The organism is Pseudomonas protegens (genome assembly GCF_013407925.2).
GTDB lineage: Bacteria > Pseudomonadota > Gammaproteobacteria > Pseudomonadales > Pseudomonadaceae > Aquipseudomonas > Aquipseudomonas fluorescens_AP.
Genome location: NZ_CP060201.1, coordinates 5261799 through 5492484, shown reverse-complemented (window position 1 = coordinate 5492484; position 230686 = coordinate 5261799). Strand labels below are relative to the sequence as shown.

General features: G+C 64.1%; 182 protein-coding genes, 2 tRNA genes, 3 rRNA genes and 3 pseudogenes (2 of these 190 only partly in view). 105 read left to right on the top strand and 85 right to left on the bottom strand.

What is annotated here, in order from left to right; genetic code table 11:
• From tssI to GGI48_RS25430, 12 genes and pseudogenes are all read left to right on the top strand, one after another.
• Window positions 1–1817, top strand: partial view of a type VI secretion system tip protein TssI/VgrG gene (tssI, locus tag GGI48_RS25485; protein ID WP_179600602.1) — the 3' portion only. The gene continues 244 nt to the left of window position 1, outside the view; only the last 1817 of its 2061 coding nucleotides appear in the window; the start codon falls outside the window, past its left edge; it ends in the stop codon at window positions 1815–1817.
• Window positions 1814–2383: a DUF4123 domain-containing protein gene (locus GGI48_RS25480; RefSeq protein ID WP_179600601.1), complete on the top strand. Its 570-nt coding sequence runs from the start codon at window positions 1814–1816 to the stop codon at window positions 2381–2383. Before tssI ends, GGI48_RS25480 begins: the two co-directional genes overlap by 4 nt.
• Entirely contained in the window at window positions 2380–5268 is a 2889-nt protein-coding gene (locus GGI48_RS25475) for a toxin VasX (RefSeq protein ID WP_179600599.1), read from the top strand. The genes GGI48_RS25480 and GGI48_RS25475 overlap by 4 nt, the downstream gene beginning before the upstream one ends.
• A 103-nt stretch (window positions 5269–5371) precedes the next feature.
• Window positions 5372–6259, top strand: coding sequence for a DUF6708 domain-containing protein (locus GGI48_RS25470; RefSeq protein WP_260620537.1), 888 nt, complete (start codon window positions 5372–5374; stop codon window positions 6257–6259).
• Window positions 6222–6422 (top strand): hypothetical protein, encoded by a 201-nt coding sequence (locus tag GGI48_RS25465; protein WP_179596125.1) that lies wholly within the window; start codon window positions 6222–6224, stop codon window positions 6420–6422. Before GGI48_RS25470 ends, GGI48_RS25465 begins: the two co-directional genes overlap by 38 nt.
• A gap of 16 nt (window positions 6423–6438) precedes the next feature.
• Window positions 6439–6600, top strand: coding sequence for a hypothetical protein (locus tag GGI48_RS25460; RefSeq protein ID WP_179600597.1), 162 nt, complete (start codon window positions 6439–6441; stop codon window positions 6598–6600).
• Window positions 6597–7358 (top strand): hypothetical protein, encoded by a 762-nt coding sequence (locus GGI48_RS25455; RefSeq protein WP_179600595.1) that lies wholly within the window; start codon window positions 6597–6599, stop codon window positions 7356–7358. The genes GGI48_RS25460 and GGI48_RS25455 overlap by 4 nt, the downstream gene beginning before the upstream one ends.
• Window positions 7355–8311: a DUF6708 domain-containing protein gene (locus tag GGI48_RS25450; RefSeq protein WP_179600593.1), complete on the top strand. Its 957-nt coding sequence runs from the start codon at window positions 7355–7357 to the stop codon at window positions 8309–8311. Before GGI48_RS25455 ends, GGI48_RS25450 begins: the two co-directional genes overlap by 4 nt.
• Entirely contained in the window at window positions 8308–9243 is a 936-nt protein-coding gene (locus tag GGI48_RS25445) for a DUF6708 domain-containing protein (protein ID WP_179600591.1), read from the top strand. Before GGI48_RS25450 ends, GGI48_RS25445 begins: the two co-directional genes overlap by 4 nt.
• Before the next feature lie 14 nt (window positions 9244–9257).
• Window positions 9258–9401, top strand: a pseudogene (locus GGI48_RS25440) (hypothetical protein); the annotation flags it as partial.
• A gap of 117 nt (window positions 9402–9518) precedes the next feature.
• On the top strand, window positions 9519–9818 hold the full coding sequence (locus tag GGI48_RS25435) for a DUF3349 domain-containing protein (protein WP_179600589.1): 300 nt from the start codon (window positions 9519–9521) through the stop codon (window positions 9816–9818).
• A gap of 28 nt (window positions 9819–9846) precedes the next feature.
• Window positions 9847–10284, top strand: coding sequence for an SMI1/KNR4 family protein (locus tag GGI48_RS25430; protein WP_179600587.1), 438 nt, complete (start codon window positions 9847–9849; stop codon window positions 10282–10284).
• Window positions 10285–10336: 52 nt separating this feature from the next.
• Here the strand turns inward: GGI48_RS25430 and GGI48_RS25425 are convergent, their stop codons facing one another.
• Window positions 10337–11968 (bottom strand): PvdJ/PvdD/PvdP-like protein, encoded by a 1632-nt coding sequence (locus tag GGI48_RS25425; RefSeq protein ID WP_179600584.1) that lies wholly within the window; start codon window positions 11966–11968, stop codon window positions 10337–10339.
• Window positions 11969–12141: 173 nt separating this feature from the next.
• Between GGI48_RS25425 and pvdM the strand changes: the two genes are divergently transcribed.
• The 6 genes from pvdM (at window position 12142) to GGI48_RS25395 (ending at window position 21362) form a co-directional block, all read left to right on the top strand.
• Window positions 12142–13491, top strand: coding sequence for a pyoverdine-tailoring dipeptidase-like protein PvdM (pvdM, locus tag GGI48_RS25420; protein WP_179600582.1), 1350 nt, complete (start codon window positions 12142–12144; stop codon window positions 13489–13491).
• A 33-nt stretch (window positions 13492–13524) separates the two neighbouring features.
• The gene (locus GGI48_RS25415; RefSeq protein WP_016968392.1) at window positions 13525–14811 is read left to right on the top strand and encodes an aminotransferase class V-fold PLP-dependent enzyme; all 1287 of its coding nucleotides are present in this window, start codon (window positions 13525–13527) and stop codon (window positions 14809–14811) included.
• 47 nt (window positions 14812–14858) lie between these two features.
• On the top strand, window positions 14859–15749 hold the full coding sequence (locus GGI48_RS25410) for a formylglycine-generating enzyme family protein (RefSeq protein WP_179600580.1): 891 nt from the start codon (window positions 14859–14861) through the stop codon (window positions 15747–15749).
• A 32-nt stretch (window positions 15750–15781) separates the two neighbouring features.
• Complete coding sequence (locus GGI48_RS25405) at window positions 15782–16801, top strand: GNAT family N-acetyltransferase (RefSeq protein WP_179600578.1); 1020 nt, start codon at window positions 15782–15784, stop codon at window positions 16799–16801.
• Between the two features lie 312 nt (window positions 16802–17113).
• Window positions 17114–18769 (top strand): cyclic peptide export ABC transporter, encoded by a 1656-nt coding sequence (locus tag GGI48_RS25400; protein WP_016968395.1) that lies wholly within the window; start codon window positions 17114–17116, stop codon window positions 18767–18769.
• A gap of 157 nt (window positions 18770–18926) precedes the next feature.
• Window positions 18927–21362, top strand: coding sequence for a TonB-dependent siderophore receptor (locus GGI48_RS25395; RefSeq protein ID WP_179600576.1), 2436 nt, complete (start codon window positions 18927–18929; stop codon window positions 21360–21362).
• Between the two features lie 31 nt (window positions 21363–21393).
• On the opposite strand, the gene GGI48_RS25390 is transcribed toward GGI48_RS25395, so the two are convergent.
• From GGI48_RS25390 to GGI48_RS25370, 5 genes are all read right to left on the bottom strand, one after another.
• Window positions 21394–21585, bottom strand: a complete 192-nt coding sequence (locus GGI48_RS25390) for a hypothetical protein (RefSeq protein WP_179600574.1) — start codon at window positions 21583–21585, stop codon at window positions 21394–21396.
• Window positions 21586–21999: 414 nt separating this feature from the next.
• Complete coding sequence (locus GGI48_RS25385) at window positions 22000–32562, bottom strand: non-ribosomal peptide synthetase (RefSeq protein ID WP_179600572.1); 10563 nt, start codon at window positions 32560–32562, stop codon at window positions 22000–22002.
• Entirely contained in the window at window positions 32562–35633 is a 3072-nt protein-coding gene (locus GGI48_RS25380; protein ID WP_179600571.1) for a non-ribosomal peptide synthetase, read from the bottom strand. The genes GGI48_RS25385 and GGI48_RS25380 overlap by 1 nt, the downstream gene beginning before the upstream one ends.
• 10 nt (window positions 35634–35643) lie before the next feature.
• Window positions 35644–36702: a TauD/TfdA family dioxygenase gene (locus GGI48_RS25375; protein WP_179600569.1), complete on the bottom strand. Its 1059-nt coding sequence runs from the start codon at window positions 36700–36702 to the stop codon at window positions 35644–35646.
• Between the two features lie 69 nt (window positions 36703–36771).
• Window positions 36772–46074 carry a non-ribosomal peptide synthetase gene (locus GGI48_RS25370; protein WP_179600567.1) on the bottom strand — a complete coding sequence of 3101 codons (9303 nt, stop codon included), beginning with the start codon at window positions 46072–46074 and terminating at the stop codon, window positions 36772–36774.
• A 176-nt stretch (window positions 46075–46250) separates the two neighbouring features.
• Here GGI48_RS25370 and GGI48_RS25365 point away from each other — a divergent pair, with 176 nt between their 5' ends.
• On the top strand, window positions 46251–47219 hold the full coding sequence (locus GGI48_RS25365; protein ID WP_179600565.1) for a siderophore-interacting protein: 969 nt from the start codon (window positions 46251–46253) through the stop codon (window positions 47217–47219).
• Between the two features lie 153 nt (window positions 47220–47372).
• On the opposite strand, the gene GGI48_RS25360 is transcribed toward GGI48_RS25365, so the two are convergent.
• Together GGI48_RS25360 and GGI48_RS25355 are read right to left on the bottom strand one after the other, a co-directional pair.
• Complete coding sequence (locus tag GGI48_RS25360; RefSeq protein WP_260620680.1) at window positions 47373–48062, bottom strand: thioesterase II family protein; 690 nt, start codon at window positions 48060–48062, stop codon at window positions 47373–47375.
• A 120-nt stretch (window positions 48063–48182) separates the two neighbouring features.
• Window positions 48183–49355 carry an MFS transporter gene (locus GGI48_RS25355; RefSeq protein ID WP_103739370.1) on the bottom strand — a complete coding sequence of 391 codons (1173 nt, stop codon included), beginning with the start codon at window positions 49353–49355 and terminating at the stop codon, window positions 48183–48185.
• 134 nt (window positions 49356–49489) lie between these two features.
• On the opposite strand from GGI48_RS25355, the gene GGI48_RS25350 reads away from it, so the two are divergent.
• The 9 genes from GGI48_RS25350 (at window position 49490) to GGI48_RS25310 (ending at window position 57567) form a co-directional block, all read left to right on the top strand.
• Complete coding sequence (locus tag GGI48_RS25350) at window positions 49490–50077, top strand: TetR/AcrR family transcriptional regulator (protein WP_179600561.1); 588 nt, start codon at window positions 49490–49492, stop codon at window positions 50075–50077.
• A 148-nt stretch (window positions 50078–50225) separates the two neighbouring features.
• Window positions 50226–50594, top strand: a complete 369-nt coding sequence (locus GGI48_RS25345; RefSeq protein ID WP_179600559.1) for a VOC family protein — start codon at window positions 50226–50228, stop codon at window positions 50592–50594.
• A gap of 56 nt (window positions 50595–50650) precedes the next feature.
• Window positions 50651–51112, top strand: coding sequence for an isochorismatase family protein (locus GGI48_RS25340; protein WP_179600557.1), 462 nt, complete (start codon window positions 50651–50653; stop codon window positions 51110–51112).
• Window positions 51113–51270: 158 nt separating this feature from the next.
• The gene (locus tag GGI48_RS25335; protein WP_179600555.1) at window positions 51271–51657 is read left to right on the top strand and encodes a hypothetical protein; all 387 of its coding nucleotides are present in this window, start codon (window positions 51271–51273) and stop codon (window positions 51655–51657) included.
• Window positions 51658–51690: 33 nt separating this feature from the next.
• Window positions 51691–52143: a hypothetical protein gene (locus GGI48_RS25330; protein WP_179600553.1), complete on the top strand. Its 453-nt coding sequence runs from the start codon at window positions 51691–51693 to the stop codon at window positions 52141–52143.
• A 57-nt stretch (window positions 52144–52200) separates the two neighbouring features.
• Entirely contained in the window at window positions 52201–53106 is a 906-nt protein-coding gene (locus tag GGI48_RS25325; protein WP_179600551.1) for an alpha/beta fold hydrolase, read from the top strand.
• Window positions 53107–53182: 76 nt separating this feature from the next.
• Window positions 53183–53656, top strand: a complete 474-nt coding sequence (locus GGI48_RS25320) for a hypothetical protein (protein ID WP_179600549.1) — start codon at window positions 53183–53185, stop codon at window positions 53654–53656.
• A gap of 15 nt (window positions 53657–53671) precedes the next feature.
• A complete protein-coding gene (locus GGI48_RS25315; protein ID WP_179600547.1) occupies window positions 53672–55114 on the top strand; it encodes a TIGR01777 family oxidoreductase in 1443 nt (480 codons plus the stop codon).
• Window positions 55115–55128: 14 nt separating this feature from the next.
• Complete coding sequence (locus GGI48_RS25310; RefSeq protein ID WP_179600545.1) at window positions 55129–57567, top strand: alpha/beta fold hydrolase; 2439 nt, start codon at window positions 55129–55131, stop codon at window positions 57565–57567.
• A 16-nt stretch (window positions 57568–57583) separates the two neighbouring features.
• On the opposite strand, the gene GGI48_RS25305 is transcribed toward GGI48_RS25310, so the two are convergent.
• Complete coding sequence (locus GGI48_RS25305; RefSeq protein WP_179600543.1) at window positions 57584–58567, bottom strand: GlxA family transcriptional regulator; 984 nt, start codon at window positions 58565–58567, stop codon at window positions 57584–57586.
• A 92-nt stretch (window positions 58568–58659) separates the two neighbouring features.
• On the opposite strand from GGI48_RS25305, the gene inhA reads away from it, so the two are divergent.
• The gene (gene inhA / locus GGI48_RS25300) at window positions 58660–59346 is read left to right on the top strand and encodes an isonitrile hydratase (protein WP_179600541.1); all 687 of its coding nucleotides are present in this window, start codon (window positions 58660–58662) and stop codon (window positions 59344–59346) included.
• Window positions 59347–59350: 4 nt separating this feature from the next.
• Here the strand turns inward: inhA and GGI48_RS25295 are convergent, their stop codons facing one another.
• Entirely contained in the window at window positions 59351–59695 is a 345-nt protein-coding gene (locus GGI48_RS25295) for an antibiotic biosynthesis monooxygenase (RefSeq protein WP_179600539.1), read from the bottom strand.
• Window positions 59696–59719: 24 nt separating this feature from the next.
• Window positions 59720–60352 carry a LysE family translocator gene (locus tag GGI48_RS25290; RefSeq protein WP_016964507.1) on the bottom strand — a complete coding sequence of 211 codons (633 nt, stop codon included), beginning with the start codon at window positions 60350–60352 and terminating at the stop codon, window positions 59720–59722.
• An 87-nt stretch (window positions 60353–60439) separates the two neighbouring features.
• Here GGI48_RS25290 and GGI48_RS25285 point away from each other — a divergent pair, with 87 nt between their 5' ends.
• On the top strand, window positions 60440–61765 hold the full coding sequence (locus GGI48_RS25285; RefSeq protein WP_179600537.1) for a PLP-dependent aminotransferase family protein: 1326 nt from the start codon (window positions 60440–60442) through the stop codon (window positions 61763–61765).
• A 480-nt stretch (window positions 61766–62245) separates the two neighbouring features.
• On the opposite strand, the gene GGI48_RS25280 is transcribed toward GGI48_RS25285, so the two are convergent.
• Together GGI48_RS25280 and GGI48_RS25275 are read right to left on the bottom strand one after the other, a co-directional pair.
• Window positions 62246–63049: an aminoglycoside phosphotransferase family protein gene (locus tag GGI48_RS25280; protein WP_179600535.1), complete on the bottom strand. Its 804-nt coding sequence runs from the start codon at window positions 63047–63049 to the stop codon at window positions 62246–62248.
• 86 nt (window positions 63050–63135) lie between these two features.
• The gene (locus tag GGI48_RS25275) at window positions 63136–63594 is read right to left on the bottom strand and encodes an SRPBCC family protein (protein WP_179600533.1); all 459 of its coding nucleotides are present in this window, start codon (window positions 63592–63594) and stop codon (window positions 63136–63138) included.
• Window positions 63595–63733: 139 nt separating this feature from the next.
• Between GGI48_RS25275 and GGI48_RS25270 the strand changes: the two are divergent.
• The 3 genes and pseudogenes from GGI48_RS25270 to GGI48_RS25265 all read left to right on the top strand — a co-directional run.
• A pseudogene (locus tag GGI48_RS25270) lies at window positions 63734–64648 on the top strand (ADP-ribosylglycohydrolase family protein); the annotation flags it as partial.
• 36 nt (window positions 64649–64684) lie between these two features.
• Window positions 64685–65056 carry a GFA family protein gene (locus GGI48_RS31235; RefSeq protein WP_260620679.1) on the top strand — a complete coding sequence of 124 codons (372 nt, stop codon included), beginning with the start codon at window positions 64685–64687 and terminating at the stop codon, window positions 65054–65056.
• Window positions 65057–65095: 39 nt separating this feature from the next.
• Window positions 65096–65497, top strand: coding sequence for a lysozyme inhibitor LprI family protein (locus GGI48_RS25265; RefSeq protein WP_016964503.1), 402 nt, complete (start codon window positions 65096–65098; stop codon window positions 65495–65497).
• A gap of 109 nt (window positions 65498–65606) precedes the next feature.
• On the opposite strand, the gene peaD is transcribed toward GGI48_RS25265, so the two are convergent.
• The 4 genes from peaD to peaA form a co-directional block, all read right to left on the bottom strand.
• A complete protein-coding gene (peaD, locus tag GGI48_RS25260) occupies window positions 65607–66725 on the bottom strand; it encodes a quinohemoprotein amine dehydrogenase subunit beta (protein WP_179600529.1) in 1119 nt (372 codons plus the stop codon).
• A 23-nt stretch (window positions 66726–66748) separates the two neighbouring features.
• Entirely contained in the window at window positions 66749–67072 is a 324-nt protein-coding gene (gene qhpC / locus GGI48_RS25255; RefSeq protein ID WP_179600527.1) for a quinohemoprotein amine dehydrogenase subunit gamma, read from the bottom strand.
• A gap of 1 nt (window position 67073) precedes the next feature.
• The gene (gene peaB / locus GGI48_RS25250; RefSeq protein WP_179600525.1) at window positions 67074–68507 is read right to left on the bottom strand and encodes a quinohemoprotein amine dehydrogenase maturation protein; all 1434 of its coding nucleotides are present in this window, start codon (window positions 68505–68507) and stop codon (window positions 67074–67076) included.
• A 79-nt stretch (window positions 68508–68586) separates the two neighbouring features.
• Window positions 68587–70167 carry a quinohemoprotein amine dehydrogenase subunit alpha gene (peaA, locus tag GGI48_RS25245; protein WP_179600523.1) on the bottom strand — a complete coding sequence of 527 codons (1581 nt, stop codon included), beginning with the start codon at window positions 70165–70167 and terminating at the stop codon, window positions 68587–68589.
• A gap of 411 nt (window positions 70168–70578) precedes the next feature.
• On the opposite strand from peaA, the gene GGI48_RS25240 reads away from it, so the two are divergent.
• Both GGI48_RS25240 and GGI48_RS25235 read left to right on the top strand, forming a co-directional pair.
• Window positions 70579–72234 carry a WG repeat-containing protein gene (locus GGI48_RS25240; RefSeq protein WP_179600521.1) on the top strand — a complete coding sequence of 552 codons (1656 nt, stop codon included), beginning with the start codon at window positions 70579–70581 and terminating at the stop codon, window positions 72232–72234.
• Window positions 72235–72335: 101 nt separating this feature from the next.
• Window positions 72336–73004, top strand: coding sequence for an HAD family hydrolase (locus GGI48_RS25235; protein WP_179600519.1), 669 nt, complete (start codon window positions 72336–72338; stop codon window positions 73002–73004).
• Here GGI48_RS25235 and GGI48_RS25230 read toward each other — a convergent pair.
• Entirely contained in the window at window positions 72988–73878 is an 891-nt protein-coding gene (locus tag GGI48_RS25230) for a sigma-70 family RNA polymerase sigma factor (RefSeq protein ID WP_179600517.1), read from the bottom strand. The two genes, GGI48_RS25235 and GGI48_RS25230, sit on opposite strands and share 17 nt — an antisense overlap.
• Window positions 73875–75047: an NAD(P)/FAD-dependent oxidoreductase gene (locus GGI48_RS25225; protein ID WP_179600515.1), complete on the bottom strand. Its 1173-nt coding sequence runs from the start codon at window positions 75045–75047 to the stop codon at window positions 73875–73877. Before GGI48_RS25225 ends, GGI48_RS25230 begins: the two co-directional genes overlap by 4 nt.
• Before the next feature lie 535 nt (window positions 75048–75582).
• Between GGI48_RS25225 and GGI48_RS25220 the strand changes: the two genes are divergently transcribed.
• The 3 genes from GGI48_RS25220 (at window position 75583) to GGI48_RS25210 (ending at window position 79962) form a co-directional block, all read left to right on the top strand.
• A complete protein-coding gene (locus GGI48_RS25220) occupies window positions 75583–76161 on the top strand; it encodes a DUF4337 domain-containing protein (protein ID WP_016964495.1) in 579 nt (192 codons plus the stop codon).
• Window positions 76162–76364: 203 nt separating this feature from the next.
• A complete protein-coding gene (locus GGI48_RS25215; protein WP_179600513.1) occupies window positions 76365–77855 on the top strand; it encodes an aldehyde dehydrogenase in 1491 nt (496 codons plus the stop codon).
• 187 nt (window positions 77856–78042) lie between these two features.
• Window positions 78043–79962 carry an amidohydrolase gene (locus tag GGI48_RS25210; protein ID WP_179600511.1) on the top strand — a complete coding sequence of 640 codons (1920 nt, stop codon included), beginning with the start codon at window positions 78043–78045 and terminating at the stop codon, window positions 79960–79962.
• A gap of 143 nt (window positions 79963–80105) precedes the next feature.
• Here GGI48_RS25210 and GGI48_RS25205 read toward each other — a convergent pair whose 3' ends face one another.
• The 7 genes from GGI48_RS25205 to GGI48_RS25175 form a co-directional block, all read right to left on the bottom strand.
• Complete coding sequence (locus tag GGI48_RS25205; RefSeq protein ID WP_179600509.1) at window positions 80106–81425, bottom strand: NAD(P)/FAD-dependent oxidoreductase; 1320 nt, start codon at window positions 81423–81425, stop codon at window positions 80106–80108.
• Window positions 81410–82093: a S8 family serine peptidase gene (locus tag GGI48_RS25200; protein ID WP_179600507.1), complete on the bottom strand. Its 684-nt coding sequence runs from the start codon at window positions 82091–82093 to the stop codon at window positions 81410–81412. Before GGI48_RS25200 ends, GGI48_RS25205 begins: the two co-directional genes overlap by 16 nt.
• Window positions 82083–83801 carry an ABC transporter ATP-binding protein gene (locus GGI48_RS25195; protein ID WP_103739389.1) on the bottom strand — a complete coding sequence of 573 codons (1719 nt, stop codon included), beginning with the start codon at window positions 83799–83801 and terminating at the stop codon, window positions 82083–82085. The genes GGI48_RS25200 and GGI48_RS25195 overlap by 11 nt, the downstream gene beginning before the upstream one ends.
• Window positions 83801–85705, bottom strand: a complete 1905-nt coding sequence (locus GGI48_RS25190) for a sigma-54-dependent Fis family transcriptional regulator (RefSeq protein WP_179600505.1) — start codon at window positions 85703–85705, stop codon at window positions 83801–83803. Before GGI48_RS25190 ends, GGI48_RS25195 begins: the two co-directional genes overlap by 1 nt.
• Before the next feature lie 343 nt (window positions 85706–86048).
• A complete protein-coding gene (locus GGI48_RS25185) occupies window positions 86049–87074 on the bottom strand; it encodes a histone deacetylase family protein (RefSeq protein WP_047305456.1) in 1026 nt (341 codons plus the stop codon).
• A 9-nt stretch (window positions 87075–87083) separates the two neighbouring features.
• On the bottom strand, window positions 87084–88313 hold the full coding sequence (locus GGI48_RS25180) for a Zn-dependent hydrolase (RefSeq protein ID WP_179602122.1): 1230 nt from the start codon (window positions 88311–88313) through the stop codon (window positions 87084–87086).
• Between the two features lie 19 nt (window positions 88314–88332).
• Window positions 88333–89646, bottom strand: a complete 1314-nt coding sequence (locus GGI48_RS25175) for an MFS transporter (protein ID WP_179600503.1) — start codon at window positions 89644–89646, stop codon at window positions 88333–88335.
• Window positions 89647–89825: 179 nt separating this feature from the next.
• Here GGI48_RS25175 and GGI48_RS25170 point away from each other — a divergent pair, with 179 nt between their 5' ends.
• Window positions 89826–90764, top strand: a complete 939-nt coding sequence (locus GGI48_RS25170) for a LysR family transcriptional regulator (RefSeq protein WP_047305458.1) — start codon at window positions 89826–89828, stop codon at window positions 90762–90764.
• A 194-nt stretch (window positions 90765–90958) separates the two neighbouring features.
• Here GGI48_RS25170 and mrdA read toward each other — a convergent pair whose 3' ends face one another.
• From mrdA to GGI48_RS25140, 6 genes are all read right to left on the bottom strand, one after another.
• A complete protein-coding gene (gene mrdA, locus GGI48_RS25165) occupies window positions 90959–92851 on the bottom strand; it encodes a penicillin-binding protein 2 (protein ID WP_179600501.1) in 1893 nt (630 codons plus the stop codon).
• A 286-nt stretch (window positions 92852–93137) separates the two neighbouring features.
• Window positions 93138–93253, bottom strand: a 5S ribosomal RNA gene (gene rrf / locus GGI48_RS25160).
• A gap of 155 nt (window positions 93254–93408) precedes the next feature.
• Window positions 93409–96300: ribosomal RNA gene (locus GGI48_RS25155) — 23S ribosomal RNA — on the bottom strand.
• A gap of 230 nt (window positions 96301–96530) precedes the next feature.
• Window positions 96531–96606 (bottom strand) — tRNA-Ala (locus tag GGI48_RS25150).
• A gap of 10 nt (window positions 96607–96616) precedes the next feature.
• Window positions 96617–96693: transfer RNA gene (locus tag GGI48_RS25145), tRNA-Ile, on the bottom strand.
• Window positions 96694–96816: 123 nt separating this feature from the next.
• Window positions 96817–98355 (bottom strand): 16S ribosomal RNA (locus tag GGI48_RS25140).
• The 16S, 23S and 5S rRNA genes sit together here with 2 tRNA genes alongside, the layout of an rRNA operon.
• Window positions 98356–99048: 693 nt before the next feature.
• On the opposite strand from GGI48_RS25140, the gene rhtA reads away from it, so the two are divergent.
• Together rhtA and GGI48_RS25130 are read left to right on the top strand one after the other, a co-directional pair.
• Window positions 99049–99936: a threonine/homoserine exporter RhtA gene (gene rhtA, locus GGI48_RS25135; RefSeq protein WP_016968560.1), complete on the top strand. Its 888-nt coding sequence runs from the start codon at window positions 99049–99051 to the stop codon at window positions 99934–99936.
• Window positions 99937–100094: 158 nt separating this feature from the next.
• A complete protein-coding gene (locus tag GGI48_RS25130; RefSeq protein WP_016968561.1) occupies window positions 100095–100376 on the top strand; it encodes a hypothetical protein in 282 nt (93 codons plus the stop codon).
• 9 nt (window positions 100377–100385) lie between these two features.
• Here the strand turns inward: GGI48_RS25130 and GGI48_RS25125 are convergent, their stop codons facing one another.
• On the bottom strand, window positions 100386–100955 hold the full coding sequence (locus GGI48_RS25125; RefSeq protein WP_179600499.1) for a TetR/AcrR family transcriptional regulator: 570 nt from the start codon (window positions 100953–100955) through the stop codon (window positions 100386–100388).
• 92 nt (window positions 100956–101047) lie between these two features.
• On the opposite strand from GGI48_RS25125, the gene GGI48_RS25120 reads away from it, so the two are divergent.
• Entirely contained in the window at window positions 101048–101788 is a 741-nt protein-coding gene (locus GGI48_RS25120; RefSeq protein ID WP_016968563.1) for an SDR family oxidoreductase, read from the top strand.
• A 36-nt stretch (window positions 101789–101824) separates the two neighbouring features.
• Complete coding sequence (locus GGI48_RS25115; RefSeq protein ID WP_179600497.1) at window positions 101825–102421, top strand: 2-hydroxychromene-2-carboxylate isomerase; 597 nt, start codon at window positions 101825–101827, stop codon at window positions 102419–102421.
• Window positions 102422–102500: 79 nt separating this feature from the next.
• On the opposite strand, the gene GGI48_RS25110 is transcribed toward GGI48_RS25115, so the two are convergent.
• The 4 genes from GGI48_RS25110 to GGI48_RS25095 all read right to left on the bottom strand — a co-directional run bounded on the left by GGI48_RS25110 (window position 102501) and on the right by GGI48_RS25095 (window position 106724).
• A complete protein-coding gene (locus GGI48_RS25110) occupies window positions 102501–104309 on the bottom strand; it encodes an aminopeptidase P family protein (protein WP_179600496.1) in 1809 nt (602 codons plus the stop codon).
• Between the two features lie 55 nt (window positions 104310–104364).
• Window positions 104365–105534: a cysteine desulfurase family protein gene (locus GGI48_RS25105; RefSeq protein WP_103740065.1), complete on the bottom strand. Its 1170-nt coding sequence runs from the start codon at window positions 105532–105534 to the stop codon at window positions 104365–104367.
• Window positions 105535–105745: 211 nt separating this feature from the next.
• A complete protein-coding gene (locus GGI48_RS25100) occupies window positions 105746–106360 on the bottom strand; it encodes a LysE family translocator (RefSeq protein ID WP_179600494.1) in 615 nt (204 codons plus the stop codon).
• Window positions 106361–106463: 103 nt separating this feature from the next.
• Entirely contained in the window at window positions 106464–106724 is a 261-nt protein-coding gene (locus GGI48_RS25095) for a hypothetical protein (RefSeq protein WP_016963760.1), read from the bottom strand.
• Window positions 106725–107120: 396 nt separating this feature from the next.
• On the opposite strand from GGI48_RS25095, the gene msuE reads away from it, so the two are divergent.
• The 4 genes from msuE to GGI48_RS25075 all read left to right on the top strand — a co-directional run bounded on the left by msuE (window position 107121) and on the right by GGI48_RS25075 (window position 111280).
• On the top strand, window positions 107121–107684 hold the full coding sequence (gene msuE, locus GGI48_RS25090) for an FMN reductase (protein ID WP_016963759.1): 564 nt from the start codon (window positions 107121–107123) through the stop codon (window positions 107682–107684).
• Between the two features lie 9 nt (window positions 107685–107693).
• The gene (gene ssuD / locus GGI48_RS25085) at window positions 107694–108833 is read left to right on the top strand and encodes an FMNH2-dependent alkanesulfonate monooxygenase (protein WP_179600492.1); all 1140 of its coding nucleotides are present in this window, start codon (window positions 107694–107696) and stop codon (window positions 108831–108833) included.
• A 135-nt stretch (window positions 108834–108968) separates the two neighbouring features.
• The gene (locus GGI48_RS25080) at window positions 108969–110156 is read left to right on the top strand and encodes an acyl-CoA dehydrogenase family protein (RefSeq protein WP_179600490.1); all 1188 of its coding nucleotides are present in this window, start codon (window positions 108969–108971) and stop codon (window positions 110154–110156) included.
• Window positions 110157–110179: 23 nt separating this feature from the next.
• Window positions 110180–111280 carry a sigma-54 interaction domain-containing protein gene (locus GGI48_RS25075; RefSeq protein ID WP_047305472.1) on the top strand — a complete coding sequence of 367 codons (1101 nt, stop codon included), beginning with the start codon at window positions 110180–110182 and terminating at the stop codon, window positions 111278–111280.
• Here GGI48_RS25075 and GGI48_RS25070 read toward each other — a convergent pair.
• Window positions 111277–111642, bottom strand: coding sequence for an antibiotic biosynthesis monooxygenase (locus GGI48_RS25070; RefSeq protein ID WP_047305473.1), 366 nt, complete (start codon window positions 111640–111642; stop codon window positions 111277–111279). The two genes, GGI48_RS25075 and GGI48_RS25070, sit on opposite strands and share 4 nt — an antisense overlap.
• A 108-nt stretch (window positions 111643–111750) precedes the next feature.
• On the opposite strand from GGI48_RS25070, the gene soxR reads away from it, so the two are divergent.
• A complete protein-coding gene (gene soxR / locus GGI48_RS25065) occupies window positions 111751–112212 on the top strand; it encodes a redox-sensitive transcriptional activator SoxR (protein WP_016963754.1) in 462 nt (153 codons plus the stop codon).
• Window positions 112213–112387: 175 nt separating this feature from the next.
• Here soxR and GGI48_RS25060 read toward each other — a convergent pair whose 3' ends face one another.
• The 3 genes from GGI48_RS25060 to GGI48_RS25050 all read right to left on the bottom strand — a co-directional run bounded on the left by GGI48_RS25060 (window position 112388) and on the right by GGI48_RS25050 (window position 115136).
• Window positions 112388–113158: a MetQ/NlpA family ABC transporter substrate-binding protein gene (locus tag GGI48_RS25060; protein ID WP_179600488.1), complete on the bottom strand. Its 771-nt coding sequence runs from the start codon at window positions 113156–113158 to the stop codon at window positions 112388–112390.
• Between the two features lie 84 nt (window positions 113159–113242).
• A complete protein-coding gene (locus tag GGI48_RS25055) occupies window positions 113243–113908 on the bottom strand; it encodes a methionine ABC transporter permease (protein WP_016963756.1) in 666 nt (221 codons plus the stop codon).
• 4 nt (window positions 113909–113912) lie between these two features.
• Entirely contained in the window at window positions 113913–115136 is a 1224-nt protein-coding gene (locus tag GGI48_RS25050; RefSeq protein ID WP_179600486.1) for an SfnB family sulfur acquisition oxidoreductase, read from the bottom strand.
• A gap of 283 nt (window positions 115137–115419) precedes the next feature.
• Between GGI48_RS25050 and GGI48_RS25045 the strand changes: the two genes are divergently transcribed.
• From GGI48_RS25045 to GGI48_RS25000, 10 genes are all read left to right on the top strand, one after another.
• The gene (locus tag GGI48_RS25045) at window positions 115420–115887 is read left to right on the top strand and encodes a VOC family protein (protein ID WP_047305477.1); all 468 of its coding nucleotides are present in this window, start codon (window positions 115420–115422) and stop codon (window positions 115885–115887) included.
• Window positions 115888–116177: 290 nt separating this feature from the next.
• Window positions 116178–117389 (top strand): PepSY-associated TM helix domain-containing protein, encoded by a 1212-nt coding sequence (locus tag GGI48_RS25040; RefSeq protein WP_179600484.1) that lies wholly within the window; start codon window positions 116178–116180, stop codon window positions 117387–117389.
• A complete protein-coding gene (locus GGI48_RS25035; protein ID WP_179600481.1) occupies window positions 117386–117931 on the top strand; it encodes a thiamine pyrophosphate-binding protein in 546 nt (181 codons plus the stop codon). The genes GGI48_RS25040 and GGI48_RS25035 overlap by 4 nt, the downstream gene beginning before the upstream one ends.
• On the top strand, window positions 117931–118269 hold the full coding sequence (locus tag GGI48_RS25030) for a hypothetical protein (protein WP_179600479.1): 339 nt from the start codon (window positions 117931–117933) through the stop codon (window positions 118267–118269). The genes GGI48_RS25035 and GGI48_RS25030 overlap by 1 nt, the downstream gene beginning before the upstream one ends.
• Window positions 118266–118838, top strand: a complete 573-nt coding sequence (locus GGI48_RS25025) for a DUF6162 family protein (protein ID WP_179600477.1) — start codon at window positions 118266–118268, stop codon at window positions 118836–118838. Before GGI48_RS25030 ends, GGI48_RS25025 begins: the two co-directional genes overlap by 4 nt.
• A 28-nt stretch (window positions 118839–118866) precedes the next feature.
• Complete coding sequence (locus tag GGI48_RS25020) at window positions 118867–119796, top strand: metal ABC transporter substrate-binding protein (RefSeq protein WP_092312352.1); 930 nt, start codon at window positions 118867–118869, stop codon at window positions 119794–119796.
• A complete protein-coding gene (locus tag GGI48_RS25015; protein ID WP_103740054.1) occupies window positions 119793–120536 on the top strand; it encodes a metal ABC transporter ATP-binding protein in 744 nt (247 codons plus the stop codon). Before GGI48_RS25020 ends, GGI48_RS25015 begins: the two co-directional genes overlap by 4 nt.
• A complete protein-coding gene (locus GGI48_RS25010) occupies window positions 120536–121435 on the top strand; it encodes a metal ABC transporter permease (RefSeq protein WP_179600476.1) in 900 nt (299 codons plus the stop codon). Before GGI48_RS25015 ends, GGI48_RS25010 begins: the two co-directional genes overlap by 1 nt.
• Window positions 121436–122425 (top strand): metal ABC transporter solute-binding protein, Zn/Mn family, encoded by a 990-nt coding sequence (locus GGI48_RS25005; protein WP_179600474.1) that lies wholly within the window; start codon window positions 121436–121438, stop codon window positions 122423–122425.
• Between the two features lie 125 nt (window positions 122426–122550).
• The gene (locus GGI48_RS25000; protein ID WP_179600472.1) at window positions 122551–123378 is read left to right on the top strand and encodes a class I SAM-dependent methyltransferase; all 828 of its coding nucleotides are present in this window, start codon (window positions 122551–122553) and stop codon (window positions 123376–123378) included.
• An 88-nt stretch (window positions 123379–123466) separates the two neighbouring features.
• Here GGI48_RS25000 and GGI48_RS24995 read toward each other — a convergent pair whose 3' ends face one another.
• From GGI48_RS24995 to GGI48_RS24980, 4 genes are all read right to left on the bottom strand, one after another.
• Entirely contained in the window at window positions 123467–123691 is a 225-nt protein-coding gene (locus tag GGI48_RS24995) for an MbtH family protein (protein ID WP_110724836.1), read from the bottom strand.
• A gap of 82 nt (window positions 123692–123773) precedes the next feature.
• Window positions 123774–125186, bottom strand: a complete 1413-nt coding sequence (locus GGI48_RS24990) for an aspartate aminotransferase family protein (protein WP_179600470.1) — start codon at window positions 125184–125186, stop codon at window positions 123774–123776.
• 234 nt (window positions 125187–125420) lie between these two features.
• Entirely contained in the window at window positions 125421–126746 is a 1326-nt protein-coding gene (locus GGI48_RS24985; RefSeq protein ID WP_179600468.1) for an ATP-binding protein, read from the bottom strand.
• Window positions 126747–127424 (bottom strand): response regulator, encoded by a 678-nt coding sequence (locus GGI48_RS24980; protein WP_016965114.1) that lies wholly within the window; start codon window positions 127422–127424, stop codon window positions 126747–126749. It lies immediately after the preceding gene.
• Window positions 127425–127578: 154 nt separating this feature from the next.
• On the opposite strand from GGI48_RS24980, the gene dsbD reads away from it, so the two are divergent.
• The 4 genes from dsbD (at window position 127579) to GGI48_RS24960 (ending at window position 134372) form a co-directional block, all read left to right on the top strand.
• Window positions 127579–129318, top strand: a complete 1740-nt coding sequence (dsbD, locus tag GGI48_RS24975) for a protein-disulfide reductase DsbD (protein WP_179600466.1) — start codon at window positions 127579–127581, stop codon at window positions 129316–129318.
• Window positions 129318–130181: a TlpA disulfide reductase family protein gene (locus GGI48_RS24970; protein WP_016964932.1), complete on the top strand. Its 864-nt coding sequence runs from the start codon at window positions 129318–129320 to the stop codon at window positions 130179–130181. Before dsbD ends, GGI48_RS24970 begins: the two co-directional genes overlap by 1 nt.
• A complete protein-coding gene (gene dsbG, locus GGI48_RS24965; protein WP_016964933.1) occupies window positions 130157–130924 on the top strand; it encodes a thiol:disulfide interchange protein DsbG in 768 nt (255 codons plus the stop codon). Before GGI48_RS24970 ends, dsbG begins: the two co-directional genes overlap by 25 nt.
• A 94-nt stretch (window positions 130925–131018) precedes the next feature.
• The gene (locus tag GGI48_RS24960) at window positions 131019–134372 is read left to right on the top strand and encodes an ATP-binding protein (protein WP_179600464.1); all 3354 of its coding nucleotides are present in this window, start codon (window positions 131019–131021) and stop codon (window positions 134370–134372) included.
• A 116-nt stretch (window positions 134373–134488) separates the two neighbouring features.
• Here the strand turns inward: GGI48_RS24960 and GGI48_RS24955 are convergent, their stop codons facing one another.
• The 5 genes from GGI48_RS24955 to GGI48_RS24935 form a co-directional block, all read right to left on the bottom strand.
• Complete coding sequence (locus tag GGI48_RS24955) at window positions 134489–135301, bottom strand: alpha/beta fold hydrolase (protein WP_179600462.1); 813 nt, start codon at window positions 135299–135301, stop codon at window positions 134489–134491.
• Between the two features lie 109 nt (window positions 135302–135410).
• Window positions 135411–135767, bottom strand: a complete 357-nt coding sequence (locus GGI48_RS24950; RefSeq protein ID WP_179600460.1) for a hypothetical protein — start codon at window positions 135765–135767, stop codon at window positions 135411–135413.
• A 440-nt stretch (window positions 135768–136207) separates the two neighbouring features.
• A complete protein-coding gene (locus tag GGI48_RS24945) occupies window positions 136208–137257 on the bottom strand; it encodes a hypothetical protein (RefSeq protein WP_179600458.1) in 1050 nt (349 codons plus the stop codon).
• Between the two features lie 119 nt (window positions 137258–137376).
• The gene (locus GGI48_RS24940) at window positions 137377–138414 is read right to left on the bottom strand and encodes a hypothetical protein (protein ID WP_179600456.1); all 1038 of its coding nucleotides are present in this window, start codon (window positions 138412–138414) and stop codon (window positions 137377–137379) included.
• 245 nt (window positions 138415–138659) lie between these two features.
• Window positions 138660–151676 (bottom strand): non-ribosomal peptide synthetase, encoded by a 13017-nt coding sequence (locus GGI48_RS24935; RefSeq protein WP_179600454.1) that lies wholly within the window; start codon window positions 151674–151676, stop codon window positions 138660–138662.
• A 374-nt stretch (window positions 151677–152050) separates the two neighbouring features.
• On the opposite strand from GGI48_RS24935, the gene GGI48_RS24930 reads away from it, so the two are divergent.
• Complete coding sequence (locus tag GGI48_RS24930; RefSeq protein ID WP_016966439.1) at window positions 152051–152599, top strand: RNA polymerase factor sigma-70; 549 nt, start codon at window positions 152051–152053, stop codon at window positions 152597–152599.
• Window positions 152600–152606: 7 nt separating this feature from the next.
• Here the strand turns inward: GGI48_RS24930 and GGI48_RS24925 are convergent, their stop codons facing one another.
• The 3 genes from GGI48_RS24925 to GGI48_RS24915 all read right to left on the bottom strand — a co-directional run bounded on the left by GGI48_RS24925 (window position 152607) and on the right by GGI48_RS24915 (window position 154567).
• Window positions 152607–152954 carry a hypothetical protein gene (locus GGI48_RS24925; RefSeq protein WP_179600452.1) on the bottom strand — a complete coding sequence of 116 codons (348 nt, stop codon included), beginning with the start codon at window positions 152952–152954 and terminating at the stop codon, window positions 152607–152609.
• A 98-nt stretch (window positions 152955–153052) separates the two neighbouring features.
• Window positions 153053–153817 (bottom strand): substrate-binding periplasmic protein, encoded by a 765-nt coding sequence (locus tag GGI48_RS24920; RefSeq protein WP_181957004.1) that lies wholly within the window; start codon window positions 153815–153817, stop codon window positions 153053–153055.
• A 114-nt stretch (window positions 153818–153931) separates the two neighbouring features.
• A complete protein-coding gene (locus tag GGI48_RS24915) occupies window positions 153932–154567 on the bottom strand; it encodes a TetR/AcrR family transcriptional regulator (protein WP_103739974.1) in 636 nt (211 codons plus the stop codon).
• Between the two features lie 178 nt (window positions 154568–154745).
• Between GGI48_RS24915 and GGI48_RS24910 the strand changes: the two genes are divergently transcribed.
• From GGI48_RS24910 to GGI48_RS24875, 8 genes are all read left to right on the top strand, one after another.
• The gene (locus tag GGI48_RS24910) at window positions 154746–156536 is read left to right on the top strand and encodes an acyclic terpene utilization AtuA family protein (RefSeq protein ID WP_179600450.1); all 1791 of its coding nucleotides are present in this window, start codon (window positions 154746–154748) and stop codon (window positions 156534–156536) included.
• A gap of 10 nt (window positions 156537–156546) precedes the next feature.
• A complete protein-coding gene (locus tag GGI48_RS24905) occupies window positions 156547–157416 on the top strand; it encodes an SDR family oxidoreductase (protein WP_179600448.1) in 870 nt (289 codons plus the stop codon).
• A gap of 3 nt (window positions 157417–157419) precedes the next feature.
• The gene (atuC, locus tag GGI48_RS24900) at window positions 157420–159036 is read left to right on the top strand and encodes a geranyl-CoA carboxylase subunit beta (RefSeq protein ID WP_016966434.1); all 1617 of its coding nucleotides are present in this window, start codon (window positions 157420–157422) and stop codon (window positions 159034–159036) included.
• Between the two features lie 41 nt (window positions 159037–159077).
• Complete coding sequence (atuD, locus tag GGI48_RS24895; protein ID WP_179600446.1) at window positions 159078–160235, top strand: citronellyl-CoA dehydrogenase; 1158 nt, start codon at window positions 159078–159080, stop codon at window positions 160233–160235.
• Window positions 160232–161029, top strand: coding sequence for an enoyl-CoA hydratase/isomerase family protein (locus GGI48_RS24890; RefSeq protein WP_179600444.1), 798 nt, complete (start codon window positions 160232–160234; stop codon window positions 161027–161029). Before atuD ends, GGI48_RS24890 begins: the two co-directional genes overlap by 4 nt.
• A 57-nt stretch (window positions 161030–161086) precedes the next feature.
• Entirely contained in the window at window positions 161087–163072 is a 1986-nt protein-coding gene (locus tag GGI48_RS24885) for an acetyl/propionyl/methylcrotonyl-CoA carboxylase subunit alpha (RefSeq protein ID WP_179600442.1), read from the top strand.
• 62 nt (window positions 163073–163134) lie between these two features.
• Window positions 163135–163674, top strand: coding sequence for an exonuclease domain-containing protein (locus GGI48_RS24880; RefSeq protein WP_047305507.1), 540 nt, complete (start codon window positions 163135–163137; stop codon window positions 163672–163674).
• Between the two features lie 74 nt (window positions 163675–163748).
• Window positions 163749–164033, top strand: a complete 285-nt coding sequence (locus GGI48_RS24875) for a pyrimidine/purine nucleoside phosphorylase (protein ID WP_011062476.1) — start codon at window positions 163749–163751, stop codon at window positions 164031–164033.
• Between the two features lie 82 nt (window positions 164034–164115).
• Here GGI48_RS24875 and GGI48_RS24870 read toward each other — a convergent pair whose 3' ends face one another.
• The gene (locus GGI48_RS24870) at window positions 164116–164919 is read right to left on the bottom strand and encodes an MOSC domain-containing protein (protein WP_179600440.1); all 804 of its coding nucleotides are present in this window, start codon (window positions 164917–164919) and stop codon (window positions 164116–164118) included.
• Between the two features lie 94 nt (window positions 164920–165013).
• On the bottom strand, window positions 165014–165949 hold the full coding sequence (locus GGI48_RS24865; protein ID WP_016964720.1) for a chemotaxis protein CheV: 936 nt from the start codon (window positions 165947–165949) through the stop codon (window positions 165014–165016).
• 564 nt (window positions 165950–166513) lie between these two features.
• On the opposite strand from GGI48_RS24865, the gene GGI48_RS24860 reads away from it, so the two are divergent.
• The 3 genes from GGI48_RS24860 (at window position 166514) to GGI48_RS24850 (ending at window position 169037) form a co-directional block, all read left to right on the top strand.
• Window positions 166514–166951 carry a hypothetical protein gene (locus tag GGI48_RS24860; RefSeq protein WP_016964719.1) on the top strand — a complete coding sequence of 146 codons (438 nt, stop codon included), beginning with the start codon at window positions 166514–166516 and terminating at the stop codon, window positions 166949–166951.
• Window positions 166952–167487: 536 nt separating this feature from the next.
• Window positions 167488–168381: a sensor histidine kinase gene (locus GGI48_RS24855; protein ID WP_047305509.1), complete on the top strand. Its 894-nt coding sequence runs from the start codon at window positions 167488–167490 to the stop codon at window positions 168379–168381.
• Window positions 168378–169037 (top strand): response regulator transcription factor, encoded by a 660-nt coding sequence (locus tag GGI48_RS24850; protein WP_016964718.1) that lies wholly within the window; start codon window positions 168378–168380, stop codon window positions 169035–169037. The genes GGI48_RS24855 and GGI48_RS24850 overlap by 4 nt, the downstream gene beginning before the upstream one ends.
• Here the strand turns inward: GGI48_RS24850 and yegS are convergent.
• On the bottom strand, window positions 169021–169938 hold the full coding sequence (gene yegS, locus GGI48_RS24845; protein WP_179600438.1) for a lipid kinase YegS: 918 nt from the start codon (window positions 169936–169938) through the stop codon (window positions 169021–169023). The two genes, GGI48_RS24850 and yegS, sit on opposite strands and share 17 nt — an antisense overlap.
• A gap of 336 nt (window positions 169939–170274) precedes the next feature.
• Here yegS and GGI48_RS24840 point away from each other — a divergent pair, with 336 nt between their 5' ends.
• Complete coding sequence (locus GGI48_RS24840) at window positions 170275–171732, top strand: mannose-1-phosphate guanylyltransferase/mannose-6-phosphate isomerase (RefSeq protein WP_179600436.1); 1458 nt, start codon at window positions 170275–170277, stop codon at window positions 171730–171732.
• A 184-nt stretch (window positions 171733–171916) separates the two neighbouring features.
• Window positions 171917–172171, top strand: a complete 255-nt coding sequence (locus GGI48_RS24835) for a hypothetical protein (RefSeq protein ID WP_179600434.1) — start codon at window positions 171917–171919, stop codon at window positions 172169–172171.
• A gap of 43 nt (window positions 172172–172214) precedes the next feature.
• Here the strand turns inward: GGI48_RS24835 and glp are convergent, their stop codons facing one another.
• Window positions 172215–173402, bottom strand: coding sequence for a gephyrin-like molybdotransferase Glp (gene glp, locus GGI48_RS24830; RefSeq protein ID WP_179602118.1), 1188 nt, complete (start codon window positions 173400–173402; stop codon window positions 172215–172217).
• A gap of 22 nt (window positions 173403–173424) precedes the next feature.
• On the bottom strand, window positions 173425–173964 hold the full coding sequence (moaB, locus tag GGI48_RS24825; protein ID WP_179600432.1) for a molybdenum cofactor biosynthesis protein B: 540 nt from the start codon (window positions 173962–173964) through the stop codon (window positions 173425–173427).
• A 277-nt stretch (window positions 173965–174241) separates the two neighbouring features.
• On the opposite strand from moaB, the gene GGI48_RS24820 reads away from it, so the two are divergent.
• Window positions 174242–174463: a YgdI/YgdR family lipoprotein gene (locus tag GGI48_RS24820; protein ID WP_016964711.1), complete on the top strand. Its 222-nt coding sequence runs from the start codon at window positions 174242–174244 to the stop codon at window positions 174461–174463.
• Between the two features lie 72 nt (window positions 174464–174535).
• On the opposite strand, the gene GGI48_RS24815 is transcribed toward GGI48_RS24820, so the two are convergent.
• The 4 genes from GGI48_RS24815 to GGI48_RS24800 form a co-directional block, all read right to left on the bottom strand.
• Window positions 174536–175426, bottom strand: a complete 891-nt coding sequence (locus GGI48_RS24815; RefSeq protein ID WP_016964710.1) for a pseudouridine synthase — start codon at window positions 175424–175426, stop codon at window positions 174536–174538.
• Between the two features lie 79 nt (window positions 175427–175505).
• Entirely contained in the window at window positions 175506–175826 is a 321-nt protein-coding gene (locus GGI48_RS24810; protein ID WP_016964709.1) for a hypothetical protein, read from the bottom strand.
• A gap of 40 nt (window positions 175827–175866) precedes the next feature.
• Entirely contained in the window at window positions 175867–176313 is a 447-nt protein-coding gene (locus tag GGI48_RS24805; RefSeq protein WP_047305514.1) for a S24 family peptidase, read from the bottom strand.
• A 111-nt stretch (window positions 176314–176424) separates the two neighbouring features.
• Complete coding sequence (locus tag GGI48_RS24800; RefSeq protein ID WP_016964707.1) at window positions 176425–176661, bottom strand: glutaredoxin family protein; 237 nt, start codon at window positions 176659–176661, stop codon at window positions 176425–176427.
• Between the two features lie 289 nt (window positions 176662–176950).
• On the opposite strand from GGI48_RS24800, the gene GGI48_RS24795 reads away from it, so the two are divergent.
• Window positions 176951–178906 (top strand): monovalent cation:proton antiporter family protein, encoded by a 1956-nt coding sequence (locus GGI48_RS24795; RefSeq protein WP_179600430.1) that lies wholly within the window; start codon window positions 176951–176953, stop codon window positions 178904–178906.
• Between the two features lie 50 nt (window positions 178907–178956).
• Here the strand turns inward: GGI48_RS24795 and GGI48_RS24790 are convergent, their stop codons facing one another.
• Window positions 178957–180165, bottom strand: coding sequence for an ammonium transporter (locus tag GGI48_RS24790; protein ID WP_179600428.1), 1209 nt, complete (start codon window positions 180163–180165; stop codon window positions 178957–178959).
• 333 nt (window positions 180166–180498) lie between these two features.
• On the opposite strand from GGI48_RS24790, the gene GGI48_RS24785 reads away from it, so the two are divergent.
• From GGI48_RS24785 to GGI48_RS24740, 10 genes are all read left to right on the top strand, one after another.
• Complete coding sequence (locus tag GGI48_RS24785; RefSeq protein ID WP_047305516.1) at window positions 180499–180813, top strand: YqjD family protein; 315 nt, start codon at window positions 180499–180501, stop codon at window positions 180811–180813.
• Between the two features lies 1 nt (window position 180814).
• Window positions 180815–181204, top strand: a complete 390-nt coding sequence (locus GGI48_RS24780) for a phage holin family protein (protein ID WP_016965309.1) — start codon at window positions 180815–180817, stop codon at window positions 181202–181204.
• Entirely contained in the window at window positions 181201–181542 is a 342-nt protein-coding gene (locus tag GGI48_RS24775) for a hypothetical protein (protein WP_103739962.1), read from the top strand. Before GGI48_RS24780 ends, GGI48_RS24775 begins: the two co-directional genes overlap by 4 nt.
• A 155-nt stretch (window positions 181543–181697) precedes the next feature.
• Window positions 181698–182861: an EAL domain-containing protein gene (locus GGI48_RS24770; RefSeq protein ID WP_179600425.1), complete on the top strand. Its 1164-nt coding sequence runs from the start codon at window positions 181698–181700 to the stop codon at window positions 182859–182861.
• A 238-nt stretch (window positions 182862–183099) separates the two neighbouring features.
• Window positions 183100–184431, top strand: coding sequence for a deoxyguanosinetriphosphate triphosphohydrolase (locus tag GGI48_RS24765; RefSeq protein WP_016965306.1), 1332 nt, complete (start codon window positions 183100–183102; stop codon window positions 184429–184431).
• Window positions 184432–185198: 767 nt separating this feature from the next.
• Complete coding sequence (locus GGI48_RS24760; protein WP_179600423.1) at window positions 185199–186926, top strand: ShlB/FhaC/HecB family hemolysin secretion/activation protein; 1728 nt, start codon at window positions 185199–185201, stop codon at window positions 186924–186926.
• A gap of 102 nt (window positions 186927–187028) precedes the next feature.
• Window positions 187029–191987 carry a hemagglutinin repeat-containing protein gene (locus GGI48_RS24755; protein WP_179600421.1) on the top strand — a complete coding sequence of 1653 codons (4959 nt, stop codon included), beginning with the start codon at window positions 187029–187031 and terminating at the stop codon, window positions 191985–191987.
• A 249-nt stretch (window positions 191988–192236) separates the two neighbouring features.
• Window positions 192237–192863 carry a response regulator transcription factor gene (locus tag GGI48_RS24750; RefSeq protein WP_016965304.1) on the top strand — a complete coding sequence of 209 codons (627 nt, stop codon included), beginning with the start codon at window positions 192237–192239 and terminating at the stop codon, window positions 192861–192863.
• Between the two features lie 43 nt (window positions 192864–192906).
• Window positions 192907–194637 carry a response regulator gene (locus GGI48_RS24745; protein ID WP_179600419.1) on the top strand — a complete coding sequence of 577 codons (1731 nt, stop codon included), beginning with the start codon at window positions 192907–192909 and terminating at the stop codon, window positions 194635–194637.
• A gap of 165 nt (window positions 194638–194802) precedes the next feature.
• A complete protein-coding gene (locus tag GGI48_RS24740) occupies window positions 194803–197751 on the top strand; it encodes an HD domain-containing phosphohydrolase (protein WP_179600417.1) in 2949 nt (982 codons plus the stop codon).
• Between the two features lie 6 nt (window positions 197752–197757).
• Here GGI48_RS24740 and GGI48_RS24735 read toward each other — a convergent pair whose 3' ends face one another.
• Window positions 197758–198240: a GAF domain-containing protein gene (locus GGI48_RS24735; protein ID WP_016965076.1), complete on the bottom strand. Its 483-nt coding sequence runs from the start codon at window positions 198238–198240 to the stop codon at window positions 197758–197760.
• Entirely contained in the window at window positions 198237–199127 is an 891-nt protein-coding gene (locus tag GGI48_RS24730) for an ATP-binding protein (RefSeq protein WP_016965075.1), read from the bottom strand. The genes GGI48_RS24735 and GGI48_RS24730 overlap by 4 nt, the downstream gene beginning before the upstream one ends.
• Before the next feature lie 164 nt (window positions 199128–199291).
• Here GGI48_RS24730 and GGI48_RS24725 point away from each other — a divergent pair, with 164 nt between their 5' ends.
• A complete protein-coding gene (locus tag GGI48_RS24725) occupies window positions 199292–201613 on the top strand; it encodes a response regulator (protein WP_047305523.1) in 2322 nt (773 codons plus the stop codon).
• On the opposite strand, the gene GGI48_RS24720 is transcribed toward GGI48_RS24725, so the two are convergent.
• The 3 genes from GGI48_RS24720 to msrB form a co-directional block, all read right to left on the bottom strand.
• Window positions 201597–202061, bottom strand: coding sequence for a MarR family winged helix-turn-helix transcriptional regulator (locus GGI48_RS24720; RefSeq protein ID WP_103739954.1), 465 nt, complete (start codon window positions 202059–202061; stop codon window positions 201597–201599). The two genes, GGI48_RS24725 and GGI48_RS24720, sit on opposite strands and share 17 nt — an antisense overlap.
• A complete protein-coding gene (locus GGI48_RS24715; protein ID WP_016965072.1) occupies window positions 202058–202543 on the bottom strand; it encodes a glutathione peroxidase in 486 nt (161 codons plus the stop codon). The genes GGI48_RS24720 and GGI48_RS24715 overlap by 4 nt, the downstream gene beginning before the upstream one ends.
• 102 nt (window positions 202544–202645) lie before the next feature.
• On the bottom strand, window positions 202646–203038 hold the full coding sequence (msrB, locus tag GGI48_RS24710; RefSeq protein WP_047305526.1) for a peptide-methionine (R)-S-oxide reductase MsrB: 393 nt from the start codon (window positions 203036–203038) through the stop codon (window positions 202646–202648).
• A 224-nt stretch (window positions 203039–203262) separates the two neighbouring features.
• Here msrB and GGI48_RS24705 point away from each other — a divergent pair, with 224 nt between their 5' ends.
• Together GGI48_RS24705 and htpX are read left to right on the top strand one after the other, a co-directional pair.
• Window positions 203263–204474, top strand: coding sequence for a pyridoxal phosphate-dependent aminotransferase (locus GGI48_RS24705; protein WP_016965070.1), 1212 nt, complete (start codon window positions 203263–203265; stop codon window positions 204472–204474).
• Between the two features lie 304 nt (window positions 204475–204778).
• On the top strand, window positions 204779–205666 hold the full coding sequence (htpX, locus tag GGI48_RS24700; RefSeq protein WP_016965069.1) for a protease HtpX: 888 nt from the start codon (window positions 204779–204781) through the stop codon (window positions 205664–205666).
• A gap of 63 nt (window positions 205667–205729) precedes the next feature.
• Here the strand turns inward: htpX and GGI48_RS24695 are convergent, their stop codons facing one another.
• The gene (locus tag GGI48_RS24695; protein WP_179600415.1) at window positions 205730–206398 is read right to left on the bottom strand and encodes a thiopurine S-methyltransferase; all 669 of its coding nucleotides are present in this window, start codon (window positions 206396–206398) and stop codon (window positions 205730–205732) included.
• Window positions 206399–206500: 102 nt separating this feature from the next.
• Between GGI48_RS24695 and GGI48_RS24690 the strand changes: the two genes are divergently transcribed.
• A complete protein-coding gene (locus GGI48_RS24690; protein WP_179600413.1) occupies window positions 206501–207268 on the top strand; it encodes a class III extradiol ring-cleavage dioxygenase in 768 nt (255 codons plus the stop codon).
• 137 nt (window positions 207269–207405) lie between these two features.
• Here GGI48_RS24690 and GGI48_RS24685 read toward each other — a convergent pair.
• A pseudogene (locus GGI48_RS24685) lies at window positions 207406–209113 on the bottom strand (DEAD/DEAH box helicase).
• A gap of 386 nt (window positions 209114–209499) precedes the next feature.
• On the opposite strand from GGI48_RS24685, the gene GGI48_RS24680 reads away from it, so the two are divergent.
• On the top strand, window positions 209500–210291 hold the full coding sequence (locus GGI48_RS24680; RefSeq protein WP_047305528.1) for a crotonase/enoyl-CoA hydratase family protein: 792 nt from the start codon (window positions 209500–209502) through the stop codon (window positions 210289–210291).
• Between the two features lie 51 nt (window positions 210292–210342).
• Here the strand turns inward: GGI48_RS24680 and GGI48_RS24675 are convergent, their stop codons facing one another.
• Window positions 210343–211098, bottom strand: coding sequence for a spermidine synthase (locus tag GGI48_RS24675; RefSeq protein WP_047305530.1), 756 nt, complete (start codon window positions 211096–211098; stop codon window positions 210343–210345).
• Window positions 211099–211258: 160 nt separating this feature from the next.
• Here GGI48_RS24675 and GGI48_RS24670 point away from each other — a divergent pair, with 160 nt between their 5' ends.
• Complete coding sequence (locus tag GGI48_RS24670) at window positions 211259–212605, top strand: class II 3-deoxy-7-phosphoheptulonate synthase (RefSeq protein WP_016968521.1); 1347 nt, start codon at window positions 211259–211261, stop codon at window positions 212603–212605.
• 68 nt (window positions 212606–212673) lie between these two features.
• On the opposite strand, the gene GGI48_RS24665 is transcribed toward GGI48_RS24670, so the two are convergent.
• On the bottom strand, window positions 212674–213888 hold the full coding sequence (locus tag GGI48_RS24665) for a winged helix-turn-helix domain-containing protein (RefSeq protein ID WP_179600411.1): 1215 nt from the start codon (window positions 213886–213888) through the stop codon (window positions 212674–212676).
• Between the two features lie 66 nt (window positions 213889–213954).
• Window positions 213955–214176 carry a DUF1127 domain-containing protein gene (locus GGI48_RS24660; protein ID WP_042942269.1) on the bottom strand — a complete coding sequence of 74 codons (222 nt, stop codon included), beginning with the start codon at window positions 214174–214176 and terminating at the stop codon, window positions 213955–213957.
• A gap of 97 nt (window positions 214177–214273) precedes the next feature.
• On the opposite strand from GGI48_RS24660, the gene GGI48_RS24655 reads away from it, so the two are divergent.
• A complete protein-coding gene (locus GGI48_RS24655; protein WP_047305533.1) occupies window positions 214274–215128 on the top strand; it encodes a LysR substrate-binding domain-containing protein in 855 nt (284 codons plus the stop codon).
• On the opposite strand, the gene GGI48_RS24650 is transcribed toward GGI48_RS24655, so the two are convergent.
• Window positions 215118–215867 carry a sulfite exporter TauE/SafE family protein gene (locus tag GGI48_RS24650; RefSeq protein ID WP_016968518.1) on the bottom strand — a complete coding sequence of 250 codons (750 nt, stop codon included), beginning with the start codon at window positions 215865–215867 and terminating at the stop codon, window positions 215118–215120. The genes GGI48_RS24655 and GGI48_RS24650 overlap by 11 nt on opposite strands.
• 105 nt (window positions 215868–215972) lie before the next feature.
• Here GGI48_RS24650 and GGI48_RS24645 point away from each other — a divergent pair, with 105 nt between their 5' ends.
• The 3 genes from GGI48_RS24645 (at window position 215973) to GGI48_RS24635 (ending at window position 218097) form a co-directional block, all read left to right on the top strand.
• Window positions 215973–216923 carry a LysR family transcriptional regulator gene (locus GGI48_RS24645; protein WP_047305534.1) on the top strand — a complete coding sequence of 317 codons (951 nt, stop codon included), beginning with the start codon at window positions 215973–215975 and terminating at the stop codon, window positions 216921–216923.
• Between the two features lie 77 nt (window positions 216924–217000).
• A complete protein-coding gene (locus GGI48_RS24640; protein WP_047305573.1) occupies window positions 217001–217462 on the top strand; it encodes a MarR family winged helix-turn-helix transcriptional regulator in 462 nt (153 codons plus the stop codon).
• Between the two features lie 215 nt (window positions 217463–217677).
• Window positions 217678–218097 (top strand): organic hydroperoxide resistance protein, encoded by a 420-nt coding sequence (locus GGI48_RS24635; protein WP_047305535.1) that lies wholly within the window; start codon window positions 217678–217680, stop codon window positions 218095–218097.
• Window positions 218098–218167: 70 nt separating this feature from the next.
• Here GGI48_RS24635 and GGI48_RS24630 read toward each other — a convergent pair whose 3' ends face one another.
• Together GGI48_RS24630 and earP are read right to left on the bottom strand one after the other, a co-directional pair.
• Window positions 218168–218740 (bottom strand): elongation factor P, encoded by a 573-nt coding sequence (locus GGI48_RS24630; RefSeq protein ID WP_007931398.1) that lies wholly within the window; start codon window positions 218738–218740, stop codon window positions 218168–218170.
• 48 nt (window positions 218741–218788) lie between these two features.
• Window positions 218789–219922 carry an elongation factor P maturation arginine rhamnosyltransferase EarP gene (gene earP / locus GGI48_RS24625; protein ID WP_047305536.1) on the bottom strand — a complete coding sequence of 378 codons (1134 nt, stop codon included), beginning with the start codon at window positions 219920–219922 and terminating at the stop codon, window positions 218789–218791.
• A 124-nt stretch (window positions 219923–220046) separates the two neighbouring features.
• Between earP and GGI48_RS24620 the strand changes: the two genes are divergently transcribed.
• Window positions 220047–220442, top strand: coding sequence for a hypothetical protein (locus GGI48_RS24620; protein ID WP_047305537.1), 396 nt, complete (start codon window positions 220047–220049; stop codon window positions 220440–220442).
• Window positions 220443–220444: 2 nt separating this feature from the next.
• Window positions 220445–220927, top strand: a complete 483-nt coding sequence (locus tag GGI48_RS24615) for a GreA/GreB family elongation factor (RefSeq protein WP_047305538.1) — start codon at window positions 220445–220447, stop codon at window positions 220925–220927.
• 2 nt (window positions 220928–220929) lie between these two features.
• On the opposite strand, the gene cysB is transcribed toward GGI48_RS24615, so the two are convergent.
• The 5 genes from cysB to GGI48_RS24590 all read right to left on the bottom strand — a co-directional run bounded on the left by cysB (window position 220930) and on the right by GGI48_RS24590 (window position 224884).
• Window positions 220930–221904 (bottom strand): HTH-type transcriptional regulator CysB, encoded by a 975-nt coding sequence (gene cysB, locus GGI48_RS24610; RefSeq protein ID WP_011062541.1) that lies wholly within the window; start codon window positions 221902–221904, stop codon window positions 220930–220932.
• A 111-nt stretch (window positions 221905–222015) separates the two neighbouring features.
• Window positions 222016–222516 (bottom strand): universal stress protein, encoded by a 501-nt coding sequence (locus GGI48_RS24605; RefSeq protein WP_016967424.1) that lies wholly within the window; start codon window positions 222514–222516, stop codon window positions 222016–222018.
• 94 nt (window positions 222517–222610) lie between these two features.
• The gene (locus tag GGI48_RS24600) at window positions 222611–223516 is read right to left on the bottom strand and encodes a 5'-nucleotidase (protein WP_047305539.1); all 906 of its coding nucleotides are present in this window, start codon (window positions 223514–223516) and stop codon (window positions 222611–222613) included.
• A gap of 25 nt (window positions 223517–223541) precedes the next feature.
• The gene (locus tag GGI48_RS24595) at window positions 223542–224498 is read right to left on the bottom strand and encodes a putative 2-dehydropantoate 2-reductase (RefSeq protein ID WP_047305540.1); all 957 of its coding nucleotides are present in this window, start codon (window positions 224496–224498) and stop codon (window positions 223542–223544) included.
• Window positions 224498–224884 carry a thioredoxin family protein gene (locus tag GGI48_RS24590; protein ID WP_016967426.1) on the bottom strand — a complete coding sequence of 129 codons (387 nt, stop codon included), beginning with the start codon at window positions 224882–224884 and terminating at the stop codon, window positions 224498–224500. The genes GGI48_RS24595 and GGI48_RS24590 overlap by 1 nt, the downstream gene beginning before the upstream one ends.
• Here GGI48_RS24590 and GGI48_RS24585 point away from each other — a divergent pair.
• A complete protein-coding gene (locus GGI48_RS24585; protein ID WP_016967427.1) occupies window positions 224883–225317 on the top strand; it encodes a PilZ domain-containing protein in 435 nt (144 codons plus the stop codon). The two genes, GGI48_RS24590 and GGI48_RS24585, sit on opposite strands and share 2 nt — an antisense overlap.
• 140 nt (window positions 225318–225457) lie before the next feature.
• Window positions 225458–226534, top strand: coding sequence for a 3-deoxy-7-phosphoheptulonate synthase (locus tag GGI48_RS24580; RefSeq protein ID WP_016967428.1), 1077 nt, complete (start codon window positions 225458–225460; stop codon window positions 226532–226534).
• A gap of 60 nt (window positions 226535–226594) precedes the next feature.
• Here GGI48_RS24580 and GGI48_RS24575 read toward each other — a convergent pair whose 3' ends face one another.
• The gene (locus GGI48_RS24575) at window positions 226595–226876 is read right to left on the bottom strand and encodes a GNAT family N-acetyltransferase (protein ID WP_011062548.1); all 282 of its coding nucleotides are present in this window, start codon (window positions 226874–226876) and stop codon (window positions 226595–226597) included.
• A gap of 645 nt (window positions 226877–227521) precedes the next feature.
• Between GGI48_RS24575 and oprI the strand changes: the two genes are divergently transcribed.
• Window positions 227522–227773 (top strand): outer membrane lipoprotei OprI, encoded by a 252-nt coding sequence (oprI, locus tag GGI48_RS24570; protein WP_003448337.1) that lies wholly within the window; start codon window positions 227522–227524, stop codon window positions 227771–227773.
• 128 nt (window positions 227774–227901) lie between these two features.
• On the opposite strand, the gene GGI48_RS24565 is transcribed toward oprI, so the two are convergent.
• From GGI48_RS24565 to GGI48_RS24555, 3 genes are all read right to left on the bottom strand, one after another.
• A complete protein-coding gene (locus GGI48_RS24565; RefSeq protein WP_047305543.1) occupies window positions 227902–228879 on the bottom strand; it encodes a L,D-transpeptidase family protein in 978 nt (325 codons plus the stop codon).
• 134 nt (window positions 228880–229013) lie between these two features.
• Window positions 229014–229307: a hypothetical protein gene (locus GGI48_RS24560; RefSeq protein WP_016967430.1), complete on the bottom strand. Its 294-nt coding sequence runs from the start codon at window positions 229305–229307 to the stop codon at window positions 229014–229016.
• Window positions 229308–229363: 56 nt separating this feature from the next.
• On the bottom strand, window positions 229364–229969 hold the full coding sequence (locus GGI48_RS24555) for an arylesterase (RefSeq protein ID WP_179600409.1): 606 nt from the start codon (window positions 229967–229969) through the stop codon (window positions 229364–229366).
• A gap of 10 nt (window positions 229970–229979) precedes the next feature.
• On the opposite strand from GGI48_RS24555, the gene GGI48_RS24550 reads away from it, so the two are divergent.
• Window positions 229980–230663, top strand: coding sequence for an ABC transporter ATP-binding protein (locus GGI48_RS24550; RefSeq protein ID WP_016967432.1), 684 nt, complete (start codon window positions 229980–229982; stop codon window positions 230661–230663).
• Window positions 230663–230686, top strand: the 5' portion of a protein-coding gene (locus GGI48_RS24545) for an ABC transporter permease (protein ID WP_179600408.1). The gene runs 2481 nt beyond the window's last position; the window shows 24 of its 2505 coding nt (coding positions 1–24); it begins with the start codon at window positions 230663–230665; its stop codon lies off the right edge, out of view. The genes GGI48_RS24550 and GGI48_RS24545 overlap by 1 nt, the downstream gene beginning before the upstream one ends.

The following is a 230686-nucleotide window of genomic DNA, read 5'->3' as shown; positions in this document are numbered from 1 at the left end:
GCGGTCGTCGCCTGACCCACTACCGGATCACCCTCGGCCCGCGCCTGGCCTATCTGGGCCAGCGCATCAACCAGCGGATCTTCCAGCACCTGAGCGTGCCGCAGATCATCGCCCAGGTGCTGGAAGAACACGGCATCCTCGGCAACGACTACCACTTCCACCTCGCCGGCCCCTACCCAGAGCGTGAGTACTGCGTGCAGTACGACGAATCGGACCTGCGCTTCATCCAGCGCCTGTGCGAGGAAGAGGGCCTGCACTACCACTTTCAGCACAGCCGCGAAGGGCATCGACTGGTGTTCGGCGAAGACCAGACGGTGTTCCGCAAACTGGCCCCGGTGGCCTACCGGCAAGACTCCGGCCTGGTGGCCAGCGAGCCGGTGATCAAGCGTTTCGAGCTGCGCTTCGAAGCGCGCCCCAGCCGCACCACGCGCCGCGACTACGACTTCGAAAAACCGCGCCTGCAGATGCAGGGAGCGGCCAAACCGCAAGAGCCAAAAGCCGAGCCGGACCTTGAAGACTACGCCTACCCCGGACGCTTCACCGACCGCGAGCGCGGCAAGCATCTGGCCAGGCGCGCCCTGGAACGGCACCGCAGCGACTACCGCCAGGCCAGCGGCCACAGCGACCAGCCAAGCCTGCGCAGCGGGCATTTCCTGCCCCTGAGCGGGCACCCCCACCCGGCCTGGAACGACCTGTGGCTACTGACCGAAGTCCTCCACGAAGGCAAACAGCCGCAGGTGCTGGAAGAGTCCATCACCAGCGACACCCGGGCCGGAACAGGCTTTCACCAGGGCTACCGCAACCGCTTCACCGCCCCCCCCTGGGAAGTGCCCCATCGCCCGCCCCTGGAACACCCCAAGCCGCGGATTCTCGGCAGCCAGACCGCCAAGGTCACCGGCCCTCGGGACGAGGAAATCCACACCGACGCCCACGGCCGGGTCAAGGTGCAGTTTCACTGGGACCGCGAGGGCCAGGGCAACGACAAGAGCAGCTGCTGGCTACGGGTGTCCTCGGCCTGGGCCGGCGCCTGGTATGGCGCCATCGCCGTCCCCCGGGTCGGCATGGAAGTGCTGGTGACCTTCCTCGAAGGCGATCCCGACCAGCCGCTGATCACCGGCTGCCTGTACCACAAGGAAAACGTCGTCCCCTACCCGCTGCCGCAACACAAGACCCGCAGCACCTTCAAGACCCTGAGCTCCCCCGGTGGCGGCGGCTTCAACGAACTGCGCATCGAAGACAAAAAAGGCGCCGAGCAAATCTTCATCCACACCCAGCGCGACTGGGACCAGCACATCGAACACGACCAGAAAATCCGCGTCGGCCACCAGCGCCACGACACGCTGGAAGCCAACAGCTACAGCGAATTCAAGGCTGAAGAACACCACACCGTGCATGGCGACCGCAAAGTCGAAGCCCGCGCCAGTGATCACCTGAGCATTGCCGGCAGCCAGCACCTGCAACTGGGCAACGGCCTGTTCATCGAAGCCGGCCAGGAAATCCACCTGTCCAGCGGCCTGAAAGTGGTGCTCGAAGCCGGCAGCGAACTGACCCTCAAGGGCGGCGGCAGCTGGATCAAGATCGACGCCGGCGGCGTGGCCCTCAGCGGCGCCCTGGTCAATAACAACTCCGGCGGCAGCCCGGGCAGTGGCAGTGGTGCGGCGCCATTGTTGCCGGGGCCGTTGCAGGCGGCGGATGAAGATAAGCCGGGCATCCCGCTGGAAGCCCTGGTCAAGCAACACCTGGTCTTTCGTCAAGCCAAGGCCGGAGTGTGTGAAGTCTGTGAAGCGGCAAAACGTGCCAGGAAGGCTAGCTCATGAACCCGACACACCACGGTGCGCTGCTGCTCGACGGCGCCTCTCAGGACCATATTCTGGCTTGGCTGTATCAGCATTATCCCAGCCATCAACCGCTGCCACTGTTACTGGAAACCCCCTATGCCGCGCTGCAGGAGTCGGGACCGATTCTGCTCGACGCACCGCGCCACAGCCCCCTGTATGAGGGCTGGAGCAGCGGCGTGACAGAACTGCGCCACGGGTTGTGGTTGGAGGCCCGGTTGCCCGCCGAACAATTGTTTCACTGTCTGCAACGCCGCCTGCAAGTGCGCTCGCCGGACAGCCGCAAATTCTGGTTGCGCCTGGGCGATGCGCGGCCGCTACTGCGGGCCTGGAAGGCCGGAGTCGAATGGCCCCGAGGCTTCTGGCACGGCATCGACGTGCTCTGGATGCGCCACGCACAAGGTCCGATACCCACCTGGCGCAACCACCAACCGGAGTTGGACCTAGTAACCGCTAGTGACAGCTTTGATGCCCACATCACCTTGAGCTGGCCTTTACTAGGCGCCCTCACAGAAGAGCCCGAGCCGTCGCAGGAAACCGATCAATGAACCAGGCCGCACATGCTCCGCAACACTTCAAACCGGCCAGTTGCCCGTTGCTGGCTGCTGTTCTGCCCGTGCGTTATGCCATTGGCCCGGTCACTTCGGAACCGCAGCTCGCCAGCATCGACGCCAGCGCGTTGGGCCTGCAAGCAGTGAGCGGCCAGTTCCCGGAACTGGGGCCCGATCACCCGCCACTGGCCCAGTGGCCCCTGGGGTACGTGCCGCGCCTGCTACGGGACGGTTGGTTGTATGTCTGGCAGGACAGCACTCACCTGCTTAGCGAATACCGGGTCGATAGCACCCTGTTGAGCCAAACACCACGCGGTGGTCCGGTGCTGGAGAAACAAGCCCAGGTCTACCTGCTGCTACCGGCCGGTGCGCCCGCACAACTGGCCTGGTCGCCGGTACGCTGGAGCGATTCGCAGTTCACTGCCGTCAAGACCCAGGGCAATGTCCGTCAACGTGTCATGCGCAACCTGACGCCCGGTATGGCCCCCGAAAGCGGCTTGTTGTCCAGCACGCGGAAATTTCTCGGAGACAGTACCCCGGAAAACTTCCGCTGGAGCTGTTTGCCAGAACCACAACCCTGGCAATTGAACGACCCGATCCTGCGCCGCATGCAGCGCTGTGAACAACAACATTACGCAATCGTCGACGATCCCTGGGGAGTACTGATCGATCTGGCCGGCCTGGTACGTGCCCGTAATCTGGCTTTCGACAAGCAAAGTCTGGCGCATCGCGACCGTTGGATGGTCGCCAGCGTGCTCCAAGAACTGAGTGAGCATGACAAACAGCTCAAGGCCAACTTGCCCAGCGACACCGACTACGAAGCCTTGAAACGCACATGGCGCGAGCAGAAACAGGCCGCCGACCAACTCGACTTCGATCGTCGGCGGATCGTCACCTTATGGGCAGACTGGTTTGGCACCCTGGGTCAACAGGGCCCGGCCACCCTGGAAACCGCCTGCGGGCACATGGACATCACCCAGCATGAGGCCCGTGACCTTCTGGAGGCCAGCTTCGCCGCGGCCTGCCTCGGCCCGTCTGCCACGGCCATTGGGGTCCAGGCGCTGCATCAAGCCATGGACCTGGACAACGAAAAGCCGTGGTTGCTCTGGACAGTGCTGGGGCTGCTGCAACGCCTTTCAGGCACTGAAATCAAACAACTGCTGCATATTCCTGAAAACCTCGAACCTGTCGAGCCCACGGCCAAGCGTATGGCCCAAGCCCTGACCCTTGCGGCGTCGTTGAATGCAGGAGCGAGCAGACTGTCGGAACTGCCCTTGGCCAGGCCGACAGAGGCTTTTTTTGCCGCCATGGCCCCAGTGGTGGGTGGCCATATGCGTAGCATGCCCGAGCAAGTCAATCTCGCCGCCCTACGCCTGCTCCAGGCCATGCTTGCGCGCAGCCAGCAGCAGGTGGAGGTACAGGCGTTGAGCGCAAAGCAGAGCTTGGCCTGGCTTGGCGAACAGCTCGATGGCACGCAGAACAAATCGAAGCGCCGACGCCTGAAAAAAGAAATCGCCACACTTGAAGAACAGGACGCGCGTAATGCCCGTGTTGAAAGCAAAGGAGCAGGCGATGCAGCGACAGGCAAAGGCCAGCCTTCGGCCATCGCTAAGCAGGTGCAGGGGTACCCTCACCTAAACCTTATCCCGGCCCAGCGCCCGGCAGCCCCCGCACATCCTGCTCCGGGGTATGGAAGTGGCGCGCCTGCACCCACGGTAAAAACTCCTGGGCCGAGTGCAGAGGACTTACCTCCACTACCCAAAAGTGCGACGAAACTTGATCTGCCATTGAATGCGCGTGATCTGTTGAATGATTCGCCGCTGAAGGTTTTGATTGCGCTGGTTTCGGTTTGGAATTTGAGAAGTAGTTTTGATGCTTTGTCTGAAAACTACACAAACAAGAACAACTTGACAGCTATGAGTGCAGGTCTGGGCGTTTGGGCGGCTTTCTCCACAATTTCTCAACATCTCGCAGATGTAAAATGGAAAGCGTTTACTGGTAAGTCTGGCAAGGTCAATTTCGAAGCGCAAAAATTGCTTGCGAACGCGTTAAAAATTGGCGCTAGCGCAGTGCTTATTCAAGCAGCTACTGCAGGGCTAGATACTATTATCTACGGTTGGGATGCGCTGGATTCTTATAGGTTAGGAGATATTGATACAGCTACTGTCAACGTCGGCTTAGGCGTAGCTAGCTTTGGTTATATTCGAGTTTCCTTAAAAATCTCCCGTATGTTGCGAGTCTCTCGCGCCACAGTAATTATGGGTAGTGTTACTGCATTAGGGCGTGGTGTCACTGTTTTGCCTGCTCCACTTGTTGCACAAGCAACGGGATTGGTTATAACTATATTTGGTGGCTTGCTGGCACGCATGTATACCAAAGACACGCCTCTCGAAACTTGGGTCAAGCAGACCTGCTTCGGAACTCGCCCTGCCAATTGGTCAAATAGTTACGAAGAGACAATGAAAGCCTACTATCAGGCGGTGGCCCCAGTAACAATGAAACTCCATCGCTGGATTGATATCAATCCGGTCAGTGGTGAGTGGGTCAATGAGGTTCGTTTGGTGTTGTTGATCGAAGGCCAAACAAGTTATCAACAAGGCATGGTGAGTTTTAGCGGAGTCGAGGAGTGGACCCAAGAACAACCCCTTATGGACTTCAGCCCACCCCGCAAGATTTCCTATCCATTGGAGTGGGGGGAGGAAGAGCCCAATCCCTTAAAACAAGAGTTTGGTAGCCGCATCCGACAAGAACCCGGTGTACTGTGCCTTAGCGCAGCCTATCATCAGAACGATGCGATGAAGCTGACTGGTATTCGCGGTAATTTAATATATCAACCCATTGAGGGGCTTTATTTGCCACTCATTGATATTAATTTGAGTTGAAATTATGACTAAAGGAAAACTTATAAAGTTTTTAGGGGGCAAGCTAAGCGGGAAAAATAGTAGTGCGATTTTGTATTCGGATAGATCCACAGGCAGGTCGCCCATGAATTTGCTCGATATTGAGGAGCATAATGAAATTTATTTAGAAATTGCCAATGGAGGGGACTCATATAAAGGGATGTTGACAGGCATGCTGGGTGGAATGTCTGGGCTGATGTTTTTATGTATATCTGCATATTTTTTATGGCATGGTAGATATCAGCCGGCACTGGAAGTGCTCTTGATCGCAATTTCTCTATTCATCGTACCTTTTCTTTGGGAAGTACTCCGCTCTGTGCCCCCACCTATACTTTTCAATCGACGTACTCGTGAAGTTTACTTTCAGCACGATGAGGAATTATTTCATACTCCTTGGGATGGTATAGCTGCGGTTGCATACCAATTTCAGATGGTGGGACCTTATACCGGAGACATGCGTCATGCCTCGTTGGAGATTTTAGTTCAATGTTTTTGTCATCCGGAAAAACAGTTGATGCTAAGCCTAGGATTACCTATGGGTAAAAGCCTTGAATTGCAGGAAAGCTCTTGGGAGTATCTGCGTGCATACATGAATAATGGACCATGGTTTGATGAGTATGGTAGACATAGCGAGTCTGATGCATTTATTAAAAGTCAGTTGGAGATTTCTGGAAGTGGAACGAAGCTTTTCAAAAATACGTGGGAGCGAATTTTTACTGAGTACAAAAGAAACGATGGTAAAAATTTTCTGGATTTTGCGGATTTCTACCTATTAATAATGGGCATATTGTTTAGCCCTATGAATACTATTCAGGAGTTCACCTACAGCGTCGCCAAACGCCGCAGTCGTAAGCTCTGGCCAAAACTGGTGATGGAACGTTTAGAGCCAAATGGCCCTACCACTCGACTCATCGATATCGAACAAAAAAAGAATCTTGAACAGCAACGCCAATCGCCTGAAAAGCCAGATTGAATCGCCAGCTCCGGCGTCACTGTTGTCGGGGGCGCTTCTACAACAACGCCTCAAGGAACACCTGCCTCTGGTGGAGCTGTACCAGAAGCCCAAGGGCGGCACGCCCATGCAGTTATCAATGGTGGAAGCGGCAGCGCGACCTGTCATTCACCCAAGCGAGTGAGTACCTGGAGCAGGGCATGGATCTGGGCTTCGTCCAGGCCGAGGAACTGCAGCGTTTTCTCGACCTGCGGCTGCGCTATGCCCACCACGACCTGCCGCGTCTGGCTTCACACACCAGCGATGAGGACCGCCTGGAACTGTTACGTCGGCATTGGCAAGACAAGGAGTCACTGACATGAGCGCCTCCATCGGTAGCCTGAGCCCGGGCCCAGCCTGCGAAGCCGGCAAACTGATCGTCCAGGTGATCGGCAAGGATCACCCCGAGAGCCAGAAGCTGGTGCTGCTGGAGCCATCGCCGAGCCGCAACCAACCAACCAACCAACCAACCAACCAAAGTATCGATCCGCAAACCCAACTCAATGAACTCAACCTGCTGTTTACCTTGCTATACCAGCCTCGCCTGGAGATGGAAACGCGCCAAGTCAGAATCAGCGGCGCGTTGGGCGACACCATTACCCAGGACGGCATCTCCCGGCTCACCATCGACCTGCCCGGCGCGGCTCCCGAGTCGACGGAAGTCGATCTGGCCATGAGCGGCAACCCCACTCCTTACACGGCCCACTTCAACACCGGCACCCAAGGCACATCGATCGACCTGGGAGCAGACTGGTTGCGGGCCAGCAAATGCCAATGGATTCCTGCCGATGAAGGTCAGGGGTTGCGTCTGACGGCCAGCTTTCCACGATCCCTGACCCGCCTCTCCTTGCGCATCCGCTATCACAACCCCATGGCCTTGCTGGCTGGGGGCGGTGCAACCATCGGCGGCCCAAAGGGCATGGCCTATGTGCTGGCACCCAATGGCGGGCTATTGAGTCCGGACGGTGAAATCATCACCTTGCGTCCTGGCGAACCGACTCCAGAGCTGGATCGCGCCGCTATTTACCGGCTGGGCGCCGGCCAGCCTCTCAACTATCTGGATCCCAAGGAACGGGCATGACTTCAAGCACACCACGTGGCCGACAAGGTTTTCTTTCAAGAGAGGACTATCTGGCACCACCGGCCATCCCCACCGGTCAATCACCCAAGGATGTGCTCAACACCATCTGGCGCAAGAACGATGTATTTCTGGATATCGGCTCTTACAGCATTGGCTCGTTCGTGATGGTGCTCTGGCCATCAGTGTTAACAGCGCTATTAATACTGTGGAACATGGGGGGAGCTGGAGGAGAAAACCTAGGACTGACTATTATTTTCTCGTTCATGCTCGGTATTCCGATCCTCATCCTTCTATATGGCCTGACCAAATCGGTCCCTCTACCTGTCCGCTTCAACCGCCAACGCCGCGAAGTCTGTGTGCCCTTTGCCGACGGTCGTTACTGGATCGTGCCCTGGGAACAAGTCACCGCCCAGGCCGTGGCTACATCCTCTGTTGGACAACACGGCAAAACCACTCAAGGGCTGCTGGTGGTGGGCTTTCGCAATCCCGATCCCGACGCTCCGGAAAAGGAACGCGACTTCAGCCTGGGGTTCAGCTGTGGCGGCGGGGAAACAGCTATGAGTTTGTGGGAATGCATGCGCAGTTATATGGAGATCGGGCCGGATGCAGTCCCGCGTGATGGTGATCTGGAGGACTTGAGGGGAAAGCTTGGAAAAAAGGGGGTTTTCTGGGGCTCGTTGTGGGGATTCGTGACGGAGATTCGCGATCACCTGCTCGCTAAGGAGTTTGGCCAAGCTCTTTGGTTTTTCGTCTCCATTTTTATTTTTGGCACTCCGCTGATCATGATGGTTCAGGCTTGGAAGCTTACTCCTCCTCCTGATCTGACTGACCCCGCGATCATCGAATGGTCCAAACCACTGCCGCCCGAGCAATGGGCTCGCCGCTCTGCTGAGCTGGAGCAGGCTATCGACCGACAAGAACAGGCGCTGCAAGAAGGCACGGTCAACTCATGACAACTCCCACACCACGCCGCCGAGGTTTCCTCTCAAGAGAGGATTACCTGGCGCCGCCAGCGATCCCCACCGGAGAGCCACCGAAAGATGTGCTCAACACCATCTGGCGCAAGAACGATGTCTTTCTGGATATCGGCTCTTACAGCATTGGCTCGTTCGTGATGGTGCTCTGGCCAGTGATATTGATCTTCATCTGGATCATGCCTTCCATCAATTTTCAGGAGTTCGATATTGCGTACTGGTACGGCTTCATGTGCTTTTGTGGCGTCCCGCTGTTGTTGCTGAGTTACATGTTGAGCCGCCCCGTCCCTCTACCTCTACGCTTCAACCGCCAACGCCGCGAAGTCTGTGTGCCCTTTGCCGACGGCCGTTACTGGATCGTGCCGTGGGAACAAGTCACCGCCCAGGCCGTGGCTACATCCTCTGTTGGACAACACGGCAAAACCACTCAAGGGCTGCTGGTGGTGGGCTTTCGTAACCCCGATCCCGACGCTCCGGAAAAGGAACGCGACTTCAGCCTGGGGTTCAGCTGTGGCGGCGGGGAAACAGCCATGAGTTTGTGGGAATGCATGCGCAGTTATATGGAGATCGGGCCAGAAGCTGTTCCGAAATGTAATTTCGAAGGGGAAAGTACAGGAAAAGGGCTGCTCGGCTGGACAATCAGCATTCTGTGGGATGCGTTGAAGTCATTGCTCAAGGGGGATTTCAAAGCAGCGTTCAAGGATGTTTTCTTCAGCGTTTTCTTGGGCGCGCCGCTGGGCTTTTACTTGCAAGAAAAGAAGCTTATGCCACCCCCTGATCTGATCAATCCGGCCATCATCGAATGGTCCAAACCACTGCCGCCCGAACAATGGGCCCGCCGCTCTGCTGAGTTGGAGCAGGCTATCGCCCGACAAGAACAGGCGCTGCAAGAAAGCGCGACAAGCTCATGACGGCTTCCCACTAGGCCGGCGCCGAAGACCTGCTGACGGTGCTGGAAACCCAGCGCACCCTGTACGCCGCCCAGGATCAGAACGTGCAACTGCGGCTGTCACGGCTGCAGTCCAGCATTGCCCTGTACAAGGCCCTGGGTGGCGGCTGGAATCAATGAATCACCAAAGGCTCGCATGGCCGGCGGCATCACCACTGGCCATCGTCGCAGCGACGGCCAGGACCCTGATGACCTAGAATCGTCCGACCACCCACAGACGCGAGCAACGCCCCCACCATGCCCCTCGGAACCGAGCTGGACGCCTCCCTGGCAGACGTACTGTCGATGCTGAAAAGAGCATTCCCGAACGGAGTCAGCCCAACCGATTACCGCCCTCTTCTGGCAGCGCTATATGAACATCTGTCAGATCGAAACCTGGCGAATGTCATCTCACAGCTCACCCACAAGGATCCGGATCTGGTCCTCAACGAGATCTACGAGGCCGTGACCAGCAAGAAACCGAAAGCTCAGGAGATAGCAGCGCTAACTCGGCTCCTGAACCATCACGGAGCGTCTGAAACACTGGCCGACACCTGATGCCTCGCCCCTCAAGAAGACCAGGACAATGAACTTCAGTGAATTTGAACAACTGCTGGATGCCAAGAAGAGTCTCAATCCGATCTGGTTTGAGTTCCCTTCGGACAGCGCCGCCACCGAGGAGGACATCACCGAGGCTCAAAATGACTTGGCGCTGCAACTTCCTGTCGAGTACAGCCAGTTCCTGCAGAAATATGGGGGCGGCTACTTTGCCTTCGCAATCGTCTACTCACTGGACAGAGACAGCGATTTCAACCTGGCCAGAATCAATCGACAACACCCACTGATTGGCCAGTGCCACCTGTTGTTCTCAGATAACGGCTGCGGCGACTTCTACGGCTTCCGGATTGAAAATAACCACTGCCTGGCAGAGGTGTGCTTCTTCGATCATGAAACCCAGGCATGGCAGCAGACTGGATACCCAGAACTGTTCAGCTTCCTGGCCGAGGTGGCCCTTTCGATTTGAACACCCCTAGCAACGACCTCCAGATTCGAAGTTCACAATCAGTCCGGCGCCGCTACAGCAGCCGCTGCCTGACCTTCAAATGCCGCGCATACCAGGGCCGGCGCGGCACCTTGCGCAGCAGATCCGCCAGCTGCTTTTCATCCTCGATAAAGGTGATGCGCAGGGCCAGCTTCATGGTTTCCGGGTCCATCTCCACGGTCTTGCCGGTCTGCAATCCGGGGGTGGTGCTGCAACCGTGGGTCACCGGCCCCAGCCAGGGATCGCCGGCCTCGACCCAGCGCCCCGGGGCGAACCAGGGCACGCCGTTGACTTCCAGGCGCTTGAGTTCGCCGGGATGGAAACGCTCGTGGGCGCGGAACCAGTCCTCCAGGCGGTCGTCGATCCAGCCATGGAAACGCCAGAACACCGGGCTGACATGGGACGAAAACGGATCGCCGAGAAAGTCGTTTTCCGGCTGGTACCAGCGCGGGGAAAAATCCGCCGGATCGCGGGCCATGGGCACCGGCGCACCACTGGAAGGATCACGCGGCACCGAGGCCCAGCGCATGTGCAGCCAGTCGTGCAGGCCCAGTTCGATTTCCGAGCCGAACTGGCCCAGGGTCAGCTTCGCCAGGTACCGCGGGTCGCGGTACTGCGACTCCCAGACCTGGAAGTTGCTGTGGTAGGTCTCGCCGGCCTTGATGTCGCTGACCCACTGGCTGTAGTCGTCATCGTCATCGGCCAGCCACGCCGGCGGCAGGGAACCGCCGTCATGGTTGTCGAAATAGCGGGCGAACCCCAGGCGATCACGCAGCAGTTCCGGCTGCGGCAGGGGGAAATGCTGCCAGGATGGCAAGTCCTGCATGGAACGCGCCGTGCCCAGCATGTGCCGGTGCATGAAGAAGAAATCGATGCCCGAGCCGTTGCGGTCCTTCTTTGGCCCGCGCGCATCGCGCTCCTGCCCACGGGGGCCGGGCTGCCAGCCGATGCCGCGCAGGGCGTCGCGCTTGTCCTCGGATAGCCGGTGCCACTTGTCCCGGGTCGCGTGCCACAGCTGGTGGAACAACCGATGCTCGGGCGACACCAGCCAGGCCAGCAGCGTCGGGTTCAAGCCAATACGCTGGCGGGCTTCGGGAAACATCTGCTTGGTGGCGACAAAGCGGTTATCCAGGGCGGGCAGTGCCAGGGGCCGGTCCAGGCGTTCCACGCGTCCGCTGAGGGTGCCACTGCCGGCATTGGCGAAACCGGCCCAGACCTCATCCAGACTCATCTTGAATTCATAAGTGGCGGCGCCATCCGCCGCGCTGGCCGGGATCAGCCGCCAGTACATTGCACCCGGCTGCGGGCTCACCAGGTCGGCAACGATCCGGTAGCGCGGCTCGGCGGCGCCGCGCAGGCCCTCGGCGGTATCCAGGTAACCGCGCAGGCCGCGCCCGCGCTGGGCGATGTCGAGAAACACTTCCAAGTCCTGGCGCCCCAAGCCATCGAGCCCGGCATCGGCACCTTCGAAGCGAATGCTCCAGATGCCCCGCAACTGGTCCGCCAGGCGTTGCCCGGCAGTGTCCGCCAGGTCCACCGTGGCTTCGCCCGGGGTAACGGGAAACTCTTCCTCACGCGTCAACTCGCGATGCACATAAAACGCCGCCGGCACGGCTGCGCCCGTCAGCGCCAAGCCCGCCATGAACCCTCGTCGAGAAATCGTCATTGCCCTACCTGTGTCAGCCCTGATGCAGGCCTTATCCAAGCTAGGACGTTTGTTGCCCAAGGAAATTTACCGCCCTGCAAGGCCGGTTAAATTTCCCCAACCGTCGCTCGTTCCTCCCAGATAGCAAAGGCCCCCGTGCCTGCACCTTGACGGCGAACCCGACTGAGATGGCAATGACAAAACCACGTTCGAAGAAGGCTCTTTACATCGGCCTGCCGCTGGCCCTGGCGATTGGCGCCGGCGCCGGTTTCCTGGCCTGGGACTACTGGTTCAGGGACAACCCCGGCTACCCGGTCAAGGTGATGAAACAGGCCGAAGAACTGCAGGAACGCATCCTTTCCTTCGACAGCCACATCACCGTGCCCCTGGATTTCGGCAGCGCCGGCAATGAGGCCGACAAGGACGGCAGCGGCCAGTTCGACCTGGCCAAGGCCGGGCGCGGACGCCTGTCCGGCGCAGCCCTGACGATCTTTGGCTGGCCGGAAATCTGGAACGGGCCCAATGCCCCCCATCGCCCCACGGCGGGCTTTGTCGACGCCGCGCGCAACGAGCAGGAAGCGCGCTACAAGATCCTCACCGGCATGGTCCGCGACTTCCCCAACCAAGTGGGCATTGCCTATACCCCGGACGACTTCCGCCGCCTCAACGGCGAAGGCAAGTTCGCGGTGTTCCTCAGCATGCTCAACGCCTACCCCCTGGGCACCGATCTCGACCAGCTCGATCACTGGGCGGCCCGGGGCATGCGCATGTTCGGTTTCAGCTACGTGGGCAACAACGCCTGGTCCGACTCTTCGCGCCCGCTGCCGTTCTTCAACGACACCCCGGACGCCCTCGGCGGCTTGTCCGAACTGGGTCAACAAGCAGTGCGGCGGCTCAACGACCTGGGGGTGATCATCGATGTCTCGCAGATGTCGACCAAGGCCCTGGAGCAGGTCAGCCAGCTCAGCCGCGCGCCCTTCGTCGCTTCCCACTCAGCCCCTCGGGCCCTGGTGGATATCCCGCGCAACCTCAGCGACAAGGAAATGCAACTGATCAAGGACAGCGGCGGCGTGGTGCAGATCGTCGGCTTCCCCACCTACCTGCGGCCCCTGAGCCAAGCGACCCGGGACAAGCTCAACGCCCTGCGCGCGCGGTTCGACCTGCAACCCTTGACCGGATTGGAAATGGCCCTGATGCCCGGCGACGCCATCATCACCGTATGGCCCGAACAGCGTTTCGGCGAATACGCCGGCGAGCTGTACGGCATTGTCGAAGCGGAACCCAAGGCCACCCTCAAGGACTTCGGCGACGCCATCGATTACGCCGTGAAGAAGATCGGCATCGACCACGTCGGCATCAGTTCGGACTTCAACGACGGCGGCGGCCTGGACGGCTGGAAGGATGTCAGCGAGGGCCGCAACGTCACCGCCGAACTGCTGCAGCGCGGCTACAGCGAAGCGGACATCGCCAAGCTCTGGGGCGGTAATTTCCTGCGGGTCTGGGCACAGGTGCAGCAGTCCGCCAAGCCTATGGCCAACCGTTGATGCTCCCCTTTTGCCAACCAGTGAACTGAGCCCATGACCGATCGCCGTACATTTCTCAAACAGGCCGGCATTCTGGCCGCCAGCCTGCCTCTGGGCGCCAGTGCCCTGGCCGCATCCGGCTCCGGCGCCAGCACCCCGAGCCCCATCCCCGACGACAAATGGGCGCAATTGCGCCTGCTGTTCGACCAGGATCCGAACTACCTGCACTTCTCCAACTTCCTGGTGACCTCGCACCCAAGGCCTGTGCGTGAAGCCATCGAACGGCATCGCGCCAACATCGACCGCAACCCCGGGCTGGCCATGGACTGGGACCTGCAGGAACCCTGGAAACGCGAGGCCGAGGTGCGTCAATGGGCGGGCCGCTACCTGCACGCCAAGCCCGGGCAGATCGCCCTCACCGGCAGCACCAGCGAAGGCCTGGCGATGATCTATGGCGGCCTTCACGTGCGGCCCGATCAGGAAATCCTGACCACGGTGCACGAACACTACGCCACCGAGTACAGCCTGGAATACCGGGTGCGCAAGCAAGGCACCCAGGTGCGCAAGATCAGCCTGTTCAAGGACCCGCACCGGGTGTCCAAAGATGAAATCCTCGACTCGATCAAGCGCGGCATCCGCCCCAATACCCGAGTCCTGGGCATGACCTGGGTGCAGTCGGGCAGTGGCGTGAAACTGCCGATCGGCGAGATCGGCCAGCTGGTGGACGAGTTCAACCGCAACCGCGATGACAAAGACCGGATCATCTATGTGGTGGACGGGGTCCACGGGTTTGGCGTGGATAACCTGGACTTCCCCGACATGCACTGCGACTACTTCATTTCCGGCACCCACAAGTGGATGTTCGGCCCTCGCGGCACCGGGATCATCTGCGCCCGTTCCGAGGAGCTCAAGGACCTGACCCCCAGCGTGCCGACCTTTTCCGAGGACAACAATTTCGGCACCAGCATGACCCCTGGCGGCTACCACGCCTTTGAACACCGCTGGGCCCTGGATGAGGCCTTCAAGCTGCATTTGCAGTTGGGCAAGGCCCAGGTCCAGGCGCGCATCCACGCCCTCAACAGCTACCTCAAGCAACGCCTGCAGGCACTGCCCCAAGTGGAGCTGGTCACGCCCCTGAGCCCCGAGCTGTCGGCGGGTTTCACCTTCTTCCGGGTCAAGCATCAGGACTGCGACAAGGTCGCCGCCTACCTGATGGCCAATCGGGTGGTGGTCGATGCCGTGGACCGCGATGTCGGCCCGGTGATCCGTACCGCCCCCGGCCTGCTCAACAACGAACAACAGATCGATCGCTTCATGGACCTGCTGCGCAAAAAGGTCTGAAGCCGCCCCTCCTTGCGCCCTGCGTCACCTTTGAAAAGAGAGTCATGATGAAACAGCATTCACTGAGCACCGCCCTCCGCCCGCCCCTGGCCAGCCTCTCCCTGGCCCTGCTGCTGAGCCTGTTCCTGCCGGGCGCCGCCCAGGCCGCCGCCGCGCCCCAGCCGGGCAAGGTGTTCAAGGATTGCAAGGACTGTCCGGAAATGGTGGTGCTGCCCGCCGGCACCTTCACCATGGGCACCCCCGCCGACGAGGTTGGCCGCCAGGAGGATGAAGGTCCGATGCATGAAGTGACCTTCGCCAAGCCGTTCGCCATCGGGCGCTTCCAGGTCCTGGCCGGCGAATGGGCCACCTACCTGAAGGAAACCGGCTACCAGATGCCCGACGGCGACACCCGCCCCGGCCGCGAATGCAAGGCCGGCAAGCCGCGCTACGCAGTCGGCCCGCGCCAACCGGCGGTGTGCATGGACTTCAACGAAGCCCAGGCCTACACCGCCTGGCTGTCCAAGCGCACCGGCCAGCATTACTACATCGTCAGCGAAGCCATGCGCGAATACGCGGCCCGCGCCGGCAGCACCGGCCCCTTCCCCTTCCCTTTCGACGAGGGCAAGGAGTACAGCATCGCCAAGCACGCCAACACCTACGGCCCGGAAGACGGCTTCAGCTTCACCTCGCCCGCCGGTTCCTTCCCCGCCAACGCCTTCGGCGTCTACGACATGCACGGAAATGTCTACGAGTTCACCCCCGACTGCTGGCATGAAAACTATGTCGGCGCCCCCACCGACGGCAGCGCCTGGACCGAGCCCAACTGCAGCGTCCTGCAGATGCGCGGCAACGACTGGACCGAAGCGCCGATTTTTTCCCGCTCAGGCAACCGCAACAACATCTACCCCACCGATCGTGGTGACTGGCTGGGGTTCCGGGTTGCCCGCGACCTTTGACCTTCCCCCTCATCGCCTGACGGAGACACACCATGAAAGCCCCACTGTTCACCCTATCGCTGAGCGACGGTTCCACCGCCAGCATGCATGACGCCGAAGAGAACCAGGGCAGCCTGCACACCGAGGGCTTCGCAGCGCTGAACTTTCGCAGCGATGGCGAGCTGATCGAGATCCTCGGCGAAGTGCCGCCCAACTACCCCGCCAGCGCGCTGCTGGCGGTGCTGGGCGGGCACTTCTGCTACCGGAAGAAGTCCGCCCAGGTGCGGGTTCGCCTGCGAGCCAGCCGCGACTTTGCAGTCTCGGCCATTCGCCTGGGGATCTTCGATACCCTGCTCGCCGCCGACGCCCACCAGGTGGAGCTACAGTGCCGACGCAGCACCTTCTGGCAGCACCCGCTGCCCTGGCTCAGTGCTCCGGCCAGTGCCCACACCGCGCCCTTCTACCAGTTCAGCGGCGAGAAACGTCACCCGCAACGCCCGCCACTGCCCCAGGGCGAGGTGTACCGTCGCCGCCTGCCGGGGCTGAACACCGAGTTCAGCCTGCGCACCATCGACCCGGATCGCGACCTGCAAGCCTTCAACCGCTGGATGAACCTGGAACAGGTGGCGTTCTTCTGGGAGCAGGCCGGCAGCCTCGACGAGCACGCCGCCTACCTGCAGGACATGCTCGCCGACCCGCGGGTGCACCCATTGATCGGCTGCTACGACGACGAGCCTTTCGCCTACTTCGAAGTCTACTGGTGCAAGGAAGACCGCATCGCCCCCTACTACGACGTGCAGGACCATGACCGCGGCTGGCACGTGGTGGTGGGCGAGAGCAAGCACCAGGGCATCGGCAAGCTCAAGGGCTGGTTCAATTCGCTGATGCACTACATGTTTCTGGATGACCCGCGCACCCAGCGCATCCTTGGCGAACCGCGCATCGACCATGACCGGCAGATCGACTTCCTCAAGTCCCAGGGCTTCGGTCACTTGAAGGACATCCAGCTGGCCCACAAGAAAGCCGCCCTGCTGCGCCTGGAACGCGAGTTCTTCTTTGATCGGCCACTGTGAGCTGATCCACCGGTCGCTGCCGCCCTCAGGCGGCGGCCGGCACCCGACCCGACGCGAGGCCCGCGCTAAATCCCCCCTGCCTCACTTCGTCTTCTGTGCAACGGTCTTGAACCCGGCACTGGCCCGAGCGCGACGGCCGGCTCAAGCCCGGCATTGAAGCGGACGGCGCGGCGCGCCGCGGAACATTGCCCGTATCTCGATCCATTGCAGAGGAAACGCCCCAGATGAACCCGACGGCTGCACCCCGGCCCCCATGCCCCAACGCAAATCGCCCCTCACCCGCCCCTATCCGCGCTTGAACCAGGAGTCATCATGAACAGCCCTCCGCGTAGCCGCAGCGCCATCCGTGACCTGCTGGGCCTGCTCAAACCGTTCTGGCCCACCGTGGCCGTCTCGATCGTGCTGGGCATCATCGGCGGCCTGAGCATCACCGTCCTGCTGGCCACCATCAACCAGGCCCTGAACGGCGCCGACGGCCTCAGCCGTGGCGTGGTCCTGAGCTTCGCCGGGCTGTGCCTGCTGGCGCTGCTGTGTTCGATCCTGTCGGACATTGGCAGCAACTACGTCGGCCAGCACATCATCAGCAAGCTGCGCAAAGACCTGGGGGAAAAAGTCCTCAGCGCCCCTATCGAGCAGATCGAACGCTATCGCAGCCATCGCCTGATCCCGGTCCTGACCCACGACATCGACACCATCAGCGACTTCGCCTTCGCCTTCGCGCCACTGGCCATTTCCCTGACCGTGACCCTGGGCTGCCTGGGTTACCTGGCCCTGCTCTCCTGGCCGATGTTCCTCTTGATGCTGGTGGCCATCGTGATTGGCTGCAGCGTGCAGTTCGTCGCCCAGACCAAGGGCATCAAGGGCTTCATGGACGCCCGGGATGAAGAGGACAACCTGCAAAAGCACTACAACGCGATTGCCGACGGCGCCAAGGAACTGCGCATCCACCGGCCGCGCCGCAACCGCATGTTCAACCAGCGGATCAAGCACAGCGCCGAGCACATCTGCAACAAACAGATCGAGTCGGTGAACATTTTCATCGTCGCCAAGACCTTCGGCTCCATGCTGTTTTTCGTGGTCATCGGCCTGGCCCTGGCCCTGCAGTCCTTCTGGCCCGACAACGACCGCGCGGTGATGAGCGGTTTCGTCCTGGTGCTGCTGTACATGAAGGGCCCCCTGGAATTGCTGATCGGCAACCTGCCGATTGTCAGCCGCGCCCAGGTGGCCTTCCGCCGCATCGCCGAGTTGTCCGAGCGCTTCTCATCGCCCGAACCGCACCTGCTGCTCAGCGACACCTCGACCCAACCGCAGGCGGTGCAAAGCCTGGAACTGCGCGATGTGCGCTACGCCTTCCCGGCCGTGGAAGGCAGCGCGCCCTTTGCCCTGGGCCCGGTGAACCTGCGGATCAAGCAGGGCGACATCGTCTTCATCGTTGGCGAGAACGGCTGCGGCAAGACCACCCTGATCAAGCTGCTACTGGGCCTGTACCGACCCCAGGAAGGCGAGATCCGCCTCAACGGCCAAGCGGTCACCGCCCAGACCCGCGACGACTATCGGCAACTGTTCACCACCATCTTTGCCGACTACTACCTGTTCGACGACCTGGTCCAGGGCGGCGAACAACTGCCCGCGGATGCCGAACAGTACCTGCGGCGCCTGGAGATCGGACACAAGGTGAGCATCCGCGACGGGGCCTTCAGCACCACCGATCTGTCCACGGGGCAACGCAAGCGCCTGGCGCTGATCAACGCCTGGATCGAGGAACGCCCGGTGCTGGTGTTCGACGAATGGGCCGCCGACCAGGACCCGACCTTCCGGCGGATTTTCTACACCGAGCTGCTGCCGGACCTCAAACGCCTGGGCAAGACCATCATCGTCATCTCCCACGACGATCGCTATTTCGACATCGCCGACCAGTTGGTGCGCATGGAGGCGGGCAAGGTCAGTTGCGAACTCGAACCGGCCTGATTTTTTCGTAGCGGCTTTCCGGTTTTCGGCAAGTCGAACGTCTCATAACAAGTTTGAGAAACATTAGCATTTAGAACGAATTCCCATTGCCGTTTTATAAGAGCAAATGAACATGCCAGCACCTCTAGGACTCACCCCCCTGAAAACAGCTCTGCTCATGCGCCATGCGCTGCGGCCGAGCTTGCGTCCCTATCTGCTTGGGGCCGTATTGGCGCTGCCTTGTGCCGCCCAGGTACAGGCCCAGCAAGCCCATTTCGATATTCCTGCGCAGTCCCTAGGCAGCGCCTTGCAGGCATTCGGCCAGCAAGCCGACCTGCAAGTGCTCTACAACCAGGACAGCGTCCAGGGCAAGCGCAGCACGGCGATCAAGGGCTCGTTGCAGCCCGACCAGGCCCTGTCGCAACTGCTGCGCGGGACCGGGGTGAGTTATCAGCGCCAAGGCAACACCGTGACCCTGGCGCAGAGCAGTGGGGCTGTGGAGCTGGGGACCATGAACATTTCCACTCAGGAGCTGGGGAGCACCACCGAGGGGACCGGTTCCTACACCACCGGGCAAAGCAACTCGGCCACTCGCATGGACCTGTCCCTGCGTGAAACGCCGCAGTCGGTGAGCGTCATCACCCGCCAGCAGATGGATGACCAAGGGTTGACCGAACTGGCGCACGTCATGCAGCAAACCCCCGGGATCACGGTCAACCGCGAGAGCTCCGAAGGCTACGTGTATTACTCGCGGGGCTTTGAAATCCAGAACTTCCAGTACGACGGCATTCCCAGCCTGGGCACCGACGGCGGCAACATCCGCGACAACTACAGCATCGGCAACACCCTGATCTACGACCGCATCGAAGTGCTCAAGGGCGCCACCGGCCTGGTCAACGGCATCGGCTATCCGTCCGGGGTGATCAACATGGTGCGCAAGCGCCCGACCCGGGAATTCCAGGGCCACGTCGCCGCCGGCGCCGGCTCATGGGATCGCTACACCAGCGAAGTGGACGTCTCCGGCCCGCTGGTGGAAGGCGGTGCGATACGCGGACGGATGGTGGCCGGGACCGGCAAGCGCAACAGCTTCATCGACTACCAGAAAGGTGAACAGAACGTCTTCTACGGCATTCTCGAAGGCGACCTGAGCGATTCCACCACCCTCAGCGTCGGCTACGACTTCCAGAACAACAACAACGACGCCACGACCAACACCAGCTTGCCGGCGTTCTACACTAACGGTGATCGGATCAAGTTTTCCCGTTCCACCAACCCGGCGGACAAGTTCGCCTACCGCAACCAGGAAACCCAGCACGCCTTTGTCGGCCTCGATCACCAGTTCGACAACGACTGGACCTTCAAGGCGACGGTCAATGCGCGCAAGTACACCTCGCGGGAAATCATCGCCGGCATGTCCAGCAAGCACGTCAATCTCGACAACAGCCAGGAATACGGTTACCTGACGCCGAACGGTGGCGTGGCCAACTTCGGCTCCGACAGCGACGAGAAGTCCCTCGACGCCTATGCCAAGGGCCCGTTCTCGCTGTTTGGACGCACCCACGAAATGGTGCTGGGCTACAACTATTCCCATGCCACTACCCGTTCCAAGCGTATCGACGGCACCACCACCAAAGTCATCGACGACGTGCTGAACTGGAACAACAGCATGCCCTACCCGACCGACTGGGAGTGGTGGTCGACCTTCGACGTGAAGAGCACCCAGAAAGTCTCCTACGCGGCGGTGATCCTCAAGCCCACCGACGCCCTGAACTTCATACTCGGTGCCCGGGTCACCGACTACGACTGGCAGATCGATCGGGTCACCGCCGTGAAGCAGTGGCCGCGGATCGCCTCCACCAACTCCGGGGAAGTGATTCCCTATGCCGGCGTCACCTATGACCTGGACGACTACCACACGGTCTATGCCAGCTACACCGACATCTTCAAGCCGCAGCCCTACAGCCTCGACGTAAACGGCAAGCCCCTGGAGCCGCTGACCGGGCAGAGCTACGAAGTGGGGATCAAGGGTGAATACTTCGACCGTCGCCTGAACGCCAGCCTGGCGCTGTTCCAGCTCAAGCAGGACAACCTTGGCGAGAATACCGGCGTCATAGGCGTTGACGGCTTCGAGGCCATGCGCGCGATCAAGGGCGCCACCACCAACGGCATCGAACTGGAAATGGCCGGTGAAGTGCTGCCGGACTGGAACGTCAACGCCGGCTACGTCTACCAGGAATCCTACGATGCCAAGAACAAGCGCGTAGCCACCACTCAGCCACAGCACCTGTTCAAGGTCGCCACCACCTACCGCCTGCCTGGCGAACTGAACAAAGTCACCGTGGGCGGCAACATGCAATGGCAGAGCGCGACCTCCTTCGTCGACGACACCTTCACCGATGCGGACGACAACCCGCTGCCCAGCCACAAGTTCACCCGTGCCAGCTACGCCGTGGTGGGCCTGATGAGCAGCTATGACTTCAACCAGAACCTCAAGGCCACGGTCAACCTGAACAACGTCTTCGACCGGACCTACTACAGCGGAATCGGCACCTACAACTCGATCTACTACGGCGACCCGCGCAACGTCATGTTCAACGTCAAATACAGCTTCTGATTCCCCTTGGTTGAACCCCTCCCCGCCCCGGTCACCGCGGCGGGGATTTTTTTGCCCGCAGCGCCAGCATCGACCTGATGTTTCGCCCTTCGTCTTCGGCATTGGCATTGGCATTGGCATTGGCATTGGCATTGGCATTGGCATTGGATTTTCGTAGGAGCCGGCTTGCCGGCGAAGAGGCCCGTGAGACATGCAGCGCCTGGCCGGACGCCTTCGCTGGCAAGCCAGCTCCTACATGGGGCGGTGCACACCGCTCCATCTTCAGGCCGGCCGCAAGGCCGCCGTCTCGCTCTTGATTTTGATCTTGATCTGAACGCCCCGTTAACCACGATGGCCGAACGCAGGCATTGAGCCGTGGGTAACCCGGCAGGGATGCCGGGTTAGCCGCCACCCGGCCATGGATGGCCGGTGGCGGCGGCCCACGGATCAATGCCGGAGTTCGGGCATGCCGAGCCTAGGCGAGGCACCGAGTGGAGGGGCAAGAGCCTTTGGTTACTTTGGGCTCTTTCCAAAGTGACTCGCCGTAAGGGCGAAACCCTAAGCCGCCACACCCGCAGCACCGGATATGCCCCCAACCGCAAAAAAAAACGGGAGAACAGTCACCTGCCCTCCCGCCCTTCACTCCAATGTCCTGTACCTAAGCCCCCACCCGCACCTCCCGCTGAGATCGAGTCCCACCCAACTGCGCCAGCACCTGCGCCAGCGAGCGCCCCGCCGAACCATCCGCCAACACCCCAAGCAACTGCACCAGTTGCAGATTCAACCCCTGCACCGCCGCCTCGCTAAAGGCCTCAAGCCGATGGTCATAGTGGAACTGCAACTGCCCCTTGAGCTCGACATACAAGGTCAGCGCCGAACTGGTCTGCTCGAAGCTGTGCATGCTTTCCAGACGCAAATCACCGAGATCACCACCGGCCGACGCCGCACTGACCGGATAGTTCTCGAACACGATCACCGTGTCGCTCAACTCTCCGCCCGGCAACCCGGCCCAGCGTTCGATATCGCTCAAGGCACTGTAGCCATGCTCACGCATCAGCACGTTGCGTCCTTGCAGCGCCTGCAGCCAGTCACCCACGCGCTGCCCCGGCTCGATACTGGCCACCAGCGGCACGTCGTTGATGTACAGCCCCAATTGCTGCTCGATGCCCTTGAGCTGGGGCGGGCGTCCGGCGATGGTGGCGCCGCAGGCCACCGTCGACTGAGCGCAATGCACATGCAGAAGCAATAGCCAGGCCGCCTGCACCAGGGTGTTGGCGGTGATCTTCTGCTGCCGGGCGAAAGCGGTCAGTTGCTCGGTCTGGGCCTCGTCGAACTCGAAGTAATGCTGACGATGCCCACCCCGCTGCCGATCGCCCTGGGCCATCGCACAGGCACTGAGCAAGGTCGGCACCTTCAGCGGCTTGAGCTGTTCACGCCAGAAGCGCTCGTCGGCCTGCTGGTCCCGGGCCTGCAGCCAGGCAATGTAGTCACGGTAGCCAGCCGGCCGGTGACTGATGGCCTGCCCGGTGTAGGCCGCCAGCACATCGTTGAACAGCTGGAACCCGCTCCAGCCGTCCAGCAGGATGTGATGGTTGGTACAGATCAGCCGGTAGCGTCCCTCCCCCAGCTCGATCGCCTGCAAACGCAACAGCGGCGCCTGGGCCAGGTCGAAACCCTTGAGTCGTTCGGCCAGGGCCAGACGCTCCAGGGCATCGCGGTCCAGGTCCGTGCCGTCGAGTCTCTGGAATGGCACCTCGACCTGCTTGTGCACCACCTGCAACGGCTGCGCCAGGGCCGGTCCCCAGACAAAACGGCTGCGCAGGATCTCATGGGTATCCATGGCCTGCTGCCAGGCCTGGCGCAGGCGCTGCGGGTCGACGCCTTGCACATCCATGCACATCTGGTTGACGAAATCCCCCGCCTCATGGTCCTGCAACTCATGCTGCAACAAGGCCTGCTGCATCGGTGCCAATGGGTAGATGTCCTCGACCTGAGACGGCACCAACGCCAGGGCATCCAGCTGTTCCTGGGTCAGTCGCGCCAGCGGGAAATCCGACGGCGTGAGGCCGCCACGGGCCTGGCAGCAGTGCTCCACCAGCGCCTGCAGGGCCTGGATATAGTCCCGGGCCAGCGACTCGATCTGCGCGCAGTCGAACATGCGCTGACTGAAGCTCCAGTCCAGGCGCAGCTGACCGTCGTACACCTTGCCGCTGATCGACAGCCAGTTGCCCAGGGGCGCATCGATGCTGGCATCCGCGCCATGGGCCTCCGGCGCCGGAACGAACAGCGCCTGAGGATCATCGAAACTGCCGTCGAACTGCCCCAGGTAGTTGAAGGTGACCCGAGGCTGGGCAAGCCCCTGCAACGCCTCGCGGCTGGCGGTATCCCCCAGGTAACGCAGGGCACCGTAGCCGATCCCCTTGTTGGGAATCGCCCGCAGCTGTTCCTTGATCCGCTTGATCGAGGCTTCGGCACTGTCCGCAGCGCTCAGGCGCACCGGGAACACCGAGGTGAACCAGCCCACGGTGCGGCTCAGGTCCAGATCCTCGAAGAGTTGCTCACGCCCGTGGCCTTCCAGCTGGATCAGGGTCGAGGGCTGTCCGGTCCACTGCCCCATGACCTGGGCCAGGGCCGCCAGCAACAGGTCGTTGACCTGGGTCCGGTAGGCGGCCGGAGCGCGCTGCAGCAAGCGTTGGGTGGTCGCGGCATCGAGCTGGACCTGCACACTGCCGGCGTCGCGGCTCAAGGCCTGGGTGCCGGGTTCAACCCCAGGCAACGATGCCTGTGCGCCCGCAAGTTGCGCGCGCCAGTAGGCCAGCTCGGCACGGGCCTCGGGCCCATGGGCATACGCTTGCAGGCGTCGACCAAAGGCCTGATAAGAGCTGCTCTTGGCAGGCAACTGCAGCGCTTGCCCGGCCAGCGCCTGGGTGTAGGCGCTTTGCAGGTCTTCGAACAACAGGCGCCAGGACACGCCATCCACCACCAGGTGATGGGCCACCAGCAACAAGCGCTGGGTCGAGTCCCCCAGGGTCACCAACAGCGCCCGCAACAAAGGCCCGCGCTGCAGGTCGAGGCTGCACTGGACCTGCTCGCAGAGCTGCTCCAGCTCGGCGGCGTTGGCGGCTTCGGCCTGCCACAACAGGTCCGGACCGGGCCCGGCCTGATCCAGCGGACCATGGCTGGCACTCCAGCCTGCGCTCCCCTGCTGGAATTGCAGACGTAACCCGTCGTGATGCTCGAACAAGGCGCGCAAGCCCCGCTCCAGCGCGTGGGGGTTCAATGGGGTGGCCGGAATCAGCAGCACCGACTGGTTGAAATGGTGCCGCTGGGGAATTGGCTCGGCAAAAAACAGACGCTGGATCGGCAGCAGCGGCATGTCGCCGCTCACCGGTCCCTGGTCGATATCGTCCTGCGTCCCGCACTGCGCGACCGCGGCCAGCCCCTGGATGGTCTGTTGCTCGAACAGGTCCTTGGGGGTAAAGCGGATCGAGGCCTGACGCGCACGGCTGACCAGTTGCAGGGAGATGATCGAGTCCCCGCCCAGCTCGAAGAAGTTGTCGCTCACACCAACCTGCGGCACTTTCAGCACGTCTTGCCAGATCTGCGCCAGACGCTTCTCCAGATCGCTGCGCGGTGCCACATAGGCGTGGCTGGCCTGGGCCATTTCCGGCATGGGCAGCGCCATGCGATCCAGCTTGCCATTGGGCGACAGCGGCAGGCATTCGAGGAAAAGCCAATAGGACGGCACCATGTAATCGGGCAGGCAGGCCTTCAACGTCTGGCGCAGGGTTTCACGCAGCCTTTCCTGGCTTTGCTCGTCCTCAAGTGCGGTCGCGGCCGTCACCAAATAAGCCACCAGACGCCGGCCATGGGCGGTGTCCCGGGCCAGGACCACCGCTTCGCTGACCTGCTCATGGGCCATCAACCGCGCTTCGATTTCCCCAAGCTCGATGCGGAAGCCACGGATCTTCACCTGGTTGTCGATACGCCCCAGGTACTCGAACACCCCGTCACTGCCCTGGCGCACCACATCCCCGGTGCGATACAGACGGCCCCCCAAGGGGCTGTAGGGATCGGGAACAAAGCGCTCGGCGGTCTGCGCAAAACGCTTCAGGTAGCCTCGCGCCAAGCCATTGCCGCCGATGTACAACTCCCCGGCGACCCCCACCGGCAAGGGATTGAGATCGGCATCCAGGACATAGGCGCTGCGCTCGCCGACGCAATGGCCGATGGGCGCATAAGCCGCCGTGCACGGTTCACCGGCAGCGGTTTTCCACACCAGCGGCGTGACCACGGTTTCGGTGGGCCCGTAGCCGTTGATCATGTACCGGGGACGCAACACCTGCTGGACCAGCTCGAAGCTGGCCTGGGGCATGGCATCGCCGCCAAAGCTGTAGAGGCGCATGGGCGGTGGATTGCCGGCCCGCTGCACATGTTCGGCCAACTGATGCAGGTAGGCCGGCGGGAAGCCGGCCATGGTCACGCCATGGCGGCGAATAGCTTCACAGGTCTGCTCCGGGGTCCACAGGCTGTCGTCACGCAGCAGCAGGCTGGCGCCGCAGACAAAGGCGGTCAGCCAGCGTTCATGGGCGCCATCGAAGGAAAACGACAGGAAATGCAGTTCACAGTCCTCGGGAGTCATGCCATAGCGTTCGCCGGTGGTGCGACAGTGCATCGCCAGCGGACCATGGGCCACGGTGACACCCTTGGGTTGCCCGGTGGAGCCCGAGGTGTAGATCACATAGGCCAGGCTCTCTGGCGCCACCGTCACCGCAGGCGCGGTCAGCGGATGCTGCTCGACCTCAAGGCGCGCCAGATCGAGCACCGCCAGACCGGCGGCCGAAGGCAGGCGCTGCAACGACTCGCTGTCACTGAGCAACAGGGCCATGCCGGAATCCGCCATGAGGTAGGCCAGGCGGTCGGCCGGGTAGCTCAGGTCCAGCGGCACGAAGGCGCCGCCCGCCTTGAGCACCGCCAGCAAGGCCACCAGCAGCCCCTCGCCCCGGGGCAATGCCACGCCGACCCGGACCTCCTGGCCGACCCCGCGGGCCACCAGTTCATGGGCCAGGCGGTTGGCCCGCTGGTCCAGCTCACCGTAAGTGAAGCGCTGCCCGGCAAACAGCACCGCCTGACGCTGCGGCCAGCGTTGTGCGAGGGCACCGATGCTCTCGTGCACCGCCGGTTCGCCCCCCGGCGCGACGGGCGCTACGCATTGGCTGGCCGTCTCAGCCGGGGTCAGCAGCTCGATGGCGCCCAGTTGCAACTGGGGGTTATCAATCATCTGCGCCAGCAGGTGCAGTAGATGGCCGTTGAGGCGCTCGATCACCGCCACGCTGAAGGCTTCCCGGGCATAGCCGTAGCTGATGCTCAGACGCTGCTCCAGCGCCACCGCCACCGACAACGGATAGTTGGTGCGCTCACGACTGTGCACGGCACCGAAGCGCACGCTGGAAGCCTCCTCCTGCTCCAGGGCCTGGGCCACCGGGTAGTTGTCGAACACCAGCAGGGTATCGAACAGTGCTTCACCGCTGCTGCCGGCCCAGCGCTGGATATCGTTGAGCGGCGTATGTTCGTATTCGCGCAGTTGCAGATTGTGCGCCTGCACCTGTTGCAGCCACTGCGCCACGCTCATCTGCGTATCGGGGGTGGCGATCACCGGCAAGGTATTGATGAACAGACCAATCTGCCGCTCGATCCCCGGCAGCTCCGAAGGACGCCCCGCCACCGTCGCGCCAAAGGCCACGGTGCTCTGCCCGGTATAGCGCTGCAACAGCAGGAGCCAGGCCGCCTGCAACAGGGTGTTGGCGGTGATTTTCTGCTGCCGGGCGAAGGCCACCAGGCGCTCGGTCCACGGCTGGGTCCAATCATGGTGGAACTCGCCATGGCCGGCATCTGCGCCCGGATTCTCCAGGGCGATGCTGCCCGCCAGGCGGGTCGGGGTCGACAAACGCCCCAGTTGCTCGCGCCAGAAACTTTCACAGGCGCTCAGGTCCTGGCGTTGCAGCCACTGGATGTAGTCGCGATAACGCCCCGGAGCCTGTGGCGGCACCACCCCGGCGTAGCGTTGCAGGACCTCGCTCATCAACTGCGAACTGCTCCAGCCATCCATCAGGATGTGGTGGTTGGTGTAGATCAGTTGGTAGTCCTGGGCCGTGGTCTGCACCAGGCACAAGCGCAACAGCGGTGCACGATCGAAATGCGCACACAGGCTGCGCTCTTCCCCGGCCAGGGCGTCGAGGGCCGGCTCGCTGGCCTGCCCGTCCGACCAGTCGAGCACCCGGAACGGCAGCGCCAGCTGACGCTGGACGATCTGCACCGGTTGCTCCAGCTCCGCTTGCCAGTGGAAAGAGGTACGCAGGATGTCGTGGGCCTGCAGGGCATCTTCCCAGGCCCGGCGGAAACGCTGCGCATCCAGGCCCTGCACCGACACCCGGAGCTGATTGACGTAATCGTCGCTGGCCTGCTCGTAGAGGGTGTGGAACAACATGCCCTGCTGCATCGGCGACAAGGGATACAGGTCGACGATGGTTCGTGGGGCCACCGGCAGCGCATCCAGCTGAGCCTGGTTCAACCCGGCCAGGGGGAAGTCCGACGGCGAAACGCCAGCCGAGGTGTCCAGGGTGCAATGCTCGATCAGCGCCTGCAGTTCCAGCAGATACTCATCGGCCAGGCGCTGAACCGTCTGCGGCTTGAACAACTGATGGCTGAAGCTCCAGCTCAGGGACAGTTCGCCCCCATAGACCTGGCTGTTGACCGTCAACCAGTTACCCAGCGGCGCCTCGGCATGGCGCTCATTGCCAGCCGCTTCGGCCGCCGGGGCAAACAGCGACTGCGAATCGAAGCTCTGATCGAACTGCCCCAGGTAGTTGAAGGTGATCCGCGGCTGCACCAGCCCTTGCAGGCGTTCGCGCACGCTGCTGTCGCCCAGGTAGCGCAAGGCGCCATAGCCCAGGCCGTTGGCCGGAACCCGGCGCAGGTCTTCCTTGACCGCCTTGATCGAATCCGAGAGTGGCTGCGCCGGAGTCAGGCACAGCGGATAGAGGCTGGTGAACCAGCCCAGCGAACGCGACAGGTCGACATCGGCAAACAGCTCCTCGCGGCCGTGGCCTTCCAACTGCACCAGCATCTGCGCGTGTCCGGTCCAACGGCAGATGACCCGCGCCAGGGCGGTCAGCAGCAGGTCGTTGATCTGGGTGCGGTAGGCCTTGGGGGCTTCCTGCAACAGCTGGCTGGTCAGCTCCCGAGACAGCCGGGCGTTGATCGCCGTGCCATGGCAAGCCAGGTTCGCCCCGGCGGGATAGTCCAGGGGCAGGTCCCGAGGCGCCTGTTCCAGCTGCCGGCACCAGTAATCCAGTTCTTCGGTGTGCCCCAGGGCCTGCGCCCACTCTTGCAGATGCTCGGCCCAAGCCTGGAAGGCACTGGTCTTGGGCGGCAGGGCCAGGGCGGCCCCCTCGGCCAACTGGCGATAGAGGCTCTGCAGGTCTTCAAGCAGAATCCGCCAGGACACGCCGTCCACCACCAGGTGATGGATGACCAGCAACAAACGCTGGCTGCCATCGTCCAGGTCCATCAGCACCGCGCGCAACAACGGTCCCTGTTCCAGGTCAAGGCTGCTCTGGGCCTGTTGTCCCAGTGCCTGAATTGCTGCGGCATCCGCCACCCGCTGCCGCCAGAGGCTCACCGGCTCGGGATGCTCCTGGTGTTCGGCCTGCCACAGGCCGGCGCTCTGTCGATACCGCAGGCGCAAGGCATCGTGCTGCACCAGCAGCTGGTTCAGGGCCTGCTCCAGCAGCGGCACCTGCAACGGTTCACGGGGCGTCAACAGCAGCGACTGGTTCCAGTGTTCGCGATGGGGAATGTCGCTGGCAAAAAACACCTGCTGGATCGGCGTCAGCGGCATCGGGCCACGCACCGGTCCCTGATCGATGAGCAAGGCCGTGCCCTGCCTGGCCACCGCTGCCAGCTCAAGAATGCTCTGGCAGCGGAACACGTCCCGGGAGGAAATCTGCAAACCCGCCTGGCGTGCCCGGCTGACCATCTGGATGGCAATGATCGAGTCGCCCCCCAGTTCGAAGAAGTTGTCGTTGATACCGATCCGCGGCTGGTTCAAGACCTCCTGCCAGATATCCACCAGTGTCTGTTGCACGGGGTTCTGTGGCGCACGGTAGAGGTCCTGCGGACGGCCCTGCTCGGGGCGCGGCAGGGCCAGGCGATCGAGCTTGCCGTTGGGGCTCAGGGGCAGCGCCGGCAGCAACAGCAGGTGGCTGGGCACCTGATGGGCCGACAGGTGCGCGTTCATGTGCTGCTTGAGGACGTCCTTGCACTGCTCCGGGTCGAGCCCGGGCTGGCACACCAGGTAGGCCACCAATTGCTTGCCCTGGGGTCCATCCAGGGCCAGTACCGCACACTCGCGCACCCAGGGATGGCTGTGCAGGCAGGCCTGGATTTCTCCCGGCTCGACCCGGAAGCCACGAATCTTGATCTGCTGGTCGATGCGGCCACAGAACTCGATGCTGCCGTCGCGGCGGTAGCGCACCTGATCACCGGTACGGTACAGCCGGCCACCGCCTTGCGGGTCGAAAGGATCGGGGATGAAGCTGGCGGCGGTCATCTCAGGACGCCGATGGTAACCGCGGGCCAGCCCGGCACCGGCCAGATACAGTTCGCCCAGGCTGCCGATGGCCGCCGGTTGGCCTTCGCTGTCCAGCACATAGGCGCGGACATTGGCCAGCGGCCGCCCCAAGGGAATCGACGCAGCCTGGGACCAGTCGCCCTCCACGGCCTGGGTCAGGGCACCTACGGTGCTTTCGGTCGGCCCGTAGTGGTTGACGATCCGGCACTGCGGCGCCAGACGCTGGATGCGCTCAACCAAGCTCACCGGGCAGGCTTCGCCGCCCAGCACCAGGCATTGGCGTGGGAGCACCGCACCATTGTCCTCACCCACCAGCGCCGCCAGGTGCGAGGGGACAATTTTCAGCACATCGATCTTTTGCTGTTGCAGGTACTGGCCCAGGCCCGCACCGTCCACCGCCAGATCGGCGCTGATCAGGTGCAGCGCCTGGCCGCCGCACAGGGCACCGAACAGCACGGTGTGCCCAAGGTCGGCGGCCGGTGTCGATACCAGCGCCATGCTGCGGGCCGACGCCAGCGGCAGGCGCTGATGAATCGCCGCCACGTAGTTGGCCAGGGCGCCGTGGCTGATGGTCACGCCCTTGGCCCGGCCCGTGGAGCCGGAGGTGAAAATCACATAGGCCAGATGCCCGGGAGCCGTCAGGGGTTCGAGGTTGTCGCCACTCAGGGCCTGACGTGCTGGCGAACCCTCAAGAGGCTCGATACAGAGCCCGGGCAGATCGGTAAAACGCCCGATCAGCTGCTGTTGGGCCAGCAACTGGGTAATCCCGCTGTCCTCGATCATGCCGTTGAGGCGTTCCTGGGGGTATTCCGGGTCCAGAGGCACGTAGGCGCCGCCGGCCTTGAGCACCGCCAGCAGGCCCACGATCATCTCGATCGAGCGTGGCGCGGCAATGCCCACCAGCACATCCGGCCCCACGCCGCGCTCGCGCAACTGGCGGGCCAGGCGGTTGGCCTGGGCATTGAGCTGTTGATACGTCAGTTGCTGCCCGGCGCAGACCACGGCCAGCGCATCAGGGCTGCGCGCCGCATGGGCCTCGACACAGGCCGGTACCGACAGGGGTGGACGCTCAAAGGCGCTGCCGAGGTTCCACTGCTCCACCATCTGTGCGCGCTCCGCCGCATCCAGCATGGGCAACTCGCCCAGGCGCCGTTGCGGTTCGCGCACCACCGCCTGCAACAGGTTGTGCCAATGCCGGGCCATCTGCTCGATGGTCTGCGGGTCGAACAGGTCGCTGGCGTAGACCAGGGCCGCGTGCAGACGCCCGCCTTCCTCATGGGTGTTGAAGGTCAGGTCGAAGCGCACGAATTCGCTGTCGCTGGCCAGGGCCTCGATCTTCAGCCCGGGAATCTCCACCCGCGCGCCTTCGTTGTCCCCCGCCAGGTGGTTGTACAGCACCTGGAACAGAGGGCTCTGGTTCAAGCTGCGCTCAGGCTGCAGGGCATCGACCAATTGCTCGAACGGCAGGTCCTGATGCGCCTGGGCCTCCAGCACCCGGGTCTTGACCTGGGCCAGCAAGGCGCTGAACGGCTGCTGCGGGTCGACCTCGGCCTGCAGCACCTGGGTGTTGACGAAAAAGCCGATCAGCCCCTCGACTTCGGCCCGGGTGCGGTTGGCCACCGGCGTGCCCACGCGAATGCTGCGGGCTCCGCTATAACGCTGCAGCAGCACCTGCAGGGACGCCAGCAGCACCATGAACAGGGTGCAGCCGGTACTCGCGGCCAGTTCGCGCACACCGCGGTCCAGGTCCTGATCGAAGACCATGGCGTGGCGCCCGCCCCGGGCACTGCGCACCGGCGGGCGCGGCCGATCCAGGGGCAGTTCCAGGGTCAAGGGTTCGCTGCCCAGGCGCTCGCGCCAGTACTGCAACTGGCGCTCGGCTTCACCGGCTTCCAGCCACAGACGCTGCCAAACGGCGAAGTCGGCGTACTGCACCGCCAGCGGCGCCAGGTCCGGCGCGCGCTGGTATTGGCGCCAGTGCTCATAGGCGCGGGTCACCTCGCCCACCAGGATCGGCAGCGACCAGGCATCACTGATGATGTGATGGGTACAGAACAGCAGCACATGTTCCTGCTCACCAAGCTTGATCAGGGTCGCCCGCAACAGCAGGTCGTGCTCCAGGTCGAAGGGGCGTTCGCCCTGCTCCGCCACCTGTTCGGCCACCTGTGGGCCGGCGTCCTCAAGGTGGCTGTAATCCAGGCGTTGCAGGACGAACTCGCGCTGGGGACGAATCACCTGCATCACTTGCTGGCCGTGCAGGCTGAAGGTGCTGCGCAGCACCTCGTGGCGGTCGATCAGGTACTGGATACTGCGTTGCAGATCGGCGTCCTGCAGGTCGCCCTGCAAGCGCAGCACCGCCAGTTGGTTGTAGGCGCTGGAGGTGGGCTCCAGTTGCCAGAGAAACCACAGGCGCTGCTGGGCATAGGACGCGCCCATCAGCGTCTGGTCCTGGCTGCGCCCGGGGATCGGCAACAGGTCCAGGGACAGCCCCTGCTCGATCATCTTGCGCTGCAAGGCGCTACGCTCCTGGGGGCTGAACGCGGCGAACCGCTTGGACAGCGCCAGCATGCGCTCGGGTAACGGATTCATCACTCCTGGGCCTCCGCAAACAGGGCTTCCAAGGCGTCGACCTTGTCCCCTGTCACCCCGGAATCACGATGCAGCTCGACCTGACGGGCCAGCAGTTCCACCGTTTCGCCCTCGAAGAACACCCGCAGCGGCAAGGACAGGTTGAGCTCGCTTTGCACCTTGGAGCGAATGCGCGTGGCCAGCAGCGAGTGGCCGCCCAGGGCAAAGAAGTTGTCATGCACACCGACCCGCTCCAGCTGCAGCGCTTCCTGCCAGATGGCGGCCAGGGTGGCCTCCAGCTCGTTGCGCGGCGCCACATAGGCGCTGCCTTGCAGCTCCAGGGCGCTCAGGGCGTTACGGTCCAGCTTGCCGTTGGGGGTCAGGGGGAAACGCTCCAGGACACTGAGGAACGACGGCACCATGTACTCGGGCAACTGCTCGCGCAGCTGGGCCAGCAGGGCCTGCTCCTGGGCCTCGCGGTCGTCGACCCGGGCCAGCACCACATAGGCCACCAACTGTTTGCCGGCCGCCGTGTCCCGGGCCACGACAGCGGCTTCGCGCACATTGGCGACCTGCCCGAGCAGACTCTCGATCTCGCCCAGCTCGATGCGAAAGCCGCGGATCTTCAGTTGGAAGTCGATCCGGCCGAGGTAGTCCAGCGTGCCCCGGGGCAAGCTGCTGACCCGGTCCCCGGTGCGATACAGGCGCGCGCCGGGGGTGCTGGCGAACGGGTCCGGAAGGAAGCGGCTAGCCGTCAGCCCCGGACGCTTGAGATAGCCACGGGCCAGGCCCGGACCACCGATAAACAACTCGCCCTCGCGACCGATGCCAGCCAGTTCGGCGTCTTCATCCAGCACCCGCAGGCGCGTACCGGCGATGGCGCCACCAATGGCCACCCGCTCATCCACAGGCGCCTGCTCCACGGCGAAGGCCGAACACCAGACCGCACTTTCCGAAGGGCCGTATTCATTGACCAGCAAGGTCTCGGGCAGCCGTTCCCGGTGCCGCAGGGCCAGCTCCAGCGGACAGGCTTCGCCGGCCACGATGACGCAGCGCAGTTGCGGTTGCTCCAGGGCTTCGAGGATTTGCGCATAGAACGATGGCAGGGCCAGGAAGTGGGAAATGCGCTGCGCGTCGATGAGCTCGGCGACCTGCTGCGGGTCCTTGTGCTGCTCTTCGCTGGGCAGGTACAAGGTCGCGCCCTGGCTCAGGGTCCAGAAGATCCCCGCCACGGAGCTGTCGAAGGAGAACGAGGACAGCATCAGGAAACGTTCCAGGGGCGCCTGGTAGAACACCCCCCGGGCCAGGGTCGAGGTGCTGGCATTGGTGTGGGACACCATCACGCCCTTGGGCTTGCCGGTGGAACCGGAGGTGTAGATGACATACGCCAGGTTGTCGGCCGTGCTGTTGCTCGTCGGCGCCTGGGCATCACCGCTCAACAACTGCGAGTCCAGGGTGATGCGCGGCAGGTCGGCCGGCAGAACGAGGTCCGGGTGCAAGGGTTGCAGGCTGATCAGGCAGCGCACCGCCGCGTCTTCGAGCATGAAGGACAGGCGCTCGCTGGGATAGGCCGGGTCCAGCGGCAGGTAGGCGCCACCGGCCTTGAGAATCCCCAGCAGGGCCACCACGATCTCGATGGAACGCGCGCCATACACGCCAACGACGGCGTCGCTGGCGACCCCTTGCTCGCGCAAGGCGTGGGCCAGCTGATTGGCCTGACGATCGAGCTCGGCGTAGGTGATTTCCCGGCCATCGACATGGATCGCGGCACGCTCGGGATAGGCCCGGGCCGCCTCTTCGAACAGCTGGTGCAGCAGCGGTGCGGCGGCGGCGCTCAGGTCCGCGCTGCGATCGAAATCCTGCAACAGGCGCTGCGCCTGATCAGCGCTGACCAACGGCCATTGCTCAAGGCTCAGGCTGCTGTCCGCAGCGGCCGCTTTGAGCCACTGGGCGAACTGTTCAAGCCAGGCTTCAGGCAGGCCGTCAGGCAGCAACTGCGACTGCCAGCTCAATTGCAACGACAGCCGGTCGGCATCGGCCCGGGCCTGCAGATGCAGCTTCTCGAAGTACGCTTGATCGAGGAACAGCTCCTGCGCCTCGGCGCCTTCGCTGTAGGAGCAACCCAGGTCCAGGGGACGGGGCTGCTCGGCACCGAACGCTTCCAGCTCGTTCAGGCAATCCTGCCAGGAACGGCTCAGGTCCAGCTGATGACGGAACGCCTGCAGGTTGTCCTGCAGCGTGGCTTGGGGCTGCAACGCGACGGCCACCGGCAGGCGCCGGCTGAAATGCCCCAGGGTCTGCTGCAACTGATCGCTGCGAGCGTCGACGGTCAGGGCCACCAGCAGCGAATCCCGCTGGCTCAACCCGGCGAGAAAACCGGCCCAGAGGAACAGCAGGCTGTCCTCGACACTCAGCTCGGCCGCACTGGCCAGTTGGCGCAATGTCGGCGCCAGATCGGTGTCCAGCCGGCATTCCTGCAACCGCGGGGCGAAATCCAGGCGCCGCTCGAACGGCAGGCGCACGCCCGCCTGCTGTTCGGCGTACAGGGTACGCCAGAACTGCAGGCCCTCGCGGCCGATGGCCTCCTCACTCAACTCACCCTGCCAGGCGGCGTAATCGGCGTACTGCAGGCCGTCGAACGCTGGCAACTGTCCTCCCGCGCAGAGTTGCTGCAGTTCGGTCACCAACTGCGCCAGCGACTGGCGGTCACAGCTGGCCAGGGGCACGCTGACCAGCAACTGGCGATCCAGCAACGAGGCCACCAGGGGCACGTCGGCCAGGGCCAGGCGATCCTCGGCACGGGCCTGCTGCAGGCTGCGCCCCGGCTCCAGGGTCAGGCGCAGACGCACCTGGGCCGCAATGTCCTGCACCGGCTGCTTGAAGCCGGGCATCTGCCGGTAGCTGGTGCGCAGGATTTCGTGGCGCTGGCACAACTCGTTCAGCGCGGCCTGTAGCACAGCACGCTCGGGCGGCGTGTCGAAGGACAGGAGCGCCTGCGCCGCCAGCGGCTGGCCGAGGTACTGCTGCTGGGAAAGAATCGCGGCCTGCTGGGCCGAAACCTGAAACGTCTCTGCTGGGGAAAAGTCGGTCATGCTGATGTCCTTAACCAATGGCCACGTCGGTGCTTTTCAGCGGGACGGCCATGGCTGTGAGTATTTTGCGCGGGCCTGAATATTCGTTGCGGGCGTGCAGGGTGAGGATGTTGTCGAGCATCACGACGTCGCCCTTCTCCCAGGGAAACTCCACCATCACTTCGCGATAGAGCTGTTGCAGATGGGTGATGTAGTCATCGGGGATCGGGCTGCCGTCGCCAAAGAAGGTGTTTTGCGGCAGGTCCTCGGGCGCGAACTCCGCCAGCAGGCTGTCGCGGATGCTCTCCGGCAGGGTCAGGGCGTTGAAGAAGGTCGCGTGGTTGAACCACACGCTTTCGCCAGTGCGCGGATGGCGGACCATGGCCGGGCCCTGCTGCCGGGTGCGCAGGCGATTGCCGGATTTCCATTCCGGGGTCACGCCGATCTTCGCGCAATAGGCCTCGACCTCGGCGCGGTTGTCGGTCTGGAACACGGTCTGCCAGGGCAGCCCCATGCCGTCGCCATAGTTGCGCACGTAAAGCACGCGCTTGCGCTGGAACGCTTCGCGCACCTGCGGATCGATCCGCGCCAGCAAATGCCGGGTATCGCCAAATGGCGTCTCGCCGCCGGTGGTCGACGGCACGTCGCAGTAGAAATACAGGTGCAGCGGAAACACCGGGGAATAAGAGTGCTCGTTGTGGGGGAAGATCTTTTCCGCGGCCGGGTAGTCGGTGGAGCTGTAGACATTGAGTTTCTTGGTGATCTGAGTCCGCGGCGAGGCCCGGAACAGGTACTCCAGGGCACCGCCGGAAATCGAATCGACGCACTGGTTGAACTCGTTGATGTCCTGCACCGCGAAGCCGCGAAACAGCAGCGTCGCGTGCCGATCGAGCTTTTCCTGGAGCAGCTCGCGGTTTTCCCCGGCCCACTGCGCCAGGCCCACGCCGGGAACGTTGGGCGTACACAGCAAGGGAATCGAGCTGTTCTCGAACAGCGGCGTGAACGTCACCAGGCTGGACTGGTCCAGGCTCAAGCTCTTGCGCCGTCCCTTGCCCAATGCCGGTATGGCTTGAGACTCGAATTTCGACATGACCCACCTCCGATTCGCGGTATCAGGCGCGGCGATCGCGCGCGCCTGCATGATTCTTCAATTACGGCTTCACTCGACCGGCACCCGTCCTGGACGGCGGCGCTGAATCGGGTGCTGTTGCTTGAGCAGAGCCTGACGCTGCTGCAGCTGGTCCCGCTCGCGCAGGTACTGGATATCCCGGGCCTGGTTCAGCAACGCCACCAGCGGCGCCTGGGTATCGATCACCATCAGCTCGAACACCGCCTGCAACTGCTCGAACAGGCACGCCATTTCCGCGGCGGTGTAGAGCCCGGCATCGCACTTCAGGCCGAGGTAGATGCCCTGTGGCGCATTGACGAACTCGGCCACCAGGTCCAGCTCCGCCGCGGCCCTGCCGGCAGCCACCGGCTGCACGTCCAGGCCGTCGATCGACAACGGCTGATCCAGGCTCTCCTGGTAGATGAACTTGATGCTGAACAAGGGTGAGCGACCGGCGCGGCGGGCCACCCGCAGCGCCTCCACCAGGCGCTCGAAGGGCAGGTCCTGGTGATCCGAGGCACCGATCACCGTGCTCCGTGTCACCTGCAACAAGTCGCTCACGCTCTGCTGTTCTTCGACACTTATCTGCAACACCAGTTGGTTAACGAAGAAGCCCACCAGATCTTCAACGCCAGCGTGATTGCGGTTGGCGATATCGGTGCCCAGACGCACCCGCGAACTGTCGCTACGCTGCCCCACCACCAGGGCAAAACCTGCCAGCAGCAGCATGTACAACGTCACCCCCTGGGCACTGGCAAAGGCCCGTAGCGCCTCGCTCTGAGCCGCCGAAAAATGAAACTCGTGGAGATCGCACAAGGGTGACGGCGCCTGCCCTGGCTGCACCGTGGCGCTGGCGGGCAAGCGCGTGAGGTGATGGTCATCGCCCAGCACATCACGCCAGTAATCGAGCTGACGCTGCAGTTCACCGCCTTCGAGCCATTGCCGCTGCCAGACCGCGAAGTCCACGTACTGCAGGGCCGGCTCCGGCAACGGGCAGGCCGTGGCGGTCCGATGGGCGTGATACAGGCTTACGAACTCGGTCGGCAGAATGCCGAACGACCAATGGTCAGCGACGATGTGGTGCAGGGTCATGAGCAGCAAGTGCCGTTGCGGCGCCAACCGCAGCAGTTGCACCCGCATCGGCGGCCCGGCGATCAGGTCGAAGGGCTCCGCGGCCTGTTGCTGCAACTGCCGCTGAGCCATGGCCTCGCGCTCGGACGCTGGCAAGGCGCACAGGTCATCGAACACGAACCACAGCGGCAGGTGGCGATGGACATGCTGCCAACTCTCGCCCTCGACCTCGCTGTAGGTGGTACGCAATACCGAATGGCGCTGCATCAGCGACTCGAAGGCTTGCCGCACCGCCTCGATGTCCAGCTCGCCGTGCAGCTCCAGGGCCCGGGCAATGTTGTACATCGAGCTCTGCGGCTCCAGTTGCCAGAGGAACCACAAGCGCTGCTGGGCAAAGGACAACGGCTGTGGCCGCGAGTCATCCACCCGCTGCAGCGCCGGGGCTGGGGCCGGCGCATCGGCGGCGTCCAGTGCGGCGACAAAGGCCTGCAGGTCCGCTGCATCGAACAGGGTGCGCAGCGCGGCCTGCAAGCCCAGTTCATGCCGCACCCGGCTGATGACCTGGGTGGCCAGCAACGAGTGCCCGCCCAGGGCGAAGAAGTTGTCCTGCAAGCCGACTCGTTCAACCTCCAGCACGCTCTGCCAGATCGCCGCCACCTGCTGCTGCAGTTTGCTGTGCGGGGCCACATAGGCTTGTTGCAAGGCACTCAAGTCCGGCTTGGGCAGAGCCTTGCGGTCCAGCTTGCCGTTGGGGTTGAGGGGCAGGCGCGGCAACAGCAGCACGTGGCTGGGCAACATGTAATCCGGCAGCTTTTCCTTGAGACCGGCTTTGATCAGCGCGCAACGCTGGGCCTGTGCCTGAGCATCGCCCAGGCCGTCGTCGGTATCCCCAGGCAACGCAGCGGGCACCACATAGGCCACCAGTTGCATGCCGTTGTTGGCCGGCACGGCCAGCACCACCGCCTCACGCACATCGGGGCGAGCCAGCAGGCGCGCCTCGATCTCCCCCAGCTCGATGCGGTAGCCGCGGATCTTCACCTGATGGTCGATGCGCCCCAGGTATTCGAGCGCCCCCTGGGGGTTGTAGCGCGCCAGGTCGCCGCTGCGATACAGACGCGCGCCGGGCTGGCTGGCAAAGGGGTCGGGAATAAAGCGCTCGGCGGTCAGCCCGGGGCGATCGAAATAGCCTTGGGCCAGGCTCGACGCGGAACCGATGCACAGCTCCCCGGCGGCGCCTTCGGGCAGCAGATTGAGGTCGCCGTCGATGATCCGCAGGGCGCGGCCGATGACCGGCTGGCCGATCGGGATGCCGTAGACCTCGCTGGCATCCTGTTCCCGGCAGTCGTGGACACTGGAGACCACGGTGGCCTCGGTGGGGCCGTAGGTGTTGACCAGGCGCACCGCCCCCAACCCGGCGGCATGCCACAGGCGCAAGCCCTCCACCGACATCGCCTCGCCGCCGACATGCACCTGGCGCAGGCGCCCCAGGCTGCCGATACCGTCGGCCATGCACTGCTTGGCCAGCAAGTGCCAGTAAGCCGCCGGAAGGTCGGCCAGGGTCACGCCCTGGCTGACGATCACCGCCGCCAGTTGCTCGACGGCCCAGGGCTCGTCGCCGCGCATCACCAGGGCTGCGCCGAGGCACAGGGCCGGGTAACACTGCTCGACGAAACCGTCGAAGCTGAAGGTGGCAAATTGCAGCACCTTGTCGGTGGCGGTGAGCGCCGAATAATCCGCCGCCGCCTCGCAGAAGGCCGACAAGGCCCGGTGATCGATGGCCACGCCCTTGGGCACACCGGTGGAGCCCGAGGTGTAGATCACATAGGCCAGGTCGTGCGCGCTGGCGCGGTTCTGCGGGTCGGTGCTGGAGCACTGGCTCAGGCGTGGCGCCAGGCTCGGCAGATCCCAGTGCAGCACGCTGTCGGGCAGCAGGTTCGCGGTCCACGAGCCGGTATCGCTGAGCAGCAGGCTCAGGCGGCTGTCGGCGATCATGAACGCCAGACGCTCCTGCGGGTATTGCGGGTCCAGGGGCACATAGGCCGCGCCGCTCTTGAGCACCGCCAGCAGACTGACGATCAGTTGCGGGCCGCGCTTGAGCGCCAGGCCGACCCGATCCCCCGGGCCTATCCCCTGGGCTTGCAGGCAATGGGCCAAGCGGTTGGCCTGGGCGTTCAGCTGGCCATAGTCCAGTTGCTCGCCATCGACCACCAGCGCCAGCGCCTCGGGCGTGGCCGCCGCCTGCGCGGCGATCCGCTGGTGCACCAGCGGCGCCTGGGCGTGCACCACCTCGGCCAGTTGGCTGTGCTGCAGCAAGTCCTGGCGCGCCTGTTCGCTCAACAACTGCAAGCCCCCAAGGGCCGCGTCGGGATCGGCCATGAACTGTTCCAGCAAATGCCGCAGCTGGGCACACAAGCCCTGGACCTGATCGGCACTGAAACGACTGCGCTCATAGCTGAAGTCCAGGCTCAACTGCTCGCCCAACTCGATGCCCAGGGTCAGCGGGTAGCTGGTCTGTTCGTGGTTGGCCAGGCCGGAGAATTGCAGCCCGGCCGGAGCCCCCTCCTTGAGGGCCTGGGCCACGGGGAAGTTCTCGAACACCAGCAGGCTGTCGAACAACGGCGTGCCCTGGTGCCCGGCCCAGCCCTGGACCTCGTAGAGCGGCACGTGCTCGTGCTCGCGCAGGCTCAGGTTGAGCTCCTGCATCTGCCCCAGCCATTGCCCCACGCTCAGTTCCGAACGGGGCTGGCAAATGATCGGCAAGGTGTTGATGAACAGCCCCAACTGCTGCTCGATACCCGGCAGCGGCGCCGAACGCCCTGCCACGGTGGCCCCGAAGATCACGCACTGCTGCGCGCAGTAACGCTGCAGCAGCAACGCCCAGGCGGCTTGCAGCACGGTGTTGAGGGTGACTTTCTGCTGCCGGGCGAAACGCCCCAGGCGTTGTGTCAGGGCGACGTCGAAGCCGTCCAGGTGCTGTCCGTGACCGCTGCCCGAGGCCGGCCGGCGAACTCCGTCGGCCAGCAGGGTCGGTGCTTCCATGGCCTGCAGGCGCTGGCTCCAGAACTGTTGCGCGGCCTGGGCCGGTTGTTCCTGCAACCAGCCCAGGTAGTCGCGATAGCGGCCTTGGGGCGCCGGCAAGCGAGCACCGCCATACAACTGGATCACTTCGGCCAGCAGGCTGGCATTGCTCCAGCCATCGAGCAGCAGGTGGTGGCAGGTGTAGATCAGGTGCCAGTGGTTGTCGGCGATGGGCACCAGCAGCAGGCGCAGCAAGGGCGCCCGGTCCAGCTCGAACCCCCGGGAGCGCTCTTGCGCGGCCAGCAGGTCGAGATCCGCCGGGGCCGATGCCAGTACCTGCAACGGCACCTTGACCTGGCTCCTGACCAACTGATGGGCGCTGTCCAGCCCTTCCCAGTGCACGCTGCTGCGCAGGATCGGGTGACGATCCAGGGCGCTCTGCCAGGCCTCGGCGAAGCGCTGCGGGTCAAGGCCCTGGATGTCCAGACGCAGCTGGTTGATGTAGGCCTGTTCCTGGGGCTCGTAGAGGGTATGGAACAGCATGCCCTGCTGCATCGGCGTCAGCGGATACAGGTCCTCGATGGCGGCCGCCGGCACCGGCAGCGCGTCGAGCTGTGGCTGGGAGATGCGTGCCAGCGGGAAGTCCGAAGGCGTGGCCTGGGGCTGCTGCTGGCCGCAGCAGTGCTCGATCAGCAGGCGCAGCTCGGCGAGGTAGTCATCGGCCAGCCGCTGGATGCTGGCGTCGCTGAACATTTCCTGGCTGTAGCCCCACTGTAGGGCCAGTTCGCCGCCATAGACCTGGCCTTCCAGAGTCAGCCAGTTGGCCAGGGGAGCCTGTGGGTCCTGGGCCTGCCCGCTGCTCTGGCTGGCCGGCGTCCACAACGCCTGCTCATCGAACTGGCGATCGAACTGACCCAGGTAGTTGAAGGTGACCCTAGGCTGGGGCAACGACGCCAGGGCCTGACGCTGGGCCGGGCTGCCCAGGTAGCGCAGCAAGCCGTAGCCCAGGCCCTTGCCGGGGATCGCGCGCAGTTGTTCCTTGATGCCCTTGATCGCCACCCCGGCCTGCTCCGCCGGCTGCAAGCGCAGCGGGTACAGGCTGGTGAACCAGCCCAGGGTGCGGGTCAGGTCCAGATCGTCGAACAGGTCCTCGCGGCCATGCCCTTCCAACTGGATCAGCGCCGACGCCTGCCCGGTCCAGCGGCACAGTACGCGAGCCAGGGCGGTCAACAGCAGGTCGTTGACCTGGGTCCGATAGGCGCTCGCGGCCTGTTGCAACAGTTGCTGGGTCAAGCCGGTCGGCAATCGCGACTCGATCTTGCGCCCATGCCGGTTCTGCAAACCGCCCGCGGGGTTGTCGCAGGGCAGATCGACCGCCCCGGTGTGTTGTGCCAGCCAGTAGGGCAGCTCGGCCTCGCGCTGCGGCGCATGTGCCTGCAAGCGCCGGGCCCAGGCCTGATAGGCGCTGGTCTTGGGCGGCAGTTGCACCGTCTGGGCTTGCGCCAACTGCCGGTAGGCCTGCTGCAAATCCTCCAGCAGCACCCGCCAGGACACCCCATCCACCACCAGGTGGTGGATCACCAGCAACAGTTGCTGGCGACCGGCCTCGCGCTGCACCAGGACCGCGCGCACCAGCGGGCCGGCTTGCAGGTCCAGGCTGCGCTGGGCCTCGTCGCACAACGCCGCCAGGGCCTGGTCATGTTCCGCCCGGCACTGCCACAGGTCGAAGTGGCTGGCAGGCTCGGCATAGGCCTGCTGCCAGCCCTGCCCCGTGCCGACGAAGCGCAGGCGCAAGGCATCGTGATGATTGACCAGCTGCAACAGCGCCGCCTGCAACAGCGCTGGCTGCAAGGGCTGGCGCGGATCGAGCAGCAACGACTGGTTCCAGTGCCCCCGCCGGGGCACTTCCTGGTCCAGGAACCAATGCTGTACCGGGGTCAAGGGCACCTCGCCGGTCACTGGCCCCTGGTCGATCCGCGGCTGATCGTCGGGGACCGCGACCTGGGCCAGGCTGCGCACGCTCTGGTACTGGAACAGGTCCCGGGGAGCCAGGCGAATCCCGGCCTGACGGGCGCGACTGACCACCTGGATCGAGATGATCGAATCACCGCCAAGCTCGAAAAAGTTATCGTCCAGACCTACCTGAGCGAGCCCCAGCACATCGCACCAGATGCCCGCCAGGGCCTTCTGCATGACGCTTTCCGGGGCCACGTAGGCCAGTTGCGGCGCCGCCTCGGGCAGCGGCAAGGCCTTGCGGTCGAGCTTGCCGTTGGCGGTCACCGGCAGGCGATCCAGGGCCAGCAGGTGGTGGGGCACCATGTACTCCGGCAGGCTGCTGGCCAGCCAGGCCTTGAGTTCGTCGGTCCACCCCTGGACCTGGGCCTGGGCGCCCTCTTTCAACACCAGATACGCCACCAGGTGCTTGGCGTTCTGCACCAGCACCACAGCCTCGCGCACGCTCGGGTGCTGCATCAGCCGGGCTTCGATTTCACCCAGCTCGATGCGCAGGCCGCGCAGCTTGACCTGGTGATCCAGGCGGCCCAGGTATTCGATCACGCCATCGGCCCGCTGACGCACCCGGTCGCCGGTGCGATACAGCCGCGCGCCCTGGTGGAAGGGGCAAGGGACAAAGCGCTCGGCGGTCAGGGCCGGGCGCCGGTGATAACAGCGAGCCAACCCGAGGCCGCCCAGATAGAGCTCACCGGCCACACCCGCCGGTACCGGTTGTAACTGGGCATCCAGCACATGGGTGCGCAGGTTGGCGATCGGCCGGCCGATCGGCACGCTGCTTGCGCCTTCGTCGACACAGGTCCAGTGGGTGACGTCGATTGCCGCCTCGGTCGGGCCGTAGAGGTTGTACAGGCCCGCGCCCGGCAAGCGGGCGAAGACCTGCTGCTGGGCCTCCAGGGGCAAGGCCTCGCCACTGCAGACGATGCGTTTAAGGCCGGTGCAGGCCGACACGCCCTGCTCATGGATGAAGGCCTGGAGCATCGAGGGCACAAAGTGCAGGGTGCTGATGCCGTGGTCGATGATGGTGTCGATCAGGCGCGCCGGCTCGCGGTGAGCCCCCGGGGCCGCGACCACCAGCCGGGCACCGGTCATCAGCGGCCAGAACAATTCCCAGACCGAGACGTCGAAGCTGAACGGGGTTTTCTGCAGCACCGCGTCACTGGCGTCCAGGCCATAGGCCTGCTGCATCCAGCACAGACGGTTGACCAGCGCCGCGTGGCTGTTGCCCGCGCCCTTGGGCTTGCCGGTGGAACCCGAGGTGTAGATCACATAGGCCAGGTTCAGCGGGTCGACCAGCGGCTCCAGCGGGCCGCTGTCATAGGCCAGCAGCGCGTCCTGATCCTGGTCCAGAAGGATGACCTTGGGCGCCTCTGCAGCGGCTTGGAAATCCAGCAGAGGCAGCAGCGAACGCTGGCTCAGCAAGAGGCGGATGCCGCTGTCCTCGATCATGTAGGCCAAGCGGTCCCGGGGGTATTCCGGGTCCAGGGGCACGTAGGCGCCACCGGCCTTGTGGATCGCCAGCAGGCCCACGACCATTTCGATGGAGCGCTCGATGCAGATGCCCACCAGTACATCCGCCGCCACACCCTGCTCACGCAGCAGGCGGGCCAGCCGGTTGGCCCGGGCATCCAGTTCGGCGTAGCTCAGTTGCTGCTCGCCGAACACCAAGGCGCAGGCCTCGGGGGTACGCCGGACCTGAGCGGCGATCAGTTGCGGCATGCTCAACCCGGTGGGGTAAGCCTGCGCCGTAGCGTTCCAGTCGTGCACCAGGGTCTGGCGCTCTTGGCCATCGAGCATCGGCAACTCGCCGATGCGCTGCTCGGCATCCTCCAGCATGCCTTGCAGCAGCGCGGTCCAATGCCGCGCCATGCGCGCGATGGTGCCGGCGTCAAACAGGTCTTCGGCGTAGGTCAGGGCGGCATGCAGCGTGCCGGACTTCTCGTAGGTGTCCAGGGTCAGGTCGAACTGGGTGGTGCGACTCTGCCACTGCACCAGGCCCAGCTCCAGGCCGGACGCCGTCCGGACCGTGCTGATATCCGCCACCTGGGGCTGGTGGTTGTACATCACCTGGAATAGAGGTGTGTGGCTCAGGTTGCGCTCCAGCTTGAGTGCCTCAACCAGTTGCTCGAACGGCAGGTCCTGATGAGCCTGGGCACCCAGCGCCGCCTCTTTGACGGCCTGCAGCAGCTCGCTGACCCGGGTCTGGCCGGTGAGCTGGGTGCGCAGCACCTGGGTGTTGACGAAAAAGCCGATCAGCCCTTCGACTTCGGCACGGTTGCGGTTGGCAATGGGCACGCCGACGCGGATATCGTCCTGGCCGGTGTAGCGGTGCAGCAGCACATTGAAGGCGCCGAGCAACAGCATGAACAGGGTGACGTTGTGCTGCCTGGCCAAGGTCCGCAGCTGTTCGGCCAGCTCCGGCGCCACGGCAAACTCGTAGCGGGTGCCGCGGTAACTGGGCATCGCCGGGCGCGGATGATCGAGGGGCAGCTCCAGCACGGGATGCTCGTCGCCCAACTGCGCCTGCCAGTACTCCAGTTGCCGCGCCTGCTCCCCCGCCTCCAGCCAGCGGCGCTGCCACAGGGCGTAGTCGCTGTACTGGATCGGCAACGGCGGCAGTTGCGGCGCTTCGCCCCGCTCGAAGGCGTCGTAGCAATGGATGAACTCGTCGATCAGCAGGTTCATCGACCAGCCGTCGGAGACGATGTGGTGCAGGGTCAGCAGCAGCACATGCTCCTGCGCATCGAGTTGCAGCAGCTTGACCCGCAGCAGCGGGCCGCGGTCCAGGTCGAACGGCAGCAGCGACTGGCGCTGGGCTTCGGCCGCCACCGCCTGCTCCCGTGCCGTGGCATCGATGCTGCTCAGGTCGAGAAACGCCACCGACAGGGATTCCGTCGCCGGCGCCTGTTCCAGGCGGTCGTCAGCCTGCTGCTTGAATACCGTGCGCAGGGTTTCGTGGCGCGCCACCAGGGCGGCGAACGCCTGCTCCAGCGCCTGACGATTCAGCGCCCCTGTCAGGCGTACCGCCCCCGGCAGGTTGTAGGCGCCGCTCTGTGGGTCCAGCTGCCAAAGCAACCACATGCGCCGCTGCGCGTAGGACAGTTCCTGGCGGTCTTCGACGGCCACCCCGGCAGGGATTGGAAACAACGAAAAGTCGATGTTTTCCGCCCGCAGACTATCGAGGAACAACCGGCGCTTCTCCAGCGGCAGCTCGATAAATCGGCGTGCGAGTTTCAGGGACTTTTCAGCGTTCATCGGCGGTTCATCCGTACATGTTGGGTATCGAGCGTTGGCTCGGCTATCCCTACGAAACGGATGGGCCTGGGGAAAAATTAACCATGTGCGTCGCACTGGCGGCAGCGTCCTGCCAGGTAAATTCAAGCGCTTGCAGCTCGTCAAATCAGGACCTTCTCCTTAACAAGGTCGCGATCATGTCCTCAGCCACTTCCCTGGCCAGCTCACTGGCCAACGGCTTGCGCAAGCTGGTCGGTGCCGGCGCCCAACAACCCCGGGGCTACCGGCTGATCAACGTCGAACTCAAGCAACGCCTCGACCTCAGCCCCTCCATGACCCGCCTGGTGTTCGGCGGCGAGGACATCGCCCAGGCCCGCACCCTGGCGCCGGACCAGCGCATCAAGCTGCTGTTTCCCGGGGCCGACGGCACGCCGCCGCAATTGCCGGTGGAGGGCGACTGGCAAGCCGCCCGGCGCCGGTTGCCGGCCGAGCGGCAACCGCCGATGCGCACCTACACCATTCGTGCCTTGCGCCTGCAGCCCGCGGAGCTGGATGTGGATTTCGTGCTGCACGGGGTCAACGGGCCGGCCTCCGCCTGGGCCAGCCACGCCCGGCCCGGCGATCGCCTGCAGATGGTGGTGCCGAACAAGGCCTACAGCGGCGACCCCGGTGGTTATGAGTGGCTGCCGCCGGCCGGGATTAGCAAGGTGCTGTTGATGGGCGATGAAACCGCGCTGCCGGCCATCGCCGGGATTCTCGAAGAGCTGCAGGACTATCCGGACTACCCGGATGTGCAGGTGTTCATCGAGGTGCCCCATGAGAGCGATTGCATCGACCTGCACTGTCATCCCCAGACCCGGCTCAGTTGGCTGCCCCGGGACGTGCTGGGGGCGCAACATGGCGAACCCCTGATCCACGCCGCCCGGGAACTGGCCGAGCTGCCGCCGGCCAGCGCTGGACGCCGGCCACTCAAGGTGGCCGAAGGCGACGTTGAACAACGCCTCTGGGAAAGCGCCAGTCCAGCGGACAACCGCTTCTACGCCTGGGTGGCCGGGGAGTCGGCCACGGTGATGAGCATCCGCCGCCACCTGATCAACGAGCGCGGCCAGGAACGTCGCAACCTGACCCTGATGGGCTACTGGCGCCTGGGCAGTTCCCTGGGTTGAGCCCGTGCCGGTAGCCGCTGCCGCGCCCGCGAAGCGGCGCAAAGGCCCGCCGGGCCTTGCCTGGCGGGCAACCGTCAACTCCGCTGCGCGGCGGTTCCCTGTGTTCCGGCGGGCCGTTCGCGGCCTGCGCCGGCGCTGCAACCGGGCGCGCCTTCAGACAACCACGGTCGCCGGTTGCAGGCGGCGGCGCTGCCCCTCAAGGTGGCCCTTGATCAGGCTCAGCACCTTGGCTTCGTGCTCGTGAATGAAGAAGTGCCCGCCCGCGAGCATGTCCACCGAAAAGCCGCCATGGGTTTCCTTGCTCCAGCCGATCAGTTGTTCGCTGGTGGCGCGGTCGGTCGTGCCCCCCAGCACGTGCACCGGGCAATTGAGCAACGGGCGCTGCAGCGGGCGAAAACGGCCGCACAGCAGGAAGTCGGCCCGCAGGATCGGCAGGGTCAGGCTCATCAATTCCTGGTTGGCCAGTACCTCTTCGCTGGTGCCATTGAGGGTGCGCAGTTGTTCGATCAATTGCTCATCGCTCTTGGGCTCGGCAAAGCCCCGGTCGTATTCGCTGCGCAAGGTCGGCGCCGCCGTCCCTGAGGCGAACAGCGCCACCGGTTCCGGACAGCCCAGGGCGCGCAGGGCGTGGGCCAGTTCGCAGGCCAGCAAGGCCCCCAGGCTGTGGCCGAACAGGGCGTAGGGCGCGCGCAACGTGCTCTGGATTTCCCGGGCAAGCTGCATCGCCAGCACCCGCATGTCGGTGTGCAGGGGTTCGGTGTAACGGGCGCCGCGCCCGGGCAGTTCCACGGGTGTCAGGTGCAGCCATTGGGGCAGCTTGCGCCGCCAGCGGCTGTAGACCATGGCGCTGGCGCCGGAGTACGGCAGGCACAGCAGGTTCAACTGGGTCACGGTTTGTCCCTCGACAGATGATCTGTTAGGAACAACGCGGCACGGGGCGGACAAATTAGTCCGACGGTCGCTTCAGCGCAGGCGTCGATAACTTTGCAGCGCCGCCCCCAGCACCACCGCGCCGCCGGCCAGGGCCAGCCAGAAGCCGCTGCGGGCGCCGAAATGGTCCACCAGCGCACCGGAACCGGCGGCCCCCAGGGCCACGCCGATGCTCAGGCCGGTAACCAGCCAGGTCAGGCCCTCGGTGAGCTTGGCTGGCGGCACGATGCGCTCCACCAGAGCCATGGCGACGATCAGGGTCGGGGAGAAAAACAGCCCGGCGACGAACACCGCCAGGGACAGGCCGAGGATGTTGCTCGCCCACAGCAGCGGCAAGGTGGTCAGGGCCGTGGCGATGCCGCCATACATGAACAATCGGGGCAAGGGCGTGGCCAGTTTCAGCGCGCCGAAGGCGATGCCCGCCAGGCACGAGCCGATGGCGTAAACCGAAAGCACGATGCTCGCCGCCGCCGGTTGTCCCTGCTGCTGGGCGAAGGCCACGCTGACCACGTCCACCACGCCGACGATGGTGCCCATGGCCGTCATCAGCAGCATCAGCAAGCGGATTTCCCCGGAACGGATGATCGAGCCGCCCGGCCCCTGCTCGTGGGGATGCACGGGGGGCTCGGTGCTTTTTTGCATGACGAACACGCCAACCCCCAGGGCCAGCGTCAACAGCGCGCCCAGCGGTCCGGCCTCGGGAAACAGGCCCACGCACAGCCCCACCGACAACGGCGGACCGATGATGAAGCAGACTTCATCGAGCACCGATTCCAGGGCGTAGGCGGTCTGCAATTGCGGCTGGCCGCGGTACAGCTCGGTCCAGCGGGCACGGACCATGGCCGACATGCTGGGCATGCAGCCGGCCACGGCGGCGCAGATGAACAGGGTCCAGTGCGGCGCCTGCAAACGGGTGCACAGCAACAGGGCCAGCAATGCCCCGCCCCCCAGGCCCGCCGCCAGGGGCAAGACCCGGCCCTGGCCGTAGCGGTCCACCAGCCGCGAAACCTGGGGCGCGCAGAACGCCGTGGCCAGGGCGAAGGTCGCCGCCACCGAGCCGGCCAGGGCGTAGCCGCCGTGCAACTGGGCGAGCATGGTGATCAGGCCGATGCCGGTCATGGAGATCGGCATGCGCGCCAACATTCCGGCCAGGACGAACGCCCGGCTGCCGGGGGCCTTGAACAATTCGCGATAGGGGTTTGCCATTTACAACGACTCCTTGGGGGTTGCAACTTGCCACAAAGTGCTCGCGCAGTAGAAACACATACGCCTCGTATGTTAAAAAGCATGGGAACATACGCCGCGTATGTCAATCCACCCCTTGCTGGAGAACTGTGTTCATGAGCAGCCGCCCTCGCGCCGAGATGATCGAAGAAACCCGCGCCAAGCTGATCGCCAGCGCGCGCCAGGCCTTTGCCCGGCTGGGCTATGCCAGGACCTCGATGGACGACCTGACCGCCGAGGCCGGGCTGACCCGGGGCGCGCTGTATCACCATTTCGGTGACAAGCAGGGGCTGCTGGCGGCGGTGGTGGAGCAGATCGACAGTGAAATGGATGAGCGCCTTGAGGCCATCTCCGCCGCGACCGACGACCTGTGGCACGGCTTTGCCGAGCGCTGCCGGGCCTACCTGGAGATGGCCCAGGAAACGGAGATCCAGCGCATCGTCCTGCAGGATGCCCGGGCAGTGCTGGGGGAACGGCGGCCGGCCCAGGAGCATTGCATCGACTCCCTGAGCCAACGCTTGCAGGCCCTGAGCGCCGCCGGGCTGATCGAACCCGCACCGAGCCATGCCCTGGCGCGCCTGATCAGCGGCAGCCTGGTGGACGCGGCGCTGTGGATTGCCGCCGCCGAGCCCGGCGAGCAACGCCTGCAAGCCTCCCTGCAGGGCCTTGAACTGCTGCTGCGCGGGCTGCGGCCGGGGCACTGAACGGAGCTCGCAGCCGATGCGGATCGGCACTGCGCCGCTTCTCGAACGGCGCTTGAATGGCGACAAGAGCCTCTGGCAACCTTGCACCCGGCCCGGGCGCCGACCGCGGCCCCTGCCCCTTGTGCCTGACTGCCACGGAATTCGCCCCATGCCCGACTCCTCCATCGTCGCCGTGATGATCCACGCCAGCGACTGGCGCGCCGCCACCGCGTGGTACGCCCAGGCCTTTCCCCGGGCCCGGCGGGTGGTGCACGAGCCGGATGATTTCGGCCATTTGCAGCTCGATGGCCTGTCCCTGGAAATCGTCCCCAGCGACGCCAAGGTCGGCCAGGGCCCGGCGGGCACGGTGGTGTATTGGCACGTCAGCGACCTGCCCGGCGAGGTGCAGCGCCTGACCGCCCTGGGCGCGCGCCTGTATCGCGGGCCGATGGTCATCGAAGGCGGCGAATGGATCTGCCAGGTGCAGGATCCCTGGGGCAACTGCATGGGCCTGCGCCAACCAGCGTCCCTCGTCTGAGGCGACATTTACCGGCACACTGAGCGGCTTTTCGCCTCACTCCCAAGGACAACGGCATGCACCAAGCACTGCTGATCATCGACGTACAACCCTGCTTCAACCCACCGCCCTGGCTGGTGGAGGGCATCAACCGCCTGCTCGGGCGCATGCCCTCGGTAGCCACGGTGGAACGCCATGACGAAAGCCGCACGCCCTTCGCCCGGCAACTGGGCTGGCAACCGGCGGCGGACGACCAAAGCCTGGTGGCCGCCGACAAGGTCTTCATCAAGCACGGTTACGGACCGACGACGGAGATTCTCGATTACCTGAAAAGCCTAAATCCCGAGCGGGTGCTGGTGTGCCGCATCCAGACCGACACTTGCGTGCTGGCGGCGGGTTTTGCCCTGTTCGATGTCGGATTGCAGCCAACCCTGCTGACCGACCTGACGGTGGGGTCGTCCCTGGACCGCAGCGGCGGCCTGGGCATCGAGCTGTGGCGGCATCACTTCAAGCACCTGATCCGCAGTAGCGAGCTGTAGGAGATGGCTGGCCGGCGAAGGCGATCTGGCGGGCTCCTTCGCTGGCAAGCCAGCTCCTACGGGCGAAGGCGATCCATGCCGATGTCGGCGAACGCTGTACGGCAGGCAGGACGACGCTAGAATCCGCACCTCGATTCCGCTACTCCCGAGGTACCGGCATGAGCCTGGAACTGCACCTTGAAGCCGATCAGCGCCTGACCACGGCGCTGCTCGGGCGTTTGCTGGAAAACCTTCCGGGCACCGAGCAGGCCCCCGTGCCCGGCGGCATTCAGGCAACCTATGCGTCCGGCCTGAGCCTGCGCAGCGACGATTCGCAACGGGAGCGCGAAATCCATGCCGAGGACCGCAGGGGCTGCGACTTCAGCGTCGGTCTGCGTGTCTATCTACGCATCAAGGGCCCCGAAGCCGCAGGCCACAGTTCCCTGGATGAAATCCGCCGTCTGCTGCAAAACATTGCCGAGAGCTGCGAGGCGATGTTCCTCCTCTCGTTCCAGTACGAATCCACCCTGTACTGGCGTGACGCTGCCGGGCTGCATGAAGCCTGAAACCCGAACACCATCACGACTGAGGCCCCGCCGATGAAAAAACTTGTCGCCCTGCTTGCCCTGTTGTCCAGCAACCTCGCCCTCGGCGCCGCGTTCAGCGATTCGCCCGAAGCGCTGGTCCGGCAGTTCATCGCCGACTATCAACAGTGGAGCGACAGGGCCAGTGCACGCCAAGCTGAAAACGTGCCCTTGGAATCGATGGATCTGGCGCAGCAGGAGTACGCCCGGTTGCTGACCAAGTTCTGCCTGCCGGGCTTTCAGGGCCAGCCCATTGCCTTCAGCTCCCCGGCCAGCCACGGCACGGCGTATGAGCAGATCCTCTCCAGCAGCCGAACCGCGGATCGCGCGCTAGTGAAAACCCGGGCGATCAGCCCCGGCGAGGGCTTCGCCGCCGATTACCACTATCACCTGATCTTCAGCGGCCAGCGCTGGTACCTCAGCGAGGTGTTCTACGTCGACGAGGACGGCCAGTACGAGTCGCTCTAGATCACCCGTAACCGTTTTGAGCTAGGGTGTTTCAAGCCAGCGAACCCCGGAGCCACCATGCCCAGCTCAGCCTCCCTGCATCAGGTCTCTACCCCCAGCCTGCTCCTTGCCTATGAAGAACACGGCCCGGCCAACGCCGAACCGGTGATCCTGCTCCATGGCTTTCCCTACGACGTGCGGGCCTACGACGAGATCGCCCCGCCGCTGGCCGAGCGCGGCTATCGGGTCATCGTTCCCTACCTGCGGGGCTACGGCCCGACGCGCTTTGTCAGCGAGCAGGTGATGCGTTCCGGGCAGCAGGCCGCCCTGGCCCGGGACCTGCTGGAGCTGATGGATGCACTGCAGTTGCCCCGGGTCACTCTCGCTGGCTACGACTGGGGCGGTCGCGCCGCCTGCATCGTCGCCGCCCTGTGGCCGCAGCGGGTCAAGGGCCTGATGAGCGCCGACGGCTACAACATCCAGGACATCCCCGGGGCCTGCGAACCCAGGGCGCCAGAGACCGAGCACCGGCTGTGGTACCAGTACTACTTCAACACCCAGCGCGGGGTGGGCGGCCTGACGGCCAACCGCCGGGAATTCTGCGAGCTGTTGTGGCGCCTGTGGTCGCCAACCTGGAAACAAGGGCCGGGGCTCTATGGCCTGAGCGCGCCCTCCTTCGACAACCCGGACTTTGTCGAAGTGGTGATCCATTCCTACCGCCATCGCTTCGGCTACGTACCCGGCGACCCCAGCCTGGAAAGCATCGAGCAGGCGTTGCAGGCACAACCGCCGATCCAGGTGCCGACCATTGCCCTCTGTGGCGCCGATGACGGGGTCGGCCCGGCCACCGAGCCAGACCCCGATATCGGCCTGTTCAGCGGGCCCTATCAGCGCAGGATCCTGCCCGGCGTCGGCCATAACCTGCCCCAGGAAGCCCCGCAAGCCACCTTCGACGCGCTGCTGGAGTTGCTCCAGAACGCCTGAGAAGAGCAGCAGGCTGCACGCCATGCCGGGGAAAAATCGGTACACTTCGCGCCTTTGATCCCCCACAGGACATGGAATGTTACCCGCCGCGACTTCTCCCCGCCCCGGCCTGCGCCGGGCCCTGGTGCTCTGGCTCTACGCCGCCGGCGCCGGCCATTTGCTGGCCGGGCTGCTGCTGACCTGGGCCGGCCACAGCGGCCTGCTCAACGATTACCTGGGCGGCATCGAGCAGGCCTTCTGGGGCACCGCCGCGCCAGCGCCGGCCCGGGCCCAGCAGATCTGGTGGCTGGGCCTGTTCGGCGCCACCCTGCAAAGCTATTCGCTGTACCTGCTGGGCCTGGTGCACCTGGGTAACCGCCTGCGGGCGCCGGCGGCCTGGGCCTGGCTGATGGCCGGAATCCTGCTGTGGGCGCCCCAGGACATGTGGCTGTCGTGGCAGATGAACATGACCGCGCACCTGTGGATCGACAGCTTCGCCCTCTTGGTGCTGCTGCCGCCGCTGCTGTGGCTGCAGCGCCACGACTCCCGCCCTTCCCGTCTTCCCTCGTAAAAGGACTTCACCATCGTGGCTGATTTGCCAATCCTGCAGTGGGCCATCGCCCTGTTGCTCGCCCAGGGCGTGCTCGGCGCCCTGGATACGATCTACCATCACGAACTCACCGTGGCCCTGCCGCAACGCCACGGCGCGCGCAAGGAGCTGGCGATCCATGCCCTGCGCTCGTGCTTCTACGGCGTGCTGTTCATGGGCATCGCCAACCTGGCGTTCCAGGGCATCTGGGCGCTGGTGATCGCCGTGCTGTTCGCCCTGGAAATCGGCCTGACCCTGTGGGACTTCGTGGTCGAGGACCGCAGCCGCAAGCTGCCGGCCATCGAACGCATCATGCACACCGTGCTGGCGATCAATGCCGGGGCGTTCTTCGCCCTGTACGGCCTGCAACTGCTGGAGTGGTCGCGCCTGCCCAGCGCCTTGAACCCCATCGACCTGGGCTGGCAAGGCTGGGCCCTGAGCCTGTTCGCCGTCGGTGTGACGGCCTCGGGAATTCGGGACGGCCTGGCGGCGTTGCGCCTGCAACGCCAGGGCCAGGGCGCCAATCCCTTTGCCGGTGGCCGTGGCAAACGGGTGCTGGTCACCGGTGGCACCGGCTTTATCGGTGAAACCCTGGTCAACCAACTGCTGGATGCCGGGCACACGGTCAGCGTGCTGGCCCGCGATCCGCTGCGCGCCGCCTACCTGTTCGACGGTCGTGCCCGTTGCCTGCGCTCGTTGAGCAAGCTGGGCCATGGCGAGGCCTTCGACGTGATCATCAACCTGGCCGGCGCCCCGGTGGCCGGGCCGCGCTGGTCGGCCAAGCGCCAGGCGCAACTGCTGGCCAGCCGGGTCGGCACCACCGAGGCCCTGCTCAACTGGCTGCAACACGCCCAGCACAAGCCGGAGCTGTGGATTCAGGCTTCGGCCATCGGCTTCTACGGGGTGCGCGATGCCAGCCAGAGCCTGGATGAAAACGCCGAGCGCGGCGAAGGCTTCATGGCCGACTTGTGTGCGCGCTGGGAATCCTCGGCGGAACCGGCGACGCGCTTCGGCGTGCGCCAGGTGGTGCTGCGCTTAGGCATCGTGTTCGGCCCCGGCGGCGCCCTGAAACCCCTGCTGCTGCCCTTCCATTTCGGCTTTGGCGGACGCATGGGCGATGGCCGGCAGATCATGAGCTGGGTGCACCGCGACGACGTGTTGCAGGTGATGGCCCGGGCGATCAACGACCCGTCGCTGTCCGGCACCTACAACATGGTGGCGCCGGAAGCGGTGAGCCAGGGCGACTTTGCCGCCACCGTCGGCAAGGTGCTCAAGCGTCCGGTGTGGCTGCATGTGCCGGCCGCGCCGGTGCGGGCCCTGGCCGGGGAAATGGCCGAGCTGTTCTTTGACGGCCAGAAGGTGGTGCCCGCGCGCCTGCTGCAGGCCGGCTACCGCTTCCGTTACCCGACCCTGGATGCCGCCCTGCGCGACCTGACCTGAGCTGAGGAATGCCCATGAGCAAGCCCCTGTTGTACCTGCTGGCGGGCAATGGCAGCGCCGCCGACTGGTGGGACGATGCCCTGCCGCACTTTCAGCGTTATCAGGTGCAGCCGCTGGAACTGCCGGGGTTTGGCGACAATCCGCTGCCTCCTTGCAATGACCTCGGTGAATACGCCGAGGCCTTGCTGGGCATGACGGCGCCGGGCAACGCGATTGTCGCGGTGGGGGTCAGCGCACTGATCGTGCTGCACGCCTTGCAACGCCGCCCCGGGCATTTCTCGCGCAGTGTGCTGCTGTCGCCGGTGGGGGCCTTTCTCTGGCAACGGCGCTTGCCGGCGCTGATGTCGCCGCTGCCGGCGCGCCTGCTGATTCATGGCTTGCTCAGCCATAAGCCGACCCTGTTCGCTGGCAAGTTCTCGCGCCAGCCGTGGAGCCAGGAGCAGTACCGGCGCATGGGCTCGGGCTACGCCCGCTGCCGGGCGTTCGTGCCGCTGTGGGAGCAACTGCGGGCCGACACCGCGCTGCCGTTGCTGGAGTGGATCAAGGACCCGGTGCAGCTGGTCTGGGGTGATCAGGACCGGCTGCTGGGGATGGCCCAGGCCGCGGCCTGGTCGGCGATCCTGGCCCGGGCCGATCTGCGGGTCAGCCTCAAGCCGGGCTGGGGCCATTACCCGTGGATCGATGCGCCGGCCGAGTTCGTCGCCTGGCTGGAGTCCGGCGACAGCGGTTTTGTCGCCCTCACCAAGGGCGGCCGCCTGCGTCTGGCGGAACTGGCCGGCCAGCCGGTACCCAGCGCCCTGTCTCTGGACAGCGCCCAGGATCCGCGTCTGCCGGCCCTGCTCGCCAGCCAGCCCGCGGCGCTGTGGGCGGTGCGCTCCTCCAGCTACGGCGAGGACCAGGCCGATTCGGCCAATGCCGGTTTGAGCACCACCTACCTGCGGGTGGCCAGCGCGGACGTGCCTGCGCGGATCAGCCAACTGCGCGACGCCGGGGTCGAGGAAGTGGTGGTGCAGCGTTTTATCCAGCCGACGTTGTCGGGGATCGCCTTCGTCCGTCATCTCGCGGTGGAACTGGAGTGGGTCGAAGGCCATCTGGAAAGCCTTGCCGACGGCCAGGTCAGCCCGCAGCGGGCGATTCTTTCGCGCCTGGGCCCGGCCTGGGAAAGCGGCGCTTTCGCCAGCACCCAGGGCCTGGACGCCAAGGCCCTGTGGGATTTCCTGCAAGGGGTACTCAAGACCTTCCACTACGTGCCCGGCGATGTCGAATGGGCCTGGGACGGCCAGCAACTGTGGCTGCTGCAATACCGCCCGATCAGCGACTACGGCTGGCGCCGGCACCTGACCGCGGCGAATATCGCCGAGATCCTGCCGCCCCAGCCCAGCCGTTTCGTCGAGTACGGCCAGCGCCGCGCGGCGCCGAGCATTCCGGCGATCATGGCGCGCTGGGACAGCCGGGTGCTGCAGGACAACGAGCCGTTCACCGCGCTGTTCGGCGGGGCGTCCTATATCAACAACGACCTGTTCCTGGCGCGGCTGGCCGATTGGGGCCTGCCCTCCTCCAGCTATGCCGGCGAAGTCGGCGGCGCCACCCCGGAGCTGCCCTTGCGCCCGCTGCGGCTGCTGCGCTCGCTGCCGCGCTTCCTGCGCATGCAGCACATCGCCCGCGGCCACTTGTTGACCCTGGAAGCGGGCCTGCGACGCTTCGACCGGGAGCTGGCGCAGTTGCAGGGCGCCGGGGCCGACGGCCAGCAGTTGGCGGACTGGTTCGCCCGCTTCTACGTGTTCGTGGTGCAAGGCAACCTGTGCATCGCCACCGCCCTGGCCAGCAGCGGCGGCGCGCTGCTGGGGCGCCCGCCCACGGCCTACGGCAACCTGGATAACAGCCCCCATCGCCTGCCCTGGGAAACCGACCCCGGCACCCCGCGCCCGGCGTGCACCGAGTTGCCGTTGCAGGCCTTCCCGCAGTGGAGCCCGGCCATCACCCTGGCCCACCGCCTGGGCTTGCCGGGCCTGCGCGGCTATTACCTGCAAGTACGCGAGTGGTATCGGGACAACCTGATGCGGATCTTTTTCCGCCTGCACCACGCCGTGCCCGAGGCTGATCGCGGCTACTGGTTCGCGCCCCATGAACAGCCGCGCAGCCGTGGCGGCAGCTTCTGGCAGGACGGCCGCGAAGGCCGCGAGCAGGCCGCGGGCTTCATGATCTATCCGGGGCAGGTCCAAGGCGTGCTGGGGGTCGATATCCTCCTGGAAGACACCCTCGATCCCGGGCGCCACGCTCACTACCAAGCGGCCCGGGCCGTGATCGCGCGCATGGGTGGGCGCCTGTCCCACGGCTCCACGCTACTGCGGGAACTGCGCAAGCCGTCGGCGGTGCTGCCTCAAGTGGACCCGGCCTGGGTCGGCCGCGAAGTGCTGTATAGCGACGGCCAGCTGAGCCTGGTCGAAGGTTGAACCCCGCGCCCCGGGCTCAAGTGCGCTCGGTGGCGGCGAAACGTTCGCGGTAGGCCTGGGGCGTCACCCCCAGGGCCCGCAGCAGGCTGCGGCGCAGGGTTTCTTCACTGCCAAAACCACATTGGGCGGCAATGCGTTTGATCGGCAGACCGGTGTCGGCCAGCAGGCGCCGCGCGGTTTCCACGCGGATCAGTTCGATGGCCCGGGCCGGGGTCTGGCCGGTGTCGGCGCGGTAGTGACGGACGAAGCTGCGCTCGCTCATGCCCGCCTGCTGGGCCAGGATCGGCAGCGTCAGTTCGCGGCTGAGATTCTCGGCGATCCAGGCGTGCAGCCCATCGAAACGCCCGCCAGTGTTTTGCAGCGACAGGGTCACGCTGAACTGCGACTGGCCGCCCGGGCGCTTGAGAAACACCACCAGTTGCCGGGCCACGTCCAGCGCCGCCTCGCGCCCCAGGTCGGCCTCCACCAGGGCCAGGGCCAGGTCGATGCCGGCGGTGACCCCGGCCGAGGTCCATACCGGACCATCGTTGATGAAGATCGGGTTGGGCTCCACCTGCAGTTGCGGGTATTGCTCGGCCAGTTGCTCGCAGCGGGTCCAGTGGGTGACCACCCGGCGCCCGTCCAGCCAGCCGCTGGCCGCCAGCAGAAAGGCCCCGGTGCAGACCGAGGCCACGCGCCGCGAAGTCGCCGCGCGCTGGGCGACCCAGGCCACCAGTTGCGGGTCCCGAGCCGCCTCGTAGACGCCCCAACCGCCGGCGAGGATCAAGGTGTCGCAGGCCACTTCCGGCGCCGGCAGGGCCTCGGCCAGCAGCGCCAGCCCCGATGAACTCAGGGTCGCCCCGCCCGGGCTGGCGATCACCCGCGGGTGGTAGGGCATGGGCAGGCCCAGGCCACGGGCCCGGTCATTGGCCGAGGCGAACACCTGCAAGGGGCCGGTGACATCCAGCAACTGGTGATGGGCGAAAGCCAGGACAAAGACGTTTTTCGGCGCAGTGGGCATGATTGGCGTAAATCGAGGGCTGGTTGGCGAATACGCCAAAGCCTAGAGCGCTAGAGTCAGGCCGTCCACTTCATCGACACAAGGAACAGGCCATGGCGTTACAGATAGGTTTTCTGTTGTTTCCACAGGTCCAGCAGCTGGACCTGACCGGTCCCCACGACGTGCTGGCCTCGCTGCCGGATGTGCAGGTGCATCTGCTCTGGAAGGAGCCGGGGCCAGTGGTGGCCAGCTCCGGGCTGGTGCTGCAGGCCACCACCGGCTTTGCCGACTGCCCGCCGCTGGATGTGCTGTGCATCCCCGGTGGCGCCGGTGTTGGAGCGCTGATGGAAGATTCGCAAACCCTGGAATTCATCCGCCAGCAGGCGGCCCGAGCGCGCTACCTGACTTCGGTGTGCACTGGCTCCCTGGTGCTCGGCGCCGCCGGCCTGCTGCAGGGCAAGCGCGCCACCACCCACTGGGCCTACCACGAACTGCTGGCGCTGCTGGGGGCGACCCCGGTGCGTGAACGGGTGGTGCGCGACGGCAACCTGCTGACCGGCGGCGGCATCACCGCCGGCATCGACTTCGCCCTGACCCTGGCCGCCGAACTGTTCGACGCCGCCACCGCGCAGTTGGTGCAGCTGCAACTGGAATACGCCCCGGCGCCGCCGTTCGAGGCCGGCAGCCCGGACACCGCGCCGGCCAGCGTGGTGCAGTTGGCCCGCCAGCGCACCACGGATTCGCTGCACCAGCGCCGGGAAATCACCCTGCGCGCGGCGGCGCGGCTGTCGGCTGGCTGAGCCTTCAGGCACGGCGCACCGAACCCTGGCGGGCATTGCCGAGCAACTGGGTAATGGCGCCATCGCCATAGGTGCGCTCGACCCTGGAGATCACCACCTGATAACCGGCGTACCAGCGCCGGTACTGGCGCTTGGCCTCGATGTGCCTGGGGTGGCTGGCGAAGGCCTGGATCGAGGCTTCGTCCTCCCAGTAGTAGCTGGCGTTGATCAGCCCCTGATCGGCGCTGGTCCAGGATTGGGCGCCGACGAAGCCCGGCAGGCTGATAGCAATTTCATCGATCAACGCGCTGAGGCGCAGGAACTCCTCGTCGCGCTGGCCCGGCTGGTAGATAAAGGCGGCGATGTACATGGGCAAACTCCTTTGGGTGATAAATCAGACCGGGCGTACCAGCAGCGCCAACCGCAAGGCCAGGGCCAGCAGCACCGCCGCCAGCAGCCAGGATTGCCAGCGGGCCAGCCGCGAATCGCTGCCGGGCAAGCCACGGCGCAGGGCCGCCCCGAAGATCCCCAGGCTGGTATGGAAGACCCCGCTGACCAGGGTCAGCAACAAGCCCAGGACCACCAGTTGCACAGCCATGCTGCCGCGCTCGGGGCGCACGAACTGCGGCAGGAAGACCATGAAGAACAGCAGCGCCTTGGGGTTCAGCAGGCTGTTGCACAAAGCCCGGACAAACACCGTGGACAGCGGCACCCGGACAGCATCGACGAGGTTCAAGGCGCCATTACCCGCCAGGGCCTTCCAGGCCAGCCACAGCAGGTAGGCGACCCCGGCATAGCGGATCAGCTCGAACGCTGGCGGCCAACTGGCCACCACGGCGGTAACGCCCGTGGCCGTGAGCAGGGTCAGGCCGATATCCGCCGCGCCAATCCCCAACCCCGACGCCACCCCACCGCGCCAGCCGTAGGCCACGCCATGGCTGATGACAAACGCCATGTTCGGACCCGGCGACAGCAGCAACAGCAGCACCGCGCCCAGGAAGATCGACAGGGTGGAAAAGTCCGGCATCTGCGCGCTCCTGCACAAAAGCCGCTAGATTAGGGCGCCTATCTGATACAAACAAAAAAGTGTTCTAGATACATAAGGTGGCCGAGCATGCGCCGTACCCGCTACAAAACCATCGTCGACCACTTCGCCCAACGCATCCGCAGCGGCCAGCTGTGCCCGGGCACGCAACTGCCCACGGTGCGTGCGCTGATGGCCAGCGAGCAGGTGGCCCTGGCCACGGCGCTGCGGGTCTACCACGAGCTGGAAGCCATTGGCCTGGTGGTCGGCGAGCCCGGGCGCGGCACCTTCGTCCGCGACACTAGCCTGCCCCGGGGCATGGGCCTGGAGCAGCACCCGGCCAGCGCCGCCTCGGTGGACCTGGCGTTCAACTACCCGTCCCTGCCCGGCCAGGCGGAAAGCCTGCGCGAGGGGCTGCGGGCGATAGCCGCCTCCGGCGACCTGGATGCCCTGCTGCACTCGGCGCCCCAGGGTGGCCGCCCCCATGAACGCCAGACCGCGGCGCGCCACCTGCGCAACCGCGAGATCCGCGTCGCCGCCGAGCAGGTACTGATCGTCAACGGCGCCCAGCAAGGGCTGGCGGTGAGCTTGCTGGCACTGCTCCAGCCCGGGGACATCCTGGCGGTGGACGCCCTGACCTACCCCGGCCTCAAGACCCTGGCCCAGGTCCATCGCCTGGACCTCGAAGCGTTGCCCCAGCACAACGGTCAGATGGACCTCGACGCCCTGCAGGCCCTGTGCCGCCGGCGCCCGGTGCGGGCGCTGTACTGCATGCCGACCCTGCACAACCCCCTGGGCACGGTAATGCCCTTGGCCGAACGCCAGCGCCTGGTGCAACTGGCCCGCGAGCATGACCTGCTGCTGATCGAGGACGGCGCCTACGCCTTCCTCGCTGAACCGGCACCACCGCCGCTGCAGACCCTGGCCCCGGAGCGCACGCTGTACATTTCCGGGTTGTCGAAAAGCGTCGCCTCGGGCTTGCGCCTGGGGTTTGTCGTCGCGCCACTGGAGATGATCCCGGCTCTGGAACGGGCGATTCGCGTGTCCACCTGGAGCACCCCGTCGCTGACCGTGACCCTGGGCTGCCGCTGGATCGAGTCGGGGCTGGTGGACAGCCTGGAAGAGCAGAAGCGCAGCGATGCCCGCAGCCGCCAGCAACTGGCCCGGAGGGTGCTCAAGGGCTGCGATTACCAGGCCTATGGCTCATCGTATTTTCTCTGGCTGAAACTGCCGGAAGGACAGAGGGCCGATGCCATAGTGGCGGCCCTGAAACATCAGGGGGTAACGGTAACCTCGGCCGAGCCCTTCGCCACCACCGCCCATGTGCCCCAGGCGTTGCGCCTGGCCCTGGGCTCCATCGGCCTGCCGCTGCTGGAGCAGGCTCTGGAAAAGGTCCGCAACGAAATCACCCGCTAAGCACACCTGTAGGAGCCGGCTTGCCGGCGAAGAGCGCCAACTCAGCGGCGTCAATGGCCGGGGCAATCCGGCCCTTGGCACGACATTCCCCCCAGCTCAAGGTGGGCAGCAGCGCCACCTCCAGTACAACGATCTGCCGCAACCACGGCCAGTTGCACAGAAGCCCGCGCTTAGCGTCGGGCTGAAAAAACTGCCACGTTCATGTCCCACTACGTGAAGTATCAAAGCGGCCATCGCCCCCAGGCCGCAGGCACGAAATGCCGGACGAAAAAAAACCCGCCGAAGCGGGTTTTTTCCAAGACCATTATGACTTCCTGTCTGCAGCATCCGTGCTAATGGTCGACCTTCCTTGATCCTGAGCGCTTCCTGCGCTGCAGTTGTGGGAAAGAAGATTAAACACAAAGCCGGGTACGCAGAAGGCGCATTGAATTACAGCGCGTGTAGGAAATTGGCTATACCGCACTTAGGCAAACCCCTAGTTCATCCTTCCAGTGCCTGGGCGGCCAACTCTGCGAGCTTGAGCTGGTGCTGCACCCCGGGCTGATGAGCGTCCTGGAGAAACCAGGCGGCGGACAGACCACTGAAGGCCAGCACCCACTGCACTAGCCGGCGCGGCTCCAGTTGCGCCGCCCGGGCAATCACCTGCACCTGGCGGGCAAAGCGCAGAGGGTCGGTGGCACAGGGCAAGTCCGGGTTGCAGATCAGGTTGGCGAAGTCGAAGGTGCGCTCGCCGTGCACGGACTTTGGATCAATGACCCGCCAGCCGCGCTCACCGAAGTCCAGCACATTGTCGTGGTGCACATCGCCATGCAGCACCACAGGGTCACGAGGCGCGGCCAGCAGTTGCTCGGCCATGGCCAGACTCTTGAGCAACACGCCGCCCTGCTGGTGCGCCGCCTCGCGCAAATCCTTGAACCAACGATCCAGGGGCACCAGCGCTGGCAAGGGTTTCGAACGTGGCGCGTGCAAGCGCGCCAGCGTGGCGCAGACGATATGGCTGACGGCATCGTGCTCGCCCGCCAGGGCCATGCGCATCAATGAACGCGACCCAAGCGCGCGCTCCATCAATATCGCCTGATCCTCCTGGGCATAGACTTGCGCCGCGCCCTCCCCGGCGCACCAGGCCATCAAACGGTTGCCGGCCTGCTCGTCCTCATTCAGGGCAAGCTTCAGCATCGCCGGCGCGCCGTCTTCCAGACGCACCGGCAACAGGCGGCTGCCTGGGGTGACGATGGACTCGCCATCAGGCAGCAGACGCCAACGTTCGATATAGGTTGCAAACAAAAGAACAGCTCCAAGCGGTAAGCGGTAAGCGGTAAGTTTCAAACGCCACGACTCGATCCGCAACGTGCCGCTTGCCGCGAACCACTTCAGCGCAGCTGCAAGTGGTTTTCTATATTGCTCATCTGCTCGTCCCAGCCACGGCTATTCATGCGAAAAGCCTTGAGCCGGCGCTCACCGGGAATGCCCTCGAAGCCCGACTCGATGACCCGCAGCAAGGTGCCGCCGTCATGCGGCTCCAGTTCGAACTGCACCAGGGTGGTGGGTTCGGCCGAGTAGTCATGGGCCGGGTCGATGGCGTAGGGATGCCAGCGAAAGGAAAACCGCTCCTCGGGCAGCATCTGTTCCACCTGCACATCCCAGGTCAGGTGTTCGTAGCCCGGGTAAGTGACGGCGCCGCGCACGCGCTGGCCGGGGATGAAGTGCTGGCCCTGCAGGGCCACGCCGAACCAGCGGCCAAATTGCTCGGCCTCGCTCAGCGCCGCCCACACCTGCGCCGGACGGGCGTGCAGCAGGATCTTGCGTTCAATGCGATCTGAAGCGTTCATAGGTCACCTCCAGTGATGAACACTAGACCGCTGTGCTTCGAGCGCAACCTTTATCCGGCCAAAGGCACGACTGATCGCGCGCCAGGAAAAATGCTACTGTCGCCGGCGCAAATGCACCTCTCTTCGCAAAGGATCTGCCATGCCCCTCTCTCTTAACGACCGCTACCGCGGCAGCCTGCTGGGCCTGGCCTGTGGTGACGCCGTCGGCACCAGCGTCGAATTCAAGCCCCGCGGCAGCTTCGCGCCGGTCACCGATCTGCTGGGTGGCGGGCCGTTCAACCTCAAGCCCGGGCAATGGACCGACGACACCTCCATGGCCCTGTGCCTGGGCGAAAGCCTGCTGCACAAGAACGGCTTCGACCCGGCCGACCAGATGGGCCGCTACCTCAACTGGTGGCAATGGGGCTACCTGAGCGCCACCGGCGAATGCTTCGACATCGGCCTGACCGTGCGTCAGGCCCTGAGCGACTTTCAGGAGCATGGCCGGCCCTTTGCCGGTTCCACCGATCCGCAGACCGCGGGCAATGGTTCATTGATGCGCCTGGCGCCGGTGGTGCTGTTTCACTACCCGGATCTGGCCCGGGTCCGCGAGTTCGCCGGCGCCAGCTCGCGCACCACCCACGGCGCCGCCGAAGCCGTCGAATGCTGCCAGCTGTTGGCCGGGTTGATCGCCAAGGCCCTGGGTGGCGCCAGCAAGCTGGAACTGCAACGGCTCGATACCACGGGGTTGAGCCAGAGCAAGGTCGTGGCCCTGGCCCAGGGTGGCTATGTGCATAAAACCCGCGAGCAGATTCGCGGCAACGGTTATTGCGTCGACTCCCTGGAGGCCGCGCTGTGGTGCTTCCAGCACAGCGACAGCTTCGCCGCCGCCGTGCTCGCCGCCGCCAACCTGGGGGATGATGCCGACACCACCGCGGCCATCGTCGGCCAGTTGGCCGGGGCCTTCTACAGGGTCCAGGGCATACCGCCACACTGGCTGGCCTGCCTGCACATGGCCGAGGAGATCCAGACCATGGCCGATCAACTGCTGCAGGCCGCCCAGCGCCAGCAACCGGCCCGTCCCCTCAACGGCAGTTGCCTGTGCCGGGGCGTGCAGTACCAGGTCGAGCGCCTGGACATGCCCATCGGCCACTGTCACTGCCAGACCTGCCGCAAGGCCCATGCCGCGGCCTTCGCCTCCACCGCCGGGGTCATGCGCGAACATTTTCGCTGGACCCAAGGCCAGGAGCTGCTGAGAGCGTTCGAGTCGTCGCCGGGCAAGCTGCGGCACTTCTGTTCGGTGTGCGGCTCTCATCTGGTGGCCGAGCGACCGGGCCAGCCCCATGTGATCCTGCGGGTGGCGACCCTGGACGATGATCCGGGGCAAACCCCGCAGGTGCATATCTGGACCGCCCACGATGTGCCCTGGCTGGCCCACGAGGCGCTGGAGCGCTGGCCCGAATGGCAGCCAAGCCGCGACTAGACTGAATGTCCACCCCTTGACCCGATAGCGAGATGTTCCATGCGTGCGATCCTGTTCCTGGCCCTTGCGCCGCTGCTGCTCGCGCCGTTGGCCCAGGCCGACGAGTGCGACAGTGCCACCACCCAAAGCGATATGAACCAGTGCGCCGGCCGGCAATTCCAGGCGGCCGACAAGCAACTGAACAACCTCTACCAGCAGATCAACCTGCGCCTGAACGACCAGCCACAGGCCAAGAAACTGCTGGTCAGTGCACAACGGGCCTGGGTGGCGTTCCGCGATGCCGAGTGCGAATTCTCGTCCTCGGGGGTCGAAGGTGGCAGCGTGTATCCACTGGTCTACAGCAACTGCACCACGGCCTTGACCAAGGCCCGGGTGGAAAACTTCAAGACCTACCTCAAATGCCAGGAAGGCGATTTGAGCTGCCCGGTACCGGGCCTCTAGGAGCGGGCTGGCCCGCGAAGGCGTCGGCGGGGGCGCTGCACGGCTTGCCGGCCCATTCGCCGGCAAGCCGGCTCCTACACAAGGAGCCGGGCAGGCCGATGGATGGGGGTCAGCGGATGAAGATCTGCGTGGTGGTGGCCGCCATGTCGCCACCGGGCAAGGTGATCTTGCCCACCTGCTTGAGGCTGTCGGCGTCGAAGATCGCCACGTCGTTGAAGGTCCCCGTCAGGTAGATCTTGCTCCCGGCCTTGTTGAACGACAGGCAGTAGTAGGAGTGGTCCAGGGTCGCGGCCTGGAGCAGCTTCTTCTGCTTGATGTCGTACTTGGCCAGGCGGTTGAGCACGCCGAACATCAGGTTCGGGTCCTTGGGCGAGCGCATGCCGCTGAAGTAGATCTCGGTCAGGGGACCGAAGTCGGTGGTTTCGGTCTTGCCAGTCTTCAAGTCAATGCTGAACAACCCGTACAGCGGCTCGGCGGTCGCCGGGTCCTGCTGCTTGTCCTTGAATTTCGTCGCGGTGTAGAGCAGCGAGAAATCGTGGCGGTAGGTCTGCTGGTTCCAGATGTAGAGCACGTCCGGGGCGCTGTAGTTGGGGCGTTTCCAGTGCCGGCTGGGGACCAGTACGTCGAACTTGCCGGTCTGCACGTTGACCTTGTACAGGTCCGGCCCGGCCACATACAGGCTGCCGTCGTCGCCGCTCTGCATGATGGTCAGCTGGCGCGGCGCGGGGAAGCTGCGCACTGGCTTGGCGTCGAGCCCGGCGTCGGTGGCGTAGACATCCAGCCGCGGCTCCTTGACCTCGTAGCGATCATTGAGCAGCAGGGTCGGGTTGGCCACGGTGTACAGCTCCTTGCCATCGTGGCTGACGGTGAAGGCGAACATCGAGCGCGCCTTCTCCCCCGGGTGCTGGGTGATGCTGGCGTGGAACACCTGCTTGCAGCTGTCGAGCTCGACGCCGTAGACATCCGCGTAGTGGTTGTTCAACACGTAGGCGATCTTGCGGTCCGGCGACAGTTGCACGGTGCCGGGGCCGAAGGCGTCGGGCATCTTGCAGGTCTTGTACAGGCTGTCGCTGGCCAGATCGATGACGTGCAGGTTGTTCGGGTAGTTGGTGGTCACCAGGTACTCGTGACCGCTATTGAGGGCCAGGCTTTCATCGGCCAGGGCGGTGAACGAACAGGCGCCGAGAACCGCGAATGCGACCAGGCCGCAGGCTTTGATGCTGTGCATGCTGGAATCCTTCTTCTTGTTCATCACTTGTCTTTCGGGAAGACAGTGCCGAGGTTGCGCCAGTTGTCGTTGGAGGCCTGGGCGTCCTTGTTCCAGTCGGGGTAGGTGCTCATCATGTCCGGCACCTGGGCCGGCCACCAGCACGGGTCGGAGCAGCCGTAGAGGTCGGCCTCCATCGGCTGGCACAGCGACGAGACCCCGCCGAAGGCGTCGATTTCCCAGCCCGGGTCGGTGGTGGAAGCGCAGCCGGCCACGGAGTTCATCGCCAGCACGTCTTCGATCCGATCCTCGGCGGCGGCCTGGGTCAGTTTCTGAGCTTTGTTATTGATTGGCTTGAGATGTTTCATGTCAGTGGGCCTTGCGCGGAGTGATGTAAGTGCTGATGAACGCAGGGTTGTGCGCCATGATCCGGCTGTAGACGTCGATGCCGAAATCCACCCAGTCACGCATCAGTTCGCAATAGTGATACGTCGGGTGCGCCGGATCGCCGTAGCGGGCGTAGCTCTCGTGGTAGCAGCCGCCGGAACACAGGTTGCGAATGCGGCAGCTGTCGCAGCCGGTGTTGCTCCGGTCCAGGCGCTGGGACAGGAAGTCATTGAGTTCCACCTGCTTGACCCCGCCGTCATGCACATTGCCGAAGGTCGGCAAGCTTGAGCCGGTGAAGCGGTGGCACAGGTTCAGTTCGCCCTTGTGGTCCACCGCCAGCATCTTCAGTCCGGCGCCGCAGGGCAGCGCCTTCTTGTGGCCCTCGTGGATGTCGGTGATCAACTGGTGCAGGTTGGAGAAACCGATGTTGCGGTGCTCCAGCGCCGCTTCCAGGTAACGCCGTCCCAGGCGTTTCATGCTGGCGAAGACTTCGATCAGCTCCTCGCTGCTGAGGTTGAAGCTGCTGATGTCCCCGGAGGTCACCGGGGCGAAACCCACCTCGGCAAACCCCAGCTCGTTGAACAGGTGATCCCAGATCGTCTCGACATCGGTGACGCCGGTGGTCAGGGTCACCCGCGCCCCCACCGGGCGGCTGTTGTAGCGCGCCAGGAGCATCTGCGCCTTGCGCCGCACCACGTCATAGGTGCCCTGCCCGCCCACGGTGATGCGGTTGCGGTCGTGCACCGTCTTGGGCCCGTCGATGCTCACCGACAGCCCGAAACGGTGGGCGTTGAGGTAGTCCACCACTTCCTCGGTCAACAGCGTGGCGTTGGTGGTCATGACGAACTCGACGAACTTGCCGGCGGCGGCAAAGCGCCGTTCGCAGTAGTCCACCATGGCCTCGATCAGCGGCCGGTTGCTCAGCGGCTCACCGCCGAAGAACACCACGGTGTAGCGTTCCTCGTCGGGGGATTCCTGAAGCAGCATTTCCACCGAGGCGATGGCCGTGTCCAGGCCCATCTTCTTGCCCGCCGAGGGCTTGTCCAGGTCTTCCTTGTAGCAGTAGGTGCAGCTCAGGTTGCAGCCGGTATTGACGTTGAGCACCACGGTATTGATCGCCGTGCGCTCGACCCGCTTGACGCCGATTTCCGGGGTCAGGGGCGAGCCGTCGCTGACCAGTTCCAGGGCGATCAACTCGCGCAGGGTGTCGCTGACGTCGGCGCTGTCGTAGGCACCGGCCAATTGTTGGATCAAGTCTTCCGGGGTGCAGCCCGGGCCGCGCAGGGCATCGATGATGCTGCCGGTCAGGGCATCGCTGGCAAACAGCGAACTGCTGGGGATATGGAACAGCATGCGGTCGGCGTCGACCTGCACTTCATGCAGGTTGCGCTCCACCAGATTCAGAATTGCGCCCATCACAACCTCCTGTGCAAACCCCGCTGTCGGGGCCTGCGGTCATTGCCTGAAAGTGTCTGTCGCGGTTCCTCGACGGCCCTCAGGGAATGGGTGGATTGTTCCAGCGTTGCACGGTGACGATCAGCTGGCCTTCGCCGGTCAGGGCCTTGCCGGCGTCATCCACGGCGGCGATCACCTTGAGGTTGCCGGCGTTGTTGGTGGACATCTTGCGCTGCGGGTTGGGCCCGGCGTCGCCCGGGGTGAACACGCCGCTGTCGGCCTGCATGCTGCCGGCGTACTTGACGTCTTCATCCTTGGCCGCCTGCTCGTCGAAGGCCTCGACCTTCCACTGCGCCGGCATCAGGCCAATGCGATAGGCCTTGCCGTCGGCTCCCTGGCCCCAGGCTTCGGCATCGAAGCGGCCCTGGACCTTGGGCGTCGAACCGCCACCGTCGCCGATCCGCGCCACCGAGAAGGCCGGCACCACCTTGACCTCGGCAATGCGCTGGTACACCGCCAGCGTGGCGCCCTTGAGGCTGCCGACACTGACTTCGCGCAGCCCCGGCTGGGCGCTGGCCGCGGCCTTGAGCTTGAGGCGGATGCGCTCCGGGCTCTGCTCCAGCACCTGCACCACCTCGACCCCCTGGCCGAAGCTCGGAGTGCCTTTGAGGCCCGCGCCCACCAGGGTCACTTCGGCCTCCTCGCCGGCCTTGAGATAACCCGGCTGCACCGCCAGCAGGCGCTGGCTGCCCTGTTTGGCGGCGATGAAATCCAGGCCGCGCTCATCGTGCTCGGCCTCGAACATCCGCCCTTGCAGGGCGTTGCCCTGGGCCGCCAGCACCTGGCGCATGACCACGCCGTCGACCGTGACATTGCCGCGCCATTCATAGCCGTTGTAGAGAATCGCGCTGCCCTGGCCATTGAACGGGCTGCCATCGGCGTACTGGCCCTTGACGCTGACCTTGAACTGATCGCCCTCGCCGGCGCTGACGCTCATCATCCCGGCCAGTTCGCCCTTGCCCGGCAGGTGGCCGCTGAAACTCCAGTCCCCGACCAGCGCTGCCGCCGACGGACGCGCCTGTTGCCAGGCCTTCCAGGCCGGGTTGTCGAGGGGGTAACGCTGGGCCAGCAGGGGCACCATGTCCTTGAGCGCGGTGGGCAGCCATTCGCGATCCCGGGACAGCGCCTGGTACTCCAGGGACGGCCATTGCCCGAGGTGGAAGTTCACCAGCCGCTCCCACTCCTGGGCCGGACGGCGCTGCAGGGCAATCCGCGCGCCGGAGTGGCAACGGGAGCACATCTGGGTGGTCTGCTCGTCGAAATGCTCGACGGTGTTCAAGCGCCGCTCCAGGGCATAGCGCACGCCGTCGGTTTCGCTGGGGGCCAGGCCCTGGGTGTCGGCCAGGTACTTGACCAGGGTGCGGCGGTCCTCGTCGCTGATCTTCAGGCCGTGCATGGTCTGCATGCGGGCAATGCTCATCAGCCAGCCTTCCGGGGTCTTGCGCTGGTGGCTGATGCGGCTCAGGGCGTCCCCGGCCTCGGGGGTGTGACAGCCCTGGCAAGTTTCCTTGAGGATGCTCTGGGCATCCCGGGCGGCGAAACTCGACGGCGCGTGCAAGGCGGTACAGGTGGCGATGGCCAGCAGGCTGGCGCTGAGCCTCAGGCGGAGTTTTCTCTTCATCAGGGTCGAACCTCCCTCGGTGCTTTCTTATTGTTAGCGAGTCGTTTTTATGGTTTCTGCCATGCCCGGCGACACCGGCCATGGAGGCAAGAGAAACGTCTGAGGGTAAGCAATACACGGAGCGTGCCAGCTTATAAAAGAACAACGAATCAATGACTTAGGCGACAACACCACACCTTGGACGCCGCCACGCTGTTACCCGACGTTCAATTTCGCGACAAACGTCTCAGTCTGAGACACCCCAGCGCGGGGCACGAATTGCCACAGCGGCGCCCGAACCAACTGCATCGGTGGTTTTCTTTGCAATTGGACCTTGCATTTATCCGGCGCCGCCGCAAAATCACCCGCGCTTTGCCGGCCCCGCTCTGTGGGCCACTCGGCACTCCCCTCATTACAAGGAACCTGAAGTTCATGGATAGAAGCGCCTGTGCCCGTCTCGGCTCGCTGATCCTCTCGTTGTCTGCCCTGACCCTGGTCGGTTGCAAGGAAGAAACCAGCCCCAAAACGGCCGCCATTGCACCGGCCCCGGCGCCCGCGGCCATGATCATGCCGATCTGCGCCAACGGCGAATGCGCCGTCCTGGACCAGGACGGCAAGGTGCTGGTGAGCGCCGACAACGACTACGACGCCGTGGTCGCCCTGCCCCTGGACAAGACCTTCCTGTTCGCCAAGGACGGCACCTGGAACCTCGCCAGCGCCGACGGCAAGCAGATCCTCAAGGCCGCCTTCACCGACGACCTGCGCCTGCTGACCCCGGGCTATTTCGGCTTCGGCCAGGACGGCAAGCTGGGCATCATCGACCAGAGCGGCAAGCAGGTTCAGCCTCCGCGCTTCGACGACCTGTATGTCGGCGGTGCGGATGACTTCATCGTCTACGAGATCGGCGGCAAGCGCGGCATTCTCAGCGCCAAGGGCGAGGTGATCACCGAAGCGGTGTATGACAGCAGCGTGGTGCGCGACGACTTCGCCAAGCGCGGCGGCTGGATGGGCGCCGAGCGCGGCGAGCAGAAGTGGGCGCTCAACCTCAAGACCGGCGAGCAGAAGCAGGTCGAGTTCGACAGCATCGACTCCTTCGCCTACCAGCATCTGGTGGTCAGCACCGAACAGGGCAAGGCCCTGGCCGATGCCAATGCCCAGTTGATCAGCGCCGCCACCTACAACTGGATGGGCGAGCCGGGCGACGGCCTGGTGGCCTTCCGCGAAAAATATGACAGCCCCTGCGGCTACATGGACTTCCAGGGCAAGACCGTGATCCAGGCCCAGTTCGGCACCTGCCAGGTGTTCGGCAAGCAGGGCGCGCTGGTCACCGCCAAGAATGCCGACGGTAGTTCCGGCAAGGCCGGCTTCATCGACCGCCAGGGCCAATGGAAGGTGCAACCGACCTATGACTCGGCGGACCCGGCAGGCTTCAGCCCCCTGGGGATGTTCAAGCAGGTATCGGGGCTGAACCAGGTCGCGGTGCTGCAGAACGTGTTCAGCGCCACCTTCGGCATCTTCGATGTGGACAAGGGCGTGGAGCTGTTCAAGCCGACCTACGCGCAGATCGGCGCGCTCAACGCCGACCTGTTCGTGTTCAGCACCGCCAACAGCCCGACCAAGCAGGCCACCCTGTTCGGCCAGGCCACGCAGATGCACACCGTGGGCCTGATGGACGCCAGCGGCAAGGTGCTGCTGGAGCCGGGCCAGTACGTCGACATTCGCCTGGACGCCAGCGGCCACTACCTGCTGGCCACCGACGACACCTCGCCCCTGGCCACCTCGGCGCTGTATGACCTCAAGGGCAAGCGCCTGATTGCCAGCAAGTGGCAGGAACTGGTGGTGGACGAAGCCCGCGGGGCGATCTTCGGCTATGCCGTGGAAGGCGTCGGCGACGATCAGTCCCGCAGCCTCAAGGCGCTGTACCGCCTGGACGGCACCCCGAGCTTCCAGGTCAGCCAGGTGGAATGCGGCGCCGAGCAGGTGCGTGACGGCCAGGACAAGGTGCTGTGGCCGGCCAACCCGCAGGACCACTGCCCGCAACCGGACGAGGAAGAAGACCAGGGCGAAGGCGACAACGCTCAGGGCTGAGGCCCTGGGCGAACCGGTCACGGTGGCGATCAAGCCTGCTAGGATGCGGGCTTGATCGATTCAGCCAACCGGCCCGGATGGGGCCCGAGAGGAACTGTCCCATGCTCAACGCTCTGCTTTTCGACCTTGACGGCACCCTGACCGACACCGACGCCCTGCACCTGCTGGCCCTGCAACAACTGTTGTGGGAAGAAGAGCGCCGGGTGTTCACCGAGGCCGAATTCGCCGCCCACGTCAGTGGCCAGGCCAACGCCAACATGTGCCGCTACCTGTTCCCCGAGCGCAGCGTGGCGGAACATGCCGCCTTCGCTGAACGCAAGGAAGTGCGTTTTCGCCAACTGTCCCCGCAACTCAAGCCCCTGCCCGGCCTGCCGCGCCTGCTGGACTTCGCTGCCGAGCACGGCATCGGCGTGTGCGTGGTGACCAACGCGCCACGGGCCAACGCCGAACACATGCTCAAGGTCCTGGGCCTGCAGGAGCGTTTCCAGACGGTGCTGGTGGCCGAGGAGCTGCCCCGGGCCAAGCCTGACCCCCTGCCCTACCTCAGCGGCCTGGAATGCCTGCAAGCCACCGCCGAACAGGCCCTGGCCTTCGAGGACTCGGTGCCCGGACTGACCGCCGCGGTCAACGCCGGCATCAGCACCTTCGGCCTGGCCACCAGCCAGCAACCACAGACCCTGCTCGATGCCGGCGCCCACCGGGTGATCCGCGACTTCGACGACCCGCTGCTGTGGGCCGAGATCCGACGCCGGCTCAATCTAGCGGAATAACCCCCAGCAGAGCCTGCGCCAAGCTCCGCAGTTTCTGCGGATTGCGCACCAGCAGCAGGCGCACCACCTGCTGCCCGCGCACCTCGCAGGTCAGCAGCAGATCCAGCCGCTGCCGATCGAACACCAGTAACGCCGGCTGCCCATTGCAACGCGCGGCGCGCACACTGAAGCCGGCGTCGAACTTGCGCCGCACGCCAAGGATGAAACGCAGAATTGGCTGTACTCCCTGGATCGGCCGCAACGCCGCCGTGACCTGGCCGCCGCCATCGGACAGCAACTGTGCATCGCTGGCCAACAGCCGCAGCAGGGCTTCGGTATCACCGCTGAGGCAGGCCTGTAGGCAGTCCTCGGCCAACTGCCGGTCAGTTTCGCCAGCACCCTGCCCGGCCTGCCCGGCCTGCTCGGCCAGGCGCAGTTGGGCCCGTTGAAACAGCTTGCGACACGCCACTGAACTGCGCCCCAGCACGATGCCCAGTTCGGCGAACGGATAACCGAACAGCTCGCGCAGTACCCAAACCACCCGCTGGGTCGGAGTCAATTGCTCCAGCACCAACAGGAACGCCAGGGACAGGGTCTGCCAACGACCGTGCAAGTCCTCGGGCCTGTCGCTGGCGGCGTGCTCGTCCAGTTGTGGTTCCGGCAGCCAGGGACCGATGTAGACCTGCTGGCGCCGCCCGCGCAACTGATCGATGCACAGGTTGCTGAGCATGCGCGTCAGGTACGCCTGAGGATTGAGCGGTTGCAGGTCCAGGGCCTGCCAGCGCAACCAGAGTTCCTGCAACACATCGTCGGCTTCACTCAGGCTACCCAGCAGGCGGTAGGCCAGAGCGTGCAGACGCGGGCGCTGGTCGAGAAAAAAGCGCAGGTCACTCATGTCGACTCCTTGTCCAGCACGGTACGAGGCCAGTGATAAATCCTGCGACCCAGGCTAAGTTCCCAGCGCGGAGCTACCCAGACCAGGGTGCATAGCATCCATTTGATCAACGCCGCGCGCCAGCCCCCAAGCCAGCGCGGTTGTGCGCGATCGCGGGCATCGGTGAGTTGCCAGATACCGTCTCCACGGCCCAGGCTCAGGCACCGCAGCACGTAGGCGAAGGCAAAGGGCTGGGGCTGGCGCCCCTGCAACCAGTCGCCCATGGCTTCTCCGGCATGCCCACCGCTGGGCAGCGCGGTGGCGCAGGACAGGCGCAACAGCTGCCCATCGGTCAGGGTCGCCGCGCTGCAATCTCCCGCCGCCCACAGGTGCTCGTAGCCTTCGACCCGCAAATCCGGCCCGACCCGCAAGCGCCCTTGCGGGGTCAGCGGCAGGCCGCTGTGCAACAGCAGCGGATTGGCCCGCAGGCCGCCACACCAGAGCATCCGATCGGCGCCGACCCGGCGCCCATCCGCCAGGTATGCGGCGCCCGCTTGCAGTGCGTCGACCTCACCGATCAAGAGGTTGACGCGCAGTTGCCGCAAGCGCCGGCAGGCATGTTCCCGGGCTTGCGGGCAAAAGCCGGGCAAGGGCTGCTGGCGGCCGAGCAGGCTCACCTGCAACCCCGCAAAGCGCTGCGCCAGTTCACTGGCGCATTCGACCCCGCTCAAGCCATTGCCGATCACCAACAGGCGGCCGCCACAGGCCGCCAGCCGCTTGAGCTCGGCCTGGCGCTCGGCCAACGGCTGGTCGAAAGACAATTGCCACAGATGTTCCGCGCCGGGCAGATCAGCGCCCTGGCTGACACTGCCCAAGGCGCAGATCACACCGCGATAGGCAATGACTTGAGGCCCCTGCGGGGTGTGCACCTCGATCTGCTGCGCCGCCGGGTTCCAGGCAACGATACGTGCCTGCACAAACTCCACCCGCGCCCTGGCCAGCAACGGCGCCAGTGCCGCGCGCTTGACCCGGGTGCCGGCCAGCGCCTCGTGCCAGCGCACCCGTTGCTGAAAATGCGCCTGATCGGCAATCAACAGGATTCGCGCCGAGGGCGCTTTCTTGCGCAGACGCGCGGCGGCCAGCAGGCCGGCATAGCTGCCACCGAGTATCAGAAGCGGAAGATCGGACATGACGGACTCCATCTACGGAAAGTCCATCCAGACGAAACAGCAGCGGAGAATGTGACGCGTCGCCGGAAAAAACTGATCGGGACGCAACAGGGAAATAGTCGAGGAGAGAGGAGGTAGCAAATGCGCGGAAAAAACAGAAGGGAAAAAGTGCTCGCCCATCACTTCGGCAGTGGCACCTAAGCCGAAGTACCCCCTTTGGCTGGGCGAGCAGGGAGGAATATACGTGGCTGCCGAGGGCGGTCCTATCGGACAGATCCTAAAAGCCAGTGCGATTCGGACAAATACCTTTGCGCTTTTTCCTCAAGACCACCTTTTTTTCACAGCTCTTTCACCTCGCGACCCTTAGATTGAGAGCCACTCCTGAACGAATCCCATTTGGCCCGCCTTGTTGCGGGCTTTTTTTTGCCAGCGCGTGCGCCCTGCAAGGGCGCGGGCCCCAGGCTGTCGGCCAGCTGAACGAAATCGCGCCAGCCCTGCCGCCGCCCATGACCACAGATACAATTTGAAACCTTTACCCCCTCTCCAGATCGACGCCATGACTGAAGACTTCGAAGTGCCCAGCCCCCACGAAAAGCACCTGGAACATGTGACCGAACACGCCCACGGCCGCAATGACAACTTCGCCAGCAAGATCGCGGTGATGACCGCGATCATGGCCACCCTGGGGGCACTGCTGAGCTATCAGGCCGGCTCCACCGAGAGCCTGGCGGCGATGGACAAGAACAACGCCGCGATGAAGAAGACCGAAGCCGCCAACCAGTGGGCCTACTACCAGGCCAAGTCCAGCCGGCAGAACCTGGCGGAACTGGCGACCCACATTCCCGGGGTCGATGCCGGGCACTACAGCATCGAGGCCCAGCGCTACCAGAAGGAAAAGGAAGCGGTGCGCCTCAAGGCCGAAGCCCTGGAAGCCGAGGCCCGGGACTGGGACGAACAGTCCGAAGCCGCGCTGCACCAGCACCACCGCTGGGCCCAGGCAATGATGGCGATCCAGATTGCCATTTCGATGGCCGCCATCACCCTGCTGACCCGCAAGGAGTGGCTGAAAAAACTCGCCTACGGCGCCGCCGGAGGCAGTGTGCTGCTGGGCGCCCTGGCCTGGCTGCACATCTAGGAAACCCCCGCCGCGCAGCCCCGAGACCGGCGAGCCGAGCCGTCTCTGGATTCTCACCGGCTGTCGCAGTTTGCGAAAAACCGCCGCACGCCCGGCCTCGCCATTGCCCGCCAAGCCCCGCAATCGCGGGGCCCCGGCGCCCGCACGAATCTGGCACAGCCATTGCGAAAGCCCCTGCCTCACCTACAACAAGAGGCTTCGCCATGGCTATTGCCCCCCTGCTCGCCGCTACCACGGCGTTTATCCAGCGCGCCCCGCGCATGTTGATCGGCGCCCATTGGGTCGAGGCCGCCGACGGCCAGACCATGCCCCTGCGCAACCCCGCCACCGGCGAACAGCTGTGCCTGGTGCCCCGGGCCACGGTGGACGACGTCGATCGCGCGGTACAGGCGGCGCGCCAGGCGTTCGACGATTCGCCCTGGACCCGCACCCGCCCCCGGGAACGGCAGAACCTGCTGTGGAAGCTCGCCGACCTGATGCAGCGCGACGCCGAGCTGCTGGCCCAGCTGGAATGCCTGAACAACGGCAAGAGCGCCGCCGTGGCCCAGGCCATGGACGTGCAGCTGTCCATCGATTTCTTGCGCTACATGGCCGGCTGGGCGACCAAGATCGAAGGCTCCAGCGTCGAGGTGTCGCTGCCGTTGATGCCGGATGATCAGTTCCACAGTTTCATCCGCCGCGAGGCGGTGGGCGTGGTCGGCGCCATCGTCGCCTGGAACTTCCCCCTGCTGCTGGCCTGCTGGAAACTCGGCCCGGCCCTGGCCACCGGTTGCACCCTGGTGCTCAAGCCGGCCGACGAAACCCCGCTCAGCGCCCTGAAGCTGGCGGAGCTGGTGCAGGAAGCCGGCTACCCCGATGGCGTGTTCAACGTGGTCACCGGCACCGGCATCACCGCCGGTTCCGCCCTGACCCGCAACCCCCTGGTGGACAAGCTGACCTTCACCGGCTCCACCGCCGTGGGCAAGGAAATCGGCAAGATCGCCATGGACTCCATGACCCGGGTAACCCTGGAACTGGGGGGCAAGTCGCCGACCATCGTCATGGCCGACGCCGACCTGAGTAGCGCAGCGGCCGGGGCCGCCAGCGCGATCTTCTTCAACCAGGGCCAGGTGTGCTGCGCCGGTTCGCGGCTGTATGTGCAGCGCAAGCATTTTGACAACGTGGTGGCCGACATTGCCGGCATCGCCAACGCCATGAAGCTGGGCAATGGCCTGGACAGTAGCGTCGACATGGGCCCGCTGATTTCCGCGCGCCAGCAGGAACGGGTCTATCGCTACATCGAGATGGGCCGCGACAGCGGGGCCACCATCGCCTGCGGCGGCGAGCAGTTCGGCCCGGGGTATTTCGTCAAGCCGACGGTGATCGCCGATGTCGACCAGCGGCATGCCCTGGTTCAGGAAGAGATCTTCGGCCCGGTGCTGGTGGCGATTCCCTTCGACGATGAAGCCGACGCCCTGCGCCTGGCCAACGACAGCCCCTACGGCCTCGGCGCGAGCATCTGGTCCAACGACCTGGCGGCGGTGCACCGGATGATCCCGCGGATCAAGTCCGGTTCGGTGTGGGTCAACTGCCACAGCGCCCTGGACCCGGCGCTGCCGTTTGGCGGCTACAAGATGTCCGGGGTTGGCCGGGAAATGGGCCATACCGCCATCGAGCACTACACCGAGCTGAAATCGGTGCTGATCAAGCTCTGATCCGCACCCGCGCCAACCGCCCCACCCGGGGCGCCGGAGGTGGTCCGGCGCCCCCCGACGACTGCCCTGTCCTGCGGGCAAAGCGCTGCTACGCTCAGCCCGAGCCGGCTCGCTGTCCACCTTGAAGGGCCCGGGTTCGCCCCCCTCCACAACGCCTCATCACCACCGAAAACCTGAGGAAAGCATCATGGGATCAAATGGAAATGATCACGATTACATCCAGTGCGGCTGCCATAACCCCGTCTGGGAAGCACTGAAAGACACCCTCGACCCCGCCAGCTACATCGCCAGTCACGCAAACGCCGCCCATGGCACCGCCAAGGATCCGAGCGGCGAGTCCCTGGTTTTTCATGACGGCATCATCTACCCCCTGCGCGACGGCAACATGGAGCAACGGGTAGAAGCCCTGGGCATCCATGCCGGCGACGTGGTCGCCTCGGGCACCCTGGCCGCTGTCGAAGCCCGCATGCAGGCCCTGGGCATCGAGTACAAGCGGCAGTCGCTGCAGGGCAAGACCCTGCTGCCCGGCCTGGTCGAGCCACACGCCCACATCGTGCAAAGCTGCGCCATGGACGGCTGGCTGAACCTGGGCGCCATCGAGCCCGAGCCCCTCGACAGCGACCCGCAGAGCGACCCACGCAGCCAGCGGCTGCGGCCTGTCTACAACTGGAACTGGCTGAAAGAAACCATTCAGAGCAACCTGCCCGAGGACAGTTCCAGCTGGGTCCTCGGGCATCTGGTCGATCCGGCGCTGATGCCCTTCAAGGTGGTGCCGGGGGGACTGAACCAGCTCATTACCCTGCAATGTGGCGACACGCCCGAAGAGGGCTACCTGGACACCATCGAGGCCAAACGACCGATGCTGCTGATCAGCGCGTCCATGCACAGCGCCTACATGAACACGGCGGCCAGGGACCTGGTTCATGAAAAAACCGGGATCATGGTTCAGAACGGTGTGCTGCAGGAAACCCAGATCGTGGCCGGGATCCTGTCGATTCCCGCCAAGCAGAAGCTGCAGATGCTGAAGATCTTCAAGCGTCTGGACACCTTCTTCCAGACCGCTGCCAGCCGCGGGATCACCCTGCTGTACGACGCGATGATGGATCCCCTGTCGAAACTGGTGTTGAACGCCTACTTCCTGACCCACCCCAGAACGCTGCGGATCGGCTATGCCGCCGCCTGCAACAACTCGCTCGACGCCCTCAAACTGCTGCCGGACTATCGGCCGGTCACGCGGGAAGAGGCCAAACACCTGTATCAGGGCTCGATCAAGGTGATCTCGGACGGTTCCAACCAGGGGTTGACCGGCTATCAGGTCGCGGACTACTGCTGCAAGACCGATCGCCCGGTGGGCAACTTCAATCTGTGCGATGAGGGCAACGACACCCCGAAAGAACTGCCGGTTCGCTACAGGGACTTTATCCACGCGGCGGTGAAAAAGGGCTGGCCGCTGATGATCCATGCCAACGGCGACCGGGCCATCGAATTCACTCTGCAGGCCTATGACCTGGCCCTGCAGGGCCAGAGCGGCCTGGACAAGCGCCATCGCATCGAACACTGCTCCCTGCTCACCCCGAAAACCCTGAAGACCATGCAGCGCCTGGGTCTGTCACCGAGCTTCCTGATTGGTCATGTCGGCTATTGGGGCTATGCCTTCGACAAAGCCATTTTCGAGAGCAAGGCCCAGAAGATGCTCGACCTTTGCAAGTCGGCCCTGGACCACGAGCTGCGGATTTCCCTGCACAGCGACTATTCGGTGACCCCGCTGGGGCCCCTGCGCTCGATGGAACAGGCGGTGACCCGCAAGATGGAGGGCATCCGCAATCATGACCAGCAGTTCGTCAACGACCCGCGCCTGCAACCGATCCTCAATGAAGCCGAGTGCCTGACCCGCCAACAGGCGCTGAAAGCCATCACCTACGACGCCGCCTGGCAGTGTCATGCCGAGGCCTGGACCGGGTCGCTGCAGGACGGGAATTTCGCCGACTTCGTGATCCTCGATCAGAACCCGTTGGACGAGAAGGTCCCGGCCACCCAGATTCGCGACATCAAGATCCGCGAAACCTGGAAAGGCGGCCAACGGGTGTACCTCAACGCGGGAGACTGACTGCGGCCAATGCAAGCCGGGGGATGCTCAAGCCACCGTTGCACGTTGTAGGAGCAGGCTTGCCGGCGAAAAGGGCCGGATGTCGTGGATGGCCGCTGCGCGGTTCGCGAGCAAGCTCGCTCCTACAGTTCCCGTGGGGGCAGTTAGGGTCGGTAGCCCTGGGCCAGCAACCAGCTGCGGATCAGCCGATCCTGCTCCGGGCTGAACTGCGCCAGGGCCTGGGCCGTGCCCTGGCTGCGCAAACGCCGCAGCAGCGGCGCCAGCTCCACACCCTGCACATGCCAGATCCCCAGGGGCTGGTCCGGGGTGATCACCACCTCGGCTTCATCCACCAGGCCATCGCGCAACACCGGGGCACGCTCGATGCGCAGGGCTGCAAAGTCCGGGGCCGCGTGCGCCGGTTGCGGGTCCGGCCAGCCTCGACGGACCTGCCAGAACGGCTGCTCGGGCCAGCGCTGCTCAGCGGCGTAGAAGTCCCGGCCAATGCGCGCAAAACGCAGGAACAGCTGCTCCACCCGCTGGCCATGGAAGCGCTGCGCCAGCGCGGCACGCTGTGGCCGCTGCAACAGGGTGTTGATCACCGCCGGGGCCTGCAACGCCGAGGACAGGGACTGGAAAATGCCGTTGCCGGACAAAGGGTCCACCGCCATCGCTGCATCGCCGACCCGCAGCCAGTTGGCACCACACACCTGGGGGCTGAGGATCGCCGTGCTGCTGCGGGCATGCAGGTGCAGTTGCTGTTCTTCGCCATCGGCAAACAACGCCCGGGCCAGGGCCGAGGCCCGGCGACGCTGGCGACAGTACGCCAGCAACTGCGCCTTGCCCGGCAGCCCGGCGCTGGCCACATCCAGGGTCAGTTGCCAGTAGCACTGGCCATCTTCGCGCCGGGCCATCCAGGCCCAGCCGTCCTCCAGGCTGTACACCGCGCTGGCGGCGCGGCCAGCGGGGCCCTGCCAGCGGTTGAGCAGGCTGACGGTTTCCGGCCCGCGCCGGCCCTTGTCGGCGCCCTGGCGCAGGGTCTTGTCCAGCGCAGGCGCCTGACGCCCACGGGCCTCCACCAGGAACTCGCCGAGCACCTCGCCCTGCCCTTGCACCTGGACCCGGTGCCCGGCCGCGCTGGACTTGACGCCCAGCACCCGGCCCTCGATCAGCTGTACCCCGGCCTCGCGCAGGGCCTCGCGCAGGCCACGGTCGAAGGCCGGGCGGTCCAGCAGGTATTCGACGTTCTGCGCATGTTCCTCGCCGTTCCACGCCACCTGTCGCTGGGAAGGGTGCAGGGCCTGGGCCAGCGCCTGCTCCAGGCCGGCGCCGCGCAGCGCCTCCAGCACCCGCAGCGACACCCCTTCCAGGGCCGCAAAGCGCCGCCAGTCACTGACCAGGGTCACCGGGTAGCCGAGGCGGCACAGCCCCAGGGCCACCGCGGCCCCCGCTGGTCCCGCCCCCAGGATCAGGATGGTGTGCATGGCATCGTCCGCCGTTCCGGGCCCTGGTACTGGGCGTTGTCCCGCAGCCACTGCTGGACCTGGGCCTTGCTGGCGCCCGGGTGGGCGCCGAGGTAGGCGGCGATATGCCCGCTCAGGGCCGCGCAGCCCAGGCTGGCGCCGGATTGCCCCGGGCTGCTGCCCCGCACGCAGGCGGCAAAATCCGCCTGGGCGGTGTCCAGCCATGACCACTGTTGCGCGCTGCAGCGCGCATCACCGGTGACGCGCCACACCCCGGGGTAACTGGCCGGAAACACCGGCTCGCCCTGGGCCGGGCTGGACGCACACAGCAGCACCCCACGGGCTTCGGCCGCGGCACAGGCCTGGCGCAAGAGGTCACGATCCTGGCGCAGGCCCAGGCTCAGGTTGATCAGCCGCACCTGCTGCTCCAGCAGCCAGTACAAGGCGGCACTGACTTGCGCGGCGCTGGTGACCCCGCGCCGGTCGAATACCTGGGCCACATAGAGCCGGGCCGCTGGTGCGCGCTGGCCGATGGCCTGGAGGACCGCGCTGCCGTGGCCGAGGGCGTCCTCCTGCAACGGGCCCTCGCCCAGCCCTTCGGCTTGCAGGAAGAACCGGCGCCCGGCCGCGACCTGCTGATGCGCGGCATGGCCGCTGTCGATCACGCCAATGCGCAGTTCAGGCTTCATGGGCCACCTCCAGCACGTGCAGCACGCCCTCGCGCAATTCGAACCGCAGCTCGGCGTCGGCCAGGGTCGAAGGCCGGTGGCTGATGAGGATGCGCGTGCGCCCGGCGAACAGCCGGTCGATGGCGTCGATCACCTCGCGCTCGGTGGCTTCGTCCACCGCCGAGGTGGCTTCGTCCAGCACCAGGATCATCGGGTCCTGCAGCAGGGCCCGGGCGATGGCGATGCGTTGTTTCTGCCCGCCGGACAATTGCTGGCCGCGCTCGCCCAGGGGACTGTCCAGGCCTTCGGGCAGGGACTCGATCAGGCTCTGCAGTTGCGCCAGCCGCGCCACTTCGGCCACCGCCTCGCGGCTGGCGTCGGGCACGCTGTAGGCCAGGTTGTCCGCCAGGCTGCCGCGAAACAGCACGATGTCCTGGCTGACCACCGCCACCCGCCGCCGCAGTTGCGTCAGGTCCAGCTGGCGCAGGTCGATGCCGCCCAGCAGCACCTGCCCGGATTGCGGGTCGTGGTGGCGCTGCAACAGGTCGATCAAGGTGCTCTTGCCCGCCCCCGAGCTGCCGCTGAGCGCCACTTTGCGGCCGTAGGGAATCCGCGCTTCGATGCCCTGCAAGGTCATCCCGCGCCCCGGGTGACTGAAGTGCACGGCATGCAAATGCAGTTCGCCCTGCTCCGGCACCGGCAGCGGCGCCTCGGGGTTGCTGATGCCCGGCTCCTCGCCACGCAGCTCCATGACCCGGCCCAGGCTCACGGTCATGCGCTGGATCGCCACGTACAGCCCGAGCAGGCTCTGCACCGGGCCCACCGCCATGCCCAGGTAGGTGGAAAAGGCGATCAGCGCCCCCAGTTGCCAGGTGCCCTGCACCACCCAGTAACCGCCGATCAGGAAGGCGCAGGCCCGGGACAGTGAGGTCAGGGTACCGGGCACCGCCTGGGTGAAGAACTCGGTGACTTGCAGCTTGAGCAACTGGTTCATGTAGCCCTGGCCGAGGCCGTGCAGGCGTCGGGCTTCACGCTGCTGCTGGCCGGCGCTCTGGATGAATTTCATCACCGGCAGGGTTTCCACCAGGAACGAGGACATGTCCGCCGAACGCTCGCGCAACTGGCGCACATCGCGCTCGACCTTGCGCCGCATCCAGCGCAGCCAGAGCACGTCCAGGGGGATCAGCAGCAGGGCCAGGAGCGAGAGTTGCCAGGACAGGGTCAGCAGCATGGCCAATGCCACCACCAGGCCGATCACGCTGGACACCGCGGAGAACAATGAGTCGACGGCAAAGCGCTGGATCTCCGCGACATCGCCGTCCAGGCGCGACATCAGGTCGCCGATCCGCCTTTGCCCGTAAAAGCCCGGCGACAGGCGCTGCAAGTGCCGGTAGAGGTCGTCGCGCAGGGCGAACAGGATGCGCCCGGACAAGCGCGTATGCAGGTAGCGGTTGACCCCGGAGAGCACGGTGCCCAGCAGCCCGGCGCCGATCATCAGGCCGGCGATCAGCACCAGCCGGGGAAAGTCCCGGGCCAGCAGGCCGTCGTCGATCAGCAGCTTGGTCAGCCAGGGTTGCACCAGCACCAGCAGGGAGGCGCACACCGACAGCCCCAGCAGCCCGCCGATGGCCAGCCGGTGCGGCCGGACAAAACCGTAGAGCCAGCCCAGGGCCGCGCTCAGCGCCTGGGGATCGCGGCTGTCCACCAGTCGGGTGATCAGGCGCCGCATCAGGAACGCAACTGTTTGAGCTTGCGGTACAGGGTCGCGCGGCTGATGCCCAGGGCGTCCGCCGCCGCCGAGACATTGCCCTGGTGGTTGTCCAGGGCGCTGCGGATCAGCTCCAGCTCGTTCTCGCGGATGCTCCCCGTCGGCGGCCGGGCATGGGCGTTGAGATCGTCGAGCATGCTGTCGGGCAAGTGTTCCAGGCCAATCTGCTGTTCGCCGTCTTCGCGCAGGGCCAGGGCGGTGCGCAGGACCATCTCCAACTGGCGGATATTGCCCGGCCAGTGGTAGTCCGCCAGCAACCGGCGCAGGTCCTCGGCAATGCTCACTTCGGCGCCGCCGAGCCTGGCCAGCAGGCTGTCCACCAGTGGCTGCAAATCTTCGCGTTCGCGCAGGGCCGGCAGCAGCACGCTGATGCCGTTGACCCGGTAGAACAGGTCTTCGCGAAAGGCCTTGTCCTGCACTTGCTGCTTGAGGTCGCGGTGGGTGGCGCAGATCAGCGCGATGTCGATGTCCTGTTCTTCGCCAGCGCCCAAGGGCGCCACCTTGCGGTCCTGCAGTACCCGTAGCAGACGGGCTTGCAGTGCCAGGGGCATGTCGCCGATCTCATCGAGGAACAGGGTGCCGCCGTGGGCCTGTTGCAGGCGCCCGATCATGCCGCCGCGCCGTGAGCCGGTGAAGGCGCCCTCGCGGTAGCCGAACAGTTCCGACTCGATCAGGCCTTCGGGGATGGCCGCGCAGTTGACCGCGACAAAGGGTTTTTCGGCACGGCTGCCGGCGCGGTGCAGGGCCCGGGCCAGGACTTCCTTGCCGGTGCCGGTTTCGCCCAGCAGCAGCACTGGCAAGCCATTGGCCAGGCCCTGGCGGGCCATGCGCAAGGTGCGGGCGTAGCGGCTGTTGCCGCCGGCCAGGGCTTCCAGGTCCTGGGGCAGAGGCGCGGCCTTGGCGGCGCTGCGCGGCGCGCGGTGCAGGTTCAGTGACGGTTGCGGCGCCCGCAGGGCCTTGTAGAACAGCTCGCCCTTGGCGGTCTGCAAGCTACCGACCGCCCCTTGTTGCAGGCGCGCCAGCAACTGCAAGCCATCGACCCCGAGGAACTCTTCGCAGCGCCGGCCCACCAGGGCCGCGCGCGGGGTGTTGAGCAACTGGCAGGCCTGAGCGCTGACCGCGAGAATCTGCCCGCCCAGGCTCAGGGCCAGCAGCCCCTGCCACGGCGATTCGAGGTATTGCCGGCGGCTGTGGAAGGCCAGGACGATCTGCTCCGGGTAGGAGGCATGGAACACCCGCGCCTCGATCTGGCTGACCGCCATGGACAACAGCGCGGTGCTGTCCTGGGCCCGGCCCAGAGGGCCTTCGCGGGTCAGGTCAAGAACGCCGAGGATCTCGCCCTGGGGGCACTGGATCGGCACCGAGGTGCAGGAGAAATGGCTGAGGCGATCCAGGTAATGCTCACCGCAATCGATCAGGGTCGGTCGGGCTTCCACCAGGGCCGTGCCCAGGGCGTTGGTGCCACGGGTGGCTTCGCTCCAGCAGGCGCCGAGGGTGATGTCCTGCACGCCGCTGTTTTTGAGCCGGTCGGCGCGGCCTTCGATGGCCAGGATGGTGGCGTCGGCATTGGCCAGGATGATCAGGCCGTCCTTGCCGTGATGCTGGTTCAGGTAGTCGATGGCCGGGAGCGCCGCGTCCAGCAACAGACGGTTGCTGGCCAGCAGCACTTCGAGGCTGGCGCTGGATTCCAGGGTCAGTTGATGCTGGCTGCCAAAGTGCACGCCATGGCTCAGGCTGCGCCGCCATGAAGCATCGATTTCCGCACGCAGGACCCCGTCGGGGATCTCGCCTTCCAAGTGCAGCCGTTCCCGGGCCAGCCGGGCTTCGTGTTGCTGCTCACCCTTTATTGTTTTTATAAGAGTCATCAAGCGCTCCGAATCGGTCCGCCCGCTGTACCCGCTCCAGTCCCTTGGATTGCGCGAGGCACGCAAGCCGTGGTCAATGTCTACACCGGGTTCAGGGGGCAGTAAAGGGGTGTGACCCGGATCAGCGGGTCGCCCTGCATTGCTTTGCATTTCCTTGAAGATCAAGCAAAACCTGCGCCAGCCGGCGCTGACGCTCGGGCATCTTGACGTTTACGTCAAGCAAATGGCAAGTGCCGTTCGCCCCCCCACCCGCCCTCACCGCGAGGCGCTGGCTTGCCAGCCAACCAGGGCCTTGAGGCAGGGGCGGGATGAGGGCTCTTTCGTCGGCAAGGGGGCGTGGTGCCTACAAGGCCCAAGCGGCGCTGTCGGCAAAGAAGGCGCGGGCGTTGTCTTCCAGGCTGTCCAGGTGGTAACCGCCTTCCTGAACGATCAGGCACGGCAGGCCAAGGCTGCGGATGCGCTGGCCAAGCATGGCGAAACCGTCGCGGGTCACCGCGACCTTGCTTTGCGGATCGAGCTCGTAGATATCGAACCCCAACGACAGCACCAGCACCTGGGCATGAAAATCCTTCACCGCGGCCAGGGCCTGTTCCAGGCGGGCGAGGAAATCCGCCTCGCTGGCGCCATGCGCCATGGGCAGGTTGAGGTTGTAGCCCTCCCCCGCGCCGCTGCCACGTTCCTCGGTGAAACCGGCAACCCCCGGGTAGAAGTTGGTCGGGTCGCCATGCACCGAGACATACAGCACATCGGCGCGCTCGTAGAAGATTTCCTGGATGCCCTGGCCGTGGTGCATGTCGGTATCCAGCACCGCCACCCGGGCGTAGCGCTCGCGCAGCACCTGGGCGGCGATCGCCGCATTGTTCAGGTAACAGAAACCACCCGCGGCCTCGGCCCGGGCGTGGTGGCCCGGCGGACGGCACAAGGCATAGGCCGCCGGCTCGCCGTCGAGCAGGGCACGGGCCCCGGCGATGGCGCTCTGCGCCGACCAGTAGGCCGAGCGCCAGGTCTGCTCGCCCACCGGGCAGCTGCCGTCCGCCAGGTAACGGGCGGCCTGGGCCAGGATGCCGCGCAGGGCATTGGGCTCACGCACGAAGATGTTGGACATGACTTCATCGCCCCAGTCCTCGGGGATGTCCTTCCAGCACCGGTAGGCTTCTTCGAGGAACTTCAGGTACGCCGCGCCGTGCACCGCCTGCAAGGGTTGCAGGCCGGCGTCCTGCGGCTGGCACACCGCAAAGCCCAGGGCATGGGCCGCCTGGACCAGGCGCCGGGCCCGCTCGGGAACTTCCTGGGGCGTGCGCATCTGGCCCCGGGAGTAGTAGCTGCGAGGATGGTGCAGCAATTGTTCAGGGTGGAAAAAACTGCGCATGGCGTCTCCTCAGGCAACCCGGCCGGCGCGGGCCAGCACGGCGTTAAGCAATACATCGGCGCCCCGGCGCACGTCCTCGGGCAACACGTCTTCGGCTTCGTTGTGGCTCAGGCCACCGACACAGGGAATGAACACCATGGCCGTCGGGCAGTAGGGCGCCAGCAGGATGGCGTCGTGACCGGCGCCGCTGACGATGGACTGCTGAGGGTAGCCCAGGCCATCCACCGCCTGCTGCACCGCCGCCACACACTCGGCATCGAACGGCGTGGCGGGGCTGACCCAGTGCTGGCTGATGCTGACCTTGAGCCCGCGCTGATCGGCGACGGCCTGCAGGCGCTCCTCGACCTGCCGTTGCATGGCGGCGATCTGCTGGTCCTGGTGATGGCGCAGGTCGACGGTGAAATTCAGCAACCCGGGAATGGTGTTGCGCGAGGACTTGGCGATGCTCAGCTCGCCCACGGTGGTCAGGCCCTGGGGGGCGAAATCCGCCGCCACCTGCTCCACCGCGAGGATCATCTGCGCCGCGCCATACAGCGCATCCCTGCGCAATGCCATGGGCGTGGTGCCGGCGTGGGCCGCCTGGCCCTCGACCTGCACGTCGAGCCAGCGGATCGCCTGGCCGCCACTGACCACGCCGATGCTCTTGGCGTTATTTTCAAGGATCGGCCCCTGTTCGATGTGCGCCTCGAAGTAGGCATCCACCGCTCCTCCCAGGGGCCGGCTACCGGCGTAACCGCTGCGCTGCAGGGCCTGGGCGACGCTGATGCCCTCGGCGTCGCGCACCGCCAGGGCGGCGTCCAGGCACATGACTCCGGTGAACACTGCCGAGCCGAACATCGCCGGGGTGAAGCGCGCGCCCTCCTCGTTGGTCCAGACCGCCACTTCCAGGGGCTTGCGGGTCTGGATCCCCAGGTCATTGAGGCGGCGCACCACTTCCAGGCCGGCCAGCACCCCGTACACGCCATCGAAGCGCCCGCCTTCGGGCTGGGTGTCGAGGTGGCTGCCCATCATCACCGGGGCCGCATCGGGGTCGCAGCCGGGACGTCGGGCAAACAGGTTGCCGATCGGATCGACACTCAGGCTCAGACCGGCCTCGCTGCACCAGTGGGCAAACAGTTCGCGACCGGCCCGGTCTTCATCGCTCAGGGCCAGGCGGTAGCTGCCGCCACGGGCCGTGGCACCGATTTCGGCCATGGCCATTAGGCTCGCCCAGAGGCGCTCGCCATTGCTTTTCAACATCATCAGGTTCTCCAGAAAATCAGGCGTTGGCGGCCATTTCCAGGCGCCGGGCAGTGGCATGCCGGCGCGCCAGGGCCAGTACGCAGAGCAGCGATATCGCGGCGATCAGGCTGTAGAACAGCGCCATTGGCCACCACTGGCCACTGAAGCGGTGGGCCAGCCAGGTGCCGATCAGCGGCGTCAGGCCACCGGCCAGGGCGCCGCAGACCTGATAGGCCAGGGAAATCGCGGTGTAGCGCACCCGGGTTGCGAACATGCCGCTGACGTAACCGGCGATCACCGCATAGAAAGACGCCATGCACACCACCGCCAGGGCGATGCCGAGGATCATCAGCGGCGTCTGGCCGGAACTCACCAGCACGAACATCGGATAGGGCGAGGCCATGGCCAGCAGCGACATCAGGCAGAGAAAACGCGTGGCGCCGATTTTCTCCGCGGTCCAGGCCGCCAGGGGCTGGATGCAGAACTGGATGATCGCCACCACGAACAGGCATTCGAGGATCAGCGAACGGGGGATCTCCAGCTGCTGGGTGGTGTAGGCAATCATGAAGGTGTTGGTGAAATACACCCCGGCGATCCCCAGGGTGTTGGCGCCAATGCACAGCAGCAAGGGGCGCCAGGCGCTGTGCAGCACTTCCATCACCGGCGCCTGCTCCTTGCGTAGCGACTTGGCTGCCTGCTCGCGGCTGGCGAGGAACTCCGGCGACTCGTTGACCCCCAGGCGAATCGCCAGGCCCACCAGCAGCAACAGAGCACTGGCCAGGAACGGCAGGCGCCAGCCCCAACTCATCAGGGCGTCTTCCGGCAGACGGGTCACGGCGCTGAAGGCCAGCAACGAGAGGATCAACCCCGCCGGGCTGCCGAGCTGGGCGAAGGAGGCGAAGAAGTTGCGCCGGCCCTTGGGCGCATGCTCGCCGGCCATCAACACCGCCCCGCCCCACTCACCGCCCACGGCAATACCCTGGACAATGCGCAGCAGGATCAGCAGCACCGGCGCCAGGGCGCCGATCTGGGCATACGTCGGCAGCAGGCCGATGCACACCGTGACCACGCCCATCATCAGCAGGGTAATCACCAGGGATTTCTTGCGGCCGATGCGGTCGCCGACATGGCCAAAGATGATGCCCCCCAGCGGCCGGGCGAAAAAGCCCACGGCAAAGGTGCCGAAGGCCGCCATGGTGCTGAACAGCTGGTCGTCGGAGGGGAAGAACAAGGCACCGAACACCAGCGCCGCGGCGGTGGCGTAGATGTAGAAGTCGTACCACTCGATCATGGTGCCGATAAAAGCGGCGGCCGCAGCACGGCGTGGCTGGGGCGAAGCGGAAGGCTTCATGGTGGGCTCCCTTGGTTATTGTTCTGGCAGGAGAAAGGGTCTGGCGCAGGGGCTTTTTGCTGGCACCTGTCTGGGATGGATTTATCCGTTTCGGGCGATGATCAGTCAATTTTCTATTGGTTATCTCGATTATTATCCTGGCTTATTATTCGCCCACAGCCCGATCCAGAGCCACTGCCATGTCCGACCGCGATGCCCGCCGCCTGCTCAATGACCGCCTCGACTGGAACCTGCTGCGCACCTTTCGGGTGATCGGCCAGGAGCTGAGCATCAGCCGCGCGGCGGCGCGCCTGCACCTGACCCAGCCGGCGGTGAGCCAGGCCCTCAAGCGCCTGGAGGAACAATTGGGCCGGCAATTGATTGCCCGGCGCGGGCCGCGCTTTGCCCTGACCGAAGTGGGCGAGCAGATCTTTGCCCTGGCTGGCGAGATCTACGGCCAGATGTCCCAGGTCAGTAGCGTGCTGGAGCAACCCGCCGACGAGGTGATCGGCAAGGTGCGGCTGCTGATCATCAGCCGGATCTGCAACGAGCGCTTCGATGACTTCCTGGCGGATTTTCATCGCCAGCACCCACGGGTCGACCTGGAAGTGGAGGTGATGCGCAGCTCGGACATTGTCAGTGCCCTGCAGGAAAAGACCGCGACCCTGGGCCTGAGCCTCAACCGGCGGCCGCAGCCGCGCCTGGAGCAGCGGCTGTTCCTGCGTCAGCGCTATGCGTTCTTCTGCGGCAAGCACCATCCGCTGTTTGGCCGGCGGGACGTGGCCGAGGGCGACCTGCAAGGGGAGAACTTCGTCAGTTTCACCAGCGACCAGATCGGCGGCATGCTCTCGCCGCTGACGATCTTTCGTGATCAGCAGGGGTTCAGCGGGCGCATCGTCGCCTCCTCCCCCAGCCTGGAAGAAGTGCGCCGCCTGGTAATCGCCGGCTTTGGCATCGGCTGCCTGCCGGAGCATGTGGTGGCAGCCGACACCGAGGCCGGGCTGCTGTGGCGCCTGCCACCCGAAGACGGCATCGCCGATGTCGACATCCACCTGCTGTGGAACCGTGAACAGCGCATGAGCCGGGCCGAGGTGCTGTTTCTCGAACGGTTGCAGGAGTGCCTTGGCCCTTCGATTTGAACCGACAGAACTTTCGCTCACTCAATGGCCCGGGAGGCGCTCCACGCCCTTGAGCAATAGGCAGTCACGCAGGCCTTGTGGATGCGCCAGTTGTGAACGACGGGGCGAGGATGGGCCAGGCCGATGGGCTGTCGCCGCGGAGCCCCCGGCACTTGCTCATCAGCAAGTGCCGGGCAGCCTGGGGGTGAAGCGGCTCAGACGTGGGGATCGCCGGGGGCCTTGGCCGGGGCGGCGTATTGCGGCTTGAGGTGGCCGTTCTGGTCCAGTAGCCAGGCGTCCATGATCTGCCGCACCACGGGGCCGGCGACCCGGCCGCCGGCTTCGCCGTTCTCGATCATCACCGAAATCACGATCTGCGGATGCTCGGCCGGGGCGAAGCCGACGAACAGGGCGTTGTCGCGGTTGCGCTCGCGGGTCTTGAGGCGGTCGTAGCGCTCGCCCTGCTTGATCGCCACCACTTGGGCGGTGCCGCTCTTGCCGGCAATGCGGTATTGCGCTCCGGCGGCGGCGGCGCGGGCAATGCCTCGCGGGTCGTGCATGACCATTTGCATGCCGTGGTTGACCTGATCCCAGTCGTGGGGATTCTTCAGCAGGATGTTGGGCATCGGATGCTGGTCCACCGGGGCCACGCCATCGATGGTCTTGGCCAGGTGCGGGCGGTTCCACACGCCCTTGTTGGCAATCAGCGCGGTGGCCTGGGCCAGTTGCAGCGGGGTGACCTGCATGTAGCCCTGGCCGATGCCGAGGATCACCGTTTCCCCCGGGAACCAGGGCTGGCGGCGGGTGGCGCGTTTCCAGGCCTGGGACGGCATCAGGCCGGGGGATTCTTCGAACATGTCCAGGGAGACTTTCTCGCCGAGGCCGAACATCGCCATGTAGTCGTGCAGGCGGTCGATGCCGAGCTTGTGCGCCAGGTCGTAGAAGTAGGTGTCGTTGGAGCGCATGATCGCGGCGTCCATGTCCACCCAACCGTCGCCGCTGTGGTTCCAGTTGCGGTACTTGTGGTCGAAGTCCGGCAGTTGGTAGTAGCCCGGGTCGAAGACGCGGGTCGAGGCGGTGACCACACCGGTATCAAGGCCGGCGATCGCCACTTCCGGCTTGATGGTGGAGCCGGGGGCATAGAGGCCGCGCAGCACCCGGTTGAACAGCGGGCGATCGATGGAATCGTGCAGCGCCGCGTATTCCTTGAAGCTGATACCGGTGACGAACAGGTTGGGGTCGAAGCTGGGCTTGCTGACCATGGCCAGCACTTCACCGGTGGCCGGGTCCAGGGCGACCACGGAACCGCGACGATCCCCCAGGGCTTCTTCGGCGGCCTCCTGGAGCTTGATGTCCAGGCTCAGGACGATGTTCTTGCCGGGGATCGGGTCGGTGTGCTTGAGCACGCGCATCACCCGGCCCTGGGCGTTGGTTTCGACTTCTTCGTAGCCCACGTGGCCGTGCAGTTCGGACTCGTAGAACTTCTCGATACCGGTCTTGCCGATGGATTGGGTGCCACGGTATTCCACCGAGTCCAGGGTCTTGGCTTCCTTTTCGTTGATCCGTCCGACGTAGCCGATGGAGTGGGCGAAGTGCGCGCCCAGGGGGTAATGGCGGACGAATTGGGCTTCGACATCCAGGCCCGGCAGGCGGTATTCGTTGACCGCCAGTACGGCGATCTGCTCCTCGGTGAGTTCGTAGAACAGGGTCACCGGAACGAAGGGGTGACGGGCCTGCTTCATCTCCTTGTCGAACAGGGTGCGATCTTCTGGCGGCAGGTGCAGCAGGTCGACCACGGTGTCCAGCTCGCCCTTGAGGTCGGTGGTGCGTTCGCGGGTGATGGTCAGGTTGAAGCTGGGGCGGTTGTCGGCCAGGACCACGCCATTGCGGTCATAGATCAACCCGCGGGTCGGGGTGATCGGCAGCACGTGGACGCGGTTGTTTTCCGAGATGGTGGAGTGATAGTCGAACTCCACCACCTGGAGGAAATACAGGCGCCCGACCAGGGCGCAGGTGATGGCCACCACCAGCACAGCGCAGGCCAGCAGGCGCTTGTTGACCAGGCGGTTTTCTTTTTCGTGGTCCTTGATCGGAATCGCTTCGGGCATTGCTACAGCTTCTCGTTGAATAGAGGTCGACGCTGATCCGTGCGGATGAACTCAAGTCCCTAAAAAAGAACTGCACCATACCAAAAACTGCCCATCGATTTTGAGGGGATTGCCATTGTCACTGATCAGTGGTGCCGGTCCTTCAAGCACCTGCGTATGCGTCAGTGACGGCAGAGCTGGCCCCCAGCCGCAGTCTTGTGCCCGTCGCCAGAGCCAGCGGCGCAGCTTTTCTGTGGCGCAAAAACAAAACCCCAACTGCTTTCGCAATTGGGGTTTCGGAATTTAATCTTGACGATGACCTACTCTCACATGGGGAAACCCCACACTACCATCGGCGATGCATCGTTTCACTTCTGAGTTCGGGATGGGATCAGGTGGTTCCAACGCTCTATGGTCGTCAAGAAATTCGGTAGCCAGTCCGTTGCATGTGCAACGTGCCAGCGAATGGGTATGTAATAGATTTTGGTGTTTTGTGAGCCATGCAAACTTTCGGTTCGTTTCGTCTTCACACACCGCAATCTGGTCTCTTTCGAGTTCGCAAATTGCTTGGGTGTTATATGGTCAAGCCTCACGGGCAATTAGTATTGGTTAGCTCAACGCCTCACAGCGCTTACACACCCAACCTATCAACGTCGTAGTCTTCGACGGCCCTTTAGGGAACTCAAGGTTCCAGTGAGATCTCATCTTGAGGCAAGTTTCCCGCTTAGATGCTTTCAGCGGTTATCTTTTCCGAACATAGCTACCCGGCAATGCCACTGGCGTGACAACCGGAACACCAGAGGTTCGTCCACTCCGGTCCTCTCGTACTAGGAGCAGCCCCTCTCAAATCTCAAACGTCCACGGCAGATAGGGACCGAACTGTCTCACGACGTTCTAAACCCAGCTCGCGTACCACTTTAAATGGCGAACAGCCATACCCTTGGGACCGGCTTCAGCCCCAGGATGTGATGAGCCGACATCGAGGTGCCAAACACCGCCGTCGATATGAACTCTTGGGCGGTATCAGCCTGTTATCCCCGGAGTACCTTTTATCCGTTGAGCGATGGCCCTTCCATACAGAACCACCGGATCACTAAGACCTACTTTCGTACCTGCTCGACGTGTCTGTCTCGCAGTCAAGCGCGCTTTTGCCTTTATACTCTACGACCGATTTCCGACCGGTCTGAGCGCACCTTCGTACTCCTCCGTTACTCTTTAGGAGGAGACCGCCCCAGTCAAACTACCCACCATACACTGTCCTCGATCCGGATAACGGACCTGAGTTAGAACCTCAAAGTTGCCAGGGTGGTATTTCAAGGATGGCTCCACGCAAACTGGCGTTCACGCTTCAAAGCCTCCCACCTATCCTACACAAGCAAATTCAAAGTCCAGTGCAAAGCTATAGTAAAGGTTCACGGGGTCTTTCCGTCTAGCCGCGGATACACTGCATCTTCACAGCGATTTCAATTTCACTGAGTCTCGGGTGGAGACAGCGCCGCCATCGTTACGCCATTCGTGCAGGTCGGAACTTACCCGACAAGGAATTTCGCTACCTTAGGACCGTTATAGTTACGGCCGCCGTTTACCGGGGCTTCGATCAAGAGCTTCGCGTTAGCTAACCCCATCAATTAACCTTCCGGCACCGGGCAGGCGTCACACCCTATACGTCCACTTTCGTGTTTGCAGAGTGCTGTGTTTTTAATAAACAGTCGCAGCGGCCTGGTATCTTCGACCGGCATGAGCTTACGGAGCAAGTCCTTCACCCTCACCGGCGCACCTTCTCCCGAAGTTACGGTGCCATTTTGCCTAGTTCCTTCACCCGAGTTCTCTCAAGCGCCTTGGTATTCTCTACCCAACCACCTGTGTCGGTTTGGGGTACGGTTCCTAGTTATCTGAAGCTTAGAAGCTTTTCTTGGAAGCATGGCATCAACCACTTCGTCACCTAAAAGGTAACTCGTCATCAGCTCTCGGCCTTAGAACCCCGGATTTACCTAAGATTCCAGCCTACCACCTTAAACTTGGACAACCAACGCCAAGCTGGCCTAGCCTTCTCCGTCCCTCCATCGCAATAACTAGAAGTACAGGAATATTAACCTGTTTTCCATCGACTACGCTTTTCAGCCTCGCCTTAGGGACCGACTAACCCTGCGTCGATTAACGTTGCGCAGGAAACCTTGGTCTTTCGGCGTGGGTGTTTTTCACACCCATTGTCGTTACTCATGTCAGCATTCGCACTTCTGATACCTCCAGCAAGCTTCTCAACTCACCTTCACAGGCTTACAGAACGCTCCTCTACCGCATCACTTACGTGATACCCGTAGCTTCGGTGTATGGTTTGAGCCCCGTTACATCTTCCGCGCAGGCCGACTCGACTAGTGAGCTATTACGCTTTCTTTAAAGGGTGGCTGCTTCTAAGCCAACCTCCTAGCTGTCTAAGCCTTCCCACATCGTTTCCCACTTAACCATAACTTTGGGACCTTAGCTGACGGTCTGGGTTGTTTCCCTTTTCACGACGGACGTTAGCACCCGCCGTGTGTCTCCCATGCTCGGCACTTGTAGGTATTCGGAGTTTGCATCGGTTTGGTAAGTCGGGATGACCCCCTAGCCGAAACAGTGCTCTACCCCCTACAGTGATACATGAGGCGCTACCTAAATAGCTTTCGAGGAGAACCAGCTATCTCCGAGCTTGATTAGCCTTTCACTCCGATCCACAGGTCATCCGCTAACTTTTCAACGGTAGTCGGTTCGGTCCTCCAGTCAGTGTTACCTAACCTTCAACCTGCCCATGGATAGATCGCCCGGTTTCGGGTCTATTCCCAGCGACTAGACGCCCTATTAAGACTCGCTTTCGCTACGCCTCCCCTATTCGGTTAAGCTCGCCACTGAAAATAAGTCGCTGACCCATTATACAAAAGGTACGCAGTCACAGAACAAAGTCTGCTCCCACTGCTTGTACGCATACGGTTTCAGGATCTATTTCACTCCCCTCTCCGGGGTTCTTTTCGCCTTTCCCTCACGGTACTAGTTCACTATCGGTCAGTCAGTAGTATTTAGCCTTGGAGGATGGTCCCCCCATATTCAGACAAGGTTTCTCGTGCCCCGTCCTACTCGATTTCATGACTAAGAGATTTTCGCGTACAGGGCTATCACCCACTATGGCCGCACTTTCCAGAGCGTTCCGCTAATCTCAAAGCCACTTAAGGGCTAGTCCCCGTTCGCTCGCCACTACTAAGGGAATCTCGGTTGATTTCTTTTCCTCAGGGTACTTAGATGTTTCAGTTCCCCTGGTTCGCCTCTTGCACCTATGTATTCAGTACAAGATAACCATCTTATGATGGCTGGGTTCCCCCATTCAGAGATCTCCGGATCAAAGTCTGTTTGCCGACTCCCCGAAGCTTATCGCAGGCTACCACGTCTTTCATCGCCTCTGACTGCCAAGGCATCCACCGTATGCGCTTCTTCACTTGACCATATAACCCCAAGCAATCTGGTTATACTATGAAGACGACATTCGCCGAAAATTCGCAAAACTCTTAAGAGTACTCACAAATTTTACCTTAGCCTGATCCGTTACCAGTGAAAGTAACGTTCAGTCTATCTTTCTATCACATACCCAAATTTTTAAAGAACGATCTAATCAAAAGACTAGAAATCAACATTCAATGTGAATGCTCATTTCTAAGCTTTCAGAAGCAGTTTATGGTGGAGCCAAGCGGGATCGAACCGCTGACCTCCTGCGTGCAAGGCAGGCGCTCTCCCAGCTGAGCTATGGCCCCATAACAAAATTGGTGGGTCTGGGCAGATTCGAACTGCCGACCTCACCCTTATCAGGGGTGCGCTCTAACCAACTGAGCTACAGACCCAATTTCGAGCTTGTAACTGTTAGCTTGGAGCTATCAGCTTGGAGCTTAAAGCTGCTTCTATCGTCTTCTTCAATGAATCAAGCAATTCGTGTGGGAGCTTATGAAGCAGCTGATGTCGTCGATTAAGGAGGTGATCCAGCCGCAGGTTCCCCTACGGCTACCTTGTTACGACTTCACCCCAGTCATGAATCACACCGTGGTAACCGTCCCCCCGAAGGTTAGACTAGCTACTTCTGGTGCAACCCACTCCCATGGTGTGACGGGCGGTGTGTACAAGGCCCGGGAACGTATTCACCGCGACATTCTGATTCGCGATTACTAGCGATTCCGACTTCACGCAGTCGAGTTGCAGACTGCGATCCGGACTACGATCGGTTTTATGGGATTAGCTCCACCTCGCGGCTTGGCAACCCTTTGTACCGACCATTGTAGCACGTGTGTAGCCCAGGCCGTAAGGGCCATGATGACTTGACGTCATCCCCACCTTCCTCCGGTTTGTCACCGGCAGTCTCCTTAGAGTGCCCACCATAACGTGCTGGTAACTAAGGACAAGGGTTGCGCTCGTTACGGGACTTAACCCAACATCTCACGACACGAGCTGACGACAGCCATGCAGCACCTGTCTCAATGTTCCCGAAGGCACCAATCCATCTCTGGAAAGTTCATTGGATGTCAAGGCCTGGTAAGGTTCTTCGCGTTGCTTCGAATTAAACCACATGCTCCACCGCTTGTGCGGGCCCCCGTCAATTCATTTGAGTTTTAACCTTGCGGCCGTACTCCCCAGGCGGTCAACTTAATGCGTTAGCTGCGCCACTAAGAGCTCAAGGCTCCCAACGGCTAGTTGACATCGTTTACGGCGTGGACTACCAGGGTATCTAATCCTGTTTGCTCCCCACGCTTTCGCACCTCAGTGTCAGTATCAGTCCAGGTGGTCGCCTTCGCCACTGGTGTTCCTTCCTATATCTACGCATTTCACCGCTACACAGGAAATTCCACCACCCTCTACCATACTCTAGCTTGCCAGTTTTGGATGCAGTTCCCAGGTTGAGCCCGGGGCTTTCACATCCAACTTAACAAACCACCTACGCGCGCTTTACGCCCAGTAATTCCGATTAACGCTTGCACCCTCTGTATTACCGCGGCTGCTGGCACAGAGTTAGCCGGTGCTTATTCTGTCGGTAACGTCAAAACAATCACGTATTAGGTAACTGCCCTTCCTCCCAACTTAAAGTGCTTTACAATCCGAAGACCTTCTTCACACACGCGGCATGGCTGGATCAGGCTTTCGCCCATTGTCCAATATTCCCCACTGCTGCCTCCCGTAGGAGTCTGGACCGTGTCTCAGTTCCAGTGTGACTGATCATCCTCTCAGACCAGTTACGGATCGTCGCCTTGGTGAGCCATTACCTCACCAACTAGCTAATCCGACCTAGGCTCATCTGATAGCGTGAGGTCCGAAGATCCCCCACTTTCTCCCGTAGGACGTATGCGGTATTAGCGCCCGTTTCCGGACGTTATCCCCCACTACCAGGCAGATTCCTAGGCATTACTCACCCGTCCGCCGCTCGCCACCAGGTACAAGTACCCGTGCTGCCGCTCGACTTGCATGTGTTAGGCCTGCCGCCAGCGTTCAATCTGAGCCATGATCAAACTCTTCAGTTCAAACATCTTTGGGTTTTGAGAAAACCCTAAACTTGGCTCAGCAATCGTTGGTTACATCTTTGATTTCTCGCGGAGTAACTTGCGATGCTGATAATCTTTTTGACTATCAGTCTGACTCCACAAGCACCCACACGAATTGCTTGATTCAGTTGTTAAAGAGCGGTTGGTTAAGATCTTTCGTCTCAACCGAGGCGCGCATTCTACAGCAGCCTCATTTACTGTCAAGCGATTTTTTAAGAAGTTTTCGAAGATTTTCTCAACAACTTCAACCACTTGCGCTTCCGATCTCTCGTTAGCGGGAGGCGAATTCTACAGCGTTACACGCTGCTGTCAACACCTCTTTTCAACCGCTTTCGACCGAGACGATCGAATGGTTAACAAAGCGACAACACACTGCCTTATCAACTGCTTCTGGCTTCGATGAACTGAAGCGTAACCGCTGCCGAAAACTTGGTAACTCCTTGAATCTCAAGGAGTTTTCCGTTTCGACTGCGTCGGAAGTGGGGCGAATTATAGGCCTGTAGAATCTTCCGTCAACCTTTAATTTGAATTTTCTATGATTCGAGCCCACCACCACGCCTGCAGCTTCTTATATCGAGGCGCAAAAAGACTTTGCGCACTATATTGCTCATTCCGCATGACTTAAGCATCATGCGTCCAGCGCCCTCCCCCACACTCTGGATGATCCCCTGCATGAACGACCAACCGCGCAGCCTTGCCTCGACTCTGTTTCCCGTGGGGCTGCTACTTATCGCCATGGCCTCGATTCAATCGGGCGCCTCATTGGCCAAGAGCATGTTCCCCATTGTCGGGGCCCAGGGCACCACCACCCTTCGCTTGATCTTCGCCAGCGTCATCATGCTGCTTCTATTGCGCCCCTGGCGCGCCAAGTTCACTGCCAAGACCCTACGCACCGTGGTTGTCTACGGAATGGCCCTGGGCGGCATGAACTTCCTCTTCTATATGTCCCTGAGAAGTGTACCCCTGGGAATCGCCGTCGCTCTGGAGTTCACCGGCCCATTGGCGGTGGCCATCTATGCCTCACGCAAGGCGATCGATTTTCTGTGGATCGCCTTGGCGATCATCGGCCTGCTATTGCTGATACCCACAGGCGCCACCGAAACCGCCATCGACCTGGTGGGCGCAGGCTACGCCTTGGGCGCCGGCGTCTGCTGGGCGCTGTACATCCTGTTCGGGCAAAAGGCCGGTGCCGAGAACGGCATCCAGACCGCCGCCCTGGGTGTCATGATCGCCGCACTCTTCGTTGCGCCCATAGGTATCGTCCATGCCGGCGCGGCATTACTCACTCCATCCCTGATTCCTATCGCCCTGGGCGTCGCGGTCTTGTCCACCGCCCTGCCTTACAGCCTGGAAATGGTCGCCCTGACCCGAATGCCAGCCCGTACCTTTGGCACCCTGATGAGCATAGAGCCGGCCTTCGGCGCGCTGTCCGGCCTGCTGTTTCTGCACGAATACCTGTCCCTGGCGCAGTGGATGGCGATCGCCTGCATCATCCTGGCATCTGTCGGAGCAACCATGACGATGCGCCGGGAATCCAAGCCCATAGTTGCAGCCGATTAAGATTCAACTCTGGTAATTGGCGCGCAATTAGGCCATGTTTAGCCGGCTACTCAACGTCAGCCATGGAGTTGTCAGACAGGGATATCGCAAACGCAAAAGACCACAGGTAATGCAGTCACACTCGGGCATCAGATCCGAGGCTAGCGATAAGGACGGGGATGAAACGATTTTTGATACTGTTGGCCGTACTTGCCATTGCAGGCTGCGCTGCGACCGCGAAAACCGAAGTCAAACGAGGCAAGAAAGGGCTCCACATCAACTGCTCCGGTTTGTCTTCTTCCTGGGACAAGTGCTACACCAAGGCGACCCAATCCTGCGGCCCCAAAGGCTACAAGGTGATCGCCAAGTCCGGTGACACCGTCGAAGACCCGGGAGACTACCCTTTCGGCCTGAACCCAGCCGGTTATACCAGTCGCAGCATGATCGTCATCTGCAAGTAGCGGTAGCGCTCACTCTTCGGGCAGCCGCTCCAGCTGCCCAATGATCTGCTCATGGCTCGACGCCAGCACCTGCTGCTGGATATCCGGGTTCACCAGCATTCGCGCCACCACCAGCGCGCCAACACACTGCGACAGAATCGACCAGGCCAGGCTCTCACTGCCCAGGGTCTGCGCCCACGCCCGCTGCAGACGACAAATCCAGTCTTGCGCCTCCTGCCGCACTTGCACACTGCCCCGGGCAATCTCCGCGCCCAAGGCCGGCAACGCACACCCGGCTCCCGGCTGCTGCACATGCGCCACGCTCAAGTATTGCTTCAGGCAACGCCGCAGCTTTTCCCGATTCTGCCGGCTCTCTCCGCCCAGACGCTCCAGGCTCTGGCTCAACTCGCGCTCGACGATGGAACCGAACAGCTCGTCCTTGGATACGAAGTGAGTGTAAAAAGCCCCGCCACTGAGGCCGATGGCCTTCATCAAGGCATCCACGCCGACGGTGGAAAACCCCTCGTTCTTGGCCTGGGTCGCACTGCTCTGCAACAGGCGCTCGCGGGTTTCCTGCTTATGACTGGCTGAATAACGCATGGCTGAAGCACTCTCCTGCTGGCTTGACGACCGCAGGATCGTAGCATAACGTCCGTTTAGTTAACGATCGTTTACCAAAGAGCGAACCTCCCATGACTACAACCCTGAACAACAACAAAGTGGTACTGGTGGTCGGCGCCGGCGATGCTACCGGCAGCGCCATCGCCAAGCGTTTTGCCGCGCAAGGCTTCACCGCCTGCGTCACCCGACGCAGCGCGGACAAATTGCAGCCCCTGGTGGACGCCATCCGGCAAACCGGCGGCCAGGCCCATGGCTTTGCCTGCGACGCCCGCAAAGAAGAGGACGTGGTAGCGCTGATCGAACAGATCGAAACCCAGATCGGCCCCATCGAGGCCTTCATCTTCAATATCGGCGCCAACGTGCCCTGCAGCATCCTTGAGGAAACCGCCCGCAAGTACTTCAAGATCTGGGAGATGGCCTGTTTCTCCGGTTTCCTCAATGCCCGCGAAGTGGCCAAGCGCATGGTGACGCGCCAACGCGGCACCATCCTGTTCACCGGCGCCACCGCAGGGGTGCGCGGCGCCGCCGGTTTTGCCGCCTTCGCCGGGGCCAAACACGGCATCCGCGCCCTGGCCCAGAGCATGGCCCGGGAACTGGGGCCGCTGAATATCCACGTCGGCCATATCATCGTCGACGGCGCCATCGACACCGACTTCATCCGCACCAGCTTTCCCGAGAAATATGCCCTCAAGGATCAGGACGGCATCCTCAATCCCGAACATATCGCCGAAAACTACTGGTACCTGCACAGCCAGCCCAGGGATGCCTGGACCTTCGAGCTGGACCTGCGCCCCTGGAACGAGCGCTGGTAAGCCACTGCCCCCTACAACAATCAGAGAGTTCACGACATGAGCCAAAAAGTGGAGTTCTTCTTCGACCTGGGCAGTCCGACCAGCTACCTGGCCTACACCCAGCTGCCGAAGATCTGCGCCCAGACCGGCAGCCAACTGGAGTACCACCCCATGCTGCTGGGCGGGGTCTTCAAGAGCACCGGCAACGCTTCCCCCATCAGCGTTCCCGCCAAGGGCCGCTACATGCTCCAGGACCTGGCGCGTTTTGCCCGGCGCTATCAGGTTGAACTCAACTTCAACCCGCACTTCCCCATCAACACCCTGCTATTGATGCGCGCCGTGACCGCTGTGCAGCTGCACATGCCGGATCGCTTCGTCGAATTCATCGACTGCCTGTTCCGCGCCCTCTGGGTCGACAAACGCAACCTGAACGACGCCACCACCGTCACCCAGGTCCTGGAGCAAGGCGGCTTCGACCCACAGCGGATCCTCGACCTGAGCAACGAAGAACAGGTCAAGGCCCGGCTTAAGGAGCAGACCGACCAGGCATTGCAACGGGGTGTCTTCGGCGCCCCCAGCATGTTCGTCGGGGACCATTTGTTCTTCGGCCAGGACCGCCTGGACTTTGTCCGCGAGGCCTTGAGCGGAGGCTGAACAGCCGCGCCAGCCAGCCGCCACGGACCGGGACCGCGGCCTCAACCACATTGCATGGCTGAGGCCGTCCTTCGATGCTTCAGATCGGCGCGGTGCGAAGGTTCAGCCACTCCAGCGCGGCGCCTTGCAGCAGCGGGGCGAGGCGCTCGCGCACTTCGGCGTGATAGCCGTTGAACCAGTCCCGCTCCTCCTGAGTGAGCAATCCGGGCTCCAGGCAACGGCTGTCGATCGGGCAAAGGGTCAGGGTTTCAAAGCCGAGGAACTCACCAAACTCGGTAGTACCAACCTCGCGGTTCAACACCAGGTTCTCGATCCGTACCCCCCAACGCCCGGGACGATAAGTCCCCGGCTCGATGGAAGTGATCATCCCCGGCTGCATCGCCGTTTGCGGCACTGGCGCAGCCTGATAGGCGATCACCTGCGGCCCTTCATGCACGTTGAGGAAGTAGCCCACGCCATGCCCTGTGCCGTGTCCGTAATCCACGCCCTCGGCCCAGATCGGCGCCCGGGCGATGGCATCCAGCAACGGCGACAGAATGCCCCGTGGGAACTGCGCCCGCGACAAGGCGATCATGCCCTTGAGCACCCGGGTGCAATCGCGCTTCTGCTCGGCGCTCGGGGTGCCGATCGGCACCATGCGGGTGATGTCGGTGGTGCCCCCCAGGTACTGACCGCCAGAGTCGATCAGCAGCAAGCCATCACCCTCGATCAGCGCGTGCTCTTCAGGGGTGGCGTGGTAGTGAGGCATGGCCCCGTTGGCATTGAAGGCGGCGATGGTATTGAAGCTCAACGACACATAGCCCGGACGCCGTTCACGGGCGGCGGTCAGCTGTTCATCAATGGTCAGCTCGGTGACTCGCTCGCGCCCCAGGGCATTCTCCAGCCAGGCAAAGAACTCGCACAGCGCCGCGCCGTCCTGCTCCATGGCCCGACGAATATGCTCGGCGTCCGCCGGGCTCTTGCGCGACTTGGCCAGGGTGGTGGGATTGAGCCCTTCCACCAGCTTCACCCCGGAACGCAAGTTGTTCAGCAAACCGGTGGTCACCCGCGCCGGGTCGATCTGCAACGTCGCGCCTTCCGGCACATCGGCCAAGGCCGCCGCCACCTCCGCGTAATCCCGCAGGCTGACGCCGTCGGCTTCCAGCACCGCGCGCAGCGGCTCGTCGACCTTGCTCAAGGCCACGAACAAAGTGGCCTGCTGCTGGCTGATCAGGGCGAAAGAGACAAACACCGGGTTGAACGAAACATCTGCCCCGCGCAGGTTGAACAGCCAGGCGATGTCATCGAGGGTGGCGATGAAATGCCAGTCCGCACCACGTTCCTTCAGGGTTTCGCGCAGCTTGGCCAGCTTCTCCACCCGGCTCTGCGTGGCCTGGGGCGGCAGGTGCGGGTAGACCGGTTGATCCGGCAGGCCGGGGCGATCGCTCCACGCTTGCTGTAGCAGATCGATATCGGTGCGCAGGCTGGCCCCGCGCTCCTGCAACCGGCTGCCCAAGGTACGGGCCGAAGCCAGCGCCATGACCGCGCCGTCCACCGCCACCACCGCGCCCGACGGGGTCTGTTCCGCCAGCCAGTCCAGGGGGCCGGGCTGGCCCGGTTGCAACTTCACCAGATCAATGCCGCTGCCCTTGAGTTCCTTGCTCGCCTGTTCCCAGTAACGGCTGTCGGCCCAGAGCCCGGCGAACTCCGCGGTCACGATCAGGGTGCCCACCGAGCCGTGGAAGCCCGACAGCCACTGGCGCCCCTGCCAGTAACCCGGCAGGTACTCCGACAGATGCGGATCGGCCGAAGGCACCAGCAAGGCATGAATGCCCTCGCGGCTCATCAACTGACGCACATGCGCCAGGCGCTGGGGGACCACTCCGTGGGGCGTAGGCTGGGTACTCATTGTGACTCCTTAACCGGCTTAATCATTGTTATGGAAGGTCGAGATCGCTCGACCCTCAAGACTGGGCTCCGGCCCAGAATGCCGGAGCAGTGGCGCATGACGCCTTGATCAACTGTGCCGCGCGATCCACATCCTCTTCGGTCGTGAAACGCCCGAGACTCAAGCGGATGGTGCGCCCGGCCTGCACCGGGTCATGCCCCAGGGCCAGCAGCACATGGGAAGGCGCATTGCTGGCCGAGTTGCAGGCCGAGGTCGCGGAAAACGCCAGGGACGCACTCAACGCCGCGGCGTCAAAGCCTCCCTCGCTGAACGTCAGGCTCAGGGTATGGGGAATGCGCTGGGTGGTACTGCCATTCAAGCGCAGGCCGGCCACCCCCGCCAGTTGCTCCAGCAGGCGTTGGCGCAAGCGGACGATGGTGGCGGTTTCTTCGTCGAACAACTCAGCGGCCAGCGCAAAGGCCGCCCCCATGGCGGCGATCTGGTGCGTGGCCAGGGTGCCGGAACGCAAACCGCCCTCGTGCCCGCCACCATGGATCTGCGCCTGCAAGCGGCGCTGCGCCCGCGGTCCGACATACAACGCGCCGATACCCTTGGGGCCGTAGACCTTGTGCGCCGAAAACGACATCAGGTCCACCGGCCAGCGCTCAAGATCAATGGCCACCTTGCCCGCGCCCTGAGCCGCGTCCACATGCAACAGGGCACCATGCTCACGCACCACCTGGCCAATCGCCGGAATGTCGTTGAGGGTGCCCAATTCGTTGTTGACCAGCATCAGCGACACCACAACGGTGTCATCCCTCAGGGCTTCGCTCACCGCCTGGGCCGTGATCAACCCCTGTGCATCCGGCAGCAGATAGGTCACCGCCACGCCGCTTTCCTGCAACTGTCGAGCGGTGTCCAGCACGGCCTTGTGCTCGATCTGGCTGGTGATGATGTGCCCACCCTCCAGCCCCCGGGCCTGCATCACGCCCTTGAGCGCCAGGTTGTTGGATTCGGTGGCGCCGGAGGTCCAGACGATCTGCTCGGGCTGCGCGCCCACCAACTGCGCCACTTGCTGCCGGGCGTGCTCGACGCTGCGGCGCGCCGCCTGGCCAAAAGCATGGGAACTGGAGGCCGGGTTGCCAAAGTTGGCGTTGAACCCCAGGCACTCCAGCATCACTTGAATGACCCGCTCATCCACCGGTGTGGTAGCGGCATAGTCGAAATAAAGAGGACGTTTGTTCATGACAGAAAGACCCGCAGAGCTGGTTCCGGGATCGGCATAGGCGCAAAGAGCAGCATGCACAAACGCGCCGTACAGGGACGGCGCGTCAACAGCAGGCGCTGAGCAATAGCCGATCGGATGCAGTTAAAGAAGCACAACTTCGTCTAAAAGTGCGTAGGAACGCTCCTGGGGCGCAGCTTAACAGGCTCTGGGCAACCCGTTGAAGCGCCGCTCAACTGATGTTTTCCAGCACCAGCGGCGCCAGGGAAATCACCAGCAGGCCGGACATGGCCAGATTGAACAGGCGCAGCCAGCGCGGGTTGCGCAACACATTGCGCAACAGGCTGCCGCACGCCGCCCAGAGACTCACCGTCGGCGCGTTGATCAGGGCGAACACCGCCGCAATCACCAGCACATTGGTGAAATAGCCCTGCAACGGGGTGTAGGTGCTGATAGCGCCCACCGCCATGACCCAAGCCTTGGGATTGACCCACTGAAAGGCCGCCGCGCCCCAGTAGCCCAAAGGCTGCCCCTGGTCTCGCTGGTCGTCGTTCATCGGCCCGGAGCGGGCGATGTTCCACGCCAGGTACAGCAGGTAGGCCGCGCCGACATAGCGCAGCACGCGGTACAGCACCGGATAGGCCTCGAACACCGCGCCCAGGCCCAAGCCGACCGCCAGCACCAGCACGAAGAAACCACAGCTGATGCCGAGGATATGGGGAATGGAACGGTTGAAGCCGAAGTTCACCCCCGAGGCCAGCAACATGGTGTTGTTGGGGCCGGGGGTGATGGACGTGACCAGGGCAAACAGCGCGAATGCCCACAGCAGGTCGGGGGAAAGGGTCATGGGTGCAAGGTCCTGGGCAAGGTCGGTCAGGCCTCGACCCTAACCCAGCACTGGCCCGCAACTCACGGACAGTTGATGAAAACTTTTACCCGTACAGTTGTCATCAACTGGCCGGTTGATGACGACTGATATTGCGCTGGGCGCTCATCTCGCCCTGGCCATCGAACACCGCAGGCCGCGCCAGCAGCCGGGCTCTTTCCTGCTGGTACTCATCGAACGACAGACCACGCCGGTTCAGGGCTTCCAGCGCCAGCTCGCGGCTTTCCTCGGCCGTGTAGGGGCGCAACTCCGGCGCGCCCGCGCTGGCACAGCCGGCCAGCACACTGGAAATCAGCAGCAGCAGAACAACGGAATAAGCCTTCATGACGTGCACCTGAAGCGGGTTGCGAACAATGCACACAGGCTACTCGCGCGCCCTCAGTGGCAAAAATCATCCCGCTCGATAGTCGCTATCGACTTTTCCAGGGGCTCGGACAGCCCTTTTATATTCCATAACGACCTATAAATATGGAAAAAAGCTCTTTTGAGGAATAACAACAAGCCTTTATAACAGCTCCATCCCGTTGCCCAACTGTTGCCGGAGCAACTGTTGGCCAGGCAACAGCCAATCAACAAAACAGTGTCCGAACAACAACAGCCAGCTCGGCACATCCCGCCAGGCCCCCGGATTACCGGGCTCCGGCCGGTTGGTACAGCTCTTGCTCCCGTGCAGGTACACCTGTCATCGCTCGTTGAGCTACTGTTTAAAAAGGAACCGATCATGTCCCGTCCTCTGAATGTCGTTGCCCTCTCCGGTGGAACCTGGCGCCCGTCCCGGACCCTGGTGCTGACCCAGGCCCTGTTGAGCGAGCTGTCCAAGCACCTGCCCATCAACAGCCACCTGATCGAACTGGGGGATATCGCCCGTCCGCTGGGCGGCGCCCTGTCGCGCCAGGAACTGCCGGCCGAGGTCGAGGCCGAGTTGCAGGCCATCGAAAACGCCGACCTGCTGATCGTTGCCGCCCCGGTCTACCGCGGCTCCTATCCGGGCCTGCTCAAGCATCTGTTCGACCTGATCGACCTCAACGCCCTGATCAACACCCCGGTGCTGCTGGCCGCCACCGGAGGCAGCGAACGCCACGCCCTGGTGCTGGATCACCAGTTGCGTCCGCTGTTCAGTTTCTTCCAGGCCCTGACCCTGCCGATTGGCGTGTACGCCACCGAAGCCGACTTCAGCAACTACCAGATCACCAGCGACCTGCTCAAAGCCCGCATCCAGCTGGCCGCCGAACGGGCCGCGCCGCTGTTTGGCGCGCAACCGAACAACCTGCTGAAAATCGCCTAAGGAACTGTCATGGATGTGTTCTGGTTTCTTCCGACCCACGGCGACGGCCACTTTCTCGGCACCGCCCAGGGCGCGCGCCCGGTCACCCTCAACTACCTCAAGCAAGTGGCCCAGGCCGCCGATAGCCTGGGTTACCACGGCGTACTGATTCCCACCGGGCGCTCCTGCGAGGACTCCTGGGTCATCGCCTCGGCCCTGGTGCCCCTGACCGAACGCCTGCGCTACCTGGTGGCGATCCGTCCGGGGATCATTTCCCCCACCGTCTCGGCGCGCATGGCCGCGACCCTGGACCGGCTGTCCAACGGGCGCCTGCTGATCAACGTGGTGACCGGCGGCGACCCGGACGAAAACCGTGGCGATGGGAGCTTCCTCAGCCACAGCGAACGCTACGAAGTGACTGACGAATTCCTGCAGATCTGGCGCCGGGTGCTGCAGGGCGAAGCCGTGGACTTCGAAGGCAAGCATCTGCACGTGCAGAACGCCAAGGCGCTCTACCCACCGGTGCAGAAACCCTACCCGCCGCTGTACTTCGGCGGCTCCTCCGAGGCCGCCCACGAACTGGCCGCCGATCAGGTGGACGTGTACCTGACCTGGGGCGAGCCTCCGGCGGCGGTGGCCCAAAAGCTGGCCGACGTGCGCGAACGCGCCGCGCGCAAGGGCCGTACGGTGAAGTTCGGCATTCGCCTGCACGTGATCGTGCGCGAAACCGAGGACGAAGCCTGGAAAGCCGCGGACAAGCTGATCGAACACATCAGTGACGACACCATCGCCGCCGCCCAGCAATCCTTCGCGCGCTTCGACTCCGAAGGCCAGCGGCGCATGGCCGCGCTGCACGGCGGTCGCCGCGATCAACTGCAGATCGCGCCCAACCTCTGGGCCGGGGTCGGCCTGGTGCGCGGTGGCGCCGGCACCGCCCTGGTGGGCAACCCGCAGCAAGTGGCCGAACGGATCAAGGAATACGCCGACCTGGGGATCGAGAGCTTCATCTTCTCCGGCTACCCGCACCTGGAAGAGGCCTATCGCTTCGCCGAGCTGGTGTTCCCGCTGCTGCCGGAACCCTATGCCAGCCTGGCCGGCCGCGGCGTCACCAACCTCACCGGGCCGTTCGGCGAAATGATCGCCAACGACGTGTTGCCCAACCGCCGCTGAAATCCCCAAAGCCGTTGTAGGAGCCGGCTTGCCGGCGAAGGCGATCTTCCAGCCCTCTTCGCTGGCAAGCCAGCTCCTGCAGCTCGCAGCACCTTTTCCCGGCCGCCGCAAACGGCCACCCACGAGGAACACCGCGTGACTGCCAAACCGCAAAGCGCCCTGTTGTCCCCCTTGCAGACCGCCCGCCAACTGGCCGCCGAGTTTGCCCTGACCGCCGTCGAACGCGACGAGCGCGGCGGCACCCCCAAGGCCGAACGCGACGCCCTGCGCCAGAGCGGCCTGTTGGCCTTGAGCATTCCCCGCCAGTTCGGCGGCCTGGGCGCGCCCTGGAGCGAAACCCTGAACATCGTCCGCGAATTCGCCAAGGTCGACAGTTCCATCGCCCATGTCTTCGGCTTCCATCACCTGATGCTGGCCACCGTGCGCCTGTTCGCCAAGCCCGAGCAATGGCAGCCCTGGTTCGAACAGACCGCGCGCAAGAACTGGTTCTGGGGCAACGCCCTCAATCCGCTGGACACCCGCACGTTGGTCAAGAACCTCGGCGGCTGGCGCGAGTTCTCCGGCAAGAAAAGCTTCTGCTCCGGGGCCAGCGATTCGGAGATGCTCATCGCCTCGGCGGTGGATGAAAGCAACGGCGGCAAGTTGCTGATCGCCGCCATCCCCAGCGGTCGCAGCGGCATCACCCTGCACAACGACTGGAACAACATGGGCCAGCGCCAGACCGACAGCGGCAGCGCCACTTTCGAACGGGTGCGGGTCGAGGAATCGGAACTGCTGCTGGACCCGGGTCCCTTGAGCCCCCCCTTCGCCTGCCTGCGCCCGCTGATCGCCCAACTGACCTTCACCCACATGTTCCTCGGCATTGCCGAAGGCGCCTTCGCGGAAGCCCGGCAGTACACCCTGAACGAAACCCGCGTCTGGCATAAATCCAGCGCCCAGGACGTGCGCCAGGACCCTTACATCCTCAGCCACTACGGCGAGTTCTGGGTCGCCCTGGAAGGCATCCGCCTGCTGGTGGAACGGGCCGCCGGGCTGCTGGACCAGGCCTGGGCCAAGGGCCCGAACCTCAGCGCCGAGGAGCGCGGGCACCTGGCCACGGCGATCGCCACCGCCAAGGTCGCCGCCAGCCGCCAGGGCCTGGAACTGTGCAGCCGCTTGTTCGAAGTCACCGGCGCGCGCTCGACCCATGCCTCCCTGCGCCTGGACCGCCACTGGCGCAACCTGCGCACCCAGACCCTGCATGACCCGCTGGACTACAAGCTTCACGAGCTGGGCGACTGGGCACTGAACCAGTCCCTGCCGACCCCGACCTTCTACTCCTAGTGCCCGATTTCCGGAGAATGCCGATGCAGTTGCTGACCCTACCCCCCTCGCCCGCCCTGGCGACCTCGATCCGCGCCACCGCCCAGGTGTTCGAGGACCCGAAATCCCAGGCCCTGCTGGCACACCTGCAACAGGTGGCACCGAGCGAAGCCAGCGTACTGATCATCGGTGAAACCGGAACCGGCAAAGAGCTGGTGGCGCGCCATATCCACAACCTCAGCGCCCGGCGCAACCGGCCGTTCGTGGCGGTGAACTGCGGCGCCTTCTCCGAATCCCTGGTGGAGGCCGAACTGTTCGGCCATGAAAAAGGCGCCTTCACCGGCGCCCTCAGCGCCAAGGCCGGCTGGTTCGAAGAAGCCGACGGCGGCACCTTGTTCCTCGACGAGATCGGCGATTTGCCCATGGCCATCCAGGTCAAGCTGCTGCGGGTGCTACAAGAACGGGAAGTGGTGCGCCTGGGCTCGCGCAAAAGCATCCCCATCGACGTGCGGGTGCTGGCGGCCACCAACGTCCAGCTGGAAAAAGCCATCAACGCCGGGCACTTTCGCGAGGACCTGTATTACCGCCTGGACGTGGTCAGCCTGGAACTGAGCCCGCTGCGCGAGCGGCCCGGCGACATCCTGCCCCTGACCCGGCACTTCATCGAGGCCTACAGCCAGCGCCTGGGCTACGGCAGCATCCGCATCAGCCCGGAGGCCGAACACAAACTCAAGAGCTACAGCTGGCCGGGCAACATCCGCGAACTGGAAAACGTCATCCACCACACCCTGCTGATCTGCCGCAACGGCGTGATCGAACAGGGCGACCTGCGCCTGTCCCACATGCGCATCGAACGCGCCGACGACAGCCAGCCGAGTCACGACGACTCCACCGAAGCCCTGCTGGAGCGGGCCTTCCACAAGCTCTTCGAGGAACAGGCCGGCGCCCTGCACGAAAAAGTCGAGGACGCCCTGCTGCGCGCGGCCTATCGCTTCAGCCACTACAACCAGGTGCACACCGCCAACCTGCTGGGCCTGAGTCGCAACGTCACCCGCACCCGGCTGATCAAAATCGGCGAACTGGCGGTCAACAAACGCCGCCCGGCCGCCGCGCCCAACGAGCGCACCCTGCAACTGTCGATCTAGCCCGACAGCGTGCAATGCAAGGCATTGTCCTGACTGCGGGCAATGCTGCTCAGCACCTGGAACGAACCGAAGGTCACGGTCCTGGCCTGATGGGCCAGGATCAACTGCCAGAAATCCTGCTCGCCGCTCTCGAAACTTCGAAAAGCCGCCTCACCCGCCTCCCGCGACTGCCACTGCAGGTAATTGAGCACTCGCCGCCCGTCGTCGCTGACCTGCACGCTGGCGCTGAGAAAGCCGCCATAGCCCTGGGCCAGGCGCTCGGTCTGCGCGGACAGGGCCGACACCAGGGCCTGCTGCTGGTGCGGTTCGATCTCGAACTCGATCAACTGGGTGAAGCTGCGGTTTCTCTCAAAAGCGCTCATGAACGACTCCCTACGGCGGTCAGACAGCATCTTGCGATGGAATGCGCCGCAGGGTAAAACCTCTAGTTAAGTCAAGGTCAAGCTCATTTTTCCTCCCGGTACCCGCCAATGATCGAACCCGATGCCCTGCACAAAGAACTGACCGTGGGCCAGCTCTCGGCCCGCAGCGGCGTGGCCGTGACCGCACTGCACTTCTACGAAAGCAAAGGCCTGATCAAGAGCAACCGCAACGCCGGCAACCAGCGGCGCTATCCGCGCTCGGTGCTGCGTCGCGTGTCCTTGATCAAGGTGGCCCAGCGCCTGGGCATTCCCCTGGCGGAGATCGGCCAGGCCCTGGCCAGCCTGCCCGCCGACCGCGCCCCCAGCGCCGCCGACTGGCAGCGCCTGTCGGAGCAATGGAGCCGCGAACTGGACGAACGCATCCGCCAACTGAGCCTGCTGCGCGAACGGCTGAACCAGTGCATCGGTTGCGGCTGCCTGTCCATGGAAGGTTGCCCGCTGCGCAACCAGGGAGACGTTCTGGGAGAAGCCGGCCCGGGCGCCCGCCTGCTGACGCCCGACGCCCCGTAACCGGCTTGCCTCGCAGGAGCCGGCTTGCCGGCGAATGCGATCTCACGGGCCCCTTCGCTGGCAAGCCAGCTCCTACCTATCCGTATCCCCCGTAGGAGCCGGCTTGCCGGCGAAAGCGATCTCGCGGGCCCCTTCGCTGGCAAGCCAGCTCCTACGGCCGGGGATGGGGCGATGCTCAGAAGCCGGGGGCGATCTGGCCTTTGTAGCGGGTCAGGATGAATTGGCGCACGGCGTCGGAGTTCAGGGCCTTGGCCAGTTTCTGGATCCGCGGGTCGTTGAGGTTGTCCGGGCGGGCCACCAGGAATTCGATGTACAGGTCCTTGCCCTTTTCCACGATCAAGGCGCTGTTGGTGTCGATCCCGGCTTCCAGAGCGTAGTTGGCGAACACGAACGCCAGGTCCACCTGGCTCACCGAACGGGCCAGCAAGGCGCCTTCCAGTTCACGGATCTTCAGGTGCTTGGGGTTGTCGAGGATGTCGCGCTGGGTGGCCAGGGTGTTGCTCGGGTCCTTGAGCTTGATCAACCCGGCTTCGTGCAGCAGCACCAGGGCGCGGCCGGTGTTCACCGGGTCGTTGGGAATCGACACCGTGGCGCCATCCTTGAGTTCGGCAAGGTTCTTGATCCGGGTGGAATAGGCGCCGAAGGGCTCGATGTGCACCCCCACCACCGGCACCAGGTCGGTGTGCCGGGTCTTGTTGAAGTCGTCGAGGAACGGCCGGTACTGGTAGTAGTTGGCATCGAGGTTCTTCAGCGCCAGTTGCTGGTTGGGCTGGATAAAGTCGGTGAAGACCTTGATGTCCAGGTCCACCCCCTCCTTGGCCAACTCGGGTTTGACGAATTCGAGGATCTCGGCGTGGGGCACCGGGGTGGCGCCCACCCGCAGTTTCTCGTTGGCATGCACGCTCAAGGACAGTACAGCGGCCAAAATGGCCAGGGTCTTTTTCATGGGGTTGCTCCTAAGGCAGATGACTGACAGCCGTCGTGAGGCGCACGTGGGCCGTGTGTTTTGGGTGTTATTCACGGGTTTGATTCAACGTCGGCTGTAGTGCGCCACCAGGCGGTCGCCGGTCATCTGCAGGGCCTGCACCAGCACCAGCAGCAGGATCACGGTGACCAGCATCACGTCGGTCTGGAAGCGCTGGTAGCCGTAACGGATCGCCAGGTCGCCGAGGCCGCCGCCACCGATCACCCCGGCCATGGCGGTGTAGTCCACCAGCACGATGGCGGTCACCGTGACCGCCGCCAGCAGGCCGCCCCGGGCTTCGGGCAGCAAGGTGTGGCGGATGATCTGCCAGGTGCTGCCGCCCATAGCCTGGGTCGCCTCCACCACCCCCCGATCCACCTCCCGCAGGGCGGTTTCCACCAGCCGGGCAAAGAACGGCGTACAGCCCACCACCAGCGGCGGGATGGTCCCCGGCACGCCGAGGGAGGTGCCCACCAGCAGGGTGGTCAGGGGAATCAGCACGATCAGCAGGATGATGAAGGGCAAGGAGCGCAGCACGTTGACGATCACCGACAGCAGCCGATACAGGCCCAGGGTTTCGTGCAGCTGGCGCTTGCCGGTGAGAAACAGCAGCACCCCCAGGGGCAGCCCCAGCAGCACGGTGAACCCCAGGGCCGCGCCGAGCATGCTCAGGGTGTCGAGACAGGCCTGGGCGATGTCGGCCCAGTAGATGTGCTTGAACCATTCGGCCATGGCGTCAGGACCAGTCGTGACGCGGTGGCTTGATGCCGTTGAGCAGCCAGTTGCCCACCAGGTGGTACTTCCAGCGCACCGGGTCGTGCAGGGTGTGGACCCGGGCATTGCGCCAGTGGCGGTCGAAGTTGTGGCGCTTGAGGGTCGAGCGGGTGCCACCCAGTTCGAACAGCTTGTTGCTGGCCTCGATGGCGATCTCGGTGGTCAGCACCTTGGCCCGGGCCACCGCCACGGAAGCCAGGGCGACATTGTCCGCATCGGGGGCCGGACGCGCCGCATCCAGGGCCAGGCCGGCGCGCTCCAGCAAGGCTTCGGCGGCGTGCAGACGAATGTCCAAGGCGCCCACCTGAATAATGGTCAGCGGATCGTCGCCGGCCTTGTCCACGCCGGCATCGATCCATGGCCGGGCGTGCTCGGTGACGAAGGCGACGGTGTCGCGCAGCGCCGCCCGGGCAATCCCGGCGTCGATGGCGGCCGTGGTCAGCTGGGCGAAAGGCCCGGCCAGGGTCGGGCTTTCGTAGGAGCGGTAAGTGGGGAACAGATTGAAGGCCGGCACCTTGAGGTCCTGCGCCAGCACCGTGCCGCTGGAGGTGGTGCGCTGGCCGATGCTGTCCCAGTCGTCGAGCACCACCAGTCCCTCGCTGTCCCGGGGCACGAAGGCCAGTTGGCCACGGCCCTGTTCATCCAGGGCCAGCACCGCCAGCCAATGGGCATACAGCGAGCCGGTGCAATAGCCCTTGCGGCCATTGATCACATAAGCGTCACCACTGCGCCGTACCGTGGCCTGGATGTCCTGCACGTTCTTGCCGCCGGTTTCCGACAGCGCATTGGCAAAGCGCTGGCCTTGCAGGGCCAGGGCGAAAAAGTGCGCCTGCTGCTCCGGGGTGCCCTGCAGGCGGATGTCTTCCAGCAGGCAGTAGTGGTTCTGCGGGATCTGCCCCAGGGACGGATCGGCGGCGGAAATGATCGCGATCACCTCGGCCAGTACCGCGTAGGACACCTGGGCGCCGCCGTACTCCCGCGGCACGCTGATGCCCCACAAGCCACTGTTGGAATACAGGTCCAGCAGTTCCACCGGCACCTGGCGGCTGCGGTCGCGTTCGGCGTCCTGCTCCCCCAGGACCGCCGCCACGTGCCGGGCCACGGCCAGGGCCTCGGCGCCATCGCGGATCACCTGGGCGGCGGGGGTGTGCAGGGGATAAAAGGCGGATTCAGGCAAAGAAGACATACAGCGCTCTCGGGCGGATAAAGGTTACAGGCAGCCATTGCAGCTTCTGTGCCGAAAGATCAGGCCTTTGATTTCAAGGGTTTAGCGGCCGCTGCGGGAGATTGCCCAAAGGGCCAGCGGACAAATTGCTGGAGAGCTGTTGTTGGGCCAACAGTGCGTCGCTGTTGCCTGGCCGACACCTCGTCGGCCCACGCCGGTGCCGAGGGTGCCCGGGTATAGAGTGAAACCTGCCCGGTCCTGCGACGGAGCGGTTTGCCCAAAACAACATCAAGGAGAACCCCAGATGAGCGTCAACCCGATTCCCGAAGGCTTCAACGGCGTCACTCCCTACCTGGGCATCAAGCACGCCGCCGAGGCCATCGAGTTCTACAAGCAGGCCTTCGGCGCGGTGGAAAGCATGCGCCTGGAGATGCCCGACGGCCGCGTCGGCCACGCCGAACTGCGCATCGGCGGCTCGGCCATCATGCTCGGCAGCCCCTGCGAACAAACCCCGATGGACAGCCCCGACACCCACAAGACCTCGGTCGGGCTGCATCTGTATGTGGAAGATGTCGACAGCAGCTTCGCCCGGGCGATTGCCGCCGGCGCCACCGCAGTGTCGGCGGTGCAGGACCAGTTCTACGGCGACCGCAGCGGCAGCCTGCGCGACCCGTTCGGCCATGTATGGTTCCTGGCCAGCCGCAAGGAAACGCTGAGCGCCGAGGAAATCGCTCGGCGGGCGCGGGAAATGTTCCAGCAACAACCCGGCTGATCCTGCCCCTGCAGGAGCCGGCTTGCCGGCGAAGGCGCCCTCGCGGTTCAGTTCGCGGGCAAGCCCGCTCCTACAGGGGCATTGGCCAGACCGCTTAAACCGCGGCTTTCACGAGGTTTTCGCTGCTTCGTAACATTTACTTTCATATCGCCTTTCAGGATTTACGATTCTCATTCGTCTTAATTGAATGCAGCAGGCCGCGTTGGCCAAGGCTATGCCCGGCACCTTCGCGCCGGGCCCGGCCCAGGGTTCCAGTGCCGCTCCATTCCTCGAATCAAGACGCCCACTCCATGTCGAAGAAGTCCCGTTCAAAAATCTGGTTTCTGGTGCACAGCTGGCTGGCCCTGCCCATCTGGTTCTTCGTGCTGATCGTCTGTGTCACCGGCACCCTGGCAGTGGTCAGCCAGGAGATCGTGTGGCTGGCCAATCCGGACGTGCGCGCCAGCAAACCCTCCGATGACGCCCGGCCCTTGAGCTACGACCAGGTGGTGGCGGCCATCAAGCAGGCCGAACCCAGCACCCGCATCGAAACCATCGTGACCCCGGACGAAAGCCATTTCGCCCTGAGTGTCGATGTCAGCTACCCCGATGGCCGCAGCGTGACGGTCTACGTCAACCCCTATACCGGCGTGATCCAGGGGGTCAGCCCAGCCTTCGATTTCAAGGCCTTCACCCGCGCCCTGCACGGCTGGTGGCTGGTGCCCTTCACCAATGGCTACAGCTGGGGCTGGTATCTGGTGTCGCTGCTCGGCCTGCCGATGCTCGCTTCGCTGATCACCGGCCTGGTGGTCTACAAGAAATTCTGGAAGGGCTTTTTCAAGCCCACCTTGCGCGTCCGGCATGGCGCGCGGATCTTCTGGGGCGACCTGCACCGCCTGAGCGGCATCTGGTCGATCTGGTTCATCGCGGTGATTTCCATCACCGGCATCTGGTTCCTGATCCGGGCGATCCTGGGGGACAACCAGATCAGCATTTCCAGCGAACCCATAGTGCCGGTCATCGCCCGCGAGCACGTACCGACCTCCGCCGATGGCAGCCCACCGCCCATGATCGGCCTGGACCAGGCCATCAGCACCGCCACCTCCCGAATTCCCGGGTTCGACATCAGCTTCGTCAGCTTGCCCAGCAATGCCTACAGCCATCTGTATGTCGGCGGCCGCGGCTGGTATCCGCTGATGTACCAGACCGCCAACATCAATCCCTACACCGGCACCCTGGATACCGCGCACCTGCTGGGGGACCGCAACGCCCTGGAGTTCGTCACCGAATCCATGCGCCCGTTGCACACCGGTGATTTTGGCGGGATCTGGGTCAAGCTGATCTGGTTCTTCTTCGGCCTGGTGCTGAGCATGATGGTCCTCAGCGGCCTGCTGATCTGGACCAAACGCACCGCCCTGGCCACGGCCAATGCCCTCAAACGCGAGGAAAAGGCCGGCCGCCCGCGCCCCATCGCCAAGCCCATCCCCGCCATGAGAGTCGAAACCTCGGAGGCCCAACCGTGAGCAAAGCGACCCCGGCAAGCCCTGATTCCACCTCGACACTGGGCCGACTCTGGCAACAGTGGCGCTTCCACCTGAACATCCTGCTGTTGCTGATTCCCCTGGGCTTCATGCCCAAGTACCTCGCCGATGCCTCGCTGTTTCGCGGCGACAGCGGCTTGGGAGAACGAGAGATCGGCGAGATTCAGGTCGGTCCCTGGAGCCTGCGCCTGGCCGAAATGCGCGATCAGGCACCGCAACTGCAAGGTGCCGCCGGCTACCTGAAAGACTTCAACGCCGCCCTCTGCGATGCCTGCATCGAACCGGTCAAGGCCACCTACCTGCGCATCGGCAAGCCCCGCAGCCTGCGGGCCGCCGGGGTGATCTTCTTCGGCAGCCCGTACCGCATGGGGGCCAGCCTGCCGATTCCGCAAAAGACCAAGGCCGACGCCGAGCTGTGGATCACCCTGGAAGGCTGGGACGGCAGCATGCACCAGGCATCCATTCCCCTGAGCCAGGCGTCCCCCGCCACCGTGGCCTGGCTCGAAAAACAAGGAGGCAAATGATGATCCGCGCAGTACTCCCCCGGCGCCTCGGCGCCGCTGCCCTGTTGCTGCTGGGCACCGCCTTCAGCCACAGCGCCCTGGCCCACAACCCGATGTGCGAGTGCAAGGCCATCGACGCCGAGCAGATCCGCTGCACCGGCGGTTTTTCCGACGGCAGCGGCGCGCCGGGAGTGACCCTGGACGTGATCGGCTACGACGAAAGCATTCTGGTGCCGGGCAAGCTCGGCAGCGATTCGACCCTGACCTTCAAGAAGCCCTCCAGCGAGTTCTACGTGCTGTTCGACGCCGGTCCCGGCCACGTGGTCGAGATCGACCAAGCAGATATCGAGGCCCCATGACGCCTGCCACCACCCAGGTCGTGCGCCCCGCCGGCGCCGGCCACGAAACCCTCTATGTGCTGTTGCTGTGCGCACTGATTCTGAGCGTGGCCGCCACGGTGGTGCTGTGGCGCGGTGAAACCACCGAGACCCAGAGCATCGCCAGCCACCAGCTGGACGCCCGCCGCGACCTCAGCGCCGGCGAGCAAGGGATCTATGCCGACCTGCGGGTGACCCTCGACGAAATCCACCTGCTGCGCGCCGAAAACCAGAGCCTGCCGACGCCCGAGGAACTGGCCGCGGAAGGCTTCGCCCCCTTCGCCCAGGACGCCAGCTCGGTCAGCCGTGGCGGCCATGCCTGGCAATTGCAGGACCAGGCCTACCTGGGCCTGAGCCAGGCCCCGCAAGTGGCCGGCTCCTTCCTGATGCGCCTGGACCCCGAGGACCCGGCCAAGGTGGACATCTGGCTCAACCGCAACCCGTCCGTCGCCGTGCCGGTCGATCTCAGCGACGCCAGGCTGGCCGCCGCCGGCTGGCGACAGGTGGTCGCGCAATTCGATGCCGGAGTGACCCGCCAGCATCGCCACTGAACCCATTCCGAGAGAAGAACGCTTGCCCATGCCCATTTCATCGCAACGCCGTCCCTTTCTGCGGGGGCTGCTGATCGGCCTGCTGGCCCTGACGCTCAGCCCGCTGGTCAGCGCCGACCCGGCCAAACGCCTGCGCATCGGCATCACCCTGCACCCCTACTACAGCTACGTGGCGAACATTGTCGGCGACAAGGCCGAGGTGGTGCCGCTGATTCCCGCCGGTTTCAACCCCCACGCCTACGAGCCTCGGGCCGAAGACATCAAGCGCATCGGCAGCCTGGACGTGATCGTGCTCAACGGCGTGGGCCACGATGACTTCGCCGACCGCATGATCGCCGCCAGCGAGCGCCCGGACATCCCGCTGATCGAAGCCAACGAGAACGTGCCACTGCTGGCCGCCACCGGGGTCGCCGCCCGGGGCGCCGGCAAAGTGGTCAACCCGCACACCTTCCTCTCCATCAGCGCCTCCATCGCCCAGGTCAACAACATCGCCCGCGAGCTGGGCAAGCTGGACCCGGCCAACGCCAAGACCTACACCCAGAACGCCCGGGCCTACGGCAAGCGCCTGCGCCAGTTGCGCGCCGACGCCCTGGCCAAGCTGACCCAGGCACCCAACGCCGACCTGCGGGTGGCCACGGTGCACGCCGCCTACGACTACCTGCTGCGCGAGTTCGGCCTGCAAGTCACCGCGGTGGTGGAACCGGCCCACGGCATCGAGCCCAGCCCCAGCCAGTTGAAGAAGACCATCGACCAACTGCGGGAACTGGACGTCAAGGTGATCTTCTCGGAGATGGACTTCCCCTCCACTTACGTCGAGACCATCCAGCGTGAATCCGGGGTCAAGCTCTACCCGCTGTCGCACATTTCCTACGGCGACTACAGCGCCGACAAATACGAGAAGGAAATGCAGGGCAACCTCGACACCGTGGTCCGGGCCATCCAGGAGGCCGGGGCATGACCGCCATCGAAACCCTGCTGCGCGGCCCGGCCATCGAGTTCGATCAGGTCAGCTTGAGCCTGGGCCGCACCACCATCCTCGACCGCGTGACCTTCCAGGTGCAGCCCGGCAGCGTGCACGCCCTGGTGGGCCCCAACGGCGGCGGCAAGAGTTCGCTGATCAAGACCCTGCTGGGGCAGATGCCGCACCAGGGCCAGTTGCGCCTGCAATGGCCCGGCGCGGCCGGCACCATCGGCTACGTGCCCCAGGCCCTGGAGTTCGACCGCGGCCTGCCGATGACCGTGGACGATTTCATGGCCGCCATGTGCCAGCGCCGCCCGGCCTTCCTCGGCCTGAGTCGGCATTACGCCCAGGCCATAGGCGAAGCCCTGGAACGGGTCGGCATGCAGGACAAGCGCAAGCGACGCATGGGCGCCCTGTCCGGCGGTGAACGCCAGCGGGTGCTGCTGGCCCAGGGCCTGATCCCGGCCCCGCAACTGTTGGTATTGGACGAACCGATGTCGGCCCTGGACGAGGCCGGGATCCAGGTCTTCGAACGCCTGCTCCACGACTGGCGCCAGAGCGGCATCACCCTCTTGTGGATCGAGCACGACCTGGAAGCCGTGGGCCGTCTGGCGGACCGGGTCACCGGACTCAACCGCCGGGTGCTGTTCGACGGCCCGGCGCAACAGACCCTGACCCCGGAGCGCCTGCTCAGCCTGTTCTCCACCCATCCACGAGCCGCCGGGAGCGCTGCCTGATGACCTATGAAGCTTTTCGCCTGATGGTCCAGGGCTGGGCCTCGGCCGGCTACCTGCCCGAAGCCCTGGCCTATGGGTTCGTGGTCAATGCGCTGCTGGCCGGGCTGCTGATCGGCCCGGTGCTCGGTGGCCTGGGCACCCTGGTGGTGGTCAAGCGCTTCGCCTTCTTCTCCGAAGCCGTGGGCCACGCGGCGCTGACCGGGGTGGCCATCGGCATCCTGCTGGGCGAGCCCTACACCGGCCCCTACGGCAGCCTGTTCGGCTACTGCCTGCTGTTCGGCATCCTCCTCAACTACCTGCGCAACCGCACCGGGCTGGCTCCGGACACCCTGATCGGGGTGTTTCTCTCGGTGTCCCTGGCCCTGGGCGCCAGCCTGCTGCTGATCCTGGCCGGCAAGATCAACGTGCACATCCTGGAAAACGTGCTGTTCGGCTCGGTGCTCACGGTCAACGGCAACGACCTTTTGGTGCTGCTGATCGTCGGTGCCCTGGTGCTGGGCCTGAGCCTGCCGCTGTACAACCGCATCATGCTGGCCAGCTTCAACCCGCAGTTGGCGGCGGTGCGCGGGGTGGCGGTGAAGACCCTGGACTACCTGTTCGTGATCCTGGTGACCCTGATCACCGTGGCCGCGGTCAAGGTCATCGGCGCGATCCTGGTGGGCGCGCTGCTGGTGATTCCGGCCGCTGCCGCCCGCCTGCTCAGACAGTCGCTCAAGGGCTTTTTCTGGATCTCGGTGAGCATCGCCACCGTCAGCACCCTGTGCGGCATCTTGCTGCCCATCGTCTTCGACCTGCCGGTGCCCTCCGGCGCGGCCATCATCCTGGTGGCCGGCGTGGCCTTCGCCCTGGCCGCCATCGCCCGCGGCACTGTCCCCAGTCTGAAAGGGAATATCGGATAAATGCACAGTTCATTGCGTCACTTGTCATTGCGTCAGCTGAGCCTGGCCCTCGCCCTCGGCGGCCTGATCAGCACCCCGGCCCTGGCCGAGCGCGACCACTTCGAACCGATGCGCGTGGTGGCCAGCCACGGCATGGGCAATACCGCGCTGCACAGCGCCACCGCGCAAAAACCGCTGACGGTGCTGGCCTCCCTGCCGGTGACCTTCGGCCTCGGGCAACTGCTGCTGCAAGGCACAGACATCAAGCTGGAGCGGGCGGCCCCGGCCAACCTTCCCGGCTCGCGGCAGACTGCCTATTTCACCGGGCGCGGTGCTCCGGCCCTGAGCAAGCTGGCGCTGGATGCCGACGCGGTGATCGGCCTGCGTTCGATCTGGCCGGACGACCCGCTGTACCCCAATGCCCGGCGCAGCAATATCCGCATCGTCGAGATCGATGCCGCCCGCCCAGTGGACGGCGCCCTGCCCGGGGTGGCCCTGCAACCGGGCAAGAGCGACGGGCTCAACGCTCAGCCCTGGCTGTCCAGCAACAACCTGGGGCGCATGGCGGACGTGCTGGCGGCCGACCTCGCGCGGCTGGCGCCCGAAGCCAAACCGCAGATCGAAAGCAACCTGGCGGGGCTCAAACAGCGCCTGCTGAAACTCAGCGCCGCCAGCGAAGCGCGCCTGGCCGAGGCCGACAACCTCAGCGTGCTGAGCCTCTCCGAGCACTTCGGCTATCTGGTCAGCGGCCTGAACCTGGAACTGGTGGGAGTCGACGCCCGCGCCGACAACGAGTGGACACCCGAGGCGCTGCAGCAGCTGCAAGCCCGGCTCAAGGACAACGATGTGGCCCTGGTCCTGCACCATCGCCAGCCGTCCGAGGCATTGAAGGCCGCCATCAGCGCCGGCGGCAGCCAGTTGCTGGTCCTTGAAACCGACGGCGCCGATCCACTGAGCGAACTGGAAGGCAACCTGCAGAAAGTCACCCAGGCCCTGGCCCCGAAAAGCTGAGCCCATCCCTGTCGCTGCTGCCGCCTGTTCGGCGGCGGCGCCGCTTACATATTCCCTCAAGATTGTGGTCATTTCCCGGTGCTAGTCTGCGCTTCGCAAAAATGCCCAGACAGGAAATCCACGCCATGAGCGAATACCTGACACTCAACAAGACCAATTGGGACGAACGCGCGCCCTTGCACGCCGCCTCGGCGGATTACGCGGTGCAGCGCTTCGTCGACGACCCGCAGTTTCTCTCCGAAGTCGTGCAGTTCGACCGTCCTCTCTTGGGCGATATCCAGGGCCTGCGCGGCGTGCATCTGCAATGCCATATCGGCACCGATACCCTGTCCCTGGCGCGCCTCGGCGCACAGATGAGCGGCGTGGACTTTTCCTCGGCGTCCCTGGCTGAAGCCCGATCCCTGGCCCAACGCTGCAACACGCCAATCGACTACCACGAGTCGGACGTGTTCCTGGCCGCCGAGGTGCTGCCCCAGGGCAGCTTCGATCTGGTCTACACCGGCATCGGCGCGCTGTGCTGGCTGCCGAGCATCGAGCGCTGGGCACAGACCGTTGGCGCCCTGCTCAAGCCCGGTGGCCGGCTGTTTATCCGCGAGGGGCATCCGATGCTCTGGGCCCTCAATGAAGATCACAGCGACTCGTTGCGGGTCGAATACCCTTACTTCGAACGCAGCGAGCCGCTGGTCTGGGACGACGACGCCACCTACGTGCAAACCGACAGCAGCCTCAAGGCCACGGTGACCCACGAGTGGAACCATGGCCTGGGGGAAATCATCAGCGCCTTGCTGGGCCAGGGCTTGCAGATCACCGGGCTGGTGGAGCACCAGAGCATTCCCTGGGAGGCCCTGCCCGGGCAGATGGTGGTGGATGAACGCGGCGAATGGCGACTCAAGGAAGCGCCATGGCGCCTGCCGCTGAGCTACACCTTGCAGGCCGTCAAGCGCCCGGCCTAAACGCCGGGCATTAAAAAGCCCGCTGGCCTCAAGGGCTCAGCGGGCTTTTTTGTGCTTGGGGCCGCGGCTACGGATCTGCTGCCGAAGATCAGCCGGCCAGCGCCTGCTGGTCCATCTTCTGGCGCAGGCTCAGGGGGCGCATGTCGGTCCAGACTTCTTCGATATAGGCCAGGCACTCCTTCTTGAAGCCGCTCTTGCCCACGGTGCGCCAGCCTTGGGGCACGGCCTTGTAGTCGGGCCAGATCGAGTACTGCTCTTCGTGGTTGACCACCACCTGGAACAGGATGTCCTCACGGTCGAATACTGAAGTCATTGCTTGTCTCCATCGCTAATTAGGAACGCCGCGCCCCAGGCGCGACGGTTGTGTAGAAGGAACGAATCGAGGCTTCGAAAAATTAGAGGCTGGCCACCGCGGCGGCCACCGCCTTGCTGAAGATGTCCGCCACCTGGTCGATCTGCGCCGCGCTGATGATCAGCGGCGGCAGGAAGCGCACCACGCTGCCATGGCGCCCGCCCAGTTCGAGAATCAGGCCGCGCTTGAGGCATTCACGCTGTACCAGGGGAGCCAGACGCAAATGTTGCGGCGGATGGCCCTGGGCATCCGGCGTGCCGGCCGGGTCCACCAGCTCGACGCCAAGCATCAGGCCACGGCCACGGACGTCCCCCAGTTGCGGGTAGTCGCGCTGCAGGATCAGCAAGTGCTCGCGCAAGCGCTGGCCCATGGCCGCCGCGTGTTCGGGCAGCCGCTGCTGCTTGAGGTAGCGCATCACCGCGGAACCGGTGGCCATGGCCATCTGATTGCCACGGAAGGTCCCGGCGTGAGCCCCCGGCTGCCAGGTGTCGAGCCAGTCGCGATAGACCATTACCGCCAGCGGCAGGCTGCCGCCGATGGCCTTGGACATCACCACCACATCGGGAATGATCCCGGCGTGCTCGAAGGCGAACATCTTGCCGGTGCGACCGAAGCCGCTCTGGATCTCATCGACGATCAGCGCCACCCCAGCCTGCTCGGTGATGCGCCGCAACCCTCGCAGCCAGTCCAGATCCGCGGGGATCACCCCGCCCTCGCCCTGCACCGCCTCGACGATCACCGCCGCCGGCAGGGCCACGCCCGCTTCCGGGTCAGTCAGCAGGTTTTCCAGGTAATGCAGGTTGACCTTGACCCCTTCGGCGCCCCCCAGCCCGAACGGGCAGCGGTAGTCATAGGGAAAGGGCAGGAACTGCACGCCGTTGTTCAAGAGTCCCGCCAGCGGGCGCTTGGGCCCCAGGCTGCCCATCAGGCTCAGCGCGCCCTGGCTCATGCCGTGGTAACCGCCCTGGAACGACAGCACGGTACTGCGCCCGGTGGCGGTGCGCACCAGCTTCAGCGCGGCTTCCACGGCATCGGTGCCGGTGGGGCCGCAGAACTGGATTTTCGCCTCGGCGGCCAGGGCCTCGGGCAACAGGCCGAACAGGTCCTGGACAAACTGGTCCTTGACCGGGGTGGTCAGGTCCAGGGTCAACAGCGGCAGTTCATCGGCCAGCACCTGCTGGATCGCGGCGATCACCACCGGGTGGTTGTGGCCCAGGGCCAGGGTCCCGGCACCGGCCAGGCAATCGATGAAACGCCGGCCTTCGACGTCCTCGACGTGGATGCCGCTGGCCCGCTTCAAGGCCAGGGGAATGCGCCGCGGATAGCTGCGGGCATTGGATTCCTGACGGCTCTGGCGGGCCAGCAGGGGCGACTCGTCGAACTGGTAAAGCGTCTCTTCCGGAGCGGCGCCAAGGCCCACCGGCGAATCGTGCATAAGGCTGGTAACGGCTGACATGTCTCGAACCCTCGCGCTGCAATTTGAGCAAAACGGCTACCGGCCGAACGCGCAGCCGAAGCAGGGTGCGCACGGGCAGGTTTTCCTGTTCTAAAAACGCATCAGCGCGGTCGGGATTTACACCCCGGGACGAGGAAATTGCACATACCGCCCCATAGGAGCCAGCTTGCTGGCGAAGGCGGTCTCAAGGGCCTATTCGCTGGCAAGCCAGCTCCTACAGAGGACGATGATGGGTCAGGCGTGGTGGGCAGGCAGGGTCAGTTCGACCCGCAGGCCATCAGGAAGGCTGTCGAAACGCAGCTCGCAACCACAACGCTGGACAATCGCCTGGACTATCGCCAGGCCCAATCCGCACCCGGTGCTCTGGCTGTTGCGCCAGAAACGCTGGGTCAGGTGCTGCAGGTCTTCCTGGGCAATCCCCGGGCCATGGTCACGCACCTGGAAACGCAGGCGACCGGCCACCAGCTCCAGGTTCAACTCCACCGGGCAGTCTTGCGGGGTATGGCGTAGGGCGTTGTCCAGCAGGTTGCGCAAGGCGGCAATCGCCAGGGTCGAGGGCATGGCCACCGGGGCCTCGGCGGCGTGCTCTCCCAGGTGCACCTTGACCCGCTGCCGGGCGCCCACGGCGGCATCCTGGATTGCCAGGCGAACCACTTGCTCGGCGTTGCAGTGCACGCCGTCATCGAACGACAGGCTACCCTCGACCCGGGCCAGCAACAGCAGTTGCTCCAGGGTCCGGTGCAGGCGGTCGGCGCCCTCCTCGGCCCGGGCCAGGGACTGATCCCGGGCCGCGCCGTCGGTCATGCGCGCCACCTGCAGGTGGGTCTTGATCGCGGTCAGCGGGCTGCGCAGTTCATGGGCGGCGTCGCCGGTCAGGCGGCGTTCGCGTTCGATGGTCTTGGCGATGCGCTGGAACAGCTGGTTCTGGGTGTCCACCAGCGGTCGCAATTCGCTGGGCATGGGCTGGATCTGCAACGGCTCCAGGGAGTCGGCGCTGCGGCGCATCAGCGCGTCGCGAATCCGGTTCAACGGCGCCAGGCTCTGGCCGATGCCCAGCCACAACAGCCACAGGCAACCCAGCAAGGCCACCCCCACCGGCACCGAAGCGGCCAGCAGCACCGACATGTTCAGGGCCTCGCGCTCCACCTGGCGGTCGGCGGTGGTGATGCGCAGATCACCGCGCACCAGGGTGAAGGTGCGCCACGGCGCGCCGTCGATCATCTGGTCGTGAAAGCCCAGCTTCTCGGCTTCCAGGGTGTGTTCCGGGGTGCTGTGGCTGCGGGCCAGGACCTGCCCGCGCAGGGAACTGACCTGACAGGCCATGCCCCCGGGGATGGTCAAGGCCGCGCTGGCAATCGGGTGGGTATGGGTGTCGGAGGGCAGCGCCGGCATCTGCTCCAGTAGACCGGCCACCATGCGCGCCGAAGCCACCAGCCGCTGGTCCAGGGAAAACATCATCTGATTGCGCAGATCGCTGAGCATCCAGGCCGCGGCCAGGGTCCAGATCAGAATGAAGGCAGCGCCCAGGGTCACGCTCAGGCGCAGGCGCAGGCTCCTCACTTAGGACTTCTCCTGGCCATCGGCCGGCCCCAGGCGATAACCCAGGCCGCGCACCGTCTCGACGATGCCGTTGCCCAGTTTGCGTCGCAGGTGGTGGATGTGCACGTTGAGGGCGTTGCTTTCCAGCTCATCGTTGAACCCGTAGACGCTGTCCTTGAGCTGTTCGCTGGACAGCACCCGGCCGCGGTTGTGCAGCAGCGCCTGGAGCAGCGCCTGCTCGCGCCGGGACAGGTCCACCGGCTCGCCGCCCAGGCGGGTTTCCCGGGTGCTGGGGTCGTAGGTCAGGCGCCCGTGTTCGATGAGGTTGACGCTGCGCCCCGCCACCCGGCGCAACAGGGTGTGCAGGCGCGCCGCCAGTTCCCGCAGGTCGAAGGGCTTGAGCAGGTAATCGTCGGCCCCGGCCTGCAGGCCGTCGACCCGATCGGTCACCGAGTCGCGGGCGGTGAGGATCAGCACCGGAATCTCCAGGCCCTGCTGGCGCTGTTGCTTGAGCAACTTCAAACCATCTTCATCCGGCAGGCCCAAGTCCAGTACCATCACGTCGAAATCGGCCACGCCGAGCATCGCCCGCGCCGCCGAGGCAGAGGCCACATGCTCGACCGTCAGGCCCTGGGCCGTGAGGCCGGCGACTATTCCGCTGGCAATCAGCTCATCATCTTCACAGACAAGTACGTGCATGGTCGGTCCTGTAACAAAGGCGTTGATTAGGCAGGCGGCGGATTAAGCGGACATTATGCCCGCCACCGCCGTGCAACAACCCAAGTATGGTTAATCATCGGTTAATCAGGACCCGCCATTGTGCTTCCCACTTGCACCGGTTTAAGGCTTGACCATGCGTCGATTGCTCATCTTGCTATTTATGCTGTTCACCACCCTGGCAGAAGCCGGCAACAATCCGTTCGAGGTCAAGCCCGACTTCCTGCCGGTGGACAAGGCCTTCACCTTCACCTCCGAGCGCCTGCCTTCCGGGGAAACCCAGCTGTTCTGGCAGATTGCCGACGGCTACTACCTGTACCAGAAACGCCTGAAGTTCGAGGGCCTGGCCCAGGAGCATCAGCCGGCGCTACCGGACGGCGAACACCACAGCGACGAATTCTTCGGCGAGCAGACGGTGTATCGCCAGGGCCTGGAAGTGAAGCTGCCGCCCGCCGCCAGCGGCAAGGTCAAGCTGGGCTGGCAGGGCTGCGCCGACGCCGGCCTGTGCTACCCGCCGCAAACCCTGGAAGTCGACCTCGGCGGCGCGCCGAGCGTCACTGCGGGAGCGGCCAACAGCGCCGCCCAGGACCAACGCCTGGCCAATGACCTGCAGCAGAAATCCTGGGGCCTGAGCCTGCTGGCGTTCTTCGGTTTCGGCCTGCTGCTGGCCTTCGCCCCCTGCTCGTTGCCGATGCTGCCGATCCTCGCCGGCATGGTGGTGGGCAGCGGCGCCAGCCCGCGCCGGGGCCTGGCCCTGGCCTCAAGCTACGTGCTGTGCATGGCCCTGGTGTATGCCGGCATGGGGGTGATCGCCGCCCTGCTGGGCAGCAACCTGCAGGCCTGGCTGCAACAGCCCTGGGTGCTGGGCAGCTTCGCCGCGCTGTTCGTGCTGCTGGCGCTGCCGATGTTCGGCTTCTTCGAATTGCAGATGCCGGTGTTCCTGCGCGACCGCCTGGAAGGCGCCAGCCGCCAGCGCCAGGGCGGCAGCCTGATCGGCTGCGGCGTGCTCGGCGCGCTGTCGGCGCTGCTGGTGGGCCCGTGCATGACCGCGCCCCTGGCCGGCGGCCTGCTGTACATCGCCCAGACCGGCAACGCCGTGCTCGGTGGCCTGGCGCTGTTCGCCCTGGGCCTGGGCATCGGCCTGCCGCTGCTGTTGCTGGTGACCGTGGGTAACCGCTTCCTGCCCAAGCCCGGCCCCTGGATGAACCTGCTCAAGGGCGTGTTCGGTTTCCTGTTCCTGGGCACCGCCATCTATATGTTGCGCCCGGTGCTCAGCAGCAGCCTGTGGATCGGTCTGTGGGGCGCCCTGGCCCTGATACTGGCCTACTGCGCCTGGCAGCACCGGGCCATCGCCGGGCGCCTGCTGCACCTGTTCGGCGCCGCCGCCGTGCTGTTCGGCCTGTGGGGCAGCGTGCTGCTGGTGGGCGCCGCCGGTGGCAGCGATGACCTGTGGCGACCGCTGAAGGTCTACAGCGGTGGCAGCGTGGCCAGCAGCGCCACGGCCCACGATGCCTTCACCACCGTCAAGTCGCCCGCCGAGCTGCAACAGGCCCTGGACAGCGCCCAGGCCCAGGGCCAGTGGGTGCTGCTGGACTACTACGCCGACTGGTGCGTGTCCTGCAAGATCATGGAAAAAACCGTGTTCAGCCAGCCCCAGGTCCAGGACGCCCTGAAAGACGTGCGCCTGCTGCGCCTGGACGTCACCCATGACAACGCCGACGGCCGCGAACTGCTCAGCCGCTACAAAGTGCCCGGCCCACCCAGCTTCCTGTGGATCGGCCCGGATGGCAGCGAGCGTCGCAGCCAGCGCATCACCGGCGAAGTGGATGCCAGTACCTTCCTGCAACGCTGGACCCAGACCCGGGAAGCCCGTTGATGCTGACCTTTACCATCGGCACCTTCGCCATCGCCCTCAACCACCTGCTGCTGATCAGTGCCCTGGCCCTGGCCACCCTGGTGGGCTGGCGGGTGGCCAAGCGCGGCGGCGACAACCCGGAATCGGTGCTGTTCATGCTGTTCCTGCTGGGCATGCTCGCGGCGCGGATCTGCTTCGTCATCGCTTACTGGAAGCACTACCAGCACAACCTGTGGCTGATCATCGACCTGCGTGACGGCGGTTTCCTGGCCTGGCCGGGGGTCATCATCATGCTCCTGGCGGCCCTGGCCTGGGGCTGGAAACGCCCGCCGCTGCGCCGCCCGCTGGGCGCCGGTATCGCCAGCGGCCTGGCCTTCTGGCTGCTGGCCAGCCTGTCCCTGACACTCTACGACCAGGGCACCCGCCTGCCGGAGATGCCCCTGCGCAATGCCACCGGCGACACCGTGCAGCTCACCGACTACCAGGGCGGCCCCCTGGTGATCAACCTGTGGGCCACCTGGTGCCCGCCGTGCCGGCGAGAAATGCCGGTCCTGGAACGCGCCCAGCAGCAACGTCCGGACCTGACCTTCCTGTTCGTCAACCAGGGCGAAAGCATGCAAAGCGTGGCCACCTTCCTCGCCACCCAGGAACTGAACCTGGACAACGTGCTGTTCGACAGCGGCGGCCGCCTGGGCCAGGCCGTGGGCTCCATGGCCCTGCCCACTACACTGTTCTACAGCGCCGACGGCCGTCTGCTGAGCAGTCACCTGGGTGAACTCTCGGAAGCCAGCCTGGCCCGCGCCCTGGAAAACTTCGACGACGCCCATCCGACCCCGGTCGCCCCTGCAAGGAAACTGCCATGCCCTTCATCCGCCACCTGCTGAGCCTGTCCTTGGGCGCAGCCCTGCTCAACGCGCCGCTGCTGCAGGCCGAAGAATTGCCCGCACCGATCCGCAAGATCGAAGAAAAAGGCGCCAAGATCCTCGGCAGCTTCGATGCTCCGGATGGCCTCAAGGGCTACGCCGCGCAGTACCAGAACCGAGGCATGGCCCTGTACCTGACCCCGGACGGCAAGCACGTACTGCTGGGCAACCTGTACGACGCCGACGGCAAGGACCTCAGCGTCGAGCCGCTGCAGAAACTGGTCTACGCACCGATGGCCAAGGAAGTCTGGAACAACCTGGACAAGAGCAACTGGATCGCCGACGGCAAGGCCGATGCGCCACGCATCGTCTACCTGTTCAGCGACCCCAACTGCCCCTACTGCAACATGTTCTGGCAACAGGCGCGGCCCTGGGTGAACGCCGGCAAGGTGCAACTGCGGCACATCATGGTGGGCATCATCCGCGAAGACAGCCCGGGCAAATCCGCCGCCCTGCTGGCCGCCAAGGACCCGCAACAGGCCCTGGAAGAACATGAAAAGGCCGGCAAGGGCAGCAACCTCAAGGCCCTGGATAGCATCCCGAAAGCCGTGCAAGCCAAGCTCGACGCCAACATGAAACTGATGGAAGAACTGGAGCTGTCGGCGACCCCGGCGATCTTCTACCTCGACGACAAGGGCGAGTTGCAACAACAGCAAGGCGCCCCGGCGCCGGGCAAGCTGACGCAGATTCTCGGTCCGAAATAAGCGAGATGCACCCATCCCTGAACCAGTAATGGCCTTTAGCCTTATCGACAGCGTTACACTACGGTCTTTTTTACACTGACAGGGATGTGACGCTTTGACAGCTCAAGGACAAGCCAGACTTCTAGAGATTCTCGACTACTGGCATAAGGTGGAATTCTTTTTACCCTATGCCCTTGAGAAATATGTCGAGGACTTTAAAAAATGGGAGACCCGATGGCTCTCGCGGGAAGATCTCCAGCACAGTCATTGGCGCACTTTTTCCATACCCGATGACCTAAAAATCACAGGTTTCAATCTCTATATCGGGGTTTTTGACGCCTCCGTCATTGCCACCCTTTGCGAACCGCACCTGGCCGCCTGCGCAATCGACGAAAACACGTTCTACGAAGAACAGGAACGGGTGGAGCTTGAAGGGCTGACCTGCTTCGCCAAGATCAAGCTCAATGCTCAAGCGGTTCCTCAACTCGATGCCCTCTCACTGTCCACCGCGCCTTGGGCGTTGGGGCAAACAATCACCAAGGGGCTTGATGCCCTGGGCCACCAAGCCTTCGAGGAAGCCAAGGAGCAGTTGGCAAAACTGCTGCACAACTTCCATGGACAGCGCCAACAAAATGATGACCCGGCCTTGACGGCCGACGAGGTCATGTATCTGCATCAACTGCTGTGCAACTGGGCCCGTTTTACCCCGGACCAGGACGGCCGCGCCCCTCTTGCGCTGCTTCAGGTGCTGACTCAGCCCAAGGTCGAAAAGCCGCTCACCCAACCTTCAGCGGCACAGGTCGCGAAAGTCGAGGACGAAGAAGAAGCCGACACCGAGATCGACATACTCAACAGCTTTTTCATAAAAGATATCGAGCGTGCGATCGCCAGCTTGCAGCGTGGAGAACAGCCCCCGGCTCTGTTGCAGTACCTGGCTGAAGCCGATCCAAGCAAACGAATTGACCTGTATACCGAGAATGGACGCAAGGCCCTCTATCAGGCCTTGCAACCGCAATGCATCAACCCTGGGCACTGGCCGGATGAACCGGGCCATGCCATGAGCCTGATGCAACAGTTCGCGATCAACAGCGCACTTGGCACGTTGCAAGACAGCGGTGTGTTCACCGTCAACGGCCCGCCGGGGACCGGTAAAACGACTTTATTGCGTGACATGTTCGCAGAGAACATTGTGCGTCGGGCCCGGGTCCTGGCGGGATACAGCGACGCAGCGGATGCATTCGTTGGTGGAAAAAAGCCTCAGGTCACCTTCAAGGGCATGGCAAATACCTACACCCTTCGCGCGCTCAAACCCGAGTTGACCGGCTATGAAATGGTGGTGGCCTCCTCTAACAATGCCGCCGTAGAAAACATTTCCCGAGACTTGCCCAAACGCAAGTCGCTGGGAAAAGGCTGGAGCAACGTTCAGTACCTGCAACCGGTTGCCCATAAAGTTGCCGCACAGAGCAGTGATGGCAGCATCAGCGAACTGTCCGATGAGGACAAACCCTGGGGACTGATCTGCGCCGCACTGGGCAACAGTGGCAACCGAAAAGCCTTGCAGGAGCGCATGTTCTTCAACCCGGTGGATTCCACCGTCCCCCATAAACCACTGACGATTCGTCAATGGGTGGATGAATACAAAGGGCCCAGCTTCAAGGAGGCCCGCGCGGCATTCAAAAAAGCCGATGAGGCTGTCAGCAAAGCGCTGGAGGAACGGGCCCGTTACGCCAGCCTGCTGAGTGAGATGTCGGCTACCGACGAGCACAGCTTCCTGGGCCTTCAACAACAGGCCTTCCATCAGGCCGAACAGCTCAAGGCATCCGCCCAGCAGGCGCTGGACCAACACCAGCAGAAACTCCAGGCGTCCAAGCAACATCTGGCCAGCCTTCAGGAACTGGAACGCCTGATAGATCGCGGTCGCCCGGCATGGTGGAAGCGCTTGTTCAACACGCCAGCGGCTAGGACGCATCGAGATGAACAACAGGAAAATGCCCGGTTGCAGCGTCAGGCGCACGCAGAGATCAACAGCGCGAAAAGCCTGCTCGACAACAGCCTGATCCCGAAACTTGAAGAGGCGCAAACCTCATTGCTGTTCTGTGAGAGCGAATTGGACACGCGTAGAACACAGTGGCAGGGCAAGTGCCAATCCCTGGATGATTTCGCCGTCCGCCTGGGGCGTCCGAACTTGCCAGGTCATCTGAGTGAACTGGAAGACCGCGACTTCCAGATAAACGGGCTTTGGCACGATGCCGCACTCAATCACTTGCGTTCGACATTATTCGCCGCGGCCTTGACCCTGCATGAAGCCTGGCTTGCCGAGGTTGCCCCCTCGGGCTCGAACGGCAAGGGCTTTAGCGCCAACCTCACCGCCATCAGCCTATTGCTGAGCAACAAGACGCCCGAGGATGAACGACTCACACAGCTGCTCTGGCAAAGTCTGTTCATGGTGATACCGGTGGTTTCAAGTACTTTTGCCTCCTTTGCCAACCAGTTCCGCGGGATGGGCGCCGGCTCGCTGGGCTGGCTGTACATCGACGAAGCGGGACAAGCCGTGCCTCAGGCAGCCGTCGGCGCATTGTGGCGGGCTAAACGAGCCATGATCGTGGGCGACCCTCTGCAAATCGAACCGGTCTTCACCCTGCCGCAACGCCTGGTCAAGGCACTCGGCCAGCTGTCAGTACACACCGCCAACCAAGCCTTCGCCCCCAATCGCGTGTCAGTGCAGAGCCTGGCGGACCAGAACAATCGCTATGGAAGCGTTTTCAGGAACGATACCGACGAAGAACTGTGGATCGGCAGCCCGTTGAGGGTCCACAGACGCTGCATCGAACCCATGTTCAGCCTGTCGAATCAAATCGCCTACGGCAACAAGATGGTCTTTGGTCTGCCCAGTGCCCATGCCGAACAGGGCGCCCCGGTCTACAGCTCCAGTTGCTGGGTCGACATCCCTGGCCATGTCGAACACAAACAAGTCGTGCCTAAGCAGATCGAGTTCATGGTCGACCTTCTCGGGCAACTCTACTTGCGCGACGGAGAACTGCCGCAGCTGTACGTGATTTCACCGTTCAAGGCGGTGCGCCTGGCCCTGCAAAAAGCCATACGCGCAGCTGCTTGGGCCAGCCCCAACCATCGTCCGAAATTGCCCTCGGGGGAATTGAAGCAATGGTTGAAATCCTCCATCGGCACCGTGCATACCTTCCAGGGTAAAGAACAAGACACCGTCTTCATGCTGCTGGGGGCCGACCTTGATCATGCAGGAGCTGCGCAGTGGGCTGCATCCAAACCCAATCTGCTGAATGTTGCACTCACCCGGGCCAAACGTCGGGTCTATCTGGTGGGGGACTTTAAACTCTGGGGGTCGCTGCGGTATTTCGAAGCCGTGAGCCGTGGCAAATACCCCTTGAAAAGAATGGGCGCGGCTGCATTTCTGGCGCAACTGAATCCTCTGGAAGAACAGATTTCAAGCTGAACACCGTCACTCCACTCCAGCGACCTTTCAGAGTGTTCGCTGGCGACGGCCTCCGTCAGCTTGGCGCATGGCTTGCGGGCCTTTTGGCCGGCAAGCCAGCTCGGAAGAATCAGGCTTCAATCGTGGCGCTGTAAAAACGCCAGCAAGGCCCGGGTCACGAACTCGGGATTCTCACGACTGGAGATATGCCCGGCCTCGGGCACCAGCTGATAAGGGCAGCCGATGCGCTCGGCCATCTCGACGGTTTCCGCAGGTGGCCGCGGCTGGTCCTGATCGCCACACAGCAACAAGGTGTTCGGCCCATCCAGGCGCTGCAGCTGATCCAGCACATCCGCCCGGCTGAAGGTGATGCGCCCCATGGGAATCACGCTCTGGCGCAGGCGCTCGGTCGGCAGCGCCGCGAGGCTGGCGCGAAAATCCTGGAACAGCGCCGACTGCCGATCGATACCCGGACGGAAGAAGATCGGCACCACGATATCCAGCAGCGGCTCGGCGATCAGGCCGCTGTCCTCGATCTGCTGGAACAGGGAAAAGTAATACTGCCGGGTCGGCTCAGGCTCGGCGCCCAGGTAAGTGTCCATCAGCACCAGACCGTCGATGCGCTGCGGCGCCGCCAGGGCCAGCCGCGCGCCCCACATGCCGCCCACCGACAAGCCCACCAACGTCACCCGCTCGATGTGCAAATGGTCGAGCAAGGCCAGCATCTGCCGCGCCACATCGTCCAGCGACGCCGTACCTTCAGGCAGCGGGCCGGACAGGCCATGGCCCCACAGGTCCACGGCAATCACCCGGTACTGCGCCGACAACGCCTCGATCTGCGGCGCCCACATGCTGGTGTCCCATAAATAACTGCCGGCCAGGAACACCACCGGCCCCTGGCCCTGGTCAAGGTAGTGCAACGGTTGTCCATCGATGGTCGCAAAGGGCATCGGCTAGCTCCTGTAGGGAAATGACGAAAAAGGTCCGACAGACTGTGCCGTGAACCAGGCTCAGTCAATCGGACCGGGGCGACAAAAACGTATCAGGAGATGCCCGGATTCAAGGCCCGCGCTGGCCGTCGAGCAAGGCCTCCACCACCGTGCGGGCCATCTCCACCGAATGCACCATGGACCAGATCAGCCCGCGCTCCAGGCCGCTGCCCTGCTGGGTGATTTCATCGCAGACCTCTTCGGCGCATTTGAGCAACAACGCCACGTGCACCAAGGCCTCTTCGGCGCTGACGCCTTCGCGCACGCTGAACAGCGAGTCGGGGGAAACGGGTTTGGCTTGGGTCGTGAGCTGGAACAGCGCGGTGTCCAGCGGTTGCTGGGCCAGGGCCACGCGCAGGGTGGCGTTGGCAGCTTTAAGGGCGGGATCGCGGTAGGAAGTGGGGGGATCGGGGACGAGCTTTTTCATGGTCAAACTCCTGGTAATGACAAGGAGCCGACACCGTTCGCTTGCACACGAATAAGGTGGCAGCCATACGCGGGTGTGCAAGACCGAGTTACCAGAACCCCGGCAGATCCGAAGATCTCCCGCGCACGGCCGCCATAACACGGCGAACATGAAATCGCTCAGGCATGACTGAGCGCTTATGCGTCTGGTAACAGTCGGACTTGCACATCCGAGCCATCGATTGGGCGATGGCTCCGGAACCCTAGCCCGCCCACCAGGCGCATTCAAGCGGCCCGCAGTTTCTCGGATTTGCCTTACAAAAGAAAGCGACTAAACGCCATTCCAGCGACCTTACAACCGGCTTGCCGGCGAAGGCGTCCGTCAGGTTGGCGCATGGCTTGCGGGCCTCTTCGCTGGCAAGCCAGCTCCTACAGAGGGCGTGTACGCCTTAGGGCTGGGACTCAGCGATATTCTTCCGGCGCTTCGCGTTCGAGGATTTCTTCCAGGTCGCTCAGGCCTCCGCGCTCCTCGAGGATGCCGCTGACCTGGTCGATCCACACCTGCTCAGAAGCAATCCCCGCCCAGGACTGGCTGCCAAAGCCGTGATACGGCCGATCATCGAAGGTGCTGATCAGCAACTGGTTGAAGCGCCCGGTGTCCAGTTTTTTGCGCTGGATTTGCACTTGCAGCGCCCCCAGCACCTTCTGCTGCTCTTGCGGGTTGGGGCGATAGCGGTAGAGCCGCGGCGAGCTGACCACCAGGAACTCCGGCGGCAGGTTTTCATCGATGGCCGCCTGCAGGCGGTAATGGCCATCGAGAATCAGATAACAGCTCAGACCGGTGACGTACCACAGCAGGATCGGCGGCAAGCTGCCTTCGCGGGCTTTCTTGCGCCACCATTTGAGACGGCCGGAATGCGGGTCCACGGCATGCAGGCCGACTACTGCGCCACCGTACTCCCCCAACCCGACCCAGCGCGCCGTACCGGCCTGTTGGTTGTCGAGGATGTTGCGCCCATGGATCGCCCACTGCGGCATATGGCTCAGGGCATCTTCACCGCCCTTGAAGTACCAGGCTTCGGTGCCGCTGAGCAGCGGCCGCATGGGTTTCTGCGATGCCGGGCGCAGGGCCCGCACCAGCCAGTAGCCGGGGTAAAAGAAGTCCGGCTGGTGCTGCATCAGTTGTTCGACGAAGAAGCGGCTCCAGGCCTTGAGGCGCAGCGCCGGGTCGAGGCGCGCCTGTTGTTCCACCTGAGGCGAGTCGATGGGGCCCACCAGGGTTTGCGGCAGTTGCTCCGGCAGGTGATTGCGCACCAGCCACACGCCATACAGGCAGCGGGACATGGTGCCCCAGAGCAGGGTCTGGTCGCCGAGCACCAGCTGCATACGGCAGTTGTTGCCACTGAGCAGGCACAGGTTGGGCTTGCCGCTGGCCGGGCGTTTGACGTCTACGCCGAGGCCGTTCCACTGGCCGGCCAAATCCTCGATGTCACGCCAGAAAATCTGTTCCACGATTGTCCCTAATCCTTGATCAATGACCGGTCCTGCGGCAGGCGGACGCGAATATAGCAGATGTCTGGAGGACGCTTTCGCCTGTAGGAGCTGGCTTGCCAGCGAAGGCGGTCAGCGCCCTACCCACGCCGGGCGATGACCGCTTCCAGCTCTTGCTCAAGCCCCTGCCCGCTCAGGCACTGACGCACTTCGTCGCACCACTGTGAGTCCGGCTCGTGGCTGGCCCAGGCCTGGGTGGCGCTGCGGTACTGCGGCCGGTCATCGAAGGCCTGGATCAACACCCGGTTGAGGTTATCGGTGCTCAGGGCCTGGTTGCGCGGCACCGCGTCGCCGCGCTTGCGCAACGAGTCCATGACCCGTTGCTGGTGCTCGGGGCTGGGCGCGAAGTCGCGCACCCGGGTGGCGCTGAGTACGATGAACGCCGGCGCGAGGTTTTCCGCCAGGGCCGCCTGCAAACGGTAATGGCCGTCGATCACCACATAGGACGCCAGCCCGCCGACGTACCACAGCAGCACCGGCGGCAGGCTGCCTTCGCGAGCCTTTTTACGCCACCACTTCAAGCGCCCGGCCTCAGGGTCGACACGGTGCAGGCCAATGAGTTTGCCGCCGCCGTGCCACCAGTCGATCCATTCCAGGGTCTGGGGTTGCAGCTTGTCGAGAAAATCCTCGCCGTACAGTCGCCAGTTGGGCAGGTGGCTCAGGGCATCGTCCCGCGAGCTGAAGCACCAGTTGTCCAGACCGCGCGCGGTGCTGCCAGGCTCCGGCAGCAGGCCCTGGGCCAGCCAGTAACCGGGGGTGAGAAAGTGCCGGGCACTGTCACTCAGGCGGCTGACGAAATAGCGGCTCCAGGCCTTTATCCGCCGCTCGGGCGCCAGCGCCGCGTGCTGTTCGACCGTGGCTGAGTCGATGGGTGCCAGCAACCGGCATTCGGCGCCCTCGGCCAGCGGGTTGCGCACCAGCCAGACGCCGCCGTGGTCGCGGGCCAGGGTGGCCCAGAACAATGGCGTGTCATGGTGCATCAGCTTGATCCGGGCATTGGCGCCGGTGCGCAGGTACAGCGGCGGTTTGTCCGTGGCATTTGGCTGCACTTCGACACCCAGGCCACTCCAGTTGCCCAACGTATCTTCGATGTCGTGCCAGTAAAGCTGTTCTGCCATGGTTCCGGTCCTTGAACTGTCTGAAACGACAAAGCCCGACAGGGCTGCTGTCGGGCAATGCGCGGCGGACTATAGCAAGGATCAGCGGACAGGCCGAAGCCCCCCTTGTGGCGAGGGAGCTTGCTCCCGCTCGGGCGCGCAGCGGCCGTAAAGCCTGAGTCTGCGATCGTCCTGAAGGAACGCAGGTGCAGCCATTGGGGTGGCTGCGCCACCCAGCGGGAGCAAGCTCCCTCGCCACAACCGTTCTACAGGCCCTCCAGTTCGGCCATCAGGTCGCTCAGCCGATCCACTTTCTCCTCGCTGATTGCATTGGCCCCCAGGCCGTCGATGTAGGCGGCCAGTTCCTGCACCGTGCTGCATTCGAACATGGCCCGCAGCGGTACGTTGCGTTGCAGGGTTTTCTGCACCCGCGAGGCAATCTGGGTCGCCAGCAGGGAATGCCCGCCCAACTCGAAGAAGTTGTCGCGCACGCCCACTCGTTCGACTTTGAGCACCTCGGCCCAGATATCGGCCAGGGTTTGCTCCAGTTCATTGCCCGGCGCTTGATAGTCCTGGCTCTGCAACTGACCGATCTCCAGGGCCGGCAAGGCCTTGCGATCGAGCTTGCCGTTGGCGTTGAGCGGCAGGCGCTGCAGCCACAGCCAGTGCAGCGGCACCATGTATTCCGGCAGTTCGGCGCGCAGCCGCGGCTTGATCCGCTCCAGGCATTCGCTCGGGCTCAGGCTGGAGTCACTGGCCACCAGGTAGCCCACCAGGTGCTTGCCGTTGACCCCTTCCTGCACACCCACGGCGGCATCGCGCAGTTCCGGCTGTTCATGCAGGCGTGCTTCGATCTCGCCCAGTTCGATACGGTAGCCACGGATCTTCACTTGATGGTCGATACGGCCGACGTATTCCAGTACGCCGTCGCTGCGCCGGCGTGCCAGGTCGCCGGTGCGGTACAGGCGTTCGCCCGCCGCACCGAACGGATGGGGCACGAAAGCCAGCGCGGTACGCACTGGGTCGCTGACGTAGCCACGACCGACCCCGGTGCCGGCTACGCACAGCTCGCCGACGGCGCCCAGGGGCACCAGCGCCAGGGCTTCGTCCATCAGGTACAGCCGGTTGTTGTCGGTGGGCGTACCGATGGGCAGGTAGGCGCCCCGGGTCGATGCCAGATCGACGCGGAAGAAGGCCACGTCATCGGAACATTCCGCCGGGCCGTAGGCGTTGACCAAACCGATCTGTGGATAACGCAGCAACCACTGGTGCGCCAACTCCGGTGGCATGGCCTCGCCGGTGGGCAGCATCCAGCGCAGGCCATCCAGGGCGATGGCGTCCTGGGCGAGCATGCCCTGGATCAGCGACGGCACGCTCTCCAGCACCGTGATGCCCTGCTCCTCGACATGGGCCAAGAGGCCCTGGGGATCGTGAGCGATGGTGTTGGGCACAATGTCGACCCGGGCGCCGAACAGCGGCGCGGCAAGGAACTGCCAGACCGAAATATCGAAGCTCTGGGACGCGGTCTGGGCGATCACGTCGGCTTCGCTCAGGTGCAGGTACGGCACCTTGCTCAGCTGGTTGTTGAGCATGCCGCGCTGCTCCACCATCACGCCCTTGGGCAGGCCGGTGGAACCGGAGGTGTAGATCACGTAGGCCAGGTTATCCGGCGCGCTGTAGCGGCCCGGATTGTGCTCGGCATGCCCGGCGCCTTGCAGCTCTTCCCAGACCAGCAATCGTGGCCGCCCGGCACAGGCGAACTCGTCCAGCAGGGCCAGGGCCTGTTCGCGGCAGGCCGCGCTGCAGACCAGGATCGGCGTGCGACTGAGCTCGATGATGCGCCCCAGGCGCTGGCTCGGCAGGCCCGGGTCCAGGGGCAGGTAGCCGGCCCCGGCCTTGAAGCTGCCGATGATCATGCCCAAGAGTTCCAGGCCGCGCTCGGCCAGCAAGGCCACTGGCTGATCAAAGCCCACGCCGTTGGCAATCAAGGCATGGCCCAGGCGGTTGCTGTAGCGGTTCAACTCAGCGTAGCTGTAGCGCCGGTCCAGGCAACTGGCGGCCACGCGCTGCGGATGGGCCGCCACCCGGGCCTCGAACAGCTCGACGTAGCTGCTCTCCAGCGGGTACTCATGCGCGCTCTGGTTGCAGCCGGCCAGCAGGAAGTCCTGCTCTTCTTCGCCCAGCAGCGCCAGTTCGGCCATGTCGCCATGCAAGCCCTGCATCAGCGCCAGCAGCAGGCGCTTGAACTCGCCGAGCAGGCGCTCGATGGTCGCCTGTTCGAAGTAGCGCTGGTCGTAGGACAGGTGCAGGCCCAGGTCATCCCCCGGGTAGCACACCGCGGTGATCGGGAAGTTGGTGTGGGTGCGGCCCGAATCCGAACTGGCGTTCAGGCTCTGGGCGCGGTCCAGCACCGAGACTTCCACCGGGGCGTTTTCGAACACGAACAGGCTGTCGAACAGCGGTTGGCCCTTGGGCAGTTCGCTGCACTCCTGAATCGCCACCAGCGGCAGGTACTCGTATTCGCGCAGTTGCATGTTGCGATCGAGCAAGTCGCCGAGCCACTGGCGCACGCTGCAACGCTGGCCCTCCTCGGGCAGCTTGACCCGCAGCGCGATGCTGTTGATGAACAGGCCGACGGTGCGTTGCATCTCCGGCATGTCCACCGGACGCCCGGCCACGGTAACGCCGAACAATACGTCGCGATCGCCGCTCATGCGCCGCAGCACCAGGGCCCAGGCAGCCTGGGCAAAGGTGTTGACGGTCAGCTGATGCTGTTGCGCCAGTTCCCGCAGTTGCGCGCCGTCCCGGGCATCCAGGCGGGTGTAGCAGTCGCCGACGATCATGCCGCCGCTGTCGCCGGCGTGTTCGCGCAGGAACGGCCGGTCGCTGGGGATCGGCGTGGTGCGTTCAAAGCCTTCAAGGTTGTGCCGCCACCACTGCCGCGCCTCGGACAGGCTCTGGTGTTGCAACCAGCCGATGTAGTCGCGGTAACGCGGCGGTACCGCCAACTGCACCTCGCGGCCTTCGCCCAGAGCGGTGTAAATCTCGAAGAAGTCGTTCATCAGCAGCGAGCGGCACCAGGCATCGATGAGGATGTGGTGGTTGCTCATCATGAACCAGTAACGGGCCGCACCGACGCGGATCAGCCGCAGGTGGAACGGCGCCTGATTGAGCAGATCGAAACCGGCCTCGCGCTCCTGTTTGTGCAGGGCTTGCAGCTTGGGTTCCTGCTCGGCTTCGGGCACCGCGCTCCAGTCGAGGAACTCGATCGGGGTGCGGCCCGGCTTGTGGATAACCTGCAGCATGTCTTCGCCGACGTTCCAGCAAAAAGACGCGCGCAAGGCCTCGTGGCGCGCCACCACCACCTGCCAGGCCTGGGCGAAACGCTCCGGGTCCAGCTCGCTGTTGATGCGGTAGCGGTCCTGCATGTAATACAGGCCGGTGCCCGGCTCCAGCAGGGTGTGCAGCAGCATGCCTTCCTGCATCGGGGTCAGCGGGTAGACGTCTTCGATCTGCACAGCCGGCACCGGCAGGCCATCGAGCTGGGCCTGGGTCAGGCGCGCCAGGGGGAAGTCCGACGGCGTCAGGCCACCGGCATCGTCCTTCAGGCAATGAGCGATCAGGCTGTGCAGCTCGCCCAGGTAGGCGTCCGCCAGTTCGCCGATCAGCTCGGCATCGAAACGCTCGCCGCTGTAAGTCCAGCGCAGCACCAGCTCGCCGCCATAGACCTGGCTGTCGATGCTCAGCTCGTTGGGCAACGGTGCTTCAGGTGCATGGGTCGGACCAACGGACTCATCCAGCGGACGCAGCAAGGCATCGGCGCCGAAGCTCTGGTCGAACTGCCCCAGGTAGTTGAAGGTCACCGGCGCCAGCGGCAGCGCCGCCAAGGCTTCGCGGCAGGCGTCATCGGCCAGGTAGCGCAGCACGCCGTAGCCCAGGCCCTTGTGCGGTACGGCTCGCAGTTGTTCCTTGATGGCCTTGATCGAGGCCCCCTGCCCGGCCGCTTCTTCCACTTGCAACGGGGTCAGGCGCAGCGGATAGGCGCTGGTGAACCAGCCGACGCTACGGGTCAGGTCGATCTCGTCGAACAGCGCCTCGCGGCCGTGGCCTTCCAGTTGCACCAGGGCCGAAGGCTGCCCGCTCCAGCGGCACAGCACCCGGGCCAGGGCGGTCAGCAGCAGGTCGTTGACCTGGGTGCGGTAGGCCGCCGGGGCCTGTTGCAACAGCTGACGGGTGCGCTCGGCATCCAGGGTCACGCTGTGGCTTTGGGCCTGCTGATGCTGCTGGCTACCGGCGGCATTCAAGCCCGGCAGTTGCGCGGCGGGGCCGGCCAGTTGCTGCTGCCACCAGTTCAGTTCTTCACGCAGGGATTCGCTGCCGGCATAGGCTTGCAGGCGGCTCGACCAGTCGCGCAATGCGCTGGTCTTGGCCGGCAGGTTCAGAGCCTGCCCGGCTTGCAGCTGACGATAGGCGTTCTGCAAATCCTCCAGCAGCACGCGCCAGGACACGCCATCCACCACCAAATGGTGGATCGCCAGCAGCAGGCGCTGCTCGCCTTCCGGCCCGTCCACCAACACCGCCCGCAGCAGCGGCCCGTGTTCCAGGTCGAGGCTGCGCTGGGCATCGGCGAACAGCGCCTCGCAGGTGGCCATGGACGGCACCCGCACTTGCCACAGCACCGGCGCGTCGGACAGCGGCAGGTACTCGGCGCGCCACTGACCGTCCGCTTGAGAGAAACGCAGGCGCAGGGCGTCGTGCTGCTCCAGCACCGCCAGCAGCGCTTGCTCCAGCCGTTGCGCATCGAGCACGCCCAGCGGCTCCAGCAGCAGCGCCTGGTTCCAGTGCTGCGGCTGGGGAATACGGCTGTCGAAGAACCAGTGCTGGATCGGCGTCAGCGGCGCCTCGCCACTGAGCGGGCCCTGCTCGGCGCTGACGCGCTGAGTGTGGCTGGCGACCCGGGCCAGGGTCTGCACGGTCTGGTGCTGGAACAGGTCGCGCGGGGTGAAGTGCAGCCCCAGCTGGCGAGCACGGCTGACCACCTGGATCGACAGGATCGAGTCGCCCCCCAGTTCGAAGAAGTTGTCGTTGAGGCCCACTTGCTGCACGTTCAACACTTCGCCCCAGACCTTGGCCAGGGTCTGCTCCAGATCATTGCTCGGCGCCACGTACTGCTGGCGGTTGAGCTCCGGGTCCGGCATCGGCAGGGCCCGGCGGTCGAGCTTGCCGTTAGCGGTCAGCGGCATGCTCTCCAGCAGGATCAGGTGGGTCGGCACCATATAGTCCGGCAACTGGGTTTTCAGCTGCTGCTTGAGGGCTTCACGCAGGTTGGCCTGCTGCGCCTCGTTGTGCTCGGCCACCTCGGTCACCAGGTAACCGGCCAGCTGCTTGCCGGCCGGGGTGTCCAGGGCCAGCACCACCGCTTCACGCACGGCCGGATGATCCAGCAGACGGGTTTCGATCTCCCCCAGTTCGATGCGGAAACCGCGAATCTTCACCTGATGGTCGACCCGGCCGATGTACTCCAGCTGGCCATCGGCGCACTGGCGCACCAGATCGCCGGTGCGATACAGGCGCCCGCCATCGCCGGAGAACGGATCAGCCACGAAACGCTCGGCACTCATCCCCGGACGACGGTGATACCCCTGGGCCAGGCCGGCGCCGCCGACATACAGCTCGCCGGTCGCCCCTTGGGGAACCAGCGCCAGATCAGCATCGAGAATGTAAGCCACCCGCGCCCCGACAATGCGGCCGATGGGCACGCTGGCCACGCCTTCGGCCAACTGCTGCGGCGCCAGGCTGGCCAGGGGCATGACCACAGTTTCGGTGGGGCCGTAGGCGTTGAAGAACAGGTTCGGCTGGAACGCCGCGCGAATGCGTTGCAGGTGCTCGCCGGTCAGGGCCTCGCCGCCGGTGATGCACATGCGCACCGGCAGGGTCTGCTGCTGGATGGCCAGATGCTGGGCCAACTGGCTGCCGTAGCTCGGGGTGAAGCCGAGGATGCTGATGCGGTGCTGACGGATCAGTTGGCAGATCTCTTCGGCGTCCCACTGCCCTTGTGCTCGCAGTACCAACTGGGCGCCGCTGAGCAGCGGCACCAGCAGGCGCTCGGTGGCGGCGTCGAAGTTGATGGAATAGAAGTGCAGCTCGCAGTCGTCCGGGCGCATGCCGAAGCGGCGGATCACCGCCTGGCAGTGCATGGCGATTTCCCCGTGGGACACCACCACGCCCTTGGGCTGGCCGGTGGAGCCGGAGGTGTAGATCAGGTACGCCTGATGCTGGGGCAGGCTGATAAAGGGCAATTCGCTGGCCGGGTAGTCGGCCAGCAACGCGCCGTCCTCCTCCAGGCACCAACGACCGACACTCGCCGGCAACTCGCCCAGGGCGGCGAACATCCGCGCATCGCTGAGCAGCAAACCAATGCCGCTGTCTTCGATCATGTAGTGCAGGCGGTCCAGCGGGTATTCCGGGTCCAGCGGCACGTAGGCGCCGCCGGCCTTGAGGATCGCCAGCAGGCCGACGACCATCTCCAGGGAGCGCTCCAGGGCCAGGCCGACCCGCACCTGCGGGCCCACGCCACGCTCACGAAGCATCCAGGCCAGGCGGTTGGCGCGGCTGTCCAGTTCGCTGTAGCTCAGGGTCTGCCCGGCGAAGGTCAGGGCCGGGGCGTCGCGACGGGCCAGGGCCTGTTCGCTGAACAGGTGGTGGATGCACTGGTCCAGGCGGTGCTCGCCGGGCTCGACGCTCAGGCTGTCCAGCAGTTGCTGCTGTTCCTCGGCGTGCAGCAGCGGCAGTTCGCACAGGCGCCGTTGCGGATCGTCAATCAGGGCCTGCAGCAGGTTGCGCCAATGGGCGGCCATGCGCGCAATCCGCGGCTCGTCGAACAGGTCGGTGCTGTAGGTCAGGCAGCAGCCCAGGCGTTGATCCAGGTCGGTGACTTCCAGGTTGAGGTCGAACTTGGTGGCCCGGGCATCGTTGACCAGGTAGTCCACGGTCATGCCCGCCAGTTGCCGGCTTTGCTGGAATTCCCAGCGCTGGACGTTGCACATCACCTGGAACAGCGGGTTGTAGGCGGTGCTGCGCGGCGGTTGCAAGGCTTCCACCAGTTGGTCGAAGGGCAGGTCCTGGTGCGACTGGCCCTCGATCACGGTGTGGCGCACCTGCTCCAGCAACTGGCCGACGCTCATCTGCCCGTCGAGCTGGCAACGCAGCACCTGGGTATTGAGGAAGGCGCCGATCAGCCCTTCGCTTTCCGGGCGGATGCGGTTGGCCACCGGCGCGCCGATGCGCAGGTCGCTCTGGCCGCTGTAGCGGTACAGCAGCACCGACAGTGCGGCGGTCATGGTCATGAACAGGGTCAGGCCGTGCTCGGCATTGAAGGACCGCACCCGGGCCGCCAGTTCGTCGCTCAAATCGAAGCGGTACAGCTCGCCCTGGTGGCTTTGCACCGCGGGACGCGGCCGGTCGCTGGGCAGTTCCAGCAGCGGGTGTTCGCGGCCCAGTTGCCCGGTCCAGTAGTCCAGCTGGCGCTGGCGCTCGCCGGATTCCAGCCACTGGCGCTGCCACACGCTGTAGTCCAGGTACTGCACCGGCAAGGGTTCCAGCGGGGACTCGCGGTCGTCGAGAAAGGCTTCGTACAGCGCGCCCAGCTCGCGGGCGAAGATGTCCATGGCCCAGCCTTCGGTGACGATGTGGTGCAGGGTCAGGACGAAGTAGTGCTCCTGCTCGCCGGCCTTGACCAGGCAGGCACGCAGCAAGGGGCCGGTTTCCAGGTCGAAGGGCTGGTGCGCTTCGCTGTCCGCCAGTTGTTGCAGGCGTTGTTGCCGGGCATCCGGAGCCAGGGCCGAGAAGTCCTTCCAGGCCATGCGCAGGCCGGTGTAGGCCTGCACCTGCTGATGGGCCACGCCATTGACGCTGGGGAAAGTGGTGCGCAGGGTTTCGTGGCGCAGGATCAACGCCTGCAACGCGGCCTCGAAGCGCCCCACGTCGAGCACCCCGGACAGCCGCGCCATGCCGCCGACGTTGTAGGCCGGGCTGTCGGGCTCCATCTGCCAGAGGAACCACATGCGCTGCTGGGAGTAGGACAGCGGCACCGGCTGGCTGCGGTCGACCCGGGCAATCGGCGGCTGCTGGTTGCGCGCGCCGGACTGCTGGATCAGCAGCACCTGTTCGGCAAAGTCCCCCAGCTCGCTGGCTTCGAACAGCGCCCGCAGTGGCAACTCGACGTCGCAGGCCTGGCGGGTGCGGGAAATGATCTGGGTGGCCAGCAGCGAATGCCCGCCCAGGGCGAAGAAGTCGTCCTTGAGGCCGATCCGTGGCTGGCCCAGCACTTCGCGCCAGATCTGCGCGATCTGCCGTTCCAGATCGGTGCTCGGTTCGACGTGTTCGCGCACCTGCCATTGCGGCTCCGGCAGGGCCCGGCGATCCAGCTTGCCACTGGGGCTCAGGGGCATGGCGTCCAGGCGCAGCAGCTGCGCCGGCACCATGTACTCCGGCAGTTCGGCGGCCAGGGCAGTGGTCAGCCGAGCACATTGCTCGGTTTCATCTTCGTCGCTGGCCTGGGCGGTGTAGTAGCCGATCAACTGCGGGCCGGCGACGGTGTCGCGCACCAGCACCGCGGCCTGGGCCACGCCGTCCTGGGCCAGCAGCCGGGCTTCGATTTCCTGGGGCTCGACCCGAAAGCCCCGCAGCTTGACCTGCTGGTCGAGGCGGCCGAGGTATTCCAGCACGCCGTCAGCGCACCAGCGCACCCGATCGCCGGTGCGGTACAGGCGCGCGCCCTCCTCACTCAGGGGGTCGACCACAAAGCGTTCGGCGGTCAGCGCCGGGCGTCCCAGGTAACCCCGGGCCAGGCCCTGGCCGCTGATGCACAGCTCGCCGGGCACCCCGACCGGCAGCAGGTTGAGCTCGGCATCCAGCACCCGGCACAGCACATTGCCCAGCGGCCGGCCAATGGGCGAGCGCTCGCCGTCCTCCACCGAACACTGCCAATGGGTGACGTTGATCGCGGTTTCGGTGGGGCCGTAGCGGTTGTGCAGTTGCGCGTTCGGCAACTGCTGCAACAGCCGGTTGCGCAGTTCGGCGGGCAAGGCTTCGCCACCGGAGAACACTCGGCGCAGGCTGTGGCATTCGGCGCTCAGCGGCTCATCGACAAACAGCTGCAACAGCGGCGGCACGAAGTGCAGCGTGGTCACGCCATATTCCCGTACCAGCTGGGCGATGCGATGGGGATCGCGGTGCTCGCCGGGGGCGGCAAGCAGCAGGCGGCAACCAGTGATCAGCGGCCAGAAGCACTCCCACACCGACACGTCGAAGCTGATGGGAGCCTTCTGCATAAGCACATCGTCGGCTTGCAGCTGGTAGCTGTCCTGCATCCATTGCAGGCGCTCCATCAAGGCGCGATGGGTGTTGCCCACGCCCTTGGGCTGGCCGGTGGAGCCGGAGGTGTAGATCACGTAGGCCAGGTGGTCGCCGTCCAGGTGCAGGCCCGGGGCCTGGCTCGGCCAGCTGTCGAGCTTGAGGCTGTCCAGGGCGATGGTGCTGATACCTGGGGCCTGGGGCATCTGGCCCAGCAGATGGGTCTGGGTCAGCAGCAGTTGCACGCCGCTGTCTTCGAGCATGTAGGCCAAGCGCTCGGCGGGGTAATCCGGGTCCAGGGGCACGTAGGCGCCGCCGGCCTTGATGATCGCCAGCAGGCCGATCAGCAGTTGCGGCGAACGCTCGGCGGCGATGGCCACGCACACGTCCGGGCCGACGCCCTTGTCCCGCAGGTAATGGGCCAGGCGGTTGGCCTGGGCGTGGAGTTCGGCAAAGCTCAGTTGCCCGCCGTCCCAGAGCAGCGCGGTGCGCTCCGGGGTCTGCTGCAGTTGTTCATGCAGGCGTTCCGGCAACCAGCGCTCGGCGCTCGCGCAAGGCGCCACGCTCCATTGTTGCAGTTGCGCCGCTTCGGCCTTGCCGAGCAACGACAAGTCGCCCAGGGCGCTGTCCGGCTGCTGGCAGGCATGCTCCAGCAGGCTGATGAAGTGCCCGGCCAGACGCTCGATGGTCGCCGCCTCGAACAGCTCGTCGGCGTAGTCGAAGGCCAGGCTCAGGCGGCCGTTGCGGTCTTCCTCGCTGTGCAGTTGCAGGTCGAACTTGGCCTCGCGGCTGTGCCACGGCAGCTCTTCGGCCAGCAGCCCGGGCAGGCGGCGCAGGGCGCTGAGGTCGCGCTGCTGGTGGTTGAACATGACCTGGAACAGGCCCTGCTCGCGGGCATCGGGGAAGGCTTCGAGCAACTGTTCGAAAGGCAGGTCCTGGTGAGCCTGGGCCTCAAGGACGCTGCGGCGGGTCTGTTGCAGCAGTTCGGCGAAGGTCTGGCGCCCATCCAGCCGGCCGCGCAGTACCTGGGTGTTGATGAAGAAGCCCAGCAGGCCCTGGGTTTCCAGGCGCGGGCGGTTGGCGTTGGGCACGCCGATGCGGATCTCGCTCTGCCCGCTGTATCGATGCAGCAGGGTCTGGAAGGTGGCCAGCAACAACATGAACGGCGTGACCTGCCAGGCCTGGGCGGTCTGGCGCACGGCCTCGCTGAGGGTCACGCCGAGGCGCTGGCTGTGGCGCGCGGCGCTGTGGCGGACCTGGGCCGAGCGCGGGTGATCGGTGGCCAGGCTGAGCACCGGGGCCTCGTCGGACAGTTGCTGCTTCCAGTAGTCCAGCTGGCGCTGGCCTTCGCCCTGGGCCAGCCACTGGCGCTGCCAGCTGCCGTAGTCGGCGTATTGCAGGGCCAGGGGCGCCAGCTCCAGGCGCTGGCCCTGGACCGCGGCAGCGTAGAGCCGGGAGAACTCGTCGATCAGCACATTCAGCGACCAACCGTCAGCAATGATGTGGTGCAGGGTCAGCAGCAACTGGTGCTCTTCATCGTCCAGGCGGATCAGGGTCGCCCAGTACAGCGGGCCCTTTTCCAGGTCGAACTGGGTGCGCGCTTCGTCTTCGCGGATCTGCCACGCACGGGCTTCGCGCTCGGCCACAGGCAGGTCGCTGATATCGATCACCTGCAGGTTGAATTCGCCGGCGGCATCCACCTGTTGCAGGGCCTGGCCATCGCGCTCGAAGAACCGCGTGCGCAGCGCTTCGTGGCGTTGCAGCAGGTGCTGGAAGCTGGCGCGCAGGGCGTCTTCGTCCAGCTCACCGCGCAGGCGCAGGCCGCCGGGAATGTTGTAGGCGCTGCTGTGCGGGTCCAGTTGCCAAGTGATCCACAGGCGGTTCTGCGCCAGGGATTGGGGCAGCGGCTGCTGGCGCGACAGGGCCTGAATGCTGCCCTGGGCCACGCCGCCGTCCTGTTGCAGGCGCGCCACGGCAGCGCTGAAGGCGCCCAGGGTCGGCGCTTCGAACAACAACCGCAGGCTCAGCTCCAGGCCCAGTTCCTCGCGCAGGCGGGCCGTGACCTGGGTGGCGGCAATCGAGTTGCCCCCCAGGAGGAAGAAGTGATCGTCGGCGGCCACTGCCGCGCATTGCAGTTGTTCCTGCCAGATCCGCCCGATCAGGGTTTGCAGCGCGTCACCCGTGCTTGCTACCGCGTCCGCTGTTGCGCTACCGGCCTGCGGGAACAGCGCGTAATGATCCAGGCTGCCATCGGCCAACCGTGTGCGGCAGGCGGAACGCTGCAACTTGCCGCTGGAGGTTTTCGGCAGGGCCCCGGGGTTGAGCAGCACCACCACGCTCGGCGCTTCCTGACAGGCTTCGGCCACGGCCTGGCGGATGGCCTTGATCAGCGCTTCGGGGGGCAGGATCTTCTGCACGCTGCGGCTGATTTCCGCAGCGATGCCAATGCCTTCCTGGCCCTGGTCGCTGACCGCGAACGCTGCCACCCGGCCCTTGCGCACCACTTCCACTTCGCACTCGATGGTTTTTTCGATGTCCTGGGGATACAGGTTGTGCCCGCGCACGATCAGCAGGTCCTTCAGGCGCCCGGTGATGAACAGTTCGCCGTCACGCAGGAAACCCAGGTCGCCGGTGCGCAGCCAGGTGCGGCCAGCGTGCTGGACAAAGGTCTTGGCCGTGGCCTCGGGATTGCGCCAGTAGCCGTGGGCAATGCTCGGCCCGGCGGCCCAGACTTCGCCGATGCGGTTGTCAGGCAATTCGCCGAGCTGCTGTGGGTCCATCACCAGCACCGCGTGCTCAGGCTGGCTGAAACCGCAACTCATCATGGCGCTGCCCGCCCCCGGCTCGGCGCGGTTCTGCGCCAGGGCCTGGTCGTCCAGGCGCAGGGCCGGGATGCCCTGGCCGCGCACGCCACCGGCGACGAACAGGGTGGCTTCAGCCAGACCGTAGGACGCGAGGAAATGCTGCTCGCTGAAACCGCAGGCGCTGAACTTCTCGGCAAAGCCTTCCAGGGTGTCGAGGCGGATTGGCTCGGAACCGGAATAGGCCACACGCCAGCGGCTGAGGTCGAGGTGCTCCAGGGCCGATTCGCTGACCCGCTCGCTGCACAGGCGGTAGGCGAAATCCGGACCGCCGCTGATGGTGCCGCCGTATTCGCTGATCGCTTCCAGCCAGCGCACCGGCCGGGCCAGGAAATAGGCCGGCGACATCAGCACGCAGGGCACGCCGCTGAAGATCGGTTGCAGCAGGCCGCCGATCAGGCCCATGTCGTGATACAGCGGCAGCCAGCTGACGATCACGTCGTCCGGGTTGAGGTCGATGCCGAAACCACGGCGGATCAGCAATTCGTTGGCCACCAGGTTGCCGTGGCTGACCTGCACGCCCTTGGGCAGCGCGGTGGAGCCGGAGGTGTATTGCAGGAAGGCGATGTCGTGGTCCTTAAGCTCAACCGCCTGCCAGTCTTCGGCCAGCCCGGCGTCCAGGGTGTCCACACAGAGCAGTTGCGGCGCGCCCGCGGCCTTGAGTTCGTCCATCTGCAACAGCGCATCGCGCAGCCCGGCGCTGGTCAGCAGCAGCCGTGGCTCGGCGTCGGCCAGGATCGACAGCAGCCGCTCCTGGTGATGGCGCCGGGTCGACTCCGGCGGGTAGGCCGGCACCGCGATCACCCCGGCGTACAGGCAACCGAAGAACGCCGCGACGTAGTCCGGGCCGCTGGGGAACAGCAGCACCGCGCGATCTCCGAATTCGGCATTGGCTTGCAGGGCCGCGGCAATGGTCCGCGCACGAAGATCCAGGTCCCGGTAACTGAGGACCACGTTCTGCTCCTGCTCTTGGGCGAGAAACCGCAACGCCACTTGATCAGGGGCCAGGACTGCCCGGCGTTGAAGGGCTTGGGCCAAGGTGCTGGGGAGTTCGAACGCGTCCGTCATGGGGTTTCCTGCCAGGAGTGTGCTTGCGATGGAGGGCGGGCCCTGCCCTGCCATGCCCCTGGCAACCCACTTAAAAATCAACGGGTTGGCAACAGGTCACAGGCATCCGCAAGGCGCCGCGCCCGGGCTTGCTGCCCGGAGTCTTTCTCCCATGGGAACGGATGACCTCGGCAAATAATTAGTCCCCATGGGCCCTGGCAGGACCCGCTCCGCCCCCTGAACGAGCCGCTGTTCTCAATCTGCACCGCTAGAGAGCATTAGTTCTTTTTCTCAATTGACAATCATTATCATTCATCCTAATTTGTCGCTCGATGTGTAGGACGGGTCAGATTTTTCTGGCGTCCCACTTACCTCTTTGCAACAAGGTGATTTCCATGACGGAACCAGTATCCACAAGCAGGTGCGATTCACCGTTACTCCAGGCTTTTGTCGACAACCGTCTGATCCTGGTGAAGATCGCAGCCCGGATTACCGGCTGCCGGTCCCGGGCTGAAGACGTGGTCCAGGACGCCTTTTTCCGCCTGCAGTCGGCCCCGCAAATCACCTCCTCGTTCAAGGCCCAGCTCAGCTACCTGTTCCAGATCGTGCGCAATCTGGCCATCGACCATTACCGCAAGCAGGCACTGGAGCTGAAGTATTCAGGCACTGAAGAAGAAGGCTTGAACGTGGTGATTCATGGCGCTTCGCCCGAAACCTCGCACATGAACTTTTCCACCCTGGAACACATTGCCGATGCCCTGACCGAGCTGCCCAGTCGCACCCGCTATGCCTTCGAGATGTATCGCCTGCACGGCGTGCCGCAAAAGGACATCGCCAAGGAACTGGGGGTCTCGCCGACCCTGGTCAATTTCATGATTCGCGATGCCCTGGTGCATTGCCGCAAAGTCTCGGGCAATCGCCCCGACACCTTCGCCAGGCGCTGAGCGCCGCTCATCCTTCCAGCAGGCCACTGCGCCCCAGCACCAGCAACGCGGCACGTTTGTGCACAAGATCGAAGTCCTGCCGGCAGTACCGACAACGGTTTTGCCCGGCACAGGCATCGACGTGGGCGAACGCCGGTGGCGGCGTGCCCGGCGGGTCCAGGTACAGCGCGTGCACCTGGGCCGACAGCCAGAACGCCAGTTGATCCTGCCGTTCGGCCTGGGCCCCCAGTGCCATGGACTCCTGGCCCCGGCCCGGCCATGCCGGGAACAACCGGCACCGGGCGCCGACCTCATCGATGCCCGGCAGCGCAGCCGCCGACAGGGCCTGGACACTCAGCGGACTTACAAGGGACATGGCAGGCCTCAGCGTCAAAGGGCATTCAAGCAAGTGACGTGGACCGGCGGGAGAAATTTAGCCGCGCCCTTGAGGGAGCCCGGGCAGCCCCCAGGGGTTCAGGCGTGGGGCACGGGCATCACGACGATGCGGTAGGGATCGAAGATTTTGCGCAACTGGCCGTTGGCCCGCAGTGTTTGCAGCAGCCCGGCAAAGTCTTCGGCGCTGATCGGCGCCTGGGGCCGGATCAGGCTGTAGTGGTGGTAGACCTGATCGATGCGCTGGGACACCAGCAACTGGTCATTGTTCTCGGCATTGCGGACCAGAAAGTCGCTGAGGTAGGAGCGGGTCACCAGGGCAATGTCCGCCCTACCCCGCAGGACCATCAGCAGGTTGCTGTCGTGGGAATAGGTGAGCGTGGCGTTGTAGGCGTCGGCCAGGTACTTGGGGTCGGCGTTGAACTGGGCAAAGGCGTAGTGATAGCCGCTGAACAGCGCCAGGCGCTTGCCCTTGAGGTCGGCGAAATATTCCTGGCCGCGGCCGGGCTGGCGCTGGGCGACGAAGATCTCCGCATCCTCCAGGCCCATGTCGACACTGGTGTGGTCAATGTCCTTCCAGCCCCAGGCCGGGTTCTCGAAGATCGCCAGGTCGACCCGGCCTTGTTCGAAATCGCGAAAACGCCGGGGAATCGAGGTCGGCACCAGGACGAACTGGTACTTGTTCTGGGACTGGTTCAGGGCCTCCACCAACTGCGGCAGCAAGCCGGTGTCGGCACCGGTTTCAGGACGGACGGTGTAGGGCGGGAAATGTGCCGCCGCGACCCGTACCAGTTGCGCCGAGAAGACCGGACAGACCCAAAGGGTTACCAGCGCCAGCAAAAGCATTCGCAAGGCTGATCGCAACGACAAGGAGATCAAGGCAACCCACCTCGGACAATAGAAAAAGAATGCTCTAAAGCTAGGCGCTTTAAGGCTCGTCGACAATGTTGCACTGCAGATTCAATCGGCGTGCGAATGATCCTTGAGCACCAGCAGCAGAGCCTCCTCGGCCAACTGCTCCAGGGTCATGCTGCCCTGGGCCCGAAACCAGGTGGTAGTCCAGGACAAGGCGCCGGTGAGAAAGCGCCGGGTGATGAACACATCGCCCTTGATAAACCCGGCGGCCTTGGCCTCCCCCAGCACCTGGAGCCAGATCTGTTCATAGATGTCGCGCAGGGCCAGCACCGCGGCTTGGCCTTCTGCGGACAGTGAACGCCATTCATAGACCAGCACCGCCATGGCTTCGCCACTGCCGCCCATGATCGATTGCAGTTCGCAGCGGATCAGCGCCAGCACCCGCTCGCGCACGCTGCCGGCCTCGGCCAGCTCGGCGCGCATCAGGGCGGTGTTGTAGTGGATGGTTTCCTGCATCACCGCCCGCAGGATGTCGTCCTTGCTCTTGAAGTGGTGAAAGATGCTGCCGGACTGGATGCCCACCGCGCTGGCCAGATCGCGCACCGTGGTGCGTTCGTAGCCCTTGTTGCGAAACAGATGGGCGGCGGTCTGCAACAGTTTGCCCCGGGCACTGTCGGGATCGGTCACTTGCCCGCTGGCAATCAGCTCGCGTACCACCTGCAAGGCTTTTTGCTCGTCCACCGGTGTTCTCCTAGCGTCACTTCATCAAGAGCCCAGCCTGAAAGCGGCTGTAGCGCGCGCAATTTAAGCTCCCCGGGATCACCAAGCAAGCGCTTGGGCAGAAGATTCCATCGGCCCATTTACAAACCAAGCGCTTGCTTGGTAGCCTCCTCGCAGTTCTTTTTTCGAGAGCCCTGCCATGACCAAGACCGTAAGAATCGGCTGCGCCAGCGCCTTCTGGGGCGACACCAGCAGCGCCGCCGCGCAACTGGTGCAAGGCGGACGCCTGGATTACCTGGTGTTCGATTACCTGGCGGAGATCACCCTGTCGATCATGGCCGGGGCACGCCTGAAGGACCCGAACGCCGGTTACGCCACGGATTTTGTCGAGGTGCTCACTCCCTTGCTGGGCTCGATCCATGCGCAGAAGATCCGCGTCATCAGCAATGCCGGCGGGGTCAATCCCCAAGCCTGCGCCAATGCCCTGCGCGCCGCCTGCGAGCAGGCCGGGGTGCCGCTGAAGATCGCCGTGCTGCTGGGGGATGACCTGCAACCACAATTCAAGCAACTGGCCGGCGCCGGCATCCAGGAAATGTTCAGCGGCGCGCCCCTGCCGCCGATGTGCGTCTCCATCAATGCCTACCTTGGCGCCCCGGGCATCGTCGAAGCCCTGGGCCTGGGGGCCGATATCGTGATCACCGGACGCGGCGTCGACAGCGCGGTGGTCAGCGCCGCCCTGGTCCACGAGTTCAAGTGGTCCTGGCAGGACTACCACCGCCTGGCCCAGGCCGCCCTGGCCGGGCACATCATCGAATGCGGCGCCCAGTGCACCGGCGGCAACTTCACCGATTGGCACGAGGTGCCGGACTACGAGCACATCGGCTTTCCCATCGTCGAAGTCGACGCCGACGGCCAGTTCGTGGTCAGCAAGGCGCCAGGCAGCGGCGGGCTGATCAGCCCGCTGACGGTTGGCGAACAACTGTTGTACGAAATCGGCAATCCACAGGCTTACCTGCTTCCGGATGTGGTGTGCGATTTCTCCGAGGTGCAACTGCACCAGCAGGCGCCGAACGAGGTCAGGGTCCAGGGCGCCAAGGGCCTGCCCCCCAGCCATCAGTACAAGGTCAGCGCCACCTACCCCGACGGCTTCCGCTGCACCGCCAGTTGCCTGATGGCCGGGATCGATGCGGTGGCCAAGGCGCGCCGGGTCAGCCGGGCGATCATCGACAAGACCCGCGAGATGTTCGCCCAGCGTGGCTGGCCGGACTACAGCGAAGTCAATATCGAGCTGCTGGGCAGCGAAGCCACCTACGGTCCCCACGGCCGCCGCCAGGACAGCCGCGAAGTGGTGATCAAGCTGGCGGTGCGCCATCCGCACAAGGCGGCGCTGGTGCTGTTCTCCCGGGAAATCGCCCAGGCCGCCACCGGCATGGCTCCGGGGCTGACCGGAATTGTCGGCGGGCGGCCCACGGTCTATCCGGTCATCCGCCTGTTCTCGTTCCTGCTGGACAAGGACGCCTGCCAACTGCACGTCGACTTTGCCGGCCAGCGTCATCCCTGCGCCCTGCCCGAAGTGGACCGCCTGGACGCCAGCGCCCTGCCCGCCGCGCATTCACTGCCCAAGCCCCAAGGCCGCCCCGATGCCAGCGTGCCCCTGATCAAGCTGGCGGTGGCGCGCTCCGGCGACAAGGGCAACCACAGCAACATCGGCGTGCTAGCGCGTCATCCCGACTACCTGCCGTGGATCGCCGAAGCCCTGACTCCGGAGGTGCTGGCGGACTGGATGGGCCACGTGCTGGACCCGGTTCACGGCCGCGTGCAGCGCTGGTACCTGCCGGGCACTCACAGCCTCAACTTCCTGCTGGAAAACGCCCTGGGCGGCGGCGGTGTCGCCAGCCTGCGCATCGACCCACAAGGCAAGGCCTTCGCCCAGCAATTGCTGGAGATCCAGATCCCGGTGCCGCAGCGCATCGCCGACGCCGTCAATTAAAGGAGTGGCCGTGGTGTACGACTCGATTTTCAAAGACCGATTGTTTGCCGGCCAGACCGTCATCGTCACCGGCGGCGGCAGTGGCATCGGCCGCTGCACCGCCCACGAACTGGCGGCCCTCGGCGCCCGGGTGCTGCTGGTGGGGCGCAAGGCGGAAAAACTGCAGAAGGTCGCAGGCGAGATTGCCGAAGACGGCGGCCTGGCCCACTGGCAGGCCTGCGACATTCGCGACGAGGACGCGGTCAAGGCCCTGGTGGCGCAGTTGATCGAGGGCTTTGGGCCGATCCACGGCCTGGTGAACAATGCCGGCGGCCAGTACCCGGCGCCGCTGGCCTCGATCAACCAGAAAGGCTTCGAAACCGTGCTGCGCACCAACCTGGTGGGCGGTTTCCTCATGGCCCGGGAAGTGTTCAACCAGTCCATGAGTCGCCACGGCGGGAGCATCGTCAACATGCTCGCCGACATGTGGGGCGGCATGCCCGGCATGGGCCACTCCGGCGCGGCGCGCTCGGGGATGGACAACTTCACCAAGACCGCCGCCTACGAATGGGGCCATGCCGGAGTCCGGGTCAACGCCGTGGCGCCGGGCTGGATCGCCTCCAGCGGCATGGACACGTATGAAGGCGCGTTCAAGGCAATCATTCCCACCCTGCGCGAGCACGTACCGCTCAAGCGCATTGGCACGGAATCGGAAGTCAGCGCGGCCATTGTCTTTCTGCTCAGCCCCGGCGCGGCCTTTATCAGCGGCAGCACCCTGCGCATCGATGGCGCAGCCAGCCTCGGCAGCCGGGCCTGGCCGTTGAGCAAGGCGCGCAACAGTGAGTCGTACAACGGTTTTCACCGGGCCTACCTGCCCGATGTGCTCAAGGGCGAGGAATAAGTCATGCCGGTGATCCAGTCCCAGCTCGACCCCCACAGCCCGTCGTTCGCCGAGAACCGCGACGCGATGCTGGCGGGCCTGCAACAGGTGCAGCAATTGCAGCAAGACCTGCTGAACAAGGCGGCCGAGGCCAAGGCCAAGTTCGACCAGCGCGGCCAGTTGCTGCCCCGGGAGCGCCTCAACCTGCTGCTGGACCCCGGCGCGCCTTTTCTCGAACTGGCCAGCCTGGCCGGCTACAAGCTGCACGACGACAAGGACGGCAGCCAGGCCGGCGGCGGGCTGATCGCCGGCATCGGTTATGTGTGCGGGGTGCGCATGCTGGTGGTGGCCAACAACAGCGCGATCAAGGGCGGGACCATCTCCCCCAGCGGCCTGAAGAAGTCCCTGCGCCTGCAACAGATCGCCATGGAGAACAAGCTGCCGGTGGTGACCCTGGCGGAAAGCGGTGGCGCCAACCTCAACTACGCCGCGGAAATCTTCGTCGAGGGCGCGCGCAGTTTCGCCAATCAGGCACGGATGTCGGCCATGGGCCTGCCGCAGATCACCGTGGTCCACGGCTCGGCCACCGCCGGTGGCGCCTATCAGCCCGGGCTCTCGGATTACGTGGTGGTGGTGCGCGGCAAGGCCAAGCTGTTTCTCGCCGGGCCGCCGCTGCTCAAGGCCGCTACCGGTGAAGTGGCCACCGACGAACAACTGGGCGGCGCCGAGATGCACGCCCAGGTTGCCGGTACTGCCGAGTACCTGGCGCAGAACGATGCCGACGGCATCCGCATCGTCCGCGAGATCGTCAGCCTGCTGCCGTGGAATGCCCAATTGCCGGTGCAGCCGGCGCGGACCTGGAACGAACCGCTGTACCCCATCGACGAGTTGCTGGGGCTGATTCCCTTTGACCCGAAAAAGCCCTACGACGCCCGGGAAATCGTCGCGCGCCTGGCCGACGGTTCGCAGTTCCTGGAGTTCAAGGGCGAGTTCGACGCCCAGACCCTGTGCGGCCATTTGCAGATCCAGGGCCGGGCCTGCGGCTTTATCGGCAACAACGGCCCGATCACGCCCCAGGGTGCGAGCAAGGCCGCGCAGTTCATCCAGCTATGCGACCAGAGCCGTACGCCGCTGCTGTTCTTCCACAACACCACCGGGTTCATGGTGGGCACCGAATCCGAGCAGCAAGGGGTGATCAAGCACGGGGCGAAGATGATCCAGGCGGTGGCCAATGCCCGGGTGCCGAAGCTGACCATCGTCGTCGGTGGTTCCTACGGCGCCGGCAACTATGCGATGTGCGGTCGCGGCCTGGACCCGCGCTTCATCTTCGCCTGGCCCAACAGCCGCACCGCGGTGATGGGCGGCGCCCAGGCCGGCAAGGTGCTGCGCATCGTCACCGAGGCCAAGCATGCGAAGAACGGCCAGGAAGCCGACCCGAAGATGCTCGACATGCTGGAGCAGGTCACCGCGCAGAAACTCGACAGCCAGTCCACGGCCTTGTACGGCAGCGCCAACCTGTGGGACGACGGGCTGATCGACCCCCGGGATACCCGCACCCTGCTGGGCTACCTGCTGGATATCTGCCATGAGGCCGACGCCCGCACCTTGCAGCCCAACAGTTTCGGCGTGGCGCGGTTTTAAAAGAGCCTTTCGCGGTCTGACCCCACTTGAAGGAGAACCCCATGATCTTCACCCAGGAACACGAAGAACTGCGGCGCACGGTGCGCCATTTTGTCGACCGCGAGATCAACCCCCATGTCGAGGAATGGGAGAAGGCCGGGCGCTTTCCCATCCACGAGATTTTCCGCAAGGCCGGCGAGCTGGGGCTGCTGGGCATCTCCAAACCGGAAAAATTCGGCGGCATGGGCCTGGACTACAGCTACTCGATCGTCGCCGCCGAGGAGTTCGGCACCATCCATTGCGGCGGCATTCCCATGTCCATCGGCGTGCAGACCGACATGTGCACCCCGGCCCTGGCACGCTTCGGCTCCGATGAGCTGCGCGAGCAATTCCTGCGCCCGGCCATCAGCGGCGAGCAGGTGGGCTGCATCGGCGTCTCCGAAGTCGGCGCCGGCTCCGATGTCGCCGGGCTCAAGACCCACGCGCGCAAGGACGGCGACGACTACGTGATCAATGGCAGCAAGATGTGGATCACCAACTCCCCCAGCGCCGACTTCATCTGCCTGTTGGCCAATACCTCGGACGACAAGCCGCACATCAACAAGTCGCTGATCATGGTGCCGATGAACACCCCGGGCATCAGCCTCAGTTCGCACCTGGACAAGCTCGGCATGCGCAGCTCGGAAACCGCCCAGGTGTTCTTCGACAATGTGCGGGTGCCCCAGCGCAACCGCATCGGCCATGAAGGCGCGGGCTTCATGATGCAGATGCTGCAGTTCCAGGAGGAACGGCTGTTCGGCGCGGCGAACATGCTCAAGGGCCTGGAGTACTGCGTCGACAGCACCATCGAGTACTGCAAGGAGCGCAAGACCTTCGGCAGCCCGTTGATCGACAACCAGGTGATCCACTTCCGCCTGGCCGAGCTGTCCACCGAGATCGAGTGCCTGCGGGCCCTGGTCTACCAGGCCACCGAGCAGTACGTGCGCGGCCAGGACGTGACCCGCCTGGCGTCCATGGCCAAGCTCAAGGCCGGGCGCCTGGGCCGCGAGGTCAGCGACAGTTGCCTGCAGTACTGGGGCGGCATGGGCTTCATGTGGGACAACCCGGTGGCCCGGGCCTATCGCGATGTGCGCCTGGTGTCCATTGGCGGCGGCGCCGACGAGATCATGCTGGGGATCATCTGCAAACTCATGGGCATCCTGCCGAGGAAAAAGAAATGAGCCCGCTGCCGACCTGCCAGACCCTGCTGCTGGAGCTGCACGACGGCGTGCTGTCCATCCGCCTCAACCGCCCCGAGAGCCGCAACGCCATGAGCCTGCAGATGGTTGCGGAACTGCGCACGGTGATGGCGGCGGTCCGTGACCGCAGGAACATCCGCGCCCTGGTCCTGCGTGGCGCTGGCGGCCACTTCTGCGCCGGCGGCGACCTCAAGGACATGGCCGGCGCCCGCGCCCACGGCAGCAGCGCCTACCGCGACTTGAACCGGGCCTTCGGCGCCCTGCTGGAAGAAGCGCAACAGGTGCCCCAGGTGCTGATCTGCCTGCTGCAAGGGGCGGTGCTGGGCGGCGGCTTCGGCCTGGCCTGTGTCAGCGACATCGCCATTGCCGAGCAATCGGCGCAGTTCGGCATGCCGGAAACCAGCCTCGGTCTGCTGCCGGCGCAAATCGCCCCGTTCGTGGTGCAGCGCATCGGCCTGACCCAGGCCCGGCGCCTGACCCTGACCGCCGCTCGCTTCGACGGTGCCGAGGCCCTGCGCCTGGGGCTGGTGCACTTTGTCGAGCCCGATGCCCAGGCCCTGCAGGAGCGCCTGGAGCAGCAACTGGCCCAGGTACTGCGCTGCGCTCCCGGGGCCAATGCGGCGACCAAGGCCCTGCTGCTGGCCAGTGTCGAACAGCCTCGGGGCCCATTGCTGGATCAGGCCGCCAGCGACTTCGCCAACGCGGTCATGGGCGAAGAAGGCGTCGAGGGCACCCTGGCCTTCGTGCAGAAGCGCCAACCGGCCTGGGCCAGCTGACACCGTGTAGAAGCCGGCTCGCCGGCCAACGCCCTCCACCGACTCCCGGGAGCCTGTATGCCCACCTTCAACAAGATCCTGATCGCCAATCGCGGCGAAATCGCCTGCCGCATCCAGCGCACCGCCCAGGCCCTGGGCTATCGCACCGTGGCCGTGTACAGCGACGCCGACGCCGAGGCCCTGCATGTGCACATGGCCGACGAAGCCCTGCACATCGGCCCGTCCCCGGTGCAGCAGTCCTACCTCAACGGCGAGGCGATCCTCGACGCTGCCCGTCGCAGCGGCGCCGATGCCATCCACCCGGGCTATGGCTTCCTCTCGGAGAACCACGAATTCGCCGCCGCCTGCGCCGCCGCCGGCATCACCTTCATCGGCCCCAGCGCCGCCGCCATTGAATTGATGGGCAGCAAGCGCCGCTCGAAAATCGCCATGCTCGAAGCCGGTGTGCCCTGCATCCTGGGCTATCAGGGCGAAGACCAGGATGATCCGACCCTGCAGCGTGAAGCCCAGCGCATCGGTTATCCGCTGATGATCAAGGCCAGCGCCGGCGGTGGCGGGCGCGGCATGCGCCTGGTGCAGCGGCAAGAAGACCTGCTGGAACAGATCCGCACCGCGCGCTCGGAAGCCCTGCACGCCTTCGGCAGCGACGAGCTGATTCTGGAACAGGCGCTGATCGAACCCCGGCACGTGGAAATGCAAGTGTTCGGCGACCACCACGGTCAGCTGATCTACCTGGGAGAGCGGGACTGCTCGATCCAGCGCCGCCATCAGAAGGTCATCGAGGAAGCGCCCTGCCCGGTGATGACCGAGGAACTGCGCCGGGCCATGGGCGAGGCGGCGCTCCAGGCCGGACGCGCGGTGAACTATGTCGGGGCCGGCACCGTGGAGTTTCTGCTGGATGCCCGCGGCCAGTTCTACTTTCTGGAAATGAACACCCGCTTGCAGGTCGAGCATCCGGTGACCGAACTGGTGACCGGCCTGGATCTGGTGGCCCTGCAACTGCTAGTGGCCGCCGGCGAGCCGCTGCCATTGAGCCAGGAGCAGGTGCAGCTCAAGGGGCACGCCATCGAGGTACGGCTGTACGCCGAAGACCCGGCGCAGCACTTCTTGCCGCAGACCGGCCAGATCCTGCGCTGGGAGCCGGCGCCAGGGCTGCGCACCGACCATGGTTTGCAGGAAGGCCAGTGGATCAGCCCGTTCTACGACCCGATGCTGGGCAAGCTGATCGCCCACGGCGCCACCCGCGAGGAAGCCCGGCGCAAGCTCCTGCGCGGGGTCGAAGACTGCGTACTGCTGGGGCTTGAGAGCAATCGCCGGCTGCTGGCCGCTCTGCTGCGGCACCCGGTATTTGCCAGCGGCCGGTTCAGCACTGCCTTTATCGCTGAACATTTTGCCGAGGATCCGAGCCTGCAACCTCAGGTGCCCGGCGACGAGGAACTGGCGATCGCCGCGGCACTGTTCTATCAGCACAGCGCCAGCCAGCACGGCGCGGCCCTTCGCGCCTGGCGCAATCAGGCCGGCGTGCCGCTGCACTATCGCCTGGGCCTGGGCGAGCGGCAGTGGTCGCTGCAACTGAGCGCTTCGGCAACCGGCCGGTTGCAGGTGCGGCAGGCGGATCGGCTGCACGAGGTGAAAATCTGCGCCGCCGATGGCCGCCGGGCCAGCCTGGAGGTCAATGGCATCCGGCGCCACTACGCCTACTGTCTGCAGGACGGCGAGCTGTGGCTGGGCAGCGCCAGTGGCGGCCTGCACCTGCAGGACCTGAGCCACGCGCCGGTACAGGGCCAGTCGAACGCCCACAGCGGCACCCTCAAGGCGCCCATGGACGGGGCCATCGTCGATGTGCAGGTCAGCGAAGGCATGCGCGTCAGCCAGGGCCAACTGCTGCTGGTGCTGGAGGCGATGAAAATGGAACACCCGCTCAAGGCCGGGATCGATGGGGTGATCACCCGACTGCAGGTCAACCTTGGGGATCAGGTCAAGAACCGGCAAATCCTGCTGGAGGTGCAATCGCTTGGCTGCGACCCGGAAATGGAGCACTAGGCGGATGCTGCAGCTTTGGCTACGCTCAAGCCTCATCAGGATGTTGAAGGCTGGAATTCGCGATGCCCCACTGGCTGGTAATAGATCTGGAAGCCACGACGGATGAAGGGGGCTGGCCGGTGAGCGAGATGGAAATCATCGAAATCGGCGCCACCCTGGTCAACCGCCAAGGCCGGGAACAAGACCACTTCCAGCGTTTCGTCCGCCCCTTGCGACGCCCTCGGCTGACGCCGTTCTGTCGCGAGCTGACCCATATCACCCAAGCCAACATCGACAGCGCCGCGCCCCTGAGCGAGGTCTGGAACCTGTTCGAGCGCTGGCTGGGCCAGCATCGGCCGCGCCTCGAGGGCTGGGCCAGCTGGGGCGATTACGACCGCAAGCAGTTGCAGCTGGAATGGCACAACCAGCAGTTGCACAGCCTGCTGAATGAAGTGCCGCACATGAACCTCAAGCAGCGCTTTGCCAAGGCCCGGCGCCTGGAACGCCCTCTGGGCCTGAATGCGGCCCTGCAACTGGCCGGCATGCAGTTCAACGGCCAACAGCATCGGGCCCTGGAAGATGCGCGCAATACCGCGCGCCTGTTGCCCTTGATTCTTCCTTGATGGCGGCAGGTGACGGCCCTTGAGGCCTTGTGCATACTGGCCAGCCTTTTTGACCCTTTCTTGAGGAATCGCCCATGTTTAAAGTCAACGAGTACTTCGACGGCACCGTCAAGTCGATTGCCTTCGGCACGGCCGAAGGCCCAGCCACCATTGGCGTCATGGCCCCGGGCGAATACGAATTCGGCACCGCACAGCGGGAAATCATGCACGTGGTGTCCGGCGCCCTGACCGTGCGCCTGCCCGACAGTGCCGATTGGGAAACCTTCCCTGCCGGCAGCCAGTTCAACGTCCCGGCCAACAGCAAGTTCCAGCTGAAAGTCGCGGTGGACACCGCTTATCTGTGCGAATACCGCGGCTGATCGACCCACTGCGGCTTTATCAGCGATAAAAAAATGCCCGTCTCCTCAAGAGACGGGCATTTTTCTTGGCGCCGGTCAAAGGTTATTCGAGCACCGTTACCGGCATCCCCACCTGCAGATGACCCGAGCCATCGTTGACCAGGTTCTGCCCGAACATCGCCCCGTCGGCCTGGGCCCGGTACTTCTGCAAGGTCGCCAGGGGTTCGCGGTCGGCGCTGCGTTCGCCGGTCTGGGGGTCGATGGTGGTCAGGATGCAGCGCGAGCACGGCTTGACCACGCGAAACTCGAGGTCGCCAATGCGGATGCGTCGCCACTGATCCTCGGCAAAGGCAGCGCTGCCCTCGATCACCAGATTGGGGCGAAAACGCAGCATTTCCAGCGGCCGCCCGACCCGGCTGGACAGATCGTCGAGGGACGCCTGGCCAATCAGCAGCAAGGGGAAGCCATCGGCAAATGCCACTTGATCATCGTCCTTGCCGTAGCCGGCGGCGGTGCTCCGCGCCCGCTCCGGTGGCACCTGCACCAGGCGGGTAGGCTTGCCGACGAACTCGCTGACCCAGGCCGCCGCCTCATCCCCGGCATCGGGCACCCGCAGGCTGTCCTGCCAGATGGTCACGCCACGCAGTGCCGCCGCGGCGTCCGGCAGGGGCACTTCAAGGCTGGCCAAGCCGGCGGCGCTAAGGGTCAGGCCGCCGTGGTCGTTGTACAAGGCCGAGAGTTGGCTCATGCGCGCCACCGCACGCTGGGTGAGGAAACGCCCACTGGCTTCGTCCACCAGCATCCAGCGGCGATCCCCTTCCAGCCCGAGCTTGTCCAGGCCGATCTGTTGCAGGGTTTCGCCCCGGGCGGATTTCAACGGGTATCGGTAAAGCGCGCTCAGACGCATGTCCAGCTCCCTGTGTGAGCAAAAAGGCTCACCCTATACCAGCGCTCGGAGCAAACAAAGGCACAGGGTGAGCGCTGTCGGCGCGAGCCCGGGTTCAGGCGCTGACTTCATCCAGCATCAGGCGCTGACGGACCACGTCCACCAGCTTGTCCGGCTGGAACTTGGAAAGGAAGTTGTCGCAACCGACCTTCTTGACCATGGATTCGTTGAAACTGCCGGACAAGGAGGTGTGCAGTACCACATACAGCCCACGCAGACGCGGGTCGTTGCGAATTTCGGTGGTCAGGCGGTAACCGTCCATTTCCGGCATTTCCGCATCGGTGAACACCATCAGCAGCTTGTCGGTCATGTCGACCCCGGTATCGGCCCAGGCCTTGAGCATGTTCAGCGCCTTGAGGCCGTCACTGGCGATATGCATCTTCACCCCGAGCTGGCCGAGGGTATCGCGCAGTTGGGAGAGGGCCACGTTGGAGTCGTCCACCAGCAGCACTTCACGACCGCGAGCACGCTCCAGCACCGGATCTTCGAGCTTGTCCCGGGAAACCTTGGCGTTGTAGGGGACGATTTCCGCCAGGACTTTCTCGACGTCGATGATCTCCACCAGTTGCTCGTCGACCTTGCTGATGGCGGTCAGGTAATGCTGGCGCCCGGCGCTGGTGGGCGGCGGCATGATGGCTTCCCAGTTCATGTTGACGATGCGGTCCACCCCGCCCACCAGGAACGCCTGCACCGAGCGGTTGTATTCGGTGACGATGATGGTGCTGTTGGGCCCCGGAACCAGCGGGCGCATGCCGATGGCCTGGGACAGGTCGATCACCGGCAGGGTCTGGCCCCGCAGGTTGACCACACCGCAGACAAACGGATGACGCTGGGGCATCAGGGTCAGCTTGGGCAGTTGCAGGACTTCCTGGACCTTGAAGACGTTGATGGCGAACAGCTGCCGACCGGCCAGGCGGAACATTAGGATTTCCAGGCGATTCTCGCCCACCAGCTGTGTGCGTTGATCTACCGTGTCGAGAATGCCGGCCATTAATGACTCCTGGGCTTGTTCTGATGAATTCACTTAAAGACAGATATCGGCGGCCTGCGCCGTATCTTGACCCACATGCAAATTGCCATATGAAAGCCATTGATGTCACATTAACATCATGCTTTACTGAGGCCGTCAATTCAGCGACACCAGTCTCCGACGGCGCGACCTTATTCACGGCGTGAAGTTCCCGCACCTAAGGGTTTCCCCTAGTAACAATCAGGACCATCCTGATATTCGCGATATCCAATAGCCATTAATGTGACGCCATTCTCATTGCATGAACGGAGTCAGGCTTTTGTTTGTGACCGCAGAAAGGTGGCCCAGCACCCTTTCAAGCCTAAACCCCCTTGCCCATCACGCCCCAGCGCCCATGCGCCGCATGGCTGTGGCCGGTATTTGGGCAGCGTTCGGAAACGATGAAAATCGTCTCTCGCGTGCGGCTGCAACCCGGGAAATAAAATCAGATTTATCCTATATACAATTTGAAAAAGCGCACCATACCTTAACCCCCTTCAGCCAGAGCCCTATCCCCTCATCGGACACGAAGTCATGGAGATAAGCATGCTAAAGGACAGCCACGAATGCGCCCCCCCCCTGCCTGAGTTCCTGCTCGAAGCCCAGGCCCTGCTGGCCAAATCGGAAGATTGCCTGAGCCATCTGCACCTGATCAGAAACGACGAAGAGGCGATCAACTGCCTGCTCGCCAGCCTGCAGTCCCTGGCCCAGGTCGCAGCGCGCCACGCCATCAGCCCACTGGCTGAATTCGCCTTGCATATCCACGGCGTGCTCAAACGCACCGCGCACCCAGTGGACCTCAACGACCCGATCCTCGATGCCTTGAGGAGCTGCCTGACCTTGATGGCCTGGCAACTGGAGCTGATCGATCCGCACAATGGCCAACTCAATCTGGATGACAGCGAACAGCTCATGCTGATTGGCGAACTGACCCAACAAGTGACACAGAACTGCACCTGCACCTACCCGTCCTGCAGCCATTGAAATCGCACTTGCACCGACCGATGGCCGATAAAGCCGCTATCAACGATCGCCAACACAGAACATCGATACAGCATAGGGCCCAAGGACAAGTAATGGGTCGTTATTGAATATTTCATACTCAAGAACGACAGCACCATTGCCAAAAAAACCAACTAGTGCAGGGTCCGGACTTATTGTTCCAGCCCATATTTGCCTACGCAAATTCAACGACAAGTTCTATTAGCGATTGACTCTCAAAGGCCCGCCGAGCAAATGGCACAAGCGTGCCTGGGCCCGCTATTCCTGACTTTCAAGACATATATACCTGCGTGTATAAACGCGACCAACGGTATGTTCGGTGGTATTATGCGGCGCATAAACGGACCCAGATAATGGCACTTTGATTCCAATGTCGACCGTCACTACGCGGCTTATGCAATACCAACACACTGCATTGATCGAAGCCGGAAATTCAAATAATACTGTTTCTCAAACAAGCCTTGTCATCCATACCTGACCGGGCACTTCGCAGCGAACATTCATTGGCTCCATCCGCTATGTACGCCAGCCTCAAGTCATTCTTCTCTTGGCCTCCCTCCCGTGATCACCTGCGCTGGTTCAGCCTGTTGCTGTGCTCCTGCTCAAGCCTGGGCAATGTGCTGATCTACAGCCTGGACAGGCCCGTGCCCATGACCCTGCTGGTGGTCAATGTCGCGGCGCTGGCCTGCATCTGGATGCAATACGGCTATTCGCGAAAGTCCATCCGGTTCCAGCCTCAGGAGCTCGCCGAGCGCCTGCTCAAGGTCAAGGAGAATGAGCGCCACCGCCTGAGCCGGGAACTGCACGACGACATCGGCCAACTGCTGACCGCAGCCAAGTTGCAGACCGACTGGCTCAAGCGCCGCCTGCCGGAAGATTTGCAGCCACCCTGCGCCGTGCTCGCCACCACCCTGGAAGAAACCCTGGCCAAGGTCCGCGACGTGTCCGCCATTCTCAACCCCCGGCAACTGACCAGCCTGGGCCTGGAAGCCAGCCTGCGCGCCCACCTGCTCAAGACCCTGGAAAACACCTCGGTGCACTGGAGCCTGGAATGCCGCCAGCACCTGACGGGAATTCCCGAGGAGATGGCGGTGGCGGCGTTTCGCATCACCCAGGAAGCCGTGACCAACATGCTGCGTCACGCCCGGGCCAAGAATCTGCTGGTGCGCCTGCAACGCTTGCCCGAAGGCCTCTCGCTATTCATCAGCGACGACGGTCAGGGGTTCGCCCCGGCCAGCGATCCAGGGGCCCAGGGTCAGCGCGGCATGGCCGGGATGCAAGAACGAATCAACCAGCTGGGCGGCCTGCTGAAAGTCACCAGCGAAGCCGGCCAAGGCACCCAGATCGAAGCACTCTTTCCCTGGGCCCCCCGCACTCTGGAGCGGGCCAGCACGAATAAGGTTTCCCATTGACCTGTAATTTACTCTTGGTGGATGACCACTCGCTCATCAGGGCAGGCGTGCGCGCCCTGGTCATGGACATTCCCGGATACGCGGTGATCGGCGAGGCCGACGACGGTGCGCACCTGCTGGAAATGGTCGAGGAACTGCGCCCGGACATCATCCTGCTGGACCTGTCGATGAAGCGCATCGGCGGCCTCGACGCCTTGCGCCGACTCAAGGCGCTGCACCCGCAAAGCAAGGTCCTGATCCTGTCGATGCACACCGACCCGGCCCTGATCATGCAGGCCCTGGAGTCCGGCGCCCACGGCTACCTGCTCAAGGACACCACCGCCACCGAGCTGGAACATGCCCTGGAGGCCCTGCGCAACAACGAGCGCTACCTGAGCCCGGCCATCGCCCACACAGTGATCACCCAGGCCCTGACCCGGGCCCAGAAACACACGCCGCAGCCGGTGGACAACCACAACCTGACCGCTCGCCAACTGGAAATCCTGCGGCTGATCGTGCGCGGCAAGTCCACCCGGGAGATCGCCCTGGGCCTGGGCCTGAGCATCAAGACCGTGGAAACCCACCGCTCGCAGATCATGAAACGCCTGCAGATCTTCGATGTCGCCGGCCTGGTGCTGTTCGCCGTGCGCGAACACATCATCAGCCTCGACGACTGACCGCAGGCCGACCGCCGAGCAACGGCGAGTCCACCGGCAAGTGCACCTGCAAGGCCGCCGGACGCGCGTGGAAGCGCAAGGTGTCGCCCTGCAGCGGCTCGCCATCAAGGTTGATGTCCAGCCCCCGCGAAGCCTTGATCTCGACCCAGGGCAGACGCGCACGAACAAACATGTTGTCGATCCCCAGGCCGCCGGCCAGCAGGTTCTTCAAGGTGCCCACCAGTTCCTGCGGGGCCGGCAGGATGCTGATATCCAGCAAACCGTCATCAGCCAGGGCGCCCGGACACAGTTCATGCCCGCCTCCTGCCTGCCGGCCATTGCCGATGCCCAGGGCCAGGAGTTCGCCGCGCCAGTGGAAATCCGGCCCCTGCAACTCGCCATAGGCCGCGCTCAGCTCGGCAAAACGCGACAGCCCGGTAAACAGATAAGCAGCACCGCCGAGGACTTTCTTCAGGTCTTCCGAAGTGTTGGCGGTCACCTGACTGCCGAAGCCGCCGGTGGCCATATTGAGAAAAATCTGCCCGCCCACCTCCCCCAGATCGACGGCCCGGGGAGCAACCTCCAGCAGTTCCAGGGCGGCGGCCGGCTCCAGCGGCACCCCGGCGGCCCGGGCAAAATCATTGGCCGTGCCCAGTGGCAGCAGCACCAGGCTGGCCGGGTTCGGGGCGTTGGCCAGGGCCTCGGCGATGTCGCGCAAAGTGCCATCACCGCCGCCGGCAATCAGCCGCGTGTGGCCGGCGGCCAGCCCTTCATCCACCAGGCGCCGGGCATCCCCCGCCTCCCAGGTCAGCCGCACCGACAAGTCCCAGCCTTCGGCCCGCTTGGCCTCGACCGCCGCGCGGACCTCGTCGTTGAGGGCCTGTTTGCCGTGCAGTATCAACAGTGCCTTGCGCTCACTCATCAGCCATGACTCCGGTTATTGAATCCTTGAAGGATGTTGACCGCGGGCAAGGCGAAAAAAGTCTGTCCCATCGGATCATTTTTACCGGCCACAGATCTGTCCGGGCTGCCCGCCCCTGATCAGGATAAGCCAGGTGCCGCACCTTGACCGGCTCCAGCCGCCTTCCCCTGGCCTGGCGCAAACCCATGGCTGACCGGCCTCAACCGACAGCCTGGAACAATCGCACTCCATATCGAATTCGATCCGCGCCACAGCGAAAACTGATCAATCCGCTTTGATCCACGCAGCCGGTGATGCACCATTGCGCCCCTGATCATGTCCCGCGAGACCTGCTTAATGAGCACGCTCATTCCCTGCATCATTGCTGGTGGCGCCGGCGCCCGCCTGTGGCCGGTATCCCGCGAGACCGTGCCCAAACCCTTCATGCGCCTACCCGACGGCGACAGCCTGCTGCAGAAGACCTTCGCCCGCGCTACGGCCCTCAAGGGCGTGGAGCGGCTGCTGACGGTGACCAACCGCGAGGTGTTCTTCCGCACCCTGGACGATTACCGCCCACTGAACCAAAGCCGGGTCGAGCTGGACTTCATCCTCGAACCCGTGGGTCGCAACACCGCGCCGGCCATCGCCGCTGCGGCGCTGCACATCAGCCAGCGCTACGGCGCTGACGCACAACTGCTGGTACTGCCCGCCGACCACCTGATCAAGGATGTCGCGGCGTTCGCCGCGGCGGTGGACCAAGCCCGGCCACTGGCCGCACAAGGCTGGCTGGTAACCTTCGGCCTGATGCCCAGCCACGCGGAAACCGGCTTCGGCTATATCGAGAAAGGTCAGGCCCTGAACGACCACAGCTTCCAGGTCAGGCGCTTTGTCGAGAAACCCGATGCCGCCACCGCCCAGGGCTATGTCGATGGCGGCCTGCACCTGTGGAATGGCGGAATGTTCTGCATGCGCGCCGACGTGATGCTTCAGGAACTGCGAGAGTTCGCGCCGCAGGTGCTCAGCGCCGTCGAGCACTGCCTGGAGCGCAGCTACCGCAAGGAAGGCCCGCACGAGTTGCAAGTGGAGCTGGAGAGCGACAGCTTCGCCCAAGCGCCGGACATCTCCATCGACTACGCGGTGATGGAACGCTCGAAGAAAGTCGCCGTAGTGCCCTGCCAGCTGGGCTGGAGCGACATCGGCTCCTGGCAGGCGGTGCGCGAGCTGATCCCGGCGGACGAACAGGGCAACCAGTGCACCGGCGAAACCGTGCTGCACGAGGTCAGCAATTGCTACATCGATTCGCGCCAGCGTCTGGTGGCTGCAATCGGCCTGGACAACCTGATCATCGTCGACACCCCGGACGCCCTGCTGATCGCCGATGGCAAGCGCAGCCAGGACGTCAAACTGATCGCCCAGCAGCTCAAGCGCCAGGGTCACGATGCCTACCGGCTGCACCGCACCGTGAACCGTCCCTGGGGCGCCTACACCGTGCTCGAGGAAGGGCCGCGCTTCAAGATCAAGCGCATCGAGGTCAAGCCCGGCGCCTCGCTGTCCCTGCAGCTGCATCACCACCGCAGCGAGCACTGGATCGTGGTCAGCGGCATGGCCCGGGTGACCAACGGAGAAGACGAACTCCTGCTCGACACCAATGAGTCGACCTTTATCAAACCCGGGCGCCCACACCGGTTATGCAATCCCGGGGTCATCGACCTGGTCATGATTGAAGTGCAGAGCGGCGAATACCTGGGCGAAGACGACATCGTGCGCTTCAACGACCTGTATGGCCGGGCCCCGATCCCCCCCGACACTCGCTAAAACAGCGTCGATTCCATGAGTCTGGCGCAACAGGAAGAGGCAGCCCGGAGCCCCTGAAAAAAGGTGCAGGACCTAAAGTAAATTTTCTGACTGCAGAATGAGAATTGCCTGAATTGACCCTGTCGAGCCAATCAGTGACTGTGCATGCTAGGCGCTGACGCCTCATACAAGGAAGTGAATCGTCATGAACGACAAGGGGTTTTATCCACGTGGGCATGCACCCTTCACCCACATCAAGGACAGCTCCTGGCTGACGGGGCACCCGTCACCGGAGTTCGATCTGCCGCTCTCCTACGAAGTGCACGCGCCTCACTCCAGGCTGCTGTCGATACTCAAGGGCGTGGGCTGGCTGACGCTGGCGGCCTCAATACTGGCGGGGCTGGTGAGCTGGGGTTTGCACAGTCGTTTCGGCCTGCTGCTGTTGCTCCTGCTGCGCTGAACCGCGAGGCGCAGGCCCGGCACCGAACCGGGCCCGCGCGCGATCAATCCAGCACCTCGCTCAAGGGAATGAAGCTGACCCAGTCGCCCTCTTCCAGGGTCCGGCCTTCCAGCACTTCCACCAGACCTTCCGCCCAGGCCGCACTGCGCAACACCCCCGAGCTCTGGTTGCGATAGATGATCGCTCGCCCGTTCTCCAGGCGGCCACGCAGGTACTCGCGGCGATTGCCCGGCTGGGGCCAGACAAAACCGGCAGGCACCTGGAAACGCAATGGCTGCACCTGCTGCACGCCCTGGCGCCGGAGCAGGTAAGGCCGCGCCAGCAGGGCGAAGGTCACCAGGGTGGAAGCCGGGTTGCCCGGCAGGCCGATCACCGGCACACCGCGAAAATGGCCGACGGTCAGGGGCTTGCCGGGTTTGATCGCCAGTTTCCACAGCGTCAGTTCGCCGGCTTCCCGCAGGGCCATCCCGAGAAAGTCCGCCTCCCCCACCGACACCCCGCCGGTGGAGAGGATCAGATCGACCTCGCCCAACTCCGCCAGGCGCTGGCGGGTCGCGGGCAGATCATCGGGCAGGATGCCCGCGTCCAGCACTTCGCAGCCCAGGCGTTGCAACCAGCTGCACAGCAGTACCCGGTTGCTGTTGTAGATCTGCCCGGGGCCCAGGGCCCGGCCCGGCTCCACCAACTCGTCACCGGTGGACAGCACCGCCACTCGAACCCGCCGCACCACGGCCAGTTCGGCGCATCCCAGGGAAGCCGCCAGCCCCTGCTCGATCGGCCCCAAGCGTGTCCCGACCGCCAGCACCTGCTCGCCCACCGTGGTTTCCTGCCCCTGGGGACGGATGTTCTGGCCGATCTTCAAAGGTTGGCTGAACAGCACCCGCTGATCGTCCTGAACCTGGGCGTTTTCCTGCATCTCAACGCAATCCGCGCCGGCCGGCACTGGCGCGCCGGTAAAAATCCGCGCACAGGTTCCCGGTTGCAGCGGCTCGGGGGACTGTCCGGCGAAGATCCGCTGGCTGACCGGCAAGGGCTCGCCCTTCCAGTCCTCCAGGCGCAAGGCGTAGCCATCCATGGCGCTGTTGGGCCAGGGCGGCAGGTCCAGGCTGGAGAGCACCGCCTCGGCCAGTACCCGGCCCTGAGTGGCCGCCAGGGGCAATTGCTCACGCTCGACAATCGGCGCCGCCGCGGCCATGGCCAGCAGACGTTCCAGCGCCTCCTCAACCGGCATCAAGGCGCCGAGCTTGCCCGGCTTACCCACGGGATTCACAAGCCGCTGCCTGTTTCAGATGGGGAACGAAATTGCACGGCCGGTGACGTGAATCCAGCTGCTCGGCGAGGATTCCATCCCAACCGGTGCGCACCGCATTGGTGGAGCCCGGCAGGCAGCACACCAGGGTGCCGTTGGCCAGCCCGGCCAGTGCGCGAGACTGCACGGTGGAAGTGCCGATGTCGGCCACCGAGATCTGCCGGAACAGTTCACCGAAACCGTCGACCTGCTTGTCCAGCAGGCAGGCCACCGCTTCCGGGGTGCTGTCGCGACCGGTAAAGCCGGTGCCACCGGTGATCAGCACCACCTGCACCTGTTCGTCGGCGATCCAGGTGGCGACCTGGGCGCGGATCTTGTACAGATCGTCCTTGAGCAACACCCGTGCGGCCAGACGATGACCCGCGGCGCCCAGACGCTCGACGAAGACCTGTCCCGAGGTGTCGGTTTCCAGGGTGCGGGTGTCACTGACGGTCAACACCGCAATATTCAGGGGAACAAAGGGTAAATCAGCCTTGGCTTTCATAGGCTCGATCCTGAGGTAAGAGAAACAGCCCGGTGTTATATCACAGCGCCCCGATCCGCTGCCTCTGGCGGCCGGCAATCGCCCGGGCCCGGCCTGTGCAGGCCGACAGGACCGGGCATCCGCCTGCCGGCGCTCGCACCTGACACCAATCAAGATAACTCGCTGAACGCCTACGATCTGTCTGGCAACGTGGCAGAATGCACCTGGCCAAGGAACTTGCAGACGTGCCACACGTCTGAAGACCAGCACTTTAAAGTACTCATTTCGGAGACACACAATGACTCATCGGACCCTCGCCACTTTCATGCTCGCACTGGGCCTGGCAACGCTCGCCGGTTGCGCGTCGCCATCAGTGATCACCTTGAATGACGGTCGCGAAATCCAAGCCGTCGACACCCCCAAATACGACAAGGACTCGGGTTTCTACGAGTTCGAACAGCTGGACGGCAAGCGCACCCGTATCAACAAGGATCAGGTCCGCACCGTCAAGGAGCTGTAAGCCCGACGGTTACCGATCTGCATGCAATAAAACCCGCCAAGTGCGGGTTTTATTGTTTCTGCGAAACGGTTTTCACCACTGCAGGCGGATGCGGCTTTCGAACTCGCGCTCCTGCCCGGTCAACGGATCGATGAAACGCAGCCCCTGGGCCAACAGTTTGAGCGGCCGGGCATGATCGTCCTCGGCATCCTTGAGCACCTCGGGGTAGAAGGGGTCGTTGCAGATCGCCGCCCCCAGTGCGCTCATGTGCACGCGCAACTGATGCTTCTTGCCGGTCACCGGGTACAGCGCGTAACGCCATAGATCGCCATGCTTTTCCCTGACCTCAATGGCGGTTTCGGTGTTGCTGGCGCCCGCGCCCTCCTGCATGCGGAAGAAGGGCTCGCCGTCCACCAGACGGCTCTTGTGCACCAGGGGAAAGCTCAGGTGCGGCAAGGCCCCGGCGATGGCTTCGTAGCGTTTCTCGATCTGCCGGGTGGGGAACAGCGCCTGATAGGCCGAACGACTGCCGGGATCGGCGGAAAACAGCACCAGCCCGGCGGTGTGCCGATCGATACGGTGCAAGGGCACCAGGTGCGGGTTGTCCAGGCGCCGGATCAGACGACGCAGCAAAGTCTGCTCAACGTACTCGCCCGCCGGTGTGACCGGGAGGAAATGCGGTTTGTCCGCCACCACCAGATGCTCGTCGGCATAGAGGATGGTTTCCTGGACCGGGATCACCTTCTCGTCCGGCACCTCGCGAAAGTAATGAATCCGCAGGCCTTCGCGATAGGCCAGATCCACACGGATGGGCTGGCCCTGCCCGTCCAGCACCCGCCCCCGGGCGATCCGATCCAGCCATTGCTCGCGGCTGATGGCCTTGAAGTGATCACACAGGCAATCCAGCACCGTCGGCCAGGAGCCGGGGGGCAGGTACAAGGTGCTGGCTTGATGCTGTGCAGCAGAAAAACTCGCGCAGGACATGACAGGGCTCGAGGGTTCAATGCGAGGCGGCATTATCCAACAGCAGCCCCCGGGAAACCTAGGATCAGTTTGCCCGCCCTCAAGCGCACGAATGCTGGGCCTGGGCGGCGGCCTCGGTGAACTCCTTGAGCCAGCGCAACACATCCACCGCCTCCCAGCGGCCCGGATCATAGAGGGCGTACAGCAGCCCCTGGTAACCCACCACATCCAGTTGCCGGTGGTAACCGGCCCGCTGGAACAGGGCCTCGATCTCGGCAAAGCAGGTATTGAAATGCAGTTTGTTGAAGGGCGTCTTGCCTTCGGTGACCAGCCCGTCCAGGCGCAGCTCAAGCACCGCCTCGCGGACCACATCGGCAGACATGCTGTTCACGCTGTTTTTCAGTTGTTCGACATTGACCATCATGTATTCCTTTAACGATTTGAAGCGTGCGCCACATCCATCAGGGCTGCTTGCGCCCCACATAACTGACCACCCACAGCACCACGCCCCAGATCTCGATCGAGTCCGGGTCATCCAGCGCCAGGGAGGGAATGGAAGGCCGCGCCGCCTTGAGCAACAGGCCGCCACGGGGATCGGGCGCCAGCAGGCGCAGTGAGTACTCAGCGGCGCCCCGGGGCCTTACCACAAGGTACTGATCCACCACTGGCGTGGCCGAGCGATCGACGATCAGCCGGTCTCCGGGGTAGAGGCCGAAACCCAGCAGGTTGTCGTCATCCACCAGCAGGCCATGGATCTGCGGAGCCCCCAGACCCAGGGTCCGGTCAAGGGAAAAACCGTTGCCAATGGGCTCACTGGCCGGGGAGGCACAGTCAGCGTCACCCTGCTCCAGGAAACGGGCTGGCAACGGCTGTGAGCGTTCGGTACCGGTCAGGAAAGTGAGAGACATGGCGAGACTCCTCGATAGCTGTATATGCATACAGTAAACGAATCGACGGATCTCGCCAATGAATTCCGGGGACGGGCGACAGGCGGAAGTCGCGCCCTGGCAACCCCGGGGTCAGCGCAGGAACGCCACCACCTGCTCGGCATCGAAGGGCCAGCCCAGTTCGGCGCCATTGTCCACACGGCGCAACACCGGGATACGCAGGCCGTAGGTTTCGAACAGCTCCTGACTCTCGGCGATATCCACCAGCTCGACCATCAGGCCGTGCTCCACCAGCGGCATCAACTCGGCCTCGGCCAGTTCGCACAAATGGCAACCAAGGGTGCCGAACAATTGGCATTCAGGGGGCATGACAGGGCAACCGTGAGAAGAACAGGCGCTTATTTTAGGCGCGAGCGCGCAAGCCGTCGACCTGCCCCTGTCCAGGCATGCCCAGGCCCCGTGCGCCTCCACGGCTCTGCTCGGAGAAGGCTCCGCCTGGCGGACAGCCCTCGGAAAGACCGTTTCCGTGGCTCGCGAATATGAGACATTCTCAACGAAAAATGACGTGCGTCAGGGTGCTTTCTTGCCGCCCGAGCGATCCTCGCGGCTTTTTTGCCTCTAGGCTTTGCCTGCCCGCCCCCTTGTCCGGAGATGCCCGTTGTTTGCCAATCTGCTGATCATTCTCGCCTCGTCACTGGTGGTCATCGCGCTGTTCCGGCGCCTGAGCCTGCCGCCGGTCCTGGGCTACCTGTCCGTTGGACTGATGGTCGGGCCCACCGCCCTGGACTGGGTCAACGACAGTGAAGAATTGCCGGACCTGGCGGAAATGGGCGTGGTGTTCCTGCTGTTCTCCCTGGGCCTGGAGTTCTCCCTGTCGAAGATGCTCGCCCTGCGCCATGTGGTGTTTGGCCTGGGCAGCCTGCAAGTGTTGTGCACCGGGCTGATCCTCGGGGTGCTGCTGGCCCTGTTCGGCATGCCGCTGACCTCGGCGCTGATGCTCGGCACCGGGCTGGCCCTGTCCTCCACCGCGATTGTCAGCAAGGAGCTGACCAGCCTCGGCGAAATCTTCAGCAGCCACGGACAGAACGCCATCGGCGTGCTGCTGTTCCAGGACGTGGTGGCGGTGCTGTTGCTGACCCTGGTCCCGGTCTTCGCCGGCAACAGCGAGCACGCCTGGTACTGGGCCCTGCCGGCGACCCTGGGCAAAACCCTGGTGCTGTTCTTCGGCCTGCTGCTGGCCAGCCGCTGGCTGCTGCCGCGACTGTTCCATGAAGTTGCCGCCTCCCACTCCGCCGAACTGTTCGTGCTGCTGGCCCTGGTGATCGTGCTGCTGACCGCCTGGCTCACCCACCTGCTGGGCCTGTCGCCGGCCCTGGGCGCCTTCCTCGCCGGCATGCTCCTGGGAGAAAGCCATTACCGGCACCAGATCGAAGCCGATATCCGCCCGTTCCGCGACATCCTGCTCGGACTGTTCTTCGTCAGCATCGGCATGCTCATCGACCTGCAACTGTTCATCGATCACAGCCTGCTGATCCTCGGCCTGACCCTGACCCTGCTGCTGATTAAGGGCAGCGTGGTGGCGATCCTGCTCAAGCTGCGCGGCAGCGACGGCGAGACGGCCTGGCGCAGCGGCCTGGCCCTGGCCCAGGGCGGCGAGTTCTGCTTCGCCCTGATGGCGCAGATGCGACTGACCCAGATGATCCCGTCGCACTTGAGCGGCCTGCTGCTGGCCGCCACCTTCAGCTCCATGCTGCTGACCCCCCTGTTGCTGCGCGCCGCGCCGCTGATCACCGCGCGCCTGCACCGCAAACCCAACCAAACCGCGCAATTGGAGGAAATCAGCGCGCAGAACGCCGAGCTGCAGGGCCATGTGGTGATCTGCGGCTATGGCCGGGTCGGCCAGTCCATCGGCCGCTTCCTGCGTCATGAGCAACTGCGATTCATCGCCCTGGACGATGATCCGGTGCGGGTCCAGGAGGCCTCGGCGGCAGAGAGCTGCGTGCATTACGGCGATTGCCGCCGTGGCGATCTGCTGGCCGCCGTGGGCCTGGAGCGGGCCCGCCTGCTGGTGATTGCCGTGGACAAGACCGACATTGCCCTGACGGTGCTCAAGGCCGCGCGGCGCCTGGATCGCAACGTGCCGATCCTGGTGCGGACCCGGGACGACAGCCAGTTGGCCGAACTCAAGGCCGCCGGTGCCAACGAAGTGGTGCCCGAACTGCTGGAGTCGAGCCTGATGCTGGCCTCCCATGCGCTGATCATGCTCGGCCTGCCGGAACAGCGGGTACAACGCAGCGTGGACGACGTGCGCCACAGCCGCTATCGCCTGCTGCACGGCTTCTACCATGGCGCGCAAAGCAACACCCAGGACAATCACGAACCGCCGGCGGTGCAAATGCATGCGGTGAACCTCGACGCCGACGCCCACGCCTGCAACCGGCTGCTGCAAGAGCTCGGCCTGGAGGCCCTGGGGGTGGATGTGCAAGGCGTGCAACGCAACGGCAGCGACCTGCCGCTGAACCCGGCACCGCGCCTGCAGGCCGGCGACCGGGTGCTGGTGTCCGGCTCCCAGGCCGCGATCGAGGCCTGCGAAGCCCGCCTGCAGGGCGGTTGAAGCCGCCCTGTGCTGGCCCTGAGCCGTTGGCGGCCAGGGCCAGTCGCATCTCAGTCCTGGCTCACCGCCCCGATCTTGTGCAGCGACAGGTCGGCGCCGTAGTACTCCTGCTCCTGGGTCAGGCGCAGCCCGCAAACGGCCTTGATCAGGCCATACACGGCAAAGCCGCCCAGCAGCGCCACCAGCACCCCGAGGCCGGTGCCGAACAGCTGACTGGCCAGGCTGACCCCGCCCAAGCCGCCCAAGGCGCTCTGACCGAAGATCCCGCAGGCAATCCCGCCCCAGGCTCCGCACAGGCCATGCAACGGCCAGACCCCGAGCACGTCGTCGATCTTCCAGCGGCTCTGGGCGGCGATAAAGCACCAGACGAACAAGGCCCCGGCCATCGCCCCGGTGACCAAGGCGCCCACCGGATGCATCAGGTCCGAACCGGCGCAGATCGCCACCAGCCCGGCCAGTGGCCCGTTGTGCAGGAAGCCCGGGTCATTGCGCCCGACGATCAATGCCGCCACGGTGCCGCCGACCATGGCCATCAGCGAGTTCACCGCCACCAGGCCGCTGACCCCTTGCAGGGTCTGGGCGCTCATCACGTTGAAGCCGAACCAGCCGACAATCAGGATCCACGAGCCCAGGGCCAGGAACGGAATGCTCGACGGCGCGAAGGCCACCAGCTTGCCGTCGCGATAACGCCCGTTGCGTGCTCCCAGCAACAGCACCGCCGCCAGCGCCAGCCAGCCGCCCATGGCATGCACCACCACCGAGCCGGCGAAATCATGGATCCCGGCGCCAAAGCGCTGCTGCAACCAGGCTTGCACGCCGAAGTTGCCGTTCCACACCAGCCCCTCGAAAAACGGGTAGACGAAGGCCACGATCAGCACCGTGGCACACAACTGCGGCACAAAACGCGCGCGCTCGGCGATGCCGCCGGAGATAATCGCCGGGATCGCCGCGGCGAAAGTCAGCAGGAAGAAGAACTTCACCAGGCCATAGCCGTGATCGGCGCTGATCACCGCCGCCGGTTGCAGGAAGCTCACGCCGTAGGAGATCCAATAGCCTATAAAGAAATAGGCCAGGGTCGAGACGGCGAAGTCGCTGAGGATTTTCGACAACGCATTGACCTGGTTTTTCTGCCGCACGGTGCCCACTTCAAGGAAGGCAAAACCGGCGTGCATGGCCAGGACCATGACCGCCCCGATCAGGATGAACAGGGTGTTGGAACCGTGGACCAGGGTGTCCACAGCGCTTTGCAGATTTTCCATGGAGTAGGCAGATCCGAAATCGGCCATCATCTCCCGGGCCCTGCCGCCGCCCTTGCACCATGTTGGCTCCCGGGCGCGCGATCCGCGCTGCCAGTGAACCGTTTTGGCGCGCCTGGGAGCGGACGCAAGACCACGGAAAGCAGATTGACCTTGAGGTTGGGATTTTTTCGGCCAGGGTTTACGCGGGCTAGCGCGCCACCCTCGCTCGTTTTCGGCGCAAGCCTGACGGCTTGCGCACCAGGACAAAGCAAAAGCTGTACCAGGCAATTACAGTGAACCTTCACTCAGGGCTCACACTCATAGCTCACACACGCAAACAACGGAGAAACAACCATGGCCCGCAAAACGGCGAAGACGGCTCAAGAAGTACTGATGGCGGATTTTCAGGCACTGGTCAGCGACACGGAGCGTCTGTTGGAACACACCGCGACCCTGGCCGGCGACCAGGCCGATGAACTGCGCGAACAGATCCACGAAAGCCTGCTCAAGGCCCGGGAAACCCTGCAACTGACCGAGGAATCCCTGCGCCAGCGCGGCCAGGCCGCCGTCACCGCCGCCGAGGACTACGTGCAGAGCAACCCTTGGCAGTCGGTCGGGATCGCTGCCGGCGTGGGCTTTCTGATCGGCCTGCTGGCGACGCGGCGCTGATATGGCTATCGGCGAATCCACTTCGTCCGGCAGCGGTCCAAGCGCGTCCTCCCGGCGTCTGGGCGCCGCGGTCCTGGGCCTGCTGCACAGCCACGTAGAACTGTTCGGCATCGAGTTGCAGGAGCAGAAGGCACGCACCGTCAGCCTGCTGCTGTTCGCCGGGCTGGCCCTGGTGTTTGCCCTGCTGTTGCTGGTGGGGCTGTCGGCGCTGGTGCTGATCCTCTTGTGGGACAGCTATCGCCTGGCCGGGATCATCGGCCTGTGCGTGTTCTACGCCCTGGCGGCGCTGTTCTGCGGCCTGCGCCTGAAAGCGGCGATCTTCGATGAATCCTCGCCCTTCCACGCCACGCTCGAAGAGCTGGCCAACGATCGGGAGCGCCTGCTGCCATGAACCTGCCCGACATTCCGCAGAACACCTCACGCCGGGAGATGCGCAAGGTACTGATCCGCCTGCGCATGGAAATGCATCGCCAGGAAATCCGTCACGAGTCCCAGCAACTGCTGCAACCGCTGCAACGGGTGCGTGGCCTGGGACAAAGCTGGCAGGAAGGCTTTGGCATCAAGCACGCACCACTCTGGGGCGTGGCGGTGGTGACCCTGCTGGGGTTCCTCACCGGCAAAGGCGCCAAGAGCGGCGGCACCGGCAGCCTCACGCGCCTGGTGCGCCTGGGCACCAGCCTGTTGCCGCTGATCCGGCTGGCGATGCAAGGCACCTCGCGCAAACCCTGACCGCCCCCGCGCAACCGACCTGACACTGGCGGTTCCACATCTGGCTGCATTCTTGCTATGCAACCCCGATCGGCCCCTTTACCCAGGGGCCGATTGCTACCTGCCCACCCGGCAGCCACGACTCCCTACCCACAAGAATCCAATAAGGAGGTCCTGTGATCGACGGGCAACCGCTCGCCTGCTTCCAGCCGTTCATCGATACCGCCACGGGGCGGATCGCCGGGGTCGAAGCCCTGGGCCGCCTGCGCCAGAGCAATGGCCAGCTGACGTCGGTGGGACCGCTGTTCGCCGATCCGCGTACTCCTTCCAGTGCCTTGCGGCGCCTTGATCGCCAGCTCCGCGATGACGCCCTGCGGCGCCTGCACGAGGCCCCGGCGGACTGGTTCCTGAGCCTGAATATTTCCCCGCGCTGGATCAGCCGACTGCGCCCCGGACAGGCCCTGCCGAGCCTCAAGCAGATCCAGCACAACGGTGTCGACCCGCGGCGCATCGTCTTCGAAATCACCGAGCTGGGGGGCAACAGCCAGCGCCTGAGCGAAGTGGTGGCGCGCTACCGCCAGGCCGGAGCGCGGATCGCCATCGACGATTTTGGCGCCGGCTACTCCCAGCTCGACCGGGTGCTGGCCCTGCAACCGGACATCCTCAAGCTCGACATGCGCCTGTTCCAGGCCGCGGCCCGCGGCGGCCCCAGCAGCGACGTGGTCAAGGCCCTGGCCCTGATGGCGGAAAAGACCGGCTGCTGGATCATCGCCGAAGGGGTGGAAACCGAGGCCGAGCTGGATTTCGCCCTGGAGTGCGGTTCGCGCTACGTCCAGGGCTTTTTGTTTGCCCGGGCCGAAGAGCGACTGTTCGCCAGCGATGCCTTCGTCCAGCCCTTCGCCCGCCTGCGCGAACGCTATGTGCGGCACAAACTGGCCGAACGCAACCGCCTGATGCACATGCGCCAGCAACTGGCGGAGCTGATGCACCTGCTGCAGGCCTGGGCCCAGGCCCGGGCGCCCATCAGCCAGTTGCCCGAGGTCAAGGCCTTTCCCTGGCTGCTGCGCTTCTACCAGTGCGACCGCCACGGCACCCAACTGACGCCCAATCTGGAATGGCGCCATAACCGCTGGCAGGCCGACAGCAGCTACGTCGGTCACAACTGGTCGTGGCGCCCGTACTTCTATCACCTGCTGGCCGAAGGCTGGGAGGAGCGGCGCCTGACCCTGTCCAGCACCTACCGCGACGCCACCAGCAACCAGTACTGCCTGACCGCCGGGCAATTTTTCGACAACGGCCAGCGCCTGCTGCTGATCGACATCGACGCCGCCGGCCTGTAGCCCCCTCCCGCTTGCCGGCAAGCGCAGCGACACGATGGGTGCACGGGCTGCGGGCCCTTTCGCCGGCAAGCCGGCTCCCGCAGGTGGGGCGCAGGCCGCGCCATTTCCGTGTAGGAGCTGGCTTGCCAGCGAAAGCGTCGGCCAGGTTGATACATGAGCGCAGGCCATGCGCCTCTTGCGGCCACGCTCGGGAACCCGGAAGCTCTGCCCTTCAGTTTTTTTTCGGAGAGACCCCGCCTTGGATTGGCAGACCCTGCTCAACCGCGAACGCCTCGGAAAGCCAGTGCACAGCCCGGAAGAACTCGGCCGTAGCCCTTTCCATAAAGACCACGACCGCATCATCTTCTCCGGTGCCTTCCGCCGCCTGGGGCGCAAGACCCAGGTGCACCCGGTGTCCAGCAACGACCATATCCACACCCGCCTGACCCACTCCCTGGAAGTCAGTTGCGTCGGTCGCTCCCTGGGCATGCGCGTTGGCGAGACGCTACGCGACGCCCTGCCCGACTGGTGCGATCCCAGCGACCTGGGGATGATCGTGCAGTCGGCCTGCCTGGCCCACGACATCGGCAACCCGCCCTTCGGCCATTCCGGCGAAGACGCCATCCGCCACTGGTTCCAGCAGGCCGCCGGGCGTGGCTGGCTGGACGCGATGAGCGAGGCCGAACGCCAGGACTTCCTCAATTTCGAAGGCAATGCCCAGGGTTTCCGGGTCCTGACCCAGCTCGAGTATCACCAGTTCGACGGCGGCACCCGACTCACCTACGCCACCCTCGGCACCTACCTCAAGTACCCCTGGACCGCGCGCCACGCCGACTCCCTGGGCTACAAGAAGCACAAGTTCGGCTGCTACCAGAGCGAACTGCCGCTGCTGGAACAGATCGCCCACAAGCTCGGCCTGCCGCAACTGGAAGACCAGCGCTGGGCCCGACATCCGCTGGTGTACCTGATGGAAGCCGCGGACGACATCTGCTACGCCCTGATCGACCTGGAAGACGGCCTGGAGATGGACCTCTTGGAGTACGCCGAAGTCGAGTCCCTGCTGTTGGGGCTGGTGGGCGACGACCTGCCGGAAACCTATCGCCAGCTGGGCCCGGGGGATTCGCGCCGGCGGCGCCTGGCGATCCTGCGGGGCAAGGCCATCGAGCACCTGACCAACGCCGCCGCCCGGGCCTTTGTCGAACAGCAGGACGCGCTGCTGGCCGGCACCCTGCACGGCGATCTGGTGGAGCACATGCATGGCCCGGCCAAGCGCTGCGTGCTCAATGCCAAGGACGTGGCGCGGCGCAAGATCTTCCAGGACAAGCGCAAGACCCTGCACGAGATCGGCGCCTACACCACCCTGGAGATCCTGCTGAACTCGTTCTGCGGCGCGGCACTGGAACAGCATGGCGGCAAGACCCCGTCGTTCAAGAACCGGCGGATCCTCGATCTGCTGGGCAACAACGCGCCGGACCCGAACTGGCCGCTGCACACCTCGTTCCTGCGCATGATCGATTTCATCGCCGGCATGACCGACAGCTACGCCAGTGAAATGGCCCGGGAAATGACCGGGCGTTCAAGCCCGCAATGACCCTCGCCCCGCAAGTGCCTGGCGCCCGCGCCAGGCACTTGATATGACCGGCAACATCCAATCCGCAACTAAGGGATTCCCCTAGCCCGGCCGCCGCAACAGCGGCCGACACACTCCGGACATACGCCAATAGCAGGGGAGAAAATACTCGGCAGTACGGGCATCGGGTTCAAGAATCCGACTCTAAGGTATTCCCCGAGCAACATGACTGCAATTAACCAATAACAGGATTAGAGCAACTACTCAGGTAGAAAGAGCAACTAGCCGTAAACACTCAGCATTCAGGTCTTAGATATTGCGTTGCTTTCACAAAATCGAACACCTGTTCCTGATTCAACCAAACATCCTACCTTTGCAGATTCTCACAAAATCTCTGGACCCCTTGCCAATCAAGGCCGACAGGAAAATTTTGTTAGCCTTCTATGCATTTACAATTTACGTACAAATCGAGTTTTTAGTTTCGGATAGTCTCGATTTCAACAAGTTAATTCCCCGCTGACCGCCCCCGGATCAATTAATTTCACACTGCGCTGTAACGTTTGCACTGCAACTCAATCAACCCTTTTGTCATACCTGAATCTAGATTGAAGCACCCGGCTCTCACTCAGGAATTGTCACTCGCGAGCACTTGAACATAGGCCACCGATATAGCAATCGACGGCACCTCATATTCACCGTGCAGAACTTAAAGCGACGTCACTAGTTGAGCCTCAACGATCGGCTTTTCTGTTGTTCGTCACTTGGTCTTTTTACAGTAAGGATGCCAAGTGCCCTATTCATCACGCACTGACCGCTCCCTTTTCTCCCTTATGGGCAACGGGTGCCTGGGATTGTGGTTGGGCCTGACCTGCCTGACCCCGGCCCAGGCCCTGGCCGATGTACAACCGGGCCAGGAAGCCCTGCGCCTGCAGCAGCAACAGCAACGCGACCTGCAACAGCTGCAACTGGAACAGCGCCAGCGGCAGATGCAGCGCGGCAGCTTCAGCAGCACCCCGGCCAGCCCCGACCTGCCCCAGCAGCCCGCCAGCGACGCGCGCTGCTGGCCCCTGAGCGGCACCCGCATCGGCGGCGTCAGCCTGTTCGACAAGGCCCGGCTCAATGACTACATCAAGCCGTATGTCGCGCCGTGCATGGGGGTCAACCAGATCAACCAGTTGCTGGCGGCCATCACTCGCCTCTATGTCGAGGCCGGCTATATCGCCAGCCGCCCCTACCTGGCCAGCACCCCGGCCGCCGGGCACAGCCTGGATATCCTGGTGGAGGAAGGTTATGTCGAAGCCATCGAACTGGCCGACCAGAGCCTGCCGGTGTCCCTGGGCGGAGCCTTCCCCGGCATGCTCGGCAAGCCCCTGTACCTGCGGGACCTGGAACAGGGCCTGGATCAACTGAACCGCCTGCGCTCCCTGGACCTGACCGCCGACATCGCCCCCGGCAGCCAGCCCGGCGCCTCGCGGATCATCCTGCGTTCGCGCGGCAGCGCCGCGCGCTGGGGCCTCGGCCTGGGTGTGGATAACCTCGGCAGCGCCGGCACCGGGCGTGACCGGCAGTCGATCAACCTCAATCTGGACAGCCCGTTGCAGATCAACGACGCGCTGAACCTGAACTACAGCGACACCCTCAACCACGGCCCGCGCTACAGCCGCAGCAGCAGCCTGTTCTACTCGGTGCCCTACGGCTACTGGACCTACAGCCTGTTCGCCAGCCACGCCGAATACCGCGCGCCGCTGAAGCTGGCCCGCACCACCCTGTACAACAGCGGTCGCACCGACATGCTCAGCGGCCGCGCCGACCGGGTGCTGTGGCGCGACCAGAGCCACCAGCTCAGCGCCAACCTGCAATTGGCCTACAAGGACGTGGACAGCTACCTGCAAAAAGCCCACCTGCAGATCCAGAGCCCGACCCTGACCGTGGCCGAGGCCGGGCTCAACCTGTTCTGGCTCGACAGCGCGGTATGGAACCTGGACGTCAATTACGCCCAGGGCCTGACCTGGTTCGGCGCCGACCGCGACTCGCAGCAGGTGCAGCGCAACCTGCCCCAGGCGCAGTTCCGCAAGTACCGCGCCGGCCTTAGCCAGTGGCGCAACGGCCAGCTGGGCAACCAGCGCTGGCAGTGGCAGAGCCAGCTCTCGGCGCAGTACAGCCCGGACCCGCTGCCGGCCATCGAACAACTGCTGGGCACCGACGATTCGGCGGTGCGCGGCTACCGCCTCAACAGTGCCTCCGGCGCCATCGGCGCGGTGTGGCGCAACACCCTGCGCCTTCCGCTCAACAGCGACCTGCCGCTCAAGATCACCCCGCGCCTGGGCCTGGACAACGGCTGGATCAAGGCCGAGCACGGGGCCCAAAGCAAGCACCTGAGTGGCGCCAGCCTGGGCCTCAACCTGGCCTGGAAAAACCTCCAGGTCGACCTGGACTACCAACGCAGCCTCACCACTCCAGAGGGGTTCCGAACGGAGCCGGAAGTCTGGCTGGCCAGGTTCAGCCTGCAGATTTGATCAACCGCCGATTAGCCTGAAATACCCGATGAACCTGAGCACAACGCGCCGTCGCCCCTCTAGAAGGCAACGCCCGGCTCACCTACTCAGCACGAGGTTCTCATGCCTGACAACACTCATAGATTCAACCTTTCACCCCAGGGCAGATTGCGCTGGACCATCGCCGGCCTGCTGCTGGTGTCCCATCTGCCCCTGGCCCTGGCCGGCGGGATCACCGTGGTCGAGGGCCCCGGCGGCACCCCGCAACTGCAAAACCAGGGCGGCGTGCCCATTGTCAACATCGTCGCGCCCAATGCCGGCGGCCTGTCCCACAACCAGTTCCTGGACTACAACGTCGGGCAACAGGGCGTGGTACTGAACAACGCCCTGCAGGCCGGGCAGTCGCAACTGGCCGGGCAACTGGCGGCCAACGCGCAACTGCACGGCCAGGCGGCCAGCGTGATCCTCAACGAGGTGATCAGCCGCAACGCCTCGCAACTCAATGGCGCCCAGGAAATCTTCGGCCGTGCCGCCGACTTCGTGCTGGCCAACCCCAACGGCATCTCGGTCAATGGCGGCAGCTTCATCAACACCCCCAACGCCAGCCTGGTGGTGGGTCGCCCGGAACTGCAGGACGGCAAGCTGCAGGGGCTCAACACCCAGAATGCCCGGGGCCAGCTGGATATCCACGGCGGCGGCCTGCGCAATGCCGAGGGCTCGATCAACCTGATCGCCCCGCGCATCGACAGCCAAGGCGCCCTCAGCGCCCGCGATCAGCTGAATGTCACCGTTGGCCGCAACCAGCTGGACTACCCCAGCGGCCAGGTGCGTAACGTCGACCCGGCGAGCCGTACTCAGGAACAACGCATCGACGCCAGCCTGTTCGGCGCCATGCAGGCCGGGCGGATCAATATCGTCAGCACCGCTGAAGGTGCCGGGGTGCGCGTCGGCGCGGTCCAGGTGGACGGCCGCGACGGGGTCAAGCTGAGCTCCGCAGGTGATCTGGACATCCGCGGTCAGGCCGTGGACAACAGCCTCGATGCGATCCGCGCCGGAGTCCGCAGCCAGGGCGATATCGAGCTGCACGGCGCCAAGGACCTGACCCTGGCCGCCACCGATGTCAGTGGCCGCAACGTCAAGCTCGATGCCGGGCGCAACCTGACCCTGAGCAGCATCGAAAGCCGCAAGCTCCAGGAAAAACGCCAGCAATGGGACAAGAGCACCATCGGCATCACCTGGGAAACCTACGACGCCACCCAGACCGATAGCGAAACACGCCAGCACGGGAACAAGGTGCTGGCCCAGCATGACGCCGAACTGAAATCCGGCGCCAATACCCGGATCCAGGGCAGCCGCGTCGAAGCCGGTCATAACCTCAACGCCCGCAGCGGCGGCGACCTGCAACTGACCGCCGCCACCGAAACCCACACCCAGCGCGACCAGGGTCAGCACCGCAAGCACCTGTGGAAGGAAAACTGGGACAACAGCAGCAGCCAGCAGCGCAGCGTCACCAGCCAGCTCAAGAGCGGCCAGCAACTGCAACTCGACAGCCAGCAGAATCTGCGCCTTGAGGGCGCCGAGCTGCACAGCCAGGGCGACATCCTGCTCGCCGCCAAGGACGTCGACATCACCAGCGCCAGCCGCCAGCAGAGCCAGAGCAACCAGCATTACTCCGGCGACCTGGTGGGCGGTGGCTTCTTCGGCAAGAACGCCGACGGCGACCAGGGCAAGACCGAGAACCAGGGCAGCAAGGTCAACGCCGACGGCAAGCTGATCGTGCGCGCCGACAGCGTGCGCATCAGCGGCAGCCAGGCCCGGGGCGGCACCCAGGCCAGCGTTATCAGCGACAAGGGTTCATTGACCATCGACGGCGTGCAGGACACCTCCCACCGCAACAGCCACAGCAAGGACAGCAAGTTCTTCGGCATTGCCAAGGATGAGAGCCGTCAGCAGCACAAGGACAGCACCACGGTCGGCAGCCAGGTGCGCTCGGACAGCAACCTCAAGTTGCACAGCGCCGAGGACCTGACCGTCAGCGGCTCCCAGGTCGCCGCTGCGGGGGCACTGGACGCCAGCGCCAAGGGCACGGTCAAAGTCGCGGCCGCCGCAGACACCCAGCACGACAGCAGCAGCACCCAGAAGCGCGGTTTCGACGCCTACGCCAAGGAAAACGCCCCGGGCACCGGCCAGTACCGGGCCGGGGTGCGTTATCAGGATGAGCAGCGCAACGACAGCAGCGACAGCACCCGGCAACAGGCCTCCAGCCTCACTGGCGGCACCCTGGCGGTCAGCGCCGGCGAAGATATCAAGGTACAAGGCAGCGACCTTGCGGCCACGGCCGGCGATGCCCGCCTGAGCGGCAAGACGGTGCAGTTGCTGGCCGCGGACAACCAAACCCAGAAGCACAGCGACAGCACCACCACCGGTGGCGGCTTCTACTACACCGGCGGCCTGGATCGCGCCGGCAATGGCCTGGAAGTGGCCCACACCAGCAGCCAGGACCGCAGCAGCAAGAGCACCGCGCAGACTAGCAACATCGCGGCCAGCGGCAACCTGACCATCAATGCCGGCAACCGCCTCACCACCGAAGGCGCCCAGGTCAAGGCCGGTGGCGCGCTGCAGGTCAATGCCGCCGAGATCGACAACCGCGCCGCCCGCAACAGTGAAAGTAGCAGCCACCAGGAGAACAACTGGGCGGTGGATGTCGGCGCCAACGTCGAATACAAGGGCGTCACCCGGCCCATCGAAAAAGCCATCCAGGGCGTGGCCCAGCGCAAGTTCCACCAGCCCGGGGTACTCGATGCCCTGGAACAGCCCAATGTCGGGCTCGATGTGGACGTCAGCCACCAGAACCGCCAACGCAGCGAAAGCACCAGCAGCGCCGTGGTCAGCCAGCTGAGCGGCGCCCAGGTCGCGGTCAAGGCCGATGGACAACTCAAGGATCAGGGCACCCAGTACCGCGCCACCGACGGCGCCGTGCAGATCAACGCCGGCAGCCTGCTGGCCAGTGCCGCCAGCGATACCCATAGCAGCAGCGAACAGGCGGTGGACGCCAAGGTTGGCGTGCGGGTCTACACCAACACCGGTGAAGACCTGAACATCCGTGGCAGTGGTGCCGGTGGCAGCAGCAACGTCACCAGCAGCACCGAGAAGGCCCAGGTCGGCAGCTACGCCGGCAGCCAGGGCGTGGACATCAAGGTCGGTGGCGATGCCAGCTTCGAAGGCAGCCAGTTCAATGGCGGCCTGGGCGGCGTCAACATCAAGACCGACGGCCAGCTGGCGCTCAATCAAGCCAATGACCGCCAGAGCAGCAGCAACTCCAGCCTGCGTGGCGATGCCTCGCTGAGCCTGGGCACCACTCCGGGTAGCAGCGGCACCAACCTGAATGTCGGCGCCGGCTTGCAACTGGATCACAAGAGCCTCGAGCAGCAGGACAGCCAGGCGCGGGTTGCCAGCATTCAGGGCCAGGGGCCGGTCAACCTCAAGAGTGCAAGCGACCTGACGCTGCAAGGCACGCAGATCGGCAACGCCGCACGTCCCACCGGCGATATCACGCTGGACGCCGGCGGCAAGCTCGACCTGCAAGCCGCGGTGGACACCCACCACAGCCAGGGCAGCAACCTCGGTGGCGGCCTCACGGCCGGTGGCAGCAAGACCAGCAGCGAGCAAAGCAGCGGCAAGAGCGTCAACCTCAGCGCCAACTTCAACATCGGCCGGGTCAATGAAAACGACCAGAGCCAGCGCGGCGCCCAGCTCTACAGCCAGGGCCAGGTGCGACTGGGCAGCGCAGCCGAGGGCGACAGCGCCATTCACCTGCAGGGCACGCGGATCGACGCCGCCAAGGTGGTGCTGGATGCGGCCCAGGGCGGTATCTACCAGGAGTCGGCGCAATCCACCCAGGCCCACAACAACTGGGGCCTGACCCTGGGCGCCGGTGGCAGCATGGGCAAGACCACCCTGGCCGATGCCGGTGAACACGACTCGCCGAAAGTCGATCGCGGGATCAATGCCCGGGCCAAGATCGACGTCGATCAGCGCCAGAACACGACTCAGCACAACAGCCTGATCAAGGCCGATCAGGTGACCCTCAACAGTGCCGGCAACGTGCATCTGGCCGGGGCCAACATCGACGCGCAACGACTCGACGGCGCCATAGGTGGCGACCTCAACATCGAAAGCCGCCAGGACCGGCTGCGCAACACCCAGGTCAATATCGACGCCAAGCTGGAAGTGGCGAAGAACCAGCCGGGGCTGGTGGACAAGCTGGCCAAGCCGGCCGGTCCGCTCAAGGACGACCTGAAGGCCAAGGCCGAGAAAGGTTTCGACAAACACCGCGAGAAGCTGGAAAACGCCGTCGACAAAGGGCTGGAAAAGGTCAGCTCGGCCAAGGACAGCGTGGTCGCCAGGGCCAGCGACGCCAAGGAACACCTGGGGGAGAAACTCAGCCGCAGCGGCAGCTACGACGTCAACCCTGAACCACGCGGCGCCATTGGCAACGGCGTGGCCAAGGCCAAGCACTACCTGGCCGACAAGGCCGACGCCGTGGGCAATCGCTTCTCCAGCCTGAAAGAGCGCTTCTGGCCAATAACCAGCGACAGCTATTCGGTCAGCGAGAAGAACACCGCCGGCAGCAAAGTGGCCAATACCGCTGAAGGCGTGCTGTTTGGCGACAAGAGCGGGCAGACCTCCTATACCCCGACCTTGAACCTGAACCTCAGCCACGAGCGCAAGAACCGCGTGGAACAGGCCTCGGGGATCAGCACCCAACAAGGCGTCGACCTGAAGGTCAGCGGCGAAACCCGGCTCACCGGGGCGCGCATCGGGGCCAGCGAAGGTCGCGTCGAACTGGGGGGTTCCAAGGTCAGCAAAACCGACCTGGCCGGCTCGGAGTTGCGCGTGGACGTCGGCGCCAACCTGTCCAAGTCACCGGTCAACGTTGCCTTGGGCAGCGCCTCCGAATTGACTCGCAAACAGGATGACGCCACCCGCCAGGACCAGGCGTTCAACCTCGGGCCGCTGCGGATCGGCGGCCACACCGACAGCCAGCTGTTGCAAGCCGGCATCGATCAGCAAACACCATGAGGCCCGGGCCGCCCTCCTCGCCGGGGGCGGCCTGCATAGGCTCGTGGCGGGGCCTTGGTCGCGTCTTCAGGGGCATCCTGCGCCCCATAGATCCGGCCTTAACTTCACGTGACTGCCAATCGGCTGTAATACCTCCCCTTATTCGTTGTAAGACCTGTCTTAGATTGGGTTTTTCAACACTTTCGCAACTATTTCCGCTCTCGCCGCTGGGCTACTGTTCGGACTTTCCTTTATCGGCAGGAGGCCAACATGGGCTCAGTACTTATCATTGACGATCATCCCGTGATTCGCATGGCGGTGCGTATTCTGCTGGAGCACGAGGGGTATCAGATCATTGGTGAAACCGATAACGGCGTGGATGCCCTGCAAATGGTCCGCGAATGCGAACCCAGCCTGGTGATCCTCGACATCTGCATCCCAAAGCTCGATGGCCTGGAGCTGCTGGAGCGCCTGAGCAACCTGCATCAACCCCTGCGCATCCTGGTGCTGACGGCCCAGTCCGCGGCGCTGTTTGCCAGTCGCTGCATGCGCGCCGGTGCCAGTGGCTATGTGTGCAAGCGCGAAGACCTGAGTGAACTGCTCAGTGCCATCAAGGCCATTTGCAACGGCTACAACTACTTTCCCAGCCAGGCCCTGCACCTTGACCGGCCCGCCCTGGGAGCAACTTTGGAGTTGGCCCAATTCAACTCGTTGAATGATCGGGAGTTGATGGTTCTGCAACTTTTCGCCATGGGCCAGACCAATAAGGAAATTGCCACGGGCATGTTTCTCAGCCACAAGACCGTCAGCACTTACAAGAAGCGCATCATGCAGAAACTGGCCACCACCTCGATGAATGAACTGGTGGACATGGCCAAGCGCAATGAACTGATATGAAGCCCCGGTTCCCGCTACCACGGTCGCAGCGAGCGGCCGGGCGATGATCAACACCCTGCTCCAGCCCGTTGGCATCATGTTCCTGATGCTTGTGTTGCTGGCCGCCTTGCTCAACCAGGTCCGGCTCTATCGGCAACTGCGCCAGCAACGCCAGCAATTGCAGGCGCTGGCCCGCTCGGCGGCGGCCCTGGAGGCCGACAAGCAGCACGCCGAAGAGGCCGATCGCAACAAGAACCGCTTCCTCGGGCACCTTGGCCACGAACTGCGCACCCCGTTGAACGCATTGATCGGCTTGCTGGAGCTGGTGCTGCGCCGCACCGGCAGCCGTTCGCCCCAGCACGCGCCGCTGAAGCTGGCACTGGGCGCGGCGGGGGACCTCAAGGAACTGCTGGATGACCTGCTGGACATCAGCCGGATCGAGTCCGGCCACCTGCGCCTGAACCCGACCTGGGTCGACCTGCGCGATTGCGTCGAGGGGCAGATCGCTGTGTTCCGCGCCCTGGCCCGGCAAAAGCGCCTGGCGCTGGAGCTGCAATTCAACGCCCCCAGCCCGGAGCCCCAGGTGCTGATCGATGCTCTGCGCTTCAAGCAAGTGCTGGGCAACCTGTTGAGCAACGCGATCAAGTTCACTCAGCAGGGCGAGATCCTGGTCAGGGCGACGTTGCAGCCCACCACAACCCAGGACCGGTACGAGCTGCTGTTGCAGGTGCAAGACAGCGGCATCGGCATTCCCGAGCCGCAACGCCAGGGGCTGTTGCAGCCCTTTGCCCAGATCGACCCCGACAGCCAGTCACCACGAAACAGCGCCGGGCTTGGCCTGCCCATCAGCCATCAGTTGTGCCGGCAGATGGGCGGCAGCCTGAGCCTGCACGGGCGCAGCGGCCCGGGCTGCGAAGCGCGGGTCAGGCTGCCCCTGAGCGGCCGTGGTGCACGGCCCGCCCAGCTTGATGCGGACGCCGCAGAGCCGCTCCCCGCGTCCACGGTGCCGCTGGATGTGCTGCTGGCGGACGATCACCGCGCCAGCCTGACCCTGTTGCAGGGCCAGCTGGAGTACCTCGGACACCGGGTCACCTGCGCCGAAGACGGGCGCCAGGCCTTCGAGTTGTGGCGCCAGGGCGACTTCGACCTGCTGATTCTCGACTGCAACATGCCATCGATGGACGGCTACCAGCTGGCCGAGGCCATACGCCAACACGAAACCTGCGAGCAGAGGCCGGCGATTACCCTGATCGGCTGCAGCGCCGACAACGACCCACAAGCGCTCCAGCGCGGCCTGGACGCCGGCATGCATGACTGTCTGGCCAAGCCCCTGAGCCTGGAACGCTTGAGCCGCCGGCTGGCAAGCCTCAAGCCCAGGCCGCGGGCCGACAGTTTCAGCATCCGCACCTTGCGGACCCTGACCCGTGGCAAGCCCCTGTTCGCCCGGCGCATGCTCAACGAACTGCTGCGCTGTTGCCAGGAAGACCGGCGCCAACTCGCACGGCTCCCGGCCAGTGATCCCCGGGCGTTGGTGGCCCTGGCCCACAAGATCAAGGGCTCGGCGCTGATGGTCAGGGCCGAGTCGTTGCAGGCCGGGTGCGAGGCCCTGGAGCAGGCGTGCCTGCAACCTGTTGCACGGGAGGCGATAAACGCTGCCGTGCGCCGCCTGGACCGGGACCTGGTGCACTTCGCCCAGTCCTTGCACCTTCACCTGGATAACCCGGCACCTCAGCCTTTGAAGGCGCAATCCGGGGAGCAGAAAACCACCGCCCCACAGGTGACGAATCCGCCGTGAAGCCTGCGCTTGCCAGGAAAATAGCAAAAGGCCAGTATTGCCTCGCCACCCGTCACTGCCGACCAAACCCGTCACCTGCAGCGGACAGGCCAAGGCAGGAACAGCCGGCCTTAACTATGCTTGGGCCTTGACCCTCAGCCTCATGAGCTTCTGGAGAGAATTGCAATGCCGAGCACGCCAAAGCCTGCCCTACGTCGCTTTCCTCTTCATATACACATCAGTGTGATGTTCACCCTGCTGATGCTGCTCACCGGAGTCATCCTGGGGATCTACAACTACCGGCAGACCACCCGCATCATCCTGCAAAGCAGCGAAAAGCTCTTCCAGCGCATCGAACAGGATGTGCACGGCGACCTGAAGTCCACTTACGAGCCGATCCGCCATCTTTTGCGCCTGCTGGCCGGGGCCCCGGCGACCCAGAGCGGCAACCTTGAACAGCGCCTGGCCCTGCTCAGGCCCTTCAGTCAGTCGCTGCAGGACAACCCGAACCTGGCCTCGTTGTACCTGGGGTATGCCAATGGCGATTTCTTCATGGTGCGGCCCTTGCGCGACGACGCTATCCGCAATCAGCGCCAGGCGCCGCCAAACAGTGCCTACGAGGTCTGGAGCATCGAGCGCAATGCCAGCATCGGGCAGACGCACTCGCAATCGCTGTTCTTCGATTCGCAGCTGTCCATGATCGGCCGCCTGGAGCACCCGCAGGACGGCTACGACCCTCGCAACCGCGATTGGTTTTCCAATGCCCGCAGCGAAACCGAGCAGATCACCACCGAACCCTACGTCTTCTATTCCACCAACAACGTCGGCACCACCCTGGCCCTGAGCAGCGGCGATCTGGCAGTGATGGGCGCCGACCTGACCCTGGAACAACTGTCCTCGACCCTGGCCAAGCACCGGGTCACCCCCGGCACCGAGATAGCCCTGCTCGACGACAAGGGCAACGTCGTGGCCTATCCCGACAGCGACAAACTGGTCCTGGAGAAACACAGCGCACGCTTGATCAAGGCCAATGCCCTGAACCCGGTGTTCGGCGCGCTGCTGCGAGGCCAGGCACAGAACGGCCACTTGCAGTCCCAGGGGCGCAGCTGGATCGTCGCCAGCAAGCGGATCGCCGAGGGCGGACCAGGCGGTCTGCAACTGGCCTTGCTGGTGCCCGAGGATGAACTGCTGGCCGATGCCTACCGCCTGCGCTGGCAAGGCGCACTGATCACCCTGACCATTCTGCTGCTGTGCCTGCCCTTGGGCTGGCTGATCTCCCGCGTACTGGTGCGGCCACTGCGCGCCCTAGTGCAAGAAGCCGATGCCATCCGCAGTTTCGACTTCAAGGCGCCGATGTCACGCCGTTCACCGGTGCTGGAAGTGGATCAACTGAGCGTGTCCATGGCCAGGATGAAAGACACCCTGGCGAGTTTTTTCGAGATCAATGCCAGCCTGTCGGCGGAAACCCGCTTCGACCCGCTGCTGCAACGAGTGCTGTCGGAAACCGTCAAGCTGGCCCAGGCCAAGGCCGGCCTGATCTACCTCTCTGAAAGCAAGGGCGCGCGCCTGGAGCCCCATGGCCTGATCATCGACGGCGAACATCAGGATCTACCGCGATTCAATATCGCCACCAAGGACCTGACCGACCACAGGCTTCCGGACTGGCTGCGCCAACTCACCGACACTGACACCGTGGTCACCACCCTGGGCTTTGAACAGGCCGGCAGCCTGCAAAGCGTGCTGCTGGCCCTGGACAGTCCCAGCGCCCACTTGCTGGGCCTGCGCTTGCGCAATCGCCATCACGAAATGGTGGGCATGCTCCTGCTGTTTCTGGAAGACAGCGGTGCCGAGGCGGACCTGGACAGACTCAGTCCGGATCGGATCGCCTTTATCCAGGCGGTGTCCGCCACCGCCGCGCTGTGCATCGAGAGCCAGCGCCTGCAGAACAAGCAGAAGCAGCTGCTGGACGCCTTCATTCAACTACTGGCCGGGGCCATCGACGCCAAGAGCCCATACACCGGCGGCCACTGCCAGCGAGTACCGGCCCTGACCCTGATGCTGGCCGAGGCCGCGGCCGCCAGCGACGACCCGCGGTTCGCCGCCTACCAGCCCACCGACGACGAGTGGGAAGCCCTGCATATTGCAGCCTGGCTGCATGATTGCGGCAAGGTCACGACCCCGGAATATGTGGTGGACAAGGCCACCAAGCTGGAAACCCTGAACGATCGGATCCATGAAATCCGCACCCGCTTCGAAGTGCTCAAGCGCGATGCCTGGATCGATTACTGGCGGGCCGTGGCCGAAGGGGCCGAAGCCAGCGCCCGGGCCGCCGAGCGCGACGAGCGCCTGCGCGCCCTGGACGACGACTTCGCCTTCGTCGCGCGCTGCAACCTGGGGGCCGAGTTCATGGCCGACGCCGACCAGCAGCGCCTGCGGGAAATCGCCCAGCGCACCTGGAGCCGGACCCTGGATGATCGCCTGGGGGTTTCCTGGGAAGAGCTGAAGCGCCAGGAGCGCACCCCGGCGCCCAGCCTGCCGGTGCTGGAACGGCTGCTGGCGGACAAGCCCGAACACCTGCTGGAGCGCAGCGCCGTGGAGATCATGACCGCGGACAATCCCTGGGGGTTCAAGCTCCAGGTGCCGGCCCACAAGTACAACCGGGGCGAGCTGTACAACCTGAGCGTGCCCCGGGGCACGCTGACCGCCGAGGAGCGCTATGTGATCAATCACCACATCGTGCAGACCATCATCATGCTCAACCACCTGCCCTTCCCCAGCCACCTGCAGAACGTAGCGGAGATCGCCGGCGGCCATCACGAGAAAATGGACGGCAGCGGCTACCCCAAGCAGCTCAAGCGCGAACAGATGAGCCTGCCGGCGCGGATGATGGCCATTGCCGATATCTTCGAAGCCCTGACCGCAGCGGACCGCCCCTACAAGAAGGGCAAGACCCTCAGCGAAGCGCTGAACATCATGGCCATGATGTGCCGCGACGCCCACATCGATCCCGAATTGTTCGAGCTGTTTCTCCAGCAGCAGATCTATCAGCGCTACGCCGAGCGCTTCCTGGTGCCGGAGCAGATCGATGCCGTGGATCGGGAAGCGCTGTTGAAAAAGGCAGGGTTGAGCGCCTGATGGCGGTCAGCAGTCACTCAGGCGCAGGAAGATCGCCGCCAGTTGTTCGATACCGGCCTGGTCCGCCGGGCTGAAGCGGGCCAGCTTCGGGCTGTCCAGGTCGAGCACGCCGATCAGCCGGCCGTCCTTGACCAGGGGCACCACCAGCTCGCTGTTGGACGCGCTGTCACAGGCGATGTGTCCGGCAAAGGCATGCACATCCTCGACCCGCTGAGTCTGCAGGGTGGCCGCGGCCGTGCCGCAGACGCCACGACCGAAGGGAATCCGCACGCAGGCGATCTGGCCCTGGAACGGGCCCAGCACCAGTTCCTGGTTGCGGTTGAGGTAGAAGCCGGCCCAGTTCAGGTCGTCGAGCTGGCTGAACAGGAACGCCGAGAACTGCGCCGCATTGGCGATGAAGTCACGCTCATCGGCCAGCAGCGACTCCAACTGGGCACACAGCAGCCCATAGCCGTCCAGACCTTGGCCGGCACTTTGCAAATCGATCATGCTTTTTGCTCCAACAACTGCAAGCCCACCCAATAGCGGGCAAATTGATAGGCACAGCGGCCGTTGCGGTTGCCCCGCCCGGTGGCCCAGCGTACCGCCAGAATGTCCAGCTCCTCGGTGCGCTGCCAGCTCAAGCCGGCCTTGCGCGCCAGCTCGCCGATCCAGTGTTCCACCACATTGAGAAAGTGTTCCTGAGTGAAGGGATAGAACGACAGCCACAGGCCGAAGCGGTCCGACAGGGCGATCTTGTCTTCCACCGCTTCGCTGGGGTGCAACTCGCCATCGACGCGCTTCCAGTTCTCGTTGTCGCTTTCTTTTTCCGGCACCAGGTGCCGACGGTTCGAGGTGGCGTACAACAGCACGTTTTCCGGGGCCTGTTCCAGGGAGCCGTCGAGCACGCTCTTGAGCACCCGGTAGTCGCCCTCGCCGGCCTCGAACGACAGGTCATCGCAGAACAGCACGAAACGCTGGGGCAGCTTGACCAGTTGCTCCACCACCCGCGGCAGGTCCGCCAGGTGATCACGTTCGATCTCGATCAAGCGCAGGCCGCCCTTGGCATGTTCGGCCAGCAAGGCGCGCACCAGGGAGGATTTACCGGTGCCACGCGAACCCCAAAGCAGCGCATGGTTGGCCGGCAGGCCATCGAGGAACTGCCGGGTGTTGCGCGCCAGTTGCTCGCGCTGCTTGTCGACCCCGATCAGATCGCTCAAGCGCATGTCCAGGCTGACCTCCAGCGGCAGCAGGAAGCCGCTGCGGCCTTCGCGCTGCCAGCGCGCGGCCAGGCACTGGTTCCAGTCGATGCTCTGGCGCAGGGTCGGCAACAGCGGTTCGATCCGGGCCAGCACGGCGTCGGCACGTTCAAGAAATGCATTCAATCGGGCATCCACGGCTTTTCCTCAGGCACGTTCAAGGTAATGATGCGGCACACAGACCAAACGCCGTCCTGATCAAAGGGTCTATCGCCTTGTCAGCTGCTGCCGAACCGACCGGCAACCAAAGATGATCAGCTATGCTTGCGCAGCGAAGGGAAACGAAAGTGGTTCAGCCCCCCATGGATATCAAGTTCACCAACCGCCTGTCCTATAAACAGGCCCGGCTCACCGTGCTGGTGGGTTTCATTCTGGGGACCGCGCTCAGTCTGCTGCAAATCGGCATCGATTATGCCAGTGAAGACGCCTCCATCAATCGCGAAATCCAGTCATTGCTGGAAATCAGTCACAACCCGGCCTCGCGCATTGCCTACAACATCGACGCCGAACTGGCCCAGGAGCTGACCCTGGGTCTGTTGCGCTCACCGGCGATCATTCGCGCGCAATTGATCGACAACAACAACACCCTGCTGGCCAACGTCGAGCGCCCGCCGCAACAGAGCGGCTACCGGGCCCTGAGCGACTTCCTGTTCGGCGCCGACCGTCAGTTCGAGGACCGCCTGTACCTGAGCCACCTGCCGGACGAATCCCTGGGCACCCTGCATCTGGACGTGGACACCTATGCCTTCGGCAGTCGCTTCCTGCGCCGCGCCGAAGTCACCCTGATCAACGGTTTTGCCCGCAGCCTGATCCTCACCGGGATTCTCCTGGCCTTGTTCTACGTGATGCTGACCAAGCCGTTGGTGGGGGTGATTCGCGAGCTCAGCAGCCGCGATCCGCGCAGCCCGCAACAGGCGCCGCTGGAGTTTCCCCCGGGACATGAGAACGATGAAGTCGGGGTGCTGGTCAAGGTCGCCAACCAGCAGTTCGAGATCATGGCCACGGAAATCCAGCAGCGCCGCATTGCCGAGAACCGCCTGACCGAGTACCTGGGGCAGCTGGAAAACATCGTCTCGGCGCGCACCACCGAGCTCAAGGCCAGCAACGCCCGGCTCAGCCAGTCCAACGAGGAACTGGAACTTGCCCGACGCACCGCCCTGGACATGGCCCAGGCCCGCGCCGCGTTCCTGGCCAACATGAGCCACGAGATCCGCACCCCGCTCAATGGCTTGCTGGGGATGATCGCCCTGGCCCTGGACAGTCCTCTGAACCCCGAACAGCGCCAGCAGCTGTCCATCGCCCACGACTCCGGCAAGGTGCTGGTGGAACTGCTCAACGACATTCTCGACATGTCCAAGTTCGACGCCGGGCAGCTGGAACTGGAGCGCATTCCCTTCGACCTCGGGGTGCTGGTGGAGGACACCGCCAACCTGTTGTCGCAGAACGCGGCGGCCGGGGTGGAACTGGCCTGCCTGATCGCTCCGGACTTTCCGGCGCTGGTGCTGGGAGATCCGATGCGGGTGCGGCAGATCGTCAGCAACCTGCTGTCCAACGCCCTCAAGTTCACGCGCTTCGGCCGGGTCGATGTGCGCCTGAGCCCCCTGGGTGACGGGGTGCGCATCGAGATCTGCGACACCGGCATCGGCATCGCCCAGGAAGCCCAGGTGAAGATTTTCCAACCCTATACCCAGGCCGGCGCCGGCATTACCCGTCAGTACGGTGGCACCGGCCTGGGGCTGGCGCTGACCAACAACCTGTGCGAAGCCATGAACGGGCGCCTGAGCATCAGTTCGGAAGTCGGTTTTGGCAGCCAGTTCTGCGCCGACCTGCCGCTGCCTTGCCATACCCCTTCGGCCCCCCCGCCGGCCTTGTCCGGAAAAGTCGTGGGCATAACCAATGCCGGAAGCGGCCTGGCCGAATTGCTCGATTCGCTGCTGCCGACCTGGGGCCTGGACTACCGGCGCTACGACATCGAAACCTCCCTGGCCGGGGTCAATCCCGATCTGTTGATCACCGATTGCCCGGAATGCCTGTTTGGCCTGCGCCCGGCCATTACCGCGCCGATCCTGCTGGTGACCGCCTATGGCAGCTTCCTGCCCAGCGAAGAGGCCAGCGCCCTGGCGCCACTGCAGCAACAGGCCCGCCCCCTGGCGCGCAATGCCTTGTATCAGACCCTGCGCCGCTCGTTGCAGGCGGAAACCATCACCCTCAATGACGCCCAGTTGGACATGCCGACGCAGATCCGCCGGGCCGAGATTCTGCTGGTGGAAGACAACCCGGTGAACCAGCTGGTGGCCAAGGGCATGCTGAGCAAGCTCGGCTGCGCGGTGACCGTGGCCGCCCACGGTGCCGAAGCCCTCAACCAGCTGGAGCACAACCGCTTCGATCTGGTGCTGATGGATTGCAACATGCCGGTCATGGACGGTTACGAGGCCAGCCGGCAGATCCGTCGCAGCGGACGCTGGCCGGACCTGCCGATCATTGCCCTGACCGCCAACGCCATGCCCGAGGAGCGTGAACGCTGCCGGGCCGCGGGGATGAGCGACTACCTGGCCAAGCCGTTTCGCCGCGAGGAACTGATCGCCCTGCTGGACCAGTGGGTGCCGACTACGACACGGCTCTGATCTGCCGCAACAGGTGATCGAGGCCGTCGCGCAAGGGATCCAGGTTGTCGAGATTGACGCCGCTGTCGCACAACAGCGCCGCCTTGAGCGGTGGCACCTGATCGCGCAGCGCCAGTCCGGCTTCGCTCAGGCTCAGGTGCACTTCGCGCTCATCACGCCCGGAACGTTGACGCTGCACCAATTGCAATTGCTGCAAACGCTTGAGCAGCGGGGTCAGGGTTCCGGAGTCCAGCAACAGGCGCTCCCCCAGGGCTTTGACGGTCGGCTGCGGCACCGGCGTCGCCTGCCACTCCCACAGCACCAGCATCACCAGATACTGCGGGTAGGTCAGGCCCAGGCGGTCGAGCATCGGCTTGTAGCCACGCACCACCGCCCGCGAGGCGGCGTACAGCTTGAAGCACAGCTGGCGGTCGAGCTGGAGGGAAGAATCCACGGGCAAATCGTTCATTTGAGCAGGGCTTCGATCTCGCGGCTAAGGTCCTGGGGCTTGGTCGCCGGAGCGAAGCGCTTGACCAGCTTGCCGTCCCGACCGATCAGGAACTTGGTGAAGTTCCACTTGATGCCCTGGGAACCGAGGACACCGGGCGCGCGCTGCTTCAACTGGACGAACAGCGGGTGGGCCGCGGCGCCATTGACATCGATCTTCTTGAACAGCGGGAAGCTGACGCCGTAGTTCAGCTCGCAGAACTCGGAAATCGCCCCTTCGTCGCCCGGTTCCTGCTTGCCGAACTGGTTGCAGGGAAAACCCAGCACTACCAGGCCCTGGTCCTTGTAGGTCTGCCACAGCTCCTCAAGCCCCTTGTACTGAGGGGTGAAGCCACACTTGCTGGCGGTATTGACCACCAGCACGGCCTTGCCGGCGAAGTCCGCCAGGGTCTTGTGTTCGCCTTTGATGGTGGTACAGGGAATAGTCAGCAGCGAGTCGGTCATGGCAGCAATTCCACTCAAGATAAGAGCCGCTAAAAATAGCGCCCAATTAAATTGTGTGCAATTTAATCGATGAAAAGGCGACTGCACGAGTCGCCTTGCTGCCTAGCGCGGCAGCAGATCCAGGCACACCGAGTTGATGCAGTAACGCAGGCCGGTGGGTGGCGGACCGTCCGGAAAGACATGACCCAGGTGGGCATCGCATTTGGCACAGACCACTTCGGTGCGGATCATGCCGTGGCTCATGTCACGGATCTCGACCATGGCGCTGTCGGCAATCGGCTCGTAGAAACTGGGCCAGCCACAACCGGAGTCGAATTTGGCCCGGGAGTCGAACAAAGGCTCATTGCAGCAGATGCAGTGATAGACCCCATCGGTTTTGGTGGCGTTGTACTTGCCCGAGAACGGGCGTTCGGTGCCTTTGAGCCGGCAGACGTTGTACTGCTCCGGATCGAGCATCGCCCGCCATTCTTCCAGGGTTTTTTCCAGCTTTTCCATGGTCCTTCCTCTGCAACGGAAAAAGCCCGATCTGTGTCTTTTCCACGGATCGGGCGGCACGTATGATTGCGCCTCGTCAGACGCCAGTCTGGCAGCCGCGTTACACCCATTCAAACGGATTTTGCCGCAACCGGTGCGGGCTACAGGCCGGTGTGACACGGCAGGATTCCCAGTACGGTAGTTCACCCTCCGCCTGGATCGTTCATTTTCGGGAACACATCGCCATGCAGGTCAGCAAATCGAACAAGCTCGCCAACGTCTGTTATGACATTCGCGGCCCAGTGCTCAAGCACGCCAAACGCCTGGAAGAGGAAGGCCATCGCATCCTCAAGCTGAACATCGGCAACCCGGCGCCCTTTGGTTTCGAAGCGCCGGACGAGATTCTCCAGGACGTGATCCGCAACCTGCCCACCGCCCAGGGCTACAGCGACTCCAAGGGCCTGTTCAGTGCGCGCAAGGCGGTGATGCAGTACTACCAGCAAAAGCAGGTGGAAGGCATCGGCATTGAAGACATCTACCTGGGCAACGGTGTTTCCGAACTGATCGTGATGGCCATGCAGGCCCTGCTCAACAACGGCGACGAAGTGCTGGTACCGGCCCCGGACTATCCGCTGTGGACCGCCGCGGTGAGCCTGGCCGGCGGTAACCCGGTGCACTACCTGTGCGACGAGCAAGCCAACTGGTGGCCGGACCTGGCCGACATCAAGGCCAAGATCACCCCGAACACCAAGGCCCTGGTGATCATCAACCCGAACAACCCCACCGGCGCCGTGTACCCCAAGGAAGTGCTGCTGGGCATGCTGGAACTGGCCCGCCAGCACAACCTGGTGGTGTTCTCGGACGAGATCTACGACAAGATCCTCTACGATGACGCCGTGCACATCTGCACCGCCTCCCTGGCACCGGACCTGCTGTGCCTGACCTTCAACGGCCTGTCCAAGTCCTACCGCGTGGCCGGTTTCCGTTCCGGCTGGGTGGCCATTTCCGGTCCCAAGCAGCATGCCCTGAGCTATATCGAAGGCATCGACATGCTGGCCAACATGCGCCTGTGCGCCAACGTGCCCAGCCAGCACGCGATCCAGACGGCCCTGGGCGGCTACCAGAGCATCAACGACCTGGTGCTGCCGCCCGGCCGCCTGCTGGAGCAGCGCAACCGCACCTGGGAGCTGCTCAACGACATTCCCGGGGTCAGCTGCGTGAAACCCATGGGCGCGTTGTATGCCTTCCCGCGGATCGACCCGAAAGTCTGCCCGATCCATAACGACGAGAAGTTCGTTCTCGACCTGCTGCTTTCGGAAAAACTCCTGGTGGTCCAGGGCACCGCGTTCAACTGGCCTTGGCCGGATCACTTCCGGGTGGTCACTCTGCCGCGGGTCGACGACCTGGAACAGGCCATTGGTCGGATCGGAAGTTTCCTCAAGTCCTACCGCCAATAATCCGAATCACGCAGTGCGATCCTTACCCGGTCGCACTGCGATTAATTCAGCAACACATCTTCGCTGCCCTGCACCACGCCCCTTCTATAAGCTTGCACTTTCCGCCTGGCCTATTGTCACAAAGTCTGCACCGCAGCCGGTTGCTTGCCCCGTCCGACAATCGCCCGCGCCGCGCCAATGCACGCGTCTAGCCCCGGGGCTAGACGACACAGTTTGAAATAGAAGCCGTATTGAATAGGCCGTTGCCGCACCTTATATACCCCGCAGTACGCTACATCTTTAGCTTGAGGAGATTTCTACAACCATGATGCGAATCCTGCTGTTTTTGGCCACTAACCTTGCGGTCGTGCTGATTGCCAGCATCACCCTGAGCCTTTTCGGCTTCAACGGGTTCATGGCGGCCAATGGGGTTGATCTCAACCTCAATCAGCTGCTGATTTTCTGTGCCGTCTTTGGTTTTGCCGGTTCGCTGTTCTCGCTGTTCATCTCCAAGTGGATGGCGAAGATGAGCACCAGCACACAGATCATCACTCAACCGCGCACCCGCCATGAGCAATGGTTGTTGCAAACCGTTGAGCAACTGTCCCGCGAAGCCGGGATCAAGATGCCCGAAGTCGGTATTTTCCCGGCCTACGAGGCCAACGCCTTCGCCACCGGCTGGAACAAGAACGACGCTCTGGTGGCGGTCAGCCAGGGCCTGCTGGAGCGTTTCTCGCCCGATGAAGTGAAAGCCGTACTGGCCCACGAGATCGGTCACGTTGCCAACGGCGACATGGTGACCCTGGCGCTGATCCAGGGCGTGGTGAACACCTTCGTGATGTTCTTCGCGCGGATCATCGGCAACTTCGTCGACAAGGTGATCTTCAAGAACGAAGAAGGCCAGGGCATTGCCTACTACGTGGCGACCATCTTCGCCGAGCTGGTCCTGGGTTTCCTGGCCAGCGCCATCGTCATGTGGTTCTCGCGCAAGCGTGAATACCGTGCCGACGAAGCCGGTGCCCGCCTGGCCGGCACCAACGCCATGATCGGCGCCCTGCAGCGCCTGCGTTCGGAACAAGGCCTGCCGGTGCATATGCCCGACACCCTGAACGCCTTCGGCATCAATGGCGGCATCAAACAGGGTCTGGCTCGCATGTTCATGAGCCACCCGCCGCTGGAAGAGCGTATCGACGCCTTGCGTCGTCGCGGCTGATCCACTGCAAGGCACTACCCAAAAGGGCGACGCGAGTCGCCCTTTTGCTTGGCCGCTAAAAACCTATCCCGCCGCGCCCTGCTTGCTCAGGCGATAGACCCGCTCCACCAGCCGGGTCACACCGCCCTGAAGAAACTTCCAGCTCTCTCCCAGAATGTCGCGCTCCGTTTCCACCTGCAGTTGCCAGGCATCCCCCAGGCGCTGGCGAACTTCATCGTCGAGCACCGCGAATGGCGGCCCGTCCAATTGCTCCTGGGCGTAGTCCATGGTTATCAGCAGCCCCTTGCTGCCCTCCGGCAACAGGCCATTGAGGTGGGCGCTGTAGCGCTGCCGCATCGGCGGCGGCAAGGCGATCATGGCCGCACGGTCGTACAGGGCTGTGCAACCCGCCGCGTCCTCGGCAGTCAGGGCAAAGAAATCACCGCACCAGAGCTGAATGGGCCCGCTGGCGTAGACCTTGAACTCCCCGTGCTGGCTGATCTGCGGCTGCAACTGATGCTCACGAAAGAAGTCCTCCACCGCCTTTTCCGCAAGCTCAATGCCCAGCACCTCGAACCCTTGGTCGGCGAGCCAGATCAGGTCCAGGCTCTTGCCGCACAACGGCACCAGCACCCGGGTTTGCGGCGCCAGGCCCAGGGCCGGCCAATACTGCTGCAGGTAAGGGTTGACCTCTGCCAGGTGAAAGCCGATCTGATCCCGCTCCCAGCGTTTTTGCCAAAAGTCCGCTTGCATGAGAAGTCCTTAAAATTCGATCAAAAAGCGCTAAAACTTATATTAGATTTAGATCAATGATCTGATTGAAGATGGCGCATCTTAACCTTCAGGACCTTCCTCATGCTCCCCAGTCTGTTCATCTCCCATGGTTCTCCCATGCTGGCCCTGGAACCCGGCGCCAGTGGCCCTGCCCTGGCTCGCCTGGCCGCCGAACTGCCAAGACCCAAGGCGATCCTGGTGGTTTCGGCTCACTGGGAAAGCCAGGACCTGCGGGTCAGCGCCAGCCCGCACCCGGAAACCTGGCACGATTTCGGCGGTTTTCCCGCAGCGCTGTTCGCTGTGCAATACCCGGCCCCCGGCAGCCCGGAACTGGCCGCCCAGGTGGTGCAACTGCTCCAGGCCGATGGCCTGTCGGCACAACTGGACAGCCAGCGCCCCTTCGACCATGGCGCCTGGGTACCGCTGTCACTGATGTATCCGCAGGCGGATATCCCGGTGGTCCAGCTCTCGCTGCCCAGCCGCCTGGGCCTGGCGTTGCAGACTCGCATCGGCCACGCCCTGGCGATCCTGCGGCAACAGGGCGTGTTGCTGATCGGCTCCGGCAGCATCACCCACAACCTGCGCGAGCTGGACTGGCATGCAGGTCCAGAAAGCGTCGAGCCCTGGGCCAAGGCCTTTCGTGACTGGATGATCGAGAAGCTGGCGGCCAATGATGAAGCGGCCCTGCATGATTACCGGCAGCAGGCACCGAATGCCGTGCGCAGCCATCCCAGCGATGAACACCTGCTGCCGCTGTACTTCGCCCGCGGCGCCGGTGGCGAATTCAGCGTGGCCCACCAGGGCTTCACCCTGGGCGCCCTGGGCATGGACATCTACCGCTTTGGCTGATGCCTCACCGGCAGGCAGCTACAAAACCCCGCAGGAGCCGGCTTGCCGGCGAACAGTCCCAGCCCAAACTCCAGGTAAAAAAAATCCCCGAACCAGTCGGGGATTTTTTATGCCTGATCAATCAGCCCGAGGGCGGATCAATCTTCGCGGTAGCGACGCAGCTTCAGCTGCTTGCCGGCAACGCGAGTGTCCTTGAGCTTGGTCAGCAGACGATCAAGACCGTCTTCCGGCAGCTCGACCAGACTGAAGCTGTCACGCACCTGGATGCGACCGATGGCTTCACGGGCCAGGCCGCCTTCGTTGAGGATCGCGCCCAAGAGGTTCTTGGCCGCGATACCGTCACGGGCACCCAACGCAGTACGGCAGCGAGCACGGCCTTCGCCCAGAGGCATTGGCGCGCGACGCTCACGGTCACCACGATCAGGACGATCGCCGGAACGCTCAGGACGATCACCACGTGGCGCGCTGTTAGGCACCAGTGGACGCTCTTTCTCGATGGCTGCCAGGTTCAGTGCTTGGCCGTTGGTAGCCTTGCGCAGCAGGGCCGCGGCCAGGGCGCGCGGGCTGCAACCGATATCGGCAGTCAGGCGATCCAGCAGTTCACCGTGGGTGGCTTCAGCGTCAGCCACCAGCGGCGACAGGCTGTTGGTCAGCTTCTTGATGCGCGCATCGAGAACAGCCTGGGCGTCCGGCAGGCGAACCTCGGCAACCTTCTGCCCGGTCACACGCTCGATCACTTGCAGCATGCGGCGCTCACGCGGAGTCACCAGCAGCAGCGCGCGGCCTTCGCGACCGGCACGGCCGGTACGGCCGATACGGTGCACGTAGGATTCCGGATCGTATGGCATGTCCACGTTGAAAACGTGGGTGATGCGCGGTACGTCCAGGCCACGAGCGGCAACGTCGGTGGCCACAACGATGTCCAGACGGCCATCCTTGAGGGAGTCGATCACGCGCTCACGCTGGTTCTGGGCGATGTCACCGTTCAGCGCAGCGGCTTTGTAGCCTTTGGCTTCCAGGGCACTGGCCAGGTCCAGGGTCGCTTGCTTGGTGCGCACGAACATGATCAGGGCGTCGAAATCTTCAACTTCCAGCAGGCTCAGAACGGCAGAGGTCTTCTGGTCAGCGTGAACCAGCAGGTGCGCCTGCTCGATCGCGGTGACGGTCTGGGTCTTGCTCTGGATCTTGACGTGTTTCGGGTCTTTCAGGTGACGCTCGGCAATGGCCCGGATCGACTGCGGCAGGGTGGCCGAGAACAGTACGGTCTGGCGGGACTCAGGCATGGCCTTGAAGATGACTTCCAGGTCATCCATGAAGCCCAGCTTGAGCATTTCGTCGGCTTCGTCGAGAACCAGGTGGTTCACGGTGGCCAACACTTTTTCGTCGCGACGCAGGTGGTCGCACAGACGGCCCGGCGTGGCGACAACGATCTGTGCGCCATTCCGGATTGCTTTCAGTTGTGGGCCCATCGGCGCACCGCCGTAGACGGCCACAACAGTCACGCCCGGCATTTGCTTGGCGTAGGTTTCGAAAGCGGTTGCAACTTGTAGCGCCAACTCACGGGTTGGGGCCAGGATCAGAGCTTGCGGCTCGCGCTTGGACGGATCAATGCGGTGCAGGATAGGCAGGGCAAAGGCAGCGGTTTTACCGGTACCGGTTTGCGCCTGGCCAATCATATCGTGCCCGGCAAGGATGATCGGGATCGACTGCTGCTGAATAGCCGAAGGCTCTTCATAGCCGGTAGCGACTACTGCAGCAACAATATTGGGATGAAGTTCAAGAGCGGCGAAGCCGCCGATTTCCTGGGTCATGGGTCTGCCTCTAAGTGCATCCGCAAAGACCCATGCTCCAAAGCTGCGCATGCCGTGTAAGACTCAAGAGTCACCCTGGCAGCTTTGTCGGCGGGGATTTGCGAAAACGATTGGATGAATGGATCGTCAAGGATAGTCCGCGCAGCGGACAAGCAGCCGAAGCTGACTTCGGGGAATTGCATTACCTAAACGTGGCCCGGCTAAAGGCCGGCGCGTACTATACCGGAATTACTCAAAAAAGGGAGTTTTTTTATCGGAAAAATCCGCTCAACGCCCGATGGTCACGGGCTTTGCGCAGACTCGAAGGGCGCGCTATTTTGCTTGGGCCCGCCGCTGTTGGTCGCCACCGCTAAAACGATTCACCCTGGTGCTTGAAAGCCGTCTCGCCCATTCCCTCTTCCCCCCTTGAGGATCGCGTCCATGAATCAGCCCAGTGCCAGCCGTGTCAGCCGCGAACTGCGCGGTCATCTCTTCCTGATCGGCCTGGATCGGGTCGCCAAGCGCAATGCCTTCGACCTGGAGCTGCTCAACCAACTGAGCCTGGCCTACGGCGAGTTCGAAGCCAGCAGCCAAGCGCGGATCGCCGTGGTGTTCGGCCACGGCGAGCACTTCACCGCGGGGCTGGACTTGGCCAATGTCGGTGCCACCCTGGCCCAGGGCTGGCAGGCACCACCCGGCGGCTGCGACCCTTGGGGCGTATTCGCCGGACCGCGGGTGAGCAAGCCGGTGATCGTCGCCGTGCAGGGTTACTGCCTGACCATCGGTATCGAGCTGATGCTGGCGGCGGACATCAATCTGTGCGCCAGCAATACCCGCTTTGCCCAGATGGAAGTACAGCGCGGGATATTTCCCTTCGGCGGCGCGACCCTGCGCCTGCACCAACTGGCTGGCTGGGGCAATGCCATGCGCTGGTTGCTCACCGGTGACGAGTTCGATGCCCACGAAGCCCTGCGACTGGGGCTGGTACAGGAGGTGATGGCCAGTGAAGACCTGCTGCCCCGGGCCGTCGAGCTGGCCGAACGCATCGCCCGGCAGGCACCGCTGGGAGTGCAGGCGACGCTGATGTCGGCGCGTCAGGCCCGGCTTGAGGGCGAAACCCTGGCCGCTCAGGGCCTGCCGCCACTGGTGCACAAGCTGATGAACAGCGAGGACGCCAAGGAAGGGGTGCGAGCGATGATCGAGAAACGCCCCGGGGTGTTCAAGGGTTGTTGAACAGGCTGGCCGGCGATTGTCTTCGCCGGCCAGCGGTTTCCTGCCAAGGGCTTATGTAGCGGGACGAATGGCCTTGATCAGCGGTTGCAGGGAGTAGCCCAGGCGCGGGGCCAGGGCTTCGGCCCGGGCGTTCAGAGCTGGCAGGTCGAGCTGCTGATCGAGATCGGCAGGCACGATCAAAATCACGTTGCCCTCCTTCACCGGCAGTTCCCAGTAATGCCGGTGATAGAGCCCGCGCAACAAAGCGGCACCCAGGGGCTTGCCATCATCGGTGGCCCATTGGTTGATCACCAGCCAGCCACCGGGGTTGAGGCGCTTCTGACAGTTTTCCAGAAAGCCCCAGGCCAGATGGCCGACGCCGGGGCCAACATCGGTGTACAGGTCGACGAAGATCAGGTCGGCGGATTCGGCGCTGTCCAGCAGCTCCAGGGCATCGCCGATTCTTATATATAGACGCGGATCGTCGTCCAGCCCCAGGTACTCGATGGCCAGGCGCGGCACATCCGGACGCAGTTCGATGGCCTCGACGTCTTCCAGCGGCAGGAACTTCAGGCAGGCCTGGGTCAGGGTCCCGGCGCCCAGGCCGAGAAACAGTGCGCTCTCCGGCGCCTCATGACACAGGGCACCGATCAGCATGGCTCGGGTGTAGTCGTACTCCAGCCAGCTGGGGTCGGCGGTGAACACGCAGCTTTGCTCGATGGCGTCGCCAAATTCGAGGAAGCGGTAGTCCGCCACTTCCAATACCCGAATCATGCCGAACTGGTCATGAACCTCGGCGAGCACACGCTCGACGCGCTCCTCAGTCATTTCATCTCCTAGTCGCGGGGCCCGCAATCAGGCCGGCGCGAGAAACCAACCGCTCGGCAGCGAGCGGGAAAGGCGCGATTGTCGGCCAAGCGAGAGGAGCAGGTCACGCACTAATTTGCTGCTAACATGCCCCTCCCACCGTAAAGCACTCGAGTCCGCGATGAGCCAACCCTGGAGCCCAGACAGCTGGCGCGCCCTGCCGATCCAGCAACAACCCCAGTACCCCGACGCCGCGCATCTGCTGCAGGTCGAGCAGACCCTGGCCAGTTATCCACCGCTGGTGTTTGCCGGTGAAGCCCGGGAGTTGCGCCGCCAGTTCGCCGAAGTCACCCAGGGTCGGGCCTTCCTGCTGCAGGGCGGCGATTGCGCCGAAAGCTTCGCCGAGTTCTCCGCGGCGAAGATCCGCGACACCTTCAAGGTGCTGTTGCAGATGGCCATTGTCATGACCTTTGCCGCTGGCTGCCCAGTGGTCAAGGTCGGACGCATGGCCGGCCAGTTCGCCAAGCCGCGCTCGGCCAACGACGAAACCATCAACGGCGTGACTCTGCCGGCTTACCGTGGCGATATCGTCAACGGCATCGGCTTCGATGAAAAAAGCCGGATACCGGACCCGGACCGCCTACTGCAGTCCTATCACCAGGCCACGGCCACCCTGAACCTGCTGCGGGCCTTCGCCCAGGGCGGCTTTGCCGACCTGCACCAGGTGCACAAGTGGAACCTGGACTTCATCGCCAACTCGGCCCTGGCCGAAAAATACAGCCAACTGGCCGACCGCATCGATGAAACCCTGGCCTTCATGCGCGCCTGCGGCATGGACAGCTCGCCGCAACTGCGCGAGACCAGCTTCTTCACCGCCCACGAAGCGCTGCTGCTCAATTACGAAGAAGCCTTCGTGCGTCGCGACAGCCTGACCAACGACTACTACGACTGCTCGGCGCACATGCTGTGGATCGGCGACCGCACCCGCCAGCTCGACGGTGCCCACGTCGAGTTCCTGCGCGGGGTGAACAACCCGATCGGGGTCAAGGTCGGCCCGAGCATGAACACCGAGGAACTGATCCGCCTGATCGACATCCTCAACCCGAGCAACGATCCCGGGCGCCTGAACCTGATCGTGCGCATGGGCGCCCACAAGGTCGGCGACCACCTGCCGCAGCTGATTCGCGCCGTAGAGCGCGAAGGCAAGCAGGTGCTGTGGAGCTCGGACCCGATGCACGGCAACACCATCAAGGCCAGCAGCGGCTACAAGACCCGGGATTTCGCGCAGATCCTCACCGAGGTCAAGGAGTTCTTCCAGGTGCATCAGGCCGAAGGCAGCTATGCCGGCGGCATCCATATCGAGATGACCGGACAGAACGTCACCGAATGCATCGGCGGCGCCCGGCCGATCACCGAAGACGGCCTGTCGGACCGCTATCACACCCATTGCGACCCGCGGATGAACGCCGACCAGTCGCTGGAACTGGCCTTCCTGATCGCCGAGACGCTCAAGCAGGTCAAGCGTTGAGAAGCGCTTTCGCGGGCCAGCCCGCTCCTACAAGGGCAGCGTAGGAGCGGGCTGGCCCGCGAAGTTCTTCACGCCATAACCTCACGCAACCGGCGCGTGCCATCACGCTGGCAATTGAGCTGAATCTGTTCCAAACCCAGCCAGTCGGCCATCTGCCGCAGCTGCCTGGCCAACGCCACAATCCCCTCCTCGTCCAGGCCTGGCTGCTCCTCATGCAGCGCGTGCACGGCCAGACAGCCCATGGCCCGCTCCGCGCGCAAATCGACCCGGGCGACAATCCGCTCGCGGTGCAGGAACGGCAGCACGTAATAGCCATAGACCCGCTTGTGCCTTGGCGTGTAGATCTCCAGCCGATAGCGGAAGTCGAACAGCCGCTCGGTGCGACTGCGCTCCCAGATCAGCGAGTCGAACGGTGAGAGCAAGGCACTGGCTGCAACCTTGCGCGGCACCCTGACCTGCGGCAGACAATAGGCCGGCTGGCGCCAGCCCTGCACTTCGCAGCTCAACAACTCATCGGACTCCAGCAACTCGGCCAGCCGCGCACGGCTATCGCCGGGATCGAGGCGAAAGTAATCCCGCAGGTCCTTCTCCGTGGCCACACCCAGGGCCCCGGCCGCGTGCACCAGCAAACCGCGCTGGGCCTGGGCTTCGTCCAGTAAAGGCTGCTGGAGAATGGCCGCCGGCAGCACCCGCTCCGGCAGATCGTAGAGGCGCTCAAAGCCACGACGCCCGGCCACCGTCACTTCACCGGCGGCGAACAACCATTCCAAGGCATGCTTTTCATCGCTCCAGTCCCACCAGGGCCCGGCGCGCTCCTCGCGGGTGGACAGGCTGCCGGCCCCCAGCGCGCCCTGCTCCTGGATCGCCTCCAGTACCCGACGGACAGTGATCTGGCGTTCCTGGCCAAAACGCGCCAGCTGCGAGTAGATGCCCTGCCCTTGCCGCGCCCGCTGCATCCGCCAGCGCAGCAGCGGGTACATGGACATGGGCAGCAACGACGCCTCATGCCCCCAGTATTCGAATAAGGTGCGTTGCCGCCCCTGACTCCAGGCGGCCTGGTCGAGCAAGGCCTGTGGATAACTGCCCAGGCGGGAAAACAGCGGCAGGTAATGCGCCCGCACCAAGGCGTTGACCGAATCGATCTGCAGCAGGCCCAGGCGCTCGATCTGTCGATTGAGCCCCGCGGCCTTGATCGTTGCCGGCGGCCGACGCCCGCCAAAACCCTGGGCGGCCAGCGCCAGTCGTCGAGCTTGCTTGAGTGAGAAAGAGCATTCTGCGGGCATGGGGGAGTCTCCTTGTCTGCCCGCACGCTAGCGCACCGGGAAACGGCTTGGGTAGCACGCTTGCGCTTATTTATGCATCGGATCGTCCCAGAACGGGCGGACCCGCTCATGCTCGACATCGGCCCGCGTCAGGCCCAGGTCCTTCAACGCCGCATCGCTCAGCCCGGCGAGCATCCGGCGCTCGCGTCCAAGCTCATGCCAGCGCATGACCCTGCGCCATAAACCGCTCAATGACAGCGCCTGAAATGACAGTTTGTGGACCAGCACATAACCCTTTTGACCTTTCATCATCTTGCCCTCCAGTGGGGATGACGCCAGTGTCTGCTCGGGCTTAAGATCAATCCAACGAATGTTTCTTATGCCATCCATCTCAGGATTTGATGCAATGTCCCAGTTCCCCAGCATCGACACCGACGTTCTGCGCACCTTCGTCGCCATCGCCGATGAAGGCGGTTTTACCCGGGCCGGCGAGCGGGTCAATCGCACTCAATCCGCGGTGAGCATGCAGATGAAGCGCCTGGAGGAAGACGTGCTGCAGCGCCAGCTGTTCCAGCGCGACGGGCGCCAGGTCAAGCTCACCGCCGAGGGCCAGGTGCTGCTGGGCTACGCCCGACGCATCCTGAAACTGCACAGCGAGGTGTTCAACACCCTGCGCGAGCCGCATATGGTGGGCCTGGTGCGCATCGGCACCCCGGATGACTATGTGATGCGCTTTCTGCCGGGGATTCTGTCGCGCTTTGCCCAGAGCTACCCGCTGATCCAGATCGAGGTGCATTGCGAATCAAGCAAACAGCTGCTGCAACGCCAGGACCTGGACTTGTCCATCGTCACCCGCGAGCCGGGCAGCGAGATCGGCCAACTGCTGCGCAAGGAGCGCTTCGTCTGGGCCGTGGCCCAGGGCTTCAATCCCCACGAGCAAACCCCTTTGCCCCTGGCAATGTTCAACAGCGACTGCTTCTGCCGGCTCTGGGCCTGCAACGCTCTTGACGCTGCGGGCCTCGACTACCGCATTGCCTACAACAGTTCCAGCCTGTCGGCGATCATGGCGGTGGTCAGCGCCGGGCTGGCGGTCACCGCCCAACTGGAAAGCCTGATCACCCCGGACATGCGCATCCTCGGCGAGGCACAGGGGCTGCCGCAATTGCCGGAAGCCAGCATCATGCTGGTGCGCAACCTCAGCAAGCCTTCGCCGATCACCGAGTGCCTGGCAGAGCACATCGTCGAGGGCTTCACACTTTAAAGGCCAGCATCACTGCACAGACCACCAGAAAACCGCAGAACAACCCGCGCAACAGGCGCTCGGGCAAGGCGTGGGCCACCTTCACCCCCCAACTGATGCTCAACAGACCGCCAACCGCCAACGGCAGGCCGATCATCCAGTCCACCTGCTGATGCACGCCGTAAGTCACCAGGGTCACCCCGGTGCTCGGCAGCGCCAGGGCCAGGGACAGGCCTTGCGCCACCACCTGGGTGGTGCCGAAGACACTGGTCAATACTGGCGTGGCCACTACCGCGCCGCCGACGCCGAACAACCCGCCCATGGCCCCGGAAGCGGCGCCCAGAACCCCCAGCCACGGCCAGGCATAACGCATCTGCGTGCTGGCCGGCGCGCTGCTCATGAACATGCGCAGCAGGTTGTAGGCCGACAGCACCAGGAGAAAGGCGACAAAGCCGATACGCATCTTCTGCGCGTCGATGCCCACCGCCCAGATCGAGCCGAGCCAGGCGAAACAGAAGCCCATCAGCGCCAGCGGCAGGGCGTGGCGCAATTCGATGCGGTTGCGCTGGTGATAACGCCACAACGCCAGCATCACGTTGGGCACCACCATCACCAGCGCCGTGCCTTGGGCAATCTGCTGATCCAGGCCGAACATGACCCCCAGCACCGGAATGGCGATCAAACCGCCACCGATGCCGAACAAACCGCCCACAGTGCCCAGGGCTGCGCCCAACAACAGATACATCACTAACTCGATCAAAGCGTCTCTCCTCACCTGAGAGCTGCATGCTACGCAGTCGGCCCTGGCTCGGAAACGCACAGCAACGCACAATGGCTGTGCCGTTTTCGCATAAGCGACCTGATCATGAATCCCAATATCCTCACCGAACAACTGGGGCTGTTTCTCGATGTGCTGGAAGCCGGGAGCTTTTCCGCCGCGGCCCGCCGTCATCCCCTGACCCCTTCCGCCGTGGCCCGGCGCATCGACAGCCTGGAAAGCGCCGTGGGCACCACGCTGTTCATGCGCACCACCCATGCGGTAGTGGCCACGGCGGCCGGCCTGGCCTTTGCTGAACGGGCACGGCGTATCGTCGCCGAACTGCAGCTGGCCCGCGCCGAAGCGGTGTCCTTGAGCCATGCCCCGGAAGGCCTGATCCGCATCGATGCCCCGGCCGCCTTCGGTCGTCGCCACCTGGCGCCGGCCATTGCCGATTTCCTGGCGCTCTACCCGGGGCTGGATGTGCAGTTGCACCTGATCGACAGCTTCGTCGACATGCAGGGCTCGCATCTGGGCAAGGTCGATCTGGTCCTGCGCGCAGGCCAGCGGGTGGATACGCGAATGGTCGCCACCTCCCTGGCGAGCATCGTGCGCATCGCCTGCGCCAGCCCGTCCTACCTGAAAAGCCGCGGCATCCCCCGCCATCCCGCCGAACTCAACCAGCACGACGGCCTGGACTGGGACGGGCTGGCGCCGCTGTTTGCCTGGCGATTCGAGCGGGATGGCCAGGTGCAGAGCCATCGCCCGCAACGCATCCGCCTCAGCGCCAACAATGCCGAAGCCCTGCTTTCCGGAGCCCTGGCCGGCCTGGGGATTGCCCATCTGCCGACCTGGCTGGTGAGCGAATACCTGCTGCGGGGGGAACTGGTGCCGCTGTTCTGCGACGGCGGCCTGCCCAAGCCGGAAACCGCCGGCATCTATGCCTTGCGCATGGAACAACACCCCAATGCCCGCAGTCGTTTGCTCCTGGAATACCTGAAGAGCCACTTCAGCCCGATTCCGCCCTGGGACCTGGCGCTGCAAAGCGCCATGGGCTGAGCCTGGGCGGAAAATTATCTGGCGCATTAAAGACTCGCCCGCTAGATTCAGGACCATTAATGATCAAGGCATCCCTCATGACCACCAAACCCTCTACCGCGGACACTTGCGAACAACTGCTGCTGGATAACCAGGTGTGTTTCGCCCTGCACTCCACATCGCTGCTGCTGACCAAGGTCTACAAGCCGTTGCTGCAGCGACTCGGGCTGACCTACCCGCAGTACCTGGCCATGCTGGTGCTCTGGGAACGGGATGAACTGACCGTCGGCGAGATCAGCCAGCGCCTGCTGACCGATCCGGGCTCGCTGACGCCGCTGCTCAAGCGCCTGGAGGCCGAGGGCCTGCTGACTCGGACCCGCAGCCGGGAAGATGAACGGGTGGTGATCGTCAAGCTGAGCGAACAGGGCCATAAGCTTCGGGAACAGGCCCAGGACATTCCGCAGTGCATCCTCGGCGCCAGCGGCCGGAGCGTGGAGCAATTGCGTCAGTTGCAGGAAGATTTGCAGGTGCTGCGCGGGCATCTGCAAGGCAGTCTTTGACCCGTCGCGGGCAAGCCAGCTCCTGCGAAGGAGACTGGCTGATCGATAAAAATATCCTTTTTAAAATCAACGAGTTGACCTTGACTTAAGGATTCAGGAAGGATTTTCCTCGAAAATTTATCTTGCGCACTAAATATTTGAGCGATACATTTATTTTGCACTTACTTAGCGCGCAAACTATTAGCGCGAAAATCACCTAAAACGAGGTTTCTACCATGCAGACTCTCTACACCGCCATTGCAACCGCCACCGGTGGCCGTGATGGCCGCGCTGTTTCCAACGACCAGATCCTCGATGTCAAACTGGCCACCCCCAAGGAGCTCGGCGGCGCCGGTGGGCAGGCAACCAACCCGGAACAGCTATTCGCTGCCGGCTATTCGGCCTGCTTTATCGGTGCCCTGAAGTTCGTGGCCAGCCAGAGCAAGCGCAAGATCCCGGACGACGCCTCGATCACCGCCCACGTCGGCATCGGTCAGATCCCTGGCGGTTTCGGCCTGGATATCGATCTGCATGTGAGCCTGCCCGGCCTGGCCCAGGATGAAGCGCAAAGCCTGGTGGACGCGGCGCATCAGGTCTGCCCCTACTCCAACGCCACCCGCGGCAATGTGGATGTACGCCTGCACGTGAACGTCTGAAACAGTAAACGCCAGGCATAAAAAAGCCCGACTCAAGGTCGGGCTTTTTCATGTACAAGGTCGGCCAGGATTAAACCTTGGCGCGGCCCTTGTAGGAACCGCCTTCGCGGGTATCGATCTCGATCATGTCGCCGATCTCGATGAAGTCCGCAACGCTCAGCTCGGTACCGTTTTTCAGTTTGGCAGGCTTCATCACCTTGCCCGAAGTGTCGCCGCGAGCGGAACCTTCGGTGTAGTCAACCTGACGCACGATGGTGGTCGGCAGGTCAACGGAAACCAGACGGTCTTCGAAGAACACGGCTTCGCAAACGTCGGTCATGCCTTCTTCGATGAACGGCAGAACGGCTTCGATGTCTTCGGCGTTCAGCTCGTACATGGTGTAGTCGGTGGTGTCCATGAACGTGTAGGTGTCACCGCTGATGAACGACAGGGTCGCTTCTTTGCGATCCAGGATCACGTCGTCCAGTTTGTCGTCCGCACCGTAAACGGTTTCGGTCTTGTAACCGGTCAGCAGGTTCTTCAGCTTGGTCTTCATGATCGCGCTGTTACGACCGGACTTGGTGAATTCAGCTTTCTGAACCAGCCAAGGATCGTTGTCGATACGGATCACGGTACCGGGTTTGAGTTCTTTACCAGTTTTCATTGCGAATATCCGAATTTGGATGGGATTTACAAAAATCTTGGCCGCGTATCATATCCAATTTAGGTAAAACTGCACCAGCGCCGCAGCAAGATCGGCCTGCAAGCCTTGTTCCAGACACCATTGTTCGGCATGCGCGGTGACTTCCGGCCAGTGTTGCAGCAGGTTTTTCCAGGGTTCGGCCATCGCGGCCTCGGTATTCCAGGCCTGCCACAAGGCCAGTACCGCCGCCTTGGCGCCCGGGGAAAGTGCCCTGGTGTACAAGGCAAGAAAAGCCTCGAGCTTGTCCAGGTGGATATCTTCGTCCTGGCGATAGATATGCCAGAGCATCGGCCGCCCGGCCCATTGCGCGCGCACGAAGGAATCTTCCCCGCGCACCGCATTGAATGCACAGCACCACAGCAACCGGTCGTAATCTTCCTGGCGAACAAAGGGCAAGACCTGAACCGTCAGCGACTGACGCACCTGCAGGCTGCCGACCACCAGAGATTCAACACCCAGCCAGCGCTGCACGTCACCGAGAATGCGGCCTTCGGGCACCAGCAAATGAGTCGGTTGTGCATCGGTGGCCAAGGCCTCCAGCCAACCGCCAAGACCGGCGTTTTCATAGGCGAACAACGACATCAAGCGGCTATCGGCGGCGGGCGTCACGCCCAGGCCCTGCAGAAAATCCCGCTGGGCCTGGCGATCGGCCTGAAAATGCCGACGGCGTTCGAGCAATCCGGCTTCGCGCAGCAAGCCGCCCGTGCCAGCCTGGAATCCTGGGAAGAAAAAGTACTTCTGTACGCCGCGAAACTTCACTGACGGCAGGCCGTGGCAGCCACTGACCCAGTCTTCCGCACTCAGATAGTCCAGGTTCAGCCACAGCGGCGCCCGCTCGCGCTCGGCCATGGCCTCCATATAGGCATGGGGCAACTGGCAGGCGAACGCGGCAATCACCACATCCGCTGGCGCTTCAGCCGGCCATTGGGCCGGCCAGTGACGCACCTCGACCCCGTCCTGATCCTGGCGTTGCCGCTGGGTATCAATCTGCGGGCAAATCTTTTCGAAGGCCCGCAGATCATCGACCCACAAACGCACCGCGCACTGATGCTCGGCCACCAACTGCCGGGCCAGACGCCAGGTCACGCCGATGTCGCCGTAGTTGTCGACGACGCTGCAAAAAATGTCCCAGGAGGCTTTCATTCCAGTCCCCGATTGGCAAAGGCGCCGATTGTCCGCATAAATGCTCCTGCGCAGAAGAGCCAACCTCGATTAATCTTCGTGCGACAATCAGCCCTCGCCCACTACCGCCCGCCAGGAGGCAACCATGCCCTATCGCCCGCCCGCCCGTCGCCCCTTGCGCATCAGCTTCAATGCCCTGGCGCTCAGCGGCAGCATTGCCCTGGGCCTGTGGCTGGGGTTTCTGGCGATTGTCCTGACTTGCTGGCTAGGCTCGCACTTTATCTTCAGTCAGCAACTGGCTCCTGTGGCGCAAGCCGTGCAGCAATTGGCGAAGCCGCCGGTGGTTGCGCCGGAGCCGCCCAATCGGATGTTCGAGCAATATCAGGAAAACCTGCGCAAGAACGAAGAACTGCAAGCCCTGGATAACGCTCGCAGCAACCCGCGCAACCTGTCCAACCCCAAATGCCAGTTCTGGTTGCAACAGGACCAGACCGCGCCCAGTGAAAAGAGTCGGGCCAATGTTCTGCAATTCTGTAATTGATCATGAATAAACAGTCTGTCTGCCAACTGATTCTGCAACAGCTCCGGGACGACCTGGAGGTCGCGGTACGGGCCGCACAAACCGCCTACGAAACCGCCACCCACGAAGAGAACATCGCCGAGAACAAGTACGACACGCTGGGACTTGAAGCGTCCTACCTGGCAGCCGGGCAGGCTCGCCGGGTCGAGGAGATGCGTCAGGCATTGAGCCTCTGGCAAAACCTTGGCCTGCGTCCCTATGACGCGCGGTCAGGGATTCAGGTCGGCGCGCTGTTGGGACTCGAGGATGAAAATGGCCACGAACAATGGCTGTTTCTCGGCCCGGATGGCGCGGGCCTGAAGGTTTATGTGGTGGGCCAACTGGTGACCGTCATCACCCCACGCTCCCCGCTGGGCCAAAGCCTGTTGGGCAAGTTCGAGGAGGATGAGGTGGAGATCGTGGTGGCAGGTACTCGGCAACAGTTCACTGTCACCGAGGTCCGCTAGGATCAGTGAACCGGCAGTTCGACGCCGTCGAACAGTTCTTCCAGTTCCTGCTTGTTGTGGCAGGCAATGGCCTTGGCCATGACTTCGCGGGTCAGGTGCGGGGCGAACTTTTCGATGAAATCGCACATGAAGCCGCGCAGGAAGGTGCCGCGACGGAAACCGATCTTGGTGATGCTCGACTCGAACAGTTCACTGGCATCCAGAACCACCAGGTCGCTGTCGAGCTTGGTGTCGACGGCCATCTTGGCCACGATGCCCACGCCCAGCCCCAGGCGTACATAGGTCTTGATCACGTCGGCGTCGGCGGCGGTGAACACCACCTTTGGCGTCAGGCCGCGATGGCTGAAGGCCTCGTCGAGCTTGGAGCGGCCGGTGAAACCGAATACGTAGGTGACGATCGGGTACTCGGCCAGGGTTTCGAGGGTCAGCTTCGGCAGTTTGGTCAGCGGGTGGCCCTGTGGCACCACCACGCAACGGTTCCAGCGGTAGCACGGCATCATCACCAAATCGCCAAACAACTCCAGGGCCTCGGTGGCGATGGCGAAATCCACGGTGCCGTCAGCGGCCATTTCGGCGATTTGCATCGGCGAGCCCTGGTGCATGTGCAGGGCCACATCCGGGTATTGCTTGATAAAGCTGCTGATCACCGGAGGCAAGGCATAACGCGCCTGGGTGTGAGTGGTGGCAATCGACAAGGTGCCTTTCTTCTCGTTGGAGAACTCCTGGGCGATCTGCTTGATGCTTTCGACCTTGCGCAAGATCTCGCCGGCGGTCGTGATGATCCGCTCACCGGCTGGGGTCACCCGGGTCAGATGCTTGCCGCTGCGGGCGAAGACCTCGACCCCGAGCTCGTCCTCGAGCAGACGGATCTGCTTGCTGATACCCGGTTGCGAGGTGTAAAGGCTTTGCGCGGTAGCTGAGACGTTGAGGTCGTGGTGCGCCACTTCCCAGATGTAGCGCAATTGTTGAAGCTTCATATCAATCCCTCAAAGCAGGTAGGCGCCACGGGTATCAGCGACGGTATATAACTATATTAATGGTCAGGAGAATAAATCTAGAACTTTTATTCAGAATTTTCCATTCCGCCCTCAGGCATCCCCCTGCCGTCGACGCTGGACCAGAGGCACCAGGTAAACCGGGACTTTGGACAGCTGCAAAACCCGTGATGCCGTGCGCCCCAGAGGGGTTTGCGCACCAACTCCGTGGCTGTGACTTCCTACGATCAGCAAATCCACCGAGAGTTTCGCCGCCTGCTCCAGAATCACCTGGGATGGGTCGCCCTGAAGCACCCGCACCGACTGGATCAAGCTCAGGTCGTGCAGGCCCTCACCCAGTTCCTCGCGAAAACTGTCCAGCACCCGCTGTTCGATATTGGCCATCACGGTGCTCAGGCCCTGGCGATGAAACTCGTTCAGCGACTGCTCATCCAGATAGCTCTGCAACACCGATTCGGCGAACAACCCCATAGGCTCCACAGCGTGCACTACATGTAAGTCGGCATTGAACGTTCGAGCCAGCTCCAGGGCATGCTGCATGACAAAGGGAGCGTACAGACCTAGGTCGGTGGCATACAGCATCGAACGAATCATATGACCTCCTCAACTGCCAAGATGGCGGAGATGGATTCAGCTTAGCAGTGCCGGGAACTGTGGGAGGCTGGAGGCAAACCACCCCGTTTCAGACTTAGTTCCTGGCTTCGTTGCTGATGCCATGAGGCACATGACCGGTGGCGACCACCTCGCGAGCGGACTCGCAATGGCCGGCCTGGTCGTCGAAAAAAACATCGGCGGCGAAAGCTTCGAGAAAGGCCGCCTTCTCCAGGCCGCCCAGGAACAGGGACTCGTCGAGACGGATATTCCACTCGCGCAAGGTGCGGATGACCCGCTCATGGGCCGGCGCCGAGCGGGCGGTGACCAGGGCCGTGCGGACCGGGCAGGCATCGTCGGGAAACTCGCCCTGCAGCAGATTCAGCGCCGCGAGAAATCCCTTGAAAGGTCCTCCGGGCAGAGGCTCCCGGGCCGACTGCCGCTCACTGGCTTGAAACGCTTCCAGGCCACCGGCCTGGTAGACCCGCTCCGAGTCGTCGGAAAACAGCACCGCATCACCGTCGAAGGCGATGCGCAGTTCGCCATTGGCCGCGCGTCGGGCACCGCCGGAGAGGATGGTCGCTGCAGCGAATCCGGCCTCCAGCGCACTGCGGACATCGTCGGCGTGGGTGGAAAGAAACAGATCGCTGCCGAAGGCCGCCAGGTAGGGATAGGGACTGCGTCCCCCCACAAATGCCGCACGGGAGATACCCAGGGCGTAATGTTCAATCGAGTTGAACACCCGCAGGCCGGTGTCGGCACTGTTGCGCGACACCAGCACCACCTCGACCCGCGCCCGCCCCAGGCTGGCATTCAGGCTCAGGAGCTTCTTCACCAATGGAAAAGCATCGCCCGGCTCGAGGATCTCGTCCTCGTGCTCGATCTGATATTGCCGATAGGCTTCGACGCCCTGGGCCAGATAGACCTTATGGCTTTCACTCAGGTCGAACAGCGCGCGTGAAGAGATTGCCACCACCAGCTTGCCATCCAGTCCCTTTGCCATACCGCGCCCCCTTCAGGTCGTTCGCTCAAATGTGGTGCCGATCGATAAAACACAGGCTCTGGTACAACGCGCGGATTTTCGGCAACTCGCAACCAGCGGCCCGGGCCGCGGCCAAAGGCGCAGCATAAATAGTCGCCAATTCCAGAGGGCGCTGATGCAGAAAATCGTGGTACATGCTTGGCCAGTAATCCGGCATGTGTTCGGTGGACCTGAACAGCTGCTGCGCATAAGCCTCAGGGATCACATGACCGCAGGCCGCAGCCCCCTGCAGCACTTCCTGCATCAGGTCCTGAATCAGCTCGCGACTGGCCGGGTCGGCCATGAGCGGCGTGGTGCTGGCCTTGAGCAGCACCGACAGACCGTTATACGGCACATTCCACACCAGCTTCTGCCAGCGCGCCTGATGCAGATTGTTCATGGCCTGGGAGTCGAGCCCGGCGGCACGAAACAATCCCGCCCCTTCCTCGACCAGCGCCTGGCTCAGGGCCGGATCAGCACTGGCTGGACCACTGTGGTAACCCAGGTTGATCGCCCCCAGAGCCTGGTGTTCGATCTGTCCGGGGCCCGCGCGATGCACGCAGATAAAGCACAAGCCGCCTAATAGATGCAGCGTGTCGGGAAGCTCGGCACGCAAGGCGTCCTCCACATCCAGCCCGTTTTGCAGCAACAGGACCTTGGCGCCAGGCGCCGCCGCCTGGATGATCACCGGCGCCAACTGGACATTGTGGGTGGTCTTGGCGCCCACCAGCAGCCAGTCACAAGGTGGCATTTCTTCGGCACTGGCGTATGCCTGCACCGGCTTCAGGCTCAACACCCCATGCTGGGCGCTATTGACCTGCAGCCCCTGTTCCACCACTGCGGAGAACTCGCTGCGCAACAGAAAGTGCACGTCGAAACCGGCCCGCGCCAGCATCACCCCGTAAAAACCTCCGATCGCTCCGGTTCCGATAATGCCTACACGCGGTTTACGGTCTGCACCCATCAAGGCAACTCCTCTGGTATTCGATTGAGCGCCTGACGCAGGCTCTCATTGAGCGCATGGGGCGTCAGCCGCGATTGCAAGGATCCATAAAACTCACCGTCACGCACCACAAACAGCGCCGGCAGGTGAAACACCTGATAGCGCTCCACTGCTCCACCGTTGTTGCCCGCATCGACCCAGCACAGGCGCGCGACCGGCAGTCCCAACCCGGGCAACTGGGTTCGCGCCCAGCGACAACCGGAGCAACCGGGAGAAGTGAAAACCACCAGGGAAACACCATCCAGGCTCAGTAATTGCTGGTCGATGTCGAAATCGGTCAGTTCCAATTCGATCACTATACTGGGGGAAATAATGTCAAATGGACGACACTCGGAGTCTGCGGTCATGGGACGTTTTCTGCCTCATCCTGATGATGTTCCGGTTGAACTGACCCTGCGCAAGTACGCCTGCATTTCGCGCCAGCGGTTGCACACTATCAGCCTCGGTGGCATGGCGTGCAATTACCACCGTGCCTGGCGCCACGGCACTGCGCTGGAAGTGCACATGCCCTCACTGGGGGAGAATGCACGGTACAACGGCTATGTTGCCTGGTGCCTGAAACGCAAGCGCGGCTACCTGGTGGGTATCGCCTTCGTCGATGAACAAACCCTGTTCAGCGCTCGCATGGGTGAGCAGGTGTGCCAGATCGCCCGCTACTGCCGCCTGCATGAACCTCTAAGCGAACAGCGATGCATCGAAGCCCTGGCTCTGGACTGGGTCGAACGGCACGCAAAAGACTATTCCGAAGACTGCGTACACCAGGCTTTCGTGCAGCCGTAACCCAATAAAACCGCCTCTTGCCCATTGTAGAGTCACCGGCTAACGCGCTAAGGTTCCGCTCCCCGACGCGCTCAAATCCGCTGTGCTCCGCCGCGCGGGGATCGCTGGCGGCCGGCACCCGTGACCTGACGAGTAACACGATGGCTGATTTACCGATCAACGACCTAAACGTCGCCTCCAACGAGACCCTGATCACCCCTGATCAACTCAAACGAGACATCCCGCTGAGCGACACCGCCTTGCGCACCGTGACCAAGGGTCGCGAAGTGATCCGCAACATCCTCGACGGCACTGACCATCGGTTGTTCATCGTCATCGGGCCCTGCTCGATCCACGACATCAAGGCAGCCCACGAGTACGCCGAGCGACTCAAGGCCCTGGCGGCGGAAGTTTCCGACACCCTGTATCTGGTGATGCGCGTTTACTTCGAGAAACCGCGGACCACCGTTGGCTGGAAAGGCCTGATCAACGACCCGTACCTGGACGACTCGTTCAAGATTCAGGATGGCCTGCATATTGGACGCCAGTTGCTGCTGGACCTCGCGGAAATGGGTCTGCCTACCGCCACTGAAGCGCTGGACCCCATCTCCCCGCAATACTTGCAGGACCTGATCAGTTGGTCGGCCATCGGCGCCCGTACCACGGAATCCCAGACCCACCGCGAGATGGCTTCCGGCCTGTCCTCTGCCGTGGGCTTCAAGAACGGCACCGACGGCGGCCTGACTGTAGCGATCAACGCCCTGCAATCGGTTTCCAGTCCCCACCGTTTCCTGGGGATCAACCCACAGGGCGGCGTGTCGATCGTCACCACCAAAGGCAACGCCTACGGCCACGTGGTACTGCGCGGCGGCAATGGCAAGCCCAATTATGACTCGGTCAGCGTCGCGGTCTGTGAACAGGCCCTGAGCAAGGCCAAGATCAAGCCGAACATCATGATCGATTGCAGCCACGCCAACTCCAACAAGGATCCGGCGCTGCAACCGTTGGTCATGGAGAACGTTGCCAACCAGATCCTCGAAGGCAATCAGTCGATCATCGGTCTGATGGTGGAGAGCCATCTGAACTGGGGTTGTCAGGCCATTCCGAAGGACTTGTCGGACCTGCAGTACGGGGTATCGATTACCGATGCCTGCATCGATTGGGAAAGCACCGAGAAAACCCTGCGCAGCATGCACGCCAAGCTCAAGGATGTACTGCCGAAACGCGATCGCAGCTGATCCCGTTCGCCAGACACAAAAACGCCGGGCCAAGCCCGGCGTTTTTCATGGTCGCCCCGATCAGAGCTTCGCGGCGTGACGCTGATGGCGTTCCATGTAGCGTTCGACATAGGAGCAGGAAGGAATCACTGTGTAGCCCATACGTTCGGCGTACTCCAGTGCCTGCTCGGTCAGCGCCGCGGCAATACCGCGTCCACGCAACGCATTGGGCACGAAGGTGCGGTAGATATCCAGGGTTTGCTTACCCAGGTCCATATAGGTCAGGTAGGCACGATGACCGTCCACATTGGTCTCGAACTGATGACCAGCCTGGTCATGGTGGATGGACAACGCCTCGCTCATCACTACTCCTTGCGGGTCTGGAATGCTGACCCCTACCTTACCGATGTTTTTCCGGCGAAGGAACAACTTACGCCACCTCGTGCCAGTCGGACGCCGAGTAGAAACTGCCGCTCTTGCATCGCGAGCACGTTACAAAATAGTAGGCGTCCTTGGCGCAAATGCTCAAGCCACACTCGTCACAGATCAGCGCAAATACCCCAATCGGGCCTTGCGGGAACCACAGCCCGGTTCAGCGCATGAAGTGGGTTGAGGCTATACATCGCCGGATGCTGGAACTTAAGACGAACAGCGCTTCTTAAAGTCACCGGCGTGATGGATAAAGATAGGCCAAGGCTGCGCGGAATCTGAAGAAAAGTGTCGGTGACTCAATATAGAACGACTTTAGCCTAGACTCCGAAACAGCGATCGGAAAAGTCCGAGAGCAATGCTGGCAAACGTGCAGCACCCTCTGGCAGAGCCTTGCGATTGAATGTTTTTTATACAACCGCCCAAAAAGTTGCTCGAAAAAGAATCACCGCCTAGAATTTTTTTTGCTTCTTGCGCTACGTCAGTTTACTTACTACAAGTAATGGGTAGTATGTACGCCGGTTATTTCCCCACTCTGGGGGGATAGCTACTAATAGAAAGTCCTTGAAGGGGAACACGATGAACAACGTTCTGAAATTCTCTGCTCTGGCTCTGGCCGCAGTTCTGGCTACCGGTTGCAGCAGCGTATCCAAAGAAACCGAAGCTCGTCTGACTGCTACTGAAGATGCAGCCGCTCGTGCCCAGGCTCGTGCAGACGAAGCCTACCGTAAAGCTGATGAAGCTCTGGCTGCTGCTCAAAAAGCACAACAGACTGCTGACGAAGCTAACGAGCGCGCTCTGCGTATGCTGGAAAAAGCTAGCCGCAAGTAATAGTCCCTCGGGATTGTTATCAAGCCGATCCATTTTTTGGATCGGCTTTTTTATTGCCCACAGTTTTCCACCGGCAATAAAAAACCCGCCGCTGCCAGTCGGCATCGGCGGGCTGCCTGTTACAGCGCTTACTGCTGCAGATCGTAGGTCAGGTTGGACATCGATGCCGCAGGCGCGGCAGTCGTCGGCACCGCGATCTCCACCGGCAAACCTTCTTCGGCGGCGACGACATCACGCACCACATCCCAGTTCATGCGCAGGTTATTGGCCAGATCTTCGCGCTTGAGCAAGGCATTGATCACGGCAGTATGTTTGTCGACCACCGAAGGATTGCCTTTGTCATCCAATGGCGTGTGCGCTTCCAGATAGACTTTTCCGCCACTGATACCGAACTTGTACGGCTCGTTGATGATCCGCACCGAAGTTCCGACCGGAACCATGCCAGCCATCTCCAGCACGTTGTTGTTGAGCATGCGGAAACAGCCATGGCTGGTGCGCATGCCAATGCCGAATTTCTTGTTGGAACCGTGGATCAGGTAACCGGGGGTGCCCAAGGTGAACTTGAATGGCCCCAAGGGGTTGTCCGGCCCCGCAGGTACGACGCTTGGCAACGGATCACCATCGGCAGCGTGCTCTGCGCGAATCGACGCCGGTGGCGTCCAGGTCGGATTCGGAGTCTTCGCGGTGATGCTGGTATGGGCGATCGGCGACCCCCAGCCCTCACGGCCAATGCCCAGGGGGAATGTGTAAACCACACTCCGGCCCTTGGGAAAGTAGTACAGGCGATATTCCGCCAGATTGATCACGATGCCTTCACGTGGCCCGGGAGGCAGGACAAAGCGAGTCGGCAGGACCACCTCGGTGCCGGCTCCCGGCAACCACGGATCGACCCCCGGGTTGGCCGCCACCATTTCCAGGTAGCCCAGGTCGTAAGCGGTACCCAGATCGGCAAAGGTGTCTTCGTACTTGGCCTTGATCACCTGCACCTGGCCGACGATATCTTCACCGGGCGGCGGTAGAGGCAATTCCAATGCTGCAACGGGACCTGCCACACACAATGCGGCAAGTGTCAGGCAGCGGGTGACGGCAGGGAGGCGCGGCAACATCCGGATAATCCTTCGCATGAACAACGAGTGATAGAAACGCGATTGTACACCCCCGCCCCCAGGCTACGAGAGCCGAGCGGGGAGACAAGCACAGACACATGAAATCCCTGTCGCAACGGTCGGCGATCGACCGCCTACAGCTCGAAGCGCAGCTCAGGCCAGATCGGTGGCGTCCCGCGCTTTTGTGACTCCAGAATCGCCCGGCACAGAGGGCAGAGTCGCTGGTCCTGGAAAATCGTCCGATCCACGCCCGACCAGCGCGGCTGCGCAGGCAGCAACGTGCCGCACAGGGTCCGGTCGGCCGAACCACCCAATTCCAACTGCCGAGTCACCAGATGCACCCGAACTTCCTGACAGGCGAACAGGTCAAGCTGCTCATCAGGCTCGATCAGTTGATAGGCAAACAGGGACCAGGCGGGACGCGGCATCGGGGGCTCCAAATCGGGGGCGCCACATTAGCCGAAACACTGCCGCTAGAAAAGCGTCAAAGCAGCGGTTTTAGCGTCGGCCAGACATTTTCCAGCAACTTGCCCTGGGCCGCTGCTGCAGGGTGCAAACCGTCCGCCTGCATCAGCTCGGGATGACCGCCGACCCCTTCGAGAAAAAACGGCACCAGGGCCACCTGCTTGTCGCTGGCCAGCTGGCTGTAGACCTGGGCGAACGCCTGGGTGTAGCGCACACCGTAATTGGGCGGCAACTGCATGCCCAACAGCAGGACCTTGGCCCCATCGGCCTGGGCACTGTCGATCATCGAGGCAAGATTTTGTTGCAATTGCTGCGGCGGCTGGCCGCGCAAGCCGTCGTTGCCACCCAATTCAAGGATCACCACCTGCGGCTTATGCGCTGCAAGCAGCGCCGGCAGCCGCGCCTGCCCACCTGCGCTGGTGTCGCCGCTGACCGAGGCGTTGACCACCTTGTCGCTAAAACCCTGGTCCTTGAGCCGCTTCTCCAGCAGGGCCACCCAACCTTCGCGGGTATCCAGGCCGAAAGCCGCACTGATACTATCGCCCACGATCAGGACCGTACCCGCCGCTGCGTTCTGGGCCATGCATATCAAGGCCAGGCCGGCACTCAAAAACCATACACGCATCGGATTCTCCATGGGCGCAAGCATTCTCACTGCGCGGAACCTTAGCAAAGTGGTTCCCAGCGCGGAAGGTGAACTGACCATCCTGCACGAACTCGACCTGGAGCTGAATCAGGGCGACAGCCTGGCCATCGTCGGCGCCTCCGGCTCCGGTAAATCCACCCTGCTCGGCCTGCTTGCCGGACTCGACCTGCCCAGCAGCGGTGAAGTGACCCTCGCCGGTCAGGCCCTGAGCCGCCTGGATGAGGACCAGCGGGCGCGGATCAGGGCCGAACATGTGGGATTCGTCTTCCAATCCTTTCAACTGCTCGACAGCCTCAACGCTCTGGAAAACGTCATGCTGCCCCTGGAACTGGATGGCCGCCGTGACGCTCGAGAACGGGCCACCGAGTTGCTGCAGCGAGTCGGCCTCGGCCAGCGCCTGAGCCACTCGCCGCGCCAGCTGTCCGGCGGCGAGCAGCAACGAGTAGCCATCGCCCGGGCCTTTGCCGCCGAACCCGACGTGCTGTTTGCCGATGAACCCACCGGCAACCTCGACAGTCACACCGGCGAACGCATCAGTGACCTGTTGTTCGAACTCAACAAGGAAAGCGGCACCACCCTGGTGCTGGTGACCCACGATGAACGCCTGGCCCATCGCTGCCGGCGCCTGATCCGTCTTGAAGCGGGCTTGCTGGTCGCCCCTCTGGAGCCTTGATGGCACGCATGCCGCTGTTGCGC

Coding starts and splice junctions, on each gene's coding strand:
- GGI48_RS25480 (WP_179600601.1), top strand. CDS start 1,814: ATGAACCCGACACACCACGGTGCGCTGCTGCTCGACGGCGCCTCTCAG.
- GGI48_RS25475 (WP_179600599.1), top strand. CDS start 2,380: ATGAACCAGGCCGCACATGCTCCGCAACACTTCAAACCGGCCAGTTGC.
- GGI48_RS25470 (WP_260620537.1), top strand. CDS start 5,372: ATGAATTTGCTCGATATTGAGGAGCATAATGAAATTTATTTAGAAATT.
- GGI48_RS25460 (WP_179600597.1), top strand. CDS start 6,439: ATGGATCTGGGCTTCGTCCAGGCCGAGGAACTGCAGCGTTTTCTCGAC.
- GGI48_RS25455 (WP_179600595.1), top strand. CDS start 6,597: ATGAGCGCCTCCATCGGTAGCCTGAGCCCGGGCCCAGCCTGCGAAGCC.
- GGI48_RS25450 (WP_179600593.1), top strand. CDS start 7,355: ATGACTTCAAGCACACCACGTGGCCGACAAGGTTTTCTTTCAAGAGAG.
- GGI48_RS25445 (WP_179600591.1), top strand. CDS start 8,308: ATGACAACTCCCACACCACGCCGCCGAGGTTTCCTCTCAAGAGAGGAT.
- GGI48_RS25435 (WP_179600589.1), top strand. CDS start 9,519: ATGCCCCTCGGAACCGAGCTGGACGCCTCCCTGGCAGACGTACTGTCG.
- GGI48_RS25430 (WP_179600587.1), top strand. CDS start 9,847: ATGAACTTCAGTGAATTTGAACAACTGCTGGATGCCAAGAAGAGTCTC.
- GGI48_RS25425 (WP_179600584.1), bottom strand. CDS start 11,968: ATGACGATTTCTCGACGAGGGTTCATGGCGGGCTTGGCGCTGACGGGC.
- pvdM (WP_179600582.1), top strand. CDS start 12,142: ATGACAAAACCACGTTCGAAGAAGGCTCTTTACATCGGCCTGCCGCTG.
- GGI48_RS25415 (WP_016968392.1), top strand. CDS start 13,525: ATGACCGATCGCCGTACATTTCTCAAACAGGCCGGCATTCTGGCCGCC.
- GGI48_RS25410 (WP_179600580.1), top strand. CDS start 14,859: ATGAAACAGCATTCACTGAGCACCGCCCTCCGCCCGCCCCTGGCCAGC.
- GGI48_RS25405 (WP_179600578.1), top strand. CDS start 15,782: ATGAAAGCCCCACTGTTCACCCTATCGCTGAGCGACGGTTCCACCGCC.
- GGI48_RS25400 (WP_016968395.1), top strand. CDS start 17,114: ATGAACAGCCCTCCGCGTAGCCGCAGCGCCATCCGTGACCTGCTGGGC.
- GGI48_RS25395 (WP_179600576.1), top strand. CDS start 18,927: ATGCGCCATGCGCTGCGGCCGAGCTTGCGTCCCTATCTGCTTGGGGCC.
- GGI48_RS25385 (WP_179600572.1), bottom strand. CDS start 32,562: ATGAATCCGTTACCCGAGCGCATGCTGGCGCTGTCCAAGCGGTTCGCC.
- GGI48_RS25380 (WP_179600571.1), bottom strand. CDS start 35,633: ATGACCGACTTTTCCCCAGCAGAGACGTTTCAGGTTTCGGCCCAGCAG.
- GGI48_RS25375 (WP_179600569.1), bottom strand. CDS start 36,702: ATGTCGAAATTCGAGTCTCAAGCCATACCGGCATTGGGCAAGGGACGG.
- GGI48_RS25370 (WP_179600567.1), bottom strand. CDS start 46,074: ATGAACGCTGAAAAGTCCCTGAAACTCGCACGCCGATTTATCGAGCTG.
- GGI48_RS25365 (WP_179600565.1), top strand. CDS start 46,251: ATGTCCTCAGCCACTTCCCTGGCCAGCTCACTGGCCAACGGCTTGCGC.
- GGI48_RS25360 (WP_260620680.1), bottom strand. CDS start 48,062: ATGGTCTACAGCCGCTGGCGGCGCAAGCTGCCCCAATGGCTGCACCTG.
- GGI48_RS25355 (WP_103739370.1), bottom strand. CDS start 49,355: ATGGCAAACCCCTATCGCGAATTGTTCAAGGCCCCCGGCAGCCGGGCG.
- GGI48_RS25350 (WP_179600561.1), top strand. CDS start 49,490: ATGAGCAGCCGCCCTCGCGCCGAGATGATCGAAGAAACCCGCGCCAAG.
- GGI48_RS25345 (WP_179600559.1), top strand. CDS start 50,226: ATGCCCGACTCCTCCATCGTCGCCGTGATGATCCACGCCAGCGACTGG.
- GGI48_RS25340 (WP_179600557.1), top strand. CDS start 50,651: ATGCACCAAGCACTGCTGATCATCGACGTACAACCCTGCTTCAACCCA.
- GGI48_RS25335 (WP_179600555.1), top strand. CDS start 51,271: ATGAGCCTGGAACTGCACCTTGAAGCCGATCAGCGCCTGACCACGGCG.
- GGI48_RS25330 (WP_179600553.1), top strand. CDS start 51,691: ATGAAAAAACTTGTCGCCCTGCTTGCCCTGTTGTCCAGCAACCTCGCC.
- GGI48_RS25325 (WP_179600551.1), top strand. CDS start 52,201: ATGCCCAGCTCAGCCTCCCTGCATCAGGTCTCTACCCCCAGCCTGCTC.
- GGI48_RS25320 (WP_179600549.1), top strand. CDS start 53,183: ATGTTACCCGCCGCGACTTCTCCCCGCCCCGGCCTGCGCCGGGCCCTG.
- GGI48_RS25310 (WP_179600545.1), top strand. CDS start 55,129: ATGAGCAAGCCCCTGTTGTACCTGCTGGCGGGCAATGGCAGCGCCGCC.
- GGI48_RS25305 (WP_179600543.1), bottom strand. CDS start 58,567: ATGCCCACTGCGCCGAAAAACGTCTTTGTCCTGGCTTTCGCCCATCAC.
- inhA (WP_179600541.1), top strand. CDS start 58,660: ATGGCGTTACAGATAGGTTTTCTGTTGTTTCCACAGGTCCAGCAGCTG.
- GGI48_RS25295 (WP_179600539.1), bottom strand. CDS start 59,695: ATGTACATCGCCGCCTTTATCTACCAGCCGGGCCAGCGCGACGAGGAG.
- GGI48_RS25290 (WP_016964507.1), bottom strand. CDS start 60,352: ATGCCGGACTTTTCCACCCTGTCGATCTTCCTGGGCGCGGTGCTGCTG.
- GGI48_RS25285 (WP_179600537.1), top strand. CDS start 60,440: ATGCGCCGTACCCGCTACAAAACCATCGTCGACCACTTCGCCCAACGC.
- GGI48_RS25275 (WP_179600533.1), bottom strand. CDS start 63,594: ATGAACGCTTCAGATCGCATTGAACGCAAGATCCTGCTGCACGCCCGT.
- GGI48_RS25265 (WP_016964503.1), top strand. CDS start 65,096: ATGCGTGCGATCCTGTTCCTGGCCCTTGCGCCGCTGCTGCTCGCGCCG.
- peaD (WP_179600529.1), bottom strand. CDS start 66,725: ATGCACAGCATCAAAGCCTGCGGCCTGGTCGCATTCGCGGTTCTCGGC.
- qhpC (WP_179600527.1), bottom strand. CDS start 67,072: ATGAAACATCTCAAGCCAATCAATAACAAAGCTCAGAAACTGACCCAG.
- peaB (WP_179600525.1), bottom strand. CDS start 68,507: ATGGGCGCAATTCTGAATCTGGTGGAGCGCAACCTGCATGAAGTGCAG.
- peaA (WP_179600523.1), bottom strand. CDS start 70,167: ATGAAGAGAAAACTCCGCCTGAGGCTCAGCGCCAGCCTGCTGGCCATC.
- GGI48_RS25240 (WP_179600521.1), top strand. CDS start 70,579: ATGGATAGAAGCGCCTGTGCCCGTCTCGGCTCGCTGATCCTCTCGTTG.
- GGI48_RS25235 (WP_179600519.1), top strand. CDS start 72,336: ATGCTCAACGCTCTGCTTTTCGACCTTGACGGCACCCTGACCGACACC.
- GGI48_RS25230 (WP_179600517.1), bottom strand. CDS start 73,878: ATGAGTGACCTGCGCTTTTTTCTCGACCAGCGCCCGCGTCTGCACGCT.
- GGI48_RS25225 (WP_179600515.1), bottom strand. CDS start 75,047: ATGTCCGATCTTCCGCTTCTGATACTCGGTGGCAGCTATGCCGGCCTG.
- GGI48_RS25220 (WP_016964495.1), top strand. CDS start 75,583: ATGACTGAAGACTTCGAAGTGCCCAGCCCCCACGAAAAGCACCTGGAA.
- GGI48_RS25215 (WP_179600513.1), top strand. CDS start 76,365: ATGGCTATTGCCCCCCTGCTCGCCGCTACCACGGCGTTTATCCAGCGC.
- GGI48_RS25210 (WP_179600511.1), top strand. CDS start 78,043: ATGGGATCAAATGGAAATGATCACGATTACATCCAGTGCGGCTGCCAT.
- GGI48_RS25205 (WP_179600509.1), bottom strand. CDS start 81,425: ATGCACACCATCCTGATCCTGGGGGCGGGACCAGCGGGGGCCGCGGTG.
- GGI48_RS25200 (WP_179600507.1), bottom strand. CDS start 82,093: ATGAAGCCTGAACTGCGCATTGGCGTGATCGACAGCGGCCATGCCGCG.
- GGI48_RS25195 (WP_103739389.1), bottom strand. CDS start 83,801: ATGCGGCGCCTGATCACCCGACTGGTGGACAGCCGCGATCCCCAGGCG.
- GGI48_RS25190 (WP_179600505.1), bottom strand. CDS start 85,705: ATGACTCTTATAAAAACAATAAAGGGTGAGCAGCAACACGAAGCCCGG.
- GGI48_RS25185 (WP_047305456.1), bottom strand. CDS start 87,074: ATGCGCAGTTTTTTCCACCCTGAACAATTGCTGCACCATCCTCGCAGC.
- GGI48_RS25180 (WP_179602122.1), bottom strand. CDS start 88,313: ATGTTGAAAAGCAATGGCGAGCGCCTCTGGGCGAGCCTAATGGCCATG.
- GGI48_RS25175 (WP_179600503.1), bottom strand. CDS start 89,646: ATGAAGCCTTCCGCTTCGCCCCAGCCACGCCGTGCTGCGGCCGCCGCT.
- GGI48_RS25170 (WP_047305458.1), top strand. CDS start 89,826: ATGTCCGACCGCGATGCCCGCCGCCTGCTCAATGACCGCCTCGACTGG.
- mrdA (WP_179600501.1), bottom strand. CDS start 92,851: ATGCCCGAAGCGATTCCGATCAAGGACCACGAAAAAGAAAACCGCCTG.
- rhtA (WP_016968560.1), top strand. CDS start 99,049: ATGAACGACCAACCGCGCAGCCTTGCCTCGACTCTGTTTCCCGTGGGG.
- GGI48_RS25130 (WP_016968561.1), top strand. CDS start 100,095: ATGAAACGATTTTTGATACTGTTGGCCGTACTTGCCATTGCAGGCTGC.
- GGI48_RS25125 (WP_179600499.1), bottom strand. CDS start 100,955: ATGCGTTATTCAGCCAGTCATAAGCAGGAAACCCGCGAGCGCCTGTTG.
- GGI48_RS25120 (WP_016968563.1), top strand. CDS start 101,048: ATGACTACAACCCTGAACAACAACAAAGTGGTACTGGTGGTCGGCGCC.
- GGI48_RS25115 (WP_179600497.1), top strand. CDS start 101,825: ATGAGCCAAAAAGTGGAGTTCTTCTTCGACCTGGGCAGTCCGACCAGC.
- GGI48_RS25110 (WP_179600496.1), bottom strand. CDS start 104,309: ATGAGTACCCAGCCTACGCCCCACGGAGTGGTCCCCCAGCGCCTGGCG.
- GGI48_RS25105 (WP_103740065.1), bottom strand. CDS start 105,534: ATGAACAAACGTCCTCTTTATTTCGACTATGCCGCTACCACACCGGTG.
- GGI48_RS25100 (WP_179600494.1), bottom strand. CDS start 106,360: ATGACCCTTTCCCCCGACCTGCTGTGGGCATTCGCGCTGTTTGCCCTG.
- GGI48_RS25095 (WP_016963760.1), bottom strand. CDS start 106,724: ATGAAGGCTTATTCCGTTGTTCTGCTGCTGCTGATTTCCAGTGTGCTG.
- msuE (WP_016963759.1), top strand. CDS start 107,121: ATGTCCCGTCCTCTGAATGTCGTTGCCCTCTCCGGTGGAACCTGGCGC.
- ssuD (WP_179600492.1), top strand. CDS start 107,694: ATGGATGTGTTCTGGTTTCTTCCGACCCACGGCGACGGCCACTTTCTC.
- GGI48_RS25075 (WP_047305472.1), top strand. CDS start 110,180: ATGCAGTTGCTGACCCTACCCCCCTCGCCCGCCCTGGCGACCTCGATC.
- GGI48_RS25070 (WP_047305473.1), bottom strand. CDS start 111,642: ATGAGCGCTTTTGAGAGAAACCGCAGCTTCACCCAGTTGATCGAGTTC.
- soxR (WP_016963754.1), top strand. CDS start 111,751: ATGATCGAACCCGATGCCCTGCACAAAGAACTGACCGTGGGCCAGCTC.
- GGI48_RS25060 (WP_179600488.1), bottom strand. CDS start 113,158: ATGAAAAAGACCCTGGCCATTTTGGCCGCTGTACTGTCCTTGAGCGTG.
- GGI48_RS25055 (WP_016963756.1), bottom strand. CDS start 113,908: ATGGCCGAATGGTTCAAGCACATCTACTGGGCCGACATCGCCCAGGCC.
- GGI48_RS25050 (WP_179600486.1), bottom strand. CDS start 115,136: ATGTCTTCTTTGCCTGAATCCGCCTTTTATCCCCTGCACACCCCCGCC.
- GGI48_RS25045 (WP_047305477.1), top strand. CDS start 115,420: ATGAGCGTCAACCCGATTCCCGAAGGCTTCAACGGCGTCACTCCCTAC.
- GGI48_RS25040 (WP_179600484.1), top strand. CDS start 116,178: ATGTCGAAGAAGTCCCGTTCAAAAATCTGGTTTCTGGTGCACAGCTGG.
- GGI48_RS25030 (WP_179600479.1), top strand. CDS start 117,931: ATGATCCGCGCAGTACTCCCCCGGCGCCTCGGCGCCGCTGCCCTGTTG.
- GGI48_RS25025 (WP_179600477.1), top strand. CDS start 118,266: ATGACGCCTGCCACCACCCAGGTCGTGCGCCCCGCCGGCGCCGGCCAC.
- GGI48_RS25020 (WP_092312352.1), top strand. CDS start 118,867: ATGCCCATTTCATCGCAACGCCGTCCCTTTCTGCGGGGGCTGCTGATC.
- GGI48_RS25015 (WP_103740054.1), top strand. CDS start 119,793: ATGACCGCCATCGAAACCCTGCTGCGCGGCCCGGCCATCGAGTTCGAT.
- GGI48_RS25010 (WP_179600476.1), top strand. CDS start 120,536: ATGACCTATGAAGCTTTTCGCCTGATGGTCCAGGGCTGGGCCTCGGCC.
- GGI48_RS25005 (WP_179600474.1), top strand. CDS start 121,436: ATGCACAGTTCATTGCGTCACTTGTCATTGCGTCAGCTGAGCCTGGCC.
- GGI48_RS25000 (WP_179600472.1), top strand. CDS start 122,551: ATGAGCGAATACCTGACACTCAACAAGACCAATTGGGACGAACGCGCG.
- GGI48_RS24995 (WP_110724836.1), bottom strand. CDS start 123,691: ATGACTTCAGTATTCGACCGTGAGGACATCCTGTTCCAGGTGGTGGTC.
- GGI48_RS24990 (WP_179600470.1), bottom strand. CDS start 125,186: ATGTCAGCCGTTACCAGCCTTATGCACGATTCGCCGGTGGGCCTTGGC.
- GGI48_RS24980 (WP_016965114.1), bottom strand. CDS start 127,424: ATGCACGTACTTGTCTGTGAAGATGATGAGCTGATTGCCAGCGGAATA.
- dsbD (WP_179600466.1), top strand. CDS start 127,579: ATGCGTCGATTGCTCATCTTGCTATTTATGCTGTTCACCACCCTGGCA.
- GGI48_RS24970 (WP_016964932.1), top strand. CDS start 129,318: ATGCTGACCTTTACCATCGGCACCTTCGCCATCGCCCTCAACCACCTG.
- dsbG (WP_016964933.1), top strand. CDS start 130,157: ATGCCCTTCATCCGCCACCTGCTGAGCCTGTCCTTGGGCGCAGCCCTG.
- GGI48_RS24955 (WP_179600462.1), bottom strand. CDS start 135,301: ATGCCCTTTGCGACCATCGATGGACAACCGTTGCACTACCTTGACCAG.
- GGI48_RS24950 (WP_179600460.1), bottom strand. CDS start 135,767: ATGAAAAAGCTCGTCCCCGATCCCCCCACTTCCTACCGCGATCCCGCC.
- GGI48_RS24940 (WP_179600456.1), bottom strand. CDS start 138,414: ATGGCAGAACAGCTTTACTGGCACGACATCGAAGATACGTTGGGCAAC.
- GGI48_RS24935 (WP_179600454.1), bottom strand. CDS start 151,676: ATGACGGACGCGTTCGAACTCCCCAGCACCTTGGCCCAAGCCCTTCAA.
- GGI48_RS24930 (WP_016966439.1), top strand. CDS start 152,051: ATGACGGAACCAGTATCCACAAGCAGGTGCGATTCACCGTTACTCCAG.
- GGI48_RS24925 (WP_179600452.1), bottom strand. CDS start 152,954: ATGTCCCTTGTAAGTCCGCTGAGTGTCCAGGCCCTGTCGGCGGCTGCG.
- GGI48_RS24920 (WP_181957004.1), bottom strand. CDS start 153,817: ATGCTTTTGCTGGCGCTGGTAACCCTTTGGGTCTGTCCGGTCTTCTCG.
- GGI48_RS24910 (WP_179600450.1), top strand. CDS start 154,746: ATGACCAAGACCGTAAGAATCGGCTGCGCCAGCGCCTTCTGGGGCGAC.
- atuC (WP_016966434.1), top strand. CDS start 157,420: ATGCCGGTGATCCAGTCCCAGCTCGACCCCCACAGCCCGTCGTTCGCC.
- atuD (WP_179600446.1), top strand. CDS start 159,078: ATGATCTTCACCCAGGAACACGAAGAACTGCGGCGCACGGTGCGCCAT.
- GGI48_RS24890 (WP_179600444.1), top strand. CDS start 160,232: ATGAGCCCGCTGCCGACCTGCCAGACCCTGCTGCTGGAGCTGCACGAC.
- GGI48_RS24885 (WP_179600442.1), top strand. CDS start 161,087: ATGCCCACCTTCAACAAGATCCTGATCGCCAATCGCGGCGAAATCGCC.
- GGI48_RS24880 (WP_047305507.1), top strand. CDS start 163,135: ATGCCCCACTGGCTGGTAATAGATCTGGAAGCCACGACGGATGAAGGG.
- GGI48_RS24875 (WP_011062476.1), top strand. CDS start 163,749: ATGTTTAAAGTCAACGAGTACTTCGACGGCACCGTCAAGTCGATTGCC.
- GGI48_RS24870 (WP_179600440.1), bottom strand. CDS start 164,919: ATGCGTCTGAGCGCGCTTTACCGATACCCGTTGAAATCCGCCCGGGGC.
- GGI48_RS24865 (WP_016964720.1), bottom strand. CDS start 165,949: ATGGCCGGCATTCTCGACACGGTAGATCAACGCACACAGCTGGTGGGC.
- GGI48_RS24860 (WP_016964719.1), top strand. CDS start 166,514: ATGCTAAAGGACAGCCACGAATGCGCCCCCCCCCTGCCTGAGTTCCTG.
- GGI48_RS24855 (WP_047305509.1), top strand. CDS start 167,488: ATGTACGCCAGCCTCAAGTCATTCTTCTCTTGGCCTCCCTCCCGTGAT.
- yegS (WP_179600438.1), bottom strand. CDS start 169,938: ATGAGTGAGCGCAAGGCACTGTTGATACTGCACGGCAAACAGGCCCTC.
- GGI48_RS24840 (WP_179600436.1), top strand. CDS start 170,275: ATGAGCACGCTCATTCCCTGCATCATTGCTGGTGGCGCCGGCGCCCGC.
- GGI48_RS24835 (WP_179600434.1), top strand. CDS start 171,917: ATGAACGACAAGGGGTTTTATCCACGTGGGCATGCACCCTTCACCCAC.
- glp (WP_179602118.1), bottom strand. CDS start 173,402: ATGCCGGTTGAGGAGGCGCTGGAACGTCTGCTGGCCATGGCCGCGGCG.
- moaB (WP_179600432.1), bottom strand. CDS start 173,964: ATGAAAGCCAAGGCTGATTTACCCTTTGTTCCCCTGAATATTGCGGTG.
- GGI48_RS24820 (WP_016964711.1), top strand. CDS start 174,242: ATGACTCATCGGACCCTCGCCACTTTCATGCTCGCACTGGGCCTGGCA.
- GGI48_RS24815 (WP_016964710.1), bottom strand. CDS start 175,426: ATGTCCTGCGCGAGTTTTTCTGCTGCACAGCATCAAGCCAGCACCTTG.
- GGI48_RS24810 (WP_016964709.1), bottom strand. CDS start 175,826: ATGGTCAATGTCGAACAACTGAAAAACAGCGTGAACAGCATGTCTGCC.
- GGI48_RS24805 (WP_047305514.1), bottom strand. CDS start 176,313: ATGTCTCTCACTTTCCTGACCGGTACCGAACGCTCACAGCCGTTGCCA.
- GGI48_RS24800 (WP_016964707.1), bottom strand. CDS start 176,661: ATGCCCCCTGAATGCCAATTGTTCGGCACCCTTGGTTGCCATTTGTGC.
- GGI48_RS24790 (WP_179600428.1), bottom strand. CDS start 180,165: ATGGAAAATCTGCAAAGCGCTGTGGACACCCTGGTCCACGGTTCCAAC.
- GGI48_RS24785 (WP_047305516.1), top strand. CDS start 180,499: ATGGCCCGCAAAACGGCGAAGACGGCTCAAGAAGTACTGATGGCGGAT.
- GGI48_RS24780 (WP_016965309.1), top strand. CDS start 180,815: ATGGCTATCGGCGAATCCACTTCGTCCGGCAGCGGTCCAAGCGCGTCC.
- GGI48_RS24775 (WP_103739962.1), top strand. CDS start 181,201: ATGAACCTGCCCGACATTCCGCAGAACACCTCACGCCGGGAGATGCGC.
- GGI48_RS24755 (WP_179600421.1), top strand. CDS start 187,029: ATGCCTGACAACACTCATAGATTCAACCTTTCACCCCAGGGCAGATTG.
- GGI48_RS24750 (WP_016965304.1), top strand. CDS start 192,237: ATGGGCTCAGTACTTATCATTGACGATCATCCCGTGATTCGCATGGCG.
- GGI48_RS24745 (WP_179600419.1), top strand. CDS start 192,907: ATGATCAACACCCTGCTCCAGCCCGTTGGCATCATGTTCCTGATGCTT.
- GGI48_RS24740 (WP_179600417.1), top strand. CDS start 194,803: ATGCCGAGCACGCCAAAGCCTGCCCTACGTCGCTTTCCTCTTCATATA.
- GGI48_RS24735 (WP_016965076.1), bottom strand. CDS start 198,240: ATGATCGATTTGCAAAGTGCCGGCCAAGGTCTGGACGGCTATGGGCTG.
- GGI48_RS24725 (WP_047305523.1), top strand. CDS start 199,292: ATGGATATCAAGTTCACCAACCGCCTGTCCTATAAACAGGCCCGGCTC.
- GGI48_RS24720 (WP_103739954.1), bottom strand. CDS start 202,061: ATGAACGATTTGCCCGTGGATTCTTCCCTCCAGCTCGACCGCCAGCTG.
- GGI48_RS24715 (WP_016965072.1), bottom strand. CDS start 202,543: ATGACCGACTCGCTGCTGACTATTCCCTGTACCACCATCAAAGGCGAA.
- msrB (WP_047305526.1), bottom strand. CDS start 203,038: ATGGAAAAGCTGGAAAAAACCCTGGAAGAATGGCGGGCGATGCTCGAT.
- GGI48_RS24705 (WP_016965070.1), top strand. CDS start 203,263: ATGCAGGTCAGCAAATCGAACAAGCTCGCCAACGTCTGTTATGACATT.
- htpX (WP_016965069.1), top strand. CDS start 204,779: ATGATGCGAATCCTGCTGTTTTTGGCCACTAACCTTGCGGTCGTGCTG.
- GGI48_RS24695 (WP_179600415.1), bottom strand. CDS start 206,398: ATGCAAGCGGACTTTTGGCAAAAACGCTGGGAGCGGGATCAGATCGGC.
- GGI48_RS24690 (WP_179600413.1), top strand. CDS start 206,501: ATGCTCCCCAGTCTGTTCATCTCCCATGGTTCTCCCATGCTGGCCCTG.
- GGI48_RS24680 (WP_047305528.1), top strand. CDS start 209,500: ATGAATCAGCCCAGTGCCAGCCGTGTCAGCCGCGAACTGCGCGGTCAT.
- GGI48_RS24675 (WP_047305530.1), bottom strand. CDS start 211,098: ATGACTGAGGAGCGCGTCGAGCGTGTGCTCGCCGAGGTTCATGACCAG.
- GGI48_RS24670 (WP_016968521.1), top strand. CDS start 211,259: ATGAGCCAACCCTGGAGCCCAGACAGCTGGCGCGCCCTGCCGATCCAG.
- GGI48_RS24665 (WP_179600411.1), bottom strand. CDS start 213,888: ATGCCCGCAGAATGCTCTTTCTCACTCAAGCAAGCTCGACGACTGGCG.
- GGI48_RS24660 (WP_042942269.1), bottom strand. CDS start 214,176: ATGAAAGGTCAAAAGGGTTATGTGCTGGTCCACAAACTGTCATTTCAG.
- GGI48_RS24655 (WP_047305533.1), top strand. CDS start 214,274: ATGTCCCAGTTCCCCAGCATCGACACCGACGTTCTGCGCACCTTCGTC.
- GGI48_RS24645 (WP_047305534.1), top strand. CDS start 215,973: ATGAATCCCAATATCCTCACCGAACAACTGGGGCTGTTTCTCGATGTG.
- GGI48_RS24640 (WP_047305573.1), top strand. CDS start 217,001: ATGACCACCAAACCCTCTACCGCGGACACTTGCGAACAACTGCTGCTG.
- GGI48_RS24635 (WP_047305535.1), top strand. CDS start 217,678: ATGCAGACTCTCTACACCGCCATTGCAACCGCCACCGGTGGCCGTGAT.
- GGI48_RS24630 (WP_007931398.1), bottom strand. CDS start 218,740: ATGAAAACTGGTAAAGAACTCAAACCCGGTACCGTGATCCGTATCGAC.
- earP (WP_047305536.1), bottom strand. CDS start 219,922: ATGAAAGCCTCCTGGGACATTTTTTGCAGCGTCGTCGACAACTACGGC.
- GGI48_RS24620 (WP_047305537.1), top strand. CDS start 220,047: ATGCCCTATCGCCCGCCCGCCCGTCGCCCCTTGCGCATCAGCTTCAAT.
- GGI48_RS24615 (WP_047305538.1), top strand. CDS start 220,445: ATGAATAAACAGTCTGTCTGCCAACTGATTCTGCAACAGCTCCGGGAC.
- cysB (WP_011062541.1), bottom strand. CDS start 221,904: ATGAAGCTTCAACAATTGCGCTACATCTGGGAAGTGGCGCACCACGAC.
- GGI48_RS24605 (WP_016967424.1), bottom strand. CDS start 222,516: ATGATTCGTTCGATGCTGTATGCCACCGACCTAGGTCTGTACGCTCCC.
- GGI48_RS24600 (WP_047305539.1), bottom strand. CDS start 223,516: ATGGCAAAGGGACTGGATGGCAAGCTGGTGGTGGCAATCTCTTCACGC.
- GGI48_RS24595 (WP_047305540.1), bottom strand. CDS start 224,498: ATGGGTGCAGACCGTAAACCGCGTGTAGGCATTATCGGAACCGGAGCG.
- GGI48_RS24585 (WP_016967427.1), top strand. CDS start 224,883: ATGGGACGTTTTCTGCCTCATCCTGATGATGTTCCGGTTGAACTGACC.
- GGI48_RS24590 (WP_016967426.1), bottom strand. CDS start 224,884: ATGACCGCAGACTCCGAGTGTCGTCCATTTGACATTATTTCCCCCAGT.
- GGI48_RS24580 (WP_016967428.1), top strand. CDS start 225,458: ATGGCTGATTTACCGATCAACGACCTAAACGTCGCCTCCAACGAGACC.
- GGI48_RS24575 (WP_011062548.1), bottom strand. CDS start 226,876: ATGAGCGAGGCGTTGTCCATCCACCATGACCAGGCTGGTCATCAGTTC.
- oprI (WP_003448337.1), top strand. CDS start 227,522: ATGAACAACGTTCTGAAATTCTCTGCTCTGGCTCTGGCCGCAGTTCTG.
- GGI48_RS24565 (WP_047305543.1), bottom strand. CDS start 228,879: ATGTTGCCGCGCCTCCCTGCCGTCACCCGCTGCCTGACACTTGCCGCA.
- GGI48_RS24560 (WP_016967430.1), bottom strand. CDS start 229,307: ATGCCGCGTCCCGCCTGGTCCCTGTTTGCCTATCAACTGATCGAGCCT.
- GGI48_RS24555 (WP_179600409.1), bottom strand. CDS start 229,969: ATGCGTGTATGGTTTTTGAGTGCCGGCCTGGCCTTGATATGCATGGCC.
- GGI48_RS24550 (WP_016967432.1), top strand. CDS start 229,980: ATGGGCGCAAGCATTCTCACTGCGCGGAACCTTAGCAAAGTGGTTCCC.